The 227,414-nt window shown below is 62.0% G+C and carries 222 protein-coding genes, 5 tRNA genes and 5 pseudogenes (2 of these 232 cut by a window edge); 125 read left to right on the top strand and 107 right to left on the bottom strand.

Annotated elements, in window-relative coordinates; all coding sequences use genetic code 11:
- Both dapB and ABSY17_RS14360 read left to right on the top strand, forming a co-directional pair.
- Positions 1–76, top strand: the 3' portion of a protein-coding gene (gene dapB / locus ABSY17_RS14365) for a 4-hydroxy-tetrahydrodipicolinate reductase (RefSeq protein WP_378951860.1). It extends 749 nt beyond the left edge of the window; the window shows 76 of its 825 coding nt (coding positions 750–825); its start codon lies beyond the left edge, outside the window; its stop codon occupies positions 74–76.
- A 67-nt stretch (positions 77–143) separates the two neighbouring features.
- Entirely contained in the window at positions 144–629 is a 486-nt protein-coding gene (locus ABSY17_RS14360) for a DUF1203 domain-containing protein (RefSeq protein ID WP_378951858.1), read from the top strand.
- Positions 630–707: 78 nt separating this feature from the next.
- Here the strand turns inward: ABSY17_RS14360 and ABSY17_RS14355 are convergent, their stop codons facing one another.
- Positions 708–2,018 carry an outer membrane protein gene (locus tag ABSY17_RS14355; RefSeq protein ID WP_378951856.1) on the bottom strand — a complete coding sequence of 437 codons (1,311 nt, stop codon included), beginning with the start codon at positions 2,016–2,018 and terminating at the stop codon, positions 708–710.
- Between the two features lie 184 nt (positions 2,019–2,202).
- Positions 2,203–3,318 carry an alanine dehydrogenase gene (gene ald, locus ABSY17_RS14350; RefSeq protein WP_378951854.1) on the bottom strand — a complete coding sequence of 372 codons (1,116 nt, stop codon included), beginning with the start codon at positions 3,316–3,318 and terminating at the stop codon, positions 2,203–2,205.
- A 154-nt stretch (positions 3,319–3,472) separates the two neighbouring features.
- On the opposite strand from ald, the gene ABSY17_RS14345 reads away from it, so the two are divergent.
- Positions 3,473–3,946: an Lrp/AsnC family transcriptional regulator gene (locus ABSY17_RS14345; RefSeq protein ID WP_378951852.1), complete on the top strand. Its 474-nt coding sequence runs from the start codon at positions 3,473–3,475 to the stop codon at positions 3,944–3,946.
- An 18-nt stretch (positions 3,947–3,964) separates the two neighbouring features.
- Here ABSY17_RS14345 and ABSY17_RS14340 read toward each other — a convergent pair whose 3' ends face one another.
- Positions 3,965–4,627, bottom strand: a complete 663-nt coding sequence (locus ABSY17_RS14340) for a 5-formyltetrahydrofolate cyclo-ligase (protein WP_378951850.1) — start codon at positions 4,625–4,627, stop codon at positions 3,965–3,967.
- Between the two features lie 239 nt (positions 4,628–4,866).
- Here ABSY17_RS14340 and ABSY17_RS14335 point away from each other — a divergent pair, with 239 nt between their 5' ends.
- Complete coding sequence (locus ABSY17_RS14335; protein WP_378951847.1) at positions 4,867–6,843, top strand: bifunctional 2',3'-cyclic-nucleotide 2'-phosphodiesterase/3'-nucleotidase; 1,977 nt, start codon at positions 4,867–4,869, stop codon at positions 6,841–6,843.
- Between the two features lie 70 nt (positions 6,844–6,913).
- On the opposite strand, the gene ABSY17_RS14330 is transcribed toward ABSY17_RS14335, so the two are convergent.
- Positions 6,914–7,894 (bottom strand): glycerophosphodiester phosphodiesterase family protein, encoded by a 981-nt coding sequence (locus ABSY17_RS14330; RefSeq protein ID WP_378952685.1) that lies wholly within the window; start codon positions 7,892–7,894, stop codon positions 6,914–6,916.
- A 140-nt stretch (positions 7,895–8,034) separates the two neighbouring features.
- Complete coding sequence (locus tag ABSY17_RS14325; protein WP_378951844.1) at positions 8,035–9,291, bottom strand: class I SAM-dependent methyltransferase; 1,257 nt, start codon at positions 9,289–9,291, stop codon at positions 8,035–8,037.
- Positions 9,292–9,667: 376 nt separating this feature from the next.
- Between ABSY17_RS14325 and ABSY17_RS14320 the strand changes: the two genes are divergently transcribed.
- Both ABSY17_RS14320 and ABSY17_RS14315 read left to right on the top strand, forming a co-directional pair.
- Positions 9,668–9,796 (top strand): hypothetical protein, encoded by a 129-nt coding sequence (locus tag ABSY17_RS14320; RefSeq protein WP_378951841.1) that lies wholly within the window; start codon positions 9,668–9,670, stop codon positions 9,794–9,796.
- 111 nt (positions 9,797–9,907) lie between these two features.
- Positions 9,908–10,198 carry a Dabb family protein gene (locus tag ABSY17_RS14315; protein WP_378951838.1) on the top strand — a complete coding sequence of 97 codons (291 nt, stop codon included), beginning with the start codon at positions 9,908–9,910 and terminating at the stop codon, positions 10,196–10,198.
- Positions 10,199–10,348: 150 nt separating this feature from the next.
- Here the strand turns inward: ABSY17_RS14315 and ABSY17_RS14310 are convergent, their stop codons facing one another.
- Positions 10,349–10,789, bottom strand: a complete 441-nt coding sequence (locus tag ABSY17_RS14310) for a MucR family transcriptional regulator (protein WP_378951835.1) — start codon at positions 10,787–10,789, stop codon at positions 10,349–10,351.
- Positions 10,790–10,956: 167 nt separating this feature from the next.
- Positions 10,957–13,842 (bottom strand): Rne/Rng family ribonuclease, encoded by a 2,886-nt coding sequence (locus ABSY17_RS14305; RefSeq protein ID WP_378951832.1) that lies wholly within the window; start codon positions 13,840–13,842, stop codon positions 10,957–10,959.
- A gap of 633 nt (positions 13,843–14,475) precedes the next feature.
- Here ABSY17_RS14305 and ABSY17_RS14300 point away from each other — a divergent pair.
- The 6 genes from ABSY17_RS14300 to ABSY17_RS14275 all read left to right on the top strand — a co-directional run bounded on the left by ABSY17_RS14300 (position 14,476) and on the right by ABSY17_RS14275 (position 21,210).
- The gene (locus tag ABSY17_RS14300; protein WP_378951829.1) at positions 14,476–15,741 is read left to right on the top strand and encodes an N-acetylmuramoyl-L-alanine amidase; all 1,266 of its coding nucleotides are present in this window, start codon (positions 14,476–14,478) and stop codon (positions 15,739–15,741) included.
- 204 nt (positions 15,742–15,945) lie between these two features.
- Positions 15,946–18,399, top strand: coding sequence for a penicillin-binding protein 1A (locus ABSY17_RS14295; RefSeq protein WP_378951827.1), 2,454 nt, complete (start codon positions 15,946–15,948; stop codon positions 18,397–18,399).
- Positions 18,400–18,444: 45 nt separating this feature from the next.
- Positions 18,445–18,747 carry a hypothetical protein gene (locus ABSY17_RS14290; protein WP_378953041.1) on the top strand — a complete coding sequence of 101 codons (303 nt, stop codon included), beginning with the start codon at positions 18,445–18,447 and terminating at the stop codon, positions 18,745–18,747.
- Positions 18,676–19,807, top strand: a protein-coding gene (prfB, locus tag ABSY17_RS14285; RefSeq protein ID WP_378952682.1) for a peptide chain release factor 2 whose coding sequence is annotated in 2 segments (ribosomal slippage) — positions 18,676–18,741 and positions 18,743–19,807 — 1,131 coding nt in all. Because the reading frame shifts where the segments join, the coding sequence is not laid out codon by codon here. The genes ABSY17_RS14290 and prfB overlap by 72 nt, the downstream gene beginning before the upstream one ends.
- A gap of 141 nt (positions 19,808–19,948) precedes the next feature.
- Positions 19,949–20,287 carry a hypothetical protein gene (locus ABSY17_RS14280; protein ID WP_378951826.1) on the top strand — a complete coding sequence of 113 codons (339 nt, stop codon included), beginning with the start codon at positions 19,949–19,951 and terminating at the stop codon, positions 20,285–20,287.
- Between the two features lie 275 nt (positions 20,288–20,562).
- Positions 20,563–21,210 (top strand): OmpA family protein, encoded by a 648-nt coding sequence (locus ABSY17_RS14275; RefSeq protein WP_378951823.1) that lies wholly within the window; start codon positions 20,563–20,565, stop codon positions 21,208–21,210.
- A 69-nt stretch (positions 21,211–21,279) separates the two neighbouring features.
- Here ABSY17_RS14275 and ABSY17_RS14270 read toward each other — a convergent pair whose 3' ends face one another.
- From ABSY17_RS14270 to ABSY17_RS14260, 3 genes are all read right to left on the bottom strand, one after another.
- A complete protein-coding gene (locus ABSY17_RS14270) occupies positions 21,280–22,815 on the bottom strand; it encodes a DEAD/DEAH box helicase (RefSeq protein WP_378951820.1) in 1,536 nt (511 codons plus the stop codon).
- A gap of 167 nt (positions 22,816–22,982) precedes the next feature.
- Positions 22,983–23,756, bottom strand: a complete 774-nt coding sequence (locus tag ABSY17_RS14265; protein ID WP_378951817.1) for an NAD kinase — start codon at positions 23,754–23,756, stop codon at positions 22,983–22,985.
- Positions 23,757–23,899: 143 nt separating this feature from the next.
- Positions 23,900–24,067 (bottom strand): hypothetical protein, encoded by a 168-nt coding sequence (locus ABSY17_RS14260; RefSeq protein ID WP_378951814.1) that lies wholly within the window; start codon positions 24,065–24,067, stop codon positions 23,900–23,902.
- Between the two features lie 161 nt (positions 24,068–24,228).
- Here ABSY17_RS14260 and ABSY17_RS14255 point away from each other — a divergent pair.
- Positions 24,229–24,304, top strand: a tRNA-Thr gene (locus tag ABSY17_RS14255).
- Positions 24,305–24,781: 477 nt separating this feature from the next.
- Here ABSY17_RS14255 and ABSY17_RS14250 read toward each other — a convergent pair.
- Positions 24,782–25,567, bottom strand: coding sequence for an ion transporter (locus ABSY17_RS14250; RefSeq protein ID WP_378952679.1), 786 nt, complete (start codon positions 25,565–25,567; stop codon positions 24,782–24,784).
- Between the two features lie 296 nt (positions 25,568–25,863).
- Positions 25,864–26,394 carry a glycosyl transferase family 90 gene (locus ABSY17_RS14245; protein WP_378952676.1) on the bottom strand — a complete coding sequence of 177 codons (531 nt, stop codon included), beginning with the start codon at positions 26,392–26,394 and terminating at the stop codon, positions 25,864–25,866.
- On the opposite strand from ABSY17_RS14245, the gene ABSY17_RS14240 reads away from it, so the two are divergent.
- On the top strand, positions 26,360–26,437 hold the full coding sequence (locus ABSY17_RS14240) for a hypothetical protein (protein ID WP_378952673.1): 78 nt from the start codon (positions 26,360–26,362) through the stop codon (positions 26,435–26,437). The two genes, ABSY17_RS14245 and ABSY17_RS14240, sit on opposite strands and share 35 nt — an antisense overlap.
- A 458-nt stretch (positions 26,438–26,895) precedes the next feature.
- On the opposite strand, the gene ABSY17_RS14235 is transcribed toward ABSY17_RS14240, so the two are convergent.
- Together ABSY17_RS14235 and rlmB are read right to left on the bottom strand one after the other, a co-directional pair.
- A complete protein-coding gene (locus ABSY17_RS14235) occupies positions 26,896–27,396 on the bottom strand; it encodes a YbaK/EbsC family protein (RefSeq protein WP_378951811.1) in 501 nt (166 codons plus the stop codon).
- A gap of 295 nt (positions 27,397–27,691) precedes the next feature.
- The gene (gene rlmB, locus ABSY17_RS14230; protein WP_378951808.1) at positions 27,692–28,549 is read right to left on the bottom strand and encodes a 23S rRNA (guanosine(2251)-2'-O)-methyltransferase RlmB; all 858 of its coding nucleotides are present in this window, start codon (positions 28,547–28,549) and stop codon (positions 27,692–27,694) included.
- A gap of 200 nt (positions 28,550–28,749) precedes the next feature.
- Here rlmB and ABSY17_RS14225 point away from each other — a divergent pair.
- The 13 genes from ABSY17_RS14225 to rpoC all read left to right on the top strand — a co-directional run bounded on the left by ABSY17_RS14225 (position 28,750) and on the right by rpoC (position 43,940).
- Positions 28,750–28,834: transfer RNA gene (locus ABSY17_RS14225), tRNA-Tyr, on the top strand.
- Between the two features lie 29 nt (positions 28,835–28,863).
- Positions 28,864–28,937 (top strand) — tRNA-Gly (locus ABSY17_RS14220).
- A gap of 194 nt (positions 28,938–29,131) precedes the next feature.
- Entirely contained in the window at positions 29,132–30,307 is a 1,176-nt protein-coding gene (gene tuf / locus ABSY17_RS14215; protein ID WP_378951774.1) for an elongation factor Tu, read from the top strand.
- Between the two features lie 446 nt (positions 30,308–30,753).
- Positions 30,754–31,260, top strand: a complete 507-nt coding sequence (locus tag ABSY17_RS14210) for a metal-dependent hydrolase (protein WP_378951805.1) — start codon at positions 30,754–30,756, stop codon at positions 31,258–31,260.
- 196 nt (positions 31,261–31,456) lie between these two features.
- Positions 31,457–31,532 (top strand) — tRNA-Trp (locus ABSY17_RS14205).
- 307 nt (positions 31,533–31,839) lie between these two features.
- A complete protein-coding gene (gene secE, locus ABSY17_RS14200; RefSeq protein ID WP_378951802.1) occupies positions 31,840–32,040 on the top strand; it encodes a preprotein translocase subunit SecE in 201 nt (66 codons plus the stop codon).
- A gap of 26 nt (positions 32,041–32,066) precedes the next feature.
- Entirely contained in the window at positions 32,067–32,594 is a 528-nt protein-coding gene (gene nusG / locus ABSY17_RS14195; protein ID WP_378951799.1) for a transcription termination/antitermination protein NusG, read from the top strand.
- A 157-nt stretch (positions 32,595–32,751) separates the two neighbouring features.
- Entirely contained in the window at positions 32,752–33,180 is a 429-nt protein-coding gene (gene rplK, locus ABSY17_RS14190) for a 50S ribosomal protein L11 (RefSeq protein WP_055973823.1), read from the top strand.
- Between the two features lie 4 nt (positions 33,181–33,184).
- Complete coding sequence (gene rplA, locus ABSY17_RS14185) at positions 33,185–33,883, top strand: 50S ribosomal protein L1 (protein WP_378951796.1); 699 nt, start codon at positions 33,185–33,187, stop codon at positions 33,881–33,883.
- Between the two features lie 386 nt (positions 33,884–34,269).
- On the top strand, positions 34,270–34,788 hold the full coding sequence (gene rplJ / locus ABSY17_RS14180; protein WP_378951793.1) for a 50S ribosomal protein L10: 519 nt from the start codon (positions 34,270–34,272) through the stop codon (positions 34,786–34,788).
- 54 nt (positions 34,789–34,842) lie between these two features.
- On the top strand, positions 34,843–35,214 hold the full coding sequence (rplL, locus tag ABSY17_RS14175) for a 50S ribosomal protein L7/L12 (RefSeq protein WP_378951790.1): 372 nt from the start codon (positions 34,843–34,845) through the stop codon (positions 35,212–35,214).
- Positions 35,215–35,418: 204 nt separating this feature from the next.
- Entirely contained in the window at positions 35,419–39,555 is a 4,137-nt protein-coding gene (gene rpoB, locus ABSY17_RS14170) for a DNA-directed RNA polymerase subunit beta (protein ID WP_378951787.1), read from the top strand.
- Between the two features lie 188 nt (positions 39,556–39,743).
- On the top strand, positions 39,744–43,940 hold the full coding sequence (gene rpoC, locus ABSY17_RS14165; protein WP_378951784.1) for a DNA-directed RNA polymerase subunit beta': 4,197 nt from the start codon (positions 39,744–39,746) through the stop codon (positions 43,938–43,940).
- Between the two features lie 136 nt (positions 43,941–44,076).
- On the opposite strand, the gene ABSY17_RS14160 is transcribed toward rpoC, so the two are convergent.
- Positions 44,077–44,358 (bottom strand): transcriptional regulator, encoded by a 282-nt coding sequence (locus ABSY17_RS14160; RefSeq protein WP_378951781.1) that lies wholly within the window; start codon positions 44,356–44,358, stop codon positions 44,077–44,079.
- 476 nt (positions 44,359–44,834) lie between these two features.
- Between ABSY17_RS14160 and rpsL the strand changes: the two genes are divergently transcribed.
- The 38 genes from rpsL to ABSY17_RS13970 all read left to right on the top strand — a co-directional run bounded on the left by rpsL (position 44,835) and on the right by ABSY17_RS13970 (position 69,307).
- Entirely contained in the window at positions 44,835–45,206 is a 372-nt protein-coding gene (rpsL, locus tag ABSY17_RS14155) for a 30S ribosomal protein S12 (protein WP_008837709.1), read from the top strand.
- 62 nt (positions 45,207–45,268) lie between these two features.
- A complete protein-coding gene (rpsG, locus tag ABSY17_RS14150; protein WP_315919841.1) occupies positions 45,269–45,739 on the top strand; it encodes a 30S ribosomal protein S7 in 471 nt (156 codons plus the stop codon).
- 32 nt (positions 45,740–45,771) lie between these two features.
- Positions 45,772–47,862, top strand: coding sequence for an elongation factor G (fusA, locus tag ABSY17_RS14145; protein WP_378951777.1), 2,091 nt, complete (start codon positions 45,772–45,774; stop codon positions 47,860–47,862).
- A gap of 67 nt (positions 47,863–47,929) precedes the next feature.
- On the top strand, positions 47,930–49,105 hold the full coding sequence (tuf, locus tag ABSY17_RS14140) for an elongation factor Tu (protein WP_378951774.1): 1,176 nt from the start codon (positions 47,930–47,932) through the stop codon (positions 49,103–49,105).
- A 64-nt stretch (positions 49,106–49,169) separates the two neighbouring features.
- Positions 49,170–49,478, top strand: a complete 309-nt coding sequence (gene rpsJ, locus ABSY17_RS14135; RefSeq protein WP_006205468.1) for a 30S ribosomal protein S10 — start codon at positions 49,170–49,172, stop codon at positions 49,476–49,478.
- A gap of 58 nt (positions 49,479–49,536) precedes the next feature.
- Positions 49,537–50,247, top strand: coding sequence for a 50S ribosomal protein L3 (gene rplC / locus ABSY17_RS14130; protein ID WP_378951771.1), 711 nt, complete (start codon positions 49,537–49,539; stop codon positions 50,245–50,247).
- On the top strand, positions 50,247–50,867 hold the full coding sequence (rplD, locus tag ABSY17_RS14125; protein WP_378951768.1) for a 50S ribosomal protein L4: 621 nt from the start codon (positions 50,247–50,249) through the stop codon (positions 50,865–50,867). Before rplC ends, rplD begins: the two co-directional genes overlap by 1 nt.
- Positions 50,864–51,157, top strand: coding sequence for a 50S ribosomal protein L23 (locus ABSY17_RS14120; RefSeq protein WP_378951765.1), 294 nt, complete (start codon positions 50,864–50,866; stop codon positions 51,155–51,157). Before rplD ends, ABSY17_RS14120 begins: the two co-directional genes overlap by 4 nt.
- 22 nt (positions 51,158–51,179) lie before the next feature.
- Positions 51,180–52,013 (top strand): 50S ribosomal protein L2, encoded by an 834-nt coding sequence (gene rplB / locus ABSY17_RS14115; protein ID WP_378951762.1) that lies wholly within the window; start codon positions 51,180–51,182, stop codon positions 52,011–52,013.
- Between the two features lie 15 nt (positions 52,014–52,028).
- Positions 52,029–52,307 (top strand): 30S ribosomal protein S19, encoded by a 279-nt coding sequence (rpsS, locus tag ABSY17_RS14110; protein WP_035032279.1) that lies wholly within the window; start codon positions 52,029–52,031, stop codon positions 52,305–52,307.
- 1 nt (position 52,308) lies between these two features.
- Entirely contained in the window at positions 52,309–52,698 is a 390-nt protein-coding gene (gene rplV, locus ABSY17_RS14105) for a 50S ribosomal protein L22 (RefSeq protein WP_018427846.1), read from the top strand.
- On the top strand, positions 52,698–53,417 hold the full coding sequence (rpsC, locus tag ABSY17_RS14100; protein ID WP_378951757.1) for a 30S ribosomal protein S3: 720 nt from the start codon (positions 52,698–52,700) through the stop codon (positions 53,415–53,417). Before rplV ends, rpsC begins: the two co-directional genes overlap by 1 nt.
- Positions 53,418–53,444: 27 nt before the next feature.
- Positions 53,445–53,858 carry a 50S ribosomal protein L16 gene (rplP, locus tag ABSY17_RS14095; RefSeq protein WP_055976423.1) on the top strand — a complete coding sequence of 138 codons (414 nt, stop codon included), beginning with the start codon at positions 53,445–53,447 and terminating at the stop codon, positions 53,856–53,858.
- 13 nt (positions 53,859–53,871) lie between these two features.
- Positions 53,872–54,072 (top strand): 50S ribosomal protein L29, encoded by a 201-nt coding sequence (rpmC, locus tag ABSY17_RS14090; protein ID WP_378951754.1) that lies wholly within the window; start codon positions 53,872–53,874, stop codon positions 54,070–54,072.
- A gap of 11 nt (positions 54,073–54,083) precedes the next feature.
- Positions 54,084–54,323 (top strand): 30S ribosomal protein S17, encoded by a 240-nt coding sequence (rpsQ, locus tag ABSY17_RS14085; protein WP_018427850.1) that lies wholly within the window; start codon positions 54,084–54,086, stop codon positions 54,321–54,323.
- A gap of 72 nt (positions 54,324–54,395) precedes the next feature.
- Positions 54,396–54,764 carry a 50S ribosomal protein L14 gene (gene rplN, locus ABSY17_RS14080; RefSeq protein WP_006205457.1) on the top strand — a complete coding sequence of 123 codons (369 nt, stop codon included), beginning with the start codon at positions 54,396–54,398 and terminating at the stop codon, positions 54,762–54,764.
- Positions 54,765–54,776: 12 nt separating this feature from the next.
- Complete coding sequence (rplX, locus tag ABSY17_RS14075; RefSeq protein ID WP_378951750.1) at positions 54,777–55,091, top strand: 50S ribosomal protein L24; 315 nt, start codon at positions 54,777–54,779, stop codon at positions 55,089–55,091.
- Positions 55,084–55,641, top strand: a complete 558-nt coding sequence (gene rplE / locus ABSY17_RS14070) for a 50S ribosomal protein L5 (RefSeq protein WP_378951747.1) — start codon at positions 55,084–55,086, stop codon at positions 55,639–55,641. The genes rplX and rplE overlap by 8 nt, the downstream gene beginning before the upstream one ends.
- Before the next feature lie 27 nt (positions 55,642–55,668).
- Positions 55,669–55,974 (top strand): 30S ribosomal protein S14, encoded by a 306-nt coding sequence (gene rpsN, locus ABSY17_RS14065; protein ID WP_378951744.1) that lies wholly within the window; start codon positions 55,669–55,671, stop codon positions 55,972–55,974.
- Positions 55,975–55,986: 12 nt separating this feature from the next.
- Positions 55,987–56,385, top strand: a complete 399-nt coding sequence (rpsH, locus tag ABSY17_RS14060; protein WP_067961896.1) for a 30S ribosomal protein S8 — start codon at positions 55,987–55,989, stop codon at positions 56,383–56,385.
- Positions 56,386–56,424: 39 nt separating this feature from the next.
- Complete coding sequence (gene rplF, locus ABSY17_RS14055) at positions 56,425–56,958, top strand: 50S ribosomal protein L6 (protein ID WP_378951740.1); 534 nt, start codon at positions 56,425–56,427, stop codon at positions 56,956–56,958.
- An 87-nt stretch (positions 56,959–57,045) separates the two neighbouring features.
- Positions 57,046–57,405, top strand: coding sequence for a 50S ribosomal protein L18 (gene rplR, locus ABSY17_RS14050; protein ID WP_378951738.1), 360 nt, complete (start codon positions 57,046–57,048; stop codon positions 57,403–57,405).
- Between the two features lie 128 nt (positions 57,406–57,533).
- The gene (gene rpsE, locus ABSY17_RS14045) at positions 57,534–58,103 is read left to right on the top strand and encodes a 30S ribosomal protein S5 (RefSeq protein ID WP_378951735.1); all 570 of its coding nucleotides are present in this window, start codon (positions 57,534–57,536) and stop codon (positions 58,101–58,103) included.
- 25 nt (positions 58,104–58,128) lie between these two features.
- Entirely contained in the window at positions 58,129–58,326 is a 198-nt protein-coding gene (rpmD, locus tag ABSY17_RS14040) for a 50S ribosomal protein L30 (RefSeq protein ID WP_378951732.1), read from the top strand.
- 21 nt (positions 58,327–58,347) lie between these two features.
- The gene (gene rplO, locus ABSY17_RS14035) at positions 58,348–58,821 is read left to right on the top strand and encodes a 50S ribosomal protein L15 (protein WP_378951730.1); all 474 of its coding nucleotides are present in this window, start codon (positions 58,348–58,350) and stop codon (positions 58,819–58,821) included.
- Positions 58,822–58,954: 133 nt separating this feature from the next.
- Entirely contained in the window at positions 58,955–60,295 is a 1,341-nt protein-coding gene (secY, locus tag ABSY17_RS14030) for a preprotein translocase subunit SecY (protein WP_378951727.1), read from the top strand.
- Positions 60,292–60,885, top strand: a complete 594-nt coding sequence (locus ABSY17_RS14025) for an adenylate kinase (RefSeq protein ID WP_378951724.1) — start codon at positions 60,292–60,294, stop codon at positions 60,883–60,885. Before secY ends, ABSY17_RS14025 begins: the two co-directional genes overlap by 4 nt.
- A gap of 183 nt (positions 60,886–61,068) precedes the next feature.
- Positions 61,069–61,437 carry a 30S ribosomal protein S13 gene (rpsM, locus tag ABSY17_RS14020; RefSeq protein ID WP_115732096.1) on the top strand — a complete coding sequence of 123 codons (369 nt, stop codon included), beginning with the start codon at positions 61,069–61,071 and terminating at the stop codon, positions 61,435–61,437.
- Positions 61,438–61,566: 129 nt separating this feature from the next.
- Positions 61,567–61,956 carry a 30S ribosomal protein S11 gene (rpsK, locus tag ABSY17_RS14015; protein ID WP_018427863.1) on the top strand — a complete coding sequence of 130 codons (390 nt, stop codon included), beginning with the start codon at positions 61,567–61,569 and terminating at the stop codon, positions 61,954–61,956.
- A gap of 97 nt (positions 61,957–62,053) precedes the next feature.
- The gene (locus ABSY17_RS14010) at positions 62,054–63,064 is read left to right on the top strand and encodes a DNA-directed RNA polymerase subunit alpha (protein WP_378951719.1); all 1,011 of its coding nucleotides are present in this window, start codon (positions 62,054–62,056) and stop codon (positions 63,062–63,064) included.
- 39 nt (positions 63,065–63,103) lie between these two features.
- On the top strand, positions 63,104–63,532 hold the full coding sequence (rplQ, locus tag ABSY17_RS14005) for a 50S ribosomal protein L17 (protein WP_378951716.1): 429 nt from the start codon (positions 63,104–63,106) through the stop codon (positions 63,530–63,532).
- A gap of 193 nt (positions 63,533–63,725) precedes the next feature.
- Positions 63,726–65,207, top strand: coding sequence for a DegQ family serine endoprotease (locus ABSY17_RS14000; RefSeq protein WP_378951712.1), 1,482 nt, complete (start codon positions 63,726–63,728; stop codon positions 65,205–65,207).
- Positions 65,208–65,289: 82 nt separating this feature from the next.
- Positions 65,290–66,591, top strand: a complete 1,302-nt coding sequence (locus tag ABSY17_RS13995) for a replication-associated recombination protein A (protein WP_378951710.1) — start codon at positions 65,290–65,292, stop codon at positions 66,589–66,591.
- Between the two features lie 121 nt (positions 66,592–66,712).
- Positions 66,713–67,132 (top strand): TIGR01244 family sulfur transferase, encoded by a 420-nt coding sequence (locus ABSY17_RS13990; RefSeq protein ID WP_378951708.1) that lies wholly within the window; start codon positions 66,713–66,715, stop codon positions 67,130–67,132.
- Between the two features lie 137 nt (positions 67,133–67,269).
- Positions 67,270–67,599: an ArsR/SmtB family transcription factor gene (locus ABSY17_RS13985; protein ID WP_378951706.1), complete on the top strand. Its 330-nt coding sequence runs from the start codon at positions 67,270–67,272 to the stop codon at positions 67,597–67,599.
- On the top strand, positions 67,592–68,020 hold the full coding sequence (locus tag ABSY17_RS13980) for a YeeE/YedE family protein (RefSeq protein WP_378951704.1): 429 nt from the start codon (positions 67,592–67,594) through the stop codon (positions 68,018–68,020). The genes ABSY17_RS13985 and ABSY17_RS13980 overlap by 8 nt, the downstream gene beginning before the upstream one ends.
- Positions 68,021–68,022: 2 nt before the next feature.
- Entirely contained in the window at positions 68,023–68,454 is a 432-nt protein-coding gene (locus ABSY17_RS13975; protein ID WP_378951701.1) for a DUF6691 family protein, read from the top strand.
- A 70-nt stretch (positions 68,455–68,524) separates the two neighbouring features.
- The gene (locus tag ABSY17_RS13970) at positions 68,525–69,307 is read left to right on the top strand and encodes a sulfite exporter TauE/SafE family protein (protein ID WP_378951698.1); all 783 of its coding nucleotides are present in this window, start codon (positions 68,525–68,527) and stop codon (positions 69,305–69,307) included.
- Between the two features lie 21 nt (positions 69,308–69,328).
- On the opposite strand, the gene ABSY17_RS13965 is transcribed toward ABSY17_RS13970, so the two are convergent.
- The 4 genes from ABSY17_RS13965 to ABSY17_RS13950 all read right to left on the bottom strand — a co-directional run bounded on the left by ABSY17_RS13965 (position 69,329) and on the right by ABSY17_RS13950 (position 72,777).
- Entirely contained in the window at positions 69,329–69,988 is a 660-nt protein-coding gene (locus tag ABSY17_RS13965) for a class I SAM-dependent methyltransferase (RefSeq protein WP_378951695.1), read from the bottom strand.
- A 117-nt stretch (positions 69,989–70,105) separates the two neighbouring features.
- A complete protein-coding gene (locus tag ABSY17_RS13960) occupies positions 70,106–70,891 on the bottom strand; it encodes a hypothetical protein (RefSeq protein WP_378951692.1) in 786 nt (261 codons plus the stop codon).
- A 256-nt stretch (positions 70,892–71,147) separates the two neighbouring features.
- A protein-coding gene (locus tag ABSY17_RS13955; RefSeq protein WP_378942677.1) for an IS3 family transposase occupies positions 71,148–72,316 on the bottom strand; the annotation gives its coding sequence in 2 pieces (ribosomal slippage) (positions 71,148–72,052 and positions 72,052–72,316; 1,170 coding nt in all).
- Positions 72,317–72,336: 20 nt separating this feature from the next.
- Positions 72,337–72,777 (bottom strand): hypothetical protein, encoded by a 441-nt coding sequence (locus ABSY17_RS13950; protein ID WP_378951689.1) that lies wholly within the window; start codon positions 72,775–72,777, stop codon positions 72,337–72,339.
- A gap of 400 nt (positions 72,778–73,177) precedes the next feature.
- Here ABSY17_RS13950 and ABSY17_RS13945 point away from each other — a divergent pair, with 400 nt between their 5' ends.
- Positions 73,178–73,786, top strand: coding sequence for a tyrosine-type recombinase/integrase (locus tag ABSY17_RS13945; RefSeq protein WP_378952670.1), 609 nt, complete (start codon positions 73,178–73,180; stop codon positions 73,784–73,786).
- A 456-nt stretch (positions 73,787–74,242) separates the two neighbouring features.
- Here the strand turns inward: ABSY17_RS13945 and ABSY17_RS13940 are convergent, their stop codons facing one another.
- From ABSY17_RS13940 to lysA, 7 genes are all read right to left on the bottom strand, one after another.
- Positions 74,243–75,067 (bottom strand): LssY C-terminal domain-containing protein, encoded by an 825-nt coding sequence (locus ABSY17_RS13940; protein ID WP_378951687.1) that lies wholly within the window; start codon positions 75,065–75,067, stop codon positions 74,243–74,245.
- Between the two features lie 235 nt (positions 75,068–75,302).
- The gene (locus tag ABSY17_RS13935; protein WP_378951684.1) at positions 75,303–75,989 is read right to left on the bottom strand and encodes an amino acid ABC transporter permease; all 687 of its coding nucleotides are present in this window, start codon (positions 75,987–75,989) and stop codon (positions 75,303–75,305) included.
- A gap of 2 nt (positions 75,990–75,991) precedes the next feature.
- Positions 75,992–76,690, bottom strand: coding sequence for an amino acid ABC transporter permease (locus ABSY17_RS13930; RefSeq protein WP_378951681.1), 699 nt, complete (start codon positions 76,688–76,690; stop codon positions 75,992–75,994).
- A gap of 144 nt (positions 76,691–76,834) precedes the next feature.
- Positions 76,835–77,629, bottom strand: coding sequence for an ABC transporter substrate-binding protein (locus ABSY17_RS13925; RefSeq protein ID WP_378951678.1), 795 nt, complete (start codon positions 77,627–77,629; stop codon positions 76,835–76,837).
- Positions 77,630–77,654: 25 nt separating this feature from the next.
- Positions 77,655–78,410, bottom strand: coding sequence for an amino acid ABC transporter ATP-binding protein (locus tag ABSY17_RS13920; RefSeq protein ID WP_378951675.1), 756 nt, complete (start codon positions 78,408–78,410; stop codon positions 77,655–77,657).
- 2 nt (positions 78,411–78,412) lie between these two features.
- On the bottom strand, positions 78,413–79,270 hold the full coding sequence (gene dapF, locus ABSY17_RS13915) for a diaminopimelate epimerase (RefSeq protein WP_378951672.1): 858 nt from the start codon (positions 79,268–79,270) through the stop codon (positions 78,413–78,415).
- A 1-nt stretch (position 79,271) separates the two neighbouring features.
- The gene (gene lysA, locus ABSY17_RS13910; RefSeq protein ID WP_378951669.1) at positions 79,272–80,636 is read right to left on the bottom strand and encodes a diaminopimelate decarboxylase; all 1,365 of its coding nucleotides are present in this window, start codon (positions 80,634–80,636) and stop codon (positions 79,272–79,274) included.
- A gap of 79 nt (positions 80,637–80,715) precedes the next feature.
- Here lysA and ABSY17_RS13905 point away from each other — a divergent pair, with 79 nt between their 5' ends.
- Together ABSY17_RS13905 and ABSY17_RS13900 are read left to right on the top strand one after the other, a co-directional pair.
- Entirely contained in the window at positions 80,716–81,636 is a 921-nt protein-coding gene (locus ABSY17_RS13905) for a LysR substrate-binding domain-containing protein (protein WP_378951666.1), read from the top strand.
- Between the two features lie 146 nt (positions 81,637–81,782).
- Positions 81,783–82,150 (top strand): annotated as a pseudogene (locus ABSY17_RS13900) (MFS transporter); the annotation flags it as partial.
- Between the two features lie 193 nt (positions 82,151–82,343).
- On the opposite strand, the gene cax reads toward ABSY17_RS13900, so the two are convergent.
- Positions 82,344–83,438 (bottom strand): calcium/proton exchanger, encoded by a 1,095-nt coding sequence (gene cax, locus ABSY17_RS13895; protein ID WP_378951663.1) that lies wholly within the window; start codon positions 83,436–83,438, stop codon positions 82,344–82,346.
- Positions 83,439–83,633: 195 nt separating this feature from the next.
- Positions 83,634–83,951, bottom strand: coding sequence for an ATPase inhibitor subunit zeta (locus ABSY17_RS13890; protein ID WP_378951660.1), 318 nt, complete (start codon positions 83,949–83,951; stop codon positions 83,634–83,636).
- 594 nt (positions 83,952–84,545) lie between these two features.
- Between ABSY17_RS13890 and dsbD the strand changes: the two genes are divergently transcribed.
- Both dsbD and ABSY17_RS13880 read left to right on the top strand, forming a co-directional pair.
- Complete coding sequence (dsbD, locus tag ABSY17_RS13885; RefSeq protein WP_378951658.1) at positions 84,546–86,297, top strand: protein-disulfide reductase DsbD; 1,752 nt, start codon at positions 84,546–84,548, stop codon at positions 86,295–86,297.
- Positions 86,294–87,094 (top strand): TlpA family protein disulfide reductase, encoded by an 801-nt coding sequence (locus ABSY17_RS13880; RefSeq protein ID WP_378951655.1) that lies wholly within the window; start codon positions 86,294–86,296, stop codon positions 87,092–87,094. The genes dsbD and ABSY17_RS13880 overlap by 4 nt, the downstream gene beginning before the upstream one ends.
- Before the next feature lie 50 nt (positions 87,095–87,144).
- Here ABSY17_RS13880 and ABSY17_RS13875 read toward each other — a convergent pair whose 3' ends face one another.
- The 3 genes from ABSY17_RS13875 to ABSY17_RS13865 all read right to left on the bottom strand — a co-directional run bounded on the left by ABSY17_RS13875 (position 87,145) and on the right by ABSY17_RS13865 (position 89,326).
- On the bottom strand, positions 87,145–87,852 hold the full coding sequence (locus ABSY17_RS13875; RefSeq protein ID WP_378951652.1) for a L,D-transpeptidase: 708 nt from the start codon (positions 87,850–87,852) through the stop codon (positions 87,145–87,147).
- 95 nt (positions 87,853–87,947) lie between these two features.
- Entirely contained in the window at positions 87,948–88,643 is a 696-nt protein-coding gene (locus ABSY17_RS13870) for a L,D-transpeptidase (protein WP_378951649.1), read from the bottom strand.
- 71 nt (positions 88,644–88,714) lie between these two features.
- A complete protein-coding gene (locus ABSY17_RS13865; RefSeq protein WP_378951646.1) occupies positions 88,715–89,326 on the bottom strand; it encodes a DsbA family protein in 612 nt (203 codons plus the stop codon).
- Between the two features lie 140 nt (positions 89,327–89,466).
- On the opposite strand from ABSY17_RS13865, the gene ABSY17_RS13860 reads away from it, so the two are divergent.
- Both ABSY17_RS13860 and ABSY17_RS13855 read left to right on the top strand, forming a co-directional pair.
- Entirely contained in the window at positions 89,467–90,129 is a 663-nt protein-coding gene (locus tag ABSY17_RS13860) for a response regulator (RefSeq protein ID WP_378951643.1), read from the top strand.
- The gene (locus ABSY17_RS13855; protein WP_378951640.1) at positions 90,129–91,532 is read left to right on the top strand and encodes an ATP-binding protein; all 1,404 of its coding nucleotides are present in this window, start codon (positions 90,129–90,131) and stop codon (positions 91,530–91,532) included. Before ABSY17_RS13860 ends, ABSY17_RS13855 begins: the two co-directional genes overlap by 1 nt.
- A 383-nt stretch (positions 91,533–91,915) precedes the next feature.
- Here ABSY17_RS13855 and ABSY17_RS13850 read toward each other — a convergent pair whose 3' ends face one another.
- Positions 91,916–92,338, bottom strand: coding sequence for a helix-turn-helix domain-containing protein (locus tag ABSY17_RS13850; protein WP_378951637.1), 423 nt, complete (start codon positions 92,336–92,338; stop codon positions 91,916–91,918).
- A gap of 94 nt (positions 92,339–92,432) precedes the next feature.
- Here ABSY17_RS13850 and ABSY17_RS13845 point away from each other — a divergent pair, with 94 nt between their 5' ends.
- The 3 genes and pseudogenes from ABSY17_RS13845 to ABSY17_RS13835 form a co-directional block, all read left to right on the top strand.
- Positions 92,433–93,626 carry an MFS transporter gene (locus ABSY17_RS13845; RefSeq protein ID WP_378951634.1) on the top strand — a complete coding sequence of 398 codons (1,194 nt, stop codon included), beginning with the start codon at positions 92,433–92,435 and terminating at the stop codon, positions 93,624–93,626.
- Positions 93,627–93,812: 186 nt separating this feature from the next.
- Entirely contained in the window at positions 93,813–94,037 is a 225-nt protein-coding gene (locus tag ABSY17_RS13840; RefSeq protein ID WP_378953038.1) for a hypothetical protein, read from the top strand.
- A 117-nt stretch (positions 94,038–94,154) separates the two neighbouring features.
- Positions 94,155–95,357: pseudogene (locus ABSY17_RS13835) on the top strand (GMC family oxidoreductase); the annotation flags it as partial.
- A 73-nt stretch (positions 95,358–95,430) separates the two neighbouring features.
- On the opposite strand, the pseudogene ABSY17_RS13830 reads toward ABSY17_RS13835, so the two are convergent.
- The 3 genes and pseudogenes from ABSY17_RS13830 to ABSY17_RS13820 form a co-directional block, all read right to left on the bottom strand.
- Positions 95,431–95,652: pseudogene (locus ABSY17_RS13830) on the bottom strand (kinase); the annotation flags it as partial.
- 589 nt (positions 95,653–96,241) lie between these two features.
- Positions 96,242–96,331: transfer RNA gene (locus tag ABSY17_RS13825), tRNA-Ser, on the bottom strand.
- Positions 96,332–96,759: 428 nt separating this feature from the next.
- Positions 96,760–97,830, bottom strand: coding sequence for an acyltransferase family protein (locus tag ABSY17_RS13820; protein ID WP_378951631.1), 1,071 nt, complete (start codon positions 97,828–97,830; stop codon positions 96,760–96,762).
- A gap of 572 nt (positions 97,831–98,402) precedes the next feature.
- Here ABSY17_RS13820 and ABSY17_RS13815 point away from each other — a divergent pair.
- From ABSY17_RS13815 to ABSY17_RS13780, 8 genes and pseudogenes are all read left to right on the top strand, one after another.
- A complete protein-coding gene (locus tag ABSY17_RS13815) occupies positions 98,403–99,707 on the top strand; it encodes a septal ring lytic transglycosylase RlpA family protein (RefSeq protein WP_378951628.1) in 1,305 nt (434 codons plus the stop codon).
- A 167-nt stretch (positions 99,708–99,874) separates the two neighbouring features.
- Positions 99,875–100,990, top strand: coding sequence for a D-alanyl-D-alanine carboxypeptidase family protein (locus ABSY17_RS13810; RefSeq protein WP_378952667.1), 1,116 nt, complete (start codon positions 99,875–99,877; stop codon positions 100,988–100,990).
- 121 nt (positions 100,991–101,111) lie between these two features.
- Positions 101,112–101,783, top strand: a complete 672-nt coding sequence (gene tmk, locus ABSY17_RS13805; protein WP_378951625.1) for a dTMP kinase — start codon at positions 101,112–101,114, stop codon at positions 101,781–101,783.
- Positions 101,780–102,835 carry a DNA polymerase III subunit delta' gene (locus ABSY17_RS13800; RefSeq protein ID WP_378952664.1) on the top strand — a complete coding sequence of 352 codons (1,056 nt, stop codon included), beginning with the start codon at positions 101,780–101,782 and terminating at the stop codon, positions 102,833–102,835. Before tmk ends, ABSY17_RS13800 begins: the two co-directional genes overlap by 4 nt.
- Before the next feature lie 87 nt (positions 102,836–102,922).
- Positions 102,923–104,467: a methionine--tRNA ligase gene (metG, locus tag ABSY17_RS13795; RefSeq protein WP_378951622.1), complete on the top strand. Its 1,545-nt coding sequence runs from the start codon at positions 102,923–102,925 to the stop codon at positions 104,465–104,467.
- Between the two features lie 12 nt (positions 104,468–104,479).
- Entirely contained in the window at positions 104,480–105,262 is a 783-nt protein-coding gene (locus ABSY17_RS13790) for a TatD family hydrolase (RefSeq protein ID WP_378951619.1), read from the top strand.
- A 3-nt stretch (positions 105,263–105,265) separates the two neighbouring features.
- The gene (locus ABSY17_RS13785) at positions 105,266–106,081 is read left to right on the top strand and encodes an MBL fold metallo-hydrolase (protein WP_378951616.1); all 816 of its coding nucleotides are present in this window, start codon (positions 105,266–105,268) and stop codon (positions 106,079–106,081) included.
- Between the two features lie 232 nt (positions 106,082–106,313).
- Positions 106,314–106,421: pseudogene (locus ABSY17_RS13780) on the top strand (IS30 family transposase); the annotation flags it as partial.
- 73 nt (positions 106,422–106,494) lie between these two features.
- Here the strand turns inward: ABSY17_RS13780 and ABSY17_RS13775 are convergent.
- The 7 genes from ABSY17_RS13775 to ABSY17_RS13745 all read right to left on the bottom strand — a co-directional run bounded on the left by ABSY17_RS13775 (position 106,495) and on the right by ABSY17_RS13745 (position 113,536).
- Positions 106,495–107,628: a hypothetical protein gene (locus ABSY17_RS13775; RefSeq protein ID WP_378951613.1), complete on the bottom strand. Its 1,134-nt coding sequence runs from the start codon at positions 107,626–107,628 to the stop codon at positions 106,495–106,497.
- 127 nt (positions 107,629–107,755) lie between these two features.
- Entirely contained in the window at positions 107,756–108,979 is a 1,224-nt protein-coding gene (locus ABSY17_RS13770; protein WP_378951610.1) for a TadE/TadG family type IV pilus assembly protein, read from the bottom strand.
- A gap of 123 nt (positions 108,980–109,102) precedes the next feature.
- Positions 109,103–109,612 (bottom strand): prepilin peptidase, encoded by a 510-nt coding sequence (locus ABSY17_RS13765; protein ID WP_378951607.1) that lies wholly within the window; start codon positions 109,610–109,612, stop codon positions 109,103–109,105.
- A gap of 1 nt (position 109,613) precedes the next feature.
- Positions 109,614–110,156 carry a hypothetical protein gene (locus tag ABSY17_RS13760; RefSeq protein ID WP_378951604.1) on the bottom strand — a complete coding sequence of 181 codons (543 nt, stop codon included), beginning with the start codon at positions 110,154–110,156 and terminating at the stop codon, positions 109,614–109,616.
- Between the two features lie 49 nt (positions 110,157–110,205).
- Entirely contained in the window at positions 110,206–111,162 is a 957-nt protein-coding gene (locus ABSY17_RS13755) for a type II secretion system F family protein (RefSeq protein ID WP_378951601.1), read from the bottom strand.
- A gap of 11 nt (positions 111,163–111,173) precedes the next feature.
- Positions 111,174–112,145 carry a type II secretion system F family protein gene (locus ABSY17_RS13750; RefSeq protein ID WP_378951598.1) on the bottom strand — a complete coding sequence of 324 codons (972 nt, stop codon included), beginning with the start codon at positions 112,143–112,145 and terminating at the stop codon, positions 111,174–111,176.
- The gene (locus ABSY17_RS13745; protein ID WP_378951595.1) at positions 112,145–113,536 is read right to left on the bottom strand and encodes a CpaF family protein; all 1,392 of its coding nucleotides are present in this window, start codon (positions 113,534–113,536) and stop codon (positions 112,145–112,147) included. Before ABSY17_RS13745 ends, ABSY17_RS13750 begins: the two co-directional genes overlap by 1 nt.
- Positions 113,537–114,214: 678 nt before the next feature.
- Between ABSY17_RS13745 and ABSY17_RS13740 the strand changes: the two genes are divergently transcribed.
- The 10 genes from ABSY17_RS13740 (at position 114,215) to ABSY17_RS13695 (ending at position 122,353) form a co-directional block, all read left to right on the top strand.
- Positions 114,215–114,412: a Flp family type IVb pilin gene (locus tag ABSY17_RS13740; protein WP_378951592.1), complete on the top strand. Its 198-nt coding sequence runs from the start codon at positions 114,215–114,217 to the stop codon at positions 114,410–114,412.
- Between the two features lie 42 nt (positions 114,413–114,454).
- On the top strand, positions 114,455–115,531 hold the full coding sequence (gene cpaB, locus ABSY17_RS13735) for a Flp pilus assembly protein CpaB (RefSeq protein WP_378951589.1): 1,077 nt from the start codon (positions 114,455–114,457) through the stop codon (positions 115,529–115,531).
- Positions 115,532–115,613: 82 nt separating this feature from the next.
- Positions 115,614–117,065, top strand: a complete 1,452-nt coding sequence (locus tag ABSY17_RS13730; RefSeq protein WP_378951586.1) for a type II and III secretion system protein family protein — start codon at positions 115,614–115,616, stop codon at positions 117,063–117,065.
- Positions 117,052–117,345 carry a hypothetical protein gene (locus tag ABSY17_RS13725; RefSeq protein WP_378951583.1) on the top strand — a complete coding sequence of 98 codons (294 nt, stop codon included), beginning with the start codon at positions 117,052–117,054 and terminating at the stop codon, positions 117,343–117,345. The genes ABSY17_RS13730 and ABSY17_RS13725 overlap by 14 nt, the downstream gene beginning before the upstream one ends.
- Before the next feature lie 73 nt (positions 117,346–117,418).
- Positions 117,419–118,900, top strand: coding sequence for a TadE/TadG family type IV pilus assembly protein (locus ABSY17_RS13720; RefSeq protein WP_378951580.1), 1,482 nt, complete (start codon positions 117,419–117,421; stop codon positions 118,898–118,900).
- A gap of 5 nt (positions 118,901–118,905) precedes the next feature.
- Entirely contained in the window at positions 118,906–119,433 is a 528-nt protein-coding gene (locus ABSY17_RS13715) for a TadE/TadG family type IV pilus assembly protein (protein WP_378951577.1), read from the top strand.
- Between the two features lie 2 nt (positions 119,434–119,435).
- A complete protein-coding gene (locus ABSY17_RS13710; protein WP_378951574.1) occupies positions 119,436–120,059 on the top strand; it encodes a TadE/TadG family type IV pilus assembly protein in 624 nt (207 codons plus the stop codon).
- Positions 120,056–121,216, top strand: a complete 1,161-nt coding sequence (locus tag ABSY17_RS13705; protein WP_378951571.1) for a CpaE family protein — start codon at positions 120,056–120,058, stop codon at positions 121,214–121,216. The genes ABSY17_RS13710 and ABSY17_RS13705 overlap by 4 nt, the downstream gene beginning before the upstream one ends.
- A gap of 58 nt (positions 121,217–121,274) precedes the next feature.
- A complete protein-coding gene (locus ABSY17_RS13700) occupies positions 121,275–121,787 on the top strand; it encodes a L,D-transpeptidase (protein ID WP_378952661.1) in 513 nt (170 codons plus the stop codon).
- A 2-nt stretch (positions 121,788–121,789) separates the two neighbouring features.
- The gene (locus ABSY17_RS13695) at positions 121,790–122,353 is read left to right on the top strand and encodes a hypothetical protein (protein ID WP_378951568.1); all 564 of its coding nucleotides are present in this window, start codon (positions 121,790–121,792) and stop codon (positions 122,351–122,353) included.
- A gap of 21 nt (positions 122,354–122,374) precedes the next feature.
- Here the strand turns inward: ABSY17_RS13695 and ABSY17_RS13690 are convergent, their stop codons facing one another.
- Positions 122,375–122,914, bottom strand: coding sequence for a hypothetical protein (locus ABSY17_RS13690; protein ID WP_378951565.1), 540 nt, complete (start codon positions 122,912–122,914; stop codon positions 122,375–122,377).
- A gap of 343 nt (positions 122,915–123,257) precedes the next feature.
- On the opposite strand from ABSY17_RS13690, the gene ABSY17_RS13685 reads away from it, so the two are divergent.
- The 6 genes from ABSY17_RS13685 (at position 123,258) to ABSY17_RS13660 (ending at position 129,960) form a co-directional block, all read left to right on the top strand.
- On the top strand, positions 123,258–124,298 hold the full coding sequence (locus ABSY17_RS13685) for a PotD/PotF family extracellular solute-binding protein (protein ID WP_378951562.1): 1,041 nt from the start codon (positions 123,258–123,260) through the stop codon (positions 124,296–124,298).
- 199 nt (positions 124,299–124,497) lie between these two features.
- Positions 124,498–125,322, top strand: a complete 825-nt coding sequence (locus tag ABSY17_RS13680) for an ABC transporter permease (RefSeq protein ID WP_378952658.1) — start codon at positions 124,498–124,500, stop codon at positions 125,320–125,322.
- Entirely contained in the window at positions 125,319–126,110 is a 792-nt protein-coding gene (locus ABSY17_RS13675) for an ABC transporter permease (protein ID WP_378951560.1), read from the top strand. Before ABSY17_RS13680 ends, ABSY17_RS13675 begins: the two co-directional genes overlap by 4 nt.
- 6 nt (positions 126,111–126,116) lie before the next feature.
- Entirely contained in the window at positions 126,117–127,178 is a 1,062-nt protein-coding gene (locus ABSY17_RS13670) for an ABC transporter ATP-binding protein (protein WP_378951557.1), read from the top strand.
- 14 nt (positions 127,179–127,192) lie between these two features.
- Entirely contained in the window at positions 127,193–128,515 is a 1,323-nt protein-coding gene (locus ABSY17_RS13665; RefSeq protein WP_378951554.1) for an amidohydrolase family protein, read from the top strand.
- A 35-nt stretch (positions 128,516–128,550) separates the two neighbouring features.
- Positions 128,551–129,960, top strand: a complete 1,410-nt coding sequence (locus tag ABSY17_RS13660) for a M20/M25/M40 family metallo-hydrolase (RefSeq protein WP_378951551.1) — start codon at positions 128,551–128,553, stop codon at positions 129,958–129,960.
- Between the two features lie 308 nt (positions 129,961–130,268).
- Here ABSY17_RS13660 and ABSY17_RS13655 read toward each other — a convergent pair whose 3' ends face one another.
- Positions 130,269–132,143, bottom strand: a complete 1,875-nt coding sequence (locus ABSY17_RS13655; protein ID WP_378951548.1) for an adenine deaminase — start codon at positions 132,141–132,143, stop codon at positions 130,269–130,271.
- Positions 132,144–132,251: 108 nt separating this feature from the next.
- Here ABSY17_RS13655 and ABSY17_RS13650 point away from each other — a divergent pair, with 108 nt between their 5' ends.
- Positions 132,252–133,175, top strand: a complete 924-nt coding sequence (locus ABSY17_RS13650; protein WP_378951545.1) for a nucleoside hydrolase — start codon at positions 132,252–132,254, stop codon at positions 133,173–133,175.
- 51 nt (positions 133,176–133,226) lie between these two features.
- Here the strand turns inward: ABSY17_RS13650 and ABSY17_RS13645 are convergent, their stop codons facing one another.
- The gene (locus ABSY17_RS13645; protein WP_378951542.1) at positions 133,227–134,408 is read right to left on the bottom strand and encodes a M20 aminoacylase family protein; all 1,182 of its coding nucleotides are present in this window, start codon (positions 134,406–134,408) and stop codon (positions 133,227–133,229) included.
- A gap of 148 nt (positions 134,409–134,556) precedes the next feature.
- On the opposite strand from ABSY17_RS13645, the gene ABSY17_RS13640 reads away from it, so the two are divergent.
- Entirely contained in the window at positions 134,557–135,201 is a 645-nt protein-coding gene (locus ABSY17_RS13640) for a phosphoribosyltransferase (RefSeq protein WP_378951539.1), read from the top strand.
- A 117-nt stretch (positions 135,202–135,318) separates the two neighbouring features.
- On the opposite strand, the gene minE is transcribed toward ABSY17_RS13640, so the two are convergent.
- The 3 genes from minE to minC are packed head-to-tail and all read right to left on the bottom strand — an operon-like array spanning position 135,319 to position 137,140.
- Positions 135,319–135,582 carry a cell division topological specificity factor MinE gene (minE, locus tag ABSY17_RS13635; RefSeq protein ID WP_378951537.1) on the bottom strand — a complete coding sequence of 88 codons (264 nt, stop codon included), beginning with the start codon at positions 135,580–135,582 and terminating at the stop codon, positions 135,319–135,321.
- The gene (gene minD, locus ABSY17_RS13630; protein WP_378951534.1) at positions 135,579–136,394 is read right to left on the bottom strand and encodes a septum site-determining protein MinD; all 816 of its coding nucleotides are present in this window, start codon (positions 136,392–136,394) and stop codon (positions 135,579–135,581) included. Before minD ends, minE begins: the two co-directional genes overlap by 4 nt.
- 20 nt (positions 136,395–136,414) lie before the next feature.
- Positions 136,415–137,140, bottom strand: a complete 726-nt coding sequence (gene minC / locus ABSY17_RS13625) for a septum site-determining protein MinC (protein ID WP_378951531.1) — start codon at positions 137,138–137,140, stop codon at positions 136,415–136,417.
- A 363-nt stretch (positions 137,141–137,503) separates the two neighbouring features.
- On the opposite strand from minC, the gene ABSY17_RS13620 reads away from it, so the two are divergent.
- Entirely contained in the window at positions 137,504–138,613 is a 1,110-nt protein-coding gene (locus ABSY17_RS13620) for a CapA family protein (protein ID WP_378951528.1), read from the top strand.
- Here the strand turns inward: ABSY17_RS13620 and ABSY17_RS13615 are convergent.
- From ABSY17_RS13615 to arcD, 5 genes are read right to left on the bottom strand one after another with little or no spacing between them, the layout of a single operon-like run.
- On the bottom strand, positions 138,573–140,111 hold the full coding sequence (locus tag ABSY17_RS13615) for a Na+/H+ antiporter NhaC family protein (protein ID WP_378951525.1): 1,539 nt from the start codon (positions 140,109–140,111) through the stop codon (positions 138,573–138,575). The genes ABSY17_RS13620 and ABSY17_RS13615 overlap by 41 nt on opposite strands.
- 26 nt (positions 140,112–140,137) lie before the next feature.
- Positions 140,138–141,076 (bottom strand): carbamate kinase, encoded by a 939-nt coding sequence (gene arcC / locus ABSY17_RS13610; protein ID WP_378951522.1) that lies wholly within the window; start codon positions 141,074–141,076, stop codon positions 140,138–140,140.
- Positions 141,077–141,078: 2 nt separating this feature from the next.
- A complete protein-coding gene (locus ABSY17_RS13605) occupies positions 141,079–142,083 on the bottom strand; it encodes an ornithine carbamoyltransferase (RefSeq protein ID WP_378951519.1) in 1,005 nt (334 codons plus the stop codon).
- Between the two features lie 35 nt (positions 142,084–142,118).
- A complete protein-coding gene (locus tag ABSY17_RS13600; protein WP_378951516.1) occupies positions 142,119–143,348 on the bottom strand; it encodes an arginine deiminase in 1,230 nt (409 codons plus the stop codon).
- A 35-nt stretch (positions 143,349–143,383) separates the two neighbouring features.
- Entirely contained in the window at positions 143,384–144,862 is a 1,479-nt protein-coding gene (gene arcD, locus ABSY17_RS13595; protein ID WP_378951513.1) for an arginine-ornithine antiporter, read from the bottom strand.
- Between the two features lie 361 nt (positions 144,863–145,223).
- Here arcD and ABSY17_RS13590 point away from each other — a divergent pair, with 361 nt between their 5' ends.
- The 7 genes from ABSY17_RS13590 (at position 145,224) to ABSY17_RS13560 (ending at position 153,028) form a co-directional block, all read left to right on the top strand.
- Positions 145,224–145,877 carry a DUF2161 domain-containing phosphodiesterase gene (locus tag ABSY17_RS13590; RefSeq protein WP_378951510.1) on the top strand — a complete coding sequence of 218 codons (654 nt, stop codon included), beginning with the start codon at positions 145,224–145,226 and terminating at the stop codon, positions 145,875–145,877.
- Between the two features lie 121 nt (positions 145,878–145,998).
- The gene (locus ABSY17_RS13585; protein ID WP_378951507.1) at positions 145,999–146,346 is read left to right on the top strand and encodes a hypothetical protein; all 348 of its coding nucleotides are present in this window, start codon (positions 145,999–146,001) and stop codon (positions 146,344–146,346) included.
- 180 nt (positions 146,347–146,526) lie between these two features.
- Positions 146,527–147,219, top strand: a complete 693-nt coding sequence (locus tag ABSY17_RS13580; RefSeq protein ID WP_378951504.1) for a TerC family protein — start codon at positions 146,527–146,529, stop codon at positions 147,217–147,219.
- A 199-nt stretch (positions 147,220–147,418) separates the two neighbouring features.
- Positions 147,419–148,735: a 30S ribosomal protein S12 methylthiotransferase RimO gene (gene rimO / locus ABSY17_RS13575; protein ID WP_378951501.1), complete on the top strand. Its 1,317-nt coding sequence runs from the start codon at positions 147,419–147,421 to the stop codon at positions 148,733–148,735.
- A 191-nt stretch (positions 148,736–148,926) separates the two neighbouring features.
- Positions 148,927–150,180 carry a multidrug effflux MFS transporter gene (locus ABSY17_RS13570; RefSeq protein WP_378951498.1) on the top strand — a complete coding sequence of 418 codons (1,254 nt, stop codon included), beginning with the start codon at positions 148,927–148,929 and terminating at the stop codon, positions 150,178–150,180.
- A 148-nt stretch (positions 150,181–150,328) separates the two neighbouring features.
- Positions 150,329–151,546: an ABC transporter substrate-binding protein gene (locus tag ABSY17_RS13565; RefSeq protein ID WP_378951495.1), complete on the top strand. Its 1,218-nt coding sequence runs from the start codon at positions 150,329–150,331 to the stop codon at positions 151,544–151,546.
- Positions 151,547–151,960: 414 nt separating this feature from the next.
- Entirely contained in the window at positions 151,961–153,028 is a 1,068-nt protein-coding gene (locus ABSY17_RS13560; protein WP_378951492.1) for a helix-turn-helix transcriptional regulator, read from the top strand.
- Between the two features lie 178 nt (positions 153,029–153,206).
- Here ABSY17_RS13560 and ABSY17_RS13555 read toward each other — a convergent pair whose 3' ends face one another.
- The 10 genes from ABSY17_RS13555 to ABSY17_RS13510 form a co-directional block, all read right to left on the bottom strand.
- Entirely contained in the window at positions 153,207–154,301 is a 1,095-nt protein-coding gene (locus tag ABSY17_RS13555) for an NADH:flavin oxidoreductase (RefSeq protein ID WP_378952655.1), read from the bottom strand.
- 4 nt (positions 154,302–154,305) lie between these two features.
- Positions 154,306–154,941 (bottom strand): nuclear transport factor 2 family protein, encoded by a 636-nt coding sequence (locus ABSY17_RS13550; protein ID WP_378951489.1) that lies wholly within the window; start codon positions 154,939–154,941, stop codon positions 154,306–154,308.
- 37 nt (positions 154,942–154,978) lie between these two features.
- Positions 154,979–155,437, bottom strand: a complete 459-nt coding sequence (locus tag ABSY17_RS13545; protein ID WP_378951487.1) for a MaoC family dehydratase — start codon at positions 155,435–155,437, stop codon at positions 154,979–154,981.
- Positions 155,438–155,439: 2 nt separating this feature from the next.
- Positions 155,440–156,240 (bottom strand): SDR family oxidoreductase, encoded by an 801-nt coding sequence (locus ABSY17_RS13540; protein WP_378951484.1) that lies wholly within the window; start codon positions 156,238–156,240, stop codon positions 155,440–155,442.
- A 22-nt stretch (positions 156,241–156,262) separates the two neighbouring features.
- Positions 156,263–157,021 carry an enoyl-CoA hydratase family protein gene (locus ABSY17_RS13535; RefSeq protein ID WP_378951481.1) on the bottom strand — a complete coding sequence of 253 codons (759 nt, stop codon included), beginning with the start codon at positions 157,019–157,021 and terminating at the stop codon, positions 156,263–156,265.
- Positions 157,022–157,033: 12 nt separating this feature from the next.
- Positions 157,034–158,101: an NAD(P)H-dependent flavin oxidoreductase gene (locus ABSY17_RS13530; protein WP_378951478.1), complete on the bottom strand. Its 1,068-nt coding sequence runs from the start codon at positions 158,099–158,101 to the stop codon at positions 157,034–157,036.
- 130 nt (positions 158,102–158,231) lie between these two features.
- Positions 158,232–158,999 (bottom strand): SDR family NAD(P)-dependent oxidoreductase, encoded by a 768-nt coding sequence (locus ABSY17_RS13525; protein ID WP_378951475.1) that lies wholly within the window; start codon positions 158,997–158,999, stop codon positions 158,232–158,234.
- A gap of 43 nt (positions 159,000–159,042) precedes the next feature.
- Positions 159,043–159,579 carry a nuclear transport factor 2 family protein gene (locus tag ABSY17_RS13520; protein WP_378951472.1) on the bottom strand — a complete coding sequence of 179 codons (537 nt, stop codon included), beginning with the start codon at positions 159,577–159,579 and terminating at the stop codon, positions 159,043–159,045.
- Positions 159,580–159,627: 48 nt separating this feature from the next.
- Complete coding sequence (locus ABSY17_RS13515; protein ID WP_378951468.1) at positions 159,628–160,803, bottom strand: acyl-CoA dehydrogenase family protein; 1,176 nt, start codon at positions 160,801–160,803, stop codon at positions 159,628–159,630.
- The gene (locus ABSY17_RS13510) at positions 160,800–161,942 is read right to left on the bottom strand and encodes an acyl-CoA dehydrogenase family protein (protein WP_378951465.1); all 1,143 of its coding nucleotides are present in this window, start codon (positions 161,940–161,942) and stop codon (positions 160,800–160,802) included. Before ABSY17_RS13510 ends, ABSY17_RS13515 begins: the two co-directional genes overlap by 4 nt.
- Before the next feature lie 209 nt (positions 161,943–162,151).
- On the opposite strand from ABSY17_RS13510, the gene ABSY17_RS13505 reads away from it, so the two are divergent.
- A complete protein-coding gene (locus tag ABSY17_RS13505) occupies positions 162,152–162,919 on the top strand; it encodes an SDR family NAD(P)-dependent oxidoreductase (protein WP_378951462.1) in 768 nt (255 codons plus the stop codon).
- A gap of 68 nt (positions 162,920–162,987) precedes the next feature.
- Here ABSY17_RS13505 and ABSY17_RS13500 read toward each other — a convergent pair whose 3' ends face one another.
- On the bottom strand, positions 162,988–163,848 hold the full coding sequence (locus tag ABSY17_RS13500) for an SDR family NAD(P)-dependent oxidoreductase (RefSeq protein ID WP_378951459.1): 861 nt from the start codon (positions 163,846–163,848) through the stop codon (positions 162,988–162,990).
- A 37-nt stretch (positions 163,849–163,885) separates the two neighbouring features.
- Positions 163,886–164,299, bottom strand: a complete 414-nt coding sequence (locus ABSY17_RS13495) for a nuclear transport factor 2 family protein (protein WP_378951456.1) — start codon at positions 164,297–164,299, stop codon at positions 163,886–163,888.
- 130 nt (positions 164,300–164,429) lie between these two features.
- On the opposite strand from ABSY17_RS13495, the gene ABSY17_RS13490 reads away from it, so the two are divergent.
- The 4 genes from ABSY17_RS13490 (at position 164,430) to ABSY17_RS13475 (ending at position 167,727) form a co-directional block, all read left to right on the top strand.
- Positions 164,430–164,918 carry a nuclear transport factor 2 family protein gene (locus ABSY17_RS13490; RefSeq protein ID WP_378951453.1) on the top strand — a complete coding sequence of 163 codons (489 nt, stop codon included), beginning with the start codon at positions 164,430–164,432 and terminating at the stop codon, positions 164,916–164,918.
- A 112-nt stretch (positions 164,919–165,030) separates the two neighbouring features.
- Positions 165,031–165,909: an SDR family NAD(P)-dependent oxidoreductase gene (locus ABSY17_RS13485; RefSeq protein ID WP_378951450.1), complete on the top strand. Its 879-nt coding sequence runs from the start codon at positions 165,031–165,033 to the stop codon at positions 165,907–165,909.
- On the top strand, positions 165,906–166,799 hold the full coding sequence (locus ABSY17_RS13480; protein WP_378951447.1) for an SDR family NAD(P)-dependent oxidoreductase: 894 nt from the start codon (positions 165,906–165,908) through the stop codon (positions 166,797–166,799). The genes ABSY17_RS13485 and ABSY17_RS13480 overlap by 4 nt, the downstream gene beginning before the upstream one ends.
- A gap of 187 nt (positions 166,800–166,986) precedes the next feature.
- Positions 166,987–167,727, top strand: coding sequence for a TetR/AcrR family transcriptional regulator (locus ABSY17_RS13475; protein ID WP_378951444.1), 741 nt, complete (start codon positions 166,987–166,989; stop codon positions 167,725–167,727).
- A 49-nt stretch (positions 167,728–167,776) separates the two neighbouring features.
- On the opposite strand, the gene ABSY17_RS13470 is transcribed toward ABSY17_RS13475, so the two are convergent.
- From ABSY17_RS13470 to ABSY17_RS13430, 9 genes are all read right to left on the bottom strand, one after another.
- Positions 167,777–168,382: a VOC family protein gene (locus ABSY17_RS13470; protein WP_378951441.1), complete on the bottom strand. Its 606-nt coding sequence runs from the start codon at positions 168,380–168,382 to the stop codon at positions 167,777–167,779.
- A 27-nt stretch (positions 168,383–168,409) separates the two neighbouring features.
- Complete coding sequence (locus ABSY17_RS13465) at positions 168,410–169,615, bottom strand: acetyl-CoA C-acyltransferase (protein WP_378951438.1); 1,206 nt, start codon at positions 169,613–169,615, stop codon at positions 168,410–168,412.
- A 290-nt stretch (positions 169,616–169,905) separates the two neighbouring features.
- Positions 169,906–170,691, bottom strand: a complete 786-nt coding sequence (locus ABSY17_RS13460; protein ID WP_378951435.1) for an SDR family NAD(P)-dependent oxidoreductase — start codon at positions 170,689–170,691, stop codon at positions 169,906–169,908.
- Positions 170,692–170,704: 13 nt separating this feature from the next.
- Positions 170,705–171,775, bottom strand: coding sequence for a phosphotransferase family protein (locus ABSY17_RS13455; protein WP_378951432.1), 1,071 nt, complete (start codon positions 171,773–171,775; stop codon positions 170,705–170,707).
- Positions 171,776–171,790: 15 nt separating this feature from the next.
- Positions 171,791–172,999, bottom strand: coding sequence for an acyl-CoA dehydrogenase family protein (locus ABSY17_RS13450; protein ID WP_378951429.1), 1,209 nt, complete (start codon positions 172,997–172,999; stop codon positions 171,791–171,793).
- A gap of 68 nt (positions 173,000–173,067) precedes the next feature.
- Positions 173,068–173,868 (bottom strand): CoA-transferase subunit beta, encoded by an 801-nt coding sequence (locus ABSY17_RS13445; RefSeq protein WP_378951426.1) that lies wholly within the window; start codon positions 173,866–173,868, stop codon positions 173,068–173,070.
- 11 nt (positions 173,869–173,879) lie between these two features.
- Entirely contained in the window at positions 173,880–174,758 is an 879-nt protein-coding gene (locus ABSY17_RS13440; protein ID WP_378951423.1) for a CoA transferase subunit A, read from the bottom strand.
- A 48-nt stretch (positions 174,759–174,806) separates the two neighbouring features.
- Positions 174,807–176,900, bottom strand: a complete 2,094-nt coding sequence (locus ABSY17_RS13435) for a 3-hydroxyacyl-CoA dehydrogenase NAD-binding domain-containing protein (protein WP_378951420.1) — start codon at positions 176,898–176,900, stop codon at positions 174,807–174,809.
- Positions 176,897–177,907 carry an NADPH:quinone oxidoreductase family protein gene (locus tag ABSY17_RS13430; protein ID WP_378951417.1) on the bottom strand — a complete coding sequence of 337 codons (1,011 nt, stop codon included), beginning with the start codon at positions 177,905–177,907 and terminating at the stop codon, positions 176,897–176,899. The genes ABSY17_RS13435 and ABSY17_RS13430 overlap by 4 nt, the downstream gene beginning before the upstream one ends.
- A 225-nt stretch (positions 177,908–178,132) precedes the next feature.
- Between ABSY17_RS13430 and ABSY17_RS13425 the strand changes: the two genes are divergently transcribed.
- Positions 178,133–178,888, top strand: coding sequence for an SDR family NAD(P)-dependent oxidoreductase (locus ABSY17_RS13425; protein ID WP_378951414.1), 756 nt, complete (start codon positions 178,133–178,135; stop codon positions 178,886–178,888).
- A 103-nt stretch (positions 178,889–178,991) separates the two neighbouring features.
- Positions 178,992–180,530, top strand: coding sequence for a class I adenylate-forming enzyme family protein (locus tag ABSY17_RS13420; protein ID WP_378951411.1), 1,539 nt, complete (start codon positions 178,992–178,994; stop codon positions 180,528–180,530).
- Between the two features lie 145 nt (positions 180,531–180,675).
- On the opposite strand, the gene ABSY17_RS13415 is transcribed toward ABSY17_RS13420, so the two are convergent.
- The 8 genes and pseudogenes from ABSY17_RS13415 to ABSY17_RS13380 all read right to left on the bottom strand — a co-directional run bounded on the left by ABSY17_RS13415 (position 180,676) and on the right by ABSY17_RS13380 (position 187,229).
- Positions 180,676–181,461: an SDR family NAD(P)-dependent oxidoreductase gene (locus ABSY17_RS13415; protein WP_378951409.1), complete on the bottom strand. Its 786-nt coding sequence runs from the start codon at positions 181,459–181,461 to the stop codon at positions 180,676–180,678.
- Positions 181,458–182,213 carry an SDR family NAD(P)-dependent oxidoreductase gene (locus ABSY17_RS13410; protein ID WP_378951406.1) on the bottom strand — a complete coding sequence of 252 codons (756 nt, stop codon included), beginning with the start codon at positions 182,211–182,213 and terminating at the stop codon, positions 181,458–181,460. Before ABSY17_RS13410 ends, ABSY17_RS13415 begins: the two co-directional genes overlap by 4 nt.
- Positions 182,210–183,112 carry a branched-chain amino acid ABC transporter permease gene (locus ABSY17_RS13405; protein WP_378952652.1) on the bottom strand — a complete coding sequence of 301 codons (903 nt, stop codon included), beginning with the start codon at positions 183,110–183,112 and terminating at the stop codon, positions 182,210–182,212. The genes ABSY17_RS13410 and ABSY17_RS13405 overlap by 4 nt, the downstream gene beginning before the upstream one ends.
- 132 nt (positions 183,113–183,244) lie before the next feature.
- A pseudogene (locus ABSY17_RS13400) lies at positions 183,245–184,153 on the bottom strand (branched-chain amino acid ABC transporter permease); the annotation flags it as partial.
- 5 nt (positions 184,154–184,158) lie between these two features.
- Positions 184,159–184,878 carry an ABC transporter ATP-binding protein gene (locus ABSY17_RS13395; protein WP_378951403.1) on the bottom strand — a complete coding sequence of 240 codons (720 nt, stop codon included), beginning with the start codon at positions 184,876–184,878 and terminating at the stop codon, positions 184,159–184,161.
- The gene (locus ABSY17_RS13390) at positions 184,871–185,638 is read right to left on the bottom strand and encodes an ABC transporter ATP-binding protein (RefSeq protein ID WP_378951400.1); all 768 of its coding nucleotides are present in this window, start codon (positions 185,636–185,638) and stop codon (positions 184,871–184,873) included. Before ABSY17_RS13390 ends, ABSY17_RS13395 begins: the two co-directional genes overlap by 8 nt.
- Positions 185,639–185,687: 49 nt before the next feature.
- Positions 185,688–185,972, bottom strand: coding sequence for a DUF1330 domain-containing protein (locus ABSY17_RS13385; protein ID WP_378951397.1), 285 nt, complete (start codon positions 185,970–185,972; stop codon positions 185,688–185,690).
- Positions 185,973–186,032: 60 nt separating this feature from the next.
- The gene (locus ABSY17_RS13380; RefSeq protein ID WP_378951394.1) at positions 186,033–187,229 is read right to left on the bottom strand and encodes an ABC transporter substrate-binding protein; all 1,197 of its coding nucleotides are present in this window, start codon (positions 187,227–187,229) and stop codon (positions 186,033–186,035) included.
- 255 nt (positions 187,230–187,484) lie between these two features.
- Between ABSY17_RS13380 and ABSY17_RS13375 the strand changes: the two genes are divergently transcribed.
- On the top strand, positions 187,485–189,089 hold the full coding sequence (locus ABSY17_RS13375; RefSeq protein ID WP_378951391.1) for a GMC family oxidoreductase: 1,605 nt from the start codon (positions 187,485–187,487) through the stop codon (positions 189,087–189,089).
- 74 nt (positions 189,090–189,163) lie between these two features.
- On the opposite strand, the gene ABSY17_RS13370 is transcribed toward ABSY17_RS13375, so the two are convergent.
- Positions 189,164–190,372 (bottom strand): ABC transporter substrate-binding protein, encoded by a 1,209-nt coding sequence (locus ABSY17_RS13370; protein ID WP_378951388.1) that lies wholly within the window; start codon positions 190,370–190,372, stop codon positions 189,164–189,166.
- A gap of 280 nt (positions 190,373–190,652) precedes the next feature.
- Positions 190,653–191,462, bottom strand: coding sequence for an SDR family oxidoreductase (locus tag ABSY17_RS13365; RefSeq protein ID WP_378951385.1), 810 nt, complete (start codon positions 191,460–191,462; stop codon positions 190,653–190,655).
- Positions 191,463–191,671: 209 nt separating this feature from the next.
- Here ABSY17_RS13365 and ABSY17_RS13360 point away from each other — a divergent pair, with 209 nt between their 5' ends.
- Positions 191,672–193,255 (top strand): AMP-binding protein, encoded by a 1,584-nt coding sequence (locus ABSY17_RS13360; protein ID WP_378951382.1) that lies wholly within the window; start codon positions 191,672–191,674, stop codon positions 193,253–193,255.
- A gap of 189 nt (positions 193,256–193,444) precedes the next feature.
- On the opposite strand, the gene ABSY17_RS13355 is transcribed toward ABSY17_RS13360, so the two are convergent.
- The 15 genes from ABSY17_RS13355 to ABSY17_RS13285 all read right to left on the bottom strand — a co-directional run bounded on the left by ABSY17_RS13355 (position 193,445) and on the right by ABSY17_RS13285 (position 208,892).
- A complete protein-coding gene (locus ABSY17_RS13355) occupies positions 193,445–194,350 on the bottom strand; it encodes an SDR family oxidoreductase (RefSeq protein ID WP_378951379.1) in 906 nt (301 codons plus the stop codon).
- An 11-nt stretch (positions 194,351–194,361) separates the two neighbouring features.
- Positions 194,362–194,964, bottom strand: coding sequence for a gamma carbonic anhydrase family protein (locus ABSY17_RS13350; RefSeq protein ID WP_378951376.1), 603 nt, complete (start codon positions 194,962–194,964; stop codon positions 194,362–194,364).
- A gap of 2 nt (positions 194,965–194,966) precedes the next feature.
- On the bottom strand, positions 194,967–196,118 hold the full coding sequence (locus ABSY17_RS13345) for an acetyl-CoA C-acetyltransferase (RefSeq protein ID WP_378951373.1): 1,152 nt from the start codon (positions 196,116–196,118) through the stop codon (positions 194,967–194,969).
- Positions 196,111–197,175: an acyl-CoA dehydrogenase family protein gene (locus ABSY17_RS13340; RefSeq protein ID WP_378951370.1), complete on the bottom strand. Its 1,065-nt coding sequence runs from the start codon at positions 197,173–197,175 to the stop codon at positions 196,111–196,113. The genes ABSY17_RS13345 and ABSY17_RS13340 overlap by 8 nt, the downstream gene beginning before the upstream one ends.
- 13 nt (positions 197,176–197,188) lie before the next feature.
- Positions 197,189–198,352, bottom strand: a complete 1,164-nt coding sequence (locus ABSY17_RS13335; RefSeq protein ID WP_378951367.1) for an acyl-CoA dehydrogenase family protein — start codon at positions 198,350–198,352, stop codon at positions 197,189–197,191.
- Positions 198,353–198,392: 40 nt separating this feature from the next.
- Positions 198,393–199,289: an enoyl-CoA hydratase gene (locus tag ABSY17_RS13330; protein WP_378951364.1), complete on the bottom strand. Its 897-nt coding sequence runs from the start codon at positions 199,287–199,289 to the stop codon at positions 198,393–198,395.
- A 177-nt stretch (positions 199,290–199,466) separates the two neighbouring features.
- The gene (locus ABSY17_RS13325; protein WP_378951361.1) at positions 199,467–200,411 is read right to left on the bottom strand and encodes an aldo/keto reductase; all 945 of its coding nucleotides are present in this window, start codon (positions 200,409–200,411) and stop codon (positions 199,467–199,469) included.
- 55 nt (positions 200,412–200,466) lie between these two features.
- On the bottom strand, positions 200,467–202,083 hold the full coding sequence (locus tag ABSY17_RS13320; RefSeq protein WP_378951358.1) for a GMC family oxidoreductase: 1,617 nt from the start codon (positions 202,081–202,083) through the stop codon (positions 200,467–200,469).
- Positions 202,080–202,622, bottom strand: a complete 543-nt coding sequence (locus ABSY17_RS13315) for a thioesterase family protein (protein ID WP_378951356.1) — start codon at positions 202,620–202,622, stop codon at positions 202,080–202,082. Before ABSY17_RS13315 ends, ABSY17_RS13320 begins: the two co-directional genes overlap by 4 nt.
- A gap of 6 nt (positions 202,623–202,628) precedes the next feature.
- Complete coding sequence (locus ABSY17_RS13310) at positions 202,629–203,336, bottom strand: ABC transporter ATP-binding protein (protein ID WP_378951353.1); 708 nt, start codon at positions 203,334–203,336, stop codon at positions 202,629–202,631.
- A complete protein-coding gene (locus ABSY17_RS13305) occupies positions 203,329–205,095 on the bottom strand; it encodes an ATP-binding cassette domain-containing protein (protein WP_378951351.1) in 1,767 nt (588 codons plus the stop codon). Before ABSY17_RS13305 ends, ABSY17_RS13310 begins: the two co-directional genes overlap by 8 nt.
- 41 nt (positions 205,096–205,136) lie before the next feature.
- On the bottom strand, positions 205,137–206,015 hold the full coding sequence (locus tag ABSY17_RS13300; protein WP_378951348.1) for a branched-chain amino acid ABC transporter permease: 879 nt from the start codon (positions 206,013–206,015) through the stop codon (positions 205,137–205,139).
- 270 nt (positions 206,016–206,285) lie between these two features.
- Positions 206,286–207,125 (bottom strand): sugar phosphate isomerase/epimerase family protein, encoded by an 840-nt coding sequence (locus ABSY17_RS13295; protein WP_378951345.1) that lies wholly within the window; start codon positions 207,123–207,125, stop codon positions 206,286–206,288.
- A 68-nt stretch (positions 207,126–207,193) separates the two neighbouring features.
- Positions 207,194–208,039, bottom strand: a complete 846-nt coding sequence (locus ABSY17_RS13290) for an ABC transporter permease (protein ID WP_378951342.1) — start codon at positions 208,037–208,039, stop codon at positions 207,194–207,196.
- 31 nt (positions 208,040–208,070) lie between these two features.
- Positions 208,071–208,892, bottom strand: coding sequence for an ABC transporter ATP-binding protein (locus ABSY17_RS13285; RefSeq protein ID WP_378951340.1), 822 nt, complete (start codon positions 208,890–208,892; stop codon positions 208,071–208,073).
- A gap of 356 nt (positions 208,893–209,248) precedes the next feature.
- On the opposite strand from ABSY17_RS13285, the gene ABSY17_RS13280 reads away from it, so the two are divergent.
- Genes ABSY17_RS13280 through ABSY17_RS13255 form a run of 6 tightly spaced genes read left to right on the top strand, consistent with a single transcriptional unit; the run spans position 209,249 to position 217,059 of the window.
- Complete coding sequence (locus ABSY17_RS13280) at positions 209,249–211,363, top strand: hydantoinase/oxoprolinase family protein (RefSeq protein WP_378951337.1); 2,115 nt, start codon at positions 209,249–209,251, stop codon at positions 211,361–211,363.
- Positions 211,360–213,555, top strand: coding sequence for a hydantoinase B/oxoprolinase family protein (locus ABSY17_RS13275; RefSeq protein ID WP_378951334.1), 2,196 nt, complete (start codon positions 211,360–211,362; stop codon positions 213,553–213,555). Before ABSY17_RS13280 ends, ABSY17_RS13275 begins: the two co-directional genes overlap by 4 nt.
- Positions 213,552–214,007 (top strand): Zn-ribbon domain-containing OB-fold protein, encoded by a 456-nt coding sequence (locus ABSY17_RS13270; protein WP_378951331.1) that lies wholly within the window; start codon positions 213,552–213,554, stop codon positions 214,005–214,007. The genes ABSY17_RS13275 and ABSY17_RS13270 overlap by 4 nt, the downstream gene beginning before the upstream one ends.
- Entirely contained in the window at positions 214,004–215,164 is a 1,161-nt protein-coding gene (locus ABSY17_RS13265) for a lipid-transfer protein (protein ID WP_378951328.1), read from the top strand. The genes ABSY17_RS13270 and ABSY17_RS13265 overlap by 4 nt, the downstream gene beginning before the upstream one ends.
- Positions 215,165–215,176: 12 nt before the next feature.
- On the top strand, positions 215,177–215,974 hold the full coding sequence (locus tag ABSY17_RS13260; RefSeq protein WP_378951326.1) for an SDR family NAD(P)-dependent oxidoreductase: 798 nt from the start codon (positions 215,177–215,179) through the stop codon (positions 215,972–215,974).
- A 59-nt stretch (positions 215,975–216,033) separates the two neighbouring features.
- On the top strand, positions 216,034–217,059 hold the full coding sequence (locus ABSY17_RS13255) for an ABC transporter substrate-binding protein (protein WP_378951323.1): 1,026 nt from the start codon (positions 216,034–216,036) through the stop codon (positions 217,057–217,059).
- Here the strand turns inward: ABSY17_RS13255 and ABSY17_RS13250 are convergent.
- Positions 217,043–217,972 (bottom strand): IclR family transcriptional regulator, encoded by a 930-nt coding sequence (locus ABSY17_RS13250; protein WP_378951320.1) that lies wholly within the window; start codon positions 217,970–217,972, stop codon positions 217,043–217,045. The genes ABSY17_RS13255 and ABSY17_RS13250 overlap by 17 nt on opposite strands.
- A gap of 96 nt (positions 217,973–218,068) precedes the next feature.
- On the opposite strand from ABSY17_RS13250, the gene ABSY17_RS13245 reads away from it, so the two are divergent.
- A complete protein-coding gene (locus tag ABSY17_RS13245; protein WP_378951317.1) occupies positions 218,069–220,195 on the top strand; it encodes an acetate--CoA ligase family protein in 2,127 nt (708 codons plus the stop codon).
- A gap of 92 nt (positions 220,196–220,287) precedes the next feature.
- On the opposite strand, the gene ABSY17_RS13240 is transcribed toward ABSY17_RS13245, so the two are convergent.
- The 7 genes from ABSY17_RS13240 to ABSY17_RS13210 all read right to left on the bottom strand — a co-directional run.
- Complete coding sequence (locus tag ABSY17_RS13240; protein ID WP_378951314.1) at positions 220,288–221,358, bottom strand: BMP family ABC transporter substrate-binding protein; 1,071 nt, start codon at positions 221,356–221,358, stop codon at positions 220,288–220,290.
- A 113-nt stretch (positions 221,359–221,471) separates the two neighbouring features.
- Positions 221,472–222,386 (bottom strand): ABC transporter permease, encoded by a 915-nt coding sequence (locus ABSY17_RS13235; RefSeq protein WP_378951311.1) that lies wholly within the window; start codon positions 222,384–222,386, stop codon positions 221,472–221,474.
- On the bottom strand, positions 222,379–223,479 hold the full coding sequence (locus ABSY17_RS13230) for an ABC transporter permease (protein WP_378951308.1): 1,101 nt from the start codon (positions 223,477–223,479) through the stop codon (positions 222,379–222,381). The genes ABSY17_RS13235 and ABSY17_RS13230 overlap by 8 nt, the downstream gene beginning before the upstream one ends.
- Positions 223,479–225,056, bottom strand: a complete 1,578-nt coding sequence (locus ABSY17_RS13225; protein ID WP_378951305.1) for an ABC transporter ATP-binding protein — start codon at positions 225,054–225,056, stop codon at positions 223,479–223,481. The genes ABSY17_RS13230 and ABSY17_RS13225 overlap by 1 nt, the downstream gene beginning before the upstream one ends.
- A 102-nt stretch (positions 225,057–225,158) precedes the next feature.
- Positions 225,159–226,136, bottom strand: a complete 978-nt coding sequence (locus ABSY17_RS13220; protein WP_378951302.1) for a quinone oxidoreductase family protein — start codon at positions 226,134–226,136, stop codon at positions 225,159–225,161.
- Between the two features lie 4 nt (positions 226,137–226,140).
- Positions 226,141–226,863 (bottom strand): phosphatidylcholine synthase, encoded by a 723-nt coding sequence (gene pcsA / locus ABSY17_RS13215; RefSeq protein WP_378951299.1) that lies wholly within the window; start codon positions 226,861–226,863, stop codon positions 226,141–226,143.
- Positions 226,860–227,414: the 3' portion of a DUF1326 domain-containing protein gene (locus ABSY17_RS13210; RefSeq protein WP_378951296.1), read on the bottom strand. Its footprint extends 60 nt past the window's final position; only the last 555 of its 615 coding nucleotides appear in the window; the start codon falls outside the window, past its right edge — the gene reads right to left on this strand; its stop codon occupies positions 226,860–226,862. Before ABSY17_RS13210 ends, pcsA begins: the two co-directional genes overlap by 4 nt.

The following is a 227,414-nucleotide window of genomic DNA, read 5'->3' as shown; positions in this document are numbered from 1 at the left end:
TATCCGGCGTGTGCGTGAATTCACCGGGCTGGTGAGGGTTCTCGACGCGCTGATGGATGAGACGCTGTCGGTGTAGCAAATCGGGTGGGCGCGGCCCGGATCGCACCATAGCTTGCGGCAATCGATCAACAAGGATTGCCGCAATGACCATTCGCTTCCAGGCACTTCCCACCGACGCGGTGAGGGCGCTCCAGAACGGCGCGCCGGATGCCTATGGCATGACGCCGGAACGCAAGATCTCTGACGGGGATGGCGTGCCTTGCCGTCATTGCCTGCGCAATGTGGATGCAGGCGAGCCCTATCTCGTCCTCGCCTACCGTCCGTTTCCGGAACTGCAGCCCTATGCCGAGTCCGGGCCGATCTTTCTCCACGCCGAGGAATGCGCGCGTGCGGCGGAAACGGCAGAACTGCCGGAACTGTTTGCTCGCACGCGCGACTACATCCTGCGCGGCTACAGCACGGACGACCGTATCGTCTACGGCACGGGTGCCGTGACGCCCACGCCCGAAATTGTCGCAAAGGCCTGCGAACTGCTGCAGCGTCCTGACGTCGCCTACGTCCACATGCGCTCGGCCAGGAACAATTGCTATCAGTGCCGCATCGAACGCGACGAGCCGCTAGGAGCCTGAGGGCGAGAATCGCTCGCCAAATGAAAAAGCCCGCCGCATCGCTGCGGCGGGCTTTTTTCTTCAAAAGGCGGGTATCGCTCAGTTGAACTTGTACTTGGCGCCGGCGCGAACGCTGTGGAAGGACGGCGTCGTCTCCCAGGAACCGTCGAACAGTGCTTCGCTCTGGTAGCGCGAGTAGCGGTATTCGAGATTGACGGCCACATTGTTGGTGACAGCAGTTTCGAGACCGCCACCGATCGAAAAACCGCTGGAGCTCCAGTCAATCTTGTCTACTGGGAAGCTCATGGCGTCGAGGCCTTCGGCCGTGAAATGCTGCCAGCTATAGCCGCCAAGCACATAGGCAAGCGTCGATTCGTTCAGTTTGGCGCCGACGCGTGCCACGACATCGAAGCCATAGTCGGTCTTTCCATCCACAGAGTCACCGCCCATTGCCATCATTTGAGTGGTCAAGCCGGAGTAACGCCCGTCGACCTGCAGGCCCGCAACCCAGATGCCGTTGAATTCCCGGTCGTAGCCGACACTCAGTTCCCCATATGCACCTTGGCCGCCGATGCCATCCAACGCGCCGCCATCGATTTCGTCGATCTTTGCAACCGCGCCGAGTGCGCCGCCGACGTAAAAGCCTGTCCAGCTATAGGCAGGCGCGGCGAAAGAGGCGCCGCCCCCGTTCTGGGCGCCGAAGCGGTAGTTGGCGCCAACATGGAACGTATGCGTCGACGGCTCGAACTTGAGGGCTGGCCCCGCACCACCACCGCCCAAATCTTCGATAGCGACGTTGTTGCCGTAATTGGCATAGCGATATTCGGACTTGAGGGTCCAATTCCCGCTAATGGCGGTTTCCAGGCCGACGCCAAGCACGTAGCCGTCACGATCCTTCTTCATCAGTATGGCACCTGGCACATCGAGTTCGATACGCTGCCAAGTGTACCCGCCAAGGACGTAGCCCAGCGTGTTGGGGGTCAGCAGATAGCCAGCACGCGCCGCAACATCAAAGCCGTATTTGTTTTTGAGGGACAAGTCGCCAAAGGAAAAAGCAATGTTGCCGACATGTGCGTCTATGAAGCCGCCGAGCAGTACCCGTTCCGACACCATATGGTCGTAGCCGGCCGTCACCTCAGCAAAGACGCCGTCGCCGCCAAAGTCCGGCAAGCCTGCGCTATCAACTCCGTCGGTGATCTCCGTTTTACGCTCCACGGCCCCAACGCCGCCGCCGAAGCCGACATAGAGGCCGCTCCAGTTGAAGCCAGACGCGACTGGCGCTTCTGCCGTCACCGCATCGGCCGCTTGAGAGGCATTTGCCATGGCAAAGGTCGAAGTCGTGGCAAGCAAGACGGCTGCGAAAATCTTGGGAAAATTCATATTCAGTACCCTGCGTTCAATACGCAGCACTTGTGGCATGACTCCCGGTTATTTGATGTGGTTAATCTGCCACAGTGTTGGTTATTCAATCTACTTCGCTGGCGGCACTACACTGTTCGAAAGATGTTAGAATGAGTGCAGAAATTCTGCTTCTGCACGAAAAATGCCCGCCGCGGCGACGCGGCGGATTGTACGGACTGGTGGCAGAACAGGTTCAAGCCGCCAGCGCAGCCTTGGCTTCGGTCATCTCGTAGCCGAGCGATTCGGCCACCGCGCGGTTGGTGATCCGCCCGCGATGGACATTGAGCCCGTTGCGCAGGTGCGGCTCGTCGGCCAGCGCCTTGAGGCCGCGGTCGGCCAGGGCGAGCCCGTAGTGCAGCGTGGCGTTGTTGAGCGCATGCGCTGATGTCACCGGCACCGCACCCGGCATATTGGCGACGCAATAGTGGATGATGCCGTCGACCTCGTAGGTCGGATCGGCGTGAGTGGTCGCATGCGAGGTCTCGAAGCAGCCGCCCTGGTCGATGGCGACGTCGACCAGCACGGATCCCTTCTTCATGCCGGTCAGCATTTCGCGGCTGACCAGCTTGGGTGCGGCGGCGCCTGGAATGAGCACCGCACCGATGACGAGATCGGCCGAAAAACACTCTTCCTCCAGCGCCTCGACCGTCGAATAGCGCGTATGCACGCGACCGCCGAAGAGGTCGTCGAGCTGGCGCAGGCGCGGGATCGAGCGGTCGATGATGCTGACGTCGGCACCGAGGCCAACGGCCATGCGGGCCGCGTGCAGGCCGACCACGCCACCTCCGATGACCGCGACCTTGCCGGGCAACACACCCGGCACGCCGCCGAGTAGAACGCCGCGGCCGCCATTGGCCTTCTGCAGTGCTGTGGCGCCGGCCTGGATCGAAAGGCGGCCGGCGACCTCGGACATCGGCGCCAGCAGCGGCAGGCCACCGCGCTCGTCGGTCACCGTCTCATAGGCCACAGCAGTGACGCCGGATGCCAGCAGGCCCTTGGTCTGCTCGGGATCGGGCGCGAGATGGAGGTAGGTGTAGAGGATCTGGCCTTCATGCAACTGCAACCATTCGTGCGGCTGCGGTTCCTTGACCTTGACGATCATGTCGGAGCGGGCAAAGACCTCTTCGGCGGTCCTCGCGATATGGGCGCCGGCGGCGCGGTAGGTGTTGTCGTCGGCGCCTATGCCCGCGCCCGCGCCGGTCTCCACCAGGACCTCGTGGCCATGGGCGACATATTCGCGGACGGAGCCCGGTGTCAGGCCGACGCGATATTCATTGTTCTTGATTTCCTTCGGGCATCCTACGCGCATGTTCTGCTCCTCCGTGGCCATTCTGGCCATCGTTCCCTGAGCACGAAGTCAATCACGAAACGATTCGAATATGTTTGCGAAATGGGTTGTGCAGAGGGGGCCTGTTCAACTATTTTTGCAAGCTTGGGGTGCATTGTCGAAGGAAATTCGAAGAATGCCGATGGACAGGATCGATATCGCCATACTCGATGCGCTGCAGAAGGATGGGCGCATGCCCAATGCAGCACTGGCCGAAAAGGTCGGCCTGTCGCAATCCGCCTGTTCCCGCCGGCTCGACAGTCTCGAGAAATCGGGCGTCATCGCCGGATATCACGCTCGCCTTTCCAATGTTGCGCTCGGTCACCAGATGACTGTCATCGTGCACATTTCGCTGTCGGGACAGTTCGAAAGGACGCTGTCGGACTTCGAGGTCGCGGTGAAGCGCTGCCCCAACATCCTGTCATGCCATCTGATGTCGGGCGAATACGACTATATCCTGCGCATCGCTGCGCGCGACCTGCCGGACTATGAGCGCATTCACAAGGAATGGCTGTCGGCGATGCCGCATGTGACCAAGATCAACTCGTCCTTCGCCCTGCGCGAGATTGTCGACCGTACCGCCATGGGCATGCGGCCGGAATTGGCTTGAGCGGCAAGCATTCCGATATCAGTTGATAACACCGGCCTCGGTCACGATCCTGTCCATCGGGATGTCGTGCGGCTGCGGATAGATCGTCGGAATGCGCGCAACCTCATAGCCCACGCCAATGACCAGGGCCCTGCGCGGCAATGCTGCCAGGGTGCGGTCGAAGAAGCCGCCGCCATAGCCAAGCCGGTAACCTTGGGCTTCGAATCCGACCAATGGTGCAATGACGATGTCGGGGATTACCTCGGGCCCTGCGGCCGGGATGGGGATGTTCCAGACGCCGCGTTCGAGCTTGTCACCAGGCGCATAGGCCCGGAAGATCAGCGGGCGGCCCAATTCGATTGCGATCGGCAGCGCGGTCTTGCCGCCACGGGCATTCACTGAAGCCAACCATGACCTGAGGTCCGGCTCGCCGCGGAACGGCCAGTAGAGGCTGACCATTTTGCCGTGCATATCGCCTATGATCTGGTCGAGGCCCGCAGCGATCAATCCCGCCATTGCCGCGCGGGCATCGGCCGAAATCTCCAGCCGCCCTTCGATGAGCCTTGCGCGTTCGGCCTTGCGCCAGCGTCGGACCTCGGGCCATTCCGGCGCGGGCATCGCGCGAAATTCCGGGTCGAGTTCATGCATGAAGCAGGGAGGGGAGGCGTATTGCGCCGGCCCCTCATCGTCGAGATCGCCCATGTCGCACCTCGTCATGTCTTCAGACCGCGATAAACCTAGGCTGCAACGGGCGGCGAGCTTTGTCCATCGGCGACACCAGCGCGCCAGAATTGGTCGCAAATTTTCTGGACCAATGCATTCCCCACAGCTTGTCGCGCGGTTGTCACGCGACTCGGGCTGGACTCGCACGCAATTTGGCGCAAGATTTGATCTTTGGGACGCCGGATAAATACTGTCAGTTCTTTTCGCGGAGAATGGAAATGTCCAGCATGCTTCACCCGATAACTCGCCGTTCTTTCCTTGCAGGCTCTGCTGCCGCCAGTGCGCTGGTCATGCTGCATCCGTATTCGGCTCGCGCTCAGGCCAATCAGGCCCATCTGCGCATCATGGAAACGACCGACCTGCACGTCCACGTCTTTCCTTACGACTACTACGCCGACAAGCCGAACGACACGATGGGCGTGGCGCGCACGGCCTCGATCATCGATGCGATCCGTGCCGAGGCGACGAACTCGATCCTGCTCGACAATGGCGATTTTCTCCAGGGCAACCCGATGGGCGATTACATGGCCTATCAGCGCGGCATGAAGGACGGCGATGTTCATCCGGTCATCAAGGCGATGAACACGCTGGGCTATGACTGCTCTACGCTCGGCAACCACGAATTCAACTACGGCCTCGACTATATGTTCAAGGTGCTCAACGGGGCGAATTTCCCGTTCGTTTGCGCAAACCTGACCAAGGGCCAACTCGCCGCCGATGCCACCAAGGACGAGCTGTTCCTGAAACCCTACGTCATCCTCGACAAGAAGGTGAAGGATGGCTCGGGTGCCGAACATCCGATCCGCATCGGCCTCATCGGCTTCGTGCCGCCGCAGGTCATGACCTGGGATTCCCGGCATCTGAACGGCAAGGCAATGACCCGCGACATCGTCAAGACGGCGCAGGCCTGGGTGCCACAGATGAAAGAAGAGGGTGCCGAGATCATCGTGGCGCTGTCGCACTCCGGCATGGGCACGCCGCAGCCCGGCGAGTATCTGGAAAACGCCTCCATCCTGCTTGCCGGCGTTGACGGCATCGACGCCATCGTCACCGGCCACAGCCATCTCGACTTCCCCGGGCCGAAATTCGACGGTGTCGCGGGCGTCGACAACGCCAAGGGCACGATCAACGGCAAGCCGGGCGTGATGGGTGGCTTCTGGGGCTCGCATCTCGGGCTGATCGACCTGCTGCTCGAGCGCGACGGCAATGCCTGGAAGGTCGTAAGTTCGACCAGCGAGGCCCGGCCGATCTCCAAGCGCGTCGACAAGAAGGTGGTGCCAACAGTCGAGAGCAAGGCCGAGGTGGAAGCGGCGGCCAAGGAAGAGCACGAGGCGACGCTGGCATATGTACGCACGCCGGTCGGCAAGACCTCGGCGCCGCTTTATTCCTACTTCGCGCTCGTTGCCGATGATCCGTCGGTCCAGATCGTCAGCCAGGCGCAGATCTGGTACATCAAGGACATGCTGAAGGACACCGAGCACAAGGATCTGCCGGTGCTTTCGGCTGCCGCTCCCTTCAAATCAGGCGGCCGCGGCGGGCCCGATTATTATACCGATGTGCCAGCCGGCGACGTGGCGATCAAGAACGTTGCCGACCTCTATCTCTATCCAAACACCGTCCAGGCGGTCGCCATCACTGGCGCGCAGGTCAAGGAATGGCTGGAGATGTCTGCCGGCATCTTCAATCAGGTCGAGCCGGGCAAGGCCGACCAGGTGCTGATCAATCCGGATTTCCCGTCCTACAATTTCGATGTCATCGACGGCGTGACCTACAAGATCGACTTGTCGCAGCCACCGAAATACGATCCCAAGGGCGCGGTGCTGAATGCGGGTTCAAATCGCATCGTGGACTTGATGTTCGACGACAAACCGATTGATCCAGCAGCGAAATTCGTCGTCGCCACGAACAACTACCGGGCCGGCGGCGGCGGCAACTTCCCCGAGATCAATGCCTCGAAGCTGGTCTTTGAAGCCCCAGACACCAACCGCGACGTGATCGTGCGCTACATCATCGATCAGGGCACCATCAATCCGTCGGCGGATGCCAACTGGTCATTTGCACCGGTCGAAGGCGCCTCGGTGATCTTCGAAACCGGCCCCAAGGCCAAGGATCACATTGCCGAAGTCAAGGCGGTGAAGATCGAAGCGGCGGGCGACGGTGCCGAGGGCTTTGCGAAATACCGCATCACGCTTTGAGAATTGGCAGATCGGGAGGGCGGCTGGAGGGATCCGGCCGCCCTGTCTTTTACGCAAGACCTGGAACTGGTCAGTTGGCTCTGCGTTCGATTGCCGGCATCACCAGATCCAGCGCGTCGGTGGAAATGCCACCCGAATAGCCAGCAGGAAGCGCGTCGATTGTCGCGGGGTCGTCGATCCCGTTCGAAAAACCACCGCCATGATAGGGTCCGAACAGGTAGACATTTGTGCCGACACTTTCCATCCGGTCGAGGAATCGGTTCGGCCAGCCCCACAACCAAGGCGCAATGTTGATTGGCACGCCCAGCGTTGTGCCCCGACAGTCTTCGGGCACATATCCACTCCAGCCGAGCGCTTCGTAGCGCAACAGGCAGCGGGTCAGGGATTTCTTGCTGAGGGTACGCATGTCGGGCAGGGCGGCCTTGATAGCCTGCAACGGCCTGTCGCCGCCAATGACCGTGAGGGCGGCGCGGCGTTCTGGGGGCAGGGCTGAAAGGAAGGCCGCCAGTGGCTCGCCCTCCTTGGTGTCGTTACTTTTGACGTTGATGTGGAAGCGGCGATTGGGGAAGCGATCCATCACCTCGTCGAGCGACGGCATCAGCCCGACGCCCTGACCGCGAAATGGGAACGTCTTGCCGCCATCGGCGGTGTAGCCATAACCGACGTCCAGCTTCTTGAGGTCCGCCATCGAATGGCCGCGGGTTTCGCCGCTGCCTTCGGTGCGGCAACCCACCGTCCAGTCGTGGAAGACCGCGAACTTGCCGTCAGTGGTGGGATGCACGTCGAGTTCAAGCACGTCTGCACCGAGTGCGAAGGCAGCTTCCATCGAGCGAATCGTGTTCTCGAGATAGTCGTGCCGAGGCGGAAGCATGCGCTCGGCGGTGCAGGTATCGCCGGTCAGTCCGGTGCGGTCGTACTCCTGCGCCAATCCCCGATGGGCAAGGACGACCGGCTTGCCGTCCGGTCGGTTGGAAAGCAACGAAGTGTTGTTGAGGTAAACTGCTCCAGAAAGGGCGAGCATCGAGAGAAGAAAAATTCTCCGTTTGCGCATATCTTGATTCGCTCCAACGAAATTGCGCGGGCCAAGAATAGCAACGATATGGCTTTTCGGCGGCACAAAGCGAACCAAAATGCGATGTATTTGTCCGGTCTTAAGTCGCCGGGCGGCTGACAACATTGGGTATCAGGGGGTCACGCCTTGTACACCACTTGCCTGACGTCGATGTATTCGGCCCGAAATCCGGCTTCGCAATAGTGGAGATAGAACTCCCAGAGCTTCTTGAAGCGTTCGTCGAAACCCAGTGGCACGATGCGCTCCCATGACGACCAGAAGCGGGTGCGCCATTCGGCGAGCGTCCGGGCGTAGTCCTGCGGGAAGACGCGTTCGCGCAGATAGTCGAGCCCGTGGTCGGCGCCCAGTGACTTGAGCAGCGTCGGCGTCGGCAGCATGCCGCCGGGAAAGACGTAGCGCTGGATGAAATCCGGCCGCTTGCGATAGAGCGGGTAGGCCGCCTCGTTGATGGTGATGATCTGCAGGCCCGCGGTGCCGCCCGAAGGCAGGCATTGCTTCATCTTGGCAAAAAATGCCGGCCAGTATTTTTCGCCCACCGCCTCGAACATCTCGATCGAGGCGATCCGGTCGTACTTTCCGGTCTCGTCGCGGTAATCCTGCAGCTTGAACTCGACCTTGTCGGCGAGGCCGGCGTCGTGGATGCGCTTCTGCGCGAAATCGAGCTGTTCGCGGCTGATCGTCAACCCCGTCACCTTGCAACCGACCTCGCGCGCTGCGAATTCGGCGAATCCACCCCAGCCGCAACCGATTTCCAGGACATGATCGTTGGGGCCGATGCCGGTATCGCGCGCCAATGCGCGGTACTTCTCTGTCTGCGCGCCGGCGAGGTCATTGGCGCCAGTTGCGTAGAGCCCTGACGAGTAGGTCATGCTCGGATCGAGCCAGTGGCGGTAGAAGCTGTTGCCGAGGTCGTAATGGGCGGAAATGTTGCGCTTCGAGCCGGTGCGGGTGTTGTCGTTGAGCCAGTGGCGAATGCGCTGGATTGTCGTCAGCAGCCAGTTGGCACCGCTGGCCACCTTTTCGCCCGCTTCCGTATTGATCACGAACAGCTCGAGGAAACTCGTGACGTCAGGGCTTTCCCAGTCGCCGTCCATGTAGGATTCGGCGAGCCCGATGGTGCCGCCACTGAAGGCCCGGCTCGGCAGGTTCCAGTTGTGAAGCACGATCTCCGCCTCGGGCCCCGGCGCCTTGCCGCCCACAAGCACGCTGCGCCCGTCCGGCATCTTGACCATGAGCGAGCCGCGCGGCAGGTGCAGCGCGACCGATAGCGCCATGCGCACGCGGGCAGGGAGGCCGTGTGCGATGTCCGCGATATTGCCCTCATGGAGCCGGGTAACCTCGTAGTCAGATGATCCGTGTGCACTTTCCAGGGCCATGCCGTCGTCCCAAGCTCTGCAGCCCGACGCGGCGTTGTCGAGCTCGTTCCTCGAAGCGAGTTCGCCGGTTTCTGAAGCCTGGTCCAAGACGCGCCGCCGGCCGCGCCTTGGATCGGTACGTGATGGACTTGGCCATGGCTTGCCAAGACTTCCATCCACCACGGTGAAACCGCGAGGTGATCTTCTCCGGCAAATTTGCGAACTTCAAGAGACATCTGTCACGCGCCGATGTGCCAGGACGACTGTTGCACTTCTGACCCGTGGCAATTCGGCGGCTATGAGGGACGAGAAGTTAGCGACTACTAATGGTTCACAACGAGGCCCGCGCGCACTACCATGCTTTCAAGGTTGTGGTGCTCAGAGGAGGGAACGGGCGATGCGTTACGTTGTCGTGGTCATGTGCTTTACCTTGTTCCTCATCTGGGATGTTCTCTACAACGAGGGCAAGGCGATCGCTTCGACGGTGAGAGAAGTCCATCGGGTCGTCCGGATGGTCACCGGTTGAGGGCAGGGCATGTCTTTGACATGAGAATCGCAGCGCTGGCTTTTGCCGGATTGACGCGGGTGAAAAGCCGACCCAAAAGGCGCGAGCAAAGGCAGCAGAAGGAATCGCGGCTTGATCCGGCACATCGTATTCTTCAGTGCGCGGCGGCAAGAGGACGTCGAGTTGATCCGCGAAGAGCTCTCGGCCCTCGGCAGGATTCCGCATTCAACGGTCTTCGAAGTGACGGTCAACACCAAGGTTGACCCGCTCTGCGACGCGATCGACATCGTCGTCTATGGCGAGTTCACCGACCAGGCTGCGCTGGCTGCCTACAAGGCCCATCCGCTCTATAACCAGACGACTTTGCGCGTCCGTCCGATGCGGGAACTGCGCTATTCCGCGGATGTGGTTGCTGCGGAATAGCGGCTGCGCATCGGTTGGAGCGTTGTGCGTCCGAATGGACGCACAAAGGACGCTCCAAGTCCTTGAAACTGCGCATCGTGCTTGCCGAAAATCGAGTGCGATTTTCGGGCTGATGCGCTAGCCGAAGCGCATGTAAGCGAGTGGCTGATTTCAGGCTTTCTTGGCGCGGCCGCGGGCCTTGACCGGCGTAGCGGCGGCCTTCCTGCCCAGACCAAGACTCCTGGCAAGTTCCGAACGGGCTGCGGCGTAGTTCGGCGCGACCATCGGATAGTCGATCGGTAGGCCCCACTTGGCGCGATATTCCTCGGGCGTCAGTCCGAAATGGACCGAGAGGTGGCGCTTCAGCGATTTAAACTTCTTGCCGTCTTCAAGGCAGATGAGGTAGTCGGGGTGGATCGACCGCTTCGGGTTCACCGCAGGTTGGGGTGCCTCTACTGGAGCCTCGACGGTCTGGCCAAGAGAAACGATCGCGCTGTTGACGCTGGCGATCAATTCCGGCAGCCCAGCGGCCGGTACCTGGTTATTCTCGACATAGGCACTGACAATATGTGCGGTCAGTCCCAATATGTCGATCTTGCTATCTTTCGTCATCCGATATGTCTCCGGGCAGTATACAGCAAAATATGAGTCTAGTTGCTATCTGCGCCGTATATCGGTGCAAAGCGCCCTCGACGGCAAGCGAAATAATCTGAAATTATTCTGAAATTATATATACCCCGGCCAGCTAAATGCTGACCGGGGTCTTGTATATTAGCGGATTAGAAGAAGCCTTTGCGCTGCCACCAGCCGCCCTTCTTGGGCTTGGCTTCAGCGGATGCATCCGCCTCGGACTCGACGACGGATGTGACGACAGGCTCTGCGGGAACCGTAGGCTCCGCCGCTTCAGCGACAACCGCAGGTTCTGTCACAGCTTCAGGCTCCTCGGCGACCGCCGTTTCCTCGACCGGCGCGGCAGCTGCCTTGCGGCGTGGCGCACGCGGCTTTGCGGCCTTCTTCTCGGGCTTGGGCTCGCCATCGGATGCCACGGCGTCGCTTGCTGCCTCCGCAACCGGCGCTTCGGCCTGCGCATCAGCGGCTTTCTTGGCCTTGGTCGTGCGGCGCGGCTTCTTGGGCTTTGCCTCTGCTGTCGTCTTCGGTTCAGCCACCACTTCTGGCTCTGCCGCAGCTTCTTCCGCAACGGCCGCTGTCTCGACCGTCGACACTTCGGATGCCTCGTCAGTGGCCACGGCTACTGCGCCCTCAGCAGCAGCCAGATCCTCAACCTCTGAAAGCTCGCCATCTTCCTTGCGATTGCGCTTGCCGCCGCGCTTGCCGCGCCGACGCTTCTTGGCCGCAGCTTCAGCCTCGGCTTCCGATTCGGTGGTGTCGCTTGCGACTGCTTCGCCGGATGCCTCGGCCGCGATTTCCGCTTCACCTTCCTCGGCTTCGTCCGCATCAGCGGCTACGGCTGCGCCTTCAACCGCTTCCCCATGCGCGCGATCGCGGCCGCCGCGCCGACGACGGCGTTTGCGACGCTTGCGGTCCTGCTGCTGGCCGTCGCCTCCTTCGGCCGAAGCCTGCTGCGGCTGGGCGGGCTGCGCCTCGGCCGCGACAACTTCTTCTTCCTCTTCGATGACGATTTCTTCCTCGACCTCTTCCGGCTCCTCATAGGCCGGAGCCTGGACGGGGAGGGCGAAGTTGGCGGGCTTCTCGGCGATCGCGCCCCGGAATATCGCGTAGTTCTGGGAACCGACGCTGTCGTCTGCCTCGAGCGTGATCGTCACGCCGAAGCGGCTTTCGAGTTCGACCAGCGTGGAGCGCTTGTGGTTGAGCACATAGAGTGCCGTCGCCATCGGCGTCTTGACCGTGATGTGGCTGCGCGAGTCCTTGAGCAGGAACTCTTCGATGGCGCGAACCACCTGCAAGGCAATCGAGGAGTCCGAACGCACATGGCCGGTTCCGCCGCAATGCGGGCAGGGCTTCATGGTCGATTCGAGAACGCTGGCGCGGATACGCTGGCGCGACATCTCCATCAGGCCGAAGTGTGAGATGCGGCCGACCTGGATGCGGGCGCGGTCGTTCTTCAGGCAGTCCTTGAGCTTCTTTTCGACCGCGCGGTTGTTGCGGTTCTCCTCCATGTCGATGAAGTCGATGACGATCAGTCCGGCAAGGTCGCGAAGCCTGAGCTGACGTGCGACTTCCTCGGCCGCCTCCAGATTGGTGTGGAGTGCGGTCTCCTCGATCGAGTGCTCCTTGGTCGAGCGCCCGGAGTTGACGTCGATCGCAACCAGCGCTTCCGTCTGGTTGATGATGATGTAGCCGCCCGACTTCAACGTGACCTGCGGCTGCAGCATCTTGTCGAGCTGCGCCTCGATGCCGTTGCGGGCAAAGATCGGCGTGCTGTCGCGATAGGGCTGGACCGATTTTGCATGGCTCGGCATGAGCATGCGCATGAAGTCCTTGGCCTCGCGGTAGCCATCCTCGCCGGAGACGAGGATCTCGTCGATTTCCTTGTTGTAGAGATCGCGCACCGATCGTTTGATCAGGCTGCCTTCCTCATAGACCAGCGCGGGCGCCGTCGACTGGAGCGTCAGGCTGCGGACATTCTCCCACAGGCGCATCAGATATTCGTAGTCGCGCTTGATCTCGGCCTTGGTGCGGCTTTCGCCGGCGGTACGCAGGATGACGCCCATGCCCTTCGGCACTTCGAGGTCAGCGACCACCTCCTTGAGGCGCTTGCGATCCTGCGCGTTGGTGATCTTGCGCGAAATGCCGCCGCCGCGTGCCGTGTTGGGCATCAACACCGAATAACGACCGGCCAGCGACAGATAAGTCGTCAGCGCCGCACCCTTGTTGCCGCGTTCTTCCTTGACCACCTGGACCAGCAGGATCTGGCGCCGCTTGATCACTTCCTGGATCTTGTAATGACGGCGAACCGGCTTGCGGCGGTCGCGTGCTTCCTCGAGCGCGTCTTCCGCGCCGACCGACTCGATCTCGTGATCGTCATGATCGCTCGAGTGTACTTCCTCGATGACGCCACCGCTTTCGTTCTCGGTGACGGCCGGTTCGGGGGCCTTCTCGGAAATCACATCGGCATCGGCCGACGCGGCAATCGCGCCCGACTGGCGTTCAGCGGATTCTTCGCCGGAATCGTTGGATGCATGTTCGTCAGCAGGCGCCTGATCGGCGTCTGCGCTAGCCGCGACTGATTCGCCTTCGTCCTCGGAAGAGGGGGCGTTTTCATCATCGCCGGAGGTTTCGGACTTGTTCTCGTCGCCGTTGCGGCCGCGATTCTTTCCGCCACGACGACGGCGACGGCCGCGATTGCGGTCCTGCCGCTCCTCGCCACCTTCTTCGTCGTCTTCCTCGTCCTCGGCCTCTTCGGCTTCGGCGCGTAGAAGCGCCTGCCGGTCGGCAACCGGGATCTGGTAATAGTCGGGATGAATTTCGCTAAAGGCGAGGAAACCGTGCCGGTTTCCGCCGTATTCGACAAAGGCAGCCTGAAGTGACGGTTCGACCCGCGTTACACGGGCGAGGTAGATGTTTCCTTTGAGCTGCTTTTTGTCCTGGGATTCGAAATCGAATTCTTCAATGCGGTTACCGCGTACTACGACAACCCGTGTTTCCTCCGGGTGGGAGGCGTCTATCAGCATCTTGTTGGGCATTATATTGTGTCCTCCCGGCGACCGTCAGCCGCGGCCTGCGGGAACTCGTCCGCCGCCGTGAGTGTGCTGAAAAAGGGGTGCCGGATAATTTTGCGTCCACGGGTCGCTGCCCAAGCGCCATGGCGGTACCGCCCGCTGCCGTAATGGCGCGGTTGCTTGCGGACCTGTCCATGATTTTGCCTGCGGCCAAAGCGTGACCTCGCGGAACCTTGTTTTGAACCTAAGCCCGGAGAACCGGACCAGCTATTTTGCTCTTACAGAGCCGGCGCGGAGCGAAAAGTCCGGCCGTTTTCCTGACGCAGTCCGGCCCCGCCACGGGTCGGCTTCTGCGAAAATCGACGCGATCACCGAGATCTCATCTCTGATGCGATTCGGGCCATCGCTCGTCGCGTAATTCCCTAGCGGAAAGTCGCTGGGGCGCGGGCCCTAGATTGCAGTGATCCAACGTCGCTTTTATGATTTGGCGAGGTTGAGCGCAACCCTGATTTCCTGTGCCGGCAAGCGGCTATTTCGGCAAAGACTCGGTTAACCTTCTCTGGTTACCAGTCGTTAATCGAAAAAAGGCCGCAAGTGGCCGCTAACGACGGACTGTGTGCAGCGCCTGCGCACCTGTTTTGGAGCGACAAGACTAAGATGGTGCCTGCGGCATGGACTGGCAATGGCTGCGCACGCGGAAGCGGCAAAGCCGGGCGCGCGTGCCATATCGCGCTGGCATTGCTCGCGCTGATGGCCGCATTCTTGAGCATCGCTTGCTTGCCTGCCTGGTCCGCTGAGCCAGTCAAGGTTCTGGATTACAAGATGGCAGGCGACGCAAGCCACATGCGAGTCGTCATCAATTTCGACCGCGAACCGGAGCCAAAATGGCTGCTGCTGCGCAGCCCACACCGCCTTGTCATCGATCTGCCGGACGTGGCGCTGGCGCTTAAGCCCGAGGACGTCAAGCCTCGGGGCCTGATCAGCAGCGTGCGCTATGGCGCTCTTGGCGATGGGGTGTCGCGACTCATCTTGACGCCCAAGGGGCCATTCAACGTCGAAAAGATCGAGGTTCTGCAGAACGAAGACGGATCAAGCTATCGCATGGTCGCCGATATTGCCGCGGCCTCGGAGCGGGAATTCGATGCGGCCCTGGCGATCCAGGCCGAGACGACAGCCTCGACGACCACCGCCAAGACCGACAGGGTCGGTAAGCTCGCACTTCCTGGCGATCGTCCGTTCACCATCGTGATTGACCCTGGCCACGGTGGCATTGATGGCGGCGCGGAGGGGCTGAACGGCACGGTCGAAAAGGAGATCACGCTGGCCTTTTCGAATGAGCTGAAGGCCAAGCTTGAGGCGGATGGCCGCTACAAGGTCGTGCTGACGCGTGAGGGCGACGACTTCCTGCGGCTCGATGACCGCGTGCGCATCGCTCGCCAGAACGAAGCCGACCTGTTCATTTCGATCCATGCCGACACGATCAGACTGAAGGGCATCCGCGGCGCTACCGTTTATACTGTGTCCGACAAGGCGTCCGACGCCGATGCGCAGGCGCTTGCCGACCGCGAAAACCTTTCGGATAAATTGGCCGGCGTCGATGTCGTCGAAGAAAATCATGAAGTGGCGGACATACTGGTCGATCTGATCAGGCGGGAGACGCACGGCTTTTCGGCGCGTTTTGCCCGGTCAGTGGTGGGGCAGCTTTCGCCGACGGTCGGGATGATCAACAACCCGCATCGCTCGGCGGGCTTCCGTGTGCTCAAGGCTCCTGATGTTCCCTCGGTCCTGATCGAATTGGGTTACCTTTCCAATGCCAAGGACGAAGAGCAGCTTCGCAGTGCCGAATGGCGCGAGAAGGCCGCAACGAGCATCGCCAAGGCCGTCTCCGCTTTCGTGGTCGAGCGAGGGACTACCGGAGGGTAACTGCAGGGCAGTCGTTGCCGTGGAGCCACTACGCGAGTATTTGATACAGCTGTGGTCTGAATCTTTGGCTGCAGCAGGCATTTGCCGCATTTTGCCCACAACCGCGCGACATGGGTGTGCCCATTGCGGATCGGGACGATTCCTGCGGCTTGCGATGGTGGCGGGTTGGTTTAGGGAATCCCCGAACCTGGATCTGGAGCGGGCATGATTCGTCTTATCGGCTATTTCTTCGGCATTGGCACAACGCTTGCGCTGGTCGTCGCTGCGGGCGTAGCGCTCTATGTCGGCAAGCTGAACAAGGAACTGCCTGATTACGAGGTGCTCGCAAAATACGAGCCACCAGTAACCACGCGCATCCATGCTTCCGATGGCGCTCTGATGGGCGAATTCGCACGCGAACGCCGCCTCTATTTGCCGATCCAGGCGGTGCCCGACGGCGTGAAGGCGGCTTTCCTGTCGGCTGAAGACAAGAATTTCTACAACCATCCCGGCATCGACGTGACCGGCCTCGGTCGCGCGGTGCTGACGAACTTCCAGAATTTTGGCTCCGGCCGCCGCCAGGTCGGTGCTTCGACCATCACCCAGCAGGTGGCGAAGAACTTCCTTCTGACTGCCGACCAGACCTATGAGCGCAAGATCAAGGAGATGATCCTGGCCTTCCGCATCGAGCAGGCCTATTCCAAGGATCGCATCCTCGAGCTCTACCTCAACGAGATCTTCTTCGGCATGGGTGCCTATGGCATCGCAGGCGCCGCGCTCACCTATTTTGACAAGTCCGTCAACGAACTGACCGTCGCCGAGGCGGCCTACCTGGCCTCGCTGCCCAAGGGGCCGTCGAACTATCATCCTTTCCGTTACCCTGAGCGCGCGATCGAGCGCCGCAACTGGGTGATCGACCAGATGGTGGTCAATGGCTACGTGTCGCGCGAGGAAGGCGACAAGGCCAAGGCTGCGCCGCTTGGAGTGACGCCGCGCCGTACCGGCAACTATGTGTTCGCCGGCGAGTATTTTACCGAGGAAGTCCGCCGCGAGCTGATTGCCCGCTACGGCCAGAACGCGCTCTACGAGGGCGGCCTTTCGGTGCGCACCACTCTCGATCCGCATCTCCAGGCCTTCGCTCGCAAGTCGATGCAGTCCGGCATGCTCAAGTATGACCGCCTGCGCGGCTATCGTGGTCCGGTCAAGAACATCGACGTCTCCGGCGATTGGGGCGTGCCGCTGGGCGAGGTCAAGGGCCTGGAAGATGTCCCCGAATGGCGTCTGGCGGTCGTGCTCGACAGCTCGAAGGCCGGATTGCAGATCGGCCTGCAGCCGAAGCGCGAGATTTCCGGTGCGCTGTCGAAGGAACGCGAGGAAAGCACCATTTCGAAGGACGACATGAGCTTTGCCATGCGCCATGTCGTCGACGGCAAGCGCCTCAAGGCGAACTCGCCTGCCGAAGTCCTGAAGGCGGGCGACGTGATCTACGTCGAGAAGAATGCCAAGGGCGAAGGCTACGCGCTACGCCAGCCGCCGGAAGTGTCGGGCGGCCTGATCGCCATGGATCCGCATACCGGCCGCGTGCTTGCCATGGTCGGCGGGTTTTCCTTCTCGCAATCGGAGTTCAACCGCGCCACGCAGGCGATGCGCCAGCCCGGCTCGGCCTTCAAGCCGTTCGTCTACGCGGCAGCGCTCGACAATGGTTATACGCCGGCTTCGGTGATCATGGACGGCCCGATCACCATCCAGACCGGTAGCACGACTTGGTCGCCCAAGAATTACGACGGCAGGGCCGCCGGCCCTTCGACGCTGCGCGCCGGCATCGAGCGTTCACGCAACCTGATGACCGTCCGGCTTGCCAACGATATGGGCATGAAGACGGTGGCCGAATATGCCGAGCGTTTCGGCGTCTATGACAAGATGCTGCCCGTGCTCGCCATGTCGCTTGGCTCCGGCGAGACGACCGTCATGCGGATGGTATCGGCCTATTCCGTGATGGCCAATGGCGGCCGCCAGATCAAGCCGTCGCTGATCGACCGCATCCAGGACCGTTACGGCAAGACCGTCTTCAAGCACGACGAGCGTGGCTGCGAGGGCTGTGTCGCTACCGAATGGTCCAACCAGCAAGAACCGGAGCTGGTCGACAATTCCGAACAGGTGCTCGACCCGATGACCGCCTACCAGATCACCTCGATGCTGGAAGGCGTCGTCCAGCGCGGTACGGCTACCACGCTGCTCGAGCTGGGCCGTCCGATCGCCGGCAAGACCGGCACGACCAATGACGAGAAGGACGCCTGGTTCGTCGGTTATACGCCGAACCTGGTCGTCGGCCTCTATTTCGGCTTCGACAAGCCGCAGTCGCTTGGCAAGGGCACCACCGGCGGCGGTCTTGCAGCCCCGGTCTTCAAGGATTTCATGAAGGTGGCGCTCGAAGGTACACCGAAGGTCGACTTCGTCGTTCCCGAGGGCATGAGGCTGATTTCCATCGACCGCAAGACGGGCATGCAGGCGCAGGAAGGCCAGGGCGGCACCATCATGGAAGCCTTCAAGCCTGGCACTGGACCCGCCGACAGCTATTGGGTCATCGGCATGGGCGAGGACGGCAGCAATGGTTATGGCGAGGCGCTTTCGCCCCAGGCCAGCAAGGAGATCAACGAGGGCGGCGGCGGACTCTACTGAAGACGCCAGCCGGAGCCGGCGCAGCCGCTCCCAGCCTGAGAACGATTGAAGCGCGCGCTGCTGGCCGGCGCGCGTTTTCGTTTCGGCCAGAATGCGGCAGGGCGGCTGGAAGAGGGCGCAACGGCCTGGATTTGGCCGCTAGAAGGCGCCATATGCACGGGCGGACGCCATGCGCGCCCGCCCATTTTACTTTACAGGCGTCGGCCTCGTCCCTATGGTCCGCGCCGATTCAACAGGCCGTTTCAGGCCGCCACAAACATGAAGAAGCAAGCTCCCATGCGCGCGGAAACGCAGAACATCGTCGACGAAATCAGGCAGGCCATAAGCCTGCTGAGGAGGCATCTTTGACTGGGATCAGGCGGTAAAGCGGCTTGATTACCTGAACATGCGGGCAGAGGACGGAAACCTCTGGAACGACCCGCAGGAGGCGCAGAAATTGATGCGCGAGCGCCAGTCGCTCGACGACAACATCCGCGCCATCAAGGGCCTGAGCCAGGCGCTTGACGACAATCTCGGCTTGATCGAAATGGGCGAGGAAGAAGGCGACGCTGACATCATCAGCGAAGCCGAAACGGCGATCCGTTCGCTTGCCGGTGAGATCCGGGCGCGCCAGATAGAGTCGCTTCTGTCGGGCGAGGCTGATTCGAACGACACGTATCTCGAAGTTCACGCCGGCGCCGGCGGCACCGAAAGCCAGGACTGGGCGAACATGCTGCTGCGCATGTACACGCGCTGGGCCGAGCGCCGCCGCTTCAAGGTCGAGGTGCTGGAAGTTCATGACGGCGAAGAAGCCGGCATCAAATCAGCCACGATCCTGATCAAGGGGCACAATGCCTATGGCTGGCTGAAGACGGAGTCGGGCGTCCATCGCTTGGTCCGCATCTCGCCCTATGACAGCAACGCGCGGCGCCACACCTCCTTCTCGAGCATCTGGGTCTATCCGGTCATCGACGATTCGATCGAGATTGACGTTTCCGAATCCGACGTGCGCATCGACACCTATCGCTCGTCGGGTGCAGGCGGCCAGCACGTCAACACGACCGACTCTGCGGTGCGTATCACACACATCGCCACCGGCATCGCTGTTGCCTGCCAGGCTGAACGCTCGCAGCACAAGAACCGCGCCAAGGCGTGGGAAATGCTGCGCTCGCGCCTCTACGAGGAAGAGCTGAAGAAGCGTGAGGCCGTAGCCAATGCGACCGAGTCTGCCAAGACCGACATCGGCTGGGGGCATCAGATCCGTTCCTACGTGCTGCAGCCCTACCAGTTGGTCAAGGATCTGCGCACCGGCGTCGAAAGCACAAGCCCGTCTGACGTGCTCGACGGCGATCTGGACGACTTCATGGAAGCGTCGCTGTCGCAGCGTATAGAAGGTGGAGCAGGGCAGGCAGTCGCCGATCTCGACTGACTTCAAGCGCTACATCGTGCCCAGTCATCGCCAAAGCGATTTTTGACTGGGCCGACGCTGCCGCGGGAACATATCGGCTGAATACTCGTTCAACAGCGGGGTGCAGGATTTGCTTGGGAGGCAATCTCAGGGAAAGACGCGATGCTGTGCACAGGAAAACGCCCAAAGCGCAACCATGCGCTCGTTGTCTCCACGCTCATTCTGACTGCACTTGCTATTCCACCGGCCTCTTCTCACGACGCGCCGAAGGGCTGGAGCTATCCCTATTCCTGCTGCTCGGGCGTTGATTGCCGTGAGGTGCCGAAGAAGGCGATCACGGAGCGGCCACAGGGTTATGTGATCACAAGCACCGGCGAGGTGGTTCCATATAAGGACGCTCGCCTGCACGATTCGCCCGATGGCGAATATCACTGGTGCTCGGTGAACGGGGCTGACAACACCCGCACGATCTGCCTGTTCGTACCGCCGAAGTCGTTCTGAACTACCGTACTGGCGTCTCTCTACAGTTCCTTGCACGGGGACGGGCTCTCCACACGTGTCGTCCCTGTCTAGGCGGGGCGAGTCTGCGCGGAGCCTAGAGCCCTGCGGCAAATGGCTGCGCGGTTTGAAATGTCACACGCCGGCCAGACCGTGCGTTTGACACGTGCAAGGAGTCCTCCCTGTTCCGTTTTTCGCCGCAATTCGTGCTACAAGGCCGGTGAAGGGGCTATGCACGAAGCATCGTCGTGTTTCGCGATTCGGAGAGGGACGACCTTATGAAGAAGACTGTAATGTGCGTGCTGGCAGGCAGCATGTTTGTCGGCGCTTGCACGACTGACCCGTTCACGGGTCAGCAGAGAGTTTCCAACACCGCAGCCGGTGCCGGAATGGGCGCGCTTGCCGGCGCCGGTCTCGGACTGCTCGCCGGTGGCAATGATCGCCGCAATGCGCTGATTGGCGCCGGCATCGGTGCCCTGGCTGGCGGCGCCATCGGCAACTACATGGACAGGCAGGAAGCCGAACTGCGCGCCCAGCTTCAGGGAACCGGCGTCAGCGTCACCCGCGCCGGCGACCAGATCATCCTGAATATGCCGTCCAACATCACCTTTGCAACCGATCAGGATGCCGTGAAGTCTGCGTTCTTCCCGACGCTGAATTCGGTGGCGCTCGTGCTGCAGAAGTTCAACCAGACCACCGTCGATGTCTTCGGCCATACCGATTCGACCGGCGGCGATCAGCACAATTTCGATCTGTCGCAGCGTCGCGCGCTGTCGGTGGCGGACTATCTTGGCGCTCAGGGCGTGGACAGGCGCCGCTTCGCCGTGACCGGATTTGGCGCTACGCGTCCAATCGCGTCCAACGCTACACCCGATGGTCGTGCGCAGAACCGTCGCGTCGAGATCCAGCTTTCGCCGCTCCAGTGAGCGAACACGGCAACAAGTCGACAAGAAAACGGCCCCGGAAGGGGCCGTTTTTCGTAGTGGGCATGTATGTCAGATATTGGTCGCGATCAGCATGAAGGCCGGCATATCGTCGCCGAAACCCAGAACGTTGTCGTCCTCGTCCTCGCGCTCGCGACCGCGACGGTTGCGATCATCGCGGCGTGGCCGCTCGTTGTGGTCGGGCCGCGACTTGCGTTCGGAATTGCCGCTCCGAATCGCTTCCTTGCGAGCGCGGCGCTCTTCCATGTCGGAGACCACATTATCGGCCGGCACCTCTGCGGGGGCGGCTTCCTGGGCAGCCGGCGCCTGGTCATGATGGGGCTTGCGGTCACGGTCGCGGCCGTGCCGCTCCTTGCCGCCACGGCGCGAACTGCCGCGGCCATGGCGTGGAGCCTCATCGTCGCCTTCGCTCGCGACAACAGTCGAAAGGTCGCCGTCGTGCCACTCGATCTTCTGGCCGATCAGTTTCTCGATAGCGTCGACATATTTGGTGTCGGAGCGCGTGGCGATGGTGAATGACTTGCCCGAGCGGCCAGCGCGGCCGGTACGGCCGATGCGGTGGACATAATCTTCCGAATGGATCGGCACGTCGTAATTGAAGACGTGGCTGACATCGGGAATGTCGAGGCCGCGCGCTGCGACGTCGGAAGCGACAAGCAGCTGCAGCTTACCATCCCGGAAATTGGACAGCATCGTCATCCGGGCGCGCTGGTCCATGTCGCCATGCAGCGCACCGGCATTGAAGTCATGCTTCACCAGCGAGCGGAACAGTTCCGATACGTCGACCTTGCGGTTGCAGAAGATGATCGCATTCTTGATCTCGTCGCCTTCGGCCCGAATCAGGCGGCGCAGCGTCTCGCGCTTGTCCCAGGGCTTCGGCCCGGACTTGGCCAGCCGCTGCGTGATGTTGATGGCGGTGGACGCCGCCTTGGCCACTTCGACGCGAACAGGGGCGTGCAGGAACTGCTCGGTCAGCTTGGTGATCTCCGGCGGCATGGTGGCCGAGAAGAACAGCGTCTGACGCGTGAACGGGATCAGCTTGCAGATGCGCTCGATGTCAGGGATGAAGCCCATGTCAAGCATGCGGTCGGCCTCGTCGATGACGAGAATCTCGACCGCCGAGAGCAGCAGCTTGCCGCGCTCGAAGTGGTCGAGCAGGCGGCCGGGCGTCGCGATCAGCACATCGGCGCCGCGCTCCAGCTTCTTTTCCTGTTCGTCGAACGACACGCCGCCGATCAGCAACGCAATGTTGAGCCGGTGGTTCTTGCCGTACTTGACGAAGTTCTCTTCGACCTGAGCGGCAAGTTCGCGCGTCGGCTCGAGGATCAGCGTGCGCGGCATGCGGGCGCGGGCCCGGCCCTTTTCCAGCCTGGTCAGCATCGGCAGGACGAATGATGCCGTCTTGCCGGTGCCTGTCTGGGCAATGCCAAGGACATCCTTGCCTTGCAGCGCGTGCGGAATTGCGCCCGCCTGGATCGGCGTAGGCTGGGTGTAGCCTGCGTCGGTGACTGCGGAAAGGACCTTCGGCGACAGGCCGAGGTCTGCGAAGGTCAACGCTTCTGGAGCGGTCTGAGTGTCTTCGGACAAGTTTGTTGGCTGTCTTTGCTCGTTCAAGGGCGCGGCTTTTTGGCCACGACAGGCGCAAACCGCCTGCGATATGCCGCAACGCGATAGGCGTAAGTATGCGATTTGTCAACTCAAACTGGCACAATGGCGGCAAATGCCGCGATCAAACTGCTAGTCCTGACCGATGTTCAGTACCTGAACTGCTCGGTGAGGATGCGTTCGCTCCAGGAATGGCCAGGGTCGAACAGCAGGGTTGCAGTATGCTTGTCCGACTCTTTGACTTCGACGGAGACCACCGATTTGACCTCGGTGTGGTCGGCGACGGCGTTCACCGGCCGCTTCTGCTCTTCGAGGATTTCAAAGCGCACTACCGCCGTCTTGGGCAGCAGCGCACCACGCCAGCGCCGCGGCCGGAACGGGCTGACCGGCGTCAGCGCAAGGAGCGGTGCGTCCAGCGGCAGGATCGGCCCGTGTGCCGATAGATTGTAGGCCGTCGAGCCGGCCGGAGTGGCGACCATCACACCATCGCAGATCAGCTCTTCGAGCCGGACCTTCCCGTCCACCGAGATGCGAAGGCGCGCCGCTTGATAGGATTGACGCAGCAGCGACACCTCGTTGATGGCGAGCGCCTCCATGGTCTCGCCATTGGTGTCGACGGTCACCATTTCGAGCGGGCGGATGGTTTCGGCGACGGCGGCCGCGAGACGCTCTGGCACGGCCTCCTCGCTATATTCATTCATCAGGAACCCGACCGTCCCGCGGTTCATGCCGAAGACGCGCTTGCCGGTGCTCATCGTCTCGCGCAGCGTTTGCAGGAGGAAACCATCGCCGCCAAGCGCGACGATGATGTCCGCTTCCGCGGCCGGCATCTGGCCGTAGCGCTGCGCAAGCCGCTGGACCGCGGCATCCGCCTCCGGCGTGCCGGAGGATGCGAACGAAAATGTCAGCGACTTGGCGTCCATGAGATCCCTGTCGGCGGTCCGAACGCCGATGCCGGCCGCCGGCAACGGGGTAGCACGGGGTTTTGGCGAAGCAAAGAGAGAGGCAAGGGTACGGTGTGCCGGGGCTCACCTGCGGCGGCAGCGGGGGACGCACATTAGATGGTTCATCCCATCCCGGTGACGTGACGCAGGTAGAAGGCGAGAACGACGAAGCCGATCATGGCTGTAATTCCTGTCCAGTCGATTCGCCGTTCCTGCAGGCTACGGAAGAGTTTGCGCAACAGCAGGCACGTGACGATTGCCACCACCGCCACGATGACAAACCTGATCATCCAGTTGTCCTCCCATATCCGCCATGATCGGCCTCGAAGAAAATGTCGTGACCGGAAAGCCGTGATTTTAGGCCCGCGTGTCGCAATCGCCCCGAGCACGGTTCACCGCTTGCTCGAAATGGGCTTTACTGAGCGGGAAAATATGCTAACCGGGACGCATTGCCCTTGTAGCTCAGCTGGTAGAGCAGCGGTTTTGTAAACCGAAGGTCGCGGGTTCGATTCCTGCCGGGGGCACCATTTTCCACGCGAAAAGCCGCAGAAACCAAGCAATTCAACTGCTTGCACGTTCCCCTATGTGCACTAATCTGTACGCTGGAGGGTGCTTGAAGAAAGCAAATGACGTTGGAGCACGTCCAGAGTCGGGGCGAAAGAAAGCGGCATCGCCGCAAGGTTCCGAAGGAACTGAGAGGGTTTTCAGGCAAGGTGAAATCATCCTCCCACTTGGCCTGGCCGTTGGCGAAGTGCGCAAGCGCTGCAATGCCGTCCATCTCGAGGATGAACGAATTCACGCGCCAGCCTTGAATCAGTTCCGAGGTTGCACAAGGCTGAGAATGTCGTGGCTAGGGGCGGTGGCCCTGTTGGCCATGGCCGTGGTCGGCATAGTAGCCGGCCGGCCGAACTGCGACTGGAGGGCGAAGGCATGGGCACGACCGAGGCGAGCGTTCAGACGCTCGCCTCTCGCGATGCTTGAGGCCTCAAGGCAAGTGATGGGACCTATGCCCGAGCCTTGGCCAGTGCCTGGACTTCCGCACGGAGCGCCCGAATCTCGGTCAGCATGACGTCCTGCTCGTCATGAAGCTCTGCCCGCGAGACCGACTCCACTTCGTCATGTTCCGCCTCCATTGCCGACACGATGACGCCGATGAACAGGTTGAGCACGGTAAAGGAGGTGGCGATGATGAACGGGATGAAGAACAACCAGGCCCCCGGATGGACCTCCATGACCGGCCGAACGATACCGTCGGACCAGCCTTCGAGCGTCATTATCTGGAACAGGGTGTAGAGCGATTCCGGAATGCCTCCGAACAGTTTTGGAAACGCCTCGCCGTAGAGCTTCGTCGCCATTACCGAGAACACATAAAAGACGAGGCCAAGCAAAAGCATGATCGATCCCATGCCGGGCAGCGCGGCGATGAAGCCGGTGACGACGCGACGCAGGGACGGGACAATGCTGATCAGGCGCAGGACGCGCAAAATGCGCAGCGCCCGCAGCACGGACAGGTTCCCGGTCGCAGGTACGAGTGCGAATGCAACGACTACAAGGTCGAAGATGCGCCAGGGATCACGGAAAAAGGCGCCACGGTAGACGATGGCTCGAGCCAGCAACTCAAAAACGAAAACACCGAGAATCAGGCGGTCTATCAGGATCAGGAGCGGGCCGAACGCGCTCATCGCGCTCGGCGAGGTTTCAAGGCCGAGCGTGACCGCGTTGAGGACGATCAACGCCGTGATGAAGAGGTCGAAACGACGCGATTCGACAAGGTTTTTCAGAGCGGCCACGAAAATGATGTCTCCAGGGAATGCAATAATCTTGCACCCTTTGGAGATGCCGTGTCCGTGCGTCAAGCGGTGCCTGGCAATCCGAGCAAGGGTCGCAAGCCGAAATACAGAATATGCACGCGAAAAGATCTGTCCGAAGGTGATGACAGCACATTGCTCAATTGTGATGCCGAGCGGGCGAGGTGGATCTCTGCAAATAGCACCACCACTGTTCATGCCTGTATCGGGCAGTCCCTGCGCTGCCGACATATGTATTCTGCGGTGGAGGCTATTGCCATGCGGCCCTAGTATCTATGTCAGGGGTGGTTCCAGAGCGCTGCTACCTTGGGAGTAGGTTCGAGTTGGCCTGTCAGCGCGAAATATTTGTAGAGCACCAGCAGTGACAGGACCTGCTCGCGCCGCTTGTGGGCGAATTGCTCCACATAGGCATTGGCATTGCGCACAATTTCGCGCGCCTGGTTGGGATGATTCTCATAGTGCAGAATCTTCTCTTCCAGGTCGGCGAAGTCCGACCGCAACTGGACATAGTGGAAGCCCGGCTGGAGCGTACCTTCCATGAACCAGGTTTCGTAGACTGGCGCAGGCATCAGGCACAAGGAATTGCTGGCCATGATCCATTTGAGGTTGGTTGCCACGTCATTGCCTTCGATGGAGACGATGTAGCGGTACCTCATCTGTTCGGCTGGTGACAGGAACTGCTTGCACTTGGGATCCGAGGCATGTGCCTTTGTCCAGCCAACATCGCAAAGCGGATGGTCGTGAAAGCCATTCACCAGCGCCTTGCGTTTGTCGTTGCCGCCGCCGCCACGCCAGACTGCCTTGGGCAGTTTGTCGCCGAAGCCGAATTTGTCGTCGAACAGCCGGAAATGACGAAACTTGTTGAGCTTCATGACGATCGAATTGCGGTTGTCACCCGCAATCGGACGGCTTTTGACGATTGCCGCCTCGCTGGGCACGTGCGTCACGTCGCCGAAGACATGACGCAGCCGAAGATGCCGCGGGAAGTACCGGGCATGTTCCTTGAGGTCGTAGTAGTATCTGCTCCTGCGCATGGGAATGCGCCCAACCGTTGACGTCCTGTCGCCAAGCGGATGCGCGCCGGTAAATTTGTTGTAGTAATTTAGGCGGCGCATCAGATATTCGGCGTCATGCTCCGCTAGGTCAGCGCAAAAGCTTTCGAGCCGCCTGCGGAACAGGACCTGGGGCAGCGCGTCGCGGACAACATTCTCGATGTAGTAGTGAAGGCGGCGGGCTGCCTGCTCGATCTCCGACATGGATGTGGACTTCCTCTGTAACCTGTCGCGCCTGGGAGAGCGCTTCGGTCGCGCCTATTCGGCAGCTTGCGAGCGCGCGTTCACGGCGGCCGCCGCGTCCTGGCAGACGTCGCACCAATCGGCGCCGACGAGCTGGGCCATGCGCTCGACCCCTATCCGAACCGCCGCGTTGGTGGCACCCGCCGCCGGCACGACCTCGTCATAGGCGCGAAGCGATACGTCGCAGTAGATCGGCATCGGGGCGGGGAGCCCGAAGGGGCATACGCCGCCGATCGGGTGGCTGGTGAGTTCCACGACCTGTTCGGCTTCCAGCATGCGCGCCTTGCCGCCGAATGCCTCGCGGAATTTTTTGTTGTCGATACGGGCGTTGCCGCCGGCGACGATCAACAGGACCTGCTCGCCGGCGCGCAGGCAGATGGTCTTGGCAATCTGTCCGGTCTCGACCGCATGCGCTTCGGCCGCGAGCGCCACCGTCGCCGAACTGGTCGGCGTCTCGATGACTTCGATGTCTGGGGCATGTTCGGCAAAAAATGCTTTGACGGATTGGAGGCTCATGGTCTTTCCGCTGCTCGTGGAATGTCCGGACGCTCGGATTGACTTCCGATGTCGGTGCCTGCCTGTCAAGATGGACGGGGCATGAGCCGGGCTTGCGGATCTGCCACCCCCTGCAGGGTGCAAAAATGCCGGCGTGTCTTGCCGCGCGTGTCGATGCCCACGGGAATTGTTCAGTTCCGGTCCCTGCATTGGCGGAGCAAAGCAGGGACCGCGCAGCTACGGGAGCAGCGCGGAGGGCCGATGTCATAGCAGGCACGCGGAAGGCTGGCTTAAGATTGAAGCTGCCTGGCCGGCCTCATTTGCCCTTCTTCAGAAATGCACACGCCGCGTAGAGGCCCACCGCGGCCGCATTCGACACGTTGAGCGAGCGAATCGCGCCGGGCATGTCGAGGCGGGCAAGCGAGGTGACCGTTTCGCGAGTCTTCTGGCGGAGGCCCTTGCCTTCGGCGCCGAGAACGAGCGCCACCTTGTCGGACGCAAAAGTCTCTTCGAGTTCGGCGGAGCCTTCCGAATCAAGCCCGATGGTCTGGAAGCCGGCCTCGTGCAGTTCGCCGAGTGCATCGGCGAGATTTCGCACCTCGATCAGGTCGATGTGTTCCAGCGCGCCCGACGCCGATTTGGCGAGCACACCGCTTTCATGCGGGCTGTGGCGCTGCGTGGTGATCAGCGCGCCGGCACCGAAAGCCACCGCCGAGCGCATGATGGCCCCGACATTGTGCGGATCGGTGACCTGGTCGAGCACCAGCACCAGCGGCGAATCGCCCAGGGCCGAAAGCGCCTTGGTTTTCAGCGGCTCGGCCTCGATCAGGACGCCCTGGTGGACCGCGTCGGTGCCGGTGATCTTGTCGATCTCCCTGGGTTCCACCAGTTCGGTGGTGAAGGGCAGGGCGGAAAGGTCGGTTAGCTCAAGCCGTTCGGCGGCGTTGCGCGTCACCATCATCCGCCGAATCTTGCGGCGCGGATTGTCGAGGGCGGCGCGCACCGTATGCAACCCATAGAGCCGCACCAGTCCATCCGGGGCATTTTCGCCGGGTGGCAAAGGGCGCTTTGGCCGGAATGCTGGCGCGCCACCGCTCTTTTGGTCGCGGAAGGTGCGGCGCAGCTTGGCGTAGTGGCTGTCTTTGGGGGTTCCAGGCTTTTTTGTATCGGTCATGCGCCTGCTATAGCGGCAGCCCGGGGCGTTGGATATGGCCCGTTGGCTGGTGCTTCGAATATTCTGCATGAAAAGGTCAGATGCGCGGTTGACAGGCCAATACCTTGCCGCCATAAGCCCACCCAGATTTCGGGGCAGGGCGCTTCGCCACGAACCGGGATCGCCAAGATGCCTCGTTGCATGGCTCCGGCATAGCAGTTGGAGGAGTGCCCGAGTGGTTAAAGGGGACGGACTGTAAATCCGTTAGCTCAGCTTACGTTGGTTCGAATCCAACCTCCTCCACCACTGCCGGCCGGGAAGCCATGACGTAAGACGCGGGTATAGCTCAATGGTAGAGCAGCAGCCTTCCAAGCTGAATACGCGGGTTCGATTCCCGCTACCCGCTCCAGGTTTTTCCTGGATACGGGACGCCTTCCAATTGCTGCTGCTTGTCCCTATATGTGCATCCCGCACTGAAAGAGCGTCGCTGCTTTTGGTCCTGCGTGCCCGCAAGGCCAAAAGATGCTTGTCTTTTTCGGCCTTTATCGCTAATCGCCCCGCATCCGACCGGAACCAAGGTCCCGATGCCCAAGGAAAGAGACAATGGCAAAAGGTAAATTCGAGCGTAATAAGCCTCATGTGAACATTGGCACGATTGGTCACGTCGACCACGGCAAGACGTCGCTGACGGCGGCGATCACGAAGTATTTCGGCGAGTTCAAGGCCTACGACCAGATCGACGCAGCGCCGGAAGAGAAGGCCCGCGGCATCACGATTTCGACGGCGCACGTCGAGTACGAGACGCCTGCGCGCCACTACGCTCACGTCGACTGCCCCGGCCACGCCGACTACGTCAAGAACATGATCACCGGTGCTGCCCAGATGGACGGCGCGATCCTGGTCGTGTCGGCTGCCGACGGCCCGATGCCGCAGACCCGCGAGCACATCCTGCTCGCCCGTCAGGTCGGCGTGCCGGCGCTGGTGGTGTTCCTCAACAAGGTCGACCTGGTCGACGACGAAGAGCTGCTCGAGCTGGTCGAGCTCGAGGTTCGTGAACTTCTGTCGAAGTACGAGTTCCCCGGCGACGACATCCCGATGATCAAGGGTTCGGCTGTTGCGGCACTGCAGGACGGCGACAAGAAGATCGGCGAAGACGCGATCCGCGCGCTGATGGCTGCGGTCGACGAATACATCCCGACGCCTGAGCGTCCGATCGACCGTCCGTTCCTGATGCCGATCGAAGACGTGTTCTCGATCTCGGGCCGCGGCACCGTGGTCACTGGTCGCGTCGAGCGCGGCGTCGTCAAGGTTGGCGAGGAACTCGAGATCGTCGGCATCCGCCCGACCTCGAAGACGACCTGCACCGGCGTTGAAATGTTCCGCAAGCTGCTCGACCAGGGCCAGGCTGGCGACAACATCGGCGCGCTGATCCGTGGCGTTGGCCGTGAAGACGTCGAGCGCGGCCAGGTTCTGGCCAAGCCGGGCACCGTCAAGCCGCACAAGAAGTTCGTTGCTGAAGCCTACATCCTGACCAAGGAAGAGGGTGGCCGTCATACGCCGTTCTTCACCAACTACCGTCCGCAGTTCTACTTCCGTACGACTGACGTGACCGGCATCGTGACGCTGCCGGAAGGCACCGAGATGGTCATGCCCGGCGACAACATCACCGTCGATGTCGAGCTGATCGTGCCGATCGCCATGGAAGAGAAGCTGCGCTTCGCTATCCGTGAAGGTGGCCGCACCGTCGGCGCCGGCATCGTCGCTTCGATCAAAGAATAATCGACGTCTTAAGCGTCGAATGCATGAAGGGCGGCCCTCGGGCCGCCCTTTTTGTTTGCGTCGCCAAGGCCGCTGCGCTTCAGCGGATGCTGGCCAGGCCTGACGACGCCGCGCGGTCGCAATTGCTCTACCGCTGCCTGATTGCGCGTACCGCAAATGTCGATTTGTTTGCGGGCGGCAGCACCTGCCGGATGCCCCTGAGCAGACCAATTACAGGATCACAAGGCTGCGCGAACTTGGCCGGTAAGTCGGCGGCCAGGCTGAACGCATGAGTGGGGCGGCGCTGTTACTCGGCGACCCCGTGCCTTGTTGGGGGCAGACCGACAATGCCGGGCCTATCCGAAGGTGCAACCGGTGAGTTCCGCCTCCCAATGGTCTTTCTTCCGGCCCTAAGGCCGCCGCAATCCCGCGGGACTTTTTGATGTGGACGGGGAGGGGGAAATGGAATGCTGATCGCGCACTTGCCGGCTGGCTTCATTTTGGGAACGCTTGCTCGGCGCTCTCGAAGTGGTGCCAGGGCGCTCATAGCGGCAGCCCTCCTTGGGAGTGTGGTCCCCGATTTCGACATGTTCTATTTCTACTTGGTCGACGGAAGGCAAACTCATCATCATTTCTATCTCACGCACTGGCCGCTTTTCTGGCTCGCGCTTGGATTCGTTGTTTTGTCGCTTGTCGGATGGCTATTGCCGCGACTCACAGTTGCCACCGGGGTCTTCTTGGTCGGCGTCTTGAGTCATATGGTCCTCGATTCCATTGCGGCGCCTATGCAGTGGCTCATGCCGTTCAGTGATCTCCCGGTTGAGCTTGTCACCGTTCCCGCGCGATACTCACACTGGATATTGAGTTTCATTCTGCATTGGACTTTCGCGCTGGAGATCGCCATCTGTGTGCTGGCGGCTTGGCTGGCCGCAAATGGCATGAAGCAGCGAAAATCGCTTGATGTTGGCCCTTGAATTCGCTCGCTGGCGGCCCCCAGTTCCGGCTGGGTTGCCAAGGTGCGTGCGCCCCAGATGGTGATGGGGCGTTTGCGCAGATGCCTTGCGAAATTGCAGCTGTGAATGTTTGAAACATCCTGCATTGAGCTCTTTACAGACGCTTCGGAAGCCCTTAGGAAGCCCGTGCTGCGCAGTTGATGCGCGGCGCAAGTGTACGGGCATAGCTCAGTTGGTAGAGCGGCGGTCTCCAAAACCGCAGGTCGTAGGTTCGAGCCCTGCTGCCCGTGCCAGTCTTGCCAGAATGCGCTAATTCAGGCATAAAGACTTCTATAGCCGGCACGGAACGACTGGATGGTTTCGGTGCGGTGTCCAAACGTAATTCGGATTTCAGCCACTTGCGTGGAGTGAGAATCGGTTTTATGTAAGCGAAACAGACACGCGGCGCGTGGAGCTGGGAACCCGGCTTTACGCGTCCGAATTGCATGGGCGGAATGTTCGCACCGATTCGGTGTGAAGGTTTTGGTTCCTGCGGCAGTAGCTCCCGGTCACGGGATCATCCAGAAGTCCGGTCAACGGACGTTGAAAGCAGAGCGGCACATGGCGAAAACCACGAACCCCTTCACCTTTCTGCAGCAGGTAAGGTCGGAAACGGCGAAGGTGACGTGGCCCTCCCGGCGCGAGACGATGATCTCCACGGTCATGGTTCTCGGCTTTGCCGTGATTGCGATGATTTTCTTCTTTGCTGCCGACCAGCTGATGGCTTTCGCCGTCGAGCAGATCCTGGGCATGGGCCGCTAAGGCTGCGAATACGGAGAGTTCCTGAGATGACTGCGCGCTGGTACATCGTCCACGCTTACTCGAACTTCGAAAAGAAGGTGGCCGAGGACATCGAGCACAAGGCCAGGCAGAAAGGTCTGAGCGACCAGATCGAGCAGATCGTGGTCCCGACCGAAAAGGTCGTGGAAGTGCGTCGTGGCCGCAAGGTCGACGCCGAGCGCAAGTTCTTCCCTGGTTATGTGCTGCTGAAGGCCAACCTGACGGATGCCGTGTTCTCCTTGGTGAAGAACACGCCGAAGGTCACGGGTTTCCTTGGTGATTCGAAGCCTGTTCCGATCACCGAATCCGAGGCTCAGCGCATCCTGAATCAGGTTCAGGAGGGCGTCGAGCGTCCGAAGCCTTCGGTTACCTTCGAAATCGGCGAGGCGGTTCGCGTCTCGGATGGTCCGTTCGCCTCGTTCAATGGCTTCGTTCAGGAAGTCGATGAGGAGCGGGCGCGGCTCAAGGTGGAGGTTTCGATCTTCGGGCGCGCCGTGCCTGTCGATCTCGAATTCGGTCAGGTCGAAAAGGGCTGATCGAAAAAGGCTCGCCGCCGGTTTCGGTGGTGGGCAGCGTCAGGCGAAGGCCTGGCGCAAGCATGGTGGGAGATGAGGCGGCTTAGCCGGTCGTCTTTTTCGCACCACCGAACTGCAACCGCCGGATTTTCCGGCATGAAACAAAGGCAGATAAGAGATGGCTAAGAAAGTTGCGGGCCAGCTCAAGCTTCAGGTTTCCGCGGGTTCGGCGACTCCGTCGCCCCCGATCGGTCCGGCGCTTGGTCAGCGTGGCATCAACATCATGGAGTTCTGCAAGGCGTTCAACGCGCAGACCCAGGAGCTGGAGAAGGGATCGCCGATCCCTGTCGTGATCACCTATTACCAGGACAAGTCGTTCACCTTCGTCATGAAGACGCCGCCGGTGGCCTACTTCCTGAAGAAGGCTGCCAACCTGAAGTCGGGCTCGAAGGAGCCGGGCAAGATCAAGGCTGGCGAGATCAGCAGCGCCAAGGTGCGCGAGATCGCCGAAGTCAAGATGAAGGACCTGAACGCGAACGACATCGAAGCCGCCATCAAGATGGTTGAAGGCTCGGCCCGTTCGATGGGCCTGGAAGTGGTGGGCTGAGATCATGGCTAAGATTGCAAAGCGTGTTGCCAAGTCCCGCGATGGCATCGATCCGAACAAGGCTTACGGCCTTGGTGAGGCGATCGAGCTGCTGAAGGCGCGTTCTTCGGTCAAGTTCGACGAGACCATCGAAGTTGCCATGAACCTCGGCGTCGACCCGCGCCATGCCGACCAGATGGTCCGCGGCGTGGTCAATCTGCCGAACGGCACGGGCCGCACGGTCCGCGTCGCGGTGTTCGCCAAGGACGCGAAGGCTGATGAAGCCCGCGCCGCTGGCGCGGATATCGTTGGCGCAGAAGACCTGGTCGAGATCGTCCAGAAGGGCCAGATCGACTTCGATCGCTGCATCGCTACCCCTGATATGATGCCGCTGGTCGGCCGTCTCGGTAAGGTGCTCGGCCCGCGCGGCATGATGCCGAACCCGAAGGTCGGCACGGTGACCACCGATGTCGCGGCTGCGGTCAAGGCTTCGAAGGGCGGCGCTGTTGAGTTCCGCGTCGAGAAGGCCGGTATCATCCACGGCGGCGTCGGCAAGGTTTCGTTCGACGTCAAGGCGCTGGAAGAGAACATCCGTGCCTTCACCGATGCGGTCAATAAGGCCAAGCCGACGGGCGCCAAGGGCGTGTACGTCAAGAAGGTTTCGGTCAGCTCGACGATGGGTCCTGGCCTCAAGCTGGACCTCACGTCGCTGGCGACAGCCTAAGGCTGTCGATGCGGATCGGGTTGTAGTGACCTGATCCAGTCAAGAATTCCGGGCCCCCGGGCCCGGAACTCGGGAGTTGGAAACAGCTTCCGAAATCCTGTCCGAGATTGCAGGCGGTCCGAGCGACCCTTGGTCCTTAATTCGAATGGGCCTGCATGAGACGGGTGAAGACCAGACAACGGAGCCTTTGCTCCAATGAAAGGTTCGAACCGTGTTTGCCTTTTGTCTGCGCATCGCGCCGGGCCGCAAGCCCGTCAGGTGTGGCGAAAGGGGGCAGGATCCTCGAGCGCCGTTCGGGTGATCTGGAATTTCTGGATTAGCCGCCCGGCAAAAGGCAACCCGACCGCTCACCCCGCAAATGGGAGGCGGTCAACTGGAGATAGGCAGTGGACAGAGCGGAAAAACGCGAACTCGTCACCGGCCTGAATGACGCGTTCTCGAACGCAGGTTCAGTGGTCGTGGCCCACTATGCCGGTATCACCGTCGCGCAGATGAACGATCTTCGTGTGAAGATGCGTCAGGCCGGCGGCACCGTCAAAGTCGCGAAGAACCGTCTCGCCAAAATCGCTCTTCAGGGCACGGAATCCGAAAGCATCATCGAGCTGTTCCAGGGACAGACGCTGGTTGCATATTCGGAGGATCCGATTGCAGCGCCGAAGGTCGCGTCCGACTTCGCCAAGACCAATGACAAGCTTGTCATTCTTGGCGGTGCCATGGGCAAGACCACGCTCAACGCCGATGGGGTCAAGGCTCTCGCCGCACTCCCGTCGCTCAACGAGCTGCGTGCAAGGCTGGTTGGCATGATCGCCACCCCGGCTACCCGGATCGCCCAGGTCGTCAATGCGCCTGCGGCATCCGTCGCGCGCGTCATCGGCGCTTACGCCCGGAAGGACGAGGCGGCATGAGGCCGTTCCTCGCTATCATCAACACACGTTCGAACTGATTGAAGGAATAGAAAAATGGCTGATCTCGCAAAGATCGTTGACGACCTGTCGGCCCTGACCGTCCTCGAGGCGGCTGAGCTGTCGAAGATGCTCGAAGAGAAGTGGGGCGTTTCCGCTGCTGCTCCGGTGGCGGTTGCCGCTGTTGCTGGCGCTGCTGCTGCTCCGGTCGAAGAGAAGACCGAATTCGACGTCATCCTGGCTTCTGCCGGCGACAAGAAGATCGAGGTCATCAAGGAAGTTCGCGCCATCACCGGCCTGGGCCTCAAGGAAGCCAAGGATCTGGTCGAAGGCGCTCCGAAGCCGGTCAAGGAAGGCGTTTCCAAGGCCGACGCCGAGAAGCTCAAGGCTCAGCTGGAAGCAGCTGGCGCCAAGATCGAGCTTAAGTAAGCTCACGGTTTCGGTGGGCGGCCTAAAAGCCGCCCACCGGCTCCCGTGTTCGGGGGAGGAGAGGGAACCTATTTCCTGAGAGCCGATTTTCGGCTTTCAGGAAACGGGTTTTCGCCCGTTTTGAATAGGCCGCCGCCGAGGCGGTGCGAAATGCAAGGTGAGCACTAGCGACGCTCACCCCAAGAAAGGCAGCAAGGAGCGACGATGGCCCAGACCCAGACTTTCAATGGCCGCAGACGCGTACGCAAATTCTTCGGAAAGATTCCTGAAGTTGCGGAGATGCCGAACCTCATCGAGGTTCAGAAGGCATCCTATGACCAGTTCCTGATGGTGGACGAGCCCAAGGGCGGTCGTCCTGACGAGGGCCTGCAGGCGGTTTTCAAGTCGGTCTTCCCGATCTCGGACTTCTCCGGCGCGTCGATGCTCGAGTTCGTCAAGTACGAGTTCGAAGCACCGAAATTCGACGTCGACGAGTGCCGTCAGCGCGACCTGACCTTTGCTGCCCCGCTCAAGGTGACGCTGCGTCTCATCGTGTTCGATATTGACGAGGATACCGGCTCGAAGTCGATCAAGGACATCAAGGAGCAGGACGTCTACATGGGCGACATGCCGCTCATGACGTCCAATGGCACCTTCATCGTCAACGGCACCGAGCGCGTCATCGTCTCGCAGATGCACCGTTCGCCGGGCGTCTTCTTCGATCACGACAAGGGCAAGTCGCACTCCTCGGGCAAGCTTTTGTTTGCCGCGCGCGTCATTCCCTATCGCGGTTCGTGGCTCGACATCGAGTTCGACTCCAAGGACATCGTCCACGCCCGTATCGACCGTCGCCGCAAGATCCCGGTGTCGTCGCTGCTGATGGCGCTCGGCATGGACGGCGAAGAGATCCTGTCGACGTTCTACAACAAGATCACCTACAAGAAGTCGGGCGATCATTGGCGCATCCCGTTCTCGGTTGATCGCTTCCGCGGTCTCAAGGCCGTTGGCGACCTGGTTGACGCCGACACCGGCGAGATCGTCGTCGAAGCGGGCAAGAAGATCACCGCCCGTCAGGCCAAGCAGCTTGCCGAGAAGGGCCTCAAGGCGATCAAGGCGACCGAAGACGATCTGTTCGGCAGCTACCTCGCCGAGGACATCGTCAACTACGCCACCGGCGAGATCTATCTCGAGGCCGGCGACGAGATCGACGAGAAGACCCTCAAGGTGTTGCTGTCGGCTGGCGAGGAAGAGATCAGCATCCTCGACATCGACCACATCAATGTCGGCGGCTACATCCGCAACACGCTCGCCGTCGACAAGAACGAGAGCCGTCAGGACGCGTTGTTCGACATCTATCGTGTCATGCGCCCGGGCGAGCCCCCCACCATCGACACCGCCGAAGCGATGTTCAACTCGCTGTTCTTCGACGCCGAACGCTACGACCTTTCGGCCGTCGGTCGCGTCAAGATGAACATGCGCCTCGAACTCGACGCTGCTGACACCGTTCGCGTCCTGCGCAAGGAAGACATCCTTGCTGTGGTCCGCACGCTGGTCGAACTGCGCGACGGCAAGGGCGAGATCGACGACATCGACAATCTCGGCAACCGCCGCGTCCGTTCGGTCGGCGAGTTGATGGAGAACCAGTACCGCGTCGGCCTGCTCCGCATGGAGCGCGCGATCAAGGAACGCATGTCCTCGATCGAGATCGACACGGTGATGCCGCAGGATCTGATCAACGCCAAGCCGGCTGCTGCCGCGGTGCGCGAGTTCTTCGGTTCCTCGCAGCTGTCGCAGTTCATGGACCAGACCAACCCGCTCAGCGAGATCACCCACAAGCGTCGTCTTTCGGCGCTTGGACCTGGCGGTCTGACGCGTGAGCGCGCCGGCTTCGAAGTCCGCGACGTTCACCCGACCCACTACGGCCGTATCTGCCCGATCGAGACGCCGGAAGGCCCGAACATCGGTCTGATCAACTCGCTGGCAACGTTTGCACGCGTCAACAAGTACGGCTTCATCGAGAGCCCGTACCGCAAGATCGTCGACGGCAAGCTGACCAACGAAGTGGTCTATCTGTCGGCTATGGAAGAGGCCAAGCACTTCGTTGCTCAGGCCAACGCCGAGCTCGACGCCAATGGTCATTTCGTCGACGAATTCGTCATTTGCCGTAACGCCGGCGAAGTGATGATGGCGCCGCGCGAAAACGTCGACCTTATGGACGTTTCGCCGAAGCAGATGGTGTCGGTCGCAGCCGCGCTGATCCCGTTCCTGGAAAACGACGACGCCAACCGCGCTCTGATGGGCTCGAACATGCAGCGTCAGGCCGTGCCGCTGGTGCGTGCCGAAGCTCCGTTCGTCGGCACCGGCATGGAGCCGATCGTTGCTCGCGACTCCGGTGCCGCAATCGGCGCTCGTCGCGGCGGCATCGTCGACCAGGTCGACGCGACCCGTATCGTTGTCCGTGCGACGGAAGACCTCGAAGCGGGCAAGTCCGGCGTTGACATCTACCGCCTGATGAAGTTCCAACGTTCGAACCAGAACACCTGCATCAACCAGCGTCCGCTGGTGCGCATGGGTGATCGGGTCAACAAGGGCGATATCATCGCTGACGGTCCGTCGACCGATCTCGGCGATCTGGCGCTCGGCCGCAACGTGCTCGTCGCGTTCATGCCGTGGAATGGCTACAACTACGAGGACTCGATCCTGCTCTCCGAGCGCATCGTGGCCGACGACGTCTTCACCTCGATCCATATCGAGGAGTTCGAGGTCATGGCGCGCGATACGAAGCTCGGGCCTGAGGAAATCACTCGCGACATTCCGAACGTCTCGGAAGAAGCGCTGAAGAACCTCGATGAGGCCGGTATCGTCTACATCGGCGCGGAAGTTCAGCCGGGCGACATCCTGGTCGGCAAGATCACGCCGAAGGGCGAAAGCCCGATGACCCCGGAAGAGAAGCTGCTGCGCGCGATCTTCGGCGAAAAGGCGTCGGACGTCCGTGACACCTCCATGCGCATGCCGCCCGGAACCTACGGCACGATCGTCGAAGTTCGCGTCTTCAACCGCCACGGCGTGGAGAAGGACGAACGCGCCATGGCGATCGAACGCGAAGAGATCGAGCGTCTCGCCAAGGACCGCGACGACGAACAGGCGATCCTCGACCGCAACGTCTACAGCCGCCTGCGCGATATGCTGGTGGGCAAGGATGCGATTGCCGGTCCGAAGGGCTTCAAGAAGGGTTCGACCGTCGCCAACGAGACGCTGGACGACTATCCGCGTTCGCAGTGGTGGCAGTTTGCCGTCGAAGACGAGAAGATGCAGGGCGAGCTCGAAGCTCTGCGCGGCCAGTACGACGACTCCAAGAAGCAGCTCGAGCAGCGCTTCATGGACAAGGTCGAAAAGGTGCAGCGCGGCGACGAGATGCCGCCCGGCGTCATGAAGATGGTCAAGGTCTTCGTTGCGGTGAAACGCAAGATGCAGCCCGGCGACAAGATGGCCGGCCGTCACGGCAACAAGGGTGTCGTGTCGCGCATCGTTCCGGTCGAGGACATGCCGTTCCTCGAAGACGGTACGCATGCTGACATCGTGCTCAACCCGCTCGGCGTGCCTTCGCGCATGAACGTTGGTCAGATCCTCGAAACCCATCTCGGCTGGGCTTGCGCCGGCATGGGCAGGAAGATCGGTGATCTCATTGAGGCCTACAAGCAGGACGGCGATATCAAGCCGCTGCGTGGGACCATCGAGAGCATCATCCCCAACAACGACCGCAATGAGCCGGTTCGCGACTACGACGACGAGAGCATCGTTCGCCTTGGCGAGCAGATGAAGCGCGGCGTTTCGATTGCGACCCCGGTGTTTGACGGCGCGCATGAAGCCAACATCAATGAGATGTTGGAGCAGGCGGGTCTGCATACGAGCGGTCAGTCGCAGCTCTACGACGGACGCACGGGCGAGCCGTTCGACCGCAAGGTGACGATGGGCTACATTTACATGCTCAAGCTTCACCACCTGGTCGACGACAAGATCCATGCTCGTTCGATCGGACCGTACTCGCTCGTTACCCAGCAGCCGCTGGGCGGCAAGGCGCAGTTCGGCGGTCAGCGCTTCGGCGAAATGGAGGTCTGGGCGCTCGAAGCCTACGGCGCCGCCTACACGCTGCAGGAAATGCTGACTGTGAAGTCGGACGACGTGGCCGGCCGTACCAAGGTCTACGAGGCGATCGTGCGCGGCGACGACACGTTCGAAGCGGGCATCCCGGAGAGCTTCAACGTTCTCGTCAAGGAAATGCGTTCGCTGGGTCTCAACGTCGAACTGGAGAATACCAAGATCGACGACAACCAGCAGCGCCTGCCGGACGCTGCCGAGTAAGGACTATTGGCGCGCCGTGGGGATTTCCCGCGGCGCGCCGCTCAGCATGATCCCGGAAACGGGCCCTGTTCGGTCAAGATCGTGCTGTTTCGATGAGAATTCCTCGGCCACAGGCCGACACGTATGGCGGGCGCACTGGCCCGCGCCCGATGCACAGGGGCTTTCGAGGGCCCCAAAAGGAGAACGGCATGAACCAAGAGGTCATGAATCTCTTCAACCCCCAGGCGCCTGCGCAGGTGTTCGATTCCATCCGGATTTCGCTAGCCAGCCCTGAGAAGATTCTGTCCTGGTCGTTCGGCGAAATCAAAAAGCCGGAGACGATCAACTATCGTACCTTCAAGCCGGAACGCGACGGGTTGTTCTGCGCCCGCATCTTCGGCCCGATCAAGGATTACGAATGCTTGTGCGGCAAGTACAAGCGCATGAAGTACAAGGGCGTCATCTGCGAAAAGTGCGGCGTCGAAGTGACGCTGAGCCGCGTTCGTCGCGAGCGCATGGGCCACATCGAGCTGGCCGCGCCCGTCGCCCACATCTGGTTCTTGAAGTCGCTGCCGAGCCGCATCGGCACGCTGCTCGACATGACGCTCAAGGATATCGAGCGCGTCCTGTACTTCGAGAACTACATCGTCACCGAGCCGGGCCTGACCGCGCTTAAGGAGCACCAGCTCCTGAGCGAGGAGGAGTACATGCTCGCCGTCGACGAGTATGGCGAGGACAGCTTCACCGCCATGATCGGCGCCGAAGCCATCCACGACCTGCTTGCCGGCATGGATCTCGAGAAGATCGCTGGCGACCTGCGTTCGGAACTGGCCACGACGACGTCGGAACTCAAGCAGAAGAAGTACCTCAAGCGCCTCAAGGTCGTTGAGAACTTCATGGAGTCGGGCAACCGTCCCGAGTGGATGATCATGAAGGTCGTGCCGGTGATCCCGCCGGACCTGCGCCCTCTGGTCCCGCTCGATGGCGGCCGCTTTGCGACCTCCGACCTGAACGACCTCTATCGTCGCGTCATCAACCGTAACAACCGCCTCAAGCGGCTGATCGAACTGCGCGCGCCGGGCATCATCATCCGCAACGAGAAGCGCATGCTGCAGGAGGCCGTCGACGCACTGTTCGACAACGGTCGTCGCGGCCGCGTCATCACCGGTGCCAACAAGCGTCCGCTGAAGTCGCTGTCCGACATGCTCAAGGGCAAGCAGGGCCGCTTCCGCCAGAACCTGCTTGGCAAGCGCGTCGACTACTCCGGCCGTTCGGTCATCGTGACCGGTCCGGAACTCAAGCTGCACCAGTGCGGCCTGCCGAAGAAGATGGCGCTCGAACTGTTCAAGCCGTTCATCTATGCCCGTCTCGACGCCAAGGGTTACTCCTCGACCGTCAAGCAGGCCAAGAAGCTGGTCGAGAAGGAAAAGCCTGAGGTCTGGGATATCCTCGACGAGGTCATCCGCGAGCATCCGGTTCTGCTCAACCGCGCGCCGACGCTGCACCGTCTGGGCATCCAGGCCTTCGAACCCACGCTGATCGAAGGCAAGGCTATCCAACTGCACCCGCTCGTCTGCACGGCCTTCAACGCCGACTTCGACGGCGACCAGATGGCCGTTCACGTCCCGCTGTCGCTCGAGGCTCAGCTCGAAGCCCGCGTGCTGATGATGTCGACCAACAACATCCTGCATCCGGCTTCCGGCGCGCCGATCATCGTGCCGTCGCAGGACATGGTTCTCGGTCTCTACTATCTCTCGATCGTCAACCAGAACGAGCCGGGCGAGGGCATGGTGTTTGCCGACATGGGCGAGCTCCAGCACGCGCTCGAGACCAAGGCGGTGACGCTGCACGCCAAGATCAAGGGCCGTTTCCGCACGGTCGACGCCGAAGGCAATGTCGTGTCCAAGATCTATGACACGACGCCTGGCCGCATGATCCTCGGCGAACTTCTGCCGAAGAACGTCAACGTGCCGTACGAGACCGCCAACCAGGAGATGACCAAGAAGAACATCTCCAAGATGATCGACACCGTCTACCGCCACTGCGGTCAGAAAGAGACGGTCATCTTCTGCGATCGCATCATGGCTCTGGGCTTCGCCCATGCCTGCCGCGCCGGCATTTCGTTCGGCAAGGACGACATGCTCATTCCCGACACGAAGCAGGGGCTGGTCGAACAGACCGAAGCGCTCGCGAAGGAATACGAGCAGCAGTACAATGACGGCCTGATCACGCAGGGCGAGAAGTACAACAAGGTCGTCGACGCCTGGGCCAAGTGCTCGGAAAAGGTCGCCGACGAAATGATGGCGCGCATCAAGGCGGTGGAGTTCGAAGACAACGGTCGTCAGAAGCCGATGAATTCGATCTACATGATGTCTCACTCCGGTGCGCGTGGTTCGCCCACTCAGATGCGTCAGCTCGCCGGCATGCGCGGCCTCATGGCCAAGCCGTCGGGTGAAATCATCGAGACGCCGATCATCTCGAACTTCAAGGAAGGCCTCACCGTTCTCGAGTACTTCAACTCGACCCACGGCGCCCGCAAGGGTCTGGCCGACACCGCGTTGAAGACGGCCAACTCTGGTTACCTGACCCGTCGTCTCGTCGACGTGGCGCAGGACTGCATCGTCAACTCCGTGGATTGCGGCACCGACAAGGGCCTCACCATGCAGCCGATCGTCGATGCCGGCCAGGTTGTTGCTTCGCTCGGCATGCGTATCCTTGGCCGTACCTCGCTCGACGACATCAACCACCCGGTGACTGGCGACCTGCTGGTCAAGGGCGGCACGCTGATGGACGAGCGCGACATCGAGCAGATCGAGAAGGCTGGCGTGCAGTCCGTCCGCATCCGTTCGGCGCTGACCTGTGAAGTCAAGGTCGGTGTCTGCGCGGTCTGCTACGGTCGCGACCTGGCACGTGGTACCCCGGTCAACCAGGGTGAAGCTGTCGGCGTCATCGCAGCACAGTCGATCGGCGAGCCGGGTACTCAGCTCACCATGCGTACCTTCCACATGGGTGGTACCGCGCAGGTGGTGGACTCCTCGTTCCTTGAAGCCTCGTATGAGGGCAAGGTCGAGATCCGTAACCGCAACGTGGTCCGCAACTCCGACGGCAACCTCGTGGTGATGGGCCGCAACATGGCGATCCTGATCCTCGACGAGGCCGGCAAGGAGCGCGCCACACACCGCGTCACATATGGTTCGCGTATCTTCGTGGACGATGGCGACAAGGTGAAGCGCGGCCAGCGTATCGCCGAGTGGGACCCCTACACCCGTCCGATCCTCACCGAAATCGAAGGCCGCGTGGTCTTCGAAGATCTGGTCGACGGCATTTCCGTTCAGGAAACGGCCGACGAGTCGACCGGCATCACCAAGCGTGAGGTCATCGACTGGCGTTCGACCCCGCGCGGCAACGATCTGAAGCCGGCGCTGGCGATCCACGACACCAAGGGCAAGGTCGGCAAGCTCGCCAAGGGCGGCGATGCACGCTTCCTGCTCTCGGTCGAAGCAATCTTGTCGGTCGAGCCGGGTTCGATGGTTCGTCCTGGCGACGTGATTGCGCGTATCCCGATGGAAAGCGCGAAGACCAAGGACATCACCGGCGGTCTGCCGCGTGTTGCCGAGCTCTTCGAGGCACGCCGTCCGAAGGACCACGCCATCATCGCCGAGATTGACGGTACGGTCCGCTTCGGCCGCGACTACAAGAACAAGCGCCGCATCATCATCGAGCCGCATGACTCGACGCTTGAGCCGGTCGAATACCTGATCCCGAAGGGCAAGCCGTTCCATCTTCAGGACGGCGACGCCATCGAGAAGGGCGACTACATCCTCGACGGCAATCCGGCGCCGCACGACATCTTGGCGATCAAGGGCGTGGAGGCACTGGCTTCCTACCTCGTCAACGAGATCCAGGAAGTCTACCGACTGCAGGGCGTGTCGATCAACGACAAGCACATCGAAGTCATCGTCAGGCAGATGCTGCAGAAGATCGAGATCACCGTTCAGGGCGACTCGGTCTACATCCCGGGCGACCACGTCGACGTCATCGAGTTCGACGAGATCAACGATCGTCTGATCGAGGAAGGCAAGAAGCCTGCCGAAGGTCAGCCGGTTCTGCTCGGCATCACCAAGGCATCGCTGCAGACGCCGTCCTTCATCTCGGCCGCATCCTTCCAGGAAACGACCCGAGTGCTGACGGAGGCCGCAGTCGCCGGCAAGACCGACATGCTGCAAGGCCTGAAGGAAAACGTCATCGTCGGCAGACTCATTCCGGCCGGTACGGGCGGCATGATGAGCCAGATCCGGCGCATCGCCACCTCGCGCGACGACCTGATCCTCGACGAGCGCCGCAAGCTCTCGGGCGCCGAGGTCGCCGAGCCGATCCTGACCGACATGGTCAACGCTGCCCAGTAAGGGCAGCGTTCTTACCGAGACAAAAAAAGCCGCCGGAGCGATCCGGCGGCTTTTTTCTTGGTGGGGGGTAGGGGCCGTGCCGTCGAGGTCCGAATTGGCCGGCTATCTCGTGCCAGGTTGGCCCAGGGGGAGCTCTTCAGAGCGGTTCGTTGAAGGTGACGATCGAGACTTCGCCTTCCAGCGCGCCCTGATAGGCCGAGATGTGTGGCTCTTCGTCGGGCTCGCCCTGCATGTCGCCGATCTGGTCGAGCTCGGCTTCGGCATATCCTTCCTTCGCAAGGGCTTCGAGTGCCGAGCGCACTGCCGAGTCGTCGTCGGGTGCCACCAGCATGATGTGCACCCCCTCGGGCGTTCCGCCCTTCCGGCGCCAGACTCGCCCTGTGATGATCGTCACCGGGCGTTCTTCATTGTCGTTCATCGCTGATTCCTTGACCTCGATTCGCAAGGCGAGGGAGATTCGCCTTTGTTTCCCCGACTTTCGCACGAAGGTTGGGTGCGCGACAGCGTAAACAGGGTTATAAATCCTCTGTTAACCTCTGCTGCGGCGCAATAATGTTGCGCCGCGCCTGCTGTCGCCACGGAAGCCCTGGTTTCGTTAAGGTTTTTGGACGGACGGGCTTGACGGTTCCCAGCCTTGCGAGTAGATACCGCCTCGTCTGAGCCGATGTGAGGTTGGCTTGTTCGAAGCGACGCGCTTTGGAGTTCACCTCAAACAGGGTTCGTTTTACGAGCGAAATGACATTTCTGTCGTGCATGAAGCGGAAACGCTTCCTCTGCGGTTTGTTCGGGCAAGACCGCATCTGCGGTTCGTGGCCCGAATTTGCGTATGGAAATCGCGCTTTAAGCCGCCCCGAACGGGCTTGAGACACGGAATTTGAGAGACAAGAGGGTTTAATGCCTACCGTCAACCAGCTGATCCGCAAGCCGCGCATTGCGCCGGTGAAGCGCAACAAGGTGCCGGCCATGCAGGCCAACCCGCAGAAGCGTGGTGTTTGCACGCGCGTCTATACGACGACGCCGAAGAAGCCGAACTCCGCTCTGCGTAAGGTCGCGAAGATTCGCCTGACCAATGGTTTTGAGGTGATTGGCTACATCCCCGGCGAAGGCCATAATCTTCAGGAGCACTCCGTGGTGATGATCCGCGGCGGCCGCGTGAAGGACCTTCCGGGTGTGCGCTATCACATCATCCGTGGCGTGCTCGACACGCAGGGCGTGAAGAACCGCAAGCAGCGCCGTTCGAAGTACGGTGCGAAGCGTCCGAAGTAAGGTTTTCCGGCTTCGGCGCTTTTTCATCTGCGTCGTGGCCACGAGATTGAGAGACAAGAGCTATGTCCCGTCGTCACAGTGCAGATAAGCGCGAAATCAACCCGGATCCCAAGTTTGGCGATCTGGTCGTCACCAAGTTCATGAATGCCGTCATGTATGATGGTAAGAAGTCGGTCGCCGAGACGATCGTCTACGGTGCGCTCGACCAGGTTCAGGCTAAGACCAAGCAGGAGCCTGTTGCCGTCTTCCATCAGGCGCTCGACAATGTCGCGCCGCACGTGGAAGTGCGTTCGCGCCGCGTCGGTGGTGCTACCTACCAGGTTCCGGTTGATGTGCGTCCGGAGCGCCGTCAGGCCCTCGCCATTCGCTGGCTGATCACTGCTGCTCGCAACCGCAATGAGACCACCATGGTTGATCGCCTCTCCGGCGAGCTCATGGATGCGGCGAACAACCGCGGCACCGCGGTGAAGAAGCGCGAAGACACCCATAAGATGGCGGAAGCCAACCGCGCCTTCGCGCACTACCGCTGGTAACAGCGCGACCGAACGACTGAGAGGCACCTCCCATGGCCCGCGAATATAAGATCGAAGACTACCGCAATTTTGGTATCATGGCGCATATCGACGCCGGCAAGACCACGACGACCGAGCGTATCCTGTATTACACGGGCAAGAGCCACAAAATGGGCGAGACGCACGATGGTGCGTCCACCATGGACTGGATGGAGCAGGAGCAGGAGCGCGGCATCACCATCACGTCCGCTGCCACGACCACGTCGTGGAAGGGCCGTGACGGCAAGACGCGTCGTTTCAACATCATCGACACGCCGGGACACGTCGATTTCACCATCGAGGTCGAGCGTTCGCTCCGCGTTCTCGACGGCGCCATCGCGCTGCTCGATTCGAATGCCGGCGTTGAGCCGCAGACCGAGACGGTCTGGCGTCAGGCTGAGAAGTATCATGTCCCGCGCATGATCTTCTGCAACAAGATGGACAAGATCGGTGCCGATTTCTATCGCTGCCTCGACATGATCCGTTCGCGTCTCGGAGCGATCCCGGTTGCCATGCAGCTGCCGATCGGTGCCGAGAGCGACTTCCTGGGTGTTGTCGATCTGATCGAGATGAAGGCGCTGGTGTGGCGCGACGAGTCGCTCGGCGCACAGTGGGATGTCATCGAGATCCCGGCCGATCTTCAGGCGAAGGCCGAAGAGTACCGCGAGAAGATGATCGAAGCGGCGGTGGAGATGGATGAGGCGGCCATGGAAGCCTACCTCGAAGGCGTCCTGCCGGACAACGACAAGATCCGCGAACTGATCCGCCTCGGCACGATTGGCGTGAAGTTCCATCCGGTCTATTGCGGCACCGCGTTCAAGAACAAGGGAGTCCAGCCGCTGCTCGACGCCGTCATCGACTTCCTGCCGGCTCCGAACGAAGTTCCCGACATCAAGGGCATCGATCCCAAGACCGAAGCCGAGATGACCCGCAAGTCGTCGGACGAAGAGCCTTTGTCGATGCTCGCGTTCAAGATCATGAACGATCCGTTCGTCGGCTCGCTCACCTTCTGCCGCATCTATTCGGGCAAGCTCACCAAGGGCATCTCGCTCGAGAACACCGTGAAGGGCAAGAAAGAGCGCATCGGCCGTATGCTGCAGATGCACTCCAACTCGCGCGCCGACATCGAGGAAGCGTTCTCTGGCGATATCGTCGCTCTGGCGGGCCTCAAGGAAACGACCACCGGCGACACGCTGTGCGATCCGCTGAACCCGGTCATCCTCGAGCGCATGGAGTTCCCCGAGCCGGTTATCCAGATCGCCATCGAGCCGAAGACCAAGGGCGACCAGGAAAAGATGGGCCTCGCGCTCAACCGTCTGGCGGCCGAGGATCCGTCCTTCCGCGTCAAGTCGGACGAAGAGTCGGGTCAGACCATCATCGCCGGCATGGGCGAACTGCATCTCGACATTCTCGTCGACCGCATGCGTCGCGAGTTCAAGGTTGAAGCCAACGTCGGTGCGCCGCAGGTGGCTTATCGCGAGACGATTACCCGTCAGCACGAACAGGATTACACCCACAAGAAGCAGTCGGGTGGTACCGGTCAGTTCGCTCGCGTCAAGATCGTGTTCGAGCCGAATCCCGAGGGCGAAGATTTCGTCTTCGAGTCGAAGATCGTCGGTGGTGCTGTTCCGAAGGAATACATCCCGGGTGTCGACAAGGGCCTCCGCAGCGTTCTTTCCTCGGGTCCGTTCGCTGGCTTCCCGATGATCGGCGTCAAGGCGACGCTCATCGACGGTGCCTACCACGACGTCGACTCTTCGGTGCTGGCCTTCGAAATCGCCGGTCGCGCCTGCCTTCGTGAAGCTGCTCCGAAGCTGGGTGTCCAGCTGCTCGAGCCGATCATGAAGGTCGAGGTTGTGACGCCGGAAGACTACGTCGGCAACGTCATCGGCGACCTCAACAGCCGCCGTGGCCAGATCCAGGGCCAGGAGAGCCGTGGTATCGCCGTCGTCGTCAACGCCATGGTCCCGCTGGCCAACATGTTCAAGTACGTGGACAGTCTGCGGTCGATGTCGCAGGGCCGCGCCCAGTACACGATGCAGTTCGACCACTATGAGGCGGTCCCGACTGCGGTCGCTCAGGAAGTTCAGAAAAAATACGCGTAATTCCAAGGAATTTCAGCGTTTTATTAATTCAACGCCCTTATCGGGCTAGCAGGAATGGAGACCTCACATGGCAAAAGGTAAATTCGAGCGTAATAAGCCTCATGTGAACATTGGCACGATTGGTCACGTCGACCACGGCAAGACGTCGCTGACGGCGGCGATCACGAAGTATTTCGGCGAGTTCAAGGCCTACGACCAGATCGACGCAGCGCCGGAAGAGAAGGCCCGCGGCATCACGATTTCGACGGCGCACGTCGAGTACGAGACGCCTGCGCGCCACTACGCTCACGTCGACTGCCCCGGCCACGCCGACTACGTCAAGAACATGATCACCGGTGCTGCCCAGATGGACGGCGCGATCCTGGTCGTGTCGGCTGCCGACGGCCCGATGCCGCAGACCCGCGAGCACATCCTGCTCGCCCGTCAGGTCGGCGTGCCGGCGCTGGTGGTGTTCCTCAACAAGGTCGACCTGGTCGACGACGAAGAGCTGCTCGAGCTGGTCGAGCTCGAGGTTCGCGAACTTCTGTCGAAGTACGAGTTCCCCGGCGACGACATCCCGATGATCAAGGGTTCGGCTGTTGCGGCACTGCAGGACGGCGACAAGAAGATCGGCGAAGACGCGATCCGCGCGCTGATGGCTGCTGTCGACGAATACATCCCGACGCCTGAGCGTCCGATCGACCGTCCGTTCCTGATGCCGATCGAAGACGTGTTCTCGATCTCGGGCCGCGGCACCGTGGTCACTGGTCGCGTCGAGCGCGGCGTCGTCAAGGTTGGCGAGGAACTCGAGATCGTCGGCATCCGCCCGACCTCGAAGACGACCTGCACCGGCGTTGAAATGTTCCGCAAGCTGCTCGACCAGGGCCAGGCCGGCGACAACATCGGCGCGCTGATCCGTGGCGTTGGCCGTGAAGACGTCGAGCGCGGCCAGGTTCTGGCCAAGCCGGGCACCGTCAAGCCGCACAAGAAGTTCGTTGCTGAAGCCTACATCCTGACCAAGGAAGAGGGTGGCCGTCATACGCCGTTCTTCACCAACTACCGTCCGCAGTTCTACTTCCGTACGACTGACGTGACCGGCATCGTGACGCTGCCGGAAGGCACCGAGATGGTCATGCCCGGCGACAACATCACCGTCGATGTCGAGCTGATCGTGCCGATCGCCATGGAAGAGAAGCTGCGCTTCGCTATCCGTGAAGGTGGCCGCACCGTCGGCGCCGGCATCGTCGCTTCGATCAAAGAATAATCCGAATTAACGATCTGTCGCGGGCGGGAATACGCCCGCGCCGCGCCAGAACAAGGAAGTGACCATGAACGGACAGAATATCCGCATTCGCCTCAAGGCGTTTGATCACCGGGTTCTCGACGCTTCGACGCGTGAAATTGTGTCGACCGCAAAGCGCACCGGCGCCAACGTACGCGGCCCCATTCCGCTGCCGACGCGGATTGAGAAGTTCACGGTGAACCGCTCGCCGCACGTCGACAAGAAGAGCCGCGAGCAGTTCGAGATGCGCACGCACAAGCGTCTGCTCGACATCGTCGATCCGACCCCGCAGACCGTCGACGCTCTGATGAAGCTCGACCTCGCCGCAGGTGTCGACGTCGAAATCAAGCTCTAAGAGCTAACATGAGCCGCGCGGTTAACGCCAAACGGCTCCTCTGAAGGAAAACGAACCGATGCGTTCAGGTGTTATTGCACAGAAGGTGGGAATGACCCGCGTCTACAACGACGCTGGCGAACACGTTCCCGTCACCGTTCTCCGCATGGAGAGCTGCCAGGTCGTGGCCCAGCGCACGCAGGAGAAGAATGGCTACACGGCTGTTCAGCTCGGCGTCGGGCTTGCCAAGGTGAAGAATACGTCGAAGGCCATGCGCGGTCATTTTGCTGCCGCCTCGGTCGAGCCCAAGGCGAAGCTCGCGGAGTTCCGCGTTTCCGCCGACAACATGCTCGACATTGGCGCCGAGATTACTGTTGAGCACTTCGTCGCCGGCCAGAAGGTCGACGTCACCGGCACTTCGACCGGTAAAGGCTTCCAGGGTGTCATGAAGCGGCACAACTTCGGTGGCGGCCGCGCTACCCACGGTAACTCGGTGTCGCACCGTAGCCATGGTTCGACTGGCCAGCGCCAGGATCCAGGCAAGGTGTTCAAGGGCAAGAAGATGGCCGGCCACATGGGCGACGTTCGCGTCACCACCCAGAACGTCGAGATCGTTTCGACGGATGCCGACCGCGGCCTGATCCTGATCCGCGGTGCGGTTCCGGGCACCAAGGGCGCATGGATTTTGGTTCGCGACGCCGCCAAGGTGGCGCTTCCGGAGAACGCGCCGAAGCCGGCCGCTATCCGCGCTGCCAGCAAACAGGCTGCGGCCAATGAGGGAGCGGAATAATGGACCTCAAGATTACAACCCTCGCAGGCAAGGATGCCGGCAAGGTTGAGCTCTCGGAAGAGATCTTCGGCCTTGATCCCCGCGAAGACATCCTGCAGCGCGTCGTGCGCTGGCAGCTGGCCAAGAAGCAGCAGGGCACCCATCAGGCCAAGGGCCGTGCGGACATCGCACGGACCGGCGCCAAGATGTACAAGCAGAAGGGTACGGGCCGCGCTCGTCACCATTCGGCACGCGCTCCGCAGTTCCGCGGCGGCGGCAAGGCCCACGGCCCGGTCGTTCGCAGCCACGAGCACGACCTTCCCAAGAAGGTCCGCGCTCTCGGCCTGAAGCACGCCCTGTCGGCCAAGCTGAAGGCATCAAACCTGATCATCGTCGACGAGTTGAAGCTCGACGAGGCCAAGACGAAGGCTCTGATCGCGAATTTCGCGGCTCTCGGCCTGACCAACGCCCTGGTGATCGGCGGCGCCGAGCTTGACGTGAACTTCAAGCGTGCGGCGACGAACATCCCGAACATCGATGTCCTGCCGATCCAGGGCATCAACGTCTACGACATTCTGCGCCGCGGCACGCTGGTCCTTTCGAAGGCCGCCGTCGAGGCTCTCGAGGAGCGCTTCAAATGACGGATCTCCGCCACTACGACGTGATCGTCTCCCCGGCGATCACCGAAAAGTCGACCATGGCTTCTGAACAGAACCAGATCGTCTTCAATGTCGCCAAGAAGGCAAGCAAGCCCGAGATCAAGGCTGCCATTGAAGCGCTGTTCGGCGTCAAGGTGATGGCTGTGAACACCCTGGTCCGCAAGGGCAAGGTGAAGCGCTTCCGCGGCACGATCGGCCGCCAGAGCGACGTCAAGAAGGCGATCGTGACGCTGGCCGACGGCCAGTCGATCGACGTCGCGACGGGTCTCTGAGCAAGGCCGCGAGGACAGGACAATGGCACTTAAGAAATTCAAGCCAACAACGCCGAGCACCCGCCAGCTGGTCATCGTCGACCGCTCGGGTCTCCACAAGGGCAAGCCCGTCAAGGGCCTGACCGAAGGCCTGACGAAGTCGGGCGGCCGTAACAACTACGGCCGGATCACGGCGCGCTTCATCGGTGGTGGTCACAAGCGGACCTACCGTATCATCGACTTCAAGCGTCGCAAGTTCGACGTGGTCGGTACGGTTGAGCGTCTGGAGTACGATCCGAACCGCACCGCGTTCATCGCGCTGATCAAGTACGACGACGGCGAGCTGAGCTACATCATTGCTCCGCAGCGGCTGCAGGCCGGTGACAAGATCATCGCTGGCGAACAGGTCGACGTGAAGCCGGGCAATGCCATGCCGCTCGCTTCGATGCCGGTCGGCACGATCGTGCACAACATCGAGCTGAAGCCGGGCAAGGGCGGTCAGGTTGCCCGTTCGGCTGGCGCCTACGCACAGCTCGTGGGCCGCGACCAGGGCATGGCGATCCTGCGCCTCAACTCGGGTGAACAGCGTATCGTCCACGGTTCGTGCATCGCCACCGTTGGCGCCGTGTCCAATCCGGACCACGGCAACATCAACGACGGTAAGGCCGGCCGCACGGTGTGGCGTGGCAAGCGTCCGCACAACCGCGGCGTCACCATGAACCCGGTCGACCATCCGCACGGCGGTGGTGAAGGCCGTACGTCCGGTGGTCGCCATCCGGTTACCCCGTGGGGCAAGCCCACCAAGGGCAAGAAGACGCGGTCCAACAAAGCGACCGACAAGTTCATCGTTCGCTCGCGTCATCTGCGCAAGAGCTAATAAGAGGTAAGCCCAGTGACTCGTTCAGTCTGGAAAGGCCCGTTCATCGACGGCTATCTGCTCAAGAAGGCAGACAAGGTGCGTGAAGGCGGCCGTAATGAGGTGATCAAGATGTGGAGCCGTCGCTCCACCATCCTGCCGCAGTTCGTCGGTCTCACCTTCGGTGTCTATAACGGCCAAAAGCACGTCCCGGTCTCCGTGAACGAGGACATGGTCGGCCACAAGTTCGGTGAGTTCGCGCCCACCAGGACCTATTATGGTCACGGCGCGGACAAGAAGGCGAAGAGGAAGTAACATGGGCAAGGCCAAAGCTCCGCGCAGGCTTGCTGACAATGAGGCACGTGCAGTCCTCCGCACGATCCGCGTCAGCCCGCAGAAGCTCAATCTGGTTGCGGCACTGATCCGCGGCAAGAAGGTTGCTACCGCGCTCTCCGATCTCGAATTTTCGCGCAAGCGCATCGCCGGAACGGTTAAAAAGACCCTCGAATCGGCTATCGCGAATGCGGAAAACAATCACGACCTCGATGTCGATGCGCTGGTGGTGGCGGAAGCCTATGTCGGCAAGTCGATCGTCATGAAGCGTTTCCACGCTCGTGGCCGTGGCCGTGCAAGCCGCATCGAGAAGCCGTTTTCGCACCTCACGATCGTCGTTCGTGAAGTCGAAGAGAAAGGGGAGGCCGCATAATGGGCCAGAAAATCAATCCGATCGGTCTCCGCCTCGGCATCAACCGCACCTGGGACTCGCGTTGGTACGCCAACACCGGTGAGTACGGCCAGCTGCTCCACGAGGACATCAAGATCCGCAAGTATCTTGAGGCCGAACTGAAGCAGGCCGCGATCTCCAAGATCGTGATCGAGCGTCCGCACAAGAAGTGCCGCGTGACCATTCACGCAGCACGTCCGGGCCTGATCATCGGCAAGAAGGGCGCCGACATCGAGAAGCTTCGCAAGAAGCTGACCGAGATGACGAAGTCCGAGACGCACCTCAACATCGTCGAGGTTCGCAAGCCGGAGACCGACGCCACGCTGGTCGCGCAGTCGATCGCCCAGCAGCTCGAGCGCCGCATCGCCTTCCGTCGCGCCATGAAGCGCGCCGTGCAGTCGGCCATGCGCCTCGGTGCCGAAGGCATCCGAATCAACTGCTCGGGCCGTCTCGGCGGCGCTGAAATCGCTCGTATGGAGTGGTACCGCGAAGGTCGCGTGCCGCTGCACACGCTGCGCGCTGACGTCGACTACGGCACGGCCGAAGCCCAGACTGCCTACGGCATCTGCGGCGTCAAGGTCTGGGTGTTCAAGGGCGAGATCCTCGAGCACGACCCGATGGCTTCCGAGCGTCGCGCAACCGAAGGCGATCATTCGCATGCTGGCGAGCGTCCTGAGCGCCGCCGTCGCGAAAACGCCTGACACGCATAGGAATTTGGAGTTAGAACGATGCTGCAGCCAAAGCGCACAAAGTTCCGTAAGCAGTTCAAGGGCCGCATCCACGGTACCGCGAAGGGTGGCACCAACCTGGATTTCGGCGGCTTCGGACTGAAGGCGCTTGAGCCGAACCGCGTCACCGCGCGTGAGATCGAGGCGGCCCGCCGCGCGATCACCCGCGAAATGAAGCGTCAGGGTCGCGTCTGGATCCGTATTTTCCCGGACGTGCCGGTCACGTCGAAGCCGACCGAAGTCCGTATGGGTAAGGGCAAGGGCGCCGTAGATTACTGGGCCTGCCGTATCAAGCCCGGCCGCGTGATGTTCGAGATCGATGGCGTTTCCGAAGAAGTGGCGCGTGAGGCGCTGCGTCTCGGCGCAGCCAAGCTCTCGGTCAGGACGCGCTTCGTTCAGCGCATCGCAGAATAAGGAAGGGCTGATCATGAAAGCCTCGGACATCAGGACGAAGACCCAGGACCAGCTCACCGACGAGCTCGGCAGCCTCAAGAAGGAGCAGTTCAACCTGCGCTTCCAGAAGGCGACCGGTCAGCTGGAAAAGACTGCGCGCGTTAAGCAAGTTCGTAAGGACATCGCGCGTATCAAGACCATCGCGGCCGAAAAAGCGGCCGGCAAGAAGGCTTAAGGACGAGAACCATGCCAAAGCGCATCCTGCAGGGTACCGTCGTCAGCGACAAGAACGAGAAGACGGTCGTCGTCAAGGTCGAGCGTCGCTTCACGCACCCGGTAATGAAGAAGACCGTGCGTATGTCGAAGAACTACAAGGCGCACGACGAAAACAACGCCCACAAGGTCGGCGACACCGTGTTCATCCAGGAGTCGAAGCCGATCTCCAAGGACAAGCGCTGGGTCGTTGTGTCTTCGGACCAGGCGTAATAACGAACGAATTTTGGACAAGCCGGGGAGGGCGATGGCCCATCCCGTTAGAAAAGAAGAAGGCGGCCAGTCATGATTCAGATGCAAACAAACCTCGACGTCGCGGATAATTCCGGCGCGCGTCGTGTCATGTGCATCAAGGTGCTGGGCGGCTCGAAGCGGAAGTATGCCTCTGTTGGCGACATCATCGTGGTGTCGATCAAGGAAGCCATTCCGCGCGGCCGCGTTAAGAAGGGTGACGTGATGAAGGCGGTCGTGGTTCGCACGGCCAAGGACATCCGTCGTCCGGACGGCAGCGTGATCCGTTTCGACAAGAACGCGGCCGTTCTCGTCGACAACAAGAAAGAACCGATCGGCACGCGTATCTTCGGGCCGGTTCCGCGCGAACTCCGCGCCAAGAACCACATGAAGATCATCTCGCTCGCGCCCGAAGTGCTGTAAGGAGCCGGTACAATGCAGAAGATCCGTAAAGGCGACAAGGTTGTCGTTCTGGCCGGCAAGGACAAGGGCCGCACCGGTGAGGTGCTGGCGGTTCAGCCGAAGGAAGACACCGCGCTCGTCCGCGGCGTGAACATGATCCGCCGCCACCAGAAGCAGTCCCAGACCCAAGAGGGCGGGATCATCACCAAGGAAGCGCCGATCCACCTGTCGAACATCGCGCTCGCCGACCCCAAGGATGGCAAGCCGACCCGCGTCGGTTTCCAGATCCAGCAGGACGGCAAGAAGGTGCGTGTCGCCAAGCGTTCGGGAGAAGTCATCAATGGCTAAGGCAACCATCGAGCCGCGTCTCAAGAAGGTCTACAACGAGACCATTCGCCAGGCGATGCAGGAACAGTTCAAGTACGACAACGTGATGCAGATCCCGCGCATCGAAAAGATCGTGCTCAACATGGGCGTCGGCGAAGCCACGGCTGATTCGAAGAAGCCGACCGTTGCTGCCGAGGACCTGGCGCTGATCGCTGGCCAGAAGCCGGTTGTCACCCGCGCCCGCAAGTCGATCGCCGGCTTCAAGGTTCGCGAGAACATGCCGATCGGCGCCAAGGTCACGCTGCGCCAGGAGCGCATGTATGAATTCCTGGACCGTCTCGTGAACATTGCGCTGCCGCGCGTTCGCGATTTCCGTGGCCTGAACCCGAAAAGCTTTGACGGCCGCGGAAATTACGCTATGGGCCTCAAGGAGCACATCGTGTTCCCCGAGATCAACTACGACAAGGTTGATCAGATGTGGGGTATGGACATTATCGTTTGCACGACCGCCAAGACGGACGACGAAGCCCGGGCTCTGCTCAAGGCTTTCAACTTCCCCTTCCGGCAGTAACGGCAGCGAGCAAAGGAAAAATCTGAAATGGCAAAGACCAGCTCAGTCGAGAAGAACAACCGGCGCCGCAAGCTTGTGGACCAGTACGCTGCCAAGCGTAAGGCCCTCAAGGACGTCATCATGGATCAGTCCAAGCCGATCGAGGAACGCTTCCGCGCGCAGCTCAAGCTCGCCGCGCTGCCGCGCAATTCGGCCAAGATTCGAATCCGCAACCGCTGCGAAGTTACCGGCCGCCCGCGCGCCTACTATCGCAAGCTGAAGATGTCGCGTATCGCACTTCGCGACCTCGGTTCCACCGGCCAGATCCCGGGCCTGGTCAAGTCGAGCTGGTAAGGAGCATTTGATATGTCTTTGAGTGATCCTCTCGGCGATATGCTGACCCGTATCCGCAATGCCTATGGCCGCAAGAAGTCGACCGTGTCGACGCCTGCGTCCCGGCTGCGCGCCCGCGTTCTCGACGTTCTGAAGGCGGAAGGCTACATTCGCGACTACAGCCAGACCGATTTCGAAAACGGCAAGTCCGAAATCGAGATCGAGCTGAAGTACTTCGACGGCCAGCCGGTGATCCGCGAAATCGCGCGTGTTTCCAAGCCGGGCCGCCGTGTCTACGTCTCGTCCAAGTCCATTCCGCCGGTCGCCAATGGCCTCGGCATCTCGATCCTTTCGACCCCGAAGGGCGTGATGGCCGACCACGAAGCGCGCGAACAGAACGTCGGCGGGGAAATCCTCTGCCAGATCTTCTGATCTGCGTAGGCTGAAACAAGAAAGGACGAGGACAAGACAATGTCTCGTATTGGCAAGAAACCCGTTCAGCTTCCGCAGGGTGTAACCGCGTCCGTCAACGGCCAGACCGTTACGGCCAAGGGCCCCAAGGGTGAGTTGAAGTTCGTGGTCAACGACGAAGTTCTGGTCACGATGGAAAACGGCGAGATCGCCGTGCAGCCGCGCGACGACTCGAAGGACGCCCGCTCCAAGTGGGGCATGTCGCGTACCCAGATCGTCAATATCCTGACCGGCGTGAAGGACGGCTTCGAAAAGAAGCTCGAGATCACCGGCGTCGGCTACCGTGCGACGCTCCAGGGCAGGAACGTGCAGCTCGCGCTTGGCTTCAGCCATGACGTGGTGTACCAGACCCCGGAAGGCATCACCATCACGGTGCCGAAGCCGACTGAAATCATCATTGCTGGCATCGACAAGCAGCAGGTTGGCCAGGTCGCCGCCGAGATCCGCGAATACCGCGGTCCCGAGCCCTACAAGGGCAAGGGCGTGCGCTATGCTGGCGAGAAGATCGTCCGCAAAGAAGGCAAGAAGAAGTAACAACAACGCCGCGGTGCGCGGTCGCGGGAAGCATTTCGGCTTACCGCAGATGGCCGCGCCCGTTTCAGAAGGCAAGGAACTACTATTATGGCTTCGAAAGAAACCACTCTGCGTCGCTCGTCGCGCATCCGCCGCCAGATCAAGAAGGTCGCCAACGGCCGTCCGCGCCTGTCGGTTCACCGCACGTCGAAGAACATCTACGTTCAGGTCATCGACGACACCAACGGCCGTACGCTGGCTGCTGCTTCGACCCTCGAGAAGGATCTCAAGGGCACGCTGAAGACCGGCGCCGACACCGCTGCTGCTACTGCAGTGGGCAAGCTGATCGCCGAGCGCGCAGCGAAGGCCGGCGTCAAGGACGTCGTTTTCGACCGTGGCGCCTACATCTATCACGGCCGCGTCAAGGCGCTTGCCGAGGCTGCCCGTGAGGGTGGCCTTAACTTCTGATGCAGTGTTCGGCGTAGCGCGTGGCGCTGCGCCGCATTACTGAACAGTTGCAATGAATCCGGCGACGCTATAGACGCCGGATTTGGTTTTTAACCCCCGTGCTTCCGGAAAAAAACAAGGATAGGAATATGGCACAAGAACGTAGGGACGGCGGCCGCGAGCGCAGCCGTGACCGGGAAGAGCGCGACAGCGAATTCGTTGACAAGCTCGTCCACATCAACCGCGTTGCCAAGGTCGTCAAGGGCGGCCGTCGCTTCGGTTTCGCAGCTCTCGTCGTCGTTGGCGACCAGAAGGGCCGCGTTGGCTTTGGTCATGGCAAGGCGCGCGAAGTGCCGGAAGCCATCCGCAAGGCGACCGAATCGGCAAAGCGCGACCTGATTTTCGTGCCGCTCCGTTCGGGCCGCACTCTGCACCATGACGTTGAAGGCCGGTGGGGCGCTGGCCGCGTGCTGCTGCGCTCGGCCAAGCAGGGTACTGGTATCATCGCCGGTGGCCCGATGCGCGCCGTCTTCGAGACGCTCGGCATGCACGACGTCGTCGCCAAGTCGATGGGTTCGTCGAACCCGTACAACATGGTGCGCGCGACCTTCGAAGCGCTGAAGAGCCAGATGCATCCGAAGGATGTGGCTGCACAGCGCGGCATCAAGTACTCGACGCTTCAGGCGCGCCGCGGCACCGCGGTTGCGGCAGAAGAATAGTCGCTCGGACCAGGGATAAAAGACCATGGCCAAGAAAGAATCGAAGACCATCACCGTCGAGCAGATCGGCAGCCCGATCCGCCGGCCGAAGGAACAGCGTGCTACGCTGGTCGGCCTCGGCCTCAACAAGCTGCATCGCAAGCGCACCCTGGAGGACACTCCCTCCGTGCGTGGCATGATCGCGGCTGTCCAGCATCTCGTCCGCGTTGTGGACGAGGCGTAAGCCGAGCGCAGGAGATAGAAGATGAAACTCAACGAACTGCGTGACAACGCCGGCTCGACCCACGCCAAGAAGCGTCTTGGCCGTGGTATCGGCTCGGGCTCCGGCAAGACCGGCGGCCGCGGCGTCAAGGGTCAGAAGGCCCGTTCAGGCGTCGCGATCAACGGCTTCGAGGGTGGCCAGATGCCGCTCTATCGTCGCCTGCCGAAGCGCGGCTTCACCAACATTTTTGCCAAGAGCTACAACACCGTTTCGCTGGCCCGCATTCAGGTCGCGATCGATGCGAAGAAGCTCGACGCGAAAGAGACCGTGACTGCGGAAGCTCTCGTCAAGGCCGGCGTGATTCGCCGCGTCAAGGACGGCGTCCGCATCCTCGGCGACGGCGAACTGAAGGCCAAGGTGGCCTTTGATGTCGCCGGCGCTTCGAAGCCGGCGATCGAGAAGATCGAGAAGGCTGGAGGATCGGTGAAGTTGCCAGAAGTGGCAGCCGCCGAGTAAAAGGCTGATCAAGCAGGCGGCGGTAGAGATACCGCCGCTTGCATGTTTGCCGTCCGGAGCCTATCTCGTGGCTTCGGTGACACGCGCCGCGCCCATCTGCGGCATAGCGGCGTGACCAAGCGGAGAATCCTGAATGGCATCGGCTGCTGAGCAACTAGCATCCAACCTAAATTTCGCAGCCTTCGCTAAGGCCGAAGACCTCAAGAAGCGTATCTGGTTTACGCTGGGGGCGCTGCTGGTCTATCGCCTCGGCACCTACATTCCGCTTCCCGGAATCAATCCCGACGCATTCGCGCAGGCTTTCACTCAGCAGAGCCGCGGCGTGCTTGGCATTTTCAACATGTTTGCCGGCGGCGCCGTGCAGCGCATGGCGATCTTCGCCTTGGGCATCATGCCCTACATCTCCGCTTCCATCATCATGCAGCTCATGACGTCGGTCATCCCGTCGCTTGAAGCGCTGAAGAAGGAAGGCGAGCAGGGCCGCAAGGTCATCAACCAGTACACTCGCTACGGTACCGTGCTTCTGGCGCTCGTGCAGGCCTACGGCATTTCGGTCGGGCTTGAGGGCGGCAACGGCATCGTCTCCGACCCGGGCATGTTCTTCCGTGCTTCGACGGTTATCACGCTTGTTGGCGGCACGATGTTCCTGATGTGGCTCGGCGAGCAGATCACCGCCCGCGGCATCGGCAACGGCATTTCGCTGATCATCTTCGCCGGCATCGTCGCCGGTCTGCCCAGCGCGATCAGCGGCACGCTGGAACTCGGACGCACCGGTGCACTTTCGACCGGCCTGATTCTCGCGATCATCGTCCTGGCAATCGTCGTCATTGCGCTCATCGTGTTCTTCGAGCGTGCGCAGCGCCGCCTTCTGATCCAGTATCCGAAGCGCCAGGTCGGCAACCGCATGTTCCAGGGCGACACCTCGCACCTGCCGCTGAAGCTCAACACTGCGGGCGTCATTCCGCCGATCTTCGCTTCGTCGCTGCTGCTTCTGCCGGCTACCGTCGCAGGGTTCTCTAGCACGACGAACCTGCCGGGCTGGGTGAGCACCATCATGGCCGCGCTTGGCCACGGCCAGCCGCTCTACATGGCGCTCTATGCCGCGATGATCGTGTTCTTTGCCTTCTTCTACACGGCGATCGTCTTCAATCCGAAAGACACGGCCGACCAGTTGAAGAAGCATTCGGGCTTCATCCCCGGCTATCGTCCGGGTGAGCGGACCGCCGACTACATCGACTACGTGCTTACGCGTATCACCGTCATCGGTGCGGCCTATCTGGTCGTCATCTGCCTGCTGCCCGAGTTCCTGATCTCGGCGACCGGCGTTCCGTTCTACCTCGGTGGTACTTCGCTTCTGATCGTCGTCAATGTGACACTGGACACGGTGGCGCAGATCCAGGGTCACCTGATTGCCCACCAGTATGAGGGGCTGATCAAGAAGTCGAAGCTCCGTGGAGGTAAGAGGGGAAGATGAGGCTGATATTGCTTGGACCGCCCGGGGCGGGAAAGGGGACGCAAGCGCAGAGGCTGGTCGAGAAATACGGCATTCCTCAGCTTTCCACCGGTGACATGCTGCGTGCGGCGGTCAAGGCGGAGACTGATGTCGGCAAGCGAGCCAAGGCCGTGATGGATGCGGGGGAACTCGTCTCCGACGAGATCGTCAACGCCATCGTCGCCGAGCGTATCGATCAGGAGGATTGTGGCCGTGGCTTCATCCTCGATGGCTATCCGCGTACGCTGGTGCAGGCCGACGCCGTTGCCGATATGCTGGCTGAACGGGGCATGCATCTGGATGTGGTCGTCGAACTCGTCGTTGACGACAAGGCGCTGGTCGGTCGGATCCTGAAGCGTGCCGAAGAGGCGAAGGCCGCCGGCCAGCCCGTACGCAAGGACGACAATGCCGAGGTGTTCGACGAGCGGTTGCGCGAGTACTACAAGAAGACCGCTCCGTTGATCGGCTACTATTATGCCAACGACCTGTTGAAGCAGGTCGACGGCATGTCCGACATGGACGACGTGACCGCTCAGATCGAGGCGGTTCTCGCGGAGACGTTGGGCAACTAACGCTTGCGAACTTGACGGACGGGCAAAGCTGGAGTATGGCGGCCCGTCTTCCACTCATGTGTGAATCTGATTGCCTATTAGGCGCGGGCTTGCATTGATACGGAAAACTCGCAAGGGCCGGCCTCCACCGGACGCGGGGTAACTTGAAGCGCCGGCACGGTCCGGCCCAAATGGAGTTGAAAGATGGCTCGTATAGCCGGCGTAAATATCCCGACCAACAAGCGCGTTGTGATCGCGCTTCAGTACATTCACGGCATTGGCAAGAAGTTCGCAGCGGAGATCGTCGAGAAGGTCGGCATCCCGGCCGAACGTCGCGTCAACCAGCTGACCGACGCCGAAGTTCTGGCGATTCGCGAAACGATCGACCGTGATTACCAGGTCGAAGGCGATCTGCGTCGCGAAGTCTCGATCAACATCAAGCGCCTGATGGACCTCGGCTGCTACCGCGGCCTCCGTCACCGTCGTTCGCTTCCGGTTCGCGGCCAGCGCACGCATACCAATGCGCGTACCCGCAAGGGCCCGGCCAAGGCAATCGCCGGCAAGAAGAAGTAATTGGTTTCCGGCGGGTCTCGGCCCGCCGGTTTCGCCTTTTTTAGGCGGGTGTTCGGCCTGACACCATAAATCCAGGCTGGTGTAGCCGCTGGCGTTACGGCGGTGAAGAGATCAACTGAAAGGACTACCATGGCTAAGGAAGCCGCTCGCGTTCGTCGTCGCGAACGCAAGAACATTTCTTCGGGTGTTGCTCACGTCAATTCGACCTTCAACAACACCATGATCACCATTTCCGACGCGCAGGGCAACGCGATTGCCTGGTCGTCGGCCGGTGCCCAGGGTTTCAAGGGTTCGCGCAAGTCGACCCCGTTCGCCGCCCAGATGGCCGCTGAAGACGCTGCCAAGAAGGCCCAGGAACACGGTATGCGCACGCTCGAAGTCGAAGTTTGCGGTCCCGGTTCGGGTCGTGAATCGGCTCTGCGCGCTCTGCAGGCTGCGGGTTTCACCATCACGTCGATCCGCGACGTGACGCCGATCCCGCACAATGGCTGCCGTCCGCGCAAGAAGCGTCGCGTCTAAGCTATTTCATCGCCGCGCGAGCGCTTCCGGCGCGCGCTGCGGCTTCCAGGTCGCCCGTCACGATTGGATGGTGTCGGGCTAACGGAAGGAAGCGAACATGATCCAGAAAAACTGGCAGGAACTGATCAAGCCAAACAAGATCGAGTTCTCGTCAAAGAAGAAGACGCTGACCACGCTGGTCGCCGAGCCGCTTGAGCGCGGCTTCGGTTTGACGTTGGGCAACGCGCTGCGTCGCGTGCTGCTCTCGTCGCTGCGTGGTGCTGCCGTTACGGCCGTCCAGATCGACGGCGTTCTGCACGAGTTCTCCTCGATCGCAGGCGTTCGCGAGGACGTGACCGACATCGTGCTCAACATCAAGGAAATCGCCATCCGCATGGAAGGCGATGGTCCCAAGCGCATGGTCGTTCGCAAGCAGGGCCCGGGTGCCGTGCTCGCTGGCGATATCCAGACCGTGGGCGATGTCGAGATCTTGAACCCCGACCACGTCATCTGCACCCTCGACGAGGGCGCCGAGATCCGTATGGAGTTCACGGTCGATACCGGCAAGGGCTACGTGCCTGCCGAGCGCAACCGCGCGGAAGATGCTCCGATCGGCCTGATCCCGGTCGACAGCCTCTACTCGCCGGTCAAGAAGGTTTCGTACAAGGTCGAGAACACCCGTGAGGGCCAGGTTCTGGACTACGACAAGCTGACCATGACCATCGAGACCGACGGTTCGATTTCGGGTGAGGACGCTGTGGCTTTTGCCGCACGCATCCTGCAGGACCAGCTTGCGCTGTTCGTCAACTTCGAGGAGCCCCAGAAGGAAGCCGCGGCCGAGCAGGTCACCGAGCTCGCCTTCAACCCGGCGCTGCTCAAGAAGGTCGACGAACTCGAGCTTTCGGTGCGTTCGGCCAACTGCCTCAAGAACGACAACATCGTATACATCGGCGACCTCATCCAGAAGACGGAAGCCGAGATGCTGCGCACGCCGAATTTCGGCCGCAAGTCGCTCAACGAGATCAAGGAAGTCCTCGCCGCAATGGGCCTGCACCTCGGTATGGAAGTGCAGGACTGGCCGCCGGAAAATATCGAAGACCTCGCCAAGCGCTACGAAGATCAATACTGAGGCCCAGGCCTCTAGAACCAGACTCAAAGGAGAAGAACCATGCGCCATGGATTTGCCGGCCGCCGGTTCAGCCGTAGTTCCAGCCACCGCAAGGCGATGTTTGCAAACCTCGCCGTCTCGCTGCTCGAGCACGAGCAGATCGTTACCACCCTGCCGAAGGCGAAGGACCTCCGTCCGATCGTCGAGAAGCTGGTCACCCTCGGCAAGCGCGGCGACCTGCACGCTCGCCGTCAGGTGATTGCACAGATCGGCAACGAGGACATCGTCAAGCGCCTGTTCGACACCATCGCTCCGCGCTATTCCGAGCGCCACGGTGGCTACCTGCGCATCATGAAGGCAGGCTTCCGTCACGGCGACAACGCCCCGCTGGCGGTGATCGAGTTCGTCGATCGCGACACCTCGGCAAAGGGCGCCGGTGACCGCGCTCGTCTAGAAGCCGAAGCGGCCAACGAAGCCGAAGCCGCATAAGCTTCCAGGCTTTCTGAATGAACCGAAGGGGCCCTCGCGGCCCCTTTTGTTTTTGGGGCGCGCGCCAAGCTGCAGCGTTCCTTCCGCAAGGTATGCCAACTATGCGGAAATAAGCGCTTTCCAAGGTCCAACAGCCTTTCATTTTGCACAATCGTCGGGACAATGGCGCCAACTATGCGTTGGAGGATTCGCCATGCGCGCGAAGAGATTTTTCCTGATGGTGCTTTGCGCGTCGCTGGCCTTTGCCGGCGCTGCACCCGCCCAGGAAGCAAAACCAAGTCAGGACCCTGGCCTGTCCGATGTGCTGACCGATCTGCTCAACGGCGGCAAAGCAGGCGGAGCGCCTGCACCCGCTCCAGACCGCCGCGTACCCTTCGGTCGTGAGGAGATGCAGCTCTCCTTCGCCCCGCTGGTCAAGGAAACGGCTGCAGCGGTGGTCAATGTCTATGCTTCCCAGCAGGTGAAGGCACGCTCGCCCTTCGAGGGCGATCCGTTCTTCGAACAGTTCTTCGGTCGGGGTGCGCCGCGCCAGCGGTCGTCCCTCGGCTCCGGCGTTCTGGTGGATCCGAGCGGCATCGTCGTTACCAACAACCATGTCGTACAGGACGCAGATCAGGTGAAGGTCGCGCTGTCTGACGGGCGGGAATTCACCAGCAAGGTGCTGCTCAAGGACGACACGCTCGATCTCGCTGTACTGAAGATCGACTCCGACAAGCCGTTCCCGACGATCGCCATCGGCGACTCCGATGCCCTGGAGGTCGGTGACCTGGTGCTGGCCATCGGCAATCCATTCGGCGTCGGCCAGACGACGACGAGCGGCATCGTTTCCGCACTGGCGCGGACGCACATCGGCGTCTCTGATTCCAGTTTCTTCATCCAGACCGACGCTGCCATCAATCCCGGCAATTCGGGTGGGGCGCTGATCAATATGGGCGGCCAGCTCGTCGGCATCAATACAGCCATCTTCAGCCGCACCGGTGGGTCGATCGGCATCGGATTTGCCATTCCTTCCAACATGGTCCGCGCCTTCACCGATGCCGCCAAGTCAGGTGCGGAGTTCTTCGAGCGGCCCTATGTAGGAGCCTCCTTCGAAGCGGTGACACCGCAGATCGCTGAATCGCTCGGCATGGACCATCCGTCAGGCGCTTTGGTCTCGTCGGTGGAAGAGAATGGTCCCGCCGCCCGAGCTGGTCTCAAGCCGGGCGACGTCGTCCTGTCGTTCAACGGCACCCCGATTGAGCACATGGAAGCGCTCGACTACCGTCTTGCCACACAGACGATCGGGGCGAAGGCGACGCTGTCGGTGCTGAGCAAGGGCGAGGAGAAGTCCGTCGAGGTGTCGCTTGAGCGTGCTCCTGAGGGTGCCAACACAGTCGAAGAGACCCTGCGCGGCCGTAGCCCGTTTGCCGGCGCCAAGGTCGCCGAGTTGTCGCCGCGGCTGGCCCAGCGCCTAAGGGTTTCCACCGATACCAAGGGGATCGCGATCGTTGGTATCGACAGTGGTTCGCCGGCTGCCAATTTCGGCTTCCAGCGGGGCGATATCGTGCGCGAGGTCAACGGCGAGCAGATCGACACGGTCGCAAAGCTCAAGCAGATCTCCGAGCAGGACAGCCGCTGGTGGCGCTTCACGGTGGAGCGCGGCGGTCGCATCATGCGGCAGATGCTGCGCTACTGAGTGTGGTATGCTGCGACACCATGCGTGGAACTACGGCTGCAGATTGCGTGTGTGATAGACGGATCGCGGGGAGGATGAGGCCGTGAACTCCCTTTTCGACGAGACCGTTCCGCGTCCACTTGCCGAAACACTTCGGCCGCAGCGGCTCGGCGAAGTTGTCGGACAGGACCATTTGCTCGGTCCCGAAGGTCCGATCGGTCGAATGATCAAGACCCGCAAGGTCTCCTCGTTCATCCTTTGGGGACCTCCCGGCGTCGGCAAGACGACCATTGCCAGACTGGTCGCCAAGGAAGCTGGTCTCGATTTCGTCCAGCTTTCGGCGGTGCTTTCGGGGGTCGCGGATCTCAGAAAGGTCATCGACGCCGCCAAGCAGTTGCGCAGCGGAGCAGGGCGTCAGACAGTGGTTTTCGTCGACGAACTGCATCGCTTCAACCGCACGACCCAGGACGCGCTGCTGCCGCATGTCGAGGACGGGACGATTGTCCTGATCGGAGCAACTACCGAAAACCCGAGTTTCAGCCTGGTGGCGGCATTGTTGTCGCGCGCCAAGGTCTACACGCTCCGGCGCTTCGAGAGGGACGATCTCGCCATACTGGCAGAACGTGCGGAAGCCCACACCGGCAAGAAATTGCCCCTCGATCCGGACGCGCGCGAAGCGCTGCTGACAATGGCTGACGGTGACGGACGCTATCTGATCGGGCTCTGTGAGGAGCTGCTGTCGCTTCCCGCCGGCACGGTGCTGGATGTGGCTGCGTTGGCCGAAACGGTCCAGAAGCGGGCCCCCGTCTACGACAAGGGGCAGGAAGAGCACTACAATCTGCTCAGTTGCTTCCACAAGAGCCTGCGCGGCAGCGACGTGCAGGCCGCATTGTATTGGGCTGCGCGTATGATGGTGGGCGGCGAGGACCCGGGCACCATATTCCGCCGGCTGGCCTGCGCCGCATCCGAAGATGTCGGCATGGCTGATCCGCAGGCCATGCCACAGGTGGTGGCCGCGTGGACTGCGTTCGAGCGGGTTGGGTGGCCCGAGGGGCGCCTGTTCATGGCGCAGGCGATTACCTACGTGGCAACCGCACCCAAGTCGAACGCCGCCTATATGGGGTTCAACCAGGCGATAGCGCTTGCCCAGCAGACAGGGTCGCTGGCGCCGCCGAAACACATCCTGAATGCGCCGACCAAGCTGATGAAGGAGCTTGGTTACCACGAGGGCTACAGATACGATCACGACTACCCCGATGCCTTTTCGGGGCAGGAGTTTCTGCCTGAGCAACTGGCCGGACCGAACCGTCCGGAATTCTACGTGCCGAACGAACGCGGTTTTGAGCGCGACGTGAAGAAGCGTCTCGACTACTGGGCCAAGCGCCGGCAGGAGCGTGGGGAATAGCCGACGAGGGCGACGGCCGACTTGTTTCTTGTTGATTGCAAAAAATCACTTGCAAAAAAATGTAATCATACGTATCTAATCATTGTGGCGATGGCCGCAACCGATCTTGAGAGGATGCGTAATGAAACAGGTGACCGAAAAGCTCTGGATTTCCGGCCAGCCGAGCGATGCCGACCTGCTTGCGGCGAGCAAGGCAGGCGTCCGTCGCATCATCAACAATCGGCCGGAGAACGAGGACCCAGCGCAGCCTGGCATGGCAGATGCCGCGGCGCGGGCAGGGGACCTCAACATGGAGTTCGTGCACATCCCGGTTGTGCCGGGGCGGATTACGCAGGAGGCCGTGCGCGAATTTCAGGCGGCCCTCGGCCGCGCTGATGGTCCGGTTCTCGCGCACTGCAAGTCCGGCACGCGCTCGCTGACGCTTTGGGTGATCGGCGAGGTTCTCGATGGCCGGCTTGCCGCGACGGATGTCGATGCAATTGGCGCCCGCCTGGGCATCAATCTCACAGGTGCCAAGGATTGGCTGCGCGCCAATTCGTGAATTCGTCCCCATTGACGACAATGCAAAGGTGCCTGCGCGAGCCGGCGCCGGCGGCAAGCGCTGCCCGAAATTCCCGCTTGATGCGCTGCAAACCGCATACAGGGACTGAGGCCATGTCAAATGAATCCACCAAGGCGATGTCTGAGCTGCTCGACCGGGCAGGGGAGGCTTCGGATTTCCTCAAGAAGCTCGCCAACCCCAATCGCTTGATGATCGTCTGTGCCCTGGTGGAAGGCGAACGTTCGGTACGCGAGCTCGAGGACACGCTCGGCATTCGGCAGCCGGGCTTGTCGCAGCAGATCGCGGAACTGCGCGACGCCGGCCTCATTGCTGGCCGCAAGGAATCGAAATCCGTCTTCTATCGGCTCGCGGACGAGCGCGTGAAGGCGATCGTGTCGCTGCTCTACAGCATGTTCTGCGAACCGACCCCCGAAATTTCAACACTTCAAGGCAAGAGAAATGACTGAGTTTACACCTTTCGCCTCGCTCGCCGGTGGCGTTCTGATCGGCATCTCGGCCGTGCTGCTGATGGCCTGGGAAGGGCGCATCGCCGGAATCAGTGGCATCGCTGGACGGTTGATGCCGCCCTACCTGGACGGTGCATTCCTTCCGCGCCTCGCCTTTGTGCTGGGGCTGGTCATTGCCCCGGTAGTCTATTCCGCAGCAACCGGCAGCGCTGTGTTGCAGACCGTCTCGGCGAACCTGCCGTTGATGGGAATAGCCGGCCTGCTCGTTGGCTTCGGTTCGGTCTACGGCAATGGCTGCACGAGCGGACATGGCGTCTGCGGGCTATCGCGGCTGTCCGTCCGCTCGCTGGTGGCGACCCTGACTTTCATGGCGACGGCATTCGCGACCGTTTTCGTCGTCCGGCATATGATTGGAGCCTGAGCATGTCATTCATCGTCAATCTCGCGCTCGGACTGCTGTTCGGCATCGGCCTTGTGGTGTCGGGCATGTCGGATCCTGCCAAGGTGCAGAACTTCCTTGATCTGTTCGGTACCTGGGATCCTTCGCTCGCCTTCGTCATGGGCGGCGCTGTCGTCACTGCCTTCATCGGCTACCGTCTCGTCTTCAAGCGGCCGAAACCAGTGGCAAGCGCTGCGTTCCACTTGCCGGCAAGCACTGCCATTGACCGCAGGATACTGGTCGGCCCGGCGATCTTCGGCATCGGCTGGGGGCTCGGTGGTTTCTGCCCGGGACCGGCGCTGACCGCCGTGACATTGGGCGCAACGGGCGCCTACGCATTCCTTCCCATGATGTTCCTCGGCATGTGGCTGGCGCGCATGGCAGCAGCCAGGAAGGCCGCTGCAACGGCGGCATGACGTTTCCGGCCGGAACAGCATTCAGCGTTCCGGCCATTTCTCAAAAAACTAAATCGGAAAGGCCGGGACCATGTTTCTGGAACCCGTTCAATATGCTTTGGGTGCTGTCTCTGGAGGGCTTGTGGGCCTTACCCTGGGCCTCTTTGGCGGTGGCGGCTCGATCCTCGCCGTGCCGTTGATGGTCTATCTTGTCGGCGTGCCGAATGCCCATCTTGCCATCGGCACGAGTGCGGTGTCGGTTGCCGCCAACGCCGTGACCGGCCTTGCCAGCCATGCCCGCAACGGAACCGTCAAATGGCGTTGCGCTGCCATCTACAGCGTCGCTGGCGTGCTGGGCGCCTTCTTTGGGTCTTCGCTTGGCAAGGCGGTCGATGGCAGCCATCTTCTGCTGCTCTTTGCAGCCCTCATGCTGGTCGTCGGCGCGCTGATGTTTCGCCGTCGCGCGGATTCCGGTAATCCTGCTGCGGCATGCACACGCGACAATGCGCCAAAGGTCATGGGGTTTGGAGGCGGCACGGGCCTCCTGTCGGGCTTCTTCGGCATCGGGGGAGGGTTTCTGATCGTCCCTGGCCTTGTAGCTTCAACGGGCATGCCGATGATCAACGCCATCGGCTCATCGCTCGTGGCCGTGACCGCCTTTGGCCTGACCACGGCGATTTCCTATGCCATGTCGGGGCTGGTCGATTGGCCGTTGGCCTTCGTGTTCATCGCAGGCGGTGTCGTTGGTGGACTCGGCGGCTCGCGCATCGCGCTGCTGCTGCAGCAGCGCAAGGGCATGCTCAACGTCCTTTTTGCACTGATGATCATGGCCGTCGCCGGCTACATGATCTGGCGGAACCTGCAAGGCCTCTGACCAGAAGGGGCGGGGCCTGTTTCAAGCCCGCTTGCGGAAGGTGCTGAACTGGAAATGCTGGACGCTATCCCACGGCGTCCTGTGTTCGTGGCGGCGGGTGTCAACCAACGCGAAATCCGCCCCGAGCACTTTGCCGATGCTGTCGGCATCATGCCTGACGACAGGCAGTCCGCTGCATTTCTCCGGGCCGTCAGGCGCGAATGTGCCGATGATCGCGCCGCCTCCCGGCTTCAGCGCCGCTTTCAGCACCGCGGCATAGGCGGCCTGATCGGTGGGATCGGTGAGGAAGTGGAAAGCGGCGCGGTCATGCCAGATGTCATAGCTGCGCATTGGTTGCCAGCTGGTGACATCCGCGCAAATCCAGTCGACCTTGGCGGATGCCGCGCCCAGACGCGACCGGTCCTGGTCGAGTGCGGTCTGCGAGATATCGAGCACCGTTACGTCCATGTAGCCAAGGCCCAGCAAGGCATCGACGAGATGCGCGGCGCCGGCGCCGATGTCGATGATGCCTGAGTCAGGCGTGCCGCCCGCAAGCCCAATCAGGGTCAGTGAAGGTTCCGGCGTCTGCTGGAACCAGCTGACTTCGTCCTCCGTCTTGCTGCGATAGACGTTTTCCCAATGGGAGATGCGTTCGTCCGTCACCGAGTACTCCGAATGCGCTGCTTTGGCCTTGGTCGACATTGCATCCGGCCATGGCAGAATCCAACCCCTGGGCTGGCGAATGCCACAGGGTGAGGGGGCATAGCGGCCGCCCTCTGCTATCACTTGCATGTGCGGTTGCTGGTTGTCGCAGTTGCCTCAAAAGTGAAAGCCTAGGCCGGCGTAGGGGCCATGCTGGGTGATATTGTAGACAAAGCCACCCTTGTCGTAGTCGGTATAGAGTACCCGATAGCCGAGGGCCGTCGACACTTTTTCGTTCCACTTGTACCCGACGGACAGGAACCCCTGAGAGGTGATGTCCGAACCGACGCCAAAGCCGCCGACGTCGGCCAGCGCATTGACGAACCATCGCTCGTTGACTTCGTAATGCGCGCTCAGGCCGATGGTGGGGTCGACCCAGGTCTTGGATCCTTCGCGGGAAACGCCCGGGAAGTCCGCGGGGGCGAGGTCCAGTTTCGCCTTGAGATGATTGATCCGGACACCCGCTGTCGCACTCAATTGCAGTTCGGGCACGCCGATCGGCAGCGCGTAGCCGACGATCCCGGATACGATCGCCTGGGTCTGCTCATATTTCACGGTGCCGCCAGCCGGACCCGTGACCTGGTCCGAGACTTTTGCCCAGACGAGATCGGTCAGAACCATCCACTCGCCATCGGTGGCATAGAACGATCCCATGAATGCGCCGTCGAGGTTCTTCAGCAGGTCGGCAAAAGATACGTTCACATTCACGGGAGGGAGATCGCGAATAGCGGTATCGCCGTTGAGCGCCGAGGCCCAGCCATACATGGTGAGCTGGAATTTCCATGTATGTTCGATCGGTACTTCCGGTTGCGGAGGCGCAATGTCTGCAGAATAAACCGGAGTGGCACTCACCAGCATTGCCGCCGCGGCAAAGCTGAAAACACGTCTTGTCCCTATCGTCATGCTCTTGGAGCCCCCTTGCTCCTGACATTTCGGTTTGGATGCTTGGGCAAGAATGTATGCACTTACGACTAGGTGATGAGAAATAGGGCGCTACTTGTACGATCTGCCCCGACAGTTTTTGCTCCTACGCGTGACGCGATTCTAGTGTTTGGTGCTCAACTTATATTAGTATAGGTGAGTTTTATCTCTGTCACCAGTGGCGCTAAACAGATGCATCGGCATTGGCCTGCCCCCCTCAGGTGGTCCGGGTTCAATTTTAGTGCATGATGGGTCTTGGCGCTATGGCCGGGGTGGCCGGCGAAGCTGGTCCGGGTTGCGCAGCCGGCCACAGGATCGCTTCCGGCGCAGGCGGTTTGTAGCCCAACGATGAATGCGGTCGCACCGTATTGTAATGTTGCCGCCAGCCTTCGATGACGATCTGGGCCTCCTTCAGCGTGTAGAAGATTTCTCCATCGAGCAGTTCATCACGAAGCTTCGAGTTGAAGCTCTCGCAATAGCCATTTTCCCAAGGGCTGCCGGGCATGATGTAGGCAGTTTTGGCACCGACGGTGGCGATCCATTCACGCAAGGCTTTGGCGATGAACTCGGGGCCATTGTCGGATCGAATGTGGCCAGGGATGCCGCGCAGGATGAACAGGTCGGACAGAGCGTCGATCACGTCGACGGCCTTCAACCTCCGGCTCACCTTGATTGCGATGCATTCCCTTGTGAACTCATCGATCACGTTGAGCATGCGGAATTTCCTTCCGTTGTGGGTGCGATCTTCGACGAAGTCGTAGGACCAGACATGGTTGGGATACTCCGGCCGCAGCCGGATGCAGGAACCGTCATTCAGCCACAGACGGCCTCGTTTGGGCTGCTTTTGCGGAACCTTCAGCCCCTCACGCCGCCAGATCCGCTCGACCCGTTTGACGTTCACCACCCAGCCCGCACGATGCAGCATCACCGTGATGCGGCGATAACCGTAGCGGCCATATTGGATGGCAAGCGCGATGATGTCGGCAGTCAAAGCCGCTTCATCATCCGGTGTCGTTGGAACCTTGCGCTGCGTGGAGCGGTGCTGACCAAGAACCCGGCACGCCCGTCGTTCGCGGACGCCAAGCTCGGCAACAACATGATCCACGCAGGCCCGGCGACGTGCGGGGCTTAGAAGTTTCCCCGCGCAGCTTCCGCCAGGATCATCTTGTCCAGGGTCAGGTCGGAGACGGCGCGCCGAAGCCGCGCATTCTCCGTCTCAAGTTCCTTCAGCCGCTTGACCTGATCGCCCTTCAGGCCTCCGTATTCCGACCGCCAACGATAATATGTAACTTCCGTCACACCTATCGATCGGACCGCTTCCGCAACCGATTTGCCCTGCGAAGTCAGAACATCAACCTGCCGCAGCTTCGTGACGATCTCTTCCGCGCTGTGTCTCTTCCTGGCCATTTCCTAAGTCCTCCATCGGCTCAAAAGCCATACATAAGGGAGGACCACTTTTCAGGGGGCAGACCAGCAACGCTTGAAGGTGTGACCGTCAGCGGGGAGGCCGACGGATTGATCGTGATGTTGAATGTAATCCGTACTCCGGAATCATCCTTGACGATGAACGTGTCGGATGTCGCGCCGTCACCATTGTTGGTGTAGATGATTGACGGTATTCCGAAAGTCAGGCTGCCATGGGATGGCAATGCGTTGGCCGGCGAAATAAAGCCCATATCCGCGCAAGTAAAGGTTGCCGTACCGCCCGAGGTTATGGTTGCCGTCTGTGGGGAGGTGCAAGCCGCCTGAGCCGCCGTTGCCGGCCATAGGACGATCAGCCAGATCAAGGCCAGAAGCGTCGGGAAAAATGCCGGCTTGGCGCAATGCCGGCGCGAAACGCCTGACTTATAAAGATAATTCTTATACAATATCATGCCCCATACACACAGAATACCGCGAGGAGGAAAATCCCATATCGCGGCCCGCCCATTCTGCGTCTTCGCCGGTCACTGGCATGAAACACGAGGCAATACAATCCTACGGCGCAGTTGGTGCTTCGCTTAAAAAAGGGGAGGGCGGCGATGCGAAAAATGCGGCGTTAGAGGGCTATAGCCTAAACGTAGTGTCCATCATCATCGGGCGTGGCGCGCAGGAGGAGATTCGAAACGGTACTTCAAGTTTCGAACGCGCTGTGGATGTCTGCTTTATCAGCCTTGCTCATCGGAACCGGACCGACAGCTTCCGGCCCCCGAGCGGTAGTGTCGGAATGCTGTTTCTCCTTTGGCCAATCAAGGCCAAGGAGAACTCACATGGGTCATTCTCATATCGATGATGCTAGAGCACGCCGCTTGGAACGCTGGAAAGAAGGTTGGCACCAAGCGTCCGCTCACACAGAAACAGATCTGGGCTGTTCGTTTCTTCCTGGATCGCGAGAGGCGCGTTCGGGACCGTGCCCTGTTCGATCTGGCAATCGACAGCAAGCTTCGCGGCTGCGACTTGGTCAAGGTCAGGATTCGCGATCTGGTTGCAGGACCGGAAATCCGCACCCGCGCGATCGTCGTTCAGCAAAAGACGGGTCGCCCAGTCCAGTTCGAGATCACCAGCGGCGTGAGAGCTAGCCTCCTGGCATGGCTTGAAAGGCGCAGCGGCACGGTCGATGACTATGCATTCCCGAGCCGGATCAATCACGCTCACCACATGAGCACGAGGCAATACGCCCGCCTGGTTGACGAATGGGTGACCGCAATCGGTCTGCGTCCAGAGGAGTATGGTACGCACTCGCTGCGTCGCACGAAGGCATCGATGATTTACAAGGCGACGGGAAATCTCCGAGCCATCCAAATCATGCTTGGACATTCCAAGATCGAGAACACCGTTCGATACCTTGGCGTAGACGTTGAAGACGCACTGCTCTTAGCAGAGAGAACTGAAATCTGACATCTGGGCGGTCACCCGATGCACCACGGATGACCGCATCAGCCTGCGGAATACGTTCCTGCTCTCGCTGTCTCGGGGGGGGAAGCGGAATGACGGCTTTCGGCCGGGCATAGCAAGCAAGCAAGCGGACGTTCGGTCAGCGAACACGATCTACAGCTCTGCGCGCCATCTCGGCCATTGAGGGCGCCTTTGCCACTGCCCGAAAGCGGCCATTGCCGAGAGCAATGCTGCAAGTCGACGTTTGCTGCCAGAGTTTACGGGATCTTGCTCCAGCGTCCTCTAGGCACCAATAGCAGACCAAACTCTGCAGCGTAGCTAAATGTTGCGACGGGTTAAATCATGTGCTTGCCCGAGCGATTTACTGTGCTATGTTTTTGGTCTCTTGCGCCTTTTGCTGAAGCAGCCTGGACCAGAAACCGGCTCAGCTCCAGTGACCTTCCGATCGCAGATCCTTGTTCAAATTTCGATCAAGCTGGCGAACGCGATCTCACCATCGGTAGTGTAATGGTTGACCTTTCCGGTCTGCAAACGTGAACCAGATTGGTGCAACGTGACATCCCCAATTACGCGTCCTGCTTTTAGCTCGCTGATTATGTGGTCGCGCTCGGCGTTCGTATCTGAATCGGTAGCGTGTGTAACTTGGAACGTCGGCCAGGTAAGCGAAAATCCAGTATCTCTGGTGCCAGCTCCAACCCACAGTACGCGCTGGTCAGCCGAAGGTTTGTCCGTATTCAACCAGAAGCTCGCTGCGCTCATATCGTCCTCGGAGTGGTCGAGGCTCAGCGCCCAGAAACGGATGTGATGGCGCTTGCGCGGGCTATTATTGATGGGCTCTTGGAAACCTATGTCCTGCCTTCGCGCAAAGAGATAGAGGATGCTGAAAGGAGCGGTGGGATACGGAGAGTTGAGCAGAAATGCTCGTATTATTCGCCATGAACTGGCCATCCCCAAACGGTCGGCCGTGGACCAGCCCGCCGTCGCAAACGCATCGCAAAGTTGTTGAAGCGTGCCGATGAGGACAAGATTTACTGGGTCGCCGGGCAGACCATCGCCGGTGATTGTGTACCTGGGGATAAGTCCACGATGAAGTATCTTGAGGCCCATTCGGACCACGTTCGGCAGAATGACATAGGCGGCCAAGCCGTATGTGAGGCTCACCGCCAGGAGCCATGGAAGTCTGTGGTCCGCAGTATCGAAAACGACGAAGACTAACAGCCAGACGCTGAGCACGCCTAGACAGAGCACTAGAAACCTCTGAAAAAGGCGCGTCAGCAGTCTCAAAATACTCTCCCGTCTCACTCCGGATGAGCTCGCCGTCGGCCTCGCTGTTCGTCACCGGGATCTTGGCAGTCGAATATACCCACTCGGTAACGGTGCGGACCAATATTTTACTGCCCGAAAGCTACGCCGAATTGCCATTCTGAAACGGCGTCCTTCCTCGTGGGCGCGAAAGCAAAGTTACCAAGAGATTGCTAACACGGCTGTTGAAGAAACAAGGACGCCGAGATGCTAAAGTTCAATCAAGCGACAGACGCGGGGTATTGGTGATCCGCTTTTCCGTCCATTTGGAGAACCAAAGGATTGGATAGCAATAGATAAAATAAACTGCTGCTATGAGGCTGTATATGAACAGGATATCGCGCGGATAGCGCAAGATCGTGATTTCACCCTGTCGGGTCAATTCCGCAATGCCGACAACGGAAAGGATGGCCGTGCTTTTGATGATGATGACATAAACGCTGCTCATCGGCGCAATGGTGAGCTTTAGGGCTTGAGGCAGTATGATATACCAAAGACGCTGCCTCTGATTCATCCCGACTGCCGTGGCTGCTTCCCACTGGCCCTTTGGCACTGCCGCGATGGCACCGCGTACAATTTCCGCAACATAACTCGACGTATAAAGCGACAGGGCGACAAAGGCAGCGGTCTGGGAATCCCAACTCAACCATGCGACGCCTGTGTTCGGCAGCACGAAATAGAAGAGATAAAGCTGCACCAGAAAGGGCGTTCCGCGGAGGCAATGGACATAGAGGCCGAGCAGCTTGGCGACAAACGCAATATTTTGGCTGCGAACAATGCCAATGGCCAGTCCGAGAAGCGAACCGGCAAATATGGCGAACAAAGAAACGATGAACGTCTCTTTCAGGCCCTGCCAGAGAAACGGCAAAATCGCGACGGTGAGCTTCAAATAGTAATCGATCATTGTCAGCCCTTCGCATTCCAGGCCGGCCCGGCCAGCTGGTTCTTGACGAACGCGGACAGCAGCAAAACCAGGCAGTAAATGGCGAGATAACCAACTGCAATGGTGATGAAACTCTCGTTGGGTCGAACGCGCTCGCTATTCAAGAGAATCCCCGCGCTGGAGAATTCGAACACGGTGATGAGCGAAAGCAACGACGTGTCCTTGATGAGAACGGCAGTTTGTCCGATCACCGGTGGCACGACATTCGCAAAGGCCTGTGGCAACACGATATATCGCAGCCGTTGCCTGTAGTTCATGCCGACGGCTTTCGCCGCCTCGAATTGCCCGGACGGAACAGATTCGATGCCCGCGCGAATGATCTCGCACATATAGGGGGCACAGTTGAGCACCAGAGCCGCGATGCCGAGGTTCATTTCCGGCCATTTGGCGGTGAAAGGCAACAGCGCCGGGAGGCCATAATAGACCAGATAGATCTGCACCAGCAGCGGCGTAGCGCGAATAAACGCTATGTAGGCCTGAATCAGGGCTATCAGCCATCTCATTTTCGTGAACATGACCAAAGCCATGATCGTTCCGAAAATCAGTGAGAGGATAAAGCTAACTCCCGCCGCCCACAGGGTGTTGCCCATTCCTTGAACGAAGGCATCGAAATACTGAGCTACCACACGGTAGTTATAATAATCTAGTATGAAGGATGACATCGGGAAAACCTTGCAGTCAGGTCACGCAGGCAGCGTCGCGTTCGGCGGATGCGATCAGTTCCATTGGTGCCCCTCAGCCTCCACTTCGATTGGAAAAAAAAGCCCCGAGCGCTTGCACGTCCGGGGCTTTCCCGTCGAACGCTGCTACTTGTGGTCTTTTTCCCACTCGGTGGTATTCCACCAGTAATTGACCAATGTTTCCAGGCGCTTGTCGGAGGTTGTAAGTTCGACATAGTTGTCGAGCCACATCTTCAGATGGAACGCATCAGGACGAACGGCAAAGGAAAGGGGGTTCTTGACGACGATGCCGTCAAGCAATTTCAGATTGTCGAAATCGTTGAGAAAGTTTGAGACATTGCCCAGGTCCGAGACAAGTCCATCGAGCCGTCCGGCGGAAAGCGCTTGCGCTACGGCGGCAGTGCCACCGCTGAATTCCTTCAAGGTCGCGTCCGGCAGATATTTCTTGATCGCGTCGCTGTAGGAGCTTGCCTGTGTGGAGCCGAGGCTTAACCCGCTCTTGTTGAGATCTTCCCACTTCGTGTAGGGAGAGTCCTTCAGCGCCACGCCAACAGTCTCTTCGTAGAACATGGGGCGGGAAAAGAGCAGCTGCGAAGCGCGTTGAGGCGTTGGGGTCATGTCGGCTGCGATCATGTCGACCTTGCCCGAAAGCAGGGCCGGAATGAGGCCCTTCCAGTCATAGTCCTGGAAAGTAATTTTGACGCCGAGGTCTTCCGCCATCATGCGCGCGAGCTCGACTGCCAATCCCGTCTGCTTGCCGTTCTTGTCGATAAAGCTGACCGGCGCTCCCTGCGTCTGGACGGCAACGATCAGTTCTCCGCGCTTCAATATGTCGTCCATCTCGTCAGCCTGCGCCAGCGAAGCGCTTGCAAGGCCGATAGCCATTGCTGCTGTAGCAAAAAGTTTGTTCAATATTCCCATTATGGTTCTCCTCTCAGTTGGTTATTCATAAGACCTGCTCCAGAAAATTTCGGGTGCGCGGCTGTCTTGGGTCTGCAAAAAGCGTGGCAGGGGTTCCCACTTCCACGATCTGTCCTTCGTCCATGAAGATCACCTGGTCGGCAACCTCACGAGCGAAACCCATTTCGTGGGTAACCACCACCATCGTCATGCCTTCGCGGGCAAGATTTCTCATGAGTTCGAGAACGCCCCCGACCATCTCCGGGTCCAGGGCAGAAGTTGCCTCGTCGAAAAGCATGACCTTCGGATTCATCGCAAGCGCGCGGGCAATTGCCACGCGCTGCTGCTGGCCTCCGGAGAGCTGGCTCGGATAGTGGCCTTCACGCTCCGCCATACCCACCTTGTCGAGCATGTCGCGGGCACGCCTCGTGGCGTCCTCCCGGCTGCGCTTCAGAACGACCACTTGTGGCAGAACCACGTTTTCCAATGCAGTCTTGTGCTGAAACAGATTGAAGTGCTGGAACACCATGCCGATTTCCGATCGCGCCCGATTTAGGTCGGTTCGGCTGTCGGAAATGCGCATGTCGTTGACGACGATCGTACCGGAATCGATGCTTTCCAGCGCATTCAGGGTGCGTAACAACGTGCTCTTGCCCGACCCTGACGGCCCGATGATGACAAGGACTTCCCCCTTCTCAACCGAAAAGGAAACCTTGTTCAATGCACGATGTGCTTTTCCGCTTTGCGTAGCGGCGTATGTCTTGGAAACATCCTCGACGGAAATGAAGGTATTGTCCGACATGATCAAACCAAGTCCTGTGCAGTGAAACCGTAGAAGGATACAGCGACGTCTCCGGTGAGAATGATCGTCTCGTCTTCGAGAACGCGGACCTCCAGGCTCCCACCCGGCATATCGACGATGGCGTGGGGCTGCTCTATGAAGCCTTTCTTGCGCGCCGCCAGCACCGCCGCACAGGCTCCGCTGCCGCAGGCCTGGGTCAGGATCCCCGGTCGTTCGTAGACGACCAGCCGTATGCGGTCGCCGCCGACAAGTTCCGCCACCCCGATATTGGCCCCCTGCGGAAGACAGGGACTTTTCTGTATAGGATCTGCGAGTGCCGGAACATCCAGCGCATCGCGGTCGGCGACGAAATAGACGAGATGTGGATTGCCCATATTGACGGCCACGGGATCCCTGAGTGGACCGTTGTCGAGACGACCCGCCACCTTTTCGAGAGGACCTGCCAGAGGAATCTTCCACCAGTCCCATTCGCCGCCAGCAACGCTCAAGCTGACGCGGTGATTCTCTTCACGCCAGGCCCGTATCGATCCCCCTATCGTCTCGATTATGACGTCGGTGGCATCGCTCTCTTCCATCAAAAGCCAAGCAGCACAGCGCGTCGCATTCAAACAGGTCTGCGCTTCGGCACCGTCGATATTGTAGATGCGTAATCTTGCATTCGCTTCGGCGGATTGCGGCTGCTCGAGGATCAGAAGTTGATCGCCGCCGACTCCCCGATGCCTGTCGCAGATCCAACGGATTGCTTGTTCAGACGGCGCAAGATTTTGACGTCGTCCGTCCATCACGACAAAATCGTTGCCGAGGCCATGTGTTTTTATGAAAGAGCGCTCGGGGGAGGAAAAAGCTTGGCCGTAGTCCATATCAAGGCGCAATCCATTCACCCGCTTGCTCGAGTTTCAGCATTGCAGCAACTGGCTGACGACGGCGAGCCAGGCGGTACCTGTCTCCTTCGATCAAGATTTCCTGGACCAGCGGTCGAGCGTTGTAACTCGACGCCATGACGGCACAATAGGCTCTGGCGACGCCAAGCGCGATGAGATCGCCGCTGGCGAGAGGCGGCAACTGCTCGTATTTGCCAAATGTATCCGAGCTTTCACAAACCGGGCCGACGATATGACAGGGCTCAGCCACCGCCTCGGCAGCGGGTTCGGCAACCGGCCAGACCGGATGGCGCGCGTCGTAGAGCGCGGGGCGCATCAGGTCGTTCATCCCTGCATCGACAATCGTGAACTTTTCGCCGCCCTGTGCCTTGTTGTACAGAACCTCACTGACGAGGATGCCCGCCTCCGCGACGACGAGGCGACCAGGTTCAATTGTAAGCTCACATCCGCAATCACCGAGGGTTTCGCGGAGATTGGCGCCATAGGTGGCGATATCGATGCCGGAGCCACCGTCATAGGAAACGCCGAGGCCACCACCCAGATCGAGCCGCGCGATTGTGTTGCCTTGCGCGCGGATCCGACCCACCAGTTCCGCCACTCTTTCGAATGTCCTGCGGAATGGCTGGATATCGGTGATCTGCGAGCCGATATGGACGGCAACGCCCAGGCAATCGATTTCGGAAAGCTTTGAGGCTTTCGCATAGACGGCCAGTGCGGATTCGTAAGGGATGCCAAATTTGTTGTGTCGCGTCCCCGTCGTGATCTTGGGATGGGTGGCCGCATCGACATCCGGATTTACGCGAAGGACGACGGGGGCTTTCTTCCCGCCGTTTCGCGCCACCTTCGCAATCAGTTCCAGTTCTTCAGTCGACTCCACGTTGAGTTGGCCTACGCCGGCTGCAACAGCCGCCTTGATCTCCTGCTTGCTTTTGCCGACGCCGGAAAAGACGATCCTTTGCGCGGGCACTCCAGCCGCAAGCGCACGCTCGAGCTCTCCACCCGAAACGATGTCCATGCCGCAACCGAGACCGGCGAGAATCTGCAAGAGGGACAGATTGTTGTTGGCCTTCATGGCATAGCAAATCCGCACGTCGGCGGGCTTCAATGCGTCACGAAGCATCTCGATGCGTTCACGGACGGCCGTTGCCGAATAGGCATAGAATGGCGTTCCGAATTCCTCAGCGATCGCTCTTACTGGAACCTGTTCGACAAAAAGTTCGCCGGAACGATATCCGATCTGCGCCACATGCGGGCGCACGAATTCCGCTGGCATCTCATTCCCCCAGTTAGTGCAGCAGTTTGTCCGCTTTTTTTGCACCAAGGAGACGCTATCAAAATTCGACATAGCGTCAAATTCATAATTTCCGCGCCATTATTCATTCATGATATGTCTTTTGCGGTAGCGTCATATCAGCGGAGACACCATGCGCCTTGCACACCGACAGCTTGAGATCTTCCATTCGCTTATGCAGACGCTGAACGTTACAGAAACAGCAAGCCTGTTATGCTCTTCGCAACCGACCATAAGCCGGGAGTTAAAGGAGCTTGAGGCATTGCTCGGCTTTCCCCTCTTTCACCGGCAGAACCGACGCCTTGAACCCAGCCAGCAAGCAATTGCGCTTAACGTTGTCGTCCAGCGTTCGTTCGTCAGCATTGAAGAAGTTACTCGTACCGCCAGAGCGATACGCGAAGACAGCTTTCAGCGCGTGTCCGTCGCTTGCCTGCCCGCTTTTGCCCATGCTCTGATCCCGCAGGTGGTCGAGCATTTCCTTGCTGAGTTTCCCAACACGTCGATCAAGATCCATTCACTGGAGGAGTCTGCGCTCACGCGCGACCTGGTGAGCAAGTTTTTCGACATCGGTATTGTCGAAGGCAGATTCGATCGCACTCCGTCCACCACGTTGGAGCTTTATGCAGGCGATCTGTTGTGCATCATGCCGTCATCGCATGTGCTCACCCAATACGAGGTTCTGGAGACCGAACATTTTGAAGGTCATGACTTCATCTACTATTCGGATGAAGATTCTTATCGCCGGCAGGTGGATGCGCACTTCGAAGCGGCGAGTGTAAGACGCAAGCTCCTGGTCGAAACCACGACGGCAACTTCAATTGGCTCTCTTGTCCGCGCAGGGATCGGCCTTTCCATCGTAAACCCGTTGACGGCCCTCGCATTTCGCGGGGACGGGATTGTCGTACGCCCGTTGGCCCAGCCCATCGCCTACCATGTCAATGTCTGGCAACCCGAACCGTCCAAGCGCGGCGTATTTGGCGTCCATTTTGTCAGGGCGATCGAAATGGCTGTTGCGGCAGCGGTGACAACCCTTTCCGCCAGCGGATTGTGCTGATATCGCAGCATCAAATTGACGCGCTGACGCGGGGACTGCCTGTGATACCTGGCCTCCTGCCGGTGATCCCAACGCTGAGAAGATCGTTTGCGCCGGTGTGAACTTGTGTTTGGCAGCCTCGTACTTCGCAGCGGTGCTGCTGGCCCGTCGGACTCGTGAACACCATGGTCTTCACGCACCTGCCGTCCAGCATGTTCCTGATCCTGACCGCGTTCGCGCCGACTGCGTCGGCCGCGTTCGGCTACTGATCCTGCGGGGGCTGCTCTCCCAGATGGATGTGCCGACCCGGTCGTCTTACGTCATGGCCGCGGTGACGCCGGAGGAGCGCCCTGCCGCCGCGAGCGTGACGGCGGCCCCGCGGAGCCTTGCTGCCGCAGTCGCTCTGCTGCCGTCTGGGTAGCTGCTGACCGTATCACCCTTCGGCTGGCCGCTCATCCTCGCAGGCGCCCTCAAGGCGGCCTACGACCTAGCCCTTCTACGGCGGTTCTCGGACATCAAGCCGCCGGAGGAGTGGAATGCTGAGAACCTCCGACGCCGGTCATCGGTTGCACTGAATGACTTCAGTAGGTACGTCGCCTCTTGGTCAGTTCACGACGATTCTCGCGCCGACCTGAATGTCTGCTTCTGACAATCCGAGCCTCGAAGCTGCCGGTCCGCTCGCCGGCCCCATGGCGGACACTAGGCGGCCATTCGGCGACGTATCAAAGTCACGGCACTTGCGGCGGCAGCAGATATAACGTGATAGCAAAGACCGCGTAGACGAATATCAAAAGGACGCCAACGAACCAAGCCGAACGTCCGCCACTTGTGATGAACGCCGCGACAAGTGTGGCAACAAAGACCATCACTACTGCGCCGGGCCAGAATTGCAGATCCATCGGCGTCGGTCCGATGGCATAACTAAAAAGCACGAGCACGGGACCGACGAATAGCGCGATCTGGGACGCGCTCCCCAGCGCAATCCCCACACTCAGGTCGAGTCGGTTCCTGCGTGCCGCGGAAAACGCCACCGCCATTTCCGCGGTAGCACCGACGAGTGCCACGACAATAAAACCGACAAACGCCTGGCTCATGCCGAATGTCTCTGCCGCCTTCTGCACCGACTCGACGAAAATCTCGCTCACTAACGCCACGAAAACCGTTGCTACGGCAAGCGTGACCAGGGCTAGCCCTATCGGCCAGGCAGGTTCGCCCGTTTCCGTGTGCTCTGCGCCGGAAAAGATTTCGCGATGTGTCTTAAGCGAGAACAGCAAGCCCAATGCATATCCGGCAATCAGCAGGACGGCCAAGGCGACGCTGAGCTTCTGGGTCAAAGCGGCGCCCGGCAGCAAGTCGGCTTGGGCGATCGCCGAAGGACTTATGAGCGCAATTGTAGCTAGAAAGAGCAAAGCTGCGTGCAGGCGGGCGGTAGGCCGATTGAACTCTTGGAGATGGTGCTTGAGGCCTCCGAGAAGAAAGGATGCTCCAAGCATGAAAAGCGTGTTGGTAACAATAGCGCCGGCTATGGAGCCTTTCACCAGCGTATACTCCCCCGCCCGGAGAGCCGCCCCCGCAATGACCAGCTCGGTCAGGTTTCCAAGCGTAGCGTTGAGCAGCCCGCCCGCAGCGTCGCCAGTCTTTTCTGCGATAGATTCGGTAGCATGACTGAGCAAGGCGGCAAGCGGCACGATCGCGAGCACTGAGAGGACGAACAGAAGCGTGTGCGCGTTGGGGAGCAGTTGCGCAGCGACCAACGCCACCGGCACAAGTACCAGGAGCCAGAGCAAAGGGTTATGGCGGAGCTCCTTGAGCAGCAGGTCCAAGTTTCACGACCCTCCTCTGATTTTTCGCTACTGTCGTGCCAATGCTCTCCGTAGAAATTCAAAAATGACCGCAGTCGACCACGAAGCTATGCCGGTGAGCATGGATGCGTCGTAATCAAAATGGATAGCTGAGCAAAATTCCCTGACAGCCTTGGAAAAAGGGACTCGGATTGGGAACGCACCTCGGTGAGGTTGTCATTTCAGCACAAGATTGCGCACGATCTGTACCATAGCGCCGTCGTGAGCATCTCCTGTTCGTTTGCCGCTCGACGCTTGGAGCCAGGACTCATTCATGATGCGTCGAATTTCCTCGTCGGATTCGACCACGCCCGCGGCGTTGAAATCTTCGCGAATTTTGCTAGCCACGTCGCAGTAATCAAATGCGCGCATGCCGAGATCGGTCGAATAGGCGTCAGCGCTTTCGCCCACAAGCCCCAACTTTTCCGCGGCCCACACCCCAAGGAGCATGTTGCGGCGCACTATTCGCTGGGTGTTTTCATCGAGGTTGGGCATTGGAAATGCACCTAGCTGGCTCGGCTCACGTCACAAACAGTTATGGCCGCCATCCAACTCATCATCGTCGAAGTCGTCGTCCGAGTCGACGAATTTCAGCCATAATGGTCGCACGGTAGGCGGAAGGACACACGGTAAGACATACAACAGAACCCACGGCGTCACGCTCCCCCGCCGGGCTCACCGACTATGTCGATACTGCCGTTCGTTCCATCGAACTCTCTCAATCGTCGGATAGGCTCCATGTTCGGGAGGGGAGGCCTCGGACATGACGTCTTATGATCCAAAACGTCCGCTTTTTGGCCCTCTACGCCAAAAGCTGCCAGTCCTCGGTCGGCCCCCTTCTACCCGTCGTTAATGAGCGCTATCGCATAGGCCGTTTGCCAGCATCCTCCAAGCGGTGCGCTCTTGTTCACGCAGGCGCTTCGAATTTGTCCCCGTGCTGCCGACACGACCGCCAGGTACAAGCACACGATGCTGGCATGCCGGGCTTGATGGACGTGCTATGGGGCAGGTGGAGTAGCCGGCAGCCGCACCCTTAAGCGCCACTTAAGCTGCGCCCGGAACCTCAGTCGAGACAGAATGAGGTTCCGCATGATCAAAACGATAGCCGCGATAGTCACAGCCCTGTGCCTGGGAACGGGTGCTGCCAGTGGGATGCCGGCGGAGCCCATGGCGGTCGACAAGGCATTCGTGCTCGAGGCCTCCAGGGCAGACCATGGCACGGCGCTGACCTGGCAAGTCGCTGACGGCTACTATCTCTATCGCGACCATTTCAGGATCTCGGTGAACGGAGAAGACGTTGTCTTTGACGTTTCAGAAGGCGTCGAGAAGAGCGATCCAGGCTTCGGTGATGTTGAAGTCCTGTATCACCAGGCGAAGGTAACCGTGCCTGTGCGGAGCGGGACGGCGCAAGTCACCTTTCAAGGATGCCAGGACGGCGGCATCTGCTATCGGCCGGAAGTCCGCTACGTCGACCTGGCATCGCTCGAAATTCAGGCCGAGCCCGCGGCGAGGTCAACGGTCGATAGGGGAGGCGATGGCGCGTCGCTCGCAGATGCGGGAATTGTCCTTGCGGATGACGCCGACCCATCGTCAGCGATCTTGAGGGGCAGCAATCCGGTCTGGATCGCCATCTCATTCCTCGGGTTTGGCCTGCTTCTGGCCTTCACACCCTGCGTGTTCCCCATGTACCCCAGCGTGCTTGGAATGCTCGGACGGGGCGGCGCGGGCTCGAGTGCCACCAGAGGGTTCGTCCTGTCCTCCGCCTACGTGCTTTCGCTGGCATTCGCTTTCGGACTGGTCGGCGCTGTGGTTGGCTGGACAGGGCAGAACATACAGTTCGCGCTCCAGTCGCCGCTGACTACGTTGGTCATGGCCGTCCTATTCGTCGTGCTGGCCGCCGCGAGCTTCGGCGCATTCGAGCTGCAGTTGCCAAATTTCGTCACGTCGCCCGCATCGAAGCTCCAGGCGGGGCAGGGCGGTTCGGTAGGGCAGGCCGCCGCACTCGGCTTCACCTCTTCGCTGATCGTTGGTCCTTGCGTGACGGCACCCCTCGCAGGCGCGCTGCTCTACATCGGCCAAGGCGGAGACTGGCGCGTTGGCGCGCTCGCCCTGTTCATGCTTGGCCTGGGCAAGGGCCTGCCGCTGATAGCCCTCTCGACGTTAGGAAGCAGGCTATTGCCGAAGGCAGGCAGATGGATGGAGACGGTGCGCCGGCTGTTCGGCTTCGCCTTCATCGGAATGGCGATCTGGATCGCGACGCCGCTGATGCCCGTGGGGTACGACGTGGCGCTCTACGCGATGCTGGCGCTTGTGCTGGCCGCCGACCTGGTCGTGCGGGCACGCATTCGTTCCTCAAAGACGGCGACACTGGTGATCGCCATTGTGGCCGGTGGCGGCCTTGTCGGCCTGGTCGCCGACGGCATCGGGATCACAAAGGCGACGGCGCGGATATCGATCACCTCGCAAGTCCCGCCGAAATCGCCGCTCACCTTCCACAAGGCACGTTCGGCAGCAGATCTCGTCAAGGAATTCCAGGCCGCAGACGGGAAGCCCCTGCTGGTCTATGTCATGGCCGACTGGTGCGTCATCTGCAGGACGATCGAGCGGTCCGTGCTGCCGGACGCCGAAGTGGTGGCGGCACTGGAGGGCATGAGGCTCGTCAAGCTCGACGTCACGGAATTTGACGAGGAATCCCAAGCCGTCCTTAGGCAACTGAAGGTCGCAGGCCCCCCGACGATGGTGTTCTTCAGCGTCTCCCGCCGCGAGGTGGCCGACACCCGCCTTGTGGGGGAGGTCTCCGTCGCTGCCGTCGCCCGCTCGGCAGGACTGGCCTCCCGATGAACGCGGTCTCCATCGGGCCGCTGGTCCTGGCTGCCGACAGGGCAAGCGCGATTGCCGGAATCATGGCTTTCCTTGTGGTTTCGGGGCTGATCGCCAGAAAGCTGGACGAGTCCCTGGCGAAGTGGTCATCCTTTGCCCTGTTTGCGGGACTTGCGGCCGCCAGAGCCGGACATGTGGCGATCCATTGGGATACGTTCTCGCTGGAACCGTCTCGCATCCTCGCCTTATGGCAGGGCGGGTTCTACTGGCCAGCAGGCGTGGCCGCCGCGGTGATGCTGCTCTTGCCCCTGGTTCGGGACAGCATTGCCAAGGCTGCGGGCCTTGCCAGTCTCGCGGCCGGCCTGTTCGTCTGGCACTCGGCCATGCTGCTTACGAGCGGCGTCGAAGCTATCCCGCTTCCGGGGCAGCCCCTCCATACTCTCGCCGGCGATGGCGTTTCTCTCATGGGTCTTGGCGAGCAGCCGATGGTGATCAATCTCTGGGCGAGTTGGTGCCCACCTTGTCGGCGGGAGATGCCAATGATGGCAACAACCGCCAAAGCCACGGAAGGGATCACTTTTGTCTTCGCGAACCAGGGCGAGGATGCACCACGCGTGCGATCATACCTGGCCATGGAGGGCATCGACCCGCCGAACCTTTTGCTCGACAGACTCGGCACCCTTGGATGGCATTACAAGGCGATAGGCATGCCCGCGACGCTTTTCATCGGCCGCGACGGCAGGCTCGTGGACGCGCATATCGGGGAGATCTCGAGAGAAGTCTTCGAACGCAAGATTGCTGACCTGCATCGCGACTGAAAGGGCGGTCCTTTCGGCCACCCTCGACCATCTCCGGCCGATCGCAGGGCTCAGCCAACAAGAAGATGCGCCATTGTCGGATCCGGGATGACGACAAGCTTACTGCCGTCCCGGACCTGATCGTGAAGGTGGATTATATCATGGTTCAGCAGGCGGATGCAGCCGGAGGAGACTGCCTTGCCGATCGAGAATGCCTCCTGTGTCCCGTGCAGGCGATAGATCGTGTCCCGGTTGCCTTCATGGATGTAAAGCGCACGCGATCCGAGGGGGTTGGTCAGTCCCGGACCCATGCCACCGTTGGCGATGCTGTACGGTTCGAGCGCGGGCTGCCTTGCGACCATTTCGTCCGGAGGGGTCCAGCGTGGCCACTTGCGCTTGTAGGCGACTCGCGCCGAGCCCGACCAGGCGAACCCATCCCTGCCAACGCCGATGCCGTATCGGGTCGCACGGCCGCCTTTCTGAACGTGGTACAGGTACTTCGCAGGCGTATCCACGACCAGCGTGCCAGGCACCTCGTCGGTCGGGTAATCGACTTCCGTTCGCCAGAACCGCTGGTCGATCTGGGAGATCTTCACCTCCGGAATCGGGAACTGTTCATCCGGCATCGCGGCGTACATCAACGGGACCACGAACTTCGGCGTCGGAGACGCTGGCTGGGCTGCGGGCATGCGCGCCGGTGCCGACATGCATCCCGACAAGGCCAAAGAGCCTGCTCCGACGAGCATCGCACGCCTCGAAATCGAAATTGGTGGTTTCATTGTCACTCCATCTGCGGTCAAATTTTCCCGGCGATCAGGCGGAGAAACGGGCTGCAGCTTAAACCCAGCTTAAGGCTGCAGCCCCTGTGTCGAGATCAAAGGACCACGATCTTGGCCCCAGGCCTTACCCGGTCATGCAGGTCGATGATGTCCTGGTTGAGCAGCCGGATGCAGCCGGCCGAGACGGCCCGGCCGATGGACGAAGGGTCGTTCGTGCCATGTACCCGGTAGTAGGTGTCGACGCCGTTCTGGTGCATGTAGAGCGCACGCGCGCCCATGGGGTTCGCCGGGCCGCCGTCGATCCCGCCACGGTGACGCTCGTACTGCGCGGGGTTGCGTTTGATCATGTTCGGCGTCGGTGTCCAGCGGGGCCATGAGGCCTTATGCGCGATCACGGCTTCGCCGCCCGGGAACGCTCGCGCCACCGGCCCGACGGCGACAGCGTAGCGGATCGCCTGGCCGCCAGGCAGAACGAAGTAGAGGAAGCGGGTCGTCTGGTCGACGACAACGGTGCCGGGTACCTGGGTCGTCGGGTAGTCGACCACCTGCCTCACAAGTTCAGGCTTCATCCCGGCAGCGTTCACTGCCGCTATCCGGAAGCCTTTGTCGTCCATTTCCCGGTACATGGTGACCGGATCGCGTTCCGCAGGCTGAAAAGCCGCGATTGGAGCCGCATTGGCAGTGACTATAGTGGCTGCAGTTTCCGGATCAGACGACGTCGAGCACCCCGACAGTGCGACGGCGACCAGGATCGCGAGCGGAACGCTTCGCGAGTATGCAATGAAACGCAAATTTGCCCCCTTGGCAGTCCGCGGCCGGGCCTCCGCCCACCACGATCGTATGTGTATGGTTTGGCTGAAGCTCAGCCGTTCTTGTCTTTCTGGCTTGCCCGCGCGTCGGCGATGACCTGCTTGAAGCCGTCGTAGTCGAGCACGGAGAGGCGGAAGGGCCCGATGAGAAAGCTGGGAGTTCCAGTCAGGCCGAGGGCATCTCCCTGGGCCATGTTGCGCTTGATCAGATCTTCGATCTCCCCGCTCCGGGCACTGAGATCGCTGTCGAGGCGTGCCAAGTCGATACCGGCATCGCCGAGCGCCGACCGCATCTGGTCGGCCGCGATGCCGCTGCCGGGAATTCCCATCAGGGCAGCGTGAGCGGCTTCGTATTTTCCCTGGTGGTGCGCGGCGAGCGCGAGCCGCGCACCGTCGATGGATGTCGGCCGTATCACCGGCCAATCCTTGTAGACGTGCCGGATGTGCCCGTCTTCCTCTATGACCCGAGCAAGGATCGGAGCCACCTGCTTGCAGTACGGGCAGTTGTAGTCGGTGAAGTTCACGATCGTGACGTCGCCGTTCGGGTTTCCTCCGGTCGGTGCGGCCGGATCGTTGAGGATCATCTCCTTGGTGACCTCGATACCCTGGGCCCGCGCCAGGCTTCCCGTGGTCAGCAGGCCGATCGCGCCGCCAAGCACCGCCATCGCCCCTCTGCGCGTAAATGCCGACATTCTTTTGCTCCATCCTGTGGGGTAAGTGGCTGCGTCGTCCCGTTACTACCTTAAGGCTGGCTTAAGGTAGGGCAGGTGGCGAATGGGATGTCGAAAGGAGCCATGGGCAACGGATGAGAGTGCTGGTCCTAGAGGATGACGAGGTTCTGTTGAACGGACTGCAGGTGGGGCTTGGGATGGCGGGCTTCACCGTCGAACCGGTGATGTCCTGCGCCGACGCGTCCGCAGCGCTCCGTGCGGCCGCATTCGATGCGGTGGTGCTCGACCTCATGCTCCCCGACGGATCAGGGCTCGATGTTCTCGCCGAGATGCGGAAGCGACGGTCGCCAGAACCGGTGCTCCTGCTGACGGCGCGCGACGGCGTGTCCGATCGCATCGCAGGCCTCGATGCGGGGGCTGACGACTATCTTGGGAAGCCTTTCGACCTGGACGAAGTGGCCGCCCGGCTCCGCGCGCTGATCCGGCGAGCAAGCGGCCATTCATCCGCGACCCTGCAATGGGGCGAGATCATCCTCGACCCAGCCAGCATGGCGGTTTCGCGAGACGGCGAGCCGATGCGGCTGTCGCGGAGGGAGTTCTCTATCCTTCATGCGCTGATCGACCGGCCCGGCCAGATACTCTCGAAGACCCAGCTCGAGGAGCGTCTGTACGGGTGGCAGGAGGACATCGAGAGCAACGCGATCGAGGTTCACGTTCACAATCTGCGGGCCAAGCTTGGGCCGGGCGTGGTCGAGACGGTACGCGGCGTTGGCTACCGCCTGTCGGATGCGGCCTGATGAACTCGATCCGCACTCGCCTGTTCCTGATCCTGATGCTGACCACGGGCGTGGTCTGGATTTCGGCCGCAGCCTGGATTTCCCTCAGCACCCAGGCGCAGGTCCAGCGCGTGCTGGATGCGCGGCTCAGCGAGGCTGCGCGCATGGTGAGCTCCCTGCTCGCGAGGCAGGAACTGGCGGCACTGCCTGATCGCTCGCTCATTCCGGACATGGTGGTGTCGCATCCCTCCTACGACAGGCAGCTCGCCTGCCAGATATGGGCGCTTGACGGCACGCTGGTGAGCCACTCGGACGGAGCGCCCTTGCAGTCAATGGCTCCAGGCGGATCCGGCTTCTCAGAAACGATGGTCAACGGCGAAAAGTGGCGGGTCTACACAGTCGAGAACGCCGAACTCGGCATGCGGGTGCTCGTGGGAGACAGTCTCAGCGTGCGGGACAGCCTTGTGGCGGATGTGATCCGGGGACTTGCGGTGCCGGGCCTGTTCATTCTTCCTGTACTGGCCGGACTGATCTGGTTGAGCGTCCGGAAGGGATTGGCGCCACTGAGTTCCCTGGCGCGGTCACTGGAGTCTCGGTCCGCATCCGACCTCAGCGCTCTTAAAGAGAGTGGCAGCTCGTCGGAGATCGCACCGATGGTCCGGTCCCTGAACGGGCTTTTCGCGCGTGTCGAAGCCGCCCGGGAACGCGAGAGGGACTTCACTGCCTTCGCCGCCCATGAACTGCGCACGCCGATCGCCGGGCTGAAGACGCAGGCGCAGGTCGCGCTCGCGAATTCTGACCAAGCCGTCCGGGAGAACGCGCTCAGACAGATTGCCGTCGGAGTCGACCGGACCGCGAGGCTGATACGTCAACTGACCGATCTCACCAACGCAGAGAGTGGGGAGTTCGGTGAGGGAGACAATGCCGTGCGCGTCGGCTGCGCCCTGGAAGCTGTCGCCAATGACCTCGCTCAGCACCATCCGAAGAAGTCGCCAATCATCCTTGCCAAGGAGTTGTTCCCGGTCACGCTGTCGGTGAACGGCTCACTGTTCATGCTAACCGCTAGAAATCTTCTCGAAAACGCCGTCCTGCATTCCCCTCCCGGCCACCCGGTAAACTGCTGGCTGCAGCGGGATGCGAACGCCGTCGTCGTGGGAATCGACGACGCCGGTCCAGGGATCCCCAATGACGAGCTTCACAAGGTTCGAGACCGGTTCTTCAGGGGGCGCAACAAGACGTCGATGGGATCCGGCCTTGGCCTCGCAATTGCCGAAATGGCGCTCAAGCGCATCGGAGGGGAGTTGCATCTGGAGAATCGTCCGGAAGGGGGCCTGAGAGCGAAAATCCGCTTGCCGGGGAGTGCCCTCGCCACCCGAAACCCGAATGCGCGTACAAGTACGGGGCGCATGCTGCCGGGGGCCTAGCCATCAGGGCCCCTCGAGAGGTTCAAGTCATAGGGTCACGGCCAGTCCACTGACATGCGCGACGAAAACTCGAGGTGCCCCCAATGCAACCATCAGTAGCGGTCAATTACGAGCATCCGGTCAGGCAGCTCGGTGACCGTCCGCTTCAGCACCCTGTCAACCAATCAGCCGTTCCGCTCTTGATGAGGTGGATGGCTCTCTGCCCCCTGCGGCATAGGCGGGGGGCTAGTGCTGGAGGAGAGCTGCCATGGGCATTGCTGCGGGGCAGCAACTGAAGCTGCCAGTCGGCAACGCGCCCCAATCCACACTTTCGCGGCAGGTCTCCTAGTGTCTGCAATCGGCTCAAACCAAAATCCGCAATCGCGGGCCGATCTGACTTATGCTCATGCCCTCGTTGGCGTTTTCCGAGGCTTTGCAATTTTGGACGCTGTGTTTAGGAGCTTACGGAATGTCGGGCATTCGAGATGGCTCGGTGCCCTGCAATCGGCGACATGCCGAAGCGTGTCGCGCAAAACGCGCAGCCCAGCCATCTGTCTCCCCAAGTCGTCCGCCTTGGCACGCAGTTCCTCCCTCGGCAATTCCAACTGGCCGTCCTGCCCAAGGATCGCTGCGATTTCGGTGAGTGAGAAACCTGCCGTTCTGCCGAGCGCGATCAGGGAGAGCTTCAACAGGACGTCTCCGTCGAACTGTCGCCGCAACCCATGCCGGCCGAAGGATCTGATAAGCCCAATCTCCTCGTAGTACCTCAGGGTCGAGGGCCGTACGCCGGCGCGCTCCGCTACCTCGCCAATATCCATCATTTTCATGCTTGACCTCAAGTTGGCTTGAAGTCGTAGCATCTCTTGCGACGGCAATTGCGGCAAGGGAAATAAGATGGAGAGCATATCAAGAACGACTGAAATGGCGATCTGGCGGGATAGCCGCGCAGTCGCGCTGTTGATGGCGGCAACGCTAACGGTGATGGCAAACGCGACGATCAGCCCCGCGCTCCCCGGATTGCAACAACTGTTCGCAGACGATCCCCATTCGGCATTGCTGACGCGGCTCCTGGTCACGGCCCCTTCGTTGAGCATTGCGCTCCTAGCTCCATTGGTGGGGCTTGCCGTGGACCGGATCGGGCGACGCGTTCTGCTACTTGCCGGCATCATGCTTTTTGTGATCGCAGGCAGCGCCGGGTTGTACCTTCCCAACTTGCCCACGATCTTCCTGAGTCGCATTGTACTGGGGATCGCCGTCGCGTTTATCATGACCGCGCAGACGGCGCTGGTCGGCGATTATTTCGCTGGTGAGGCCCGGAGTGCGCTGACCGGATTGCAGATCTCGGCGCGAAACTTTGGCGGCCTGGTTTTCATACTGCTGGCGGGCTTGGTCGCGGCGGTATCGCCACGATGGGTCTTCGGTGTTTACGGGTTGGCCCTGCTGGTGCTGCCGATTGCATGGACGGTGATCGTGGAGCCGCGGCGGACGCTTTCAGTCGGCCACGTTGCCTATACGTCCGGATCGGAGGAGCAGCGGAAATGGCGTCTGCCATTTCTTGGTCTGGTCGTCCTGCAGTCGGCAACGAACATGTTCTTCTTCATCATGCCGACGCAGTTACCGTTCTTCCTCGATGCCAAGGGCTATAGCAGTGCCGCCATGACGGGCATGACGCTCAGCGTGCTGATGCTGAGTGGCGGCAGCGTGGCGTTGGCCTACTCCCGGATACAGCGGGCTATCGGCTACGCTGGTGTCTATGCAATCGGGTATGCCGCCATGGCGTCCGGTTTCCTGCTGCTGGTGACATCGTCAGCGGCGCCTTTGCTCACCTTGGCTGGCGCTGCTCTGATCGGTGCGGGTTATGCGGCGGTTTCGCCGACATTTGTTGCGCTGACACTCGCTCTTGCGCCACCGCATCGCCGGGGGGTAGCCGGCGGCGTACTGACGGCCTCGGTGTTCACCGGCCAATTCATCTCGCCGCTGCTCAGCACACCGGTGATCATGACCGCTGGTTATGAGGGGCTTTTCCTGGACGCAGCCGTGCTTCTGGCGAGCATGGCGGCGATCGCTCTGGGCGGCACGCTCCTGCAAGCCCGCGACACGCGGCCATTCAGATGACATGATTTGGCGCGTCCACCAATTTGTAGCAGACGACCTCTTGAAGCCGCGACAAGGCGCTTGCTTTGACATGTGCGCGTTCAAGAATGTCTGCTCAGAGTCAGGCAAGCTGACTCGCGGGCGCGTGCTTGGGTTCTTCGAGAATCTGCCCCGATGCCTCGTCGGGCGCAGTAGGTGAAGCCCTACTTGAAGCCGCAGAAGAACGACGCGGCTGATGCCGCGGCCATTTCCGGGGCGGTGAGCCGGACCATGCGCTTCGTGGCGGTGAAGGCGCCCGAGCAGCAGAGTGTGATGATGCTACCTAGCCTAAAGGACGTTGTAGCCTCTCTCAAGTCGGAGATCGGCCGGCTCGGTTTCACGTATCTATTCGAACCCATCTCCGGCAAGCTGTCACGGAATTCTCGTTCTTGACAGCACGTTCGGACAGGCAGAGCATCTTTCCATTGCCACGGAAAGGAGGTTCAGCACGGAACCACCTCCGAACTTGGCTCGATGATCGCTGCGGCATCCGTGCGGAATGGCGCGGCGTCATCCGGACATGGCAAAGGCGGCGAGTGGCGGGTCGAACGCCAGCGCCTGTCCTGGCCGATCCTCGACGCCTTCCGCGATGCCGCCGAGGAGATCGGCGTCCCCCGCACCGATGACTTCAACCAGGGCACCAATGAAGGCTCCGGTTATTTCGAAGTGAACCAAAAGAAGGGCGTGCGCTGGAACACCTCGAAAGGGTTCCTCAGGCCAATCCTCAACCGGCCCAATTTGCGCGTTATCACCGGCGCCGAGACCGAGCGGCTGGTGATCGACGGGCGGCAGGTGTGCGGTGTCGTCTTCAGCCTCGATGGCAAGCTGTTTGAGGCGAAGGCCGGGGAGACTATCCTTGCCGCCGGTGCGATCAATTCGCCGAAGATCCTGGAGCTGTCGGGTATCGGCCGGCCTGATGTGGTTTCGGGCCTTGGCATCGATGTAGCGCACCGGCTCGACGGTGTGGGCGAGGGGCTGCAGGATCATCTGCAGATCCGCACCGTCTTCAAGGTGAGCAATGCCGCGACGCTGAACCAGCGCTACCACAATCTGTTCAGCCGCGCGGCGATGGGCATCGAATATGCGCTCAAGCGCTCCGGCCCGCTGTCGATGGCACCCAGCCAACTCGGCATCTTCGCCCGCAGCGATCCGCGGCTCGAGACGCCCGACCTTGAATACCACGTCCAGCCGCTCAGCACCGACAAGCTCGGTGAACCGCTGCACCGCTTTCCGGCGGTCACCGTTTCGGTGTGCAATTTGAGGCCGGAAAGCCGGGGCACGGTGCATGCTGTGTCAGCCGATCCACGCGCGGCGGCCGCGATCCGTCCGAACTATCTGTCGACCGACGGCGACCGCGACGTCGCCATCGCTTCGATCCGCCACGTGCGTAAGCTGATGTCGACCGCGGCCATCAAGCGCTTTGCGCCGGAGGAGATACTGCCCGGACCGGCAGTCGCGAGCGATGCCGACGTGCTGCGCAAGGTCGGCAACATCGCAACCACGATCTTCCACCCCGTCGGCACCTGCAAGATGGGCTCGGATCCCTTGTCAGTGGTCGACACGCGTCTCAGGGTCCACGGCCTGTCCGGCCTGCGCGTCGTCGATGCGTCGATCATGCCGTCGATCGTCTCGGGCAACACCAATTCGCCGGTCATCATGATCGCGGAGAAGGCGTCGGAGATGATCCTCGCAGATTGCGGTTTGAGCGGCTGACGGGTTTTGTTGCAAGGGGGGAGCGTCGCCTTAACATTTTCGGCGGTATTTTCCGGCATGAGTTCGAACCGCCGAAGGCCGTTTCAGTTCCAACATCGGCTGCGCCGCGCGCACGCCGATGGGAAAGTCTGAAGACATAACGTTCTCCAGTTGCTGTTACGACAAGATAAACATCATTCAGCCCACGTTGGAGCATTCGGCAGGAGAGCGGCCGTGCGAGCGGATAGTGCTTGATGATGAACCGTTCGATGGCCTCAACTTGCGGTGTCGAGTAAAGCGCATCGAAATCGATTATGGTCGGCACTCGCTTCGAAGAAAGCTCCGCGCTTGCTTTCTGCGACAGGTATGACCCACGAAAATCGCCACACGCAAGCTCTGCTTTCAGCGGCATGGCCTCCCTACGAGCGACTGTAATGAGGTCGTATGCCGAATGGCAGGTATCACCTGGGCGGCTCCTGAAACCGGACAGTCCGGTATCGGCCCCGAACACGGCATTTATAGATCGCTCTGACGAGGGCGGCTCCTGGCGCTAGCTGCTCGACGAATGGCAACATTCCACCCATTCGCGACTTCACCAGGATGCGGCACGAATGGCAGCAACCGGTCGCTTCCAAGCATACCAGTTAGACTTCAGGTGCGTTCGTCGAGCGAAAGATCTGCCAACTTCGTAGAATCGAACAACCGGTAAGTTATTGAAATTGCGAGGCTCAAAACCTGTGAACCAGAAATGCGAGGTTCACAGCTTTGGAGAATACGGGGCAAGAGAACGGCAGCCCAGCTGGAATCGCGGACGGCGCGGTTGACAGCTTGAGTCGCAAAACCCGCTGCCCTGCGAGATTAATGCGTGCTCAGTTCGTCTCAGAGAATGTTGGGGCAGGGGCTGTTGGCGGAGGGAGTGGGATTCGAACCCACGGAGAACTTGCGCCCTCGACGGTTTTCAAGACCGTTGCCTTAAACCACTCGGCCATCCCTCCAACTAGCTAACTTTGTTGAGCTTTCAGCCTGTGAGAACATTCTCAGCATCGGCCTTTGCTGCACACTTGGCAACTATTTGGTTTTCCGACTTGCGCTTATAGCTGCCTGCAACGCGGCGTCAACCTGCTGTGCGGCATCTGCCTGCATTCCAGGCATGACGTGCGAGTGGAGATCGAGGGGGATGCCAATCCTCGATTGGTCGAGGCGCTCGCTGGCGACCTTCGGATGCTCGCTGGCCGAGAGCATTTATCTCCTGAAATCGCACACAATGCGATGCAGTCCATGATGCGCACAACATTGAGCGGGCAAGAGGTTCCGGCGTGCAGTGCAGTGAAGATTGCACTTCAGAAAATCGCAGGCGCCCAAGCACAAGAGCAGACCTCGCGACAAGACATCACAAAAGTGGCAGGAAGAAATAGCAGGGGCGCTACGTCTGGGGCTGCCCGCGCTGGGAGCCTCGTATCAGATCAGGGTCATGGCGTCTGAATGGCATCGCCAGCAGCCGAGCCAGAGCGTGTCGGTTTAGCACGCATCGCTCTTCGAACAAATGCCATGTCATGTAGCCAAGTGCGATCGTGATCACCAGCGCGGCCGCCATCGAAGCGTAAAACCCGTCAATGGCCAGCAGCGTCAGTTGCTGCACCGGGAAGGCAAAAATGTAGACCCCATAGGATGCGTCACCATACTTGCCGAATGGGGCGGCCCATCGTGTCAGGCTAAGGGCGATGACCAGCATGGAGAATGTCAAGGCAAGGGCCGGATTTGCCGCAGGGAATACGAAAATTGAAAGTCCTGCGCCCGCCAACGCCACCACTGCAACGATGGATAGCCGATGCGATATCAGCGGCCATAGAGAGGCAAGCAGGGCCCCTGCAAAAAAGTAGCTACCGAGCTTGCCGAGTGCGATCGCGCCAAACGCCATACTAGCTACTCGCACGTGCTCGCCAGGAGTGGCCAGCATCCACAGTGCTCCGGCGGCGACGAAGGCTAAAGCCACCCCGGCGAGGCGCAAGCGCGGCGTCAGCAGGAAGATCGCAAAGAGCGCGACATACAGCCAGAATTCATAGGGCAATGTCCACAGCGACCCGTTCGGTCCCGGCTGCGGGCGCCCTTCAAGGACGCCTGGTATAGTGAACTGCACGCCACGAAAGAACATCAGCAGGTTGTTTTTGACGTATCCGACATGCGCAGCCAACTGGTCAAAGTTTCTGAACCAGAGCATCATCACCAGCGATGTGAGAACCAACGCAAATGCGAGGTTCGGCATCAGTCGCGCCAAGCGAGCCGCAAAGAACTCGTTCCATCGGGCCGACCGTTCCAGGCTCTGATAGATTAGAAAGCCGCTCATTGCGAAAAATACGCAGACGGCAACGCCGCCAAGGCTGTCCCGGAAGATCGGCATCGCAGGTGCGGTCGCTCCACTCAGCGATTTGTGATGGCTGACCAAAACGGCGACAGCAGCAACGAAGCGCATGAAATCGAATGAATTGTTTCTCATAATTTGCGCGCCCCCCGGACAAGACTTATCCTGCGGCACATCGTGAAGCAATATCGCCCAACTGCGACTTTTTTAATGTAAGTTGATATTGGCGGATGCTTGGAGATGCCGGCGTCCACTAAGCCATGCCTCCTGGAGCACAGCGCGTCCATTCAGACGCGCAAAGGACGCTCTATCACTTTGAATCTGCGCATAATCCTTACTCTAAATCGATATCGATCTACAGGGTTATGCGCCAGGCAGGAAGGGCTGCTGGCCAATACCTTCTTGGCGTGCATTCAGCGCTCGTCGGTGAGCCGCGTCGAGTTGTTCCATCTGGGATCGCTGCAGGCTGCCAAGTTTGTCATGGTACGCCTCCGCGTGCGCCTGTGCGCAGGGCGCACCAGGCGCTTGCCACTTTTGTGCCACATTCCCGCCCGTTTCAGACCAAAGTCGATTAATACGCTGGCAAGCATTTCCTGCGCACAAGGGGACGGGGAACGTGTGCGGAAATTGTTTTTACACCAATGACGTCAATTCACTCTGATTCGATCGTCGGCGGCAAAGTAGTACTGGCAGGGGGCATCGGGACAATGCAGCATTCGATGCGGACGCGTCTCGGTCGCGCAGCAACGGTCACCGTCGTCGCTGCTGCTGCCGCTGTCATTGCCGGATGTGCCGCAAAGCCCACGGAGACGGCCGGCAAGAAGCGCCCGAAAGAATATTTCGCCGAATCCGAGTATGGCGTGAAGGCCAGCCCGCGCGTCACTTCCCAGATGTCCAATCTGCCGCGAGGCGGCGGTCGCGACCAGACCGGCAAGCCCTACAAGGTGCGCGGCAAGTGGTACTATCCCAAGGAAGACAAGCGCTACGCCGCAACCGGCGGCGCCTCATGGTATGGCGATGCGTTCCACGGCCGCTTGACCGCCAATGGCGAGATCTATGACATGACCCACCTGACGGCCGCGCATCCGACGATGCCGCTGCCGAGCTATGCGCGGGTTACCAACACCAAGAACGGCAGTTCGGTGATCGTGCGTGTCAACGACCGCGGTCCCTATTCGGACGGGCGTGTGATCGACCTGTCCAGGCGTGCGGCCGAAATGCTCGACTACGCCCATAGCGGCACCGCCGACGTGAAGGTCGAATATGTCGGCAGGGCGCCCCTCGACGGTCAGGACGATCAGTACCTGCTCGCGTCGTATCGTCCGGGCAAGGGCATGGGCGACCCCACCAATATTGGCCTGCCCGAAGGTGTGATGATTGCCATGAACGGTCCGTCGCCGAGCGTCGGTGTCGGGCAGGCGGCTGCCTTCCCGGTAGCCATGCCAGATGTCGCACCTGTGCCGACAGCGGTGGCGCTCGCCAACAGCGCGCCGGTCGACACGCTTGCCGCGCAAGCCGCGCAGTTCGGAGAGCCGGTGATGGCAGCGCAAGGACAAGGCATCAGCGACGTCGTGCTTCCCGAATTCGGCCCGATCGCGCCTCAGCGTCCTGATGGCATGATGCCCGTTCCGCAGATGCGGATGGCGCTTGCGACCATGTCCTATGCCAGCGAGCCCGTTTCGGGAGCCGCAAAAGCCTTCGATGCACTTGAAGGCAAGGCCATGACATCAAGCGACATCGTCGATTCATGGAAGCGCCTGAACCCGGGTCCGCGCGCCCAGCAGGCGTCCGAGGCCTATGTCGCCGCCGGCACCTTCGACGACCGCGACGAAGCCAGGCGCGTCGCCAAGGCGCTCGCTGCCTATGGTCGCACCTCGGTCGAACAAGCCGATTTCGAGGGCAAGACCTGGTATTCGGTTGATGTCTATCCGAACGGCGGCCTCTCGCTTGATGTCGTGCTCAAGGCGGCGTGGTCGCATGGTGCGCCGGACGCCTTTGCCGTGCACGACTGATCCGGGCTATAGGCGCGTGAACTGTGGCTATCTGCCCGGCCACGGTTGATCCCAGTATTTGAAGCCTGTTAAGTTTACAGCGCTCGACCGGAAAAGCGCAGGGGGCAGTATCTTCCATGTTTTCCAGATTACACGCGCCGCTGACGCTTCTGGCTGGCCTGCTCGCAATGTTGGCCTTTGCCGCTCAGGCTCAAGCGCAACTTTTCGAGACCAAGGCTGCCCAAGCCTACATGATCGATGCCGAGACCGGCACCGTGCTGTTTTCCAAGGATCCCGACAAGCTCATCGCGCCGGCGTCGCTTGCCAAGCTGATGACGATGGAAGTGGTGTTCAACGCCATCAAGGCGGGGCGCTACAAGCTCGACGACACGTTTGCCGTCAGTGAAAACGCCTGGCGCACCGGTGGTGCGGCCTCGCGCGGCTCGACCATGTTCGCGGCGGTCAAGTCGCAGATCAGGATCGAGGACCTGATCCAGGGTGTGACCGTGCAACTCGCCAATGACGGCTGCATCGTGCTGGCCGAAGGCATGGCCGGTTCGGAAGCCAATTTCGCGCTGCAGATGACCGACCGCGCCCGCGAGATCGGCATGGCAAAATCGATATTCAAGAACTCGACCGGAATGCCGGCCGAAGGCCAGGTCACCACCGTTCGCGAACTCGCCGAACTTGGGCTGCATATCTGGCGCGAGTATCCGGACTTCTACAAATATTACGGACTGCCGGAATTCACCTGGAACAAGATCCTGCAACGCAACCGCAACCCGCTGATTGCGATGGATTTCGGTGCCGACGGCATGGTCACCGGCTTCACCGAGGGCGAGGGTTTTTCCATCGTCGGCTCGATCAACCGCGACGGCAGGCGGCTCTTCGCCGCCATGGGCGGCATGGCGAGCGACCGCGAGCGCTCCGAGGAGGCCCGCAAGCTGCTCGACTGGGGCATGCGCGCCTTCGAGAAAACCGAGATATTCGCGGCTGACGAGACGGTCGGCGAGGCGCAGGTCTTCGGCGGCACTAAATCGCATGTACCGCTGGTGGCCCAGAAACCGGTATCTATCTTCCTGCCGATCACCAACCGCGAGCGGCTGGTCGCCCGTGTCGTCTATGACGGCCCGGTGACGGCCCCGGTCGAAAAAGGCACCCCGATCGGCACGCTGAAAGTGTGGATTGGCGACACGCTGAGCCAGCAAACGCCACTATTCGCGGCCGAATCGATCGGCGTCGGTTCGCTGCAGAGCCGTGCCTTCGATGCCGTCAAGGAACTTGCAGTCGGCTGGCTGCGATAGATGCGATAGACCGGTGGACCTTTGCGGCTCTCGAAGATAGAGCTTCAGCACATACATATGCCGTGAGACCGTGCGGTCTCTATATGAGGTCCAACGACGCGGCGGGCAGAAAGGCATCGGAGTGGCGCGCGGCTTCTTCATCACATTCGAAGGCGGGGAGGGCGCGGGCAAGTCGACGCAGATCGAGCGCCTCGCCGCCAAGCTGCGCGACAAGCGTTACGACATCATCGTAAGCCGCGAGCCGGGTGGTTCGCCTGGCGCTGAAGCCGTGCGGCACGTGCTGCTGTCGGGCGCTGCCGAGCCTTTTGGTCCGGAGATGGAGGCACTGCTGTTTGCCGCGGCGCGCTCCGATCATGTCGAGCAGGTGATCCGGCCGGCCGTCGAGCGCGGCGCTGTCGTGCTGTGCGACCGCTTTCTCGATTCTTCCCGGGTATACCAGGGCATCACCGGCAATCTCGATCCCGATTTCATGGCGGCAGTCGAGCGCGTCGCCATCAACGGCATGATGCCGGACCTGACGCTGATCCTTGACCTCGATCCAGCCGAAGGGCTCAAGCGTGCGACGGCACGGCGAGGCGAGGGCATTGCCGACCGCTTCGAGAAGGAGACGCTTGAAGTGCATGAAAAGCGGCGCGAGGCCTTCCTGGCCATCGCCGCAAACGAGCCGGAACGCTGCGTGGTCATCGATGCCGCCCAATCGCCCGAGGCGGTCGAAGCCGCCATCACTGCGGCGGTTTTCGCAGCGCTTGAGGCGCGCGCCTCGGCCGGCAGTCGGGGGAGGGTCGACGCCTGATGTTCGAACGCCTCGCACCTGAGCAGCACGACACGCTCGAGGGCGTGCCGGAGCCTGCTGAGAATCCCCACCTGTTCGGCCACGAGCAGGCCAAGGCTATGCTTGCCGGCGCGTACCGAGCCGGCAAGCTGCCGCATGCGCTGATCCTTGCCGGGCCGGTCGGCATCGGCAAGGGGACGCTGGCGTTTCACCTTGCCCATCACCTGCTCAGATACCCTGATCACCGAACCGCGCCCGAAACGCTGGCGGGCCCTGATCCGCTATCCGCTGTGTTTCGGCAGGTTGCGACGGGCGCTCATCCAGGGGTGCTGCACCTTACCCGCCCGCAGAACGACAAGACAAAGGGGTTCAAGACCGTCGTCACCGTCGACGAGATCCGCAAGGTGTCACGCTTCCTGTCGATGACCTCGCATGACGGCAGCTACCGTGTCGTGATCGTCGATCCAGCCGACGACATGAATGTCAATGCGGCCAACGCGCTACTGAAGAACCTCGAGGAGCCGCCGGCGCGCACGCTGTTCGTCCTCATCGTTCATGCGCCAGGCAGCCTGCTACCTACGATCCGCTCGCGCTGCCAGACGATCCGGCTGACGCCGCTGGATCGCCAAGAAATTCTCGCAGCCCTCGATAGTGCCGGGCAACCTGCACCTGAAGAGCCCGATGCGCGATCAGCGCTAGTCGAGCGGGCAGGGGGCAGTGCCCGCGCCGCGATCCTGCTCACGCAATATGGCGGGCTGGAGATTGCCGATGCGCTCGACAAGATAGTTTTTTCGGGTCGCACGGACATTGCCGCGACACACAAGCTGGCCGATGCGGTGGCCGGCAGGGACAGCGCCATCCAGTTCGAGATCTTCAACCGCCGCGTGCTGGACCTGCTTTCCGACACGGCGACGGAGGCTGCGCGCAACTCCGAGCTTTCGCGTGCGAAGGCGCTGTCGGATGCTTGGCACGATGCACAAAACGCTATATCTGAGACCGAAACCTACAATCTCGATCGCAAACAGCACGTATTGACTATGGTCGACCGCCTGAATGCCGCAATGCGAATGTGACGCTCGTTCGTGCCGGGTGGCAATCGCCGTCCCGATGCGTTATCTGACCGCCACCCTTTCCATTCCGACATTGACGATGGCCACTCCATGTCCCGCGAAAAATTCTACATCACGACCGCGATTTCCTATCCGAACGGCAAGCCGCATATCGGCCACGCCTATGAGCTGATTGCCACGGACGCGCTTGCCCGTTTCCAGCGCCATGACGGCAAGGACGTATTCTTCCTGACTGGCACGGACGAGCATGGCATCAAGATGCTGCAGACGGCCACCAGGGAAGGTATCTCTGCACGCGAGCTTGCTGACAGAAATTCCAACGAATTCAAGAAGATGACGACGCTTCTGAATGCGTCGAACGATGATTTTATCCGCACGACCGAAGATCGTCATTACGCTGCCTCACAGGCGATCTGGAAGGCGATGGCGGAGAAGGGCGACATCTACAAGAGCAGCTACGCCGGCTGGTACTCGGTGCGCGACGAAGCCTACTACGGCGAGGAAGAGACCGAGGTCCGTCCCGACAATATCCGCTACGGGCCGCAGGGAACGCCGGTCGAATGGGTCGAGGAGGAGAGCTATTTCTTCCGCCTGTCGGCCTATCAGGACAAGCTGCTCGCGCTCTATGAAAGCCAGCCGGATTTCATCGGCCCCAACGAGCGCCGCAACGAGGTCATGAGCTTCGTTCGCTCGGGGCTGAAGGACCTGTCGATCTCGCGCACGACCTTCGACTGGGGTGTACCTGTTCCGGGCGACGAAAAGCACGTGATGTATGTCTGGGTCGACGCGTTGACCAACTACATCACCGCCGCCGGCTATCCTGACACCAGTGCCGAAAGCTGGAAGTACTGGCCGGCCAATGTCCACGTCATCGGCAAGGACATCGTGCGTTTCCATGCCGTCTACTGGCCGGCCTTCCTGATGTCAGCAGGCATCGAACTGCCCAAGCGCGTGTTCGGCCACGGCTTCCTGTTCAACCGCGGCGAGAAGATGTCGAAGTCGCTTGGCAACGTCGTCGATCCCTCGACGATGGTCGAGCACTACGGCGTCGACCAGGTGCGCTACTTCTTCCTGCGCGAAGTCCCGTTCGGCCAGGACGGCAGCTATAGCCACGAGGCGATCGTCAATCGCACCAATGCCGACCTCGCCAACGATCTCGGCAATCTGGCGCAGCGCTCGCTGTCGATGATCGCCAAGAACTGCGGTGGCGCAGTTCCGCAGCGCGGAACGCTGACCGAAGCCGACAAGGCGATCCTCGACCAGGCGGCCGCCGCACTGGAGACCGCGCGGAAGGCGATGGCAGAGCAGGGGATCCATCACGCCCTTGCCGCGATCTTTGCCGTGGTCGCCGAAGCCAACCGCTATTTCGCAGCACAGGAACCGTGGGCGCTCAAAAAGACCGATCCGGCGCGCATGGAGACAGTGCTGTGGACGACCGCCGAGGTCATCCGGCGTGTCGGCATCCTGTGCCAGCCCTTCATCCCGGGCTCGGCATCGAAGCTGCTCGACCTGCTGGCCGTCAGTGATCGCGACTTCATCCATGTCGACGAAGCCCATGCGCTGGTTCCGGGGGCGCCACTGCCCGCACCACAGCCGGTGTTCCCTCGCTATGTCGAACAGGCGGCGGAAAGCTGAGGCCTCAAGACGATGCTGGTCGACAGTCACTGCCATCTCGACTTTCCCGACTTCGCCGAGGAGCGCGCGGCAATCGTCGCGCGCGCCAAGGCGGCCGGCGTCGAGCGTATGGTCACCATCTCGACACGGGTGAAGAAATTTCCAGAAATACTTGAGATTGCTGAGGAATTCGCCGAAGTCTATTGCTCGGTCGGAACCCATCCGCACAACGCCCACGAAGAACTGGACGTAACCGTCTCCGATCTCGTGCGCCTCGCAGCGCACCCCAAGGTGGTGGCCATCGGCGAGGCGGGGCTCGACTATTTCTACGACAAGGCGCCGCGTGACGCGCAGGCCAAGGGCCTGCGCAACCACATCGCAGCAGCTCGCGAGACCGGACTGCCGCTGGTGATCCACGCGCGCAGCGCCGACGACGACATGGCGGCGATCCTCAGAGAAGAAACGGGGAAGGGTGCTTTCCCGTTCATCCTGCACTGCTTTTCCTCAGGTGCAGAACTTGCCCGTATTGGCGTCGAGCTTGGCGGCTACGTGTCGTTCTCCGGCATCGTGACCTTCAAGAATTCGGCCGAACTGCGTGAAATAGCCAAGCAAGTGCCGCGCGACCGGTTGCTGGTCGAGACGGATGCGCCATATCTCGCGCCGATCCCGCACCGTGGCAAACGCAACGAGCCGGCTTTCGTCGCCAACACGGCAGCCGTGCTGGCCGAAACAATCGGGGTCAGTACGGCAGAGATCGCCGAGATCACGACGGCCAATTTCTTTCGCCTGTTCACCAAGATGCCGAAGCCGGCCTGAGCGATGGCGGACATTCTGCGTCTCACCATCCTGGGCTGCGGCTCGTCGCCGGGCACGCCGCGCATTACCGGCGACTGGGGTGCTTGCGATCCCAGCAATCCAAAGAACCGGCGCACCCGCGCCGCGGCAATGGTCGAGCGTATCTCGGATACAGGCACGACGCGTGTCATCATCGATACCGGGCCCGACTTTCGCAGCCAGATGCTCGCCGTCGGCGTCCAGCACATCGACGCCGTGGTCTATACCCATCCGCATGCCGACCACATTCACGGTATCGACGACCTCAGGGGCTATGTGCTCTCGCGCGGCAGCCTGATCGATATTTTCGCCGATGAACCGACGCTTGAGCGCCTCACGCAGTCGTTTGGCTATTGCATCGAAACACCTCCGGGAAGCTCATATCCGCCCATTGTCCGGCCGCACCTGATCGATCACGACCAACCGTTTGCGGTGACGGGAGAGGGCGGTACCCTCACCTTTTTGCCGCTGCCGCAGATCCATGGCGACATCATCTCGCTCGGCTTCCGCGTTGGGCCGATCGCCTACTGCTCCGACGTCAGCGATTTCCCTGAAGCGACAGCTACACGGATGACCGGGCTGGAGCTACTGGTCGTCGATGCACTACAATACCGACCACATGTCAGCCATCTGTCGCTACCCGAAGCGCTCCAGTGGATCGACCGTCTGAAGCCCACCCGTGCCGTGCTGACGCATATGCACGTGCCGCTGGACTACGAGGCCGTCATGGCCGAGACGCCGCCGCATGTCGCGCCGGCCTATGATGGATTGGCTATCGAAATTCCATATCTTTCAGTGTGATACAGGCCGAAGATCAAGCGATACAGTCGCATTGATTGATAGAGGCGTCTGCGGAATCGCGAATTCTTCGCGCGTCGGACCCGGTACGGCTGACACTACCGCACGCACCCCATCATTGTTGCTAGTTCCATAATCTATCTTATGCGACAAACCCGTGTAGCGCGGGTGGGTTCTACCTTGAAGTGCGACTTTGCAGCCATACCAATGGCTTATCGCACGCAAGGAAGCGCAGATGAAACGCACCTACTCGCAGATCGATCTGGATGAGCGGCGCAAGATCGCACGTCGGCGCCAGGCCGGCGTCTGGGTCGAGGTGATCGCCGAGAACCTAACCCGGCATCCACAAGCGTTCCGGGCAGCGGTCGAGCATTTGTCCGTCCGTCCGGCTCTCCCTAAAGGGCCTGCACTGTGATTTATTTGACGGGTACCAGTGCGATGGTCGGTTGAGGCTCCGGTTCAAGCACAGGCTCAGGCTGCGCGGGGGCTGCGGCTGCGGACCGCTGTTGCAACGTGCCCTTGACCTCATCGATCTTGCCTTGGGCGTCGCCGACGCCGAGTACGCTTTTGGCCCAGTCCATGACCTCATCGTTGAGATAGTCGTCGCCATATTCGGCGACGCGGTTGGGGTTGGCTGCGGCAAGCAGGGCCTCCTTGAGGTCGTCTTCGCTGGTGCCCTCGCCTGCTACTTCTGCGGCAGCCTGCGCGTCAGCCAGTTCCTGTTCGACTGCGACCAGATCGTTCGTCGCGGCGATCGCTGCATTCAGTCCGTCCAGCTCCTTCTGGATGGCTGCAGCTTCGGCCTCATCGGCGGGCACCAGCGCCTCAAGTGCCGCCTTGCGGTCAGCAAGTGCAGTCTGGGTGCCGTCCATCAACGCGCTACCGTCGTAGGTCACGATTCCCGCCAGCGCCGCATCAAGTGCGGCCTGAGACTGCGCCGCCTTTTCGGTCGCTGCCGCGGCCGCCTCAGTTGCAAGTTCGGCTTTGGCGGAGTTCAGTACATATTCCCTGACTAGCGCCATCCTAGGTGACTGCGAGTTCAGATAGGCGTGGTAATTGCGGTTGAGCGAATTGAGCCCGGCGAGCCGCGCATGCAGGTTTTTTTCCTTGGCGGGCTTGGCAACCGGTATCGCTATGGATGCCGGTAGCACGTGAGGTGCGCGTGCATTGGGGTTTTGTTTGGCCTTGGCATTCTTCGGCGTCGCATGCTTCGTATCCTGAGCGGCAGTCTTCTTCGACTGCCCGCCGCCGAAGAGCGATTTCATAAATCCGCCGGTAGATGCGGTCTGGACGCCGCCGCCAGATTGGCCTTTGCTCGGTGCCGAAGCCGACTTGCCGTTCGAAGACCCGCCGCCCTTGCCATTGCCGCGGTCACCGCCGTTGCCTCGGTCGCTTCCTCCGCCTTTGTCATTACCGCCGCCTTTTTCGCTCTTGGCATAGGCCGACGCCTTGGCAAATCCCGAATTGGAGGCTGTATCGAACTTTACGGGCAGCGCGCTGATGGCGAGCGCTGAGGCTGCGCCAATGAGGACTTTTCTGCTCGTGACCACAGGAATTTCTCCCTCTCTCGTACAGATTTCGAATCAAGCCCGCTTCAGATTAGGAAACGGCGAAAAGCACGCCAGCTATTGAGAGTTGCAGGCTGAACGACAATATTCAGCCTCCCGCCCTGCTCCATCACCGGACCAGCGAGATGATGCGGCCGGCATACAGCTTCCTGCCGCCAAGCTCGGCGTCGCAGTCCGAGGCAACCGACGAATTGCCGGTCATCTCGATCGTCTTGCCGACTACGCGAATGCACTGGCCAGCGCCCGTCATGACCGAATTGCCGGCATAGAAGACATGTGCGCCAGGGGCATAGATGAAGCCAGTTACGTTCGAGCCAGAGCCGCCGTTGATCTTGACCTCGTTGGTATTGGCCTTCTCCTGGTAGATCGTGATACCGGCATAAGGCCCACTGGTCGGCGGCGTAAGGTTGATCACCGCGTTACCATTCGAGGTGACCTTCGCCCCCTCCATCAGGAAAATCGTGACACCGGTTCCGGTGAAATTGCCGCCGTTGAGCTTGAGCTCGCCGCCACGCAGGATGTAGGTCCCTGGCTCGAGCGTCGTGTCCCCTGAAATGCTTTTGTTGCAATAGGTGCCGGGAGACAGAGTGACGGTCTTGCCACCCGGGATGCTCTTGCAGCCGGTGAAGGCGGGCGGGACGACATTCGCCAGCGGGTCGATGGAAGCATACTGGCGTTCGCGCGCCGCGCCGCATTTGAGTTTGGTGCTGGAACCGGTCAGTCCGGAGGTGCCCCCGACCGTGTTCACGCATTCGGCGGTCACCTTGGCCGAGCCGCCGCGCGAGATCGAGTCGCTTGCGTCGGAATTGGCTGCGATGACGCAGCCTTTAAGCTCCACCTCGGTCGAGCCCTGCAGCTTGACGGCGCTCGAGGCATGTGGATCGAGCGCCAGCAGACAGGCCGGCGCGCCCGGCGCCACCTGCACCACCGATCGGCGTGCGGTGCGCCACGTGATCGCGCCGCCGATCATGCCCTGCTGTTCGATTGTCGACTTGACTTCAATATGGCTGTTTTCGCCCGATGACGTCGCCGATGCGGCGAAATCGGCAACCTGATCATTGTAGATGAGATCGGAGGCCTGCGGGCGGTCGTACAGGAGGTTGGCATCGAAGAAGTCCCGGCCAAGCTTGGTCAATTCCTCCTTGGTCATGCCTGAATAGTATTTCGTGCCAATCGCCAGCCCGGCCGTATCAAGCGAATTCTGCAGCTTCTCGCCCTTGTTGTTGATGCTGACGAAGTCGATAGCCCCAGCAACACCCGCCATGATCGGCACCATGGCCAACGCGGTGATGACTGCGAAATTTCCGCCTTCCGACTTGAAAAACTTCCGCATCGCCTGTCCCCTATCAGGAAACCGTTCCTCATCAGGAATTTGCAGCAGATTAGAGCACGCTGACATTCAGGAAGCGTTGCGCAAATGGCTAAAATGATAGAGACCTTAAAAAGCGTATGCTTCTCAGAAGCTTGCGAGCTTCGCAGCAACTTGCAGCACAATAGTCAGGAACAGTGCCGCTGCGATCGGCACGCCGAAGGGGACGACGCGCTGCCGGTCGAGATGCTCGACATACGCGCGGAAGGCCGGCGACGGCAGCAGCATCGGGTTCTTCACCACCGCGGCCGTGAGCAGGGCGAACACCAGCAGCGCAAGTGCGAAGACCAGCAGGTCGTTGCCGCCGGCGACCAGCGGGGCCACGGCCATCAGCTTGACGTCGCCGGCGCCGACCCTGCGCAGCAGCCAGAACGGAAAAAGCAAGAGAAACAGCACCGCCCCGGCCACCGCGCTGAGGGTGAGGTTCCACCAGGAGTTTTCGGCAAGCGCAGCGAGAAGCAGCGAGGCGGCGCCTAGGCAAAGCAGCAGCAGCACATTGCTGTTGGCGATCCTCTGGGTGGTGAAGTCACCCCAGGCGATGCGCACGAGCAGCGGCAGCGCCAGCAGCTTCATCACCATTGCGGCGAACACCAGCATCTCAGCGCTCGATGTTCTTGTAGCTGGAGGACAGCAGCTCGAGGTTGTTCTTGACCGTCGGGTCGTTCGGCGCGATGTCATAGGCCTTCAGGAAACTCGCCCTCGCCTCCTGAAGATTGCCGCGCAACAGCTGCGAGTAGCCGTAGTTGTTCTGATATTCGAGCGTCGGCCCGAGCAGCCGCAACGCGTGCTTGTAGGCCTTGTCGGACAGGTCGAAGCGGTGGATGCGGTCGCTGGATGCGGCAAGGCCGAGCCAGGCGACGCCGTCGTTGGGCGCCAGTTGCACCGCCTTGTAGAACATCGCGCCAGCGTTGCCGTAGTTCGCCGAGCGGAACTGGTTCTTGGCCTCGGCCATGGCCTGGTCAGAGGCGTAGAAGTCGACGTTTGCAATGGTCTGAAGCCCCTTGAAGGTGTCGCCGAAGGCGGTGAACTCCGTGGGCGTGGGCTCGTTGCTACGGATCGTGCCGTCGGTCTCGCTGGTCTGGCAAGCGGCAAGTGATCCTGCGAGGCACAGGGCGAAGGCAATGCGCATAAGCCTGGTCATTCACACGTCTCCCGGCACCCCTCGTGCCAATTCCGTTGCCGCTGCCGGCTCAGAAGAAAACGCCCTTCATGCGAATGATGATCGGCAGCATGATGATCATCAGGACGGTCGGGAAGATGCACAGCCCCAGCGGGATCACCATCTTCACGGGTAAGGCGTTAGCGCGCTCCTCGGCGCGCAGGATGCGCTGCGAACGCATCTCGTCGCTGTAGACCCTGAGCGCCTCGGTCAGGCTGGTGCCGAGTTCCTCCGACTGGCGGAACAGCACGGCGAGCGAGCGCGCCTCGTCGAGCCCCATGCGGTCGGAGAGGTCACGCAGCGCCTCGCGCAGCGGTTTGCCGGCGCGCATCTGCAGGTTCATGATCGAAAGCTGGATGCCGAGCCATTTGTGAGTTCCGGCGAGCTCGCCACTGACCCGCTCGACCGCCGCCTCGAGGCTCATGCCGGCATCGGCGCAGGTGATCATCATGTCCATGAAGTCGGGGAAGCCGCGCCGGTAGCGCTGCTGCTGCGCCTTCTCAAAACGGTCGAGCGCAATGCTGGGAATGACCATGCAGGCAAGGCCGAAGACGGCCGCTCCGGCAAAGGCCACGAAGCCCGGCAAATGCTGCGGCAGGATGGCCGACAGGCCGAGATAGGCGGCAAGGAAGCCGACCAGCACGAAGCCGATGCGGCAGAGCGTGTAGATGAGCGGCGCGCTGGCCTGGTGGAAGCCGGCGCGGAAGAGCTTCGCCTCGAGCGCGTCGGGCTGGCCGCGCTCGCGCTCGGCGGCCTTGAAATAGGCGTCGACCGGGCGCTGCGCCGAGATCTTGGTGATCTGGTCCTGCGCCGCCAGCGAGCGCCTGCTGTCTATGCCGTCGGAAAGCAGGCTTTGCGTCACCATGCGGCGGGTCTGCATCACCGGCATGATGACCAGGGCGGCGAACAGGAACAGCGAGGCGGCGGCGAGGAACACCGCTGTCGAAAGCAGCAGCCCTGAGTCCTGGAAGGAAGCCAGAAAGTCCATCGCCCGCCTCCCTAGAAGTCGAAATTGACCATGCGATACATGATGTAGTCACCAAGCAGAGCCCAGGCGCCGAAGATTGTGAACACAGGCATGATCAGCGGGTTGCCCCAGATCGCGCCGTAGTAGCTCGGCGAGACCAGCAGCAGGATTCCGAACATCACCAGAGGGAACAGCGAGATCATCCATGCCGACACCCGGCCCTCGGCCGAAAGCGCGCGGATCTTGAGGCGCAGCTTCTGGCGTTCGCGCAGCACGCTCGACAAATTGCCGAGGATCTCGGTCAAATTGCCGCCGGTTCTTGCCTGGATCGACAGCGACACCGAAAGCAGGTGCAGCCCCTCGAAGCCGACGCGCTGCGACAGTTTCTTCACCGCCTGTTCGAGGCTCAGGCCGAAGGTGATTTCGTCGGCGACGATGCCGAATTCAGTGCCGATGGGGTCGGGCATCTCGCGCGCCACCATGGCGATGGCGACGGTGGTGGGATGCCCCGCCCGTAGCGAACGCACGATCATGTCGAGCGCATCGGGCAATTGCCTGGCGAATTTGGCGACACGCTTGTTGCGGGCGCGGCGCAGCACCAGCAGCGGCAGGCCGAAGCCGACCACCAGCAGGGCGAGAGCGCCGACCCACAGGTGGGCGGCAAACAGCACGACCAGCACCAGCGCCACCACGACGCCCGCCAGAAGGAAGGTCGTGGCAAAGGCAATCGGGCTGCCGGTGACGCCGGACTGGGTGTAGAGCCGGTTGAGCGCCACCAGGCCATAGGCAAAGTCGCCGCTGTCGGTCAGGCCGCGTTCGCGCAGCAGGCTGCGCAGGGCCTGCTCGGCCGGTGCATCCTCGCCCAGGCGCTTGAGGCGGCGATTGATCGCTCCGGCCTTGGCGCGGCGCGCGGCGAATGACAGATAGAGCGACTCGGCGGCGAGGATGGCGGACGCGGCGGCCAGCACATAGACGATGTAGAGAAGGGTCTGTCCGGTCAGCATCAGAGCGCCACCTGCGGGTTGAAGGCGTCCTTGGCGAAGTGGTGGCCGAGCACCGCCGCCTCCTGGGCAAAGCGCGGGCGGATGCCGGTGGCGCGGAACTCGCCGACGATCTTGCCGTCCTCGCCCACGTCACGACGGACGAAGTGGTAAATCTCCTGGAGCTGGATGACGCTGCCTTCCATGCCGGTGATCTCCGATATCGAGATGACCCGGCGGCCGCCGTCGGCCAGGCGCTGGGTCTGGACGATGATGTCGATGGCCGAGGCGATCTGGGCGCGGATCGACTCGATCGTCATGGGCATGCCGGCCATGCCGACCATCTGCTCGAGCCTGGACAGCGCATCGCGCGGCGTATTGGCGTGGATGGTCGTCATCGAGCCTTCATGGCCGGTGTTCATCGCCTGCAGCATGTCGAAGGCTTCCTCGCCGCGCACCTCGCCGACGATGATGCGGTCGGGGCGCATGCGCAGCGCATTCTTGACCAACTCGCGCTGGCGCACCTCGCCCTTGCCCTCGATATTGGGCGGCCGGGTTTCGAGCCGGCCGACATGCGGCTGCTGCAACTGCAGTTCGGCCGCGTCCTCGATGGTCAGCAGCCGCTCTCGGTGCGAGATGTAGCTCGACAGCGCGTTGAGCAGCGTGGTCTTGCCGCTGCCGGTGCCGCCCGACACCAAAATCGACTTGCGCGCCTGCACGGCAATGCGCAGCAGGTCGATCATCGGCTGCCGGATCGAGTTGAACTCGACCAGCCGCTCCAGCGAATAGGGTTTCTTGGAGAATTTGCGGATCGACACCAGCGGCCCGTCGACGGTGATCGGCCGGACCGCGACGTTGACGCGCGAGCCGTCCTCGAGGCGGGCGTCGACCATCGGATAGGATTCGTCGACGCGGCGGCCGATGGCCGAGACGATCTTGTTGATGATGCGCATCAGATGCGCCTCGTCGCGGAAGCGGATCGGCGTCTCCTCGAGCACGCCGCGCCGCTCGATGAAGACGCGCCGGTGCGTGTTGATCAGGATGTCGGCGATGGAATCGTCCTTGAGCAGCGGTTCGATCGGCCCGAGCCCCAGCATCTCGTCGGCGGTGTCGCTGGTCAGCTGGTCGAGCTCGCGCGCATTGAGCGGCACGGCGCGGCTGCGCACGAATTCGCGCACCAGCGGCAGGATCTCGTGCAGGATCTCGTCTTTGGAGGCGGTTTCGAGCGTCGCCAGATTGAAGCGTTCGATCAAATGACGATGGATGTCGACTTTCAGCGCCAGCATCGCGTCGGCCTGGGAGACGACGGCTTCCTCAGTGCCGGGCGCGGCAACGACCTCGGCCGGTTGCGCCTGAGGAACCGCGGAAGTGCCCACGAGTTTCGGCCTGGATGTACCGGTAAAGCGGCCCAGCATGATCTGCCCCACTCCCCCTTTTGCGAGGCCCTGCCCGCTGGCAGCTCGCCTGCACCTGCGTTCCTGCGGATGCGGAGGAGATCGCGCGGATGCCGCCGCGCCCCGTGGCGCCGAAGCCGTACAGCTTCAGATCCGATGCCCCGGGGCCTGCACCCTGCCCCTCGGCCTATCCCCCACCCCATCCATTAGCAACCCGTAAACTATTTGCTAACCAAGGGTTGCGCAAGCGTGTAAAGCGAGCTGGATGATCATTACTTGATTATAGTTAAAAATAGTCAACGCATATCAACTACAAATTCCAACAATGACATACTTCCGGCAGGCCGTGGAAATGGTCGCGTTCCATGTGCGGATTTATGAAATGACAAAAACAGAGAAATTTCATCATCTTAAAATAACATATAACTGCTTATGCGAACTAGCTAATTTAGCATTAATTGGATTGCCGGCAAGGTCGTATGGTTAACGCTCGAATAAACGCTGGGTAATCATGGGTTTGTGCGAATGGCAATGCGGCAATTTTGCGTCAAAACAAGTAGTAATTGGTTAAGGTTTCGTTAAATCGTTTGACAGCTTAAATAAGCTCCTTCTAATCTTGGCGTCGACGGGGGATGCTTGGGTATGGATTTCATCTCTTGCTCGGCTCGTCGGGTTGCAACTCAATGGGGAGAAATTGCCATGAAGAAGTTCATGACGATGGCCCGGCAGTTCCGCGACGATGAAGACGGCGCTGCCATGGTCGAATACTCGATACTGATCGGGCTCATTACAGCTGCCACGATCGCCATCATCGTAGGCGTGGGCTTCTACGTCACCGATGCGTGGAACACACTGTGCGACAATCTTGGCACCACCTGCACGTCCAATAAGGGCTAAGCGCGATCCGGGCCCAGGCTCGCAGCCTGGGCCCAGTTCGCAATGAAAGCACTAGTCGCGTGGGGCGATGGCAACGCTGGCAAGGGGCGGATTACATTGCGCGCAAACTCCATTGTCATGATCGTTCTGGCCGGCATCTTCGGCGTCCTCGCCGTCGTGCTGGCGAACATGTGGCTCGCCAACCAGCGCAGCCAGATGGCCCACGCCGACGAAGCGCCCAAGGCGACAATCGTCGTTGCCGCCGTGGGGCTGAAATTCGGCGACCCCGTCACCACTGACAAGATGCGTGTCATTCCCTGGCCGGCGGGTGCCATTCCGGCCGGCGCCTTCAAGACGGTCGAGGAAGTGCTTGCCAAGGAAGGCAACCGCCAGGCGCTGCAGGCGATCGGCGCCAACGAACCCATTCTGGCCAGCAAGATCACCGGCCCCGGCCAGCGCGCGACGCTGTCGGCGGTGCTGGCCGACGGCATGAAGGCCGTTTCCATTCGCGTCAACGACGTGCTCGGCGTTGCCGGCTTCGTCTTTCCCGGCGACCGCGTCGACATATTGTTGACCCGCACGGTGCGCAACACCGACGGCACCGACCAGAGTTTTGTCGACGTGCTGTTGCAGAGCATCAAGGTGCTTGCTGTCGACCAGGTGGCCGACGAAAGCAGCGAGAACCCGACCGTGGTCAAGGCGGTGACATTAGAGGTTTCGACCAAGGACGCCCAGAAGCTGACGCTCGCCGCAGGTGCCGGCCAGCTGTCGCTGGCGCTGCGCCAGGTCGCGGCCAACGAGGGCGAATCCACCGCGCGCGTCACCCTTTCCGATCTCACCGGCGATACGCCCGACGACGTCGCCGCCCGGCAGGCCGAACTCGACCGCCAGGCCGCGCTCGACGCCGAACGCCAGCGCAACGATGCCCAGTTCGACGGCCTGCGCAAGGCGGTCGAAAAGGTTGACAGCCGCCTCGACGAACTCGGCAAGGCCAAGCCCGTCGCAACGCCCGCCCAGGAGGCCAAGGAAATCGTCAAGGAAGTGATCAGGTACGTGCAGCCCGAACCGCCGGCCTTTGCCACCATCGGCGTGTTCCGCGGCACCGAGCGGGCGACCTACGACGTGCCCCGCGCCAAGTGAGGCGAAAAGCGCCTCGCCGCGACACTGCAAGCCGAAACGACAAGTGCGTAGCCAGAGTGTAGTACCAGGGGGAGCGAGTTTGATGGGGGGATTTCGGGGAGCTTTGCTGGCGGTAGCGGTGGCGGTTGCTGCGCCGTCGGCCTTGACTGCGACCGTGGCTGCCGCGGCAGACCGCAGCATCGACGTGTCCAGCCCGCGCGTGCACCGCATCTTCCTGCCGACCTCGCAGTCGGTGACCATCCAGGTCAACAGGAACCTCGGCGACATGGTCGTTGCCGACACCAAGATCGCCGACGCCCAGCCGATGACCGACCGGACGCTTTATGTCATCGGCAAGGGCCCCGGCACGACCTCGATCAATCTTTTTTCGGAAGACCGCCGCTCGCTCGGCGTCATCGAGGTCGAGGTCGGCGTCGACGTCGACGACATGGCCGCGGCCATCCGCCAGGTGGCGCCGCGCTCGCGTGTCACCATCGGCTCGGTCAATGGCCGCGTCAGGCTTGGCGGCCGCGTCAAGGACGGCGCGCAGCTCGCCGCGATCCTCCAGGTCGCGCAGCAATACGGCCCCGACGCGATCATCAACGCCATCGAGGTCGAGGATAGCCAGCAGGTCAACCTAGAGGTGCGGGTGCTGGAAGTGTCGCGCAACGCCGGCCGCGAGATCGGCGTCAGCTTCGCTGCCGGAGAGAAGGGAACCAAGGCACCCGGCGTGCCGGGCCCGATCGGCGAGCAGTCCTTCAAAGGACTTGTCGGCATGGCCGGCACCTTCGCCACCGGCAATGCGCCCTTCGCGACACTGATTGCCCGGGTGATCGACGCCGGCGTCAATGTCGACATGATGATCCGGGCGCTGGAGGACAAGCGCATGGCCCGCCGCCTCGCCGAACCGAACCTCACAGCCCTTTCGGGCGAGGAGGCGAGCTTTCTGGCCGGCGGCGAGGTGCCGATCCCGGTGGCGCAGGACAGTGGCCAGACCAGCATCGAATTCAAGGAGTTCGGCGTCAAGCTGCGCTTCATCCCGATCGTGCTGGAGAACGGCAAGATCAACCTGCGGCTCAACCCGGAGGTCAGCGAGGTCGATCCGACGGTGACGATCCGCGCCAACGGCCTCGACATCCCCTCCTTCAATACCCGCCGGGCCTCGACCGTGGTCGAGCTGCGCGACGGCCAGAGCTTTGCCATCGCCGGCCTGCTGCAGTCGCACAACAGGAAGATCCAGGCTCAGGTGCCGTGGCTTGGCCAGGTGCCGATCCTCGGCGCGCTGTTCCGCTCGTCGAGCTACATCAAGAACGAGACCGACCTCGTCATCATCGTCACCCCGCGGCTGGTGCGTCCGACCAAGCCCGGCCAGCCGCTGGCGACCCCGCTCGACAAGACGCGGCCGACCAACGACCCGGAATTCTTCCTGATGGGGCAACTCGAGATCACCAAGGACATGGTCCGCGCCTACGAAACCGGCAAGGGCGTGACCGGTCCCTACGGCCACATGCTCGACGTCAATTCCAAGGATCAGCTGGTCTATGTCAAGAAATAGCGCCCTGCCCCTCATTGCGATCGCCGGGCTGCTCTGTGGCTGCGCCGACTATCTCAACCGCTACGACACGGTGACGCTCGCCGCCGGCGACGCGCAGAAGCACAACATGCTGCTGCAGACGGCCGATCCGTTCAACCCGGCGGCCCAGGACAACCACATTCCGACCAGCGGCGCGCGCACCGCCTTCGTGATGCGCCGCCTGCTGCTGCCGCCGACCGTGCCCGCCCCGTCGGAAGGCGCGGGCGACGCCGGCCCCGGCCCCGGCGACGGCGGCTCATGAGGCAAGGATGCGGCGACAGGCGGCACCGGACGTACGAGGCGGCCGGCGCGGAGAGCAAGAGGAGGATTTCGCCATGCTGCGGACGCTCCGCGCATTCTGGCACGACCAGCGAGGGGTAGCCCTCATCCTCGTCAGCATCATGCTGCCGGCGATCATCGGCTTTTCGCTGCTCGTCATCGACATGAGCCGCGCCAACAATTTGCACAACGACCTGCAGAAGGCGGCGGATGCCTTTGCGCTGGCGGCGGCGGCGGAGCTGGATGGCTCCGCCGGCGCTTGGGCCCGCGCCGAGCGCGCCATGGACAAGCTGGTCAAGAACCGGAGCTATTTCTCCACTGCTGATGTGCCGACTCTAACGGCGGGACAACCGGGCGGCTCGTTGAACGCCAATAGCGCGGGCAACATCAGTTGGAAGTTCCTCAAGACATTGCCGCAGAATGACAGCTCGGCTGTCACCAGCACACAATACGCGGACGCGGACAAGGCAAAGGGCGAGAAGGAAAGCGCCTATATCCAAGTGACGGTCACGCCGACCGGCTTTCGTTCGCTTTTCCCGGCATCGTTTCTGACCGGCAACGCCGCCGACAATGCATTCAACGTCGGCGCGAAGGCCGTCGCCGGCTTCCGGTCAAGCGTCTGCGACTACACGCCGGTCTTCATGTGCAATCCCTATGAAAACACCAGCATCACCGGTGGCGTCACCCTAGAACAGGCGGCACAGTCACAGCAATACCGGCGCCGCCAGATCATCTTGCGCGGCGACGGTTCCTACGCGCCCGGCAACTTCGCATTCCTGAGCGCCCCCGACGGCAACGGCGCCAAAGCCCTGGAGAACATGCTGGCGAGTTCCAAGCCGCTGGCCTGCTATTCGCGCAACGGCGTCGACACCGAACCCGGCCAGAATGCCGGGCCGGTCAAGAACGGGTTGAATACGCGCTTCGGCATCAACACAGGCTATACTGGCGCCGACTACGGCCCGGCGGTCAACGTCCGAAAGGGCGCCAAGAATGGCAATCAATGCGTCAAGGACAACAAGGTCCAATACGAGACCGACGTGAGCAAGGGCGTCGGCCTGGAACGCGACAGCTGCCATATCGCCGGCAACTGCACGATGATGGGCGGCCGTATGGGTGCGGGCGACTGGAACAGTTCGCGCTACTGGACGGTCAACCACCCCAGTCGCGGGGCGCTGCCGACGGAACTGGTCGGGGCGACCCGCTACGAGATGTACCGCTACGAGATCGACAAGAACATCTATCAGGATAAGGCCGTCGGCGGCGAGACCGGAATTCCAGCCTGCGGCACGCCGGTGACCAAGGTCGACAGGCGCATCCTCTATGGCGCGATCCTCGACTGCATCGCGCTCCAGGCATCCGGCGTCAAGTTCAACGGCCGATCCACGGGGCTGCCCGTCCGCGCCTTCGGCAGCTTCTTCCTCACCGAGCCGATCAAGGACGGCAAGAACATCTATGTCGAACTGGTCGACATCACCGGCAAGGGCGGCCGCGGCACGCTCGACAACTTCCTGCGCGACGAAGCGCAACTTTATCGGTGATCGCCATGCTCGATGCGCTCAAACGCTTGAGAGATAGCTTCGGCCAAGACCAGCGCGGCGCGGTGCTGGTCGAGATGACGCTCGTAGCACCTTTGATGATCATACTGTCGGCCGGCGTTTTCGAGTTCGGCAACATCATGCACCAGAAGCTCTTGATGCAGGCCGGCGTCAACGACGCCGCGCGCTTCGCCGCTCGCTGCAACAGCCAGATGTATACCGAGTATGGCCTGCCGGCGATCAACTGCGCCGATATGGCCAAGAACATCGCGGTATTCGGGAACCCTGCTGGCTCCGGTAGCCCAAGGGTCGCAGACTGGGAAACATCTGATGTCACAGTGGCGATCGCAAGCCCTGCCGACTGCCACGACGCAGTCGTCGGCGGCGTCACCCAATATCGCTCGGTGACCCCGCAGGTATGCATCGCCAAGGTGACCAACGCCAAGGTCTATGCCGACCTCGGCATGCTCAGCGTCATCGGCATCGGATCGATCACACTGAACGGCACCCACGAAGAACGATTGATACGGTTCTGATCATGCTGAAGCGGTTTGCAACGGCGGAAAGTGGTGCGGCGATGGTGGAAATGACCATCGTCATGACGCTGCTGTTGGCGCTTACCCTCGGCTTCGTCGATTTCGGCTATGCCTTCTATCAGTGGAACGCCGCCAACAAGGCGGTACAGGTAGGTGCAAGGCTGGCCTCGATCTCCGATCCGGTGGCAAAGGGCCTGCTGACGGCCGCGCCCACTGCCACTCCCGGCGCGCCTGTCACTGCCGGTGCCTATGGGCCTTTCGTTTGCACTTCGGCCGGCGGCGTATCATGCCCAAGCTACGACTCCACCAATTTCAGCCGGATATTCCGTGGCGATACGGCAGTCACCGCCAATGACGCGTGCCCCCCACCGACGGGCACGCAGAGGCCGGGCATGTGCCATTTCTTCCCGGCCCTCAAGCGCGAGAACGTCGTGATCACCTACGCCGCCACAGGGCTCGGGTTCCAGACACGGCTAAGCGGACCCGTTCCCACGATCACCGTCAGCCTGCAAAACGTCAACTTCCGCTTCTTCTTCCTGAGCGGACTGATGGGGTTCACCGACATCGCCATGCCCTCCATGCTGAGCACGGTGACGGGCGAAGACCTGAAGAGCACAGCGCCATGAACGCCATCGATTCAAAAGTCCTGCCGACCCGTCGCAAGCAGATCGCGCTGTTTTCGGCAGATGCTCAGTTCCGGCGCGAAATTGCCACGCGGCTCGAAGCGCTGGCGATCTACGATGTCCAGATCGCCGAACCGGCTGCTTATCTGAAGGGTGTCGGTGGCGCGCGGCCCGGCATCATCATCCTCGACCTCGATCAGGGCGAAATGCTCGACAGTCCCGGCCTGTTCGAGGCGCGGGCCGCCTGGCCGTCGGTGCCGCTGATTGCCATTTCCAGCGAGTTGCAGCCTGAGCGGATGCGCAAGCTTGTGCGCCTCAACGCCTCCGACTGGCTGCGCAAGCCGCTCGACGGCAAGGATCTGATCAATGCCGTGACCTTCCACGACAGCGGCAGCCAGTCCAACCGCAGCCGCATCACTACCTTTATCAGCGCCAGCGGCGGCGCCGGTGCGACCACGCTGGCACTCGCGGCCGCCGAGCAGCTCGCCGCCAGGTCGCCCGAGCGCGCTACCGCAACCTGTCTGGTCGACCTCGATTTCCAGAGCGCCAATTGCGGCGCCTATCTCAACCTGTTCAACCAGTTCGATCTCGCCGGGATCGTCGCCCAGCCGGAACGGCTCGACGTCGAACTGCTCGACGTCATCAAGCTGTCGCGTCCCAGCGGCCTGACCATCTATTCCTTCGAGCGGCCCGACCTGCCCTTCGATGGCCATGGCGCCGATTTTGTCTTGAAGCTGCTCGATCTTGCGGCCTACCGCTTCGACGACATCGTCATCGACCTGCCCAATCTCGAGACGCCCTGGCAAGCATCGGTGCTGTCGACCAGCGACGAGATCTTCATCGTCTTCGAGTTGAACCTCGCCTCGCTGCGGCAGGCCAAGCGGCTCTACGGCAAGATCCGCGAGCTCCGCGGCAATGGCGCCAGCATCACGCTGGTCGCCAACAAGCAGAAGCGCAGGTGGTTCGGCAACCACTTCTCCCGCAAGGAGCTGGAGAAGGTGTTCAAGGCGCCCAACATCCGATCGGTCAGCCTCGACGACAAGTTGCTCACCGAGGCGCTCAACCGCGCGATCCTGCCTTCCGAAGTCGATGCACGCGCCCGCTTCAACAAGGAACTGAAGTCAATGTTCCGCGACAGGCTCGAAGCCGATGCACGCTAGGCCCTGCTTTGAAGCCATCCTGATACGCCTTGGATTTGCCTTGCTTATCGTTGCCGGGATGATGCAAATCCCGGCACATGAGGCCATCGCAGGCGGCCGACCGCCTCTGCCAGCGATGGGGCCGAGTCTGCGCAGTTTCGTTGCCTTCGCAACCAGGGAGACGGCGGGAACCATCGTGATCCGCAAGCAGGAGAAGGCGCTTTACCTGATCACCTCCGCCGACCAGGCGCTGCGCTACCAGATCAGCGTAGGCCGCGACGGCTTTGGCTGGACCGGAACCGTGAAGGTCGGCGCCAAGAAGGAATGGCCCGAATGGCGCCCGCCGGCCGAAATGCGTGGGCGCCAGGCGGGGTTGCCGGAATTCGTTCCCGCAGGCCCATACAACCCACTTGGGGCACGGGCGCTCTATCTCCATGAGGAAGGCCGAGACACTCTCTACCGCATCCATGGCACCAATGACCCCAAGGGCGTCGGTTTCGACGGCACCTCGGGGTGCTTCCGGCTGACCAATACCGACGTCGTCGATCTGTTCAAACGCGTGCCGGTCGGCACGAAGGTGGTTGTCGAATGACTATGATCATCGATCCCAGCGTCATCGCCATCGGCGCAACCGACGGTATTCTCGACCATCAGGCAAGCCGGCCGCGCTACATTGCTCTCGCCGTGGCCGGAGCCATCGGAATGACCGCGCTCAACATTGGGGCGGTGGTTTATCTTTACCGCGGCATCTCCGAGCTACGGGCCACTGAGCTCAAGCTTGGCCAGCTTTCCAAGTTCGAAGCCCACATCATTGACAAGATGGAGCTGGTCAACACTGGCGTGCACAGCCGCTTTGAGAAGCTCGACGGCGATCTGCAGGGAAAGTTCAGCGATGTCCGCGAACGGCTGGACAAAATCGAGCGCGAAGGCATGCCCCGCCAGATCGAAACGGGCATGCTGCCGCCGACCGAGGATGCGCCGGTGGATTTCGCCCCCCTGCCGCCCACGCTCGAGGACATGCCGCAGGCCATGGAGGCTGTGAACGGTCCCGTTGCGTCGCCGAGGCCGACACCGCGGGCATCCCTGCCAGCGCCCAGCTCATCCTATCAGCGGCTCGAGTCCGCCGACGGCAAGGTCTACTATCGCAAGGTCAAGTGACCGGCCAACGGTGCCGGCAAATCAGAAGCCGCGCTCTACGGCTACGAGTGCCAGGGACAGATCACGGCCGCGACGCCGAGCCTGGCTCAGATAGGCGTGGTGGCAGGACGCGCAAGCTAGAATGCCTGCCAGCAGCACGGCCCCGCTCAGCCCGTTGAGTTCGATCCCGGCCGGCATCCGAAACCCTTGGAGCATGCCAATGTCACCGAACGCGCTTGCACTCATCGACGGCTGCCCGGCCAGCAACATCGTGCCGAAGGCGAGCAAGGCAGCGTGATTGACGAGGAAAGGAACGGCGAAGGACCTGCTGCGCAGGCAGGCCCATCTCACGACGATGACCGCCGCGACGATGCCCGCCATTTGCAAGGGGACGTATGTCCCGAAGAAATAGTCGACCTCGACCCAGAACATCCCCGACACCTGCCGTAGCGCGAGCCAAGCGCGCCACAATTCTGGGCTGCCTGGATACCAGGCCAGCATGGCGGTAGTGATCCGCTCCAGCATGAGGAGGAGCATGACGATTGCAGGAAAAGCAGCGGCAAGTATCGGCCTGTTGCGCATCGTTCCTCTCCCTGGGTGGGACGACGAGCAAGCTAGGCCTACTTGGTTAAGTTGAACTTAATATGCGGCAGAGCTCAGATAGCGGCATCATTGGCTTCTGCCGGCCTCGCGGATACGAGGATTAGCAGTCGTTCGAACAGCAGCGGGCCGTCAGTTCGGATTCAGGTGCGGCTACTGAGAGCCTGACGCCGCAAAGAGCGTGCCTGCAAACCATGCAACGACAATCAATAATGATGTGCGCTGCACAACATTTGGAGTTGCACCTCAGCGGCCGTGAAAATAGGCTCGCGCGTCCCTTCAGCGCGCCTGTTGGCGGCAGGGCGTCAAACAACAGAGGCTTTCCATGACACGACTTCACTCCCTTCTCGCGGCAGGCGTAGCCTGTCTGGCGACGTCCCTCGTCGCCGCGCCGGCAATGGCTCAGGCCAAGACGCTGACCATCTCGTGGTGGGGCTTCAACGGCGACAAGCTGGAAGAGTACATCATCAAGCCGTTCAAGGAAAAATGCGGCTGCGAAATCGTGTTCGAGACCGGCAACAACGCCGACCGCCTCAACAAGATCAAGATCCGCAACGGCGAAGGTGTCGACGTTGCCTATTTCACCGACGCCTATTCGCAGATCGGCATCAAGGAAGGTCTCTTCCAGGCGATCGACAAGTCCAAGGTACCGAACCTTGAAGGTCTCTATGATCTTGCCAAGGCGCCGCAGGGCGAATTCGGCCCGGCCTACACGATCGGCCGCGTCGGCGTCATCTACGATACCGCCAAGGTCAAGTCCCCAGTCACCTCGTGGAACGACCTTTGGAAGGAAGATTTCAAGAGCGCGCTGTCGCTGCCGGGCATCACCACCACCGCCGGCCCGATGGCCGTCATGATCGCCGGCGCGCATGCTGGCGTCGATCCCTTTGCCGATGCCGACGGTGCCTTCAAGGCGATCGAGGCGCTGAAGCCCAACGTCGTCAAGAACTACAACACCGGCTCCGAGCTGGTGAACCTGTTCTCGACCGGCGAGATCACTGCCGCCGTCGCCCAGGACTTCACCCTTGCCCAGATCCAGGCTGCCGTTCCGACCGCTGCCTGGGCCGATCTTTCCGATGGCGCGATTGCCACGCTCAACACCATCAACATCCCCAAGGGTGCGGCCAACGTCGATCTGGCGCACGAGTTCATCAACTTCGTGCTGTCGAAGGAAGTGCAGCAGAAGACCGCCGAGAACGGCGTCGATGCACCGGTCGTCAAGGCAGTTGAGCTGACGCCCGAGCAGGCCAAGATGTGGACCTACGGTGCGGATATGATCGCCTCGCTCAAGCAGGTCGATTACGAGAAGCTCAACACGGCCAAGACCGACTGGGTCGACCGCTGGAACGAAGTCTTCGGCATGTAAGATGACAGACGCGAGGAAGGGCGCCTGCCCTTTCTCGCTTTCCTGTGTATTTAGAGCCACAAACAGCGTCTTTTGGCTGTTTTACCAGCCTTTGCGGCATTCTGCGTCTTTCCCCACCAGACAATGAAGGCTAGCTAGCCCCACGCGCTGCCTCCGAACGCGACGCGGCTCGATGAACTGGAAGAGATCGGACCTCATGCTGAAACGCTTTGCCGGATGGTGGCTCGCCGGGCCCGCTACGCTGGCCGTTCTGGTATTTCTCGTACTGCCGGTGGCCGCAACCATCGCCACGACATTTGCCGAGCCAAACGGCCTTTTCGCCCCTTACGTCGCCTTCTTCGGCAGCGGCTTCCGCCGCACCGTGCTGTGGCGCACGATCGAGATTTCGCTCGCCACCACCGCCATCTCGCTGGTCGTCGGCTTTCTCACCGCCTATGTGGTTTCGAAGTCACCTGGCAAGCTCAAGAGCCTGCTGATCATCGCTGCCGTCTTCCCGCTGCTGACAGGGGTGGTCGTGCGCTCCTTCGCCTGGCTGATCATCCTCGGCAAGAATGGCATCCTCAACAATTTCCTTGTCGGCATCGGCCTGACCTCCGAGCCGCTGGCAATGCTCTACACGCAAGGCTCGGTCATCGTCGCGATGGTCTATCTGTTCGTGCCGCTCATGATCCTGACGCTGGTCGGCGTGCTGGAAAACATTCCAGACGACGTCGTGCAGGCATCCGCCTCGCTCGGCGCTACGCCCGCCGGCACCTTCCGCCAGGTGATCCTGCCGCTCGCCGTGCCCGGCCTGATCGTCGGCGCGGTGCTGGTTTTCACGGGCTCGTTCACCGCCTATGCCACGCCGCAATTGCTTGGCGGCGAGCGCCAGATGGTGATGGGCACCTTGATGTACCAGCGCGCCATGGTCTCGTTCGACTGGGTCGGCGCCTCGACAATCGCAGCAATCATGGTGGTGATCACTGTCGCCGTCGTTCTTGCCATGAGCCGCGTTGCGCGGCGTCTCAACCCGATGGCGACATGATGACCAGCCGTATCAATCCCCTGCTGATCCTGTTTACCGTCCTGGTCTACATCTTCCTGATGGGGCCGTTGATCATCGTGCTCGGCGCCTCGGTCAGCGACACCACCTATCTGACCTTCCCGCCGCAAGGCCTGACGTTGCGCTGGTTTGAAAACATCTTCGCGATCAGTGCGTTCAAACGCACCATCGTCACCTCGCTGCAGCTTGCTTTCCTGGCGACGGGACTGGCGCTGCTGATCGGCATTCCGGCGGCCTATGCGCTCAACCGCTACCGCATCAAGCTGCCGTCGTGGCTTTCGACCGTTTTCGTGCTGCCGATCCTGGTGCCGGAAATCGTGCTTGGCTTCTCGCTATTGAAGTCGGTCGCCGTCGGTCTGCAGACGCCGATATTTCTCACGCTGCTCGTAGGTCACATGCTGCTGGTGCTGCCCTATTGCGTCCGCGTTGTCTCGGCGAGCCTTGCCTCGTTCGACTTCTCGATCGAAGAGGCCGCCGTCAGCCTTGGCAGCCCACCGGTGAAAACCTTCTTCACCATCGTATTGCCCAATGTCCGCTCAGGCGTGATCGCAGCCTTCATCCTGGCCTTCATCACCTCGATCAACGACGTGTCGACGTCGCTGTTCTTGACCGGACCCGGCATCTCGACCTTGCCGATCCAGATCCTCGCCCATGTCGAGCAGTTCTTCGACCCGACCATCGCCTCGGTGTCGGTGCTGCTCATGCTGCTCACCGTCGCCGTGATGGCCATCGTCGAGCGCACGCTCGGCCTCACCTTCCTTGCGAAGTAGAACCTTATGACCCAGGCACTATCAGTACAAAACCTCACTGCTCACTACGGCGCCACCAAGGTGCTGGAGGACCTGTCGTTGTCCGTCGGCGCCGGCGAGTTGGTGTCGCTGCTCGGCGCTTCCGGTTGCGGCAAGACGACGACGCTGCGTCTCATCGCCGGCTTCCTTGAGCCGACTTCGGGCAGCATCCGGCTGGGCGACAAGGACCTGACGCGGCTGCCCGCCTACAAGCGCGACATCGGCCTGGTGTTCCAGAACTACGCGCTGTTTCCGCATCTGTCAGTGCTCGACAATGTTGGTTTTGGGCTCAAGCAGCGCGGTGTGGCAGCACCTGAGCGCGAAAAGCGCGCCAAGGCAATGCTCGAGCGCGTCGGCCTTTCGCAGCTCGCCGACCGGCTGCCCGGGGCGCTGTCGGGCGGTCAGAAGCAGCGTGTCGCGCTAGCCCGTGCGCTGGTTATCGAGCCGCCGCTTTTGATGTTCGATGAGCCGCTGTCCAACCTGGACGCCAAGCTGCGTGTTGATATGCGCGTCGAGATACGCCAGCTGCAGCGCGCCAACGGCACGACCTCGGTCTATGTCACTCACGACCAGGAAGAGGCGTTCTCGATCTCCGATCGCGTGGCGATCATGAATGCCGGCCGCATCATGCAGTTCGACACACCCGAAACGCTGTACCAGCGCCCGGCCAACGCGTTCGTCGCGCGCTTCGTCGGCTTCGAGAATCTGGTTCCGATGAAGGTTTCCGCGCGCGACGGCGCAACTGTCACCGCGACGACATCGGACGGTTCGCAGCTCAAGCTGTCGCAGGATCGTTTCGGTTCCATCCCCGATGCATTCGTTCTGGCGGCGCGCGCCGACGGGCTTGCCGTGTCTACAGACGCCAAGGCCGAGGGTATCCCGGCGACGCTCGGACTCAGGACCTATCTCGGCCGCGCCTACCAGTACCAGAGCGATACGGCGGCCGGCATGCTGATCGCCAACGGCGCGCTGTCGAGCCCGCTCGAGCCGGGCAGCACGGCAAAGCTGGTGCCGGTGCCCGACCAGTGCTGCGTACTCAAGCCGGAATGAACTGAGGACTGCCGATGTCCATCCTCATCACCAACGCTACCATCCTGCCCTGCACGGCGGAGATGCCGGTCATCGACAGCGGCTACGTGCACGTCGAGGGCGACACGATCAAGGCGCTTGGGGCAGGCCCAGCGCCTGAAATCGTTGGTGCGGAAATCATCGATGCCGGCGGCGATCTGGTCATGCCGGGCATGGTCAACCCGCATTGCCACATGGCAATGACGTTGTTCCGCGGCCTGGGGGAAGACGTCGACGACCGGCTGTTCCGCTACATGCTGCCGCTGGAGCGGAAATTCATGCGTCCGGAGCCGGTGCGGGCCGGTACCGCGCTCGCAGCCCTAGAGATGATCGAGGGCGGCGTCACCACGGTCGCCGACATGTACTATTTCGAGACCGAGGTCGGCCGTGTGGCCGATGCCGCCGGCATGCGCGGCGTCATCGGCCAGACCATCGCCAATTTCGATCCGCCCGACCACAAGAGCTTTGACGAAGGCTTCGCCCTCACCGAGCAATTGGTTGCCGAGTTTGCCGCCCATGACCGGATCATTCCGTCGATCGCGCCGCACGCGCCCTATTCGACCGGCATGGAAACGCTGGCGCGCATCGCCCGCTGGGCAGACGACCATCCCAATGTGCCGGTGCAGTTGCACCTCGCCGAGACCGACGACGAACTGCGGTGGGCGGCGACCAGCCATGGCATGCGGCCGGTGGAAGTGGTCGAAAAGGCCGGCCTGTTGCGCGAGCGCTTGATCTGCGCCCACTGCCTGCATGTCGACGAGGCCGACATCGAGCGCATGGCCAATGCCCGGGTCGGCGTCGCGCACAACGCCCGCTCCAACGGCAAGGCTGGACGCGGCATCGCCCCCGTCGAGGCGATGCGCAAGGCGGGCATTCCCGTGGGCATCTCGACCGATGGCGCGATGAGCGGCAATACGCTCGACCTGTTTTCGCAGTTCGGACCAGTCTCGATGTTCCAGAAACTGCTCGGCCGCAGCCGCAAGCCGATGCCGGCCGTCGAGGTTGTCCGTATGGCGACTATCGAGGGCGCAAAGGTGCTCGGGCTCGACGCCAAGGTCGGCTCGCTCGAGCCGGGCAAAAAGGCCGATCTTATCCGCGTCGAGCTCACGTCACCGCGCCAGCAGCCGATCTACGACATCTATTCGACGCTGGTCTTCGCCACCATGCCGACCGACGTGCGCGACGTGATGGTGGCCGGCCAATGGCTGATGCGCGGTCGTGAGGTGCTCAGCCTCGAACGCAAGAAGGTCTTGCGCGATGCGCTGCAGGTTGCCCAGAGCTTCAAGGCCGAGATGGCGCGCATTGATGCCGCTGGCTGAGGCCGGGATTTTCGAACCACATTAGGACTACGCGAGTGAACAGAAACGAATCCGCAGCACACCTCGACCAGGTGCTCGCCAATGTCGACGCCAATCTCGATGCCAGCCTTCAGCGGTTGTTCGACCTGATCCGCATTCCCTCGGTGTCGACTGATCCGGCTCATGCCGCCGATTGCCGCCGCGCCGCTGACTGGCTGTCGAAAGAGCTCACAGCACTCGGCTTCGACGCCTCGGTGCGCCCGACCGAGCGCCATCCGATGGTTGTCGGCCATGACCGTTCAGGCGATGGCCCGCATGTGCTGTTCTACGGCCACTACGACGTCCAGCCGGTCGATCCGCTGGCGCTGTGGCACTCCGATCCGTTCGAGCCCAAGCTCGTGCCTCAGCCCGACGGCGACACCCATATCGTCGCGCGCGGCGCTTCCGACGATAAAGGCCAGTTGCTGACCTTCGTCGAGGCCTGTCGCGCCTGGAAGGCGGTCACTGGCAGCCTGCCGATCCAGGTTTCCGTGCTGTTCGAGGGCGAAGAAGAGATTTCGAGCCCGAGTCTGGCGCCCTTCCTCGAAAAGACCGGCGCCGAGCTCAAGGCCGATGTCGTGCTGGTCTGCGACACCGACATGTGGGACGCCGAGACGCCTGCTGTCACCACCATGTTGCGTGGCGTGTTGAAGGAAGAGATCGAGATTTCCTGCGCCGATCGCGACTTGCATTCGGGCATCTACGGCAATGCCGCGCGCAACCCGTTGCAGTTGATGTCGGACATACTTGCGAGCCTGCGCACGCCCGATGGCGGCGTGGCTGTCGAAGGTTTTTATGACGGCGTGCAGGAACTCCCCGAGGTGGTGAAGGCGCAATGGCAGCGGTTGCCATTCGACGAAAAGGGCTTCTTGGGCAATATCGGGCTCAGCCTGCCGGCCGGCGAAGCGGGTCGCTCGGTACTCGAACAGGTCTGGGCGCGGCCGAGCTGCGAGATCCACGGCGTCATCGGTGGCTACAACGACGAAGGATTCAAGACCGTGATTCCGGCCATAGCCAGGGCAAAACTGTCGTTCCGGCTGGTCGCCGGCCAGGACCCTGAAAAGATCCGTGCTGCGTTCCGCACTCACGTTCGAGCGCGCGTTCCGGCAGATTGCTCGGTCGAATTCTTCGACCATGGCGCGAGTGCCGCAACCGTCATGCCGATCGATGGCGCGTTCCTGCAGAAGGCGCTCAGTGCGCTGACCGAGGAATGGCAGCGCGAAGCGGCGGTCGCCGGCACCGGCGGATCGATCCCGATTCTCAGCGCCTTCAAAGACAAGCTCGACATGGATTCGCTGCTCGTAGGCTTCGCCCGTTTCGACAACCGCATCCACAGCCCGAACGAGAAATACGACCTCAGCAGTTTCCGGAAGGGCATCCGTTCGTGGGCGCGGATCCTGGCGGCTTTTGCCGAAGAGGCGCACTGAACGAGGCGGTTTCGGCTGGGTGCGTCCTTCGAGGCTCGCCCGCCAACACTTTTGGAACATCTGCAACCGCTTCGCGGGCTCGCACCTCAGGATGAGGACCGTTGTGCGAGCGCGCTGTTCTGAGAGACTGCACCCAAGGCTTGACTAGGTTCAGCTGCCCTCAAGACTTGCCGCAATTCGCATTCCTACGCCTCGCCTGGCACCCAGCTCAACAGTCCTCATCCTGAGGTGCGAGCCCGCAACGCCGTTACAGAACCAACACCAGCATGGGCGGGCGAGCCTCGAAGGACGTACTCATAATCCTGTCCTCACCACACCACCGGGTGGCTCGCTCCGGTCTGCACATTGACAAAACCTTGCGGCACCGCATCGGTCGGCGCCACCAGCACCCAGCGCCACGGCGCGCAAGTCAGGGTTGCAAACTGCAGCCGCTCGGGGAAGCCCGGGAACCAGCGTGGCGAGAAGGTCGGTTCATAGAGCCATTCGATCTTGTTGGCCTCGGCGTAGAGCTTTTCCATCTCGGCATCGAGGGCCTCGGCGGGGCGGTTGGTCATGAGACCGCCGACCTCGTAGTGCACGTCGGCAACCACCTCGCCGCCAGTGACCAGCGCCCAGCCGCCCTGGTTGTCGACGATGCGGTTGACCACTTCGGCCATCGCCGCGTCGGATGAACCGACGACCCAGATGTTGTGCTTGTCATGCGCCACGGTGCAGCCGACGGCGGTGTCGGGTGTCTTCGGCCCGCAGCCGAGCCAGAACATCTTGGCCACCTTGCCCTCGCCCGAGAAGCGGTCGACGATCGCGAACTTGGTGATGTTGCGCTCGCTGTCGCGCTGGACCTCTCCGTCGACCACAGGCAGTTCGCCGGTGATGAAATTGTCGTCCCAGTGAAATGGCCTAAGCAGTGCTGCCTGCATCGTCTCGCGGCCCGGTTCGGCGCGAATGGCGAAATCGCCGGCGGAAAGCCGCCGGCCGATATTGACCGTTTTCGTCGCCCAGTCGGGCCAGTCGATGCGCGGCAGGTGGCCGGTGAAGGTCTTGCCCGCGGAGACCTGTTCGCCGTCAGCCCAGACCTCTGAAATCGACACCGTTGCCGCCTTGTCGAGCATCACCATGTCGGCGAAGCGGCCGGGCGCAATGGAGCCGACGAATGGCGTCAATCGCATGTGCCGCGCCGGGTTGATCGACACGCACTGATAGGCGATCTCAGCCGCCAGCCCGCTTTCGATGGCGAGCCGGACATTGTAGTCGGTCGCGCCCATCTTGAGCGTGTCAGAGGCGCTGCGGTCGTCGGTGGCGAAGGCCACCTGGCTCCAGTCGCGCAGCCCGCGCTCGAGCAGGCCATTGATGATGTCGGGCATCGAATGGGGACGGATTTCGATGAAGATGCCACGTCTCAGCTTGTCCCACGCTTCCTCAGGCGTCCAGGCTTCGTGATCGGACGACAGGCCCGCGGCCGAAAACGCATTGATCGAGGCCAGATCGCGCAGACCCGAGCCATGGCCCTCGACGACGCCGCGCTTTTCGAAAGTCGCCTGGATCATGCCCCACAGCCGCCCGTAGGACGGATTTTCCGGGTTCCACACCGCAGGCCAGTCCATCACCTCGTCGAGGCCGGCGACCATCGCGCTTTCGGCGAGGAAGGCAGCCTGCTCGTCATAACCGAAATGCCCCCCACCGCATTCATAGGCGGTCGGCGGCACGGCCGAACCGGGCAGCGGGAAGATCTTCATCGGTGAGCCGGCGCGCCGTGCCGTCAGCCAGAATTCGAGGTTGTTCGGGCCGTTGACGTTGGAGAATTCGTGGCTCGCCTCACAGGTCCAGGTGTTGCCGCGCGGCATGACCAGTGCCGCCTCATGCTCGGGCGTCAGGTGCGAGCTTTCGATATGCTTGTGCACCTCGCCGAAGCCGGGCACAGCCGACAGATGCGTGCGATCGATGGTCTCGCGTGCCTTGCCCGGAAAGGTACCCGCCGGACCGACATAGGCGATCCGCCGGCCGCTGATCGCCACCTCGCAATCGTCCATCCAGGTGCCGGTGTGCACGTCGAGCACGCGGCCGAGCTGGACGAGCCGATCGGCCTCGTGCTTGCCCAGGGCGACAAGGACCAGATGCTGGCGGATGCGGATTTCGTCGGCGGCATCGATCAAAAGATCGTCTGGGCGGTCAGTGGCGTCGGTCAATTTCGTAAACTCGTTTGGGTGTCGTCATGTATTTCAGCTTGATTCACCTGACCCGAAAATGGGAAGCGAAGCCAGACTTGTTTTGAGACTGAAACGAAAGGTCGCGCGATGCAGCAGAACCCCACCCGCACTGTCATCATCGACACCGATCCCGGCATCGACGATGCGGTGGCAATCCTGCTCGCACTGAAGTCGGCGGAATTCGACGTCAAGGGCATCACGACTGTTGCCGGCAATATCGGCATCGCAACGACGACGCGCAACGCCGGCCGCATCCTGGCGTTGGAAGGTCGCAACGACGTGCCGGTCATCGCCGGTGCCACCGGGCCGCTGTCGCGAAAAGGCTTCGACACCGCCGACATCCACGGCAATGACGGGCTTGGCGGCGTGGCGTTCCCGGACCCGCTGGCAGCCCCTGCAGGCAACGACGCAGTGGCCTGGCTGCGCGAGACGCTCGACACGGCTGATGCAGGTAGCATCGCCATCCTGGCACTCGGACCGCTCACCAACATCGCCCGACTTGTGCAGGAACACCCAGACGCAGCCAAGCGCATCGGCCGGGTTATCGCGATGGGTGGTGCGGTCTATGAGCCCGGCAATATCGGCCCGCGCTCCGAATTCAACATCGCCGCCGACCCCGAGGCCGCCGAGATCGTGTTCGACGCCGGTCTCGAAATGACGCTGATCCCGCTCGACGTGACGCGCAAGGTCCGCGCCACGCGCGACGACACGGCGATGCTGCAGAACACAGGCGTACCGGCGGCGGTGGCGTCGGGGGCGCTCATCGACGCCTATTTCCAGTCGACCACTGGTGGCGAGAGCCGTCCGCTGCATGACCCTTGCGTCATGCTTTTGGCGCTTGATGAGGCCCTGTTCGGCTGTGAGACCCTGAAGCTCTCGGTTGACACCGGCACGACGCGCGATGCCGGCGCGCTCAGCGTCGACGAGACTGGTTCTTCCGTATCGGTGGCGCTCAAGGTCGAGAGTGCTGCGGTGCTGAAGCTGCTCTACGAGCGCCTGTCGGCGGAGTGAGAATCTCGTCATCCCGGGGGCGAAGCCGCACTCAGGATGACGACCGCGCAATCACGCTACAGCCAGTTCCTGCTCGACCAGCGTGGTCCAGAATTTTACGCCAGTGGCGATGGCCGCATCGTTGAAATCGTAGCGGCTGTTGTGGTGCAGCGCGCCATCGACTGCCGGACCGTTGCCGAGCCAGACATAGGCGCCCGGCACTTCCTGACCGAACATGGCGAAATCGTCACCGGCGGTCGAGGGCGGAAACTCGGTCATCACCTTGTCGATGCCGAGTGCACTTTGCGCCGCCGCCAGCGCCCGCCGCGTCGCGTCGCGGTCGTTGACCACGGGTGGCATCTGCCTGAAATAGCGGTAGTCGGCCTCGATGCCATAGAGCTGCGCCGAGCCCTGCGCCAATGCGCCGATCTCTTCTTCCAATTGGTCGCGTACGGCAGCCGAATAAGCGCGCGAGGTGCCGCCGATCTTCACCAGGTCGGGAATGACGTTGAGCGCTTCAAAGCTGCCGGCCTCCATGGCGCAGGCGCTGACTACGGCTGGCTGCAGCGGGTCGACGCGACGCGCGACGATAGTGTGAAGTGCCGTCAGGAACTGGCCAGCGGCGGTCATGGCATCGCGGCCGAGATGCGGCTTGGCGCCATGGGTGCCGATGCCTTTGAACGTCACTGTCCAGCGGTCGGAAGAGGCGAGCTGCGGGCCGGCGACGACCGCCATGCTGTCGGGCGCAATGCCCGGCATGTTGTGCAGGCCATAGACCGCATCGACCGGAAACTGCTTGAAGAAACCGTCTTCGATCATCGCCTTCGCGCCACCGCGGCCCTCCTCCGCCGGCTGGAAGATGAAATGCACCGTGCCGGAGAAATTCTTGCGCCGGGCAAGCTCGCGCGCAGCGCCCAGCAGCATCACCGTGTGGCCGTCATGGCCGCAGGCGTGCATCTTGCCGGCTTCCTTCGATTTGTAGGCGCGATCCTCGGCCATCTCCGGCATGGCGAGCGCGTCCATGTCGGCGCGCAGCGCGATGCGTCGCGCGCCCTCGCCGAGTCTGAGCGTGCCGACGACGCCGGTCTTGCCCAGGCCTGCGTGGACCTCGATGCCGGCGTCCGCCAGCGCCTTCTGGACGATGCCGCTGGTGCGAACCTCCTCGAAGCCGAGCTCGGGATGAGCGTGGATGTCGCGGCGCAGTGCCGTCAGCATCTCGATTTCGCCCTTGTCGTTGGCCTTGCCCGATGTCATCACGCTAAAACTCCGTCCGGCCTGTGTCGTCGATTTCGTGGTGCGCGGGACCGTCCGCGCCGCACCTCCTTCTGCAACAGAAAGTTCGCTTGTGCCACTCGCTCCGCATCAATTCTGGCAAACGGTCTATCCGGCCGGTAGTTTCGACATGGACCCTGTGGAGGGTTTTCGCGAACTCTTTCCGGCACAACTCGCCGACGGGCGCCAGATCGCGCTGCCCATCCGCGTGCTTCCGGGCGATGGCGGCAAGGCGGTGGCCTCGCTGATCGTCAACCAGGCGAGCTTCGCCGTCGAGGATGCGCTGACGGAGGCGATGGCGGCACTTGCCTCGGCGTACGAGCCGGAGGTGGTCATCGGCGTGCCGACGCTCGGCCTGCCGCTTGCCAATGGCGTGGCACGGCGTCTCGGTCATTCGCGGATGGTGGCGCTCGGGACGTCCAGAAAATTCTGGTACTGCGAGGAACTCTCCGAGCCGATGAGCTCGATTACCAGCCCGACTCATGCCAAGCGGCTCTATCTCGATCCGCGCATGTTGCCGCTGCTGATGGGCAAGCGCGTTGTCGTAGTCGACGATGTCATAAGCTCCGGCACCTCGATGCTGGCAGTACTTCGTCTCCTGCGCACGGCAGGGATCGAACCCGTGGCGGCCGTCTTCGCCATGCTGCAAGGCGACAATTGGCGGTCAGCGCTCGCCGGGTATGATGCTTCGCTCGTTTCCCGCGTTCATGGCGCGATCGCCTCACCGCGCCTGAGCAGCACGTCAGATGGCGCATGGCTGCCGAGCAAGACGTGAAGGGCGAAGCGTTCTCTGCTCGGAGCGAAAGCTAGGCTGGATTGGGCAGGCGTGAGAGCGGCAGCTCCGTTTCGTCGGAATGTCTGCCACTCTAGCGGTCGATGCAGCAGCAGTTCGTCAGAACGCGGCCGCGGTACCTGCATTGGGAATGTGGATGTCGATCTCCAGCGTCGACGTTGTCGCGCCCCGATCCATGGTTATGCGAACGTCGTCCTGGTTGACTTGAACGTGCCTGGCGATCACGGCCATGATCTCCTCACGCAACACGGCGACGAGATCGGGCTGATTGCGGTTGTTGCGCTCGTAAGCCAACAGGACTTGCAAGCGCTCGCGCGCTACCGGCGCACTGGCGCGACGTTTGAAAATGTCGAACAGGTTCATGCCACCCTCCTACCCAGGAGACGGTTAAGGAGGCCTTTCTTCTCTACAGGCAGGACCATCGGCACGTCCTCGCCTTCCAGACGTCTCGCGGCGTCGACATAGGCGCGCGCGGCTGCGTTGGTGGGCTCGTTGAGCGTCACCGGCGAGCCGACATTGGATGCGCGCAGTACGCCCTGGTTCTCTGGAACGATCCCCAATAGTGGTGTGGATAGGATCTCCAGGACGTCGTCGATGCTGAGCATCTCGCCGCGCGCGGCGCGCGCCGCGTCGTAGCGGGTGACGAGAATGTGCTTGATGACGCTCTCGCCCTGCTCTGCTTTCAATGTCTTTGCGTCGAGCAGGCCGATGATGCGATCGGAATCGCGGACGGAGCTCACCTCTGGATTGGTGACGATGACCGCCTCGTCGGCAAAGCGCATGGCGAGCTGAGCGCCCCGCTCAATGCCAGCCGGGCTGTCGCACAGAACATAGTCGAATTTTTCGCGCAGCCTTCCGATCACATGGGCGACGCCCTCCTCGGTGAGAGCGTCCTTGTCGCGCGTTTGCGAGGCGGGCAGCAGGAAAAGCGTGTCGACGCGCTTGTCGCGGATCAGCGCCTGCGAAAGCTTGGCCACCCCTTGCGTCACGTTGACGAGATCGAACACGACGCGCCGCTCGGCACCCATGACGAGATCGAGATTGCGCAGGCCAACATCGAAGTCGATGAGGGCGACCCTCTTGCCAGTCTGGGCCAAAGCGGCGCCGAGGGCGGCAGTCGAGGTCGTCTTGCCAACGCCTCCCTTGCCGGATGTGACGACCACTACCTTGGCCATGTCTTGTATCTCCAATATTGTCAGTTGAGGGCCGTGACCAGAACGACGCCCTCATCGAGGAAGGCCTGTATCGCCCTGCCCCGCGAGGATGGTTCCATGTCTTCGGCAGTGCGGTACCAGCCGTCCACGGCCAGAAGTTCCGCTTCGTTTTTCCGGCAGAAGATGCGCGCCTTGCGATTTCCCCAGGCACCGGCGAAGGCGCGTCCGCGCAAGGTGCCATAGACGTGAATGGAGCCGCCCGCGATGATCTCGGATCCGGAGCTGGCCGAACCGAGAACGATCACATCCCCATCGGGGTGAAGGATCGACTGGCCGGAGCGGATCGGCGATTCGATGATCAGTGTGCTCGAGGCCGACGCCTCTTCCGGCTTGGCCGGCGCGGCAGCCTTTGCGTTCTGCTCTGTTTCCTCGGGCAACTCCTCGATGACCGTTTGCCTGGCCCCGACGAGCAGCGGAGGCAATTCGGGACCCAGGGCATCGATGCCTTTGGCCTCGATCGCATAGACCCGTATCCCGCGGGCGGCGAGTTCAGACACCAGGGGGCCAATGTCGCTCACTGCCGGCTTGAGCATGTTCAGGTCGAGCACTACCGGGCGACCGGAAAAGAAGCCGGGAGAATTCTCGATCCAGCCATCCAACCCTTGGAACCACTCGGCCAAAGGTGCTTCGGGCACAAGTGCGAAGGCGACGAACGAGCGCGCACGGAAGCGTATCGACTTCTTCTCGGTGGGGGCGACGCTGTTCACGGAGGCAGGTCCTTGCAAATCGGATCGCGGGTGTAGGCCATGGTAAACGAAACGTAAACCGCAATTCTGGCGCCCTTGCCCCGAAGCGTCCGCCGGCATTTCCGCCGGCCTATGCGCTTCTCCGTGCATCTTCTTGCTGCTTCTGGCGCCATTTCGATCATGTTTGTCGGGCCGGAACGCTGGCCCACCCGGCATCTGGACGGTAGCGCGATGAAGACCGAAGAGAGCCCTGCCGCGAGGCAGGATTGCATCGCCAATTCCGCCGTAAAATGCCGTATGCTAATGTCGTGCGCGAAGAAGCAGATCGCGACGAATTTGACCCTGCGAGCATTTCCGCCCGGCCGGAACAGAGGCTTGTGGACGATGAGGCTTTTTCTGTGCGGCGACGTCATGACCGGCCGCGGTATCGATCAGATCATGCCGCATCCCTCCGATCCGGCCATTCACGAGTCCCATGTCCGCTCGGCGCTCGACTATGTGCGATTGGCGGAACGCCTGTCCGGCGAAATCCCGAGGGCGGTGCCCTTCGACTACATCTGGGGCGACGCGTTGGACGAGATCGACAGGCGCGAGCCTGATCTGAGGATCATCAACCTCGAAACGAGCATCACCGCTCGCGGCAAGCCCGAACCGAAAGGCATCAACTACCGCATGCATCCCGACAATGTGGGCTGCATCGTCGCGGCTGAAATCGACTGCTGCACCCTTGCCAACAACCACATCGCCGATTGGGGGATGGAGGGCCTGAAGGATACCTTGGTGGCCTTGCAGCGGGCCGGGATCGCCACGGCCGGCGCGGGGCTCGATGCCGATGCCGCCATGCGCCCTGCCCTGCTCGACAAGGTCCCCGGCAAGCGCGTGCTCGTCTTCGCGTTTGCCTGTCCCGCGAGCGGGGTTCCCGCCTCATGGGCCGCAGGCAAAGGACGGCCGGGCGTGAATTTCTTGCTCGACCTCGGCGAGCGCTGTCTCGCAAGCGTCGCTGCCGGCATCGCGAAGTGGCGGCAGTCCGGCGATCTCGTCCTTGTCTCGATCCATTGGGGTTCCAATTGGGGCTATGACCTGCCTGCGCAGCATCTGCGCTTCGCCCGCGCCCTGATCGACCGTGCCGAGGTGGATATCGTCCACGGGCACTCGTCGCATCACCCGCTGGGCATCGAGGTCCATGCCGGCAAGCCGATCCTCTATGGATGCGGGGATTTCATCAACGATTATGAGGGGATACGCGGATATGACGAACTGCGCCCCGATCTTACGCTGGCCTATTTTGTCGATCTAGAGGATCGGAGCCATCGCCTGCGAAGCCTCGAAATGGTGCCCTTCCGCCTGCACAAGCTCCGCCTTGCTCGCGCATCGGAGAGGGACGCTGCGTGGCTTCGCGAGATACTGGACCGCGAATGCCACAGATTCGGCCGGGGTGTTCGCCAGAGCGAGCTCAATACGCTCGTCCTGTGTGGTCCGGAGGCTCGGCCATAGCCGCCCCCTGGGACGAGTCCGCATCGCCATTGCGATCCGAACGCGCTGCCACTTTCAACACTCTCAGGCCGAAGGCCGCGAACAGGATCGTGAACATAGGATTGAGGAAGTTGAAGAAGCAGAATGCGAAATAGGCCGTGGTGGGCACACCGAGCGTCGCCGCCATATAGGCCCCGCAACTGTTCCATGGAATCAACGGTGAGGTGACCGTGGCCGAGTCGCCAAGCACGCGTGACAGGAGCACGGGCGCCAGACCACGTTTTGCGAAGATCGGTCTGAACAACCGGCCTGGCAGCGCGATGGCAATGTACTGATCCGAGGTCAGCAGATTGGCACCTATGCAGGTCGCGACCAGCGTGGCGACGAGGCCTCCGATCGATTTTGCCCGGTCGACAATCGGCGCGATGAGCCGGTTGAGCAGGCCAGCATGCTCGAGGATCGCGCCGAAGGCGAGCGCGCTGATGATGAGCCACACTGTGTTCATCATGCTGGACATGCCGCCACGGGTCATGATCGTGTCGAGGGCCACGTCGCCGCTGCGGAAAGTATATCCGGTAGCCATGGCAGACCACACGCCCTTCAAGAATGCCAGGGCCGACGGCAGCGCAGGATCGCCCGCAAACGCGATGACGCGCGACGGATCGTGGAAGCAAGCCACGATGCCTCCGACAAGCGCTCCCACGAAGATCGTGACGAATGGCGGAAATCGGACGAGCGAGAGGCCCACGACGAAGAGGAAAGGCAAGAAGACCCACGGTGAGATCACTACCAAGGCGCCGATACGAGCAAGGGCCCGTGATGCGTCGAAGTCCCCTGGTGCCCCCAGGAATGCGAAAATCACCACGGCGAGGAACAGTGAGGGCAGCGACGTCCACAAGGATTCGCGAATATGCGTATAGATGCCAGACCCAGCGGTGGCTGTTGCGAGGTTTGCCGTATCCGACAGCGGTGACGCCTTGTCGCCGAAATAGGCCCCCGAAATGATAGCGCCTGCCGTGATAGCAGGCGACAGATTCATGCTGATTGCAATCCCGATAAGGCCGATGCCTATCGTGCCAGCGACGGTCCAGGAACTGCCGATGCTGAAGCCGACAACGGCGCATACAAGAGCAGTCGTTGCGTAGAAGAAATTCGGGCTGAGGATTTTCAGTCCGTAATAGATCATCGCGACGATCGTACCGCTGAGCGACCAGGTGCCGATCAGCGCGCCGACTGCGAGCAGGATCATGATAGCCGGGAGGCCCGCGGCGACCCCATCGACCGCTGCCTGCCGGATGCCGTCCCACGGCATTCCGTTCTTGTAGGCTATCCCTGCTGCGATGGTCCCGCAGAACAGCAGCGCAACCTGGTTCGGACCCGAGGAAGCAGAACTGCCGAACAGAAAGTAGGACAGCGCGAGGAGCGCCATCAGTGCGATGACCGGGATCAGTGAGTCGAGCAACGACGGGAGCCTCACCCCACTGCCGCCTTCATCTGAAACTGGAGTTTCCTGCGCCATTTACAGGGGCCTCCCCGGGCCCCTTGTCATGCGTGCCAGGTGATCTCCTGGAATTCGTCGCTCACTATGGTTCCCTTCTCGCCGCGAACGATGGCCGGAATGTCCTCCAGCGCACCGATAGCCGCAGCGTGTCCGGTGGTCAGCGCGAAGCGGCAGGCGGCGTCGACCTTCGGCCCCATCGAGCCAGCCGGGAACTGATACTGCGAAAGCAGCTTCGGACTGGCCTTGTGGATCGCCTTGGCCTCCGGCGTGCCCCAGCCGGTGAAAACGGCTGCGGCGTCCGTCGCCATTACAAACAGGTCCGCCTCCAGCTCGCGCGCCAAGAGTTCCGAGCAGAGATCCTTGTCGACAACGGCTTCGACGCCGACGAGCTTGCGCTTCGCAGTCGGGTCATACATCGTGGGAATGCCGCCACCGCCGGCGCAGATGACGACCGTGCTCTGCTCCAGCAGCCATTTGATGGGCCGGATTTCGAATATCCGCTTGGGTATTGGCGACGGCACCACGCGGCGCCAGCTGGGGCCGTCCTGTTTGAAGACCCAGCCTTTCTCCGCCTTGATCTTGTTGGCTGCGGCTTCGTCGTAGACGGGCCCAACGAACTTGGTCGGGTTTTTGAAACCCGGGTCGTTGCCATCGACTTCGACCATCGTCAGCAAGGTGGCGAAAGGCACTTCGAATGGCAGCAGATTGCCAAGCTCCTGCTCGATCATGTAACCGATCATGCCTTCCGTCTCGGCGCCAAGGACGTCGAGCGGATAGGCTTCTTCAGCCTTGTAGGCCGCCCCTTGCAGCGCAAGGAGCCCCACCTGCGGACCGTTGCCGTGGCTGATCACCACCTGGTGTTCGGCAGTGACCGGGGCAATAGATTCGGCAGCGGTACGAATGTTCCGCCGCTGGACCTCAGCGGTCATGGGTTCGCCCCGCTTGAGGAGCGCGTTTCCGCCAAGTGCGATAACTATACGCATGATCAATCCCCGATCGTGGCGACCAGAAGGGCCTTGATGGTGTGCATCCGGTTTTCGGCCTGTTCGAATGCGATATTCGCATCGGATTCGAACACGTCGTTGGTGACCTCGAGGCCGTTGGACATGCCGTGATCCTGGGCGATCTGCTTGCCCACAGTGGTTTCCGTGTCATGGAATGCCGGCAGACAGTGCATGAACTTGACCTGCGCGTTGCCGGTCGCCTCCATCATCGCCTGGTTGACCTGATACGGCTTGAGCAGCTTGATGCGCTCCGCCCACACTTCCTTGGGTTCTCCCATCGATACCCAGACATCAGTATGGATGAAATCGACGCCCTTCACGGCCGCCTTTACGTCATCTGTAATGGTCAGCCTGGCGCCGGACTTAGCGGCGAGTTCCTTGGCGATCTTGACGTAGTCATCCGATGGCCACAATTGCTTCGGCCCGCAGATCCGGACATCCATGCCCGTCAGGCAGCCGACGATCATCAGGGAATGCCCCATGTTCGACCGCGTATCGCCCACATAGGCATATTTGATCTCGGCGATTGGCCGGTCGCTGTGCTCGCGCATGGTCATGACGTCGGCGAGCATCTGCGTCGGATGGTATTCGTCGGTTAGTCCGTTGTAGACGGGAACGCCGGCATATTTCGCCAGTTGCTCGACGCCGCCCTGTGCCGAACCGCGGTACTCGATCGCGTCATACATGCGTCCCAGCACGCGCGCCGTATCCTTGAACGACTCCTTGTGCCCGATCTGCGATCCGGACGGATCGAGGTAGGTGACGTTGGCGCCCTGATCGTAGCAGGCAACCTCGAATGAACACCGGGTGCGCGTCGAGGTCTTTTCAAAGATCAGGCAAATTTCCTTGCCGGCGAGATGCTTCTGTTCGGTGCGCGCGTATTTGGCTCGCTTGAGATCGCGGGCGAGATCGAGAAGATAGCGGAACTCTTGTGGCGAGTAGTCCTGCACCGTGAGCAGCGAACGGTTGCGAAGGTTGAAGCCCATGATTTCACTCCCGATAAATCTCGACAACGAAGATTTCAGTAGGCTGGCTCGCGCCAGATGGGGCACGTCATGCAATGGCCGCCACCGCGACCGCGTCCGAGCTCGGAGCCACGGATCGTGATGACTTCGACGCCGGCTTTCCTCAGAAGCGTGTTGGTGTATGTGTTGCGGTCGTAGGCCACGACAACGCCAGGCTCGATCGCCACGACATTGTTGCCGTCGTCCCATTGTTCCCGCTCGGCTTCATAGAAGTTTCCCCCGGTCGCCACAGTGTTCAGGTTGCCGAGGCCAAGGGCCTCCTGGACGACGGAGAGCATCGGCTGGTCCTCGCGGCGGATTTCGAAGCGACCGCTCTCATCGATCGGATACAAGCTGTAGCAGCGGATCTGGTCGACGACATCCCGGAACATGGTCACCACCTCGTGGTCACAAAAGCTGAACACCGTATCGAGATGCATCGCCGCGCGGCTCTTGGGCATAAGGCAGCCGATGATGCGCGTTGCTGCCTTGCTGCGGAACAGCTCTCGAGCCACCTGGCTCACCGCCTGATGGGTCGTGCGCTCCCCTAACCCGATCAGCACCACGCCCTTGCCGACCGGCATGACGTCTCCACCTTCTATTGTGGCATTGGCGAATGGCTCGTCGGAATCGCCCCACCAGATCTTGAAGTCTCCCTGTCTGAACGAGGGATGGAACTTGTAGATCGCACGCTGGACCAGGGTCTCCGGCTTGCGAGCCGCCCAGAACATGGGATTGCATGTTACGCCACCATAGATCCAGCAAGACGGATCACGCTGAAACAAGGTGTTCGGTATCGGCGGCAGGACGAACTCGGCGTGGCCGAATGCTTCTGCCATCAGCTCTTTCCCCAGACCGTCGGGGAGATCGGCGACGGTGATTCCGCCGATGACATGGAGTGCCAGTCGGGCCGGCTCCAAATCGTCCAGCCACGGCCGCATGAAGGCTGCGTTCTGCAAGCCGACCGTATTTGGAGTGATCAGGCGATCGAGCACGAATTGGCGGCCGTCGCCCTCGGCGAGGGTGTCGGCGAGCAGGTCGTGGAGTTCGAGGACCTCGACGCCGCGTTCCTGCATCTTCAACACGAAGTCGTAGTGATCTTTCTGTGCCTCGTGGACCCAGATCACATCGTCGTACAACAGGTCGTGGCAATTGCCCGGGGTGAGGCGCTGATGGGCAAGCGAAGGCCGGCAGACCATGACAGTTCTGAGCTTGCCAATTTCTGAATGTACGCCGAACTGTCGCATCGGTCGTCTCCTCTTCAATGTGCCCCCGATTGCATTCACAGTGGACTGATCTTGCCGGTCCACATCAGCCAGGCCGCTACGGCGGCAGCGATGACGATGCCGGCAGCGATGACATATTCGATACCCGAGAAGGCGCGCTCTTCGTGCTCGGTTCGTGCCTTGAGATAGACTAGGATGCCTGGTGCAAAGAGCACGGCGCACATCAGCAGATATGTGAGGCCAGCCGCATAGACGAGCCAGATGCCGTAGGCGGTGGCGAGCGCGCCGATCAGTATATCCTTGTTGCGGCGCGATTTTTCGCCCGTGTAACTTTCACCGGTCAGGGCCAGTTTCAGCGCGTAGCCGCCCGACAGCACATATGGCGGCAGGATCGCCACCGACGCGATGAGATAGAAGAACTGATAGGCGCTCTTCGAAAAGAAGCTGAGCAAAAGGAATGCCTGGATGAGCGCATTCGTTGCCCATAGCGAGTTGACCGGCGACCCGTGTGCGTTTTCTGCCGCAAACCACCTCGGGAAGGTTCCGTCGCGGCCGCATGTGTACGGTATCTCCGCGCAAAGCAGGGTCCAGGACAGGAACGCGCCGCCGACGGAAATGATGAGCCCGACGTTGATCAGCGCTGCACCCCAGGAGCCAACGAGCGCCTGCATCACGCCGGCCATGGAGGGGACTTTCAGGTCGACCAACTCCGGCCTGCTCATCACCGCCGTAGCAAGCAGCGATACGAGAACGTAGATCGCAAGCGCTCCGGCAAAACCAATCACCGTTGCGCGACCGACGTCCGCACGACGCTCAGCGCGAGCTGAGTACACGCTAGCCCCTTCAATGCCGATGAACACCCACAAAGTGACAAGCATCGTGCTCTTGACCTGAGCTAAAATCGACCCAAGTCCGCCGACGCCTTGAATGTCGCCCCGCCCCCAGAAGTTGAAGGTCAACTTGTCCCAGTTGAATGCCACCAGCGCAATGAGAATGAAAATGACCAGCGGTACGAGCTTGGCGATGGTCGTGATGACGTTGACGAATGCCGCCTGTTTGATTCCACTGAGGACGAGCAGGTGGACCAGCCACAGGCAGATCGACGCGCCGAGGATCGATGCGAGGTTGTTGCCGTTACCGAATACCGGGAAAAAGTGGGAAAGCGCCGAGAAGATTGCGACCGCATAGGCGACATTTCCCAGAAAGGCGCTCAGCCAGTAGCCCCATGCGCTGTTGAAGCCGACAAAGGCGCCGAACCCGGCTTTCGCATAGGCATATGGGCCAGCGTTCAGATCCGGTTTGCGCACTGCCAGGTTTTGGTAGACGAAAGCCAGCATGAGCATGCCCACACCGGAAATCAACCAACCGATCAATATTGCGCCTGGCGACGCTCCACGCGACATATCCGACGGCAAATTGAAGACACCACCGCCGATCATCGACCCTACGACAAGCGCCACCAAAGGCAGCAGAGTCAGTTTTTGCACTGGCGAGGAGATCGCCTGCGGGGTGTCGAGCGCATTGATTGCGGACATGGCAGTCGGTCCTCCTCACGTCTAGGAGTCCTGCGGTATGCGACATTCTTAAACAGGCTTGCACGGCCTGTAATTGATCCGCGTCAATCCGATCGCGGCTAAGGGGAGTGAAAATTCGCGGCGTTGTGTCCACGGACGTGACCTGCAGGCGTTACAAGCCGTCTGGAATTTGCAGGCAAGCCGGAATACTTGGGAAAATTGCAAAGTCGCGGCCAGATCGCTGGCCACATGCGCTACGTCTACGAGCGACGCTGGTTAATGATAGGGCAAACCAGCTTTGGCGTTGAGGTTGGCGACATCATTCGAAATTTCTTCTTATGATCAAACGGCTGTCGGAATATTTTGACACGGGGGTATCTGATTGCACGAAACGGCGCTCTATGGCCCGGTTAAGGGTTTCCTCGAAGGGCTGGGGTTCGAGGTCAAAGGCGAGATCGGTAGTTGCGACCTGGTGGCGCTTAGCGCCGACGCACCGCCGGTCGTGGTGGTTTGCGAACTCAAGCTGCAATTCAATCTTGAACTGGTCCTGCAGGCAGTAGACAGGGCTGCGGCAGCCGATGAAATCTGGCTCGCGGCGCGCATGTCCAGGCGCGGCAAGGGACGCGAAAGCGACAAGCGGTTTCGCATCCTTTGCCGACGGCTCGGGTTTGGATTGCTTGGTGTTCTCGACAATGACCGGGTGGAGGTGCTGCTCAGCCCGATCGCTCCAGCCCCACGGCGGGATCCCAAACGTCGGTCCCGGCTCATCGACGAACACCGGCGCCGGCAGGGTGATCCGGTGGCTGGTGGCAGCACGCGGTCTCCAATCATGACCGCCTATCGCCAGGACGCATTGAGATGTGCCGCTGGCCTGGCTTCCGGCCCGCTGCGGCCACGCGACCTGGCCCAGACGGTTTCGCGCGCTCCGAAGATACTTCTGGACAATGTCTATGGCTGGTTCGTGCGGATTGAACGCGGGGTCTATGGTCTGACCGATTCAGGACGTGCAGCACTCCAGCGTTGGCCGCAATCCTGAGCGTTTGCCTGGCTCCTGCATAGACACGCCTGCCCCGCCGCTCGAAGCGACTTCACCCTTCATCTCAACCGCTTGAAAATAGATACTTTATCGGCGTCTCTGCGCACGATATAGAGTTGGCATGAGCTTTTCGTACCATTCGGCATTCTCGCTCCTGGTTTGCCTCTCCGCCACACTTCTGGGTGGCTGCAGTCGCTCGTCCGATGGTTCGGTGATCATCCCCAAGCATATGGATTCCCGACGCTTCTGGCAGGATGACGAGGCCAAGCGTGCAGCCACCGAGCGTGAGTTGGCCGCACGCTACCCGGAAGGCGGTCCACAAATTCGTTTCGTCGAACAGCAGGCCATGTCGGCGCGGCGCGGCCCGAAAAGCAAATCTGGCGGCGTCGGCGAGAGCAGGAATTCCGATCCGCTTGCATGCCGTAGCGTGGCCAGCCCCACGGGGCGCGTCAGGCATTACTGCGACTGACACGCATTTATCGGTGTGCAGCTTCCCTCGATAGACTAGTTTTCACCTGAATTTGTCAGCTACGCGTCAGCAAAAGCCCGGTTCCGGGTGATTTCATACAAACCTGTCGCTCTTCGGTTGACGCGCCACCTGCTCGCGTTATAGCCCGTTTCGACGCTGCTACGGAGAGGTCACGTCGACATGGAAATTTTCACAGCCGCAGGCTTTACGGCCCTTCTGCAAGTCATTGCCATCGACTTGGTCCTTGCCGGCGACAACGCCATCGTCATAGGCCTTGCCGCCGCCGGCCTTCCCGCCGACCAGCGCAAGAAGGCCATTCTCGTCGGTATCGCTGCGGCTACCGTTCTGCGTATCTTTTTCGCGCTCATTACCCAATGGCTGTTGGCCGTCGGGCCGATGCTGCTCATCGCCGGCGGTCTACTGCTGCTCTGGGTCTGCTGGAAGATGTGGCGCGAACTGCGCGTCAGCCATCAGGAAGAGCAGGACGCAACCGAAGCGCTCGCCGATGCAGACTACAACAAGGATGGAACGGTAGCCGGCAAGGGCCCGCGCAAGACCTTTGCCCAGGCAGCCTGGCAGATCGTCATCGCTGATGTCTCGATGTCTTTGGACAACGTGCTCGCCGTCGCTGGTGCAGCAATGGATCACCCGACGGTCCTGATCATCGGTCTGGCCTTGTCGGTCGCGCTGATGGGCTTTGCCGCGTCCTTCGTGGCGCGACTGCTGCACAAGTATCGCTGGATCGCCTATATCGGCCTGCTGATCATCTTCTATGTCGCCGTGAAGATGCTGCTCGACGGCGCCGTCCAGCAGTTCCCGGATCATTTCGCCTTCCTGGCGCCGTGGTTCGGTCCGAGCGCCGGCGGCCACTGACCTTTGAGGGCAGCACAGCACGGGCCGGTCCTTTCCAGCCCGTGCTGTTTGCCGGCAGTCCCCAGGTTTTCATGATTGGGGAACTGTGCTATTGCGCCGCTCAAATTGAGTTCGCCAGCGAGCTTGCAAACCGACTTTCGTCCGAGATTTCCGGGCCGGACCTCAGGGTTTCCGGCCCGCTTCCATTGGAAACCTGCCCATGTCCGCAGCACCCCGCGTCAGTTTCGTCAGCCTTGGCTGCCCCAAGGCACTGGTGGATTCCGAGCGTATCATCACGCGGCTCCGCGCCGAGGGCTATGAGATTAGCCGCAAGCATGACGGCGCCGACCTCGTCGTCGTCAACACCTGCGGTTTTCTCGATTCCGCGCGCGATGAATCGCTGAGCGCGATCGGCACAGCACTCAAGGAAAACGGCAAGGTCATCGTCACCGGCTGCATGGGCGCGACGCCGGAACTGATCCGCGAAAAGCACCCCAACGTGCTGGCGATCACGGGTCCGCAAGCCTATGAAAGCGTCATGGCAGCCGTGCATGAAGTGGCTCCGCCGGCTCATGATCCATTCACCGACCTGGTGCCGCCGCAGGGTGTCAAGCTGACCCCGCGCCACTACGCTTACCTCAAGATTTCAGAGGGTTGTAACAATCGCTGCACGTTCTGCATCATCCCTGACCTGCGCGGCGACCTGGTGTCGCGCCCGGCCGGCGATGTGCTTCGCGAGGCCGAAAAGCTCGCCAATGCCGGCGTCAAGGAACTGCTTGTCATCTCCCAGGACACCAGCGCCTATGGCATCGACATCAAATACGCCTCCTCTCCATGGAAGGACCGCGAGGTCAGGGCGAAGTTCCTCGACCTGTCGCAGGAACTCGGCGAACTCGGCATCTGGGTGCGCATGCACTATGTCTACCCCTACCCGCATGTGGCCGATGTCATTCCGCTGATGGCCGAGGGCAAGATTCTGCCTTATCTCGATATCCCGTTCCAGCACGCCTCGCCGCAGGTGCTGAAGAACATGCGCCGCCCGGCACATGGCGAAAAGACGCTCGAGCGCATTCGCAGCTGGCGCGAAATCTGCCCGGATCTCGCAATCCGCTCGACCTTCATCGTCGGCTTTCCGGGCGAAACGGACGAAGACTTCGAAATGCTGCTCGACTGGCTCGACGAAGCCAAGATCGAGCGCGCCGGCTGCTTCAAATACGAGCCCGTTCAGGGCGCGCGGTCGAACGATCTCGGTCTCGAGCAGGTCCCTGAAGAGGTCAAGGAAGCGCGTTGGCATCGCTTCATGCAGCGCCAGCAGAAGGTCTCGGCTGGTCTGCTCCAGAAGAAGGTGGGCAAGCGCTTGCCCGTCATCATCGACGAGGCGCAAGGCACTTTGGCCAAGGGCCGCACCAAATACGACGCGCCCGAGATCGACGGCTCGGTTCATATCCAGTCGCGCCGCCCCTTGCGCGTCGGCGACATCGTCACCGTGAAGATCGAACGCGCAGACGCCTACGACCTCCACGGTTCGGCCGTTTAACCCCTGGGCGCGCAAGGGCCGTATGCTGGAACATGCGGCCTCTTTGCTCTCTGCCCGATCAAGTGGGCGGATTCGCGCATGTCATTGGCATAGTCCGAATGACCGATGACGCTTCGTAACCCCGGTTGGAAGTGGATGTAGGCACTCAGCCGAACTGGCGCCTGCCGACCATCCAGCCGGAGGCTTGCGCCATGAACATCGATCCCCACAGCGCGCGCCCCGCAGGCCTGATGAGCGAGCGACGCGTAACCATCGTTGGGGCCGTGCTTGCCGGGATCGGGCCGGCCTCGCTGTCGCTTTTCACGCCGGCCATGCCAGAGATCGTCCATGCCTTCGGTACGACCGAAGATGCCGTGAAAATGACGCTCGGCTTGTATTTCGCGGGCTTCGCTTTAGCCCAGTTGGTCTGCGGCCCGCTTTCGGACGGCTATGGCCGCAAGCCGGTCACGATGGCGTTCCTTTGGCTCTATCTCGTTGGTAGCCTGGGGGCGCTCGTCGCACCTTCGATTGATATCTTGATCTTTTCCCGGCTGCTTCAGGGCGCAGGTGCGGCTGTCGGCCTGGCCCTGTCGCGCGCGATCGTCCGCGATCTCTTTGCCCACGAGCAATCGGCGCGCATCCTCAATCTCATCACCCTGATCCTGGCGCTTGCGCCAGCGCTTGCCCCGACTGCGGGCGGACTGGTGATGGAAGTCGCCGATTGGCACGCGATCTTCCTGATCATGTTTGCAATGGGGGTTGCGGCACTTTTGACGGTCAAGTTCGCTCTGGTCGAAACGGTCGAGCGCGACCCGTCCCGCGTCCGGCCGATGGCCGTTCTGGCGACCTATCGCAAGCTCCTTGGCGACGGCTATTTCCTGTGCTCCAGCCTCGTCATCGCCGGCACCCTCGGTGCCTATTACACGATGTCTACTGTCGTTCCCTTTGTATTGATGGCTCGGCTTGGCCTCAGCCCAGCGCAGTTCGGCCTGACCATGCTTTTGCAATCCGCCAGCTTCATCACCGGTTCGTTGGTGATGCGCAGCCTTATTCCGCGGTACGGTGCCTATCGCATGGTGCCGTTCGGGCTCATTTTCAGTTCGCTCGCAGCAATAGCGATGGCAATCCTGCTTGGTCTGTTCGAAGCGACCTTCGTGACGGTGATGGCGCCTATCGCGATCTTCATCTTCGGCAACGCTTTTGTCATGCCGGCAATGTCCGCAGCAACCGTTGCAGCCTATCCAGAAAACGCCGGCGCGGCCTCATCGCTGAGCGGGTTCCTGCAGATGGGCGCGGGCCTGCTCGGCGCTGTCCTTTCCGGCCTCATGGGCGATGCCATCATGGGCATATCAGTCGTAGTACCCTTGATGGGCCTTGGCGCCGTCCTTGCGTGGCTGGTCTGGCGCAGGATTCCGGAGCCGGCCATGGCACGGGCTGTCGTTGCTCGCCAGACGCCAGCATCCTGATCGGCTCGACCGTCCCTTTTCGACTGATGCGGATCGATGTACTCGATGCGCAATCTGCAGCGCGCAATCGCGCCATCGTCCGACCGGACGATGCGCCACAAAAAGCGGTGTGGCCAGTTTCCCGGTGAAGTAAGCGGAGGAGATACGCATGCACTTCCAATGGAATAGTTCCATTACTCGTCGTCTGACCATCGGAATGGTTTCGGTGGCCGCGTTGGCGTTGTCTGCCGGCATTTCGCAGGCGGACGAAACGATCAAGATCGGTGGCATCATGTCGCTCACCGGTGGCGGCGCGTCGATCGGCAAGACGGCCGAAGTGGGCTGGAAACTGGCAATTGAGGACATCAACGCCGCTGGCGGCATCCTCGGCAAGAAGGCAGAGCTCGTGCTCGGCGACACCATGACCGACCCGACCCACGCGGTCAGCGAAGTCCGTCGCCTGATCGAGAACGAAAAGGTCCAGGCACTGGTCGGCCCTGCCACCAGCCAGGAGACCATCCCGGTCGTTCCGGTCGCAACCGAAAAGGGTATCGCCCAGGTTTCGTCGGCGGCATCCACTCAGCTTACTCCGGAAGCGGGTCCGCTCCACTTCTCGGGTTCGGTGACTGGCCTCAACCAGATGAAGCCGAACATCGACTATGCGCTCGACGTCCTGAAGCTCAAGAAGCTGGCTCTGATCTCGGACAATGGCGGCATGTCCAAGGCTGCCGTGGTGGAAATCGTCGACTACCTCAAGTCGCGCGGCATCGAGCCGACGGCAGTGCAGGAATTTGCGTTCCGTACCGAGGACATGACCCCGCAGCTGTTCCAGATGCGCAGCTCGGGTGCCGAGGCGATCCTGCTGATCAACTCGATCGGCGACGATTCGCGCAAGTTGCTTGAAAACCGCGCCGACATTGGTTGGGACGTTCCGGTTCTGGCCAGCCAGACCATGACCAACTATGCCGTCGGCAACGCCGGCGTCGTCGGCGAAGAGGCGTTCAAGGACGTCTACAGCGTCCAGTTCGTCGGCATGACCTACTGCCCGAGCGATGCGGTCGGCGAATCGCCGTTCGCGAAGTTCGTCAAGCGCGCCAAGGAGCAGGTCGCAGATGTCGACCGCATGGGCGGCGCCCCTGCACTGATCCCTTACTACATCCAGCCGATCGTGCTTGCGGCTGCGATCAACGGCTCCGGCAAGACTGATGGTCCGTCGATTGCGGCTTGGCTGCAGGAGAACGCCTCGAAGGTGGAAATGCTCACCGGCCCCATCCAGGCGAGCGCGACCAGCCACTTCCTGCCGGCTCCCGAGTCGATCAAGGTCGTCAAGAACGCCTACAAGCTGCGCGAAGACGGTATGGTCGAGCGCGCCAACTGCGGCGCATAAGCAAATCTGGGATTTCTGGATTGAACGGGCCGGGTCGCAAGACCCGGCCCGTTTCGTTTGCAGCCTGCTCAGAACTTATCCACTGCTGACATGGTGTCAAAAATTCTACGCTGACCATTTGAGATTTGACGACGTGTCGATTTAGTGACATAACTGTCGACGTTAATCATTTCGCATTCGGGAGGAAGCGCGATGACCGGTTCGAGACGGTTCTGCCTCACAACTGCGTCTTCGCTTGTCCGGCGCTATGCCCGACGAGGCTTTCTCCCTCCATCCTGATACGCCGACGCCCTGGGCCTTCCGACGGCCCTAGCGAAAAATCCAAATCGTTCACAATCCTGGCGTGCACTCCACTGCCAGGGACTGGTTCCGCACGCCCTATGGTCCGTGCGGCGGATATTGGGGAGTTCCAAGGTGACGTTTCATTCTAGGTCCATCGTTGAATTCGGCCATTTCCTCAATCGCGTTTCGGAGAGCCTTCACAATGGCGGTCCGCTGAGGAACACGCTCGAACTGGTTCGCGAGCAGTTCGATGCCTATGCGGCCGTCGTCGTCATCGAGGATCGGGTCCGTACCGGTGAGACATTCTATGTCTTCACCGAGATCGACGAGAACATGACTGACGACTCGGGAACGCCTCTTCCGCGCCCAGCGCAACTGAGCTACCTCACCGAGCGCTGCCAGCCGATGTCGGCTTCTCTTGTCACTGCCGACGAGTCTGCCCGCTACACCTTGTGGGTATTCCGTGACCGTGCGGATGCGAAGTTCAACGAAGAAGCGGCATCGGTCTGCGAAATCCTGGTCTCGCAACTTGCCCGCGGCATCGAAATGTCCTGGCGCATGGGCGCCAACGAGGTCGAGCGCACGCTCTATTCCGATGTCATGGATCGGCTCTATGTTGGCGTCGTCATCCTCGATCACTCGGGCAAGATCGTCAGGGCGTCGGACGCTGCCAACCGCTTCCTCGAAGCCCGCGACGGCCTGCAGATCCAGGGAAATCGGCTGCGTGCGACCTCCGCCAAGGAAGATCGCGAGTTCCAGAGCGCCATTAAGGCCGCGATGAGCAGCGCCGCGAGTGCCGAGGCTCCCGCCTCGCGCGGCCTGTCGCTGACCAAGCTGTCCGGGTCGCGCAATCTCGGCGTCATCGTTCGCCCGATCCAGGCCAACAAGGATAGCGCCGCGGCGGCAAATTCGGCGGTTGCCGTTTATATCAGGGACCCGGAGACCAACCCGGAGGTCGAGGGCGAACTCGTTCGTCAGTTGTTCGATCTCACGCCAGCGGAAGCTGCGGTCGCGCGCCGCCTGACCGCCGGTCTATCGCTCGAAGATGCGGCAACCTCGCTCGACATCAGCCGTAATACAGCGCGCGCCCACCTGCGTTCGATTTTCTCCAAGAGCGGGATCACACGCCAGACCGAACTGGTGCGCCTGGTGCTCAACAGCGCCGTCATCCTCGGCCATGGACCGCGCCAGGCCGCGTAGGCCTGGGCGGTCCCATACGCTGACAATGAAAGCGCCGGCGGACATGGTCCCCGGCGCTTCTTTTTGCTCTATTGTCATTCTTGGATCGAAGCTGCCTGGCTGTCGGTGATAGGCACAGCCTGTCGCCACAGGCGAAAGAGGCGCCACGGTTTCCCGGTACGGCGCCCCTTTGGTGGCATCAGAACAGCGACTTGAGCTGTTCTTTGGTGTAGCCGACGCCTTCGTTGGTGCGGCCTTGCTTGACCTTGAGCGCCCAGGCCGGATCGGCTAGCAGCGCACGGCCGACGGCCAGAATGTCGAACTCGTCGCGAGCCAAAGGCTTTTCGATGACATCGAGCGGCGCAACTTCGGCCGCATTGAGGCCCGGCCGATCGAGGCCGACGCCGCCCACCGCAATGACAGGCAGCCCGGTCAGCTTTTTGGTCCAGCCGGCGAGCGTCAGGTCGCCTTCGTTGGCAAAGCCAGGCTCCCAGACGCGGCGCGTCGAGCAGTGCATGATGCTGACGCCGGCATCGACCAGCGGCTGCAGCACCTCGGCGAGTTCAGCCGGGGTTTCGCCAAGCACCGCCTTGTAGTCCTGCTGCTTCCATTGCGAATAGCGGAAGGAGATCGGGAAATCCGGGCCAACGCGGTCACGCATTGCCTCAATCACTTCGACGGCGAAACGGGTGCGCTGGCGACGGTCTCCACCGTATCGGTCGGTGCGGCGGTTGGATGTCGCCCAGAAGAACTCATCGATCAGGTAGCCATGCGCGCCATGGATCTCGACACCGTCGAAGCCCAGTTTCTGGGCTGCTTCGGCTGCATCCGCATAGGCTTCGATGACCTCAATGATTTCCCTTTCGGTCATCGCCTTGGTCGGTTCGGGATGCCCGGTGAAGGCATTCAGGTTTTCCGAAGGGCCGACGCCCGGTACACCCGGCTGGGGAGCCATGGCGGAGTTGCGGAAGCTGCCGGTGTGCCAGAGCTGCGGGAAGATCTTGCCGCCCGCGGCGTGCACTGCCGCGCGCACTTTCTCCCATCCCGCCAGGGCCGCTTCGCCGTGGAAGTGGGGAACGCCCTCGTAGCTCGGCGCCGTCGGATGTCCGATATAGGTCGCCTCGGTGATGATCAGCCCGACCTGGTTGAGTGCGCGACGCGAATAGTAGGCCGAGACCTTGTCATGCGGCACGCCGTCCTCGCAGAAATAGCGCGACATCGGCGCCATGGCGATGCGGTTTGCCAGTTCAAGCTGGCCGACCTTGATCGGCCGAAAAAGCCTGTCGGCGATCATGTTGTCAGCGTACGCGGTTTCCACGGACTTCGTTGCCTTTCCGCATGGTTTCAATGAAAGTTTCGAGCGGTGCCGGCTCCGGCAGCGCTTCTTCGGGACCGGAACGCGCCCAGAATTCCTTCCAGGACGGGAACAGATCGTGGAACGACCCCTCATAGGGCTCGCGGCCGGGCCAGCGCATCTTGCGCGATCCGACAGGCGGCCTGTTGAGATCGGTGGCGTACCAGTAGAGCGGCTGGCGGCGGCGGAAGCACCAGCGGCCATCGATGCGCTCGTAACGGTCGTAGTACATCATTTGCATGATGACCCATTCCGCCCCGCACTCGTGCTCGTTCTTGGAGTAGACGACGCCGACCGCATTGTCGGCATCGATGAATTCGATGATTGTCGAACCGACGTGATGCGATGTGCCGTCGAACTGCTTGCGCATCGTATCGTCGAGCCAGTCGCGTAGCGCTGCCCTGCCCGATTTGCCCCCGCCGACCTTGACGTCCGGTGCGAAGAGTGAGGCCATCGCACTCATGTCGCGCATGTCTAGCGCCAGCGAATATTTCGAGATCAGCTGACGGATCTCGTCTCGCGACTCGAGCCGGTCCAGCCGCGCAAGAATCTCCGCTTGCGCGTCGCTCGTCTTGTCCATTGTCATCTCCGATACCTGAACGGCGTACCTCGACGCCTCAGAAATAGTAGCGTCCCACCATGTCGGCGACGCAGCCTGGCTTCGCCGAACCCTCGATCTCGATGGTCACCCGCACGGTCGTCTGAACGGCGTTTCCGGCCAAAAGCTCGGCATTGACCAGTTCGCCGATGGCCCTGACCTTCGAACCGACCGGCACGGGTGCTGGAAAGCGCAGCCGGTCGCAGCCGTAATTGATGCCCATCTTCATGCCTTCCGCCTTGAACAGATCAGGCAGGAAACCGTTGATCAGCGAGAACGTCAGGCAGCCATGGGCCACCGTGGTGCCAAACGGCCCGTCCTTTGCCAGGACGGGATCGACATGGATCCACTGGTGGTCGCCTGTCGCCTCGGCAAAAGTGTCGATGCGCTTCTGGTCGATCGTCAGCCAGTCGCTCGAACCGAGATTCTGGCCGATTGCCGCCACCGCCTCTTCGGGCGAGGAGAAGACGAGCCCCATCCTCACGCCCTCTGGCTGGAAACGGAGACGATCTCGCCGACCATGTAGCCGGCATAGTCGCTGGCCAGGAACATCATGACGTTGGCGATTTCCCACACCTCAGCCGCGCGCCCGAAGGCCTCGAGGCTGGTCAGCGCGTCGAGCTGTTCCTGCGGCGCAGACTTCTTGAGGAAGTCGTGCATGGCAATCGACGGCGACACAGCGTTGATGCGGATGCCGTATTCGGCAGCTTCCACCGCCGAGCAGCGGGTGAAGGCCATCACGCCGGCCTTGGCGGCGGCATAGTGCGACTGGCCCTTCTGGGCGCGCCAGCCGAGCACGGAGGCGTTGTTGATGATGGCGCCCTTGCCGCGCGGCTGCATCTTCTTCAGTGCCGCGCGCGTCATGCGCATCGTGCCGGTGAGCGTGACGTCGAGGACGAGGTTCCATTCCGCGTCGGTCATCTCGACCACCGGCTTGAGGCCACCGAGACCGGCATTGTTGATCAGCACGTCGATGCCGCCGAGCTTTTCCTCGGCCGCGTCGACCAGCGCCTGGACCTGTTCTTCATCGGTGACGTTGCAGAGCTGGCTGTAAATCTCGACGGTTGCCGAGTACTCGCGCAGCTTCTCCGCGGCCTCGGCCAAGCGACGCTCATGAACGTCGGAGATCATGATGGCGCGGCAGCCTTCTTCAATTGCCTTGCGCGCGGCCGCAAAGCCGATGCCGACGCCGGCAGCGGCGGTGATGAGAACCGAGCGGCCCTTGAGCAGGCCATGGCCTTCGACATAGGGCGGTGCTGGGAGAATCTTGGTGGCAGTCATGTCGTGGGCGTCCTGGTCTTGATTACTTTTTGAAGTCGGCGTCGCGCTTGCCGACGAAGGCGTCGCGCGCCTCCTGCGATTCCTGGGTGAGATAAGCCTGGGCGGTGAAACCCTGCTCCCAGCGGTATTTCTTCTCGAGATCGCCGTCCTCGACACCGTTCAGCGCTTCCTTGGCGAGACGGATCATGATCGCGCTCTTGGCCGCGATCGTCTTGGCGATTTCCATGGCCGCCGCGCGCAATTCCTCACGCGGGACGATTTTTTCGACTGCACCGAGACGGTAGGCCTCGGCCGCATCGATCGGCTCGCCGGTGAAGTACATCTGGCGCACCTTCTGCACTGGGAACAGGCGCTGCAGATGCGCGCCGGCGCCGAGTGCGCCGCGATCGACTTCCGGCACGCCGAAGGTCGCATCGGGTGAGCAGACGATGATGTCGGCCGAACCGCAGATGCCGATGCCGCCGCCCAGGATGTAGCCATGCGCAGCCACGATTACCGGCTTGAGGCCGCGATGAACCGCGCGGAAGGTTTCCCAGTTGCCGGCATTCACTTCTGGAATGCGCTCAGGATGCTTCTGCAATTCCTTGATGTCGACGCCGGCGCAGAAACCCCTGCCCTCGGCGCGGATGACGATCACCCGTACTTCCGGGTCGGCGTTGAGCCCATCGATGACTTGTGAGAGCTTGCGCCAGCCGAAGCTGTCGAGCGCGTTGACCGGTGGGTTTTCGATCACCAGCTCGGCAATGCCTGCCTCGATACTGGTCCTGAACTGTTCGCTCATCCGAATTCTCCCTTAGTTCGCGGCGACGAGCGCCGAAGTTGCCTTAATGCGTGCTTCTGCCTCGGCAACGATGCGCGCGATCAGTTCTTCGCAGCTTTCGAGCTTGTCGATCATCGCCGCTGCCTGGCCGGACGGCAGCAGGCCGGTTTCGGTATTGCCCTGGACCACGCCGCGCTGCACCAGCGTCGGCAGGTTCGGCGCCATTACCGTCTGGGCGAAGCTGTTTTCGCCGCTTGACAGAACCTTGAGCCCCAGCTTGGCCATGGCGATCGGGCCGAGGCCGGATTCCTTGCCCCACTGGCGAGCATATTTCATGCTCATGGCAAGCCGCGCCGGCAGGCCCATGTTCTCGAGACGCTTGATCTCGGCGTTCTCGATGAAGCGCTGCGGCATGCCATCGACAGCGGTCGTCGTGCGGATCAGCGTCGGATCCTTGGTGGCGAGGTAGCGGTCAAGCGCCGAACGGGGCACCGGCGATTCCTTGGTCATCAGGAAGCGCGTTCCCATGGCAATGCCGGCCGCGCCGTATCCGAGTGCTGCTGCAAGGCCGCGACCATCGAAGAAGCCACCGGCAGCCACGACCGGCACCTTCACCGCGTCGAGCACCTGGGGCAGAAGGATGGTCGTCGGCACGGCACCGGTATGGCCACCGCCCTCGCCGCCCTGCACCGTGATGATGTCGGCCCCGAGTTCGACTGCCTTGACCGCGTGCTTGACCGCGCCAACGGTCGGCATGCAGACCACGCCGGCATCCTTGAGCCGCTTGATCGTCTTGGCGTCGGGGCCGCGGCCATAGCTGACGGCGCGCACCTTGTGCTTGATGACAGCCGCAATCACTTCCTCGGCGTTCGGCTGGAACATGTGGAAGTTGACGCCAAAGGGACGGTCGGTCTTCGCCTTGATGGCAAGGAGCTGGTTCTCGACGTCGCCCGGTTCGGTCGTGGCACCGGCGAAGAACCCGAAGCCGCCGGCGTTGCAAGTGGCGGCAGTCAGGTTGGCGTCGGCAACCCAGCCCATGGCCGTCTGCACCACCGGGTATCGGCTGCCAAGGCGTTCGCACAATACGGTATGCAGGGTCATGCTCGTTCTCTCTCGCTGGAATTTTTGGCGACCGCCCCTTTGCTAGCTGCGTTGGGGCGATCGCGCTGTCTCTTTCCAAATGATGCGCCGCACAAAGGCGAACATCGTCTGAATGAACTAACGTCCCAGTTCAGTAGAAGACGCGGCCGCCATTGACCATCAGCGTCTGGCCGGTGATGAAGCGCGCCTTGTCGCTGGACAGGAAAATGACCGCATTGGCGATATCTTCCGGCTCGCTGAGTTCGCCCAGCGGGATGGCATTCTTGGCCCTTTCATAGGCGTCCTTGGGGATGCGCTGCATGGCGCGTGTGTTCGTCGGCCCGGGACAGACGGCGTTGACGTTGACCTTGAACGGCCCCAATTCCCGGGCGAGCGCGCGGGTAAATCCCAGAACGCCGGACTTGGCCGAGGCGTAGTCGACACAACCGATGTCGCCGTTCATGGCCGAGTCGGACGAGATGCTGACGATCTTGCCGGTGCGGCGCTCGCGCATGTCCTCGACCACTTGGCGCGAGCACATGAGCGTCGTCATTAGCGACACACCGACCACGAACTGCAGCGTCTCGGGCTTGGCCTGCCAGAACTCGGAATAGTTCTCGCGTGCCGTCTGGCCGATGTTGTTGACCAGGATGTCGACCGGACCGAGTTCGCGCTTGATGCGGGCAAAACTGCCGGTGACGACTTCCTGGTTCGTCAGGTCACCGACCAGCGGCAGCGCCTTGACGTTCAGGGCGCGCACAAGTTCAGCCGTCTCGGCAAGCGCCTCTGCCTCGCGGTCGAGGATGGCGACATCGGCGCCATCCTGGGCAAAGGCAATTGCAATGGCACGACCGATGCCGTTTCCGGCGCCGGTCACCACGGCAATCTTGCCGGCGAATTGTCCTGGCTGTGCAGTCATGTTTCCTCCGCGCGGAATGTTCCGCTTTTGCACTGTTCTTCGATCAGGTGCTGAAGCGGCCGAACAGCTTCAGGACCTCGTAGGAAAGGTCATCCGGTCCCGGCCGTCCGGGCGGGCTGCCGGCGGCGAAATCGCGGTAGGCGTCGGCGTCGACACCGCGCTTGGTCGACCAGTCGAGCGTGATCGAGCGCCCCATGAAGCGCCATTCGCCATTGTCGCGCCTGTAGCGGTCGAGACTGCGGCTTCCGGTGATGACCTCATGGGCGTCGGGGCCGAGCGTGCGGTGGTAGTTGATCTTGTAGACCTCGCCCTCGGCGTGGTCTCCATCGATCTCGAAGCTTGTATTGACAACGTAGTGCGCAGTCGCAGCGTAGTTCGACAGCGCCTTCTCGACGAACGCCACATAAGCATCGGGGCCGCCGACGAACATATCGCCGTGAACTTCATGGGCGTCGTCGTGATAAAGACTGCGCAGCAGCGCGAAATCACGCCGGTCCACAGCCCTGGAATAGGCCGTAACCAGCCTTCGCAGACTGTCGCGCGCTGTCAGTTCGCCCAGATCCGCCTCACGAATTCCCATGCAGGTCCTCCCAAAACCTATCCGCACGAAAAACGGTGCGGTCTTGCATTACAGCTTGCCGCGCTGTTCCCTCGGCATGTTGAGCCCCTGCTCGGCGATGATGTTGAGCTGGATCTCGTTGGTGCCGCCGTAGATCGTGTCGGCGCGCGCAAACAGGAACATCTGCTGCAGGCGCTCGCGGCGCGGATCGTCGGTCACAACATTGGCATCCATGCGCAGCACGTCCATGGCGAGGCGGCCGAGGTCGCGGTGCCAGTTCGACCAGTGATACTTGTAGCCGAGCGCTTCGCGGCGCGTGTCCGCCGACGGCTCGTCGCTCAACACGCGCATGGCGAGGTATCGCATGGCGCGCAGGCCGACCCAGGCGCGGGCGACGCGCTGCCGGATCAGGGGCGAGCGATCGCTGCCGTTCTCCTTGGCGATCTCGACGATCAGATCAAGTTCTTGCTGGAAGCCCATCTGCTGGCCGAGCGTGGAGATGCCGCGCTCGAAGCCGAGCAGCGCCATGGCGATCTTCCAGCCGTCGCCGGGCTGACCGACGACGTGCTCGGCCTTGGCGCGCGCTTCGTCGAAGAACACCGAGTTGAACTCGGAGCCGCCGCCGATCTGCTTGATCGGATGGATATCGACACCGGGCTGGTCGAGCGGCATCAAAAGGAAGATCAGGCCGTTGCGACCGACTGAGCCCTCTTCGCAGCGCGCGACGACGAAGATCCAGTCGGACAGATGCGCAAGCGACGTCCACACCTTCTGACCAGAGACGATCCAGTCGCCGGTTTCGGGATCCAGTCTGGCGCGTGTCTTGATATTGCCGAAGTCCGACCCGGCACTTGGCTCGGAATAGCCCTGGCACCAGAATTCGGACCCGCCGAGAATGCCGGGCAAGAAGCGCTTCTTCTGCTCCTCCGTGCCGAAGGCAATCAGTGTCGGCCCCATCAGCCCTTCGCCGATATGCCCCATGCGGCCGGGACCACCGGCGCGGGCATATTCCTCCTGGAAGGCCACCTGTTCGGCGACCGAAAGCCCGCGCCCGCCATGCTCGGCAGGCCAGCCCGGGCAGGTCCAGCGGCCGGCCGCCAGCTCGCGATCCCACTCCTTGCGCAATTCAGGCAAGGCATCGCCCTCTCCCGAACCGCCACGGAACTTGAGCTCGGCGAACTTGCCGACCAGATGCGTTTCCATCCAGTCGCGCACTTCGGCGCGGAAAGCGTTAAGATCGCTCATGCCCGGCCTCCGTCGCCGAAAACAGCCGCGGCAATGCCGTCGAGATGCGCCTCACACGAACCGAGCAAAGCCGCACTCGCCTGCGCTCGCTTGAAGTAGAGATGCGGATCATATTCCCAGGTGAAACCGACGCCGCCGTGCAGCTGGATCGCCTCTTCGGCAGCAAGGAACTGCACTTCGGAGGCGATAGCGCGAGCGCCAGCGATTTCCAGAGCGCTCTCCTGTGCATCGGCGTCGCCAAGTACGGCGGCAGCGCCGTAGACCAGCGAGCGGGCCTCGGCTATGTCGACGACCAGCCTTGCGCAGCGGTGCTTGATCGCCTGGAACGAGGCGATGGTGCGGCCAAACTGCACGCGCACGGCAATATAGGCGAGCGTGCCGTCGAGCGCACCCTGTGCGGCCCCGACCTGCTCGGCGGCAAGGCCGAGATTGGCGAAGGACAAAGCCTGCTGGAGCTGACTTTCGGACATACCGCCGGCGTCGATGCGGCACTCCGCCGATAGTTCGAGCCCTGCGAGCTCGAGCGACGCAATCGGGCGCGTGCCGTCGAGCACCTTGAGCGGCGCAATCTTGTGGCCGGCATTGCGCGGCAGTGCAAACAGCGCTGTCGTTCCATCATCAAGGCAAGCCGGGACGAGCAGCAGGTCGGCTACGGCAAGATCGACGACCTGCGCAAGCTTGCCGGTAAGCCGGTAGCCGCCAGCCGTCTTCCCAGCCCTGACCGAAACCATGCTCGCCGGCTCAGCGGAGGAAAGATCGGCATAAGCGACTGTCACGGCCATTTCGCCGGCTGCGATGGCGCCAAGGTATTTTGCCTTGGCCTCCTCGCTTGCTGCCGCCTGGATGAGTGGTGCCGCCAGGCACACCGTCGACCAGAATGGCACGCAGGCAAGGCGGGAGCCGGTCAACTCCATCAGGATAGCGATCTCGGTGGCGCCGAGTCCGACCCCGCCGAATTCCTCGGGGATCGCCATGGCGCACCAGCCGAGCTCGCTTGAGATTTTGCTCCACAGCTCCGGATCATATGCAGCGCCAGCGTCGACGACACGGCGCACCGCCTCCGATGAGGACTGCTCGCGCAAGAAGCGCTCGGCTTCCTCGCGGATCATTTGCTGGTCAGGTGTGAATTCGAGGATCATGCGGTCCCATCAGGCACGATTTGGTGCGTCTCTTGCCGTTCAAACGCTTGAGGCGATTGAAGGCGCCACGAATGCGCTACATGCCGGATGCCACTGCTTGTGGCCAGCAACATCGTCCGAATGTGGGATGCCGGCACGGCATGGCGGCTAGTCTACTCCGTACAATTGCCGCCGAACGCGACGCGGCTGCTATTTCAGCGAGGAAGACAATGGGGCTCAAGCGTTTCGACAACAAGGTGGTGCTGATCACCGGTGCTGCGACCGGGATCGGCCGCGCAACTGCACTTCGCCTCGCTTCCGAGGGCGCAACGCTGATCCTCGCCGACCGCAACCTGGAGGGCGCTGAAAAGGTCTGCGCCGCGGCTGTCGAGCAATTCGGCGTGCGCGCCGATGCCATCGCATATGACGCAGCCGACAAGGAGTCGGCACGCCGGATGGTGGACAGTGCTATTTCCCTGCATGGCCGCCTCGACAGTCTGATCAACAACGCCGGCATTTACCGCCGCGACCATTTCGCCAATCAGACCGGCGAAGAATGGGCACTCGTCTTCGGCATCAATCTCGAAAGCGTTTTCCACATCGTGCAGCAGGCGCTGCCAGCACTTGTCGCCTCGCGTGGCAATGTGGTGTGCACCGCCTCGACCGCTGGCCTTGATGGCATCGCCTACGCCGCCGCCTATGCCGCGTCGAAGGCGGGCATCATCGCCATGACCAAGTCGCTGGCAACCGAATATGGCCCCAAGGGTGTGCGCTTCAACGCCATCTGCCCTGGCCGCGTGACCACAGAGATCAGCACGGGCCTCGCGCCAATGGAAAACCAGGATCCAGCGATCATGGTCAAGCCGCCCAAGCTCGCCGGCAAGGAGAGCGGCTCCCCCGAGGATATTGCCAGCGCCTTCGCCTATCTCGCGTCCGACGACGCCTGTTTCGTCTCCGGTTCGATCCTGGTGGTCGACGGCGCCCAGACGGTCGGCTGACAACCACCATTAAGCCACGGCGGCAGCGCCGGCCGAAATTGGTCTCGGCCGGCGCCGCGTTTTTCAGATCAGCCCTTGTGCGCGTGGGCGGTGATCACCGGCCGGTTGGTCCATGTGCCGTCGGCAGTCTGGCGCCAACCGCCCGCCGCCAGCGCGCCGCCGTCGAGGTTGATCGTCGTGCCGGTGATCCAGCTCGACAGATTCGACGCCAGAAACAGTGCTGCGCCCGCAGAATCGTCCGGCTGGCCATAGCGGCCGAGCGGCATCCAGCGCTTGACCATGTGCTGGTGTTCCTCCGGAATCCACTTGAGGATCTGGATCTGCTCGGTCTCGGTGGTCTCCGGCGCGATAGCGTTGACGCGAATGTTCTCCGGCGCCAATTCCAGCGCAAGGCTCTTGGTAAAGCCGGTGATCGCCGTCTTGAACGCGCTGTAGACGGCAAAGTTCGGGATGCCCCGGAAGGCCTCGATGGTCGAGATATTGATGATGCTGGCGTTCTCGCCCCGGCGGAGCAATGGCAGGGCTGCGTGCGTCATCAGGAAGATATGCTCGAGGTTTACGCCATAGAGGCCGTTCCATTCGGCCCGCGTAGTCTCGGCGAACGGCTTGTTCACGCCGAGGAAGTCGCCGACATTGTTGACCAGCACGTCGAGACGACCGAATCCATCAGCGACGAGTGCCATGAGCTTGTCGACGGCCTCTCTATCGGTCACGTCGCAGCAGACTACGATGTTGGTAACACCGGCAACGTCGAGTTCGGCGCGGACCTTGTCCGCCCGTCCGGCGTCCTTTTCCGCGACGACCACTACGGCGCCGCAACGCCCGTAGGCGAGTGCGATCGCTCGCCCGATTCCTGCCCCGCCGCCGCTGACCAGTGTGATTTTGCCGAGCAGCGAATCCGCCATTCCGGCGAGTGAAGTGTCTGCCATGATATTCCTGTCAAATCAGTTAGATGAATTAAATTTCTCAACCAGCACGGAACGTCATGTCCGTGCGCCGATGGGCAAATCTCCACCCCTCGGCCGTGCGGACGAACCGGTCGAAATAGCGCCCAACAACGCGTGCCGTAGTGGCTTTGGGATCGTCGCGGCTGGTACCGTAGTAGGTGAATGTCGCGACGCCCGTGGCATTGTCCGCGTTGACGACGTCGATGACTATGTTGTGCGCCATGTGGATTGTCGTATCCGTCTGCGCCTTGGCGTCGAGATAGGCCCGCATCTCGGCATGGCCTTTCAGCGGCCCTTTCCAGGTTTCCCAGAGTCCGTCCGCGGCCCAAAGTCCGACCAGTTCCTCGTGACGATATTCGTCGACCAGGATGCAGTAGCGCTGCACCAGCTTCGCGCATTCATGTTCGACAGCAATCCGTTCGGCCGATTCCATTTTGTCCTCCCTCAACGACTCGCGCCACCGTTGCGGCAGGGAAAAACTGTTTCATCCTCCAAACGAACGATGGCGTATGTCGCCACGTTGGACGCTATGGAGTCCGACACCCAGTAGATCGGAGGAACTCATGTCTGATACCGAAGCGCGGCTGGCAGCACTCGAGGCGCGCATCAAGGGCCTGGAAGACCAGCTTGCCATCTACCAGCTCATCGCGACCTACGGGCCGTCAGTCGACAGCCGCACCGGCAATGTCACCGCCTCGCTTTGGGCGGAAGATGGGGCCTATGATTTTGGCGCCGAGCCTCTCATTGGCGCCGAAAACGTCGGCTCGCTGGTCAATATCGAGCCGCACATCCATTACGTCGCCGATGGCTGCGCCCACGTTCTTAGCATGCCGCACGTTACCGTCGAAGGCGACAAGGCCGTGGCGACCGGATACTCGCGCGTCTACCTCAATCAGGGCGACCATTGGCGCGTCGAACGGGCCAGCGCCAACAGGTGGGAACTCACCCGCACGGCCGAGGGGTGGCGCGTACAAAATCGTGTCAATCGGTTGCTCGACGGCAGGCCGGAGGCCCGTGAATTGCTATCCGACGGCGTTGAACCGAAGGGTTGAGGCTACCTTCAGGCCGTCCGGCGACCAGTTGGCGGCCTGAACGGGTATCGTCCGAACGTGGGATGCGCAGGCAATTCTTAGACATCATGCTTGTCGCCCGGGAGGACACGAAATGAAATTACTGGAAGGCAAGGCGGTCGTCATAACGGGCGCCGGTTCCGGCCTAGGCGCGGCCTATGCGCGGCATGCGGCAGCTCTCGGCGCCTCGGTCGTCGTCAACGACATCAGCGCCGAAGGTGCGCAGAAGACCGTGGACGCCATCCGGGTCGCCGGCGGCACAGCGGTCGCCCATGCCGGCGACGTCTCTTCCTGGGCCTATGCCCAATCGCTGGTCGATGCCTGCGTCGATGCCTTCGGAGCGATCACGGGAATCGTCAACAACGCCGGCATACTGCGCATCGGCAAGATCCTCGACCTCACCGAGAGGGATTTGCGCCAGATGGTCGAGGTCAATCTGATCGGGACTGCAGCCTGCGCCAGCCACGCGGCGCGGCGCATGCTGGCCGCCGGCAAGGGTGGCTCGATCATCAACGTCGCCTCAGGCTCGCAAGCCGGCGACATCGCGCTCGGCGGTTATGGCGCCACCAAGGGCGGCGTTGCGTCGCTGACCTATAGCTGGGCGATGGAATTGCGCGGCTCCGGTGTCCGCGTCAATGCCCTGTCGCCCCTCGCAGAGACCGCCATGGCTGCCCAGAACAAGGCGCTGATGGGCGAGCAGGCTGCCAGTCGCGAAGTCCACTACGCTGCCCTGCCCGATCCGGAAGTGAACGCGCCGGTGGTTAGCTTCCTGCTGTCCGACGCGGCATCGGACATCAATGGGCAGGTCGTGCGCATCGCGGGCAAACAGCTGTCTTTTGTCACGCATCCGCTGATCGCGGACCCCGTGCTTGATGGCGACTGGGACGATGCGGCAGTGCAGGCCGCATTCGCCGAGACCCTCGCAGGCAATCAGCAGCCGCTAGGCCTCGGATATGCAAGGAAGCCGAATTGACCAGCAAATCTGACATTCCGCCCGTAGCCGTCGTCACCGGCGCGAGCCGCGGTCTTGGCCGCGGCATCGCAATCGCGCTCGGCCAGGCTGGTTTCACCGTCTATTGCACCGGCCGCAGCGACAAGGCTGCGATCGGCCCGTGGAGCGGTACGGTTCGCGAAACCGCCGAGGCGATCGACCAGGCCGGCGGCAAGGGCATCGTCGCGATCTGCGACCATCTCGACGACAGTCAGACCGAGGCGCTGTTCAACCGCGTCGACGCCGAACAGGGCCGGCTCGATCTCCTGGTCAACAACGCCTTCGCCATGCCCGATTGGGCTGTGCCCGATGGCAATTTCTGGGAGCGCCCGCTGTCTTTGTGGCGCGACATGATAGACGTCGGCCTGCGTTCGAGCTACGCGGCGAGCCATTTCGCAGCACCCATCATGGTTCGCCAACGTTCAGGCTTGATCGCCAACACGTCCGGACCGGGCGGCAAGATCTATCGTCACAGCCTGCCCTATGGCGTCGGCAAGGCTGGCCAGGACAAGCTCGCTCACGACATGGCCCATGAGCTTCAACCATTCGACGTCGCTGCGATATCGCTCTGGCCGGGCCTGATCGGCACCGAGCGTACTTTGGCGGGCATCGCGTCAGGCGGTGTGGTCGGTGACAATGCCGGCAATCTGCCACATGTCGAGACGCCGTTTTTCATCGGCCGGGTTCTTGCCGCGATTCACGCAGCGGGCGATGCCATGACGCTGAGCGGCGGCACCTTCTATTCGACCGAACTCGCCGAGCACTATGGCGTCATCGACGCCGATGGCCGGCGTCCAGTCTCTCGGCGGCCGATGTTCGGCGCCCCGCATTTTTCGCCGCTCTCCGGCGAAGTCTTTGCGGGAGCATCATGATGCCGGCAGGCTGTTATACGTTTTCTGCACTTTTGCAGTCTTATGAAGGCGCGAACCGTATTATAATCGATTTGACCAAGGGCTCCGGCGGCTTCGGTCGATTCGACTCCCGGTTGAAGGCGTTTCGGTCGCGGGTTGTTCCCCGCATCAAGGGACCGGAGTTTCGGCGTTGAGCAGGATAGCGCGAATGGCACAGATGGATGCTGGCAGTACTGTCACGGAAACGCTTGAACGCGATAGCTCGGCGCGCGGGGCGACCAATCCCCGCCGTGAGCTGGTTCGCGAGCAGTTGATCGACATCGCTGCCGAGCTCTTCGACAGCAAGGGCTATGTCCAGACCAGCATCAACGATATCGCGCAAGCGCTCGGCCTCGGCCGGTCGGCGGTCTACCACTATTTCCGCAACAAGGAAGAGATGCTGGCGGCACTGGTCGAATCGGAAGCGCTGACCCCGTCGCACCGCCTGCAGGAACTGATGGCAGAACCCGGACTCTCGGCATCGGAACGGCTTCGCCGCGCCGTCGTCGACGGCATCGTGCGGCGACTGTCCTCTGGCGCACGTTTCATCTTGCTGTCGCGTCTGGAAACGCAGATTCCCGAGGCGCTTGGCCCGCTCTACAATCAGGGTCGACGCCACATCTACGATTTTTACGTGCGCTGCATTTCTGACGGCATTGCAACCGGTGAGTTCCGCACAGTCGACCCGAAAGTCACCGCCTTTGCCGTGATCGGCATGGCCAACTGGACGTCGCGCTGGTATTCGCCATCAGGCGCCAGGACCCCGACCGAGATCGGCGAGATCATTGCCGACCTGGCTCTGGCCAGCCTGCGCGCCCATGACGATCGCCCGCGTGATGCAGAAGCTGTGCGTCAGACGATTGCCGGCCTGCGCCAGCAGATCGACGATCTGGAAAAGCTGGTCAAATAGCAAAAGGCCGCCGGTTTCCCGATGGCCTTGTTTCTGCGCAAGGACTGGATCAGTCGAACTTCACGCCGGCATGGGCGATGAAGGCACTGTAGGTGTCGAAGCGGATGATCGGATCCGTGCCCTTGTACGCGCGGATATGGTCGAGCACGGCCTGGCGCGAGCGACGCCACATCGGCGGAACGATCTCCAGCATCGGGCCGTATAGCGACGGCGAGCTGTAGTAGATGATCGACTGCGTCTGTCCGGCGACACGGATCTCATAGTCGCGCTCGTAGCCTGCCGCCTCGACGCGCTTTGTCGCCTCGTCATGGTCGTGAACCCAGAAGCCCAGGTGCTGCAGGCCTTCACGGCCGGCTTCGAGGAAATCCTTGTAGGGTGACGACGCGTCGTTGGTCTGTTCGATCAGTTCGATCTGGACGTCGCCCATATAGGCAAAGGCCAGCCGCAGCTCGACCTGAACCGCCTCGCCGCGATGGTATGTGGTGCCGACCGGCTGGCTGACGCCACGTTCCATGAAGATGAAGGGACCGACGCCGAAGACGTCGATCCAGTGACGCATCGCAGCCTCGATGTCGCGAACGACAAAGCCAAGCTGGGTGGCAGGTCCGAGAATGGGCTTGAGACCCTGTTGAATTTCGATCTCTGTAGCTGTCATCGGACCCCTCCCGGTATTTCCAACTCGTTAGTTGAAGATTTCAAACAGGCCGGCCGCACCCATGCCGCCGCCGACGCACATGGTGACGACGCCGTACTTTACGCCACGACGGCGGCCTTCGATCAGGACATGGCCCGTGGTACGGGCGCCGGTCATGCCGAAGGGATGGCCGACGGCAATCGCGCCGCCATTGACGTTGAGCTTCTCCGGATCAATGCCGAGCGTGTCGCGGCAATAGATCGCCTGGCTGGCGAAAGCTTCGTTGAGCTCCCACAGGCCGATGTCGTCGACCGTCAGTCCATGCTTCTGCAGCAGCTTCGGCACGGCGTAGACAGGGCCGATGCCCATCTCCTCGGGCGCGCAGCCGGCAACGGCCATGCCACGATAGGCGCCCAGCGGCTTGAGGCCGAGCTGTTCGGCGCGCTTGGCGTCCATGACCACCAGTGCTGCCGCACCGTCAGAAAGCTGCGAGGAGTTGCCGGCCGTGATGTATTCGCCAGCCTTGACCAGTTCGCCGTCGGCGAAGACCGGGTTCAGCTTCGAAAGCCCCTCAAGATTGGTGTCGGCGCGGAACCCCTCATCCTGGGTCAGCGTCACGTCCTCGAAAGTGGTCTCGTTGGTCGCCTTGTTGAACACTGACTTGCGCGAGGCCATCGGCACGATTTCGTCGTCGAAGCGGCCGGCCTGGTGCGCGGCAGCGGTACGCAACTGGCTGGCAAGCGAGAACTCGTCCTGCGCCTCACGGCTCACGCCATACTTCTTGGCGACGATCTCGGCGGTCTCGATCATCGTCATGTACATGTGCGGCCACTGCGAAATGACCGCTTCCGAGCGATTGCGGTAGCTGTTCTTGTACTTGTTCTGGGTCAGGCTGATCGATTCGACGCCACCGGCAACCACCGTCTCCATGCCGTCGACGATGATCTGCTTGGCAGCGATCGAGACTGCCATGAGGCCCGACGAGCACATGCGGTCGATCGTCATGCCAGAGACGCTGTCCGGCAGGCCGGCGGCAGCGGCGCTCAGGCGGCCGATATTGTAGCCCTGCGTGCCCTGCTGGGCCGAGCAGCCCATGACCACGTCCTCGACCGAGTCCAGCTCGATTCCGGCACGCTTGACCGCCTCGCGCACTGCGTGACCCGACAGAGCCGGCGCTTCGGTGTCGTTGAAGGCGCCGCGAAAGGCCTTGCCGATGGGAGTGCGGGCGACGGAAACGATGACTGCTTCGCGCAAGGGATAGCTCCAGAACTGCTGTTTTCTTCACAAGGAACCGGAAGCGAAGCGGCCGATTTTGCCGCGATCCAAACGTCCGGAACCGAAGTTTTCCAACTACTTGCCTAGGAGCGGGAACGCTGCCGAGCATCGTCTGAAAAGACTAACGGCCGGCGCGGACGATTTTTCGCCCGCGCCATGAAGGCCACTAGTGCGCCGCGTGCCCATTCGGACGCGCCAAGGGCGCTCCAACACTTGGAAACTGCGCAACGCGCTTTCCGAAAATCGAATCCGATTTTCGGGCCGATCCGCTAGACGTGGTAGCCGCCATCGACGTTGATGACTTCGCCGGTGATGAAACCAGCTCGGCTCGACGCCAGGAATGACGCCGCCTCGGCGATGTCGATGGCCTTGCCATTGCGGCGCAGCGGCGTATTCATTGCGGCAGCTTGCGTATACTTCTCGTCGATGTAGCCGAGCTTGGTCAGTTCGGTGTGCTGGCCGGTCTCGATGAGGCCGATGGCGACGCCGTTGGCACGAATGCCGTAACGCCCCTCTTCCTTGGCCACGCCCTTCATCAGCCCATGCACGGCGAATTTGGGCACCACCGACAGCCCATCGGCCGAAGCGTAGCGATATTGCGCTGAACTCTGGCAAGCGACGATCGAGCCGCGCGCCTTGCGCAGATGCGGAATGGCGAAATGAATGACATTGAAGAAACCGAACGCATCCTGCATCAGGTGCTTGCGCATCTGTTCCGGCTCGATCTTGCTGAGATGGATCAACGGGACCAGCGGCCCTGCGGCATAGACCACGGTATGTATGCCGCCCCCAGCCTCGGCAACGCCGTCGATGAAGGCGCGTGTTGCCTCGACGTCCTCGATGTTGAGCTTGTGGACGGAGGCCTTGCGCCCCTCGCCGCGCACGGCTTCAGCCGCAGCCTCGGCCTTGGCCTGGTTGCTGTGGTAGGTCAGTGCCACGTCACAACCGTCACGCGCCAGCACCCGGCAAATCTCGGCGCCAATACCTCCACTGCCACCGATGACGATGGCCGTGCCTTCGGCCGGATACAGCGATTGCGCTTGTATCGTGCTCATGTTGCTCTCTCCCTTACGATTTCATCGCCATTTCGGCGTAGTGCCAGCCGAACTCGGCCACCGGCCGGGCCAAGGCGCCGGCTTCGCGCGCATGGGCGCTCGAAGCGTTGCCATCGACCACGCGCTTCATGATGCCCTGACGAATTCCGGCAACCCGGAACAGGCTGTAGGCCAGGTAGGCGTACCAGTGACGGTCCGACACGCCCTCCTGCCCGGTCGCCTTGAGATAGGCGTCGCGGTAGCTGCGCTCGTCCGGAATGCCGAGTTCTCCGATGTCGAGGTCGCCGAGCCCGCGATAGGGCTTGTTCGGCAGGCGCCATGTCAGCATGTGATAGGCCAAATCCGCCATCGGCTCGCCGAGCGTCGAAAGCTCCCAGTCGACGAGCGCTAGTACCCGCGGCTCGGTCGGATGGAACAGCATGTTGTCGATGCGAAAATCGCCGTGGATCAGCGATGTGCGCGTTTCCGGCGGGATGTTGCCTGGCAGCCATTCGATCAGCCGGTCCATGGCCTCGATGGTTTCGGTCTCCGATGCGCGATACTGCTTGGTCCACCGTGCGACCTGCCGGGCGACATAGTCGGCCGGCTTGCCGAAATCCTCCAGGCCGACGGCCTTGTAGTCGGTCTTGTGCAGCGCGGCCGCGACGCGGTTCATCTCCATGTAGATCGCGCGGCGCTCGGCCGGCGACTGATCCGGTAGCGACGGCGCCCAGAAGGAGCGCCCCTCGACGAAATCCATGACGTAGAACATCGCACCGACGATGCTGTCGTCGTCGCAGAGCAGCTTGGCGCCGGCGACCGGCACATCGGTGTCACGCAGTGCGCTGATGACCCGGAACTCGCGATCGACGGCATGCGCCGACGGCAGAAGCTTGCCGTCGGGCTTCTTGCGCAGCACCAGGCTGCGCTTGCCGTCGAAGCTCAAGAGCATCGTCGGATTGGACTGGCCGCCGCGAAAGCGCTCGACCGTCAACTTCCCCTCGCAGCCCTCGATATTGGCCTTGAGGTAAGCATGTAGCCGGGCAACATCGATCGGGCTGTCGGCAGCGAGCGGCTCGGTGCCGACGAAACGGCTGGCATCCATGTCCCGCCCTCCCGTTCAGCCGATGTCTGCGTATTTGGCGAGTTCGAGGCGGCCGATCTGGTTGCGGTGCACCTCATCAGGACCGTCGGCGAAGCGCAGCTTGCGGGCATGCGCATAATAATTCGCGAGCACGAAGTCCTGCGACACGCCGGCCGCGCCATGCGCCTGGATGGCCCAGTCGATGACCTTGCAGGCCATGTTGGGAGCCGCAACCTTGATCATGCCGATCTCGGCGCGTGCGGCCTTGTTGCCGACGGTGTCCATCATGTAGGCAGCCTTCAGCGTCAGCAGGCGCGCCTGGTCGATCATGATGCGGGATTCGGCGATGCGCTCCAGTGTCACCGATTGCTCGCCGATGGGGCGGCCGAAGGCGACGCGGCTCTTCACCCGCCTGCACATTAGCTCCAGGCAGCGCTCGGCAAGACCGATGAGGCGCATGCAGTGATGGATGCGACCAGGTCCGAGGCGGCCCTGAGCGATCTCGAAGCCGCGGCCTTCGCCGAGCAGCATGTTGGTTGCCGGCACGCGCACGTTCTCGAAGGTCATGTCCATGTGGCCGTGAGGCGCGTCGTCATAGCCGAACACGGTCATGGGACGCAGCACCTTGATGCCCGGCGTGTCCATCGGCACCAGAATCATCGACTGCTGCTTGTGCTTGTGGGCGCTCGGATCGGTCTTGCCCATGAAGATCAGCAGTTCGCAATGGCGGTCGCCGACACCCGAAATCCACCACTTGCGGCCGTTGATGACGTAGTCGTCACCGTCGCGGACGATGGAGCTCTGGATGTTGGTGGCATCGCTCGAGGCGACATCCGGCTCGGTCATGGCGAAGGCGGAGCGGATCGAACCGTCGAGCATGCCGGGCAGCCAGCGTGCCTTCTGCTCTTCGGTGCCGTAGCGTTCGATGGTCTCGATATTGCCGGTGTCGGGTGCCGAGCAATTGAAAATCTGCGACGAAAAATGCACCCGGCCCATGACTTCGCACAGCGGCGCATATTCGGTGTTGGTAAGGCCTGCGCCATGGTTCGATTCCGGCAGGAACAGGTTCCACAGTCCTGCGGCCTTGGCCTTTGCCTTCAATTCTTCGAGGACCGGCGGATGGCCCCAGCGATCGGCCTCGACCTCTTCGTGATAGCGGCGTTCGTTAGGGTAGACATGCTCATCCATGAAGGCATTGAGCCGTTCGAGCAGGCTTTTCGTCTTGTCGCTGTATTCGAAGTCCATCTTGCGTCCGCCGCTGGTAATTCAGGAAAGGTGCCGCCGGCAAAACAGACTGCCGGCGGCGGTTTTCGTCACGCTGCGCGGACGCCCGAAGGATTGCCCTTCAGCACGGTCGCACGCACGTTGTGCGGATCGAGCTTGGCGATGATTGCCATCTGCTCTTCGGTCGGCGCGGCCGTCGTGGTCATGCCTTCTGCCCGCAGCAGCGGAAAGCCGGTTGCTTCCTGCACCTGCTCGAAAGTGACGCCCGGATGCAGCGACAGCACCTGTGCTGCGTGGTTCGGGCCATTGTAGTCGAACACGCAGAGATCGGTGATGATCCGGCCGATCTTGACGTCGCCCGGCTTGGTACCCTCGGGCCAGTTCTTTGCATTGAAACCGACGCTTGCCACCACATCGACCTCACCCTCGACGAAGGTGCGCTTGCTGTGGTTGGGCAGGAACATCGAGTTCTTGTGGCAGAGGCTGTTGCCCGGGAAGCCGCGAACGCCGAGCATGGCAACCTTGGGCTTCTGGAAGTCGCCGCCAAGCGCCGAGATATTTCCCTGGCCGTAGCGGTCCATCTGGACCGGCGTCACCATGGCATGACGGCGGCCGCTCCAGACGCTGTCGAAGACGCGGTGGTAGGGCATCCAGCCGGAGAACTTGGGCTTGTAGTCGCCGCGAGCACCAAGCGGGATCGGGTCCTCGACCAGATAGGCCTCGCCATCGGTCATCATGAGGCCGGGTGCGCAGGTGAGCTTGGCAAGTCCAACGGCGAGACGCGGCAAGGGACCAATGCCGGTGGCGAGAACCTCACCATCGTTGTGGAATGCTTCCGCACCGGCGGCGATGATCAGTTCGGCTAGAGTGAATTCTTTTGCAGTCGTCATGTCGTATCCGATCAGAAAATGGGGAGCGGCAGGGCGCGGATCTTGGCTTCGCCACCCACGCTCGCGATGTAGCTGGCCTCATCGCCCTTCACGTATTGGTCGAAATAGCGCTGCCAGCCGCCTTCTTCGCCGGCCGATGCGGCATAGTCCTTGAGGTGACCCATGTCCCAGCCATAGGCGTCGTGCGATGCGGTCGGGTGTGCGGCGAGCGGCGCCTTGACCACGCCGGTGACGAAGCAGCGCTCGAACAGTTGTTGCTTGGCCTTGTCCGAGTATTCGGCGTCGATGCGGTCGACCAGCACTTCGGTGGTGACGAACACCTTGTCCGCCGCACGTGCAAACAGCGCGTCGAAGAACGGGTCCGGACCATCGGTCTGGGTGTTGCCCAGGCGGTCGGCGCGGCTCGTGTGGATCAGGGCCACGTCGAGCTTGATCGCCGGCATTGCCAGCAGCGTCTCGCCGTCCGCATAGGGCGACTTGATCGTCTTGAAGTCCGGATTGTACTTGAGCACGTCCGAGCCGATGCCGACGCGGGTTGCAGCGAACGGCAGGTTGTGGCCAGCTGCCTGCAGGCCGAGCAGCAGCAGGCCCTCATCGAGTTCGCTCACTTCAACAGAGCCGGCTTCGCGCGCCTTGCGGAAGTAGGGCTCGATCGGCATCGCGTCGAGCGAGACGAAGCCATAGATCAGCTTCTTCACCTTGCCGGCCGCGCACAGCATGCCGATCTCGGGACCGCCATAAGCCACCAGCGTCAGATCCTTCAGATCGGAACGCAGGATCTCGCGCACGATCGCCATCGGCTTGCGCCGGGGGCCCCAGCCGCCAAATCCGATCGTCATGCCGTCGCGCAACTGGGCGACGACCGATTTCAGGTCCATTTCCTTGTTCATAGAAACCTATTCCGTTTGTTCTTCGTCTTGGTTCGGCAGGTCTACGGCTCAGCCGTAGAAACCCCTGCCCTCGGATACCAGCCGCTCTATGAGCGCGGCCGGCTTGAAATACTGGTCGCCTACGAGACCGGCATACTTGTCGAGCGCCGCCTTGACCTTCGGCAGGCCGACCTGGTCGGCGTAGAACATCGGTCCTCCCAAATAGGTCGGGAAGCCGAAGCCGTTGGTCCAGATGACGTCGATGTCGCTCGGCCGTGCGGCCGCACCTTCGTCGAGGATCTTGGCTGCCTCGTTCACCATGGCGAACAAGCAGCGTTCGAGGATTTCCTCGTCGGTGATGGTGCGCGCGGTGAAGCCACGCTCGCGGCGATGAGCCTCGAGCAGCTCGTCCACGGCAGGATCGTGCGACGCTTTGCGGTTCTCGTCATAGACGTAGTAGCCCGCGCCGGACTTCTGGCCGAGACGACCAGCAGCCACCAGCCTGTCGACGATGTTACACTGCTGCTCGCGCGGCGACATCCGGGCGACGCGTGCAGCGCGCGCGGCGGCCATGATGTCCATGCCGGCGAGGTCCGCGAGCGCGAACGGCCCGATCGGGAAGCCGAAGGCGGTTAGCACGCGGTCGACCTGTTGTGGGGTCGCACCGTCCTCGAGCAGGAATTGCGCCTCGCGCGTCCGCTTGGAAAGCATGCGGTTGGCAACGAAGCCTTCGGACCGCCCGACCATCACTGGCACCTTGCCAAGGCGCTTGCCAAGCGCCGTCGTGGTGGCGAGCACATCGGGAGCCGTCTTCGCCGCCCGAACGTTTTCGAGCAGCTTCATGACATTGGCAGGATTGAAGAAGTGCATGCCGGCAACGCGAGCCGGGTTCTTGGAAGTCTGGGCCAGTTCCTCGATGTCGAGGAAAGACGTGTTGGTGGCGATGATCGCATCGTCGCGCAGCACGGCATCGAGCTTGGCAAACACCTCCTTCTTGACGTCGAGCTGTTCCGTCACCGCCTCGATGACCAGGTCGACGTCACCGATGCCGTCATAGGCAGTCGTAGTGGCCAGCAGCGCCATGCGGCGCTCCATGTCCTCAGCCTTCAGGCTGCCGCGCTTAACGCTGCCTTCGTAGATCTTGCCGATCGCCTTGGTCGCGGAAGCAAGACCTTCGTCAGTGAGGCCTATCAGCGTGACCGGAATGCCGATGTTGAGGAAGCAGGCGGCAATACCGCGCCCCATGGTGCCGGGGCCGACGATCGCCACCTTCTTGACGTCACGTGGCTTGTTGTCCGCGCCGACGCCGTCGATCTTGAGCGCCTCGCGTTCGGCAGCAAATATATGGCGCAGCGCCTTGGACTGCGGCGAAACCAGCAGTTCCTTGCAGGTCTTGTATTCGAGCGCGATCGCCTCTGCGGCCGGCGTCTCGGTGACCATCTTGATCAGGTCGACTGCAACGAGCGGAGCCTTGAAGCCCTTGTACTTCTTCGCCAAAGCGGCGCGGCTCGCCTCGAGCGCTGCCGGATCGAAGCTCGGCACCGGCAGATCGGTGGTGCGCCGCACCTTGGCGCCTTCGGCGACCACCTTTTCGGCGTAGGCGATGGCGGCTGCCTTCAGGTCGCCCGAAACGACCTCGTCGAGAAGGCCCTTTTCGCGAGCATCACGCACCGAAATCTGGCCGCCCTCGCTGATCATCGTCAGCGCCTGCTCGACGCCGATCAGGCGCGGCAGCCGAACAGTGCCGCCCGAGCCCGGCAGGATGCCGAGCTTGACTTCAGGCAGGCCGACCTTCGAGCCCTCGAGCGCGATACGATAGCTGCAAGCCATCGCCACTTCGAGCCCACCGCCGAGCGCCGTGCCGTGAAGCGCGGCAACGATCGGCTTGGTGGCGGCGTCGAGCGTATCGATCACTTCACCGAGCAGCGGCGCCACCATCGGCTTCTTGAATTCGTTGATGTCGGCGCCGGCGATGAAGGTGCGCCCTTCGCAGACGATGACCATGGCGCGCGCCTCGGCGTCGCCTTCCAGCGTCTTCACGGCTTCGATCAGGCCCGACCGCACCGAATGCGACAGCGCGTTGACCGGCGGGTTGTCGACGGTCGCGACCAGAATGTTGCCGTGCTTTGCGACCGATACGGTCTGCGTGAGTTGCGCGGTCATGCCGACACTCCTTCCTTGCTATTTCCAGAATTGCCGGTGACCAGCACCACCTTGCCCTTGACCGCCCGCTCCATCACCACGTCGAGCGCTTCGGCGAAACGGTCGAGCGGGTATTCGGCCGAGATATGCGGCTTGAGCTTGCCCTGGGCGAACCAGTCCATCAGTTCGGCGATGTTGACCGCATTCTTCTCCGGTGCGGCGCGCGCAAAGGCACCCCAGAACACGCCGATCAGCGCCGACTGTTTGAGCAGCAGCAGGTTGAGCGCGATCTTGGGGATGTCGCCGGCGGCAAAGCCGATCACCAGCAGACGTCCGTTCAGCGCCAGTCCGCGCACGGCGGTTTCAGTCATGCTGCCACCGACCGGATCATAGACCACGTCGACGCCCTGCCCATTGGTCAGGTCCTTGAGGCGCTGGCGCAGGTCTTCCTTGGCGTAGTTGATGGTTTCATCCGCGCCGTATTCGCGGCACAGTTCAAGCTTCTCGTCGCTCGACGCAGCGGCGATGACGCGTGCACCCATCTGCTTGCCGAGTTCGACCGCAGTCAACCCGACGCCGCCGGCAGCGCCCAGTACGAGCAGAGTTTCGCCCGGCTTGATCTGCGCGCGGTCCTTGAGAGCGTGGTGCGACGTCGCATAGGTGATGAGAAAGCCGGCAGCCTCGACGAAGCTCATCTCGGCCGGGATCGGAAACACCTTCCAGGCGTCCACCGCCACCTGCTCGCCATAGCCGCCGATGCCGGCGAAAGCTAGCACACGCATGCCCACCGTGAGCCGCTCGACACCTTCGCCAACCGCAATGATGACGCCTGCAGCTTCGCTGCCCGGCGTAAACGGAAGTTCAGGCTTGGTCTGGTACTTGCCTTCGACCATCAGGCCGTCGAAAAAATTGATACCGCATGCTTCGGTGCGGATCACCACCTGCCCCTTGCCCGCCTTGGGTTCGGGAACGTCTTCAATCCTTAGTTCGGCCCGTGGGGCGAACTCCCTGCAGATCACTGCCTTCATTTTCCTACGCCGCTTTTTGCTGCCATTTCGGCACTGCCAATATCTTTGATCGAGGCAAGGAATGGGACACCGACAGGACCCGAACATCGTCTGATGGGACTAGGCGTCCGGAACCGACCTTTTCCTGCCGGACCGCCGGTTTCCACGATCGAACGCTAGTCCTTTCGGACGTTGTTGCGAGCGCTGTCGCGCGCAGGTTCGACCAAGCAATTCAAGGAGCAGAAAATGGGTCGTCTCGCAGGCAAAGTCGCATTCATCACCGGCGCGACCGGTGGCATCGGAGAGGCGGCAGCGCGGCTGTTCGCCCAGGAAGGCGCCAAGGTCGCCGTGGCCGGCCGCAGCCGCGCCAAAGGTGAAGCAATCACCGCATCGATCGCCGAGGCCGGTGGCACTGCCATGTATGTCGAGACAGACGTCACCGAGCCCGACAGCGTCGAGGCCGCGTTCAAGTCCGTCATGGACGCCTGGGGCCGCCTCGACGTGCTCTACAACAATGCCGGCGGCTCGAGTTCGGCCGACGGCCCGGTCACCGTTGCGCCGTTCGAGGAGTTCTGGCGCTGCATCAAGCTCGACCTGTTCGGCACCTGGGTCTGCTGCCGCAACGCCATTCCCCTGATGCAGCAGTCGGGCGGCGGCTCGGTCATCAACTGCTCGTCCATCGTCGGCGCGATGGGCATCCCCAACCGTGACGCCTATTCCGCAGCCAAGGGCGGCATCATCTCGCTGACGCGCTCGATGGCCGTCGAGTTCGCCAAGGACAACATCCGCATCAACGTTCTGGTGCCGGGCGCAGTGGCCACCGACCGCGTGCTCGGCTTCTTCGAGCGCGAACCGCATCTCAAGGCGCAGTGGGACGCCTATCTGTTGGGCATCGCCGAACCGATCGATGTGGCCAACGCAGCACTCTATCTGGCTTCGGACGAATCCCGGCGCATGACCGGCCACCAACTGCCCATCGACGGCGGTATCCTCATCTCCTGACGCAGGCCCGCGCCGGCATTAGTCTATGCAGACGATGCCGGCGCGTGGGCGCAGGTTTTCAAGTCGGCGACGAATCCCAACCTTCGAGTGCAGGAAGACGAGTATGGAAATCCTGAGCCAGATCCTGGCGCGGAACGCGCGGCTCATCGGCGAGCGCAACTTCATCGTGACCGGCAAGGAAACGATCACCTACGCGCGCTTCGACCAACTGACTGCCCAACTTGCCAATGTGCTGGCCGCACGCGGCGTGACCAAGGGCGACCGTGTCGGCCTCTATCTGCCAAGCACGCCTATGATGGCGATCGGCTTCTGGGCCTGCCAACGTCTTGGTGCGATCCCCGCAGCACTCAGCGCCATGTTCCGGCATGCCGAACTGCGCAAGATCGTCACCCAGACCGGAATGAAGGCTCTGATTGCAGACGGTTCGACCTGGCCCTACTTCTCCGAGATTCGTAACGAGTTCCCGGACCTCGCGCACTGCCTAGTGGCATGTGCCGAAGGCGGCCCTGACGCTCTCGGTCCGTTGATGGCGGCAGCCCCCTCGACCTTCGAGGACGTAGCTTGCGATATCAACGACATTGCCGCGCTCTTCTTTACTTCCGGCACAACCGGTTCGCCCAAGGGCGCCGCGCAGTCGCACTTCAACCAGTGCTCGACGCTACGCGACATGATGGTTTCGCATCGTACGCGATTTGCGCAGGAAACCTACCTCTGCGCCGTGCCGCTATTTACCAATTTCGGCCTGACTGTCACGCTCAACCTCTGCCTTTATACCGGCGGCACCATCGTTCTGCATGAGCGTTGGGACACCCAGCGCGTGCTCACCGACATCGGCAAGTACAAGGCGACCTATTTCGGCGGCACGCCGACCATGTATGTGTACATGGTCAACGAGGTCGATCCGGCCAGGCACGATTTGTCGTCGCTGCGCATCTGCACGACAGGCGGCTCGCCCGTGCCGCAGCCGGTCATCCGCCGCTTCGAGGAGCTTTCCGGCGCGCGTGTCACCCAGGTCTATGGTTCCACCGAAACCAGCGGCCAGAACGTCATGGAGCCCACCGCCGGCATCCGTAAGGCAGGCTCTGCAGGCCTGCCCGTCGGCAGCTCGCGCATCTCCATCCTCGACGACGACGGCGATCCTGTCCCTCAGGGCGAGATCGGCGAGGTCATCATCGAAGGTGACTGCGTGGCCCAGGGTTACTGGATGGACGAGAAGGCAACCGCCGAAGCCTTCGGCAATGGCGGCTGGAAGTCGGGCGACCTCGGCTATGTCGACGAGGACGGCTACCTGTTCATCGTTGACCGCAAGAAGGACGTCATCATCGCCGGCGGTCACAATGTCTATCCGCTCGAGATCGAGGCGCTGCTCTACAAGCATCCTGCGGTCGCCATGTGCGCCGTCGTCGGCGCGCCCGACGAGAGCAAGGGCGAAATCCCCGTCGCGGTGATCGTCAAGGCCGACGGCCAGGACGTCACCGCCGAAGAAATCGTTCGCTACTGCCGCGAAAGCCTCGCCGCCTACAAGGCACCGCGCATCGTCCACTTCATCGACAATATGCCGGTCGAAGCTGCCAAGATCCGCAAGCGCGAACTGGTGCTGGCACTGCGCGAGAACCGCATGGACGACTTCCGCAACAAATAAGGTTGCAGGCTCACCCAACTGAAAACGGCCGCGCTTCAAGCGCGGCCGTTTTCAGTTTCAGACAATAGTAATCAAAAAGATCAATTCGTTGCGATCGATTTCTGCCATGGCGGTAGAGACCATGACGCCAAACTGATCCGTTGGTTCAGGCGCTTGCCACTTCACCCGCGCCACCGAAGGCGCTCCAGCCGCCATCCACCGGCAGCACGGTGCCGGTGACGTAGGACGCCCAGTCCGACAGCAGGAACACAGCTGCCTGCGCCATCTCTTGCGGTAGCGCCAGACGGCCGAGCGGCGTGCGCTTCTCCAGAATTGTCGGATCGAAGGCCTTGCGCTCGAGCAAAGCCTCGACCATCGGCGTGCGCGTATAGGCGGGCGCGATGGCATTGACGCGGATTCCTGAAGGACCCCATTCGCAGGCCAGCGTATGCGTCAGGTGGTTGATACCGGCCTTTGCCGCGGCATAGGCCGAACGGCGAGGAAAGCCGCCGAGCCCGACGATGGAGGAGACGTTGACGATCGACCCGCTCTTCTGCTGAAGCATCGTTCGGGACGCAGCACGGCACATCAGGTAGGTGCCGCGCAAATTGACGTCGACGACGCGTTGCCAACGCTCCACCGATTGGTCGTGCACGGGCACAAGATCGTCGCCGATGCCGGCCGAATTGAAGACGAGGTCGAGCCCGCCGAGCGCGGAGATGGTCTCCGCAACCATCCGTTCGCTGTCGGCTTCACTCGACACGTCACCCTGCGTGACAGCGCTTGCGCTTGTGCGCGTGGCCGCCGCATCCAGGGCTTCACGATTGAGATCGGCGATCACGACCTTTGCGCCGAGATCATGCAACAGCCGTGCCGCAGTCTCGCCGATGCCGCTGGCACCGCCGGTCACCAGCGCACGTTTGCCGTCGAGACGGATCGCTGGCGTACTCATGCGTCGGGATCTCCTCCGTCGGCACCATCCTGCCTGAAATGGAAGTCCGGCTGCCATTGTTCACGCGGCTGGACATGCAGCCGCCAATAGGCCTCAGCCACCAGATCGTGGTCGTAGGGCGTTCCCGCCTGCATCGTACCGTGAATGGCAACCGTCGAGACATGGATGCCGGACGCCGAAAGCTCCTTCTCCAGCGACAGCCCCAGGCTGCGCAGCGCCGCCTTGCCAAGCGAGGTCACGCCCCACTCGATCCAGGGGCCAAAGGCGAGCACGCCGCCTGTCAGCAGGATGGTACCCCGTCCCCGGTCGATCATCGCCGGTGCCACAGCTTGCGCCGCATGCAGTGCTCCCGCGACATTGGTCCTGAAGGCATCGACCACGTAGTCGACGCTGGCCGGCTCACCATGCGACTTCCAACCATCGGCCGTGCCGTACTTCACCTCGTCCATGCGCGAAGGCGTCACGAAGCGCGACGGTTCGATGATCGCGGCGTTGTAAATCAGCGCCTCCGGGGCGCCGTGACGCTCCCGTATCGCCGCATGCACCTTCTCCATCTGCTCGGGTCGGCCGGCGTCCCCCGCAAAACCGGCAACGTCGAGCCCATCCGCGCGAAGTGCCTGTTCGTATCGCGCTGTGGCGTCCGCGTTGCGGCCGACGAAGGCCACGCGGTGCCCTTCACGTGCGAATTTCTTGACCAGAGCCTGACCAAGGCCAGGCCCCATGCCGATGACGACTGTTGATGGCGCGCTCATTGCGCCACCTTTGCCGGCGTCGTGGCCTCGGCGGCATTGCCAGTCTGCTGCGCGTTGCGCTCGGCACGATTGGTGAGGAACTCCTCCAGCGTGCCGATGACGCCCTTGCGCAGGAACAGCACGCAAAGCACGAAGATGATGCCCTGTATCACCACAACCCAGGCGCCGAAGGTCGCGAGTTCACGCTGCAGCGTCACCAGAACCGCAGCGCCGACCACCGGGCCGAGTAGCGTGCCGACACCGCCGATCAAAGTCATCAGGAGCACGTCCGCCGAGGTCATGAAGAACACGTCGGCAAGCGACGCGAGCTGGAAGATGATTGCCTTCATGCCGCCAGCCAGGCCCGACAGCATGGCCGACAACGTGAACGCGATCAGTTTGAAGCGGTCGGTGGAATAGCCGAGCGAAATGGCACGCGGTTCGTTCTCGCGGATCGACTTCAGCGTCTGGCCGAATGGCGAATGGATGATGCGGTAGACGAAAGCGAACCCTGCCAGGAACACCGCTAGCATCACATAGTACATGTTCATCGTGTCGGAGAGGTCGATCACGCCGAACAACGTGCCGCGCGGCACCGACTGGATGCCGTCCTCGCCATGGGTCCATGGCGCCTGCACGGCGTAGAAATAGATGATCTGCGCCATCGCCATCGTGATCATGGCGAAGTAGAGCCCCTGCCGGCGGATCGCCAGCCAGCCGAACAGTGCGCCGATCGCCGTTGCCGCTACCACGCCCATCAGGATGCACAGCTCGGTCGGCAAGCCCCAGGCGGCCGCCGCATGGGCGGTGACATAGGCAGAGGTGCCATAGAATGCGGCATGACCGAAGGCGAGAAGGCCGACATAACCGAAGATCAGGTTGTAGGCCAAGGCGAACAGCGCCAGCACCAGGATCTTCATGCCCATCATCGGATAGACGAGGAACGGCAATGCCACGCCGCCCACCGTGAAGACCGCAAGCCAAAGCCTGCCGTTTTCAAGGATGCTGCCGGCACGTCCGGACGACACATCCGCCACCGAATGACTGTTCGTTTCCTTGCCGAACAGGCCTGCCGGGCGGAAGATCAGCACCAGCGCCATGATGATGAAGATCACCGTGGCCGAGGCCTGCGGATAGAACACCTTGGTCAGGCCTTCGATCACGCCCAGCATCAGGCCGGAAACGATGGCGCCGAAGATCGAGCCCATGCCACCGATAACCACCACCGCGAAGATGGTGATGATGATGCCCTGGCCCATTTGCGGGCTGACCTGATAGATCGGTGCCGCCATGACACCGGCAAAGCCAGCGAGACCGACGCCGAAGGCGTAGGTAAGCATCAACAGGCGCGGCACGTTGATGCCGAAGGCCCGTACCAGATCCGGGTTTTCGGTCGCGGCGCGCAGGTAGGAGCCGAGCTTGGTACGCTCGATGACATACCAGGTGCCGAAACAGACGACGATCGCCGCCACGATGACCCAGGCGCGATAGATCGGCAGGAACATGAAGCCGAGATTGATGCCGCCCTTGAGCGAATCCGGCACGCTATACATCTGCCCGGCAGCGCCGTAGTAGACGTTGAACGCGCCTTCGATCGCCATGGCGAGGCCGACCGTCAGCAGCAGTCCGTAAGCATGGTCGAGATCATAGACGCGGCGGATGAAGATACGCTCCATCAAGCCGCCGATGACGGCGACCACCAGCGGTACGATCACCAGCGCCCACCAGTAGCCTATGGACGGGAGCCCGAGACCGGGAAACAGTTCCGGCAAGCGCATCAGATACCAGGCGCCGAAAGCACCGAGCATATATTGCGCGCCATGCACGAAATTGCCGATGCGCAGCATGCCGAAGATGATCGCCACGCCAAGGCTCATCATGGCGTAGAACGAGCCGTTGATGAGGCCGACAAGGAGTTGGCCGAAAAGGAGCGTCGACGGGACGCCAAACAGGTCCATCATGGCTCTTATACCCCGAGATATGCTTGGATCTTGGCTTCGTTGCCGGCGAGTTCATCGCGGCTGAAGCGTTCGACGACCTTGCCGTGGTCGACGACGAAATGCCGATCGGCTAGTTTTGAGGCGAAGCGGAAGTTCTGCTCGACCAGGAGGATGGTGAAGCCCCTCGTCTTCAGCTTTTCGATCACTGCCGCGATCTGCTTGACGATGACCGGAGCCAGGCCTTCCGTGGGCTCGTCGAAAATCAAGAGCTTCGCGCCGGTACGCAGGATGCGGCCAATGGCCAGCATTTGCTGCTCGCCACCAGAAAGCTTGGTGCCCGGGCTCGACCAACGGGCCTTCAGGTTCGGGAACAGCTCGACGATCTCATCCACCGACATGCCGCCCGGTGCAATTACAGGCGGCAGCTCGAGGTTTTCAGCCACCGACAGGCTCGAGAAAATGCCGCGTTCTTCGGGGCAATAGGCGATGCCGCGGCGCGCGATGAATTCCGGCGCCCTCTGAACAACGTTCTCGCCCCTGTAGGTGATGGTGCCAGTCTTCTTGCGCACCAGGCCCATGATGCAGCGCAGGGCCGTCGTCTTGCCGGCGCCGTTGCGGCCCAGCAGCGTGACCAGTTCACCCTCGCGGATATCGAAATTCATGCCGTGCAGCGCTTTGCTCTCGCCGTACCAGGCATGCAGGTCCGCAACATCGAGCAGGACCTGGCTGTTGGATTTCTCAGTCATCGGCACCACCGATATAGGCTTCGATAACGCGCGGGTCGCGCGAGACGGTCTCGTAATTGCCTTCGGCCAGCACGCGGCCCTGGGCCAGCACGGTGATCGTGTCGGAAAGGGCCGCCACGACCGAAAGATTGTGCTCGACCATCAGGATCGTGCGCTGCGCGGACACCTTGCGGATCAGCTCGGCGATGCGGTCGACATCTTCGTGGCCCATGCCGGAGGTCGGCTCGTCGAGCAGCAGCATCTCGGGATCGAGGGCCAGCGTGGTGGCGATCTCGAGTGCGCGCTTGCGCCCGTAAGGCAGGTTGACCGCGATATGGTCGCGATAGGAAAGCATTCCGACGGCGTCGAGCAGTTCGTCGATGCGGTCGTTGAGCACGCCGAGCGTGCGTTCGCTCTGCCAGAAACGGTAGGAGCTACCCAACGGTCGCTGGAGCGCCATGCGCACATTCTCGCGCACGCTCATGCGAGGGAATACCGCCGAGATCTGGAACGACCGAACGATACCCTTGCGCGCCACCTCTTCCGGCTTCAGCGCGGTGATGTCTTCACCATTGTAGCGGATGGTCCCTTCGCTTGGTGCGAGGAACTTGGTGATGAGATTGAATGTCGTGGTCTTGCCGGCACCATTCGGGCCGATCAGGGCATGGATAGTATTCCGCCGAACCTTGAGGTCGACGTCTTTCACAGCCGCAAAGCCGTAAAAATACCTGCTCAGCCCAGACGCCTCGATGATGTAGTCGTCCGCAGTGCCTTGTCGCACCTTGTCCTCCACGTATGTTCAGATGTTGCGGCGATGCCGCTGCGCCGACCTAGCAGTCGACGAGTATGCCTTTGGCGCGCGAGGCTATCTGCCTGAGCGCGACAACCTTCTGGTAGTCTTCCGAATGATAGAAGCGCCTTGCTTCCTCAGCGCTCGGGAATTCGACGACCGAGATAGATGGCGGCTGCCAGCCGCCTTCGAGGCTTTCGATGCGATCGCTCGACAGCACGAAACGGCCACCGCCGTTGGCCATGATCGGCCCGGCAACCTCGCGATAATGGTCGTAGGCCGCCTGATCGGTGACCTCGATTTCGAAGATCAGATAGCCTGGCAACGACTTGCGCTCCCCAAAAAGCGGATGCCGGACCGCATGACTGCGGCCCGGCAGCCTATGTCAGCCCTTGAGCTTGCAGGCGCTCTTGTCGATCGAACGGAAGGCCTGGTCAGCCGGGACGGTGGTCACGACCTTGAACACGTCCTGGGCATCCGAGGCTTCGCCCGGCGCGCGCACTTCGAGCAGTTGCATGTCGTGCGCGAGACGGCCGTTCGGCATGAGCGTCGCATTCTTTGCGAACAGGTCGTTGATCTTGCCTTCGCGCATCTTGGCGAGCACGGCGGTAGGCTCGTCGGTGCCGGCGGCCTTGACAGCGTTCAGGTAGTTGGTGGCCGCCGAATAGGCGCCCGCTGCGACCCAGCCCGGCGCATTGCCGGTCTTCTTCTGCATTTCTTCCTTGAAGCGCTTGGAAGCCTCATCGGTGTTCCAGTACCAGGCGGCAGCGAACTGGATGCCCTTCAGCGCCTCGAGGCCGATGGCGCGCGCATCCGACTGGTGCAGCACGATCACTGCCACGCGCATGCCCTGGTCGATCAGGCCGAATTCCTGGACCTGCTTCAGCGTATTGACCAGTTCGGGACCGTTGACGGTCAGCGCCAGAACCTTGGCGCCCGAAGCCTGGGCCTGAAGGATATAGGACGAGAAGTCGGTGGAGCCGAGCGGCGCCCGAACAGCGCCAAGGATCTTGCCGCCCTCTTCCTCGACAGCGGCCTTCACGTTGGTTTCCATCACCTTGCCGGCCTCATAGTCGGGCGACAGGATGAACCAGGATTCGCCACCAGCCTTGAGCTGGGCGCTGACCGAAGAGCGCACCTGCGAGTAGGCGTCATAAGCCCAGGCCATGCCGTAACCGTTGCAGTCGGCTTCCGTCATCTTGTCGGTCATCGGCGACACGAAGAAGCCGAGCTTCTTCTGTTCGCCGAGCAGCGTGTTGACGGAAAGCGCGATCGCCGAGTTGGCGACGTCGAACAGCGCGTCGACATTGTCGCGCTCGAGCCACTCGCGTGCGATCGAGAGCGCGATTTCCGGCTTGTTCTGGTGGTCGGCCGAAACCAGTTCGATCGGCTTGCCGAGCACTTCGCCGCCGAAGTCCGAGATGGCGAGCTTCACGGCTTCGGTCACTTCGGTGCCGCCAAGGGCGGAGAAGGACGAGCTCTGGTCGTTGAGCACGCCGAGCTTGACGCTTGGCGTGTCCTGGGCGGCGGCGGTCAGCGCGGTCGACAGCAGCAGAGCCGCTGCAAGAATGGATTTCTTCATACAATTCCTCCCGAGGAACGAAACTTCTCGCGCCGGTCTTGAATGCGCGCCGGCAGCTGAATGCGCGCAAAGGCGGCACATCACGAACGAGTTGCCGCACTTCCGAGCAGAAGTCGCCCGAAGAGCGGGCTTTGGGCATCGTCCATGCGGACTAGCGCACGTAAGCGTTGCCCAGGCGGCAGTTCTTCACCCACAACGAATCCGCTAGTTCGTTTGTGGGATGTGTGCTGTACGCGGACAGATCGAAATCGCCCCATGAGTAATTTCGATACGATCATCGTTGGTGCCGGTTCCGCCGGCTGTGTTTTGGCCGCCCGACTGAGCGAGGACCCGCGCCACCGAGTCCTCTTGCTCGAAGCCGGTCCATCCGATCTGCACCCCCTGGTGCGCATGCCGCGCGGCTGGGTCAAGCTGACGAAGCACCCGCAACGCGCGTGGAGTTTTCCGGTAGAACGCGAAGCAGGCAGGCCCGCAGGCGAAAGCTGGGCGCGCGGCCGGGGCCTGGGCGGTTCGAGCTCCATCAACGGCATGCTCTACTGCCGCGGCGCGCCACAGGATTACGACGGCTGGCGCGATTTCGGTGTCACGGGCTGGGACTGGTCCGACATGGCGCCAGTATTTCGCCAGATCGAGCACCACCAGTTCGGCGGCAATGCCATTCGCGGCGGCGATGGCCCGCTGCAGGTGAGTGTCCGACCGCTCGCCGATCCGCTCGGCAGCGCTATTCTGGAAGCGGGCGAATCGCTCGGACTGCCTAGGCTCGATGACCTCAATGGCGACAGCAGGGAGGGCGTCGGCACATACAGCCACAGCGTCGACCACAAGGGCCGGCGCATGAGTGCTGCACGCGCATTCCTGCGCCCGGCGATGAAGCGCAAGAACCTGGTCGTGCGATCCGGCGCGCAAGCGACGCGGATCATCTTCGACGGGCGCCGCGCGGTGGGTGTCGAATACCGGCGCGGCGTGCGTAAGGAAGTCGCCCACGCGGCCAGCGAGATCATCGTTGCCTGCGGGGCCATCCAGTCCCCGCAACTACTCCAGGTGTCCGGCATCGGGCCGGCCGATGTGCTTGCATCTGCCGGCGTCGATACGGTCGCTGCCCTGCCGGGCGTTGGACGGAACCTGGCCGAGCATATTGTCGTAGCGCTGCCTTATCGCCTTGCCGGCCTTGATGGCCACAACCGCCGCCTGCGCGACGTGCAGCTGGTCGGCGAGGTACTGCGCTACTACCTGGCCGGAACTGGACTGATGAGTTTTGGAGCGTCAGAAATGGGGGGCTTTGTCCGTTCGGCACCTGAGGTGCCCTACCCCGACCTCCAGCTTTCGCTGTCGCCCTACACCTTCGCGCGCGGGCTGTTGCAAGGCAAGCTCGCGCTCGAGGACAAGCCGGGGCTTACGATCATCGGCTATGCACTGCGGCCCGAAAGCCGCGGTGAAGTCGCGATCCGCACTGCTGAAATGAGCGACATGCCGCACATAAAGCCCAACTGGCTCACCACGGAAGGCGATCGCCGCACGGCCGTCGCAATGATGCGCGTCATGCGCGACTTCGTCGCGCAGCCTGCACTTCGTCCATATGTCCGGCAAGAGATCTGGCCGGGTGCGGACGTTCAATCAGACGAAGCCTTGCTCGAAGCCTTCCGCGGCACCTTCGTCTCCGGATTGCATGCAACGGGCACCTGTCGAATGGGCAATGACGGCGACGCCGTGGTCGATGGCCGCTTGCGGGTCCACGGTGTCGAGGGCCTGCGAGTGGTGGATGCCTCAGTCATCCCAGCGCCCGTATCGGGCAACACCAATGGTCCGGTTATGGCGCTGGCCTGGCGCGCCGCCGAGTTCATCATTGCCGACAGGCCCTGAGGCGAATTAGGCCGCCAAGAAAAAAGGCGCCGCCGTTTCCGGCAGCGCCCTTCATCATCGTAGAGCCGCAATCCTTACTGGGCGCAGTCCGCCCGCTCGACGAGGCCGTCCTCGCGCAGCAGGTACGGGTTCTTCACGACCTTCAGGCTTTCAACCGATGGCAGGAAGTGGTTGTCGGCGCTGGCCGAGAGCTTGCCGGTCAGCGTCTTGATCTCGCCGGCATTCGCCTCGATCCAGGCTGCCACCGACTTGCCGTCCGTCTTGCCCGAGCCGTTCATGGCTGCCGCCAGGATGTAGGGTTGGATGTAGTAAGGCGTCAGGGCCGAAGGGCCACCCATGCGGTCGAGATCCGGAATGTCGGCCTTGGCCTTGGCTGCGAACTTGGCGAAATCCTTCTCGCCGAGTGCATCGCCAGGGCAGTAGGTCATGCCTTCGAACTGAACCGAATAAACGCCCTCGAAGGCTTCGGTACCGATCGTGGCGGCATTGCCTACCGCGTAGTTGGTCATGGTCAGGCTCGCCAGAACCGGCACGTCCCAGCCGATGTCGTAGCGATTTTCCAGCATCTTGCGCGAATCGTCGCCGATCGAGTTGATCAGCAGCACCGCCTGTGCGTCGGAGTTACGCAACGAGAACAGCTGCGGGGTCATGTCTTCGGTGCGGAAGGCGAATTCCTGGATCGCCACCGGCTCGACACCCTTGCCCTTCATGTAGGTGACGATGTCGGCGACCGCCGCCTTCGACATGCCGCCGTTGTCCGAAATCAGCGCCAGCTTGTCGAGCTTCAGCACGTCGATCGCATAGGCGATGTTCGGGATCATCTGGTTCTCGCCGATCGGCGAGGTCGAGAAGTGGTAGGGGCCGACCTGCGGCGTCAGCGCGGTCGAGGCTGCGCTCGAAACATGGGCAATGTTGGCCTCGGTGCCAATCGGCATCAACGGCGTGGTTTCCTGGCTGGTAGCCGGGCCGACCACGGCCTGCACCTTCTCGCTTTCGATCAGGCGACGCATTTCGCTGACGCCGTGAGTCGGATCGGTCATCGTGTCGGCCAGCACCAGCTCGACCTTCTTGCCCAGGATGCCGCCGGCTGCATTGATGTCTTCGATCGCGCGCTTCCAGGCGATCTCGGCATTCTTGCCGATCGAAGCGCCGGCGCCTGTCAGAGACATGATGCCACCGATCTTGATCGTCTCTTCAGCCTGGGCCGCGCTGACGCCGACAAGGGCTGTGAAGGACATCAGTGCGGCGGCAAGCGCGCGGCGGCTGCGGAAGGTGGAAGTCATAGGCTCTACTCCTCGGAAATCGGAAAGCGCCCTCTCCGCCTAATGCCTGATGGATGCATCGTCCATAAGGACCATTGTTTTGATCCAAAATCGGACGGCCGGACCATGACGCAGCGTCCTGCTGCCAATCTCATTTCACTTGATCGAGGACACAAAACGGGAGGCCCCGACAGGCTATGCGAGGGTCCTGCCGGTGAATTGACTGCAAGGCGGCACAAACCAGCCAGCCCGTTCAGGCGATGCTGCTCGTGCCGCCAGGAAAAATGCTGCCCGTTGCAGATCAGCTTGCTTCTGCAGCCTTGGCGTGGCGCTTGATGAGGTCGAGAAACAGCGGCGTTTCACCTCCGCCATGGACCTCGAGCTGGGCGCCGGTCACGAAGGTCGCGGTCGGGCTGGCGAGATAAAGTGCCGCGCGTGCGATATCTTCGCCGCGTCCCATGCGCTTCATCGGCACTGAAGCTGCGATCGCTTCTTGCGCTTCGCGCGAACCGTAAGTTTCTTCGGCCTTCTCCGTCTCGATCAGGCCAACGATGATGGCGTTGACCCTGACCTTCGGCGCCCATTCCTGTGCCAGGCTCGCGGTCAGGCTGAGAAGCCCAGCCTTGGCCGCACCATAGGCGGCCGTGCCCGGCGACGGCCGGCGGCCGGAAACGCTGGCGATGTTGATGATGTTGCCGCCCTCCGGCAATTTCGCCATCCACTGGTAGGCAGCCTGCGACAGGTAGATCGGCGCCATCAGGTTCAGGTTGATGATCGCATCGGAGAAGCGCGGCGAAACGGTCGCTGCATCGACATGGGGCGAACCGCCGGCATTGTTGACCAGAACGTCGACGCGTCCGTGTTCCTCACCGACCCGGTCGAGAAGCTCCTTGCAGGCACTCGCCGTGCGCACGTCGCATTGCATGAATATGGCGTGACGGCCCGCAGCATGTGGCAGGCTGTCTGGCTCGGTGCGCGCGCAGACCACGACGGTCGCGCCAGCGCCGAGAAATCCTTCGGCAATCGCCCGGCCAATGCCCTTCGTGCCGCCAGTCACGACGACCACGCGCCCCTCGAACGGGGCCGAAACCTGTTGCGGGGCATTGCTCATTTCGTTCTCCAAGCTTGCTCGAGCATGTCGCGCGCTTCTTGCATTGCGCGTAGTCCTACCCGCCTTTAAGTCCAACGTCGGCAGCTTTATTCGTCCCTTCGGACGATGCTGGACGCCTGATGATGCCTATGTTCCCGTCAAACTAGCCCGGCTGGCGCGCCCGCGCCCGGCCAAACCGTCTTACAGGCCCAGCGCCGCCAGGTAACCAGATGATTTCAGAAGACGCCGACTGGAAGTTCACCACCATTCCCGCACTTTGCGCACGCGCTGCCGAGCTCTATGGCACGCGCACGGCGATCGAGGACGGCATCACGCTGAACTTCGTCGAGCTCGACGCTATCCGCAAGCGCGTCGCCAAGGCGATGATCGCTTCTGGGGTCAAGAAGGGCGACCGGATCATGATCTGGGCGCCCAACACCTGGAAATGGTTTGCCACCGCACTTGGCCTGGTCAGCGCTGGTGCGGTGCTCATTCCCGCCAGCACCCGCTTCAAGGGCGCCGAAATCGCCGAACTCGCCAAGCGTAGCGGCACTTCGATGCTGTTTTCGGTCGGCGAGTTCCTCGGCACCTACTATCCCGACCAGTTGAAGCCGGAGACGCGCGAGTTGCTGCGTCAGGTTGTGGTCATCGGCGAACCGCGCGGCGGCGACCAGGACTGGGACAGCTTTGTCGCCTTGGGCGACAGCGTCAGCGATGCGGAACTCGCCGAGCGCGAGGCTTCGGTTGGTCCTGAGGACCTTTGCGACATGCTGTTCACCTCGGGCACCACGGGTTACCCCAAGGGCGTCATGTACGGCCACCAGCAGTGCCTCAAGGCGGTCGACGCCTGGGCGACCCGCGTCGACATCCGCGAGCATGACCGCATCCTGGTCATCTCGCCCTTCTTCCACGCTTTCGGCTACCGTTCCGGCGCCATCGTCTCGATGATGCGTGGCGCGGTGCTGATGCCGCATCTGACCTACGATGCCGGCGAAATCCTCAAGCGTGTCTCCGAAGAAAAGATCAGCGTCATCCCCGGCCCACCGGCGATCTTCCAGGGCATGCTGCAGCATCCGGAGTTGGCGAAGTTCGACACGTCGAGCCTTCGTCTCGGCATCACTGGCGGCGCGGTCGTCCCTTCGATCCTGATCCGCCGCATGCGTGAAGAGCTGGGCTTTGCCGGCGTGGTCAACGGCTACGGCCTGACCGAATGCGGCGGCTACGGCACCATGTGCCTGGCAACCGACCCTGACGAAGTCATCGCCAACACCGCCGGCAAGGCAGCACCCGGCGTCGAAGTCCGCATCATGGACGACGACCGCAATTTCCTGCCGGACGGACAGCCAGGCGAGGTCGTCATCCGCGGCTACATCGTCATGAAGGGCTACTTCAACGATCCCGAATCAACCGCCAAGACCATCGACGTGGACGGCTGGCTGCACACCGGCGACGTCGGCTACTATGACGCGGACGGCAACCTGCGCATCGAAGATCGTCTCAAGGACATGTACATCACCGGCGGCTTCAACTGCTATCCGGCCGAGATCGAGCGTATGTTGAGCACGCATCCGGCGATCGGCATCGTCGCGGTCATCGGCGTGCCGGAAGCGCGCCTGGGCGAAGTCGGCAAGGCCTATGTGGTGCTGCGTCCAGGCACGACCGCCACGGAAAAGGAAATCATCGACTGGTCGCGCGCCAACATGGCCAACTACAAGTGCCCGCGCTTCGTCGAAATCCGTTCTTCGCTGCCCACCAGCCCGCAGGGCAAGGTGCTCAAGAATCTGTTGCGCGACGAGGCTCCCCAAGACGCCTGACCGTGCCCGCCTGCCCTCCGACGCGGGGTCCGGAGCGGCAGGCACAGAAATTCAGCAGAAGATCAACGGGACGGTGCAAATGCGCCGTCCCGTTTTGCTTTGCCCTGCCGGCATCCGGTCGCCACTTGGCCAAAGAAGAAGGGCGCCGGTTTCCCGACGCCCTTGCAAGCTCTTCATGCAGTGGTTGGCTTATGCGCCATAGACCGCCTTCGGCGCCGGGCGCTCCGCCACCAGCTGCTTGATCTTGTCGCCAAGCGTAGTCGCATCCCAGCGGCTTCCCTTGTCGAACTCCGGACCGTCGTTCCAGCCGAGGCAGACGCGGATCTTGCCACCGATCAGCTCGAAGATCTGGCCTGTGACATCGGCGGACGCCGAACTGCACAGCCAGGCCACCAGAGGCGCAGTGTTTTCCGGCGCGAAGATGTCGAACTCGCCTTCCTTGGCCTGCATCGCCTCGGCAAACGCCGTTTCGGTCATGCGCGTGCGGGCGTTCGGCGCAAGGCCGTTGGCGGTGATGCCATAGCGGCGAAGCTCGGCCGCCTGGACCAGCGTCAACGAGGCGATTCCGCCCTTGGCCGCCGAGTAGGCGCTCTGCCCAACGCTGCCCTGCAGGCCCGCGCCCGACGAAGTATTGATGATGCGGGCGTCGACCTGCTTGCCCGCCTTCTGCTGGCCGCGCCAGTAGTCGACTGCATGGCGGCTGACGCAGAAATGACCGCGCAGGTGTACGCGCAGCACCGCATCCCACTCTTCCGGCGTGCAGGAGACGAACATGCGGTCGCGCACGAAGCCGGCATTGTTGACGACGGCATGCAGGTCGCCGAACGCGTCTAGCGCGGCCTTGACGATGCGCCCGCCTGCCTCGAAGTCGGCGACGTCGTCATAGTTGGCGACAGCCTCGCCACCCATTGCCTTGATCTCGTCGACCACCTGTTGGGCCGGCGTCTCGGCAGTGGTGTCGCCATGGGTGCCGACACCGAGATCGTTGACCACGACTTTCGCGCCTTCGGCGGCGAGGCCCAGCGCATAGGCGCGGCCCAAGCCCCGGCCCGCGCCGGTGACGATCACAACCCTGTTTTCGCAGATTCCCGACATTTTCGTCCTTCTCACTTTGTCTTGGTCGACAGACGCACGGCGCGCGCCTCACCGGCATTGCGCTTGCGGTCGGGCTCCGGCACGCGGAGCGGTTCGCATTCGACGAGATCGGCGAGCGAACGGTCGGCCAGCCTCTGGTATTCGCCGTCGCCGTTGTTGCGCCAGATGATCGCCTCATCCGGCATTTCCTTGATGACCTTGGCCGGGTTGCCCGCAATCAGGCTGCGCGGCGGAGTGACGGTGTCGTTTTTCACCAGGCTGAGCGCAGCCACCAGGCTGTCGTCACCGATCACGGCACCGTCCAGCACCACCGCATTCATGCCGATCAGCGCGTTCTCGCCGACCGTGCAGCCGTGCAGGATCGAACCATGGCCGCAGGTCGCGCCGCGCCCGATGATGCAGTCCGAACCGGCACCCGTGTGCAATGTGCAATTATCCTGCACGCTGGCGTCGCCGACAACGGTGATGCGGCCAAAATCCCCGCGAAGCGAGGCATTCGGCCCGATGTAGCAGCGCGGACCTATGGTCACGTCGCCGATCAACACGGCGCTCGGGTGCAGATAGGTGGTCGGGTCGACCACCGGCACGATGCCTTCGAATGCATAGACCGGCATGGTCAGAGCCTTTCGATGATGGTCACGTTGGCCTGGCCGCCTCCTTCGCACATCGTCTGCAGCGCATAGCGGCCGTTGCGACGCTCGAGCTCGTTCAGCATGGTGGTCATCAAGCGCGCGCCAGTAGCGCCGAGCGGATGGCCAAGCGCGATCGCACCGCCATTGACGTTGACCTTGTCGCGCGGAATGCCGAGTTCCTTCATCCAGGCCAGCGGGATCGAGGCAAAGGCCTCGTTGCACTCGAACAGGTCGATATCCTCGACCTTGAGGCCGGTCTTCGCCAGCGCGTGGCGCGTTGCCGGAATCGGCGCGGTCAGCATCCACACCGGATCGGCGGCGCGCACCGTCATGTGATGGATGCGCGCGCGCGGCTTGAGATTGTGATCCTTGACGGCCCGCTCGGAGGCGATCAGCAGCGCTGCCGAGGCATCGGCGTTCTGGCTGGCAACGCCGGCATGCACGCGACCGCCTTCGACCAGCGTCTTCAGCGTCGCCATTTTCTCCATCGAGGTGTCGCGGCGCGGCGTCTCGTCGACGGCGAAATCGCCAATCGGTGCAATCTCGTTGACGAAGCGCCCTTCATCGATCGCCGCGACAGCGCGCTGGTGGCTTTCGAACGCGAACTGCTCCATCTCCTCGCGCGAGCAATGCCACTTCTCGGCAATCATCTCGGCGGAACGGAACTGGCTGACTTCCTGCTCGCCATAGCGGGCAATCCAACCCGGCGAGGTGCTGAATGGGTCCGGAAACCCGAACTGCGGCCCGACCAGCATGGCGGACGCCATCGGGATCATGTTCATGTTCTGCACGCCGCCGGCGACGACCAGATCCTGCGTGCCGCTCATCACCGCCTGTGCGGCGAAATGCACCGCCTGCTGTGCCGAGCCGCACTGGCGGTCGACGGTCACGCCGGGCACATGCTCGGGCATGCCGGCCACCAGCCAGCAGGTGCGGGCGATGTCGCCGGCCTGCGAGCCGATAGTGTCGGTGCAGCCGTAGATGACGTCGTCGACCGCATTGGGGTCGATCCCGGTGCGCGCCATCAGCGCATTGATCGGGTGGGCACCGAGGTCGGCTGAGTGCAGGCCCGCGAGCGAACCCTTCTTGCGGCCGATAGGCGTGCGGATGGCGTCGACGATATAGGCTTCAGGCATTTTCGGCCTCTCTAGCAAAGGTGTGTTCGGGTCCGAGCGGAGCCCCAAAGACGCGCGCGGCGACGCGGTCGCGGTGGAAGGCGGTTCCGCCCCACCAGTTGGTCAGTGCGATCCCGCGCTTGAGGAAGAAGTGCACGTCCACTTCCCACGAATAGCCCATGGCGCCATGGACCTGGATCGAGGTGCGGGCCGCTACATCCGAAGCGTCGGCGCAAGCCAGCTTGGCCTGCGAGATGCGGGCGCAGCTGTACAGGTCGGCGTTTTCGAGCTGGGCCGCCGCGGCATGCAGCACGGGCCGCGCGAACTCGATCTTGACCTGCGCGGTCGCGAGATGGTGCTTCACCGCCTGGTAGGACCCGATCGGCTTGCCGAACTGCTGGCGCTCCTTGGCGTATGCCACGCCGAGGTCGACGCAGCGCTGGGCCATGCCCTGCATCTGCGCTGCCGCAAACAGCGCGCCGCGATCAAGCGCGGCTGCAAGCGGTGCCGCAGCCTCAGCGGCGTCGGCAACCAGCGTGTCGGCAGTCGGCTCGAACTCCACCGTAAAAAGCCGACGGAACGGGTCGACGCTCGGCTGCGCCACGATCTTTGCCTTGACGGTCTCGACCAGATGGACAGCGCCGTCGCGCACGACGAGCACGGCTTCGGCCGTATCGGCATCGGCAACAAACGGATTGGCCGGATGAGCGACCGTGACGGTCACCTCGCCCGCCAGAGCCCGCTCGAGCAGCGCAGCCGCACGGGTATTGCCGGAGAAGGCGGCGAGCAGCGGCAGCGCCACGCCGGCATTCTCGACCAGCGGCTCAGGCAATCCGGCATAGCCGCAGCCTTCTGCGATCTGCACGAAGTCGATTGCGGACAGGCCGAGGCCGCCCTTGTCCTCGGACACCAATGCGCCGGCGAGGCCCATCTCCACGATCTTGGACCAGCGGTTTTCGTCACGCGCAGCGCCCTCGCCCATCAGGCGGCGCAAGTCTGCCGGCTGGCAGACGTCGGCGAGCAACTCGCGCACCACGTCCGCGGTCATCGTCTGTTCTTCGGAGAAACGGAAATCCATCTTTCGTCCTCCCTTATGCGCGCGGCAGGCCAAGCATGCGCTCGGCGATGATGTTGCGCTGAATCTCGTTCGAACCGGCATAAATCGGACCGGCCAGCGAGAAGAAATAGCCGTCGAGCCAGCGCCCGATGTCACCCGCCTCAGGTGCCGAGCGCAGCAATTCGCCACGCGCACCGAGAATGGAGAGCGCCGCCTTGTGCATGGCGATATCCATTTCCGACCAGAAGATCTTGTTGGTGCTGGCTTCGGCCCCGATATGGCCCCCGGCAGCAAGACGCGAAGCGGTGGCATAGATCGACAGCGCATAGGCTTCTGCATCCATCCACGCCTGCAGCACGGCTGCACGCACGGTCGGCTCGACCTCTGTCTCATGAGCCTTGAACAGTTCGACCAGCTTGCGCGCCGCCACCTGGAAGCGCGCCGGGCTGCGCAGCATCAGGCCGCGCTCGAAACCGGCGGTTGCCATGCAGATGTTCCAGCCCTCATCCTCGCCGCCGAGGCGGTTGAATGCGGGAACGCGAACATCCTCGAGGAAGATCTCGGCAAAACCGGTTTCGCCGTCGATCTGCGGGATCGCCTGCACGCGAACGCCCGGTGCGTTCAGCGGGAAAAAGATCAGCGACAGGCCTTTGTGGCGCTGCGATGCCGGATCAGTGCGGAACAGGCCGAACGCCCAATCGGCGAAGACGGCGCGCGAGGACCAGATCTTGTGGCCTTTGAGTACATATTCGTCGCCTTCCAGCACGGCCGTCGAGCGCACAGCTGCCAGGTCGGAACCAGCCTGCGGCTCGGACCAGGCCTGCGCCCAGATCTCGTCGCCAGAGGCCATGGAGGTCAGGAAGCGCGCCTTCTGCTCTTCGGTGCCATATTCCATCAGCGTCGGGCCAAGCAGGAAGATGCCGTTCTGGTTGACGCGTAGCGGCGCCCCCGCACGGTAGTATTCTTCTTCGAAGATCAGCCACTGGATCAGATCGAGGCCGCGTCCGCCGTAGCTTTCGGGCCAGGTCACCATGCCCCAGCGGCCTTCGTTGAGCACGCGCTCCCAGGCGCGGTGCGCCTCGAAGCCTTCGCGGCTCGCATCAAAGGACGGCAGCGGCTTTGCCGGAACATTGGTTTCGAGCCAGGAGCGCACTTCCTGCCGGAAGGCCTTCTGCTCTTCGGTGTAGTTCAAATCCACGCTTGGAAAATCCTGTTGGGTCGGTCGTTCGGTGAAAAGATCAGCCTTCCCCGGCCTGTTTCTTGTTCGCCGCAGCCATGCTCTTGGCATCCTGTCCGCCCAGCGTATTGCCGGTGGTCAGGTCGTTCTGGGCATGGGCGAAGTGGTGCATGTGGTAGTGGGCATCCATCGCCGTGCGCTTGCCGCGCAGGTCCTCGACGTGGTTGATCGCCTGCTTGGACAGCCACAGGCCGAGACGCGGATATTCCGCGAGCTTGCTGGCCATTGTCCGGCCAGCGCCTTCGAGTTCCTCGCGCGACACGATCTTGTTGACCATGCCGTACTGTTCAGCACGGGCTGCCGGCAGCCGTTCGCCGAGCATCAGGAATTCCTTGGCGACACGCGGCGGCAGCTCGAAGGCATGCGCGAAATACTCGACGCCGGGAATACCCATGCGCACCACCGGATCCTGGAAGAAGGCATCATCGGTGGCGACGATGAAGTCGCAGACCCAGGCCAGCATCAGCCCGCCCGCCACGCAGGCACCCTGCACCAGCGCTATGGTCGGCTTGGGGATGTCGCGCCAACGCCGGCACATACCGAGGTAAACCTCGTGCTCCCTGGTGTAGAGCATCTCGGCTGCCGGCTTGTTGGTGTGGTCGGCCCACATCAGGCGGCGATCGAAGGTCTTGTTGACGTCACGGCCCGGGGTGCCGATGTCGTGGCCGGCGGAAAAATGCTTGCCCGCACCGCGCAGGATGATGACCTTGACCGCATCGTCGTCGACGGCCCGCTTGAAGGCGTCGTCGAGCGCGTAGGTCATCTGCGAGTTCTGGGCGTTGTTGAACGTCGGGCGGTTCATCGTCACCCAGGCGATCGGACCTTCGGTTTCATAGAGAACCGGCTGGTCGGTCTCATAGGCAATGTTTGCCGTGCGCGGCTCTACAAGATCGCTCATGTTCGGTTTTTCCGCTGACAATTCAAATTCGTAGCTGACGGGAAACTACGTCTCCAGGCAAGGGGTGCAATCGTCCAAAGAGACTAACGTACAAGCCTCTGAAACGTCAGGAATCGTAGCATGGAGCGACGCAAAGGCGGTCTCGCGCGCCCCTTTGGGACGCGCGGAATGCCACCATCATTTGCAGATGGTGTCGACCTCGGCCAGCTCTTCGGCCGTGAGCTTCCACGACGCTGCCGCCGCATTGGCGACGACCTGCTCCGGACGCGTCGCGCCCGCAATCACGCTCGATACGATTGGCTGCGACGCCAGCCACGAGAACGCCAGTTCGAGGATCGACTTGCCGCGCGCCTCGCTGAAGGCGATCAGCTTTTCCACCTTGTCGAGATTGGCCTCTGTCAGGCCAGCCTTGAAATAGGCCATGCTCATGCGCGTATCGGCTGGAATTTCATGACCCTTGCGGTACTTGCCCGTGAGCAGGCCGCTGGCGAGCGGGAAATAGGGCAAAAGTGTCATGCCGGTGCTGCGCATCGCCGGGAACAGTTCGGTCTCGGCCGAGCGCGAGATCAGGTTGTACTCAGCCTGGGTCGACAGCAGGCTGTGCAGGCCATGGTGGCGTGAGGTCCAGCCGGCATCGACCAATTGCCATGCCGGCAGGTTGGAACAGCCGAGATAGCGCACCTTGCCCTGCTTCACCAGATCGTCGAGCGCCCTGAGCGTCTCTTCGATCGGCGTCAGCGGATCCGGGAAATGGTACTGATAGAGATCGATATAGTCGGTCTTGAGCCGGCGCAGGCTGTCCTCGACCGCACCCATGATGTAGCCGCGCGAGCCGTTGTAGCGCGTGCTTTTCTCGCGGTTCAGCGGCGAAGCAAATTTCGTGGCGAGTACGACATCCTTGCGTCGGTCGCCGAGGATTTCGCCGAGCGTGCTTTCCGAACCGCCATTGACGCCGTAGGAGTCGGACGTGTCGAGCAGCGTGATGCCGGCATCGAGCGCCGCGAAAACCACCTTGCGGGCACCTTCGGTGTCGAGGCCCTTGATCATGCCGCCGAAATTGTTGCAGCCGAGGCCGACCACCGATACCTCGAGGCCTGACCGGCCCAGAACGCGCTTTTCCATCTCGCCTACTCCATCATCTCTAGTCGATAACTATCTGTATTTATGTCGTTTGACCTCAAGCCGCCGCCTTGATCATGTCGGCGGCTTTCTCGGCGATCATGATCGTTGCCGCATAGGTGTTGCCGTTGACCAGTACCGGCATGATCGAGGCATCGGCGACTCGCAGCCGCTCGACCCCGCGCACCCGCAACTGCGGATCGACGACCGCATCTTCGTCCGCGCCCATCCGGCAGGTGCCGGCAGCATGGTAGTGCGTCACTGTCGTTGCCAGAATGTCGGCGCAGAGATCCTCGACCGATCGGATCGGCCGGGCCGGCAGCAATTCATTGCCCAGCGAGCCGGCAAGCGCCGACTGATGGACGATCGCCCGTGCCCGGTCCGCCCCCTCTGCCAGGATGCGCAGGTCGCGCGGATCGGAGAAATAGTTGGGCGCAATCGCCGCATGGTCAAGCGGATCGGCCGACTTCAGCGTCACACATCCCCGGCTGTAGGGCGAGCCGTGGTTGAGCAACAGTGTGAAGCCATGCTCTTTCGGCAAAATGCCGAGGACTCCCGGGCCGCGCCGGATGACCAGGGCGGGCGCCATGCATATCTGGATTTCGCTGCCAGCATCGCCGCTGACCGCATGCAGATATCCACTGGTGGGAAACAGCCCACGACTGAGAACGCCGCTGCGGCCGAACACATATTGCGCGCCGGCCTTCATTGCGCCCCATGGCCGGACATGGCTGTAGGCGCTGACCGGCTTGGTCGTCGTGTACATCAGCCGATACATAGGGTGGTTCTGCAGGTTTTTTCCCACCTGGGGCCTGTCGGCTTCCAACCTAATGCCCAGCTTCTGCAGGCTCCCGGCATCGCCGACGCCCGAGAGCATCAGCAGTTGCGGCGAGTTGACCGCGCCGCCACTCAGGATCACTTCACGCTGGGCACGCGCAATGCTGCGTCGTCCGCCTCGTGCGAACTCGACGCCGGTAGCCGTACCGCCTTCGATGATGACGCGCAGCACAGGCGCATCGACGATCAGCGTCAGGTTCGGGCGCTTCAGCGCCGGATGCAGGAACGCCGCTGCTGTGCTCGACCGCTTGCCGCGACCGATCGTCAAATCCACATGTCCGAAGGCCTCGGGCGCCTCCTTGTTGAGGTCGTCAGTGCGCGGCAACCCTTCCTGTTCGGCTGCATCGAGGAACATGTCGCAGACAGGCGCGGTTCCCTGGCCCTTGCTGACCTGCAGCAGCCCCTTGTCGCCATGGATGTCGTTGGCGCCGCGCTGATTGGTCTCGGATTTCTTGAAATAGGGCAAGACGTCGTCATACCCCCAGCCGTCGCAGCCCAGGGCGCGCCAGTTGTCGTAGTCGCTGCGATGGCCGCGCATGTACATCATGCCGTTGATCGAGCCCGAGCCGCCGACGATGCGCCCCTGTGCCCAATAAAGCCGCCGCCCGCCCAGTGCTTGCACCGGCTCGGTCTCGTAGCTCCAGTTGTAGGCCGGATGGGTTCCGGTCACGACATTGGCGCCGGGAATCCTGAGCAGCAGCGCCTTGTCGAGCCCACCGGCCTCGATGATGGCCACGCGGACATCAGGGTTTTCGGACAGCCTGGCGGCCAGCACGCAGCCGGCAGCGCCTGCGCCAACGATGACGTAGTCGAATTCCAGATCGGCGGTAACGCTCACGTAGATTTCCTGAAATCCCGGCGCGCGACACCAATGGGCCAGGGCAGTTGTGCATGTTCGGCGGCAAGTGCCGAGAGCCTTGCGGCGGTATCTTCAACCGTGATCCTGGCGGCCTTGCGCACCCGCAAATCGACATGGATCGACAGGCCCTCGACCGTCGCGGCCCGGTAGTCCTGATCGACATTCCACAATTCATGGAAGTGATGGATGCGCTTGAGGTCGGTCCACAGGATCACACTGCGTGCCTCAAGCCGCGCGTCAGGCATCAGCTCGCGCTCGTAGCGCATGGTCTTCTCCAAGCGGAAAAAGCTGAAGCTGGTGGCCCGGATATAGTCGTCATGGATGCCGAAAACTTCGAAGAGGTCGCTTTCGGCCGTGTCGAAGACACGGTCGTACCAGGACACGTTCATGTGCTGGTTGACGTCGAGCCAATGCGGCTCGACCTTTCCACGGAAGCTGATGTAAGGGCGCGGCGCCTCGCCAGACGTTGCGGCAACCATACCAGACGCCACGCCTGTCCCCGCGCCCTCACTAGCCATTCCCGACTACTCCGCCGCCGCAGTCGACGGGACGTTGAGCTTTTCGTCGAGCTCGGAAGCCAGGCAGGAAAACTTCACCTGGCCGCGCTCGACGATCATCGCGCGATCCGCGTAAGGCGCGGTCACCGCAAGATGTTGCTCGACGATAACCACCGCCGTGCCAGTCTGCGCCCAGCGGCGCAGGAAGGCGAGGATCGGCGGCAGAAGCGCCTGGGCCAGGCCCATCGATGGTTCGTCGCAAAGCAGGACTTTCGGCTGGGCGATGAACGCCTGACCGAGAGCCAGCATCTGCTGCTGGCCACCCGAGAGGTCGCGAGCATAGAGCTTCTGCTTCTCCTTGAGGATCGGGAAAACCGCATAGATTTCCTCGACCGCACGGTTGAAGCCGGCACGGTCGCCGCGGCGCGCCGCAGCTCCCATGCGCAGGTTGTCGAACACGCTGAGTTCGGGGAACACGCGGTGTCCGTCGAGCACCAGCCGCAAACCGGACTGCGCTACCTTTTCAGGGGCCAGCCCGCCGATCGGCTTGCCGTCGAGCAGGATCTGCCCGCTGTCAGGCTTGTTGAAGCCGGCGATTGCCCGCATCAGCGTCGACTTGCCGGCACCGTTCTCGCCGCCGATCAGCAGGATTTCGCCTGCCTTGGCCGTCAGCGACACATCCCGCAGCACCGGGATGGTGCCATAGCCTGCAACCAGATTCTTGACCTCAAGCATGGCGCGACCCCACGAACATATGCTGCACTGCCGGGTCCTTGGCGACCACATCCGGCTTACCCGTGGACACCATGCGGCCCTGCTCCAGAACCGTGATCGTGTCGGCGATACCCCAGACCAGATCGAGATCGTGCTCGACCAGGATGACGGTCTTGCCCATCTTGCGGCTCAGGAACTTGACGAGATTGGCGAAGTTGGTGCGTTCGCTCTGCGACAGGCCGGCAGCCGGCTCGTCGAACAGCACGATGGTTGCTTCCTTCAGCACCGTGCGCATCACCTCGACCAGGCGACGTTGGCCGTGCGACAGCAGATTGGCGCTGTCCTGACCGAACTCCTCCTCCATTGCCTTGGCAAGGGTGGTGATGTCGGGGCTGGCGGCGCCCACGCGGGCGTCCATGCCGATCTTCAGATTGTCCCACAGGGACAGTTGGCTGAAGATGCGCGGTGCCTGGAAGGTGCGCCCAAGGCTCATATTCGCGATGCGGTCAGCCGGCAGGTTGGTCGCATCCACGCCATTGATCAGGAACGATCCCGAATTCAGGCGGCTCAGACCGCTGAGCACGTTGAGCAGGCTGGTCTTGCCGGAGCCATTGGCGCCGATCAGGCCATGCACCTCGCCCTTGCGGACCTTGAGGTTGACGGAATCCACCGCGACCACTTCGCCGAACTTCTTGGTGCCGTTGCGCACCTCGACGACGATCTCTTCGCTCGGCTCACGCGACGTCTTGCCCGACTGGAGGTCAGCCAGGAAACCATCGATGCGGAAGGCCTGCTCACCACCACCCGTCTGCTTGCGCTTGGCGCGCAGACGTTCGATGGAACCGACGAGACCGTCGGGGAAGGCCATGACCGCGAGCAGCGTCAAGCAACCATACATCAGCAGGCGGTACTCGACCCAGCTTGCCAGCAGGATGTTGGGCAGGATGAAGACGATCCAGATGCCGATGATCGGACCCAGCATCTGTCCACGTCCGCCGACAACGACGGCGAAGAAGAAGACGAAGGACAGCTCGATGTTGAAGCCCTGCGGGCTGACGAAGGCGACCGTCGGCAGATAGAGGATGCCGCAGATACCGGTGCCGATCGAAGCGATGACGAATGCGGTGAAGCGCATCACACCGGGCTTGATGCCCAGTGAGCGAGCAGCCTCCGGGCTGAGCGCCGCAACGAACATGCTGCGGCCGAGCTTGGAGCGGCGGATCTGGTAGTGCGCGGCGAGCGCGATCATCGGGAACACGGCCACCGCGATCGCCAGCGGCGACATGCCAAACACGACCGGGTTGGTCAGTTCCGGCACGGTAACGCTGACGCCGTTGATACCGTTGGTCCACCTGTCGAGCGTAACCAGAAGTTGCGGAAAGACGATTGCCGCACTCATGGTCACGAAGCCGAGATGGAAGCCCTGCACGCGCAGCGCCGGCAGCGCGAAGAGCAGGCCGCCGAGCACGGCCGCCACGATACCGCCAACCGAGGCGGCCGCGAAGGACCAGCCATGCAGTCCATAGAGGATCGCCGCGCCATAGGCGGCCAGACCAAGGATCGCGCCCTGGCCGAACGACTTCTGCCCGGCATCGACGAACAGCATGTTCTGGAAGATCGCCGCGGCGATATAGATGTTCACCAGCTGGAACGTGTGGATCCAGTAGGAGTTGCCGATGATCGCCGGCCCGAAGCCGGTGATCGCGATCAGCGCCACGCCGATCCACACCTGCGTCAGGTCGGAATTGAAGCGGCCTTTCGGCTTGGTTTCAGCGGCCATGGAAATGGATCCGGACTGTACGTTTGTAGCGGTCTGCATGGTTACACCCGCCTTGCGCCGACGCGCCCGAAGAGGCCCTGCGGCCGGAACATGAGGATCAGCACGAGCACCAGCAGCGATGCGAGATCCTGATAGGCGCCACCCACCTTGTAGGCGGTCAGCATGGCGACCACGCCCACCAGCGGACCACCGATCAGCGTTCCGGCATTGGAGCCGATACCGCCGACAACAGCAGCAACGAAGCCATTGAGGACGTATTTCAGGCCGGCATCAGGGCTGACCGAGATGACCGGAGCGACAAGGAAACCGACAGTGCCGACCATCAGGCCGCTGATTGCGAAAGCGATGAGCTGAAGGCGGCGAACCGGCAGGCCGGCGGCACGCGCAGCATCGAAATCCTGCGACAGCGCGCTGATGGCAAGGCCGAGGAAGGTGCGACGCAGGAAATAGCGCAAGGCAAAAAACCAGAAGAACATCGCCCCGATCGCCAGCGCATAGGCGCCCGGCGTCCTGGTACCCAGGATACGGAAGCTCGGCACAATGCTTTGCACCGAATAGGCGAATGGCCCCTGCGTGATCATCAGCAGCGCCGCCACGATCACCGACACCGAAACGGTTGAGATCAGCCACGAGTCCTGCTCGACCGAATTACGCAGCGGCAGCAGCGTGATGTAACCCTGAAAGGTGACAACGGCGGCAATGAGCAGGCCGGTGAGGACCAGCATCAGCGTCCACTGCCCAAGCCCGACCTGATTGGCGAGGAAGTAGGCGGCAAAACCACCCAGGATGAACATGTTGCCTTGGGCGAAGTTGAAGATGTTTGTCGCACCATGCACGATATTGAAGCTCATCGCGATCGTGGCGAAGATCGACCCGATGGCCATCCCGCGTATCACGATGATCAGTATTTCGCTGAGCATAAGCTCGCCTCCCTGACCACAATTACTGCGCCGCTTCGCCTCTGACACGGGCAAGCCCGAGGCACTGACGAAGTAGGCGCATTGTGGCGAGACCTTATGCGGAACCAGTGCCGTAGCAACATCGTTCGAACGGACTAACTACAAATGTAGAGAAATCGACCCGATTGGCCGCCCGATGTGAGGACAGAAAATCCCCAGCGTTCAGGCCCGAAGCCCCGTCGGGTGCAACATTACGCGTTTCATCCGTCCCGGCGACGCACCATCTCTTTGTCAGCCAAAGCAACCGCGCGAGGTTGTGAAAGACGAGCTGGCAGCCTCGGCCAGGCGACAACTGGCAAGTTGCGGCGAAATGACCTCGACGCTGTAAGGAGCGGCGACTCCGATGCGGTCGAGGAGTTCGGAAAAACCTTTCAGATCGAAAGCACCCTCCCCGCAAAGCTTGCGGTTCATCGTTTCGTCCGCCAGCGTTCCAATCGGTTCCGCTTCAGCATCGTTGACCTGGACGCAAAGTATCCGACTGGCCGGAATCCGCTGCAAATCCTCCAGGGGCACGCCGCCGCGGAAAACATGCCACGAATCGATCACCAGACCGGCATTGGCCACGCCCTCGATCAGGGCCAGCGCGGTATCGACGTCACGAACGTTCCCCCAGGCGACCATTTCGAGCGCGATCACTATGTCTTGTTCTTCGGCCCGCCGGCACAGTTCGACGAACCGGGTACGCATCTGCTCTTGCGGAATGCCACGTTCCCCGAGATCGGGTCCGACATTCAGCACTTTCGCCCCGAGTGCTTTGACCGCAGCAAAGGCAAGCGTCTCGTTGCGGCGAGAAATCTCGCCCGCTTCGCCATCCATGAACCAGTCCGTCAGGAACTCGACCGACACATGCTTCATGCCATGGCGGGAGAGAACGGCGCGCAACTCAGCATCGCTGAAACCTGCTTGCCGTTGGTCGGCATAGTCGCGAAAATGCAGGCACATACCGGTGTAACCTGCTTGCGCACAGGCCTCGACCCGCGCCGCAAAACCATGGCGCGAAGCGACCGGGCCGCCCGGAACCACGCCGCTGATCGTGTGGGAACTGCAAATGTATTCGCGGGCCTTCATCATTTGTCCTCAAACAAGCGGCGTTCGGCGCAAAATGTCCGCATTGCCGCCCGCTCACAGGTCCGTTCGGACTATATCTTGTTGGCACCGCCCGCTGTTTGCCGCGTCCACGGCAGCATCACGCGTCCTAGCCAGCGCACGACCGAACTGAACAGGAACCCCATCAACGCTACAGTGCAGATGCCGACATACATGCGATTGGCCTGAAACAGCGACCACGAATGCCAGATGCGGTAACCGATACCCTGGCTTGCCTGCACGAACTCGACGCCAACGATCACCAGCACCGCCGTTCCGATGGCGATGCGCATCGAGATGAACAGTTGAGGCAGCAGCGCCGGCCAGGTGACGTGCCGGAACATCTTCCAACCCTTCGCGCCGAACGACCGCGCAGCCTCGCAATAGTTTTCAGGGATGGCGAGCACCGCCTCCATGCACTGAATCCAGACCAGGAAGAACACCGTCATGCCGACCAGAAGTACGCTGGGCAACTCGCCGAGGCCGAAGATGAGCAGCAGCAACGGCAACAGGGCAAGCTTGGGCACGGTATAGAGCGCGGTCAGGAACGGCTCCAGCGCAGCTCGTGTCAGCCGGGACAGGCCCAACAGCAACGCCGCCCCGAGCCCGGTCACCACGCCTATGGCGAAACCCACCAGCACACGTAGCGCGCTTGCCAGGATGTCCCTTTGCAGTATGCCGGTGCTCAGCATCTCCAACGCCGACATGAAGATGGCGCTTGGCGCCGGGAAGAACCGCGCGTCGAGCACGCCCGCACGCGCCATTAGCTCCCACAGTACGAAGAACACCACCGGCGTGACGACCGCCAGTACTCTCTCCTGACGTCGCGCCCGCCGCGCATAGCCACGCGGGTCCCGCTCGGCCTCCCCCGGCCGTATCGCAATCGTCTTTTCCATCATCGTCGTCATCTCCTCCGCCTCGTTCAGATTTTCAGGCCGGATGCTTGCCTACTTGTTCGCGCAGCAGGTTCCAGATCTCCTGTTCGAGCATGGCAAAAGTCGGATCGGCGCGAATCTCCGGCGAACGCGGCCGCGCGAACGGCACCTCGAACTCGGCGATGATCTTGCCTGGCCTCGCCGACATTACGACCACACGGTCACCGAGCAGCAGGGCCTCCTCGAGGCTGTGCGTGACAAACACCACGGTGCGCCGATCCTCCTGCCAGAGCGAAAGCAATTCATCCTGGAGTATGCGGCGATGCTGCGCGTCCAGCGCCGCGAACGGTTCGTCCATGAGCAGGATCTCGGGCTCGACCGCCATGGCGCGGGCAATTGCCACGCGCTGCAGCATGCCGCCGGAAAGCGCCGGCGGGTAGGCATGGGCGAAGTCCCGGAGCCCCATCTTGCCCAACCAGAGGCTTGCGCGCCGGTCCGCCTCTGCGGAAGCCATGCCCATCATTTCCAGGCCGAAACGGACGTTCGCCTGGATCGTCTTCCACGGGAACACATTGTAGTTCTGGAAAACCATCGCAGTGGGCACTACCCGGGCGCCGCTAGCATGCACCAGGATCTCGCCTTCGCTAGGCTTGTGCAGGCCGGCGATCATCCTGAGCACAGTCGATTTACCACAGCCGGACGGGCCGACGAGGCAAACGAACTCGCCACTCTTTACCGTGATATCGACACCGGCGAGCGCCTCGACATTGCCATTGGCGTCGTAGCGCTTGCGCACGCCACGCACCTCGATCTTGGCCTGGACCTCGGCCGCGATTGGCATCGCGGTAGCGACATCGGTACTGCGCAGTGAATTCATCGGTCGCTCCGTCCAAGCAGATAGCATTTCGCGCAGGCGCAGGCTCGGCACTTGCGGACGAAAAGCTAGGCGAACAGCCGCAGCCAAAACAACGGCTTCCGCGGTTTTTCCGGATATCCGGAAAAATTGCGGTTAGGTTTGACAGAGGCCGAGGATCAAAGCCTAATCGAGGCGTCTCAAGTAACGGAAATCATTGCCTTACTTCGGACACGGGCGTGCAGGCCGAAATCTTGCGCACCGAAGCGAAGTTTCAAAAACCCGCCAGAAACGGCGAAATCGGCAAGCTCTAGACGTGAATGACGCAATGCGTTTTTCACAACGACGGCTTGCGCCTGGAAAATTCGACGAGTTCGAGCATGCAGATTGTCGGCATAGATACTGGCGGAACCTTCACCGACACGGTCGTCTTGACGAATGAAGGACGCATCGGCGTCGGCAAGGCGCTGACCACCCATGGCCGGCTGATGGAGGGCGTCATCGCATCGCTCAGCGTAGCCGCGCGCTCGCTCGGCAAGAGCCTTGGCGAAATCCTGACGACAACCGACGTTCTGTCGCACGGCACGACCGTGGGCCTCAATGCCCTGCTCACCGGAGCAGGCGCCAAGGTTGGCCTGCTGGTCACTGCCGGCTTCGAATCGACGCTGCCCATCGCGCGCTCGAACAAGGTTCACGGGCTGCCCGACGAGGACGCCAGCAACGCCCTCAAATGGCGCAAGCCAGATCTGCTGGTGCCGCGACGCCGGATTGTCGGCGTGCGTGAGCGGATCGACGTCGATGGCAACGTCATCGTCCCCCTCGATGAAGAACAGGCCCGCCAGGCGATCCGCCAACTTGTAGATCGCGGCGCAGAGGCCGTGGGCATTTCACTGATGTGGTCTCCGGTCAGCGACGTGCATGAGCGCCGGCTTGCCGAGTTGGTCGCCGAAGAGGCGCCAGGCCTCCACGTCACGCTCTCAAGCCAGCTTGCTCCCCGTATCGGCGAATATGAACGCACCGCCACCGTCGCGATGAACGCATATGTTGCACCTCTGGTGCGCGACTATCTCACGTCGCTCGACGAGGCGCTGCGCGAGCATGGCTTTGCCGGCCTGTTCCTGATCGTCACCATGGGCGGCGGGGTACGTCGCGTAGAGTCGCTGCGTGACGCCCCGGTCCACCTTCTTCAGTCGGGACCGGTAGGCGGCATTATGGCGGCTCGGCAGCTCGGCGCGCGACTCGGCCATGCAAACGTTCTGGCCACTGATGTCGGTGGAACCAGCTTTGACGTAGGCCTTGTGGTAGGTGGATCATTGCCGAGCGCATCGCGCCCGCGTATCGAGCGGCACAGCCTGGCCGTTCCGGTGATCGACCTCGCTTCCATCGGTACTGGCGGCGGCAGCATTGCTTATATCGATCCAGAACTGGGCGTTCTCCGGGTCGGGCCGCAAAGCGCCGGCTCAATGCCCGGCCCCGCCTGTTACGGACGCGGGGGCACCCAGCCGACGGTTACCGATGCGGCGGCGGTGCTAGGTTATCTCGATCGCCTGGGCGGAGCCCTTGAGCTCGACCGCGAGGCCGCCTTGGCCGCGGTAGCACCGCTCGCCGAAAAACTCGGTCTCGGCATCGAGGAAGCGGCGGAGGGCATCCTGCGCGTCGCCAATGCACAGATGGCGGACCTCGTTCGCCGTGCCAGCATCCAACGCGGCCACGATCCCCGCAATTTCGTCCTCTACGCCTACGGCGGCGCGGCCCCCCAGCACGTCGGCCGCTATGCAGCCGAGATCGGTGTCAAATCGATCATCATTCCGCGCCTCGCTCCGGAATTTTCAGCATGGGGAGCGGCTTCGAGCGACCTGCGCACCACATACGAGGTGGAATTGCCGTCCCGGCCGCTGCACGATTTCCTGGACCAGGAAATAGAGGCATTCGACCGGCTTGAGCAGCGCGCTCTGGGTGAGTTCCATGGCCTTGCCGAAACGGGCATGACAGGTGCGATAGAGATCCGGCGCAAGGTCGGTCTCAAGTTCACCCGCCAACTCCACCGCATCGACATAGAGGTGCCCAGCTCTCGACTTCGAATGGCCGAGATCGCCGCTGCCGAGGCAGCGTTCCGCACACGCTACGAGCAAGTCGTTGGCCGCGGTTCGGCCTATGCCGACAGCACCATCGAACTCGCGGCCATCGTTGTAGAGGCGCTGATGCCAATCGCTATGCCCGACGCTGCGCCACAAGCGCAGCACGGCAAACTGCTGGCTGTGCGGCAGCGGTTGGCATGGTTTGCTGGCAAGCAACGCAAAACGCCCGTGTTCCTTTGGGACCAACTCGGTGCCGACGCCGAGATCGCTGGCCCGGCCTTCATCGAATCCGAACAGACAACGGCGGTGATCTATCCCGGCCACACGGCCAGGACCGATGCCGTGGGCAACCTTTCCATCGCCGTCCCGCAGCCGCGCCCGGGCGCGGCGCCGGCCATAGCCGAGGAATTCGCATGACGCTTGGTCCGATCGAACTGGAAATCATCCGTCATCGACTTGAGGCGATCAACGCTGATGCCGGCGAAACGCTGGTGCGCGTGTCCGGCTCGCAGATCGCCTCCGAGGCGAGCGACTTCAACACGGCGATCATGACTGCCGATGGCACGGTCGTCTCCTGCAGCAAGTTCATCCTGGTGCAGTCGACGTCACTCAATCTCATCGTCCGTGACATTCTCGAACGCTATGCTGAAAACCCCGGTATCCGCCCCGGCGACCAGTTTCTCACCAACGATCCCTATCTGGGCACCCTTCACCAGCCCGACGTGACGCTGGTCGCGCCGATATTCCATGGCGCGCGCCTGATTGGTTGGGCCGGGTCGACCGTGCACGAGCCCGATGTCGGCGGTCCTGTCAGCGGCGGCTTCAACTACGCAGCCCGTTCGATCTTCGACGAGGCGATCCCCATCCCGCCGATCAAGATCGTCGAGGATGGCCGAATCCGCCGCGACATCGAACGCGATTATCTTGCACGCACCCGCACACCCGAGCTGAATGCCCTCGACCTGCTCGGCCAGATCGCAGCAAACCGCGCGTCCGAGCGCCAGGTGCTTGAACTCTGCGCCGCCTATGGCGCCGACGGCTTGGTCGAAGCGATGGACAGGTTGCTTGCCTCCACCGAGGCTGCCTTTCGCCGCCGCTTGCGTGACCTTCCCGACGGCGTCTGGCGAGAACACTCCTTTATCCAGCATGAGCAGCGACAGGGAGCCCAGTACCTGCCCAACCAGGTTTATGCCGTCCGGCTCGCCATGACGAAGAGCGCTGACAGGCTTACCTTCGATTTCACGTCGAGCGACAACCAGGCGCCCGGTGCGGTCAATTCCACCTATCCGACGCTGGCCAACTTCACCATGGCGGCGGTTCTGGTCCATATCTGCCAGGGCCTGCCATGGATGCCAGGCGCCATCTGGCGCACGATCGACATCCGCAGCCGAAAAGGCTCGGTGGTCGATGCCGAATGGCCGGCCGGCGTCGCGATGAGCACGGGTACCTCCGCGCAGGCGATCCGCAACTGCGTCAGCGGCTGCCTCGCCCGACTCCTCGACGGTTCCGAAACGCATGCACGCATGGCCATGGCCTCGTCTCAGTCCTCCGGAGCCGGCGGCATGTCCATCTCGGGCCATCAGTCTGACGGCCGCCCCTTCACCACGCTGTTCCTCGACGAGTTGAGCGGTGGCGGCGGCGCCACCTGCAACGCAGATGGCAGCGACACGTCGGGCACCGCGACCTCGCCTGGCGCGACTCCCTCCAACCTCGAAACGAACGAAGCGTACTATCCCGTGCTGTACCTGGCGCGGCGCGAGCTTGCCGACTCCGGCGGCCCCGGCATGCATCGCGGAGGCGTCGGCACCATGCATGCATACCGTCCGCACCAAACACAGCGCTCACTGTCGCTCCTATCCATGGCACAAGGTTTGCAGCATCCCGCGACCATGGGCGTGGCGGGCGGCGAGCCGGGACTGCCCAGCGGGTTCGCAATTATGAGTCGTGACGTGCCTCTCGTCGATGCCAGGGGATGGGCCGCCCTCGCCGACTGCACCGAAATCGCTCTGCCGACGGCCGATACCAGACTTGATACGGATCAGATGCTGGTTACCTCCTCGCAGGGCGGTGGCGGTTACGGTGACCCACTCGAACGCGATCCAGCCGCTGTCGCCGCCGACGTTCTCGACGAACTGGTCAGCCCGGAAGGTGCACGGCGCGACTATGGCGTGGTGCTGCGGGTGTCGGGCGAAGACGCCATCGTCGACCATGCCGCAACGGCCATCGAGCGCCAGGACCGCCTGAAGCTGCGCCTGGGCGGACGCCAACCCACGACGCCCCAGGCCATCGCTGCCGGACGACGCCTGTCAGGCCATTTCCAGGTCATCGAGGTCTCAACCGACAAGCGCGTCGCCTGTGTCGCCTGCGGCCACCAGATATGCGACGCCGGCGCCAATCTCTTTGAGCACCTCGCCATCCAGGAGGCTCCTGCCGGCGAACGATCCGCAATTACCGATCGCTATCCCGGCAGCGAGCGCTTCCGCATCCGCCATTTCTATTGCCCCGGCTGCGCCCGCCAGGTCGATGTCCACGTGGCGCTCGCCGGCGAGCCGGTGCTTGAAGCTATCGAGGTGCCGGCGATCTTCCACGAGACGGAGCACCGGACATGACCGCAATGCCATTGCCTTACACCGACGATCCTGACACCAAAGGTTTCTGGGATGCTGCCCGCGAGCGCCGGCTCGTTATCCAACGCTGCGCCGCCTGCGGCCATTGCCAGTTCCCTCCACATCCCTTTTGCGCGAACTGCGCCCACGCTGAGATCGAATGGGTCGAGACTACGGGTGGCGGACGAATCTGGTCGTTCGGCGTAGCCCATGGGCCAACCCTGCCAGGGTTTCAGGACGTCGTCCCCTATCCCATGATCGTCGTCGAACTCGACGAACATCCCGACATCCGCATCGTCGGCAGCCTCGTGACTGGGCCAGAAGCACCGATCAACAGCGTCCCTCCTTCAGCCATCCGCATTGGCATGCCGGTCGACGTCACCTTCGCCGTCGTTTCCGACGACGTCACCCTGCCGCGCTGGATGCCGCGCATCATCGAAGAGGCGCAGCCATGAGCGACACGTTCTCTCTCAAGGATCGCACGGCGATCACCGGCATAGGCCAAACGTCTTTCGGCAAGGGCATGGCCGAGAGCGAGGAGCGGCTTGCCTGCATCGCCATCAAGGCGGCGCTCGATGACGCCGGCATTTCGCCGTCGGAGGTGGACGGCCTGTGCTCGCTCAACATGGAAAATGTCTGGCAGCACGACATCGCCAGGGACCTCGGCATGAAAGAGGTGACCTATTATGCGCAGATGCCGGCCGGTGGCCACGGCGGCTGCGGCACGGTCGGCCATGCCGCCATGGCAATTGCCACGGGCCAGGCCAATGTCGTCGTCGGCTGGCGGTCGCGCAAGCGCAGCGGTCGTGCCAGCCGCATCTGGGCGCAGACCGACCAGCCCGTGCATGGTCGCGACACCTGGCTCCGGCCGTGGGGCGTCATCCGGCCGGTCGACGACGTGGGCGTTCTGGCCACACGATACATGCACGAATTCGGCGCTACACGAGACCACTTCGCAAATGTCGCGCTTGCTTTCCGCGGCCATGCCAATCGCAACCCGGATGCGGTCATGCACGCCAAGCCGATGACGCGCGAGGACTATTTCTCCGCCCGTTGGGTCAGCGAACCGCTCTGCCTCTACGACTGTTGTCTCGAAACCGACGGCGCAATCGCCTTCGTCGTCACCTCAGCCGCCAGGGCCAGGGATTGCCGCACGCGGCCCGTCTACATCCACGCGGCAGCGCAAGGTTTCGATGGCGGCAGCACGATGCTCGCCAACTACTTCACCCGCGACCCCATGCGCTCGCAGGCGGCCGCTTGCGCCAAGTCGCTCTGGCGCCAGAGCGACTTTCGTCCATCCGACGTCAAGGTCGCGCAATTCTATGACGCCTTCACACCGGAAGTGCTGTTCACACTCGAAGGCTACGGCTTCTGCGGACGTGGCGAAGGCGGGCCATTTACCGAGAACGGCGGCATCGCCCATGGCGGACGCCTGCCCATCAATACCGGCGGCGGCGGCCTGTCGGAAGTCTACCTGCATGGCTTCAACATGATCACCGAGGGCGTCAAGCAGATGCGCGGCACCTCGACCGCGCAGGTGGAAAACGCCGACTGCTGCTTCGTCAGCAGCAGCGATCTCGGACCGACCTGCGCGATCGTCCTGCGCAACTGAACGGAGACCAATATGCACGACACGATCGTCTGGATCAGCGGCGCCACGCAGGGTATCGGGCTCGGCCTCGCTCGCAACGTGCCGTTCGAGAACGCCCGCGTCATCAACCTGTCGCGCCGCAAGCACCCCGATTACGAAACGGTGACCTTCGACCTGACGGATCCCATGACATGGGACCGGGTACGCGGTCATTTCATCAGGGAACTCGCGGCGTTCCGCGGCAAGCGCGCCATCTTCATCCACAACGCCTACTATTCCGAAGCGATAGGTGTCGTCGGCAGGGTGCAATCAGACAAGTATGAAAAGGGCGTTCTCGCCAATCTCGCCGCGCCTTTCGTGCTCGCCGAGGCGTTTCTCGATGCCTGTCGACCGGGTTACGAAGCCGGTCTGGTGATGCTGTCATCCGGTGCCGCTGTAGCAGCACTCGAGGGCCTCGCATCTTATTGCGCGTCCAAGGCGGCCATCGAGCACTGGGTCGAAGTGGTTTCGCGCGAGCGCCAGAGCCGCGGCGGCAAGGGCCCCTGGGTTGTTGCGGTCCGGCCCGGTGGCGTCGATACGCCCGCCCTTCGTGCTGCCGCCGAGGTCGATCCCGAACTCTATCCGCGGGTCGCGAGCCTCAAGCGCAACATCGTCAACCGCGTCGATGTCGACACCGCTGGACAGCGCATCTGGGCGGCTTTGCCGCCAGACCCAGAAACCGCGGTCATCTCGTTCGCCGAACCACCGGGCGATCCGGCGTTCCGTTTCGGCGGGCCGCGAATCCGGCAACTCGAAGGGGCGAAGTGGAAGCTGGTCTACGACGCCAGCTGAAAGGAACTTGCCGGCCGGACGGACGGACGGCGGCAATCAGGAGCAAAAGGGAGGAACCGATGAAATCTCTATGGAAGAAGCTGGCAGTTGCGGCTGCCATGATGGGCACGAGCTTTGCGGCGCAGGCCGAAGGTTCAGATGCGCCCAAACCCCTGCCCCAGCGCGAGAAGGTGACGGTCGCCATGACCGCCAAGGTCGAGGCCTACATCCCCTTGATCCTCGCTGACCGGATGGGAGAGTTCGACAAGGAAAACATCGACATCGAATACACCTTCGCCAAGTCGAGCGACGGCATCGTGCTTTTGTCGACCGGCCGCGCCGACGTTCTGGGCGGCCAGCCGAGCGCGGCCGTCTTCAACGCCATCGCAAGCGGCGCCGATATAAGGGTGGTGGCGCCACTATTCGTCCAGTCGCCGGCATCCAAGCAGGGCATCTGGGCCAACAACGCCTTCCTCAATGGCCGCAAGTTCACTGTCGATCTGTTCAAGGACCAGACGATCGCCAGCGCCATTGGCCTGGGGTCGACCGCGTCCTATTTCCTCCAGACCGAGCTCGAAAAGGTCGGCCTGTCGCTGAAGGACGTGAAGTTCCAGACCATGGCCTCGCCGGACATCCTGGTCGCACTCGAAAACGGAGCGGTCAACTTCGGCTACCTCATCGATTCCATCTGGCAGAAGGCCGACGAATCCAAGGTTTCCCTGGCCTTCGTCCAGGGCCCCGAGATGTCGGCCGGCTCGTGGAGCTTCGGCCCGCGCTTGCTCAAGGAGCGCAGGGACGTCGGCGAAGCCGTCATGCGCGCGCTGGTGCGCACCACCCGCAGCCATCTCCAGGGCGACTATCACCAGAACCCCGAGATCATGAAGATCATGCTCGAGGAACTGCAATTGCCCGAGGAAACGCTCAGGAAGGGCGTATCCCTGACCTTCGACCCCAACCTCTATATGCCGCTCGACCTCGCAACGCGGCTGCAGAAGACCTATGCGCTCATGCCTGAGGTGCTTTCCTACAAGGAACTCATGCCCGAGGATGGTGTCGTCGACCGCGGTTTCATCACTGCCGCGGGCGTACCTACTCCGGCGAAATAGCCAGGTCGTCCTCGTTGGCCCGGTGCAGTTCCGCAAGGCGCTGGTGCCGGGCGGCGATCTGGCGAAGCACAGTGCCCAGCGCGGACGTCCCGGGCGCATCCTCCGGCTCGGTGCTGACCAGGCCGATGGCAACCGGAACACGCATGAACTTCGGCTGGAAGGCCACCGCCACCGCGGTCGCGCCTTCCGCCGAGAAGCCGCGGGAGGTGGCATAGCCTTGTTTGCGAGCTGTCCTGACCTTGTCGAGCAACGCGGTCACGCTGGCCGTGCGCTTGGCCGGTGGCTCGGTTCGGAACATGCGCTTGGCAATCTCCACCACCATCTCCTGCGGCTTGCTCGACAACAGCGCCATTCCGGCAGCCGTGGACCAGTCATAGTCGGTGAAACCCTCGACATGCACGCCCGAATGAAAGTCCGAGCCTGGAATGATCGCCGAGCATTGCACCCAGCGGTCGTTTTGCATGCACAGCCAGATCGTCTGGCCGGTCCGGCGATGAACCTCATCCATCAGGTCGGACACGGCCGTGCCCCCGAAGAAGGATCCTTCCAGCCGCCTTGCCAGCGTCACGATGCGATAGGACGGCAGATAGACTTTCTGCCTGGGATCGAAGGCAAGATAGCCGGTGCGAACCAGGGTCTTGAGAATGTCGTCGATGCTGGAATTGGGAATGCCCAGCGCGCGGCCGATCTCGGTGGTACGCGCCGGACGCGGATTCGCCTGGAAATGCTCCAGCACCGAAAGCACGCGCAGGCTGGATTTCACGACCCCGCCGGAGCGGTCGTTGGCGACGCCCCGCAGCAGTTCGTTCGGTTCCTCCGGATCGACGCGTCTGGCCATGTTGGCGGCTACGCCCATCACGATCTCCTCCCCCTGACCGATGCGCTTGCGCCCGGACTTTATCGTTTTCAGCAAGCTTGACACCATGCCAGCGCCTTGAATTCGGCCATTTGGCCTAGGCGCCGCGCGCTCACTCCACCTGCAAGTACCAAGACCGAAGGGCCTCCTATCATGCGCACCGCACCACAACTTGTCGCCGAAGCACGCGCCGAACTCGACCACAGCCTGGACGACCTTAGGCGCATGTTCCGCAAGAAATCCGGCATTGCCTATGTCGGTCGCGTCGACACCTCGCCGCAGGCCCAGAACTGGTTCCGCCGCTTCGGCGATGACGTGCGCTTCTGCTACGTCAATCCGCGCGGCGGCGAGGCTGCGGGCGTGCCCGTCTACACGTCGATCGCCGACGTGCCCGACTATGTCGACCTTGCCGTGGTCAAGGTCGCACCGGCTATCGTCCCTCAGGTCATTGCGGACTGCGGTCGGCGCGGCGTGCGCGACGTCATCGTCTTTAGCTCCGGATTCTCCGAGGTAGGACCGGAGGGGGCCGCCCTCGAAGCGAAGGTGGCGGATGCCGCCCGCGAATTCGGAGTGCGCGTCATTGGACCGAACACCAACGACAATACCTTCGAGCAATTCCCGGTGCCCGAGCATCACCGCGGCGGCCTCATCGGTCTTGTCACGCAGAGCGGCTTCAACGGCCGGCCCATCGTCGAGGGCGTGGCCATGGGCGCCGCATTTCGACGCTGGGTGACGGTCGGCAACGAGGTCGATCTCGAAGTCGCCGACTTCATCAACTATTTCGCCCACGATGCGCAGACATCCGTCATTGCCGCCTATGTCGAGGGCTTCAAATCCATCGCAAAACTCCGGCTCGCGCTCGAAGCCGCAAATGCCCAGAAGAAGCCTGTGGTGATGCTGAAGATGGGTTCGACCGAGCGCGGCGCGCGCATGGCGGCGTCACACACCGGCCACCTTGCCGGCGCCGACGCGGTCATCGACGGCCTGTTCAGACAGTATGGCGTGATCCGCGTTCGCGATCTCGACGAATTGCTGGAGACCGCCAACCTCTTCGCCAAGATGCCAAGCGACACCGGGCCCAACTGCGGGCTCTATTCGGTCTCGGGCGGTTCGACGACGCTGATGGCCGAATTGGCCGACAGCTACGGCGTATCCTTTCCCGATCTCACGGCCGGGACGGTGGATAAGCTCTACACGCACCTGCCGAACTACGTGACGGTTTCCAACCCCATCGACAATGGCGGCGGCTTCGTCATCGCAGCCCCACAGAAGCAGCGTCTCGAGGTGCTCGAGCTCATTGCCGCGGATCCGAATGTCGATGTCATCGTGGTCGGGTTGACGGCCGCACTCGGCCTGCTTTCTGACAGCTTCGCTGCCGACGTGCTGGCCTTCGCGCCGCGCTCGCCCAAGCCGATCGTCGCGGTCTGGGGGTCGGTTTTGACCAACAGCCCCGGCTATCGTGATCTGGTCCGATCGGGCGTGCCGATCTTCCGCTCCTTCCGCAAATGCTTCCGCGCCCTGAGGGCACAGGCTGACTACGAGCGCGCCAAGGCCTCGTTCCGCAGCCGCTCATGGGACACCCCGGCGCTGTCGCCCGCTCAGGCTGCGGCACTCAACTGCGATGGTATCCTCGACAGTGCCGCCGCCGCATCGCTGCTCGACGGCGCCGGCATCGACCGCGCCCGCGAACGGCTGGCCGGTTCTCCCGCCGAAGCCACCGAAGCGCTTTCGGCACTGGGCGGTAGGGTCGCGATGAAGCTCGCCTCACCTGACATCGCCCACAAGTCGGACGCTGGGCTTGTGAAGCTTGGCGTCGCTGATGGGACGTCGGCGGCAAACACCTACGCCGATCTGCTCGCGCGGGCGAAAGAACACGCGCCTTCGGCGCGGATCGAAGGCGTGCTGGTGCAGGAGCAGATCGGATCGGGCGTCGAGATGATCGTCGGCCTGTCGCAGGATCCTGACTTCGGCCCAACTCTGACCGTCGGCGCCGGCGGCATCTATGCCGAGATTTTGAAGGATGCCGCCACGCGGCCGTTGCCAGTCGACCGCGACGACATCCGTGAGATGATCGCAAGCCTGCGTCTGGCGCCGCTGCTCGACGGTGCGCGCGGTGCCGCCCCTGTGGACAGGCAAGCGCTGGTCGAATTCGTTTTTCGTGTCGCCCAGTTGGGACTTGCAGCCGGGCAACGGATCGCCGAACTCGATCTAAATCCTGTAATCGTTCTGCCCGACCGCGCGGTGGCGGTAGATGCTTTGGTCGTGGCGAGCGGCGCTTGAGTCATTCAGCCGTCAGCAACGAAAAAACCCCCGGCAAAACCGGGGGTTCGTTGTCCGAGTGCGCAATCGCGACCCCGTAGATATCAGACTGCTTACTGCGGCAGCTTGTCGTCGACGCCCTTGACGTAGAAGTTGAGGCCGAGCAGCACGCCGTCCTCAGCCACTTCGCCGGCCTTCAGCCACTCGGTGCCGTCCTGCTTGGTGACCGGACCGGTGAAGGGGTTGAAGGTGCCGGCCTTGATCTTGGCCTCGGCTTCTTCCGCCAGCTTCTTTGCCTCGTCCGACATGTTGGCGTAAGGCGCCATCACGACGTGACCTTCCTTCATGCCGCCCCAGACGTCCTGCTGCTTCCAGGTGCCGTCGATCAGCGCCCGGATGCGCTCGATGTAGTACGGGCCCCAATCGTCGACGATCGAGGTCAGCTGCGTGGTCGGGCCGAACTTGATCATGTCCGAGGCCTGACCGAACGCCTTGATGCCGCGCTCGGTCGCCACCTGCATCGGCGCGGTCGAGTCGGTGTGCTGGGTGATGATGTCGACGCCCTGGTCGATCAGTACCTTGGCGGCATCAGCTTCCTTGCCGGCGTCGAACCAGGTGTTGGCCCACACGACCTTGACCTTGAAATCAGGGTTGACGGACTGCGCGCCGAGCATGAAGGCGTCGATGCCCATCACGACTTCCGGGATCGGGAAGGAGGCGATGTAACCGGCAACGCCGACCTTGGATTCCTTGGCGGCGATCACGCCCTGGACGTAACGGCCTTCATAGAAGCGCGAGTTGTAGGTCGCAACGTTCGGATGCTCGCGCTTGTAGCCGGTGGCGTGCTCGAATTTCACGTCCGGGAACTTGCCGGCGACCTTGTTCGTCGCGTCCATGAAGCCGAAGGAGGTTGCGAAGATGATGTTGCAGCCCGAACGAGCCAGGCGCTCGATGGCGCGCTCTGCGTCGGCACCTTCCGGCACGCTCTCGAGATAAGCAGTCTCGAGCTGGTCGCCGAACTTTTCCTTGGCCTGCAGCAGGCCCTGGTGGTGCTGATAGGAGTAACCGAAGTCGCCGATCGGGCCGACATAGACAAAGCAAGCCTTGACCTTGGCCTCGGCGGCCATGGTTCCGAACGACATCACTGCGGCGGCAGCGGCCAGTGACATTATTGTCTTCTTCATTCTCAAGTTCCTCTTACAGGTTGCCCGGGGCACTATCCCATCCATTTTATAGTCCCAGAAACACGCCCATCCGCCGATGCCCAAAGTGCCGGTCTCGGCTCGCGAACGTGCCCTTAGCGATCTGGCACAAACGGCCGCCCCAATGAAGCCGGAGTGTTCACCATTGTCAGTCGCCGGTTGCGCGAGATTAGAACAAGCACGACGATGGTTGCCAGATAGGGTAGCGAAGAAAGCAGTTGCGAGGGCACGCCAACGCCGAGAGCCTGGGCATGCAACTGGCCGATCGAAACCGCGCCGAACAGATATGCTCCGGCCAGCACGCGCCAGGGGCGCCACGACGCAAAGACGACGAGCGCCAGCGCGATCCAGCCCCGGCCGGCGGTCATGTTCTCGATCCACTGCGGCGTGTAGACCAGCGACAGATAGGCGCCGGCAAGGCCTGCGCAGGCGCCGCCGAACATCACGGCCAGGTAGCGGATGCCGATGACATTGATGCCGAGCGCGTGCGCGGAGGTGTGGTTGTCGCCGATCGATCGCAACGTCAGACCTGCACGGGTCCGGAACAGGAAGTAGCCGACGCCGGCTGTCAGCAGCAGAGACACATAAAACAGCGGGTCCTGCCCGAAGAAAAGCTTGCCCACCAGCGGCAGGTCGGTCAGCCCGGGAATGTAGACATAGTCCATCTTCACGCCCTGCAGGCCTACGAAGCTCTCGCCGAGCATGCCCGACAGGCCGAGACCGAGCAGGGTCAGCGCAAGGCCGGTCGCCACCTGGTTGGTTACCAGCGTCAGGGTCAGGAAACCGAACAGCAGCGAAAACAGCGCGCCCACGATGACTGCGGCGAGCACGCCGAGCCAGGGCGAGCCGGTGGCCAACGCCACGCCGAAGCCGGTCACCGCCCCCATGACCATCATGCCCTCAACACCGAGATTGAGCACGCCGGAGCGTTCGACGACCAGTTCACCGATTGCTGCGATCAGCAGCGGGGTCGCCGCCGTCGCAATGGTGATCAGAATGCCTTCAAGCATTTGGCGTGGCCTCCACGGTCTTTGCAGCGGAGGAGCCGACAAAGCGGATGCGATAGAGAATGAGGGTGTCGCAGGCGAGCACGAAGAACAGCAGCATGCCCTGGAAGGCACGCACGACCTTGTCCGACACGCCGATCGAGATCTGCGCCGCCTCGCCGCCGAGATAGGACAGCGCCAGCACCAGACCGGCGGCAATGATGCCGAGCGGGTTGAGCCTGCCGAGGAACGCCACGATGATCGCGGCGAAGCCGTAGCCCGGCGAGATCGATGGGCGCAGTTGGCCGATCGCGCCCGACACTTCCGAGATGCCGGCGAGGCCGGCCAGTCCGCCGGACAGCAGGAAGGCAAAGAACACCATCTTCGAGGACGAGAAGCCCGCGAACTTGCCGGCGCGCGGGCTCTGGCCCAGCACCTGGATCCTGAAGCCGCTCATGGTCCGAGACAGCATGAACCACAATGCAACAGCCGCAACAATCGCAAAGACGAAGCCCCAGTTGGCACGGCCAGAGGCCGACCAGATTTCCGGCAGCACCGCAGCGTCGCTGAATGTGCGGGTTTCCGGAAAGTTCATGCCGGACGGGTTGCGCCAGGGGCCCCGCACCATCCAGTCGAGGAACAGTTGCGCGACATAGACCAGCATCAGGCTCGTCAGGATTTCGTTGGTGTTGAAGCGAACCTTCAGAAAGGCCGGAATCCCGCCATAGAGAGCCCCACCCACGATCCCCATCAGCAGCATGAGCGGTAGTACGATCCAGGACTGAAGGTCGGGGAACATCACCGGCAGGATCGAGCCGGTGATGGCGCCGATGACGAACTGGCCCTCGGCGCCGATGTTCCAGTTATTGGAGAGAAAGCAGATCGAGAGCCCGACCGCGATCAGGATCAGGGGGGCGGCCTTGATCGCCAGCTCATGCAGCGACCAGACCTCACGCAGCGGATCGATGAAATAGTAGTAGAGCGCCTCGACCGGGTTCTTGCCGAGCAGCGAGAACATGATCGCGCCGGCAACCAGCGTCAGCGCCAGCGCGATGAACGGCGAAAATGCCGAGAAAAGCGCCGAACGCTCGGGACGCTTGACGAGTTCGATCCGCATCACGCGACCTCCTTGCCATGCTCGGCGTGACCCGGCTCGGCGCCGCCCATCAGCAGGCCGATGCGTTCTAGCGTTGCCTCGGCGATCGGAATGGGCTTGGACAACTCGCCATTGTGCATCACTGCGATCGAGTCCGCGATCTCGAACAGTTCGTCAAGGTCCTGGCTGATCACCAGCACGGCCGAACCGTTGCGAGCGAGTTCGATCAGCGCCTGGCGGATGCGGGCTGCCGCACCGGCGTCCACGCCCCATGTCGGCTGGTTGACGACCATCACCGCAGGATTGCGGTCGAGTTCGCGGCCGATGATGAATTTCTGCAGATTGCCGCCCGACAAGGCTGCAGCTTCCGGATCGGGTGCGCTCTTGCGCACATCCATCGCGGCGATGATGCGTTGTGCCGCCTGCTGGATGGCACCGGACTTGACCAGACCGCCGCTGCCGACAAACGCTTTGCCGTCGGTGGCGTGGCGCGACAGAAGAAGATTTTCCGACAGCCGCATGCGCGGCGCCGCCCCATGGCCTAGCCGTTCCTCCGGCACGAAAGCCGCGCCCAGCATCCGGCGCGCTGAAATTCCCAAGCGACCAGCCGCCTTGCCGCGTATGCGGATGGCGTCGGCGCTATCCTGCAGCGCCTCGCCCGAAATTGCCTCGAACAGCTCGCCCTGCCCGTTTCCGGCGACACCGGCGATGCCAATCACCTCGCCGCCGGCGACATCCAGCCAGATGTCCTTGAGCGGCATCGAAAACGGGCCGGCCGGCTTGCGGCTCATGCCGCGGATGCTGAGCAGTTCCTCGCCCCTGACCGCAGCCGTGGTGCGCTCGGCGTTCTTGACGTCGCTGCCCACCATCATGCGGGCCAGCGAGGCCGGCGTTTCCTGGCGCGGGTCGCAATGGCCGACCACCTTGCCGTGCCTGAGCACGGTGGCGCGGTCGCACATGCGCTTCACCTCTTCCAGGCGGTGCGAAATATAGAGGATCGACTTGCCCTCAGTGCGCAGCCGCTCCAGCGTCTCGAACAGCTTGTCTGCCTCCTGCGGCGTCAGCACCGAAGTCGGCTCGTCCAGAATGATAAGCTGAGGCGTCTGCAGCAGGCAGCGGATGATCTCGATACGCTGGCGTTCGCCGACCGAAAGGTCGCCCACCAGCGCGTCCGGGTCGAGGGGCAGGCCGTAGCTGTAGGAAAGCGCCCTCGCCTTGGCGGCGATCGTGTTGATCGGCGTGTCATCGGCCAGGGAAAGCGCGATATTTTCGGCCGCCGTCAGCGCCTCGAACAGCGAAAAATGCTGGAAAACCATGCCTATGCCAAGCTTCTTGGCGATGCCCGGATTGGCGATCCGCACCGGTTGGCCGTTCCAGCGGATTTCTCCGGCATTGGGCTCCAGCGAGCCGAACAGCATCTTCACCAGCGTCGACTTGCCGGCTCCGTTTTCGCCAAGCAAAGCGTGAATCTCGCCCTTGGCGATGGTCAGGTCGATATGATCGCACGCCGTCAGCGTACCGAAAACCTTTGTCAGGCCACGAACCTCGAGCAGGTTCGGCCCTTCGGCCAAAGGGGTTGTGTTCACAACGCCTCCCATTGTCGTATTTTTATTTTGTTCCCAAGAGCATGGTAGGCGTGTCTAGCTTCGGGCGCAAAGCACGTCAAATGTTGAAAGAGCTTCAAGAATTTAAGCGAGAACCTAGGGGATAAGCACGGTCGTTCCGGTCGTCCTTCTGCCCTCGAGGTCGGCATGAGCCTTTGCTGCATCTCGCAGGTCATACTTCTGGTTGATCCTGATCTTGACTGCACCGCTAAGCACCACATCGAACAAGGCATCCGCTGAACGGACCAGATCCTCGCGTTTCGCATTGTAGGCGAAAAGCGTCGGCCGAGTCGCATAGAGCGATCCCTTTTGCGCCAGTAGCGAAATGCTGAACGGGGGGATGGGGCCGGAAGACTGGCCGAAGCTCACGAACATGCCACGGGGACGCAGGCAGTCGAGCGAACCGGGAAACGTATCGTTGCCAACCGAATCATAGACGACGTCGCATTTCCGGCCGCCGGTGATTCTTGCCACCTCGGCGACGAAATCCTGTTCGCGATAGTCGATGACATGGTCGAAGCCATGCGCCTTGGCCAGCGCGCCCTTCTCAGTCGAGCCCACTGTGCCGATCACCGTTGCGCCAAGGTGCTTTGCCCATTGCCCGAGGATGAGCCCGACGCCGCCCGCAGCCGCATGATAGAGGATGGTATCGCCGGCCTTCACCTTGAAGGTCCTGAGCAGAAGATATTCCGCAGTCATGCCCTTGAGCATCATGGCTGCGGCCTGCTGGTCGCTGATGCCCTCGGGCACCTTGACCAGCCTGTCGGCGGCAATCAGCCGCTCTTCGCAGTAGGCGCCGGTGGGCACCGCATAGGCGACGCGGTCGCCGACCTCGAGCCAATCGACGCCCGCACCCAGTTCGAGCACGACACCTGCCGCCTCGCCGCCTGGTGTCACTGGCATACCGTTCGGTGCTGGATAAAGTCCGGTGCGGTAGTAGACGTCGATGAAGTTGAGCCCGATCGCCGTGTGACGGATCAGCGCCTCGCCTGGTCCGGGCCGGCCTGGATCGACCTCCTCATAGACGAGCGCCTCGGGCCCGCCGTGCGTGTGAACCCTGAGTGCCCTCGACATGGCGTCAATCCTTCCTGGCACCGAGATTGGGGAAGAACTGCATCACGCCGCCGATGAAGAACAGATAGATGCCGCTGACTGCGATGCCGATCTTGACCCATTCGCTTGCCTGCATGTCCTGCACCAAGGCGAAGCCGCCGAAGGCGCACCAGAGCAGCGTCATCGGCAGATTGATGCTGCGCAGCCTGACGACCCGCACCGGATGCAGGAAATTCATCGGCACGAAGGTCAGGATACCCGCGATGACCACGGCGCCAAAGGAGACCCACTCGCCTGGCTGGATGACGAACAGTGTGAACACCACCATGTTCCAGACCACGGGGAAGCCCTTGAAGAAATTCTCCTTCGTCTTCATCCCGGTATCGGCATAATAGATCGCACTCGACACCACGATGATCGCGCCCGACAGGAACGACAACCCCTCGCCCATGAAGCCGCTCTGATAGAGCGCAAAGGCCGGGATCAGCACATAGGTGACATAGTCGATGATGTTGTCGAGCAGTTCGCCCGACCATGTCGGCAGGATTTCCTTGACCTCGAGCTTGCGCGCGATGGGGCCGTCGATGCCATCAACGAAAAGGGCCAGTCCCAGCCACCAGAACATAGCCGTCCAGCGCTCCTCGCTGGCCGCGACGAGAGAAACGAAGGCCAGGAACGAGCCCGACGCGGTAAGAAGATGGACCGAAAAGGCGCGTGCCTGCGGCCAGGTGACTTTCTTTGGCTTCACGGTCCCCGCCAATCAAGTTTGCAGATTTCGGCCGAACGTCCGGCAAAGTTCCAGTTGCGACCAAAGGCGCGCATCTTGCTCTTGTCGGATTTGGCCACAATGATTTCAGGTGCGATCCAGTATTCCGAATTGGTGATTACCGTATCACCTTCACGATTCTTTCCGGGGATCGGCGTCACCGCCCCATCTATGATCTTCGGGATCTGGAAAATCCGCGTCCTGTCCTCCGTCTCATAGGTGATCGGCACCTGCTCGACTCCAAGAAACTTGCCGACCAGGATCGACAGCAGCGAAGTCGTGCCGCCGGCCTTTCCGGTAAAGATCTTCGTGAAGGCCTTGGCAGCGTATATGGAGGCGCGCTTATCGATAAAAAGCCCCGCCGTCCAGTTGCCGCGGCTCATATATCCGGGGATTTCCATGACGAGGCCGAGATTCAGGCCGGAAAGATCGACGTCACCGAAATGCCCATGGTCGACGCGGAAGCCGGCCCAGGTCTGGCAGTAACCTTCCGTCGGCGGATGGTTGCCGAGCGAAAGCACGCATGGGCAGAA

Origin of the sequence: Mesorhizobium sp. ANAO-SY3R2, assembly GCF_042466635.1 — a bacterium.
Taxonomy (GTDB): Bacteria; Pseudomonadota; Alphaproteobacteria; order Rhizobiales; family Rhizobiaceae; genus Aminobacter.
This window is presented reverse-complemented; position numbering and strand designations above follow the sequence as displayed.

Bases quoted from the DNA above. Each gene is read 5' to 3' on its own strand.
- ABSY17_RS14360 (WP_378951858.1), top strand. From the start codon at position 144: ATGACCATTCGCTTCCAGGCACTTCCCACCGACGCGGTGAGGGCGCTC.
- ald (WP_378951854.1), bottom strand. From the start codon at position 3,318: ATGCGCGTAGGATGCCCGAAGGAAATCAAGAACAATGAATATCGCGTC.
- ABSY17_RS14345 (WP_378951852.1), top strand. From the start codon at position 3,473: ATGCCGATGGACAGGATCGATATCGCCATACTCGATGCGCTGCAGAAG.
- ABSY17_RS14340 (WP_378951850.1), bottom strand. From the start codon at position 4,627: ATGGGCGATCTCGACGATGAGGGGCCGGCGCAATACGCCTCCCCTCCC.
- ABSY17_RS14335 (WP_378951847.1), top strand. From the start codon at position 4,867: ATGTCCAGCATGCTTCACCCGATAACTCGCCGTTCTTTCCTTGCAGGC.
- ABSY17_RS14330 (WP_378952685.1), bottom strand. From the start codon at position 7,894: ATGCGCAAACGGAGAATTTTTCTTCTCTCGATGCTCGCCCTTTCTGGA.
- ABSY17_RS14325 (WP_378951844.1), bottom strand. From the start codon at position 9,291: ATGGCCCTGGAAAGTGCACACGGATCATCTGACTACGAGGTTACCCGG.
- ABSY17_RS14320 (WP_378951841.1), top strand. From the start codon at position 9,668: ATGCGTTACGTTGTCGTGGTCATGTGCTTTACCTTGTTCCTCATCTGG.
- ABSY17_RS14310 (WP_378951835.1), bottom strand. From the start codon at position 10,789: ATGACGAAAGATAGCAAGATCGACATATTGGGACTGACCGCACATATT.
- ABSY17_RS14305 (WP_378951832.1), bottom strand. From the start codon at position 13,842: ATGCCCAACAAGATGCTGATAGACGCCTCCCACCCGGAGGAAACACGG.
- ABSY17_RS14300 (WP_378951829.1), top strand. From the start codon at position 14,476: ATGGTGCCTGCGGCATGGACTGGCAATGGCTGCGCACGCGGAAGCGGC.
- ABSY17_RS14295 (WP_378951827.1), top strand. From the start codon at position 15,946: ATGATTCGTCTTATCGGCTATTTCTTCGGCATTGGCACAACGCTTGCG.
- ABSY17_RS14280 (WP_378951826.1), top strand. From the start codon at position 19,949: ATGCTGTGCACAGGAAAACGCCCAAAGCGCAACCATGCGCTCGTTGTC.
- ABSY17_RS14275 (WP_378951823.1), top strand. From the start codon at position 20,563: ATGAAGAAGACTGTAATGTGCGTGCTGGCAGGCAGCATGTTTGTCGGC.
- ABSY17_RS14265 (WP_378951817.1), bottom strand. From the start codon at position 23,756: ATGGACGCCAAGTCGCTGACATTTTCGTTCGCATCCTCCGGCACGCCG.
- ABSY17_RS14260 (WP_378951814.1), bottom strand. From the start codon at position 24,067: ATGATCAGGTTTGTCATCGTGGCGGTGGTGGCAATCGTCACGTGCCTG.
- ABSY17_RS14235 (WP_378951811.1), bottom strand. From the start codon at position 27,396: ATGAGCCTCCAATCCGTCAAAGCATTTTTTGCCGAACATGCCCCAGAC.
- rlmB (WP_378951808.1), bottom strand. From the start codon at position 28,549: ATGACCGATACAAAAAAGCCTGGAACCCCCAAAGACAGCCACTACGCC.
- tuf (WP_378951774.1), top strand. From the start codon at position 29,132: ATGGCAAAAGGTAAATTCGAGCGTAATAAGCCTCATGTGAACATTGGC.
- ABSY17_RS14210 (WP_378951805.1), top strand. From the start codon at position 30,754: ATGCTGATCGCGCACTTGCCGGCTGGCTTCATTTTGGGAACGCTTGCT.
- secE (WP_378951802.1), top strand. From the start codon at position 31,840: ATGGCGAAAACCACGAACCCCTTCACCTTTCTGCAGCAGGTAAGGTCG.
- nusG (WP_378951799.1), top strand. From the start codon at position 32,067: ATGACTGCGCGCTGGTACATCGTCCACGCTTACTCGAACTTCGAAAAG.
- rplK (WP_055973823.1), top strand. From the start codon at position 32,752: ATGGCTAAGAAAGTTGCGGGCCAGCTCAAGCTTCAGGTTTCCGCGGGT.
- rplA (WP_378951796.1), top strand. From the start codon at position 33,185: ATGGCTAAGATTGCAAAGCGTGTTGCCAAGTCCCGCGATGGCATCGAT.
- rplL (WP_378951790.1), top strand. From the start codon at position 34,843: ATGGCTGATCTCGCAAAGATCGTTGACGACCTGTCGGCCCTGACCGTC.
- rpoB (WP_378951787.1), top strand. From the start codon at position 35,419: ATGGCCCAGACCCAGACTTTCAATGGCCGCAGACGCGTACGCAAATTC.
- rpoC (WP_378951784.1), top strand. From the start codon at position 39,744: ATGAACCAAGAGGTCATGAATCTCTTCAACCCCCAGGCGCCTGCGCAG.
- ABSY17_RS14160 (WP_378951781.1), bottom strand. From the start codon at position 44,358: ATGAACGACAATGAAGAACGCCCGGTGACGATCATCACAGGGCGAGTC.
- rpsL (WP_008837709.1), top strand. From the start codon at position 44,835: ATGCCTACCGTCAACCAGCTGATCCGCAAGCCGCGCATTGCGCCGGTG.
- rpsG (WP_315919841.1), top strand. From the start codon at position 45,269: ATGTCCCGTCGTCACAGTGCAGATAAGCGCGAAATCAACCCGGATCCC.
- fusA (WP_378951777.1), top strand. From the start codon at position 45,772: ATGGCCCGCGAATATAAGATCGAAGACTACCGCAATTTTGGTATCATG.
- tuf (WP_378951774.1), top strand. From the start codon at position 47,930: ATGGCAAAAGGTAAATTCGAGCGTAATAAGCCTCATGTGAACATTGGC.
- rpsJ (WP_006205468.1), top strand. From the start codon at position 49,170: ATGAACGGACAGAATATCCGCATTCGCCTCAAGGCGTTTGATCACCGG.
- rplC (WP_378951771.1), top strand. From the start codon at position 49,537: ATGCGTTCAGGTGTTATTGCACAGAAGGTGGGAATGACCCGCGTCTAC.
- rplD (WP_378951768.1), top strand. From the start codon at position 50,247: ATGGACCTCAAGATTACAACCCTCGCAGGCAAGGATGCCGGCAAGGTT.
- ABSY17_RS14120 (WP_378951765.1), top strand. From the start codon at position 50,864: ATGACGGATCTCCGCCACTACGACGTGATCGTCTCCCCGGCGATCACC.
- rplB (WP_378951762.1), top strand. From the start codon at position 51,180: ATGGCACTTAAGAAATTCAAGCCAACAACGCCGAGCACCCGCCAGCTG.
- rplV (WP_018427846.1), top strand. From the start codon at position 52,309: ATGGGCAAGGCCAAAGCTCCGCGCAGGCTTGCTGACAATGAGGCACGT.
- rpsC (WP_378951757.1), top strand. From the start codon at position 52,698: ATGGGCCAGAAAATCAATCCGATCGGTCTCCGCCTCGGCATCAACCGC.
- rplP (WP_055976423.1), top strand. From the start codon at position 53,445: ATGCTGCAGCCAAAGCGCACAAAGTTCCGTAAGCAGTTCAAGGGCCGC.
- rpmC (WP_378951754.1), top strand. From the start codon at position 53,872: ATGAAAGCCTCGGACATCAGGACGAAGACCCAGGACCAGCTCACCGAC.
- rpsQ (WP_018427850.1), top strand. From the start codon at position 54,084: ATGCCAAAGCGCATCCTGCAGGGTACCGTCGTCAGCGACAAGAACGAG.
- rplN (WP_006205457.1), top strand. From the start codon at position 54,396: ATGATTCAGATGCAAACAAACCTCGACGTCGCGGATAATTCCGGCGCG.
- rplX (WP_378951750.1), top strand. From the start codon at position 54,777: ATGCAGAAGATCCGTAAAGGCGACAAGGTTGTCGTTCTGGCCGGCAAG.
- rplE (WP_378951747.1), top strand. From the start codon at position 55,084: ATGGCTAAGGCAACCATCGAGCCGCGTCTCAAGAAGGTCTACAACGAG.
- rpsN (WP_378951744.1), top strand. From the start codon at position 55,669: ATGGCAAAGACCAGCTCAGTCGAGAAGAACAACCGGCGCCGCAAGCTT.
- rpsH (WP_067961896.1), top strand. From the start codon at position 55,987: ATGTCTTTGAGTGATCCTCTCGGCGATATGCTGACCCGTATCCGCAAT.
- rplF (WP_378951740.1), top strand. From the start codon at position 56,425: ATGTCTCGTATTGGCAAGAAACCCGTTCAGCTTCCGCAGGGTGTAACC.
- rplR (WP_378951738.1), top strand. From the start codon at position 57,046: ATGGCTTCGAAAGAAACCACTCTGCGTCGCTCGTCGCGCATCCGCCGC.
- rpsE (WP_378951735.1), top strand. From the start codon at position 57,534: ATGGCACAAGAACGTAGGGACGGCGGCCGCGAGCGCAGCCGTGACCGG.
- rpmD (WP_378951732.1), top strand. From the start codon at position 58,129: ATGGCCAAGAAAGAATCGAAGACCATCACCGTCGAGCAGATCGGCAGC.
- rplO (WP_378951730.1), top strand. From the start codon at position 58,348: ATGAAACTCAACGAACTGCGTGACAACGCCGGCTCGACCCACGCCAAG.
- secY (WP_378951727.1), top strand. From the start codon at position 58,955: ATGGCATCGGCTGCTGAGCAACTAGCATCCAACCTAAATTTCGCAGCC.
- ABSY17_RS14025 (WP_378951724.1), top strand. From the start codon at position 60,292: ATGAGGCTGATATTGCTTGGACCGCCCGGGGCGGGAAAGGGGACGCAA.
- rpsM (WP_115732096.1), top strand. From the start codon at position 61,069: ATGGCTCGTATAGCCGGCGTAAATATCCCGACCAACAAGCGCGTTGTG.
- rpsK (WP_018427863.1), top strand. From the start codon at position 61,567: ATGGCTAAGGAAGCCGCTCGCGTTCGTCGTCGCGAACGCAAGAACATT.
- ABSY17_RS14010 (WP_378951719.1), top strand. From the start codon at position 62,054: ATGATCCAGAAAAACTGGCAGGAACTGATCAAGCCAAACAAGATCGAG.
- rplQ (WP_378951716.1), top strand. From the start codon at position 63,104: ATGCGCCATGGATTTGCCGGCCGCCGGTTCAGCCGTAGTTCCAGCCAC.
- ABSY17_RS14000 (WP_378951712.1), top strand. From the start codon at position 63,726: ATGCGCGCGAAGAGATTTTTCCTGATGGTGCTTTGCGCGTCGCTGGCC.
- ABSY17_RS13990 (WP_378951708.1), top strand. From the start codon at position 66,713: ATGAAACAGGTGACCGAAAAGCTCTGGATTTCCGGCCAGCCGAGCGAT.
- ABSY17_RS13985 (WP_378951706.1), top strand. From the start codon at position 67,270: ATGTCTGAGCTGCTCGACCGGGCAGGGGAGGCTTCGGATTTCCTCAAG.
- ABSY17_RS13980 (WP_378951704.1), top strand. From the start codon at position 67,592: ATGACTGAGTTTACACCTTTCGCCTCGCTCGCCGGTGGCGTTCTGATC.
- ABSY17_RS13975 (WP_378951701.1), top strand. From the start codon at position 68,023: ATGTCATTCATCGTCAATCTCGCGCTCGGACTGCTGTTCGGCATCGGC.
- ABSY17_RS13970 (WP_378951698.1), top strand. From the start codon at position 68,525: ATGTTTCTGGAACCCGTTCAATATGCTTTGGGTGCTGTCTCTGGAGGG.
- ABSY17_RS13965 (WP_378951695.1), bottom strand. From the start codon at position 69,988: ATGTCGACCAAGGCCAAAGCAGCGCATTCGGAGTACTCGGTGACGGAC.
- ABSY17_RS13960 (WP_378951692.1), bottom strand. From the start codon at position 70,891: ATGACGATAGGGACAAGACGTGTTTTCAGCTTTGCCGCGGCGGCAATG.
- ABSY17_RS13945 (WP_378952670.1), top strand. From the start codon at position 73,178: ATGATGCTAGAGCACGCCGCTTGGAACGCTGGAAAGAAGGTTGGCACC.
- ABSY17_RS13935 (WP_378951684.1), bottom strand. From the start codon at position 75,989: ATGATCGATTACTATTTGAAGCTCACCGTCGCGATTTTGCCGTTTCTC.
- ABSY17_RS13930 (WP_378951681.1), bottom strand. From the start codon at position 76,690: ATGTCATCCTTCATACTAGATTATTATAACTACCGTGTGGTAGCTCAG.
- ABSY17_RS13925 (WP_378951678.1), bottom strand. From the start codon at position 77,629: ATGGGAATATTGAACAAACTTTTTGCTACAGCAGCAATGGCTATCGGC.
- ABSY17_RS13920 (WP_378951675.1), bottom strand. From the start codon at position 78,410: ATGTCGGACAATACCTTCATTTCCGTCGAGGATGTTTCCAAGACATAC.
- dapF (WP_378951672.1), bottom strand. From the start codon at position 79,270: ATGGACTACGGCCAAGCTTTTTCCTCCCCCGAGCGCTCTTTCATAAAA.
- lysA (WP_378951669.1), bottom strand. From the start codon at position 80,636: ATGTCGAATTTTGATAGCGTCTCCTTGGTGCAAAAAAAGCGGACAAAC.
- ABSY17_RS13905 (WP_378951666.1), top strand. From the start codon at position 80,716: ATGCGCCTTGCACACCGACAGCTTGAGATCTTCCATTCGCTTATGCAG.
- ABSY17_RS13890 (WP_378951660.1), bottom strand. From the start codon at position 83,951: ATGCCCAACCTCGATGAAAACACCCAGCGAATAGTGCGCCGCAACATG.
- dsbD (WP_378951658.1), top strand. From the start codon at position 84,546: ATGATCAAAACGATAGCCGCGATAGTCACAGCCCTGTGCCTGGGAACG.
- ABSY17_RS13880 (WP_378951655.1), top strand. From the start codon at position 86,294: ATGAACGCGGTCTCCATCGGGCCGCTGGTCCTGGCTGCCGACAGGGCA.
- ABSY17_RS13875 (WP_378951652.1), bottom strand. From the start codon at position 87,852: ATGAAACCACCAATTTCGATTTCGAGGCGTGCGATGCTCGTCGGAGCA.
- ABSY17_RS13865 (WP_378951646.1), bottom strand. From the start codon at position 89,326: ATGGCGGTGCTTGGCGGCGCGATCGGCCTGCTGACCACGGGAAGCCTG.
- ABSY17_RS13860 (WP_378951643.1), top strand. From the start codon at position 89,467: ATGAGAGTGCTGGTCCTAGAGGATGACGAGGTTCTGTTGAACGGACTG.
- ABSY17_RS13855 (WP_378951640.1), top strand. From the start codon at position 90,129: ATGAACTCGATCCGCACTCGCCTGTTCCTGATCCTGATGCTGACCACG.
- ABSY17_RS13850 (WP_378951637.1), bottom strand. From the start codon at position 92,338: ATGAAAATGATGGATATTGGCGAGGTAGCGGAGCGCGCCGGCGTACGG.
- ABSY17_RS13845 (WP_378951634.1), top strand. From the start codon at position 92,433: ATGGCGATCTGGCGGGATAGCCGCGCAGTCGCGCTGTTGATGGCGGCA.
- ABSY17_RS13820 (WP_378951631.1), bottom strand. From the start codon at position 97,830: ATGAGAAACAATTCATTCGATTTCATGCGCTTCGTTGCTGCTGTCGCC.
- ABSY17_RS13815 (WP_378951628.1), top strand. From the start codon at position 98,403: ATGCAGCATTCGATGCGGACGCGTCTCGGTCGCGCAGCAACGGTCACC.
- ABSY17_RS13810 (WP_378952667.1), top strand. From the start codon at position 99,875: ATGTTGGCCTTTGCCGCTCAGGCTCAAGCGCAACTTTTCGAGACCAAG.
- metG (WP_378951622.1), top strand. From the start codon at position 102,923: ATGTCCCGCGAAAAATTCTACATCACGACCGCGATTTCCTATCCGAAC.
- ABSY17_RS13790 (WP_378951619.1), top strand. From the start codon at position 104,480: ATGCTGGTCGACAGTCACTGCCATCTCGACTTTCCCGACTTCGCCGAG.
- ABSY17_RS13785 (WP_378951616.1), top strand. From the start codon at position 105,266: ATGGCGGACATTCTGCGTCTCACCATCCTGGGCTGCGGCTCGTCGCCG.
- ABSY17_RS13770 (WP_378951610.1), bottom strand. From the start codon at position 108,979: ATGCGGAAGTTTTTCAAGTCGGAAGGCGGAAATTTCGCAGTCATCACC.
- ABSY17_RS13765 (WP_378951607.1), bottom strand. From the start codon at position 109,612: ATGCTGGTGTTCGCCGCAATGGTGATGAAGCTGCTGGCGCTGCCGCTG.
- ABSY17_RS13760 (WP_378951604.1), bottom strand. From the start codon at position 110,156: ATGACCAGGCTTATGCGCATTGCCTTCGCCCTGTGCCTCGCAGGATCA.
- ABSY17_RS13755 (WP_378951601.1), bottom strand. From the start codon at position 111,162: ATGGACTTTCTGGCTTCCTTCCAGGACTCAGGGCTGCTGCTTTCGACA.
- ABSY17_RS13750 (WP_378951598.1), bottom strand. From the start codon at position 112,145: ATGCTGACCGGACAGACCCTTCTCTACATCGTCTATGTGCTGGCCGCC.
- ABSY17_RS13745 (WP_378951595.1), bottom strand. From the start codon at position 113,536: ATGCTGGGCCGCTTTACCGGTACATCCAGGCCGAAACTCGTGGGCACT.
- ABSY17_RS13740 (WP_378951592.1), top strand. From the start codon at position 114,215: ATGAAGAAGTTCATGACGATGGCCCGGCAGTTCCGCGACGATGAAGAC.
- cpaB (WP_378951589.1), top strand. From the start codon at position 114,455: ATGAAAGCACTAGTCGCGTGGGGCGATGGCAACGCTGGCAAGGGGCGG.
- ABSY17_RS13730 (WP_378951586.1), top strand. From the start codon at position 115,614: ATGGGGGGATTTCGGGGAGCTTTGCTGGCGGTAGCGGTGGCGGTTGCT.
- ABSY17_RS13725 (WP_378951583.1), top strand. From the start codon at position 117,052: ATGTCAAGAAATAGCGCCCTGCCCCTCATTGCGATCGCCGGGCTGCTC.
- ABSY17_RS13720 (WP_378951580.1), top strand. From the start codon at position 117,419: ATGCTGCGGACGCTCCGCGCATTCTGGCACGACCAGCGAGGGGTAGCC.
- ABSY17_RS13715 (WP_378951577.1), top strand. From the start codon at position 118,906: ATGCTCGATGCGCTCAAACGCTTGAGAGATAGCTTCGGCCAAGACCAG.
- ABSY17_RS13710 (WP_378951574.1), top strand. From the start codon at position 119,436: ATGCTGAAGCGGTTTGCAACGGCGGAAAGTGGTGCGGCGATGGTGGAA.
- ABSY17_RS13705 (WP_378951571.1), top strand. From the start codon at position 120,056: ATGAACGCCATCGATTCAAAAGTCCTGCCGACCCGTCGCAAGCAGATC.
- ABSY17_RS13700 (WP_378952661.1), top strand. From the start codon at position 121,275: ATGATGCAAATCCCGGCACATGAGGCCATCGCAGGCGGCCGACCGCCT.
- ABSY17_RS13695 (WP_378951568.1), top strand. From the start codon at position 121,790: ATGATCATCGATCCCAGCGTCATCGCCATCGGCGCAACCGACGGTATT.
- ABSY17_RS13690 (WP_378951565.1), bottom strand. From the start codon at position 122,914: ATGCGCAACAGGCCGATACTTGCCGCTGCTTTTCCTGCAATCGTCATG.
- ABSY17_RS13685 (WP_378951562.1), top strand. From the start codon at position 123,258: ATGACACGACTTCACTCCCTTCTCGCGGCAGGCGTAGCCTGTCTGGCG.
- ABSY17_RS13675 (WP_378951560.1), top strand. From the start codon at position 125,319: ATGATGACCAGCCGTATCAATCCCCTGCTGATCCTGTTTACCGTCCTG.
- ABSY17_RS13670 (WP_378951557.1), top strand. From the start codon at position 126,117: ATGACCCAGGCACTATCAGTACAAAACCTCACTGCTCACTACGGCGCC.
- ABSY17_RS13665 (WP_378951554.1), top strand. From the start codon at position 127,193: ATGTCCATCCTCATCACCAACGCTACCATCCTGCCCTGCACGGCGGAG.
- ABSY17_RS13650 (WP_378951545.1), top strand. From the start codon at position 132,252: ATGCAGCAGAACCCCACCCGCACTGTCATCATCGACACCGATCCCGGC.
- ABSY17_RS13645 (WP_378951542.1), bottom strand. From the start codon at position 134,408: ATGACATCGGGCAAGGCCAACGACAAGGGCGAAATCGAGATGCTGACG.
- ABSY17_RS13640 (WP_378951539.1), top strand. From the start codon at position 134,557: ATGGACCCTGTGGAGGGTTTTCGCGAACTCTTTCCGGCACAACTCGCC.
- minE (WP_378951537.1), bottom strand. From the start codon at position 135,582: ATGAACCTGTTCGACATTTTCAAACGTCGCGCCAGTGCGCCGGTAGCG.
- minD (WP_378951534.1), bottom strand. From the start codon at position 136,394: ATGGCCAAGGTAGTGGTCGTCACATCCGGCAAGGGAGGCGTTGGCAAG.
- ABSY17_RS13620 (WP_378951528.1), top strand. From the start codon at position 137,504: ATGAGGCTTTTTCTGTGCGGCGACGTCATGACCGGCCGCGGTATCGAT.
- ABSY17_RS13615 (WP_378951525.1), bottom strand. From the start codon at position 140,111: ATGGCGCAGGAAACTCCAGTTTCAGATGAAGGCGGCAGTGGGGTGAGG.
- arcC (WP_378951522.1), bottom strand. From the start codon at position 141,076: ATGCGTATAGTTATCGCACTTGGCGGAAACGCGCTCCTCAAGCGGGGC.
- ABSY17_RS13605 (WP_378951519.1), bottom strand. From the start codon at position 142,083: ATGGGCTTCAACCTTCGCAACCGTTCGCTGCTCACGGTGCAGGACTAC.
- ABSY17_RS13600 (WP_378951516.1), bottom strand. From the start codon at position 143,348: ATGCGACAGTTCGGCGTACATTCAGAAATTGGCAAGCTCAGAACTGTC.
- arcD (WP_378951513.1), bottom strand. From the start codon at position 144,862: ATGTCCGCAATCAATGCGCTCGACACCCCGCAGGCGATCTCCTCGCCA.
- ABSY17_RS13585 (WP_378951507.1), top strand. From the start codon at position 145,999: ATGAGCTTTTCGTACCATTCGGCATTCTCGCTCCTGGTTTGCCTCTCC.
- ABSY17_RS13580 (WP_378951504.1), top strand. From the start codon at position 146,527: ATGGAAATTTTCACAGCCGCAGGCTTTACGGCCCTTCTGCAAGTCATT.
- rimO (WP_378951501.1), top strand. From the start codon at position 147,419: ATGTCCGCAGCACCCCGCGTCAGTTTCGTCAGCCTTGGCTGCCCCAAG.
- ABSY17_RS13570 (WP_378951498.1), top strand. From the start codon at position 148,927: ATGAACATCGATCCCCACAGCGCGCGCCCCGCAGGCCTGATGAGCGAG.
- ABSY17_RS13565 (WP_378951495.1), top strand. From the start codon at position 150,329: ATGCACTTCCAATGGAATAGTTCCATTACTCGTCGTCTGACCATCGGA.
- ABSY17_RS13555 (WP_378952655.1), bottom strand. From the start codon at position 154,301: ATGATCGCCGACAGGCTTTTTCGGCCGATCAAGGTCGGCCAGCTTGAA.
- ABSY17_RS13550 (WP_378951489.1), bottom strand. From the start codon at position 154,941: ATGGACAAGACGAGCGACGCGCAAGCGGAGATTCTTGCGCGGCTGGAC.
- ABSY17_RS13545 (WP_378951487.1), bottom strand. From the start codon at position 155,437: ATGGGGCTCGTCTTCTCCTCGCCCGAAGAGGCGGTGGCGGCAATCGGC.
- ABSY17_RS13540 (WP_378951484.1), bottom strand. From the start codon at position 156,240: ATGACTGCCACCAAGATTCTCCCAGCACCGCCCTATGTCGAAGGCCAT.
- ABSY17_RS13535 (WP_378951481.1), bottom strand. From the start codon at position 157,021: ATGAGCGAACAGTTCAGGACCAGTATCGAGGCAGGCATTGCCGAGCTG.
- ABSY17_RS13530 (WP_378951478.1), bottom strand. From the start codon at position 158,101: ATGACCCTGCATACCGTATTGTGCGAACGCCTTGGCAGCCGATACCCG.
- ABSY17_RS13525 (WP_378951475.1), bottom strand. From the start codon at position 158,999: ATGACTGCACAGCCAGGACAATTCGCCGGCAAGATTGCCGTGGTGACC.
- ABSY17_RS13520 (WP_378951472.1), bottom strand. From the start codon at position 159,579: ATGGGAATTCGTGAGGCGGATCTGGGCGAACTGACAGCGCGCGACAGT.
- ABSY17_RS13515 (WP_378951468.1), bottom strand. From the start codon at position 160,803: ATGAGCGATCTTAACGCTTTCCGCGCCGAAGTGCGCGACTGGATGGAA.
- ABSY17_RS13510 (WP_378951465.1), bottom strand. From the start codon at position 161,942: ATGATCCTCGAATTCACACCTGACCAGCAAATGATCCGCGAGGAAGCC.
- ABSY17_RS13505 (WP_378951462.1), top strand. From the start codon at position 162,152: ATGGGGCTCAAGCGTTTCGACAACAAGGTGGTGCTGATCACCGGTGCT.
- ABSY17_RS13500 (WP_378951459.1), bottom strand. From the start codon at position 163,848: ATGGCAGACACTTCACTCGCCGGAATGGCGGATTCGCTGCTCGGCAAA.
- ABSY17_RS13495 (WP_378951456.1), bottom strand. From the start codon at position 164,299: ATGGAATCGGCCGAACGGATTGCTGTCGAACATGAATGCGCGAAGCTG.
- ABSY17_RS13490 (WP_378951453.1), top strand. From the start codon at position 164,430: ATGTCTGATACCGAAGCGCGGCTGGCAGCACTCGAGGCGCGCATCAAG.
- ABSY17_RS13485 (WP_378951450.1), top strand. From the start codon at position 165,031: ATGAAATTACTGGAAGGCAAGGCGGTCGTCATAACGGGCGCCGGTTCC.
- ABSY17_RS13475 (WP_378951444.1), top strand. From the start codon at position 166,987: ATGGCACAGATGGATGCTGGCAGTACTGTCACGGAAACGCTTGAACGC.
- ABSY17_RS13470 (WP_378951441.1), bottom strand. From the start codon at position 168,382: ATGACAGCTACAGAGATCGAAATTCAACAGGGTCTCAAGCCCATTCTC.
- ABSY17_RS13460 (WP_378951435.1), bottom strand. From the start codon at position 170,691: ATGAGCACGATACAAGCGCAATCGCTGTATCCGGCCGAAGGCACGGCC.
- ABSY17_RS13455 (WP_378951432.1), bottom strand. From the start codon at position 171,775: ATGGATGCCAGCCGTTTCGTCGGCACCGAGCCGCTCGCTGCCGACAGC.
- ABSY17_RS13450 (WP_378951429.1), bottom strand. From the start codon at position 172,999: ATGGACTTCGAATACAGCGACAAGACGAAAAGCCTGCTCGAACGGCTC.
- ABSY17_RS13445 (WP_378951426.1), bottom strand. From the start codon at position 173,868: ATGACGACTGCAAAAGAATTCACTCTAGCCGAACTGATCATCGCCGCC.
- ABSY17_RS13440 (WP_378951423.1), bottom strand. From the start codon at position 174,758: ATGAACAAGGAAATGGACCTGAAATCGGTCGTCGCCCAGTTGCGCGAC.
- ABSY17_RS13435 (WP_378951420.1), bottom strand. From the start codon at position 176,900: ATGACCGCGCAACTCACGCAGACCGTATCGGTCGCAAAGCACGGCAAC.
- ABSY17_RS13430 (WP_378951417.1), bottom strand. From the start codon at position 177,907: ATGAAGGCAGTGATCTGCAGGGAGTTCGCCCCACGGGCCGAACTAAGG.
- ABSY17_RS13425 (WP_378951414.1), top strand. From the start codon at position 178,133: ATGGGTCGTCTCGCAGGCAAAGTCGCATTCATCACCGGCGCGACCGGT.
- ABSY17_RS13420 (WP_378951411.1), top strand. From the start codon at position 178,992: ATGGAAATCCTGAGCCAGATCCTGGCGCGGAACGCGCGGCTCATCGGC.
- ABSY17_RS13415 (WP_378951409.1), bottom strand. From the start codon at position 181,461: ATGAGTACGCCAGCGATCCGTCTCGACGGCAAACGTGCGCTGGTGACC.
- ABSY17_RS13410 (WP_378951406.1), bottom strand. From the start codon at position 182,213: ATGAGCGCGCCATCAACAGTCGTCATCGGCATGGGGCCTGGCCTTGGT.
- ABSY17_RS13405 (WP_378952652.1), bottom strand. From the start codon at position 183,112: ATGAAGATCCTGGTGCTGGCGCTGTTCGCCTTGGCCTACAACCTGATC.
- ABSY17_RS13395 (WP_378951403.1), bottom strand. From the start codon at position 184,878: ATGACTGAGAAATCCAACAGCCAGGTCCTGCTCGATGTTGCGGACCTG.
- ABSY17_RS13380 (WP_378951394.1), bottom strand. From the start codon at position 187,229: ATGAAGAAATCCATTCTTGCAGCGGCTCTGCTGCTGTCGACCGCGCTG.
- ABSY17_RS13375 (WP_378951391.1), top strand. From the start codon at position 187,485: ATGAGTAATTTCGATACGATCATCGTTGGTGCCGGTTCCGCCGGCTGT.
- ABSY17_RS13370 (WP_378951388.1), bottom strand. From the start codon at position 190,372: ATGACTTCCACCTTCCGCAGCCGCCGCGCGCTTGCCGCCGCACTGATG.
- ABSY17_RS13365 (WP_378951385.1), bottom strand. From the start codon at position 191,462: ATGAGCAATGCCCCGCAACAGGTTTCGGCCCCGTTCGAGGGGCGCGTG.
- ABSY17_RS13360 (WP_378951382.1), top strand. From the start codon at position 191,672: ATGATTTCAGAAGACGCCGACTGGAAGTTCACCACCATTCCCGCACTT.
- ABSY17_RS13355 (WP_378951379.1), bottom strand. From the start codon at position 194,350: ATGTCGGGAATCTGCGAAAACAGGGTTGTGATCGTCACCGGCGCGGGC.
- ABSY17_RS13350 (WP_378951376.1), bottom strand. From the start codon at position 194,964: ATGCCGGTCTATGCATTCGAAGGCATCGTGCCGGTGGTCGACCCGACC.
- ABSY17_RS13345 (WP_378951373.1), bottom strand. From the start codon at position 196,118: ATGCCTGAAGCCTATATCGTCGACGCCATCCGCACGCCTATCGGCCGC.
- ABSY17_RS13340 (WP_378951370.1), bottom strand. From the start codon at position 197,175: ATGGATTTCCGTTTCTCCGAAGAACAGACGATGACCGCGGACGTGGTG.
- ABSY17_RS13330 (WP_378951364.1), bottom strand. From the start codon at position 199,289: ATGAGCGATCTTGTAGAGCCGCGCACGGCAAACATTGCCTATGAGACC.
- ABSY17_RS13325 (WP_378951361.1), bottom strand. From the start codon at position 200,411: ATGGAAAAGCGCGTTCTGGGCCGGTCAGGCCTCGAGGTATCGGTGGTC.
- ABSY17_RS13315 (WP_378951356.1), bottom strand. From the start codon at position 202,622: ATGGCTAGTGAGGGCGCGGGGACAGGCGTGGCGTCTGGTATGGTTGCC.
- ABSY17_RS13310 (WP_378951353.1), bottom strand. From the start codon at position 203,336: ATGCTTGAGGTCAAGAATCTGGTTGCAGGCTATGGCACCATCCCGGTG.
- ABSY17_RS13305 (WP_378951351.1), bottom strand. From the start codon at position 205,095: ATGGCCGCTGAAACCAAGCCGAAAGGCCGCTTCAATTCCGACCTGACG.
- ABSY17_RS13300 (WP_378951348.1), bottom strand. From the start codon at position 206,015: ATGCTCAGCGAAATACTGATCATCGTGATACGCGGGATGGCCATCGGG.
- ABSY17_RS13295 (WP_378951345.1), bottom strand. From the start codon at position 207,125: ATGATGAAGGCCCGCGAATACATTTGCAGTTCCCACACGATCAGCGGC.
- ABSY17_RS13290 (WP_378951342.1), bottom strand. From the start codon at position 208,039: ATGATGGAAAAGACGATTGCGATACGGCCGGGGGAGGCCGAGCGGGAC.
- ABSY17_RS13285 (WP_378951340.1), bottom strand. From the start codon at position 208,892: ATGAATTCACTGCGCAGTACCGATGTCGCTACCGCGATGCCAATCGCG.
- ABSY17_RS13280 (WP_378951337.1), top strand. From the start codon at position 209,249: ATGCAGATTGTCGGCATAGATACTGGCGGAACCTTCACCGACACGGTC.
- ABSY17_RS13275 (WP_378951334.1), top strand. From the start codon at position 211,360: ATGACGCTTGGTCCGATCGAACTGGAAATCATCCGTCATCGACTTGAG.
- ABSY17_RS13270 (WP_378951331.1), top strand. From the start codon at position 213,552: ATGACCGCAATGCCATTGCCTTACACCGACGATCCTGACACCAAAGGT.
- ABSY17_RS13265 (WP_378951328.1), top strand. From the start codon at position 214,004: ATGAGCGACACGTTCTCTCTCAAGGATCGCACGGCGATCACCGGCATA.
- ABSY17_RS13260 (WP_378951326.1), top strand. From the start codon at position 215,177: ATGCACGACACGATCGTCTGGATCAGCGGCGCCACGCAGGGTATCGGG.
- ABSY17_RS13255 (WP_378951323.1), top strand. From the start codon at position 216,034: ATGAAATCTCTATGGAAGAAGCTGGCAGTTGCGGCTGCCATGATGGGC.
- ABSY17_RS13245 (WP_378951317.1), top strand. From the start codon at position 218,069: ATGCGCACCGCACCACAACTTGTCGCCGAAGCACGCGCCGAACTCGAC.
- ABSY17_RS13240 (WP_378951314.1), bottom strand. From the start codon at position 221,358: ATGAAGAAGACAATAATGTCACTGGCCGCTGCCGCCGCAGTGATGTCG.
- ABSY17_RS13235 (WP_378951311.1), bottom strand. From the start codon at position 222,386: ATGCTTGAAGGCATTCTGATCACCATTGCGACGGCGGCGACCCCGCTG.
- ABSY17_RS13230 (WP_378951308.1), bottom strand. From the start codon at position 223,479: ATGCGGATCGAACTCGTCAAGCGTCCCGAGCGTTCGGCGCTTTTCTCG.
- ABSY17_RS13225 (WP_378951305.1), bottom strand. From the start codon at position 225,056: ATGGGAGGCGTTGTGAACACAACCCCTTTGGCCGAAGGGCCGAACCTG.
- ABSY17_RS13220 (WP_378951302.1), bottom strand. From the start codon at position 226,136: ATGTCGAGGGCACTCAGGGTTCACACGCACGGCGGGCCCGAGGCGCTC.